The organism is Myroides sp. LJL119, from assembly GCF_054871605.1.
The window spans coordinates 57672-277749 of record NZ_JBTXLO010000004.1; the positions used below are offsets into that span (position 1 = coordinate 57672).

Annotated in this window: 186 protein-coding genes, 8 tRNA genes, 1 rRNA gene, 1 other RNA gene and 1 pseudogene (1 of these 197 running past the window's edge); 70 read left to right on the top strand and 127 right to left on the bottom strand. The window is 33.3% G+C overall.

The annotated features are described in order from the left end of the window. A protein-coding gene (gene groL, locus ACYSNV_RS06625; protein ID WP_461761782.1) for a chaperonin GroEL crosses the window boundary here: on the top strand, positions 1 to 1488 show its 3' portion. Its footprint begins 141 nt before the window's first position; the window shows 1488 of its 1629 coding nt (coding positions 142-1629); the start codon falls outside the window, past its left edge; it ends in the stop codon at positions 1486 to 1488. A 210-nt stretch (positions 1489 to 1698) separates the two neighbouring features. Here groL and rpe read toward each other — a convergent pair whose 3' ends face one another. Continuing rightward, positions 1699 to 2361, bottom strand: a complete 663-nt coding sequence (gene rpe, locus ACYSNV_RS06630; RefSeq protein ID WP_461761783.1) for a ribulose-phosphate 3-epimerase — start codon at positions 2359 to 2361, stop codon at positions 1699 to 1701. 95 nt (positions 2362 to 2456) lie between these two features. Continuing rightward, positions 2457 to 3155 (bottom strand): lipoyl(octanoyl) transferase LipB, encoded by a 699-nt coding sequence (lipB, locus tag ACYSNV_RS06635; RefSeq protein WP_461761784.1) that lies wholly within the window; start codon positions 3153 to 3155, stop codon positions 2457 to 2459. A 289-nt stretch (positions 3156 to 3444) separates the two neighbouring features. On the opposite strand from lipB, the gene lysS reads away from it, so the two are divergent. Further along, positions 3445 to 5142, top strand: coding sequence for a lysine--tRNA ligase (gene lysS / locus ACYSNV_RS06640; protein WP_461761785.1), 1698 nt, complete (start codon positions 3445 to 3447; stop codon positions 5140 to 5142). Positions 5143 to 5211: 69 nt separating this feature from the next. Here lysS and ACYSNV_RS06645 read toward each other — a convergent pair whose 3' ends face one another. The 20 genes from ACYSNV_RS06645 to mraZ form a co-directional block, all read right to left on the bottom strand. Next, positions 5212 to 6075 (bottom strand): sigma-70 family RNA polymerase sigma factor, encoded by an 864-nt coding sequence (locus tag ACYSNV_RS06645; protein WP_155092115.1) that lies wholly within the window; start codon positions 6073 to 6075, stop codon positions 5212 to 5214. Positions 6076 to 6242: 167 nt separating this feature from the next. Then, entirely contained in the window at positions 6243 to 7628 is a 1386-nt protein-coding gene (locus ACYSNV_RS06650; RefSeq protein ID WP_461761786.1) for a trimethylamine monooxygenase, read from the bottom strand. A 490-nt stretch (positions 7629 to 8118) separates the two neighbouring features. Then, positions 8119 to 10290 (bottom strand): polyribonucleotide nucleotidyltransferase, encoded by a 2172-nt coding sequence (locus ACYSNV_RS06655; RefSeq protein ID WP_461761787.1) that lies wholly within the window; start codon positions 10288 to 10290, stop codon positions 8119 to 8121. A gap of 187 nt (positions 10291 to 10477) precedes the next feature. Further along, positions 10478 to 10747 (bottom strand): 30S ribosomal protein S15, encoded by a 270-nt coding sequence (gene rpsO / locus ACYSNV_RS06660; RefSeq protein ID WP_461761788.1) that lies wholly within the window; start codon positions 10745 to 10747, stop codon positions 10478 to 10480. Between the two features lie 154 nt (positions 10748 to 10901). Then, positions 10902 to 11366, bottom strand: coding sequence for a GAF domain-containing protein (locus ACYSNV_RS06665; protein WP_461761789.1), 465 nt, complete (start codon positions 11364 to 11366; stop codon positions 10902 to 10904). A 560-nt stretch (positions 11367 to 11926) separates the two neighbouring features. Then, a tRNA-Arg gene (locus ACYSNV_RS06670) sits at positions 11927 to 12000 on the bottom strand. 8 nt (positions 12001 to 12008) lie between these two features. Beyond that, the gene (locus ACYSNV_RS06675; RefSeq protein ID WP_461761790.1) at positions 12009 to 12461 is read right to left on the bottom strand and encodes a GatB/YqeY domain-containing protein; all 453 of its coding nucleotides are present in this window, start codon (positions 12459 to 12461) and stop codon (positions 12009 to 12011) included. Between the two features lie 87 nt (positions 12462 to 12548). Next, entirely contained in the window at positions 12549 to 14660 is a 2112-nt protein-coding gene (gene ftsZ / locus ACYSNV_RS06680; RefSeq protein WP_461761791.1) for a cell division protein FtsZ, read from the bottom strand. A 13-nt stretch (positions 14661 to 14673) separates the two neighbouring features. Beyond that, positions 14674 to 16164 carry a cell division protein FtsA gene (gene ftsA / locus ACYSNV_RS06685; protein ID WP_461761792.1) on the bottom strand — a complete coding sequence of 497 codons (1491 nt, stop codon included), beginning with the start codon at positions 16162 to 16164 and terminating at the stop codon, positions 14674 to 14676. 10 nt (positions 16165 to 16174) lie between these two features. Next, positions 16175 to 16912: a cell division protein FtsQ/DivIB gene (locus tag ACYSNV_RS06690; RefSeq protein ID WP_461761793.1), complete on the bottom strand. Its 738-nt coding sequence runs from the start codon at positions 16910 to 16912 to the stop codon at positions 16175 to 16177. Between the two features lie 10 nt (positions 16913 to 16922). Then, complete coding sequence (gene murC, locus ACYSNV_RS06695) at positions 16923 to 18266, bottom strand: UDP-N-acetylmuramate--L-alanine ligase (RefSeq protein ID WP_461761794.1); 1344 nt, start codon at positions 18264 to 18266, stop codon at positions 16923 to 16925. Between the two features lie 2 nt (positions 18267 to 18268). Next, positions 18269 to 19360 carry an undecaprenyldiphospho-muramoylpentapeptide beta-N-acetylglucosaminyltransferase gene (gene murG, locus ACYSNV_RS06700; RefSeq protein ID WP_461761795.1) on the bottom strand — a complete coding sequence of 364 codons (1092 nt, stop codon included), beginning with the start codon at positions 19358 to 19360 and terminating at the stop codon, positions 18269 to 18271. After that, positions 19347 to 20663: an FtsW/RodA/SpoVE family cell cycle protein gene (locus ACYSNV_RS06705; protein ID WP_461761796.1), complete on the bottom strand. Its 1317-nt coding sequence runs from the start codon at positions 20661 to 20663 to the stop codon at positions 19347 to 19349. Before ACYSNV_RS06705 ends, murG begins: the two co-directional genes overlap by 14 nt. An 8-nt stretch (positions 20664 to 20671) precedes the next feature. Next, positions 20672 to 22006: a UDP-N-acetylmuramoyl-L-alanine--D-glutamate ligase gene (gene murD, locus ACYSNV_RS06710; protein WP_461761797.1), complete on the bottom strand. Its 1335-nt coding sequence runs from the start codon at positions 22004 to 22006 to the stop codon at positions 20672 to 20674. A gap of 1 nt (position 22007) precedes the next feature. Beyond that, positions 22008 to 23219 carry a phospho-N-acetylmuramoyl-pentapeptide-transferase gene (gene mraY, locus ACYSNV_RS06715; protein ID WP_461761798.1) on the bottom strand — a complete coding sequence of 404 codons (1212 nt, stop codon included), beginning with the start codon at positions 23217 to 23219 and terminating at the stop codon, positions 22008 to 22010. Positions 23220 to 23238: 19 nt separating this feature from the next. Then, positions 23239 to 24693 carry a UDP-N-acetylmuramoyl-L-alanyl-D-glutamate--2,6-diaminopimelate ligase gene (locus ACYSNV_RS06720; protein WP_461761799.1) on the bottom strand — a complete coding sequence of 485 codons (1455 nt, stop codon included), beginning with the start codon at positions 24691 to 24693 and terminating at the stop codon, positions 23239 to 23241. Continuing rightward, positions 24690 to 26699 (bottom strand): penicillin-binding protein, encoded by a 2010-nt coding sequence (locus tag ACYSNV_RS06725; RefSeq protein WP_461761800.1) that lies wholly within the window; start codon positions 26697 to 26699, stop codon positions 24690 to 24692. The genes ACYSNV_RS06720 and ACYSNV_RS06725 overlap by 4 nt, the downstream gene beginning before the upstream one ends. After that, complete coding sequence (locus tag ACYSNV_RS06730) at positions 26690 to 27052, bottom strand: FtsL-like putative cell division protein (RefSeq protein ID WP_461761801.1); 363 nt, start codon at positions 27050 to 27052, stop codon at positions 26690 to 26692. The genes ACYSNV_RS06725 and ACYSNV_RS06730 overlap by 10 nt, the downstream gene beginning before the upstream one ends. Next, on the bottom strand, positions 27049 to 27963 hold the full coding sequence (gene rsmH / locus ACYSNV_RS06735) for a 16S rRNA (cytosine(1402)-N(4))-methyltransferase RsmH (RefSeq protein WP_461761802.1): 915 nt from the start codon (positions 27961 to 27963) through the stop codon (positions 27049 to 27051). Before rsmH ends, ACYSNV_RS06730 begins: the two co-directional genes overlap by 4 nt. Beyond that, positions 27956 to 28414 carry a division/cell wall cluster transcriptional repressor MraZ gene (mraZ, locus tag ACYSNV_RS06740; RefSeq protein ID WP_461761959.1) on the bottom strand — a complete coding sequence of 153 codons (459 nt, stop codon included), beginning with the start codon at positions 28412 to 28414 and terminating at the stop codon, positions 27956 to 27958. The genes rsmH and mraZ overlap by 8 nt, the downstream gene beginning before the upstream one ends. A gap of 340 nt (positions 28415 to 28754) precedes the next feature. On the opposite strand from mraZ, the gene ACYSNV_RS06745 reads away from it, so the two are divergent. Both ACYSNV_RS06745 and yihA read left to right on the top strand, forming a co-directional pair. Next, positions 28755 to 29519 (top strand): alpha/beta fold hydrolase, encoded by a 765-nt coding sequence (locus ACYSNV_RS06745; protein ID WP_461761803.1) that lies wholly within the window; start codon positions 28755 to 28757, stop codon positions 29517 to 29519. 4 nt (positions 29520 to 29523) lie between these two features. Further along, positions 29524 to 30138 carry a ribosome biogenesis GTP-binding protein YihA/YsxC gene (gene yihA, locus ACYSNV_RS06750; protein WP_461761804.1) on the top strand — a complete coding sequence of 205 codons (615 nt, stop codon included), beginning with the start codon at positions 29524 to 29526 and terminating at the stop codon, positions 30136 to 30138. Between the two features lie 340 nt (positions 30139 to 30478). Here yihA and ACYSNV_RS06755 read toward each other — a convergent pair whose 3' ends face one another. From ACYSNV_RS06755 to tyrS, 4 genes are all read right to left on the bottom strand, one after another. Further along, a complete protein-coding gene (locus tag ACYSNV_RS06755; RefSeq protein ID WP_461761805.1) occupies positions 30479 to 31135 on the bottom strand; it encodes a response regulator transcription factor in 657 nt (218 codons plus the stop codon). A 121-nt stretch (positions 31136 to 31256) separates the two neighbouring features. Next, on the bottom strand, positions 31257 to 32798 hold the full coding sequence (locus tag ACYSNV_RS06760) for a RagB/SusD family nutrient uptake outer membrane protein (protein ID WP_461761806.1): 1542 nt from the start codon (positions 32796 to 32798) through the stop codon (positions 31257 to 31259). A gap of 10 nt (positions 32799 to 32808) precedes the next feature. Continuing rightward, positions 32809 to 35904 (bottom strand): SusC/RagA family TonB-linked outer membrane protein, encoded by a 3096-nt coding sequence (locus ACYSNV_RS06765; protein WP_461761807.1) that lies wholly within the window; start codon positions 35902 to 35904, stop codon positions 32809 to 32811. 419 nt (positions 35905 to 36323) lie between these two features. Beyond that, the gene (gene tyrS / locus ACYSNV_RS06770; RefSeq protein ID WP_461761808.1) at positions 36324 to 37616 is read right to left on the bottom strand and encodes a tyrosine--tRNA ligase; all 1293 of its coding nucleotides are present in this window, start codon (positions 37614 to 37616) and stop codon (positions 36324 to 36326) included. A 188-nt stretch (positions 37617 to 37804) separates the two neighbouring features. On the opposite strand from tyrS, the gene ACYSNV_RS06775 reads away from it, so the two are divergent. Then, complete coding sequence (locus tag ACYSNV_RS06775) at positions 37805 to 38824, top strand: NAD-dependent epimerase/dehydratase family protein (protein ID WP_461761809.1); 1020 nt, start codon at positions 37805 to 37807, stop codon at positions 38822 to 38824. A 52-nt stretch (positions 38825 to 38876) separates the two neighbouring features. Here the strand turns inward: ACYSNV_RS06775 and ACYSNV_RS06780 are convergent, their stop codons facing one another. Genes ACYSNV_RS06780 through ACYSNV_RS06790 form a run of 3 tightly spaced genes read right to left on the bottom strand, consistent with a single transcriptional unit; the run spans position 38877 to position 41416 of the window. Next, positions 38877 to 39341 (bottom strand): DUF4296 domain-containing protein, encoded by a 465-nt coding sequence (locus ACYSNV_RS06780; protein WP_461761810.1) that lies wholly within the window; start codon positions 39339 to 39341, stop codon positions 38877 to 38879. Between the two features lie 9 nt (positions 39342 to 39350). Continuing rightward, positions 39351 to 40691, bottom strand: coding sequence for a dihydroorotase (locus ACYSNV_RS06785; RefSeq protein WP_461761811.1), 1341 nt, complete (start codon positions 40689 to 40691; stop codon positions 39351 to 39353). Positions 40692 to 40693: 2 nt separating this feature from the next. Next, a complete protein-coding gene (locus ACYSNV_RS06790; RefSeq protein WP_461761812.1) occupies positions 40694 to 41416 on the bottom strand; it encodes a polyprenol monophosphomannose synthase in 723 nt (240 codons plus the stop codon). 104 nt (positions 41417 to 41520) lie between these two features. On the opposite strand from ACYSNV_RS06790, the gene ACYSNV_RS06795 reads away from it, so the two are divergent. Then, the gene (locus tag ACYSNV_RS06795; RefSeq protein ID WP_461761813.1) at positions 41521 to 42192 is read left to right on the top strand and encodes a DUF4271 domain-containing protein; all 672 of its coding nucleotides are present in this window, start codon (positions 41521 to 41523) and stop codon (positions 42190 to 42192) included. A gap of 15 nt (positions 42193 to 42207) precedes the next feature. After that, entirely contained in the window at positions 42208 to 42951 is a 744-nt protein-coding gene (locus ACYSNV_RS06800; RefSeq protein WP_461761814.1) for a uroporphyrinogen-III synthase, read from the top strand. A 582-nt stretch (positions 42952 to 43533) separates the two neighbouring features. Here ACYSNV_RS06800 and pckA read toward each other — a convergent pair. Together pckA and ACYSNV_RS06810 are read right to left on the bottom strand one after the other, a co-directional pair. Further along, the gene (gene pckA, locus ACYSNV_RS06805; RefSeq protein WP_461761815.1) at positions 43534 to 45147 is read right to left on the bottom strand and encodes a phosphoenolpyruvate carboxykinase (ATP); all 1614 of its coding nucleotides are present in this window, start codon (positions 45145 to 45147) and stop codon (positions 43534 to 43536) included. A 73-nt stretch (positions 45148 to 45220) separates the two neighbouring features. Then, the gene (locus ACYSNV_RS06810; protein WP_461761816.1) at positions 45221 to 45616 is read right to left on the bottom strand and encodes a DUF423 domain-containing protein; all 396 of its coding nucleotides are present in this window, start codon (positions 45614 to 45616) and stop codon (positions 45221 to 45223) included. A 116-nt stretch (positions 45617 to 45732) separates the two neighbouring features. On the opposite strand from ACYSNV_RS06810, the gene ACYSNV_RS06815 reads away from it, so the two are divergent. Beyond that, entirely contained in the window at positions 45733 to 47073 is a 1341-nt protein-coding gene (locus ACYSNV_RS06815) for a saccharopine dehydrogenase C-terminal domain-containing protein (protein WP_461761817.1), read from the top strand. Here ACYSNV_RS06815 and ACYSNV_RS06820 read toward each other — a convergent pair. The 3 genes from ACYSNV_RS06820 to ACYSNV_RS06830 form a co-directional block, all read right to left on the bottom strand. After that, a complete protein-coding gene (locus ACYSNV_RS06820) occupies positions 47070 to 48770 on the bottom strand; it encodes a dipeptide ABC transporter ATP-binding protein (RefSeq protein ID WP_461761818.1) in 1701 nt (566 codons plus the stop codon). The two genes, ACYSNV_RS06815 and ACYSNV_RS06820, sit on opposite strands and share 4 nt — an antisense overlap. 53 nt (positions 48771 to 48823) lie before the next feature. Further along, positions 48824 to 49273: an OsmC family protein gene (locus ACYSNV_RS06825; protein WP_461761819.1), complete on the bottom strand. Its 450-nt coding sequence runs from the start codon at positions 49271 to 49273 to the stop codon at positions 48824 to 48826. Between the two features lie 456 nt (positions 49274 to 49729). Then, positions 49730 to 50884, bottom strand: a complete 1155-nt coding sequence (locus tag ACYSNV_RS06830) for a serine hydrolase domain-containing protein (RefSeq protein WP_461761820.1) — start codon at positions 50882 to 50884, stop codon at positions 49730 to 49732. 119 nt (positions 50885 to 51003) lie between these two features. On the opposite strand from ACYSNV_RS06830, the gene ACYSNV_RS06835 reads away from it, so the two are divergent. Then, complete coding sequence (locus tag ACYSNV_RS06835; RefSeq protein ID WP_461761821.1) at positions 51004 to 51645, top strand: O-methyltransferase; 642 nt, start codon at positions 51004 to 51006, stop codon at positions 51643 to 51645. Positions 51646 to 52247: 602 nt separating this feature from the next. On the opposite strand, the gene ACYSNV_RS06840 is transcribed toward ACYSNV_RS06835, so the two are convergent. The 3 genes from ACYSNV_RS06840 to ACYSNV_RS06850 form a co-directional block, all read right to left on the bottom strand. Then, positions 52248 to 52814: a phosphatase PAP2 family protein gene (locus ACYSNV_RS06840; RefSeq protein ID WP_461761822.1), complete on the bottom strand. Its 567-nt coding sequence runs from the start codon at positions 52812 to 52814 to the stop codon at positions 52248 to 52250. Continuing rightward, complete coding sequence (locus ACYSNV_RS06845; protein ID WP_461761823.1) at positions 52814 to 53113, bottom strand: Sec-independent protein translocase subunit TatA/TatB; 300 nt, start codon at positions 53111 to 53113, stop codon at positions 52814 to 52816. Before ACYSNV_RS06845 ends, ACYSNV_RS06840 begins: the two co-directional genes overlap by 1 nt. 86 nt (positions 53114 to 53199) lie before the next feature. After that, positions 53200 to 53958: a hypothetical protein gene (locus ACYSNV_RS06850; RefSeq protein ID WP_461761824.1), complete on the bottom strand. Its 759-nt coding sequence runs from the start codon at positions 53956 to 53958 to the stop codon at positions 53200 to 53202. Positions 53959 to 54202: 244 nt separating this feature from the next. Between ACYSNV_RS06850 and pepE the strand changes: the two genes are divergently transcribed. Further along, positions 54203 to 54910 carry a dipeptidase PepE gene (gene pepE, locus ACYSNV_RS06855; protein ID WP_461761825.1) on the top strand — a complete coding sequence of 236 codons (708 nt, stop codon included), beginning with the start codon at positions 54203 to 54205 and terminating at the stop codon, positions 54908 to 54910. Between the two features lie 81 nt (positions 54911 to 54991). Here the strand turns inward: pepE and ACYSNV_RS06860 are convergent. From ACYSNV_RS06860 to ACYSNV_RS06875, 4 genes are all read right to left on the bottom strand, one after another. Beyond that, a tRNA-Gly gene (locus ACYSNV_RS06860) sits at positions 54992 to 55067 on the bottom strand. 39 nt (positions 55068 to 55106) lie between these two features. After that, positions 55107 to 55179, bottom strand: a tRNA-Gly gene (locus ACYSNV_RS06865). A gap of 39 nt (positions 55180 to 55218) precedes the next feature. Beyond that, positions 55219 to 55291, bottom strand: a tRNA-Gly gene (locus ACYSNV_RS06870). A gap of 39 nt (positions 55292 to 55330) precedes the next feature. Next, a tRNA-Gly gene (locus ACYSNV_RS06875) sits at positions 55331 to 55403 on the bottom strand. A 242-nt stretch (positions 55404 to 55645) separates the two neighbouring features. Between ACYSNV_RS06875 and ACYSNV_RS06880 the strand changes: the two genes are divergently transcribed. The 5 genes from ACYSNV_RS06880 (at position 55646) to ACYSNV_RS06900 (ending at position 62523) form a co-directional block, all read left to right on the top strand. After that, entirely contained in the window at positions 55646 to 56122 is a 477-nt protein-coding gene (locus ACYSNV_RS06880; RefSeq protein WP_461761826.1) for a GbsR/MarR family transcriptional regulator, read from the top strand. An 8-nt stretch (positions 56123 to 56130) separates the two neighbouring features. Continuing rightward, on the top strand, positions 56131 to 57282 hold the full coding sequence (locus tag ACYSNV_RS06885) for an efflux RND transporter periplasmic adaptor subunit (RefSeq protein ID WP_461761827.1): 1152 nt from the start codon (positions 56131 to 56133) through the stop codon (positions 57280 to 57282). Between the two features lie 2 nt (positions 57283 to 57284). After that, on the top strand, positions 57285 to 60425 hold the full coding sequence (locus tag ACYSNV_RS06890) for an efflux RND transporter permease subunit (protein ID WP_461761828.1): 3141 nt from the start codon (positions 57285 to 57287) through the stop codon (positions 60423 to 60425). A gap of 1 nt (position 60426) precedes the next feature. Further along, positions 60427 to 61836, top strand: a complete 1410-nt coding sequence (locus tag ACYSNV_RS06895) for an efflux transporter outer membrane subunit (RefSeq protein WP_461761829.1) — start codon at positions 60427 to 60429, stop codon at positions 61834 to 61836. Between the two features lie 72 nt (positions 61837 to 61908). Then, a complete protein-coding gene (locus tag ACYSNV_RS06900) occupies positions 61909 to 62523 on the top strand; it encodes a polysaccharide deacetylase family protein (protein WP_461761830.1) in 615 nt (204 codons plus the stop codon). On the opposite strand, the gene ACYSNV_RS06905 is transcribed toward ACYSNV_RS06900, so the two are convergent. Both ACYSNV_RS06905 and ACYSNV_RS06910 read right to left on the bottom strand, forming a co-directional pair. Further along, entirely contained in the window at positions 62518 to 62814 is a 297-nt protein-coding gene (locus ACYSNV_RS06905) for a thioredoxin family protein (protein WP_461761831.1), read from the bottom strand. The two genes, ACYSNV_RS06900 and ACYSNV_RS06905, sit on opposite strands and share 6 nt — an antisense overlap. Before the next feature lie 74 nt (positions 62815 to 62888). Then, positions 62889 to 64127 carry a metallophosphoesterase gene (locus ACYSNV_RS06910; protein WP_461761832.1) on the bottom strand — a complete coding sequence of 413 codons (1239 nt, stop codon included), beginning with the start codon at positions 64125 to 64127 and terminating at the stop codon, positions 62889 to 62891. Between the two features lie 178 nt (positions 64128 to 64305). Between ACYSNV_RS06910 and polA the strand changes: the two genes are divergently transcribed. The 7 genes from polA to ACYSNV_RS06945 all read left to right on the top strand — a co-directional run bounded on the left by polA (position 64306) and on the right by ACYSNV_RS06945 (position 73207). Continuing rightward, positions 64306 to 67116 (top strand): DNA polymerase I, encoded by a 2811-nt coding sequence (gene polA, locus ACYSNV_RS06915; RefSeq protein ID WP_461761833.1) that lies wholly within the window; start codon positions 64306 to 64308, stop codon positions 67114 to 67116. Positions 67117 to 68418: 1302 nt separating this feature from the next. Continuing rightward, positions 68419 to 68958 carry a 1-acyl-sn-glycerol-3-phosphate acyltransferase gene (locus ACYSNV_RS06920; protein WP_461761834.1) on the top strand — a complete coding sequence of 180 codons (540 nt, stop codon included), beginning with the start codon at positions 68419 to 68421 and terminating at the stop codon, positions 68956 to 68958. Between the two features lie 330 nt (positions 68959 to 69288). Continuing rightward, positions 69289 to 69744 (top strand): 50S ribosomal protein L13, encoded by a 456-nt coding sequence (gene rplM, locus ACYSNV_RS06925; RefSeq protein WP_461761835.1) that lies wholly within the window; start codon positions 69289 to 69291, stop codon positions 69742 to 69744. Further along, on the top strand, positions 69744 to 70130 hold the full coding sequence (gene rpsI, locus ACYSNV_RS06930; RefSeq protein WP_461761836.1) for a 30S ribosomal protein S9: 387 nt from the start codon (positions 69744 to 69746) through the stop codon (positions 70128 to 70130). The genes rplM and rpsI overlap by 1 nt, the downstream gene beginning before the upstream one ends. Before the next feature lie 147 nt (positions 70131 to 70277). After that, on the top strand, positions 70278 to 71021 hold the full coding sequence (rpsB, locus tag ACYSNV_RS06935) for a 30S ribosomal protein S2 (RefSeq protein ID WP_461761837.1): 744 nt from the start codon (positions 70278 to 70280) through the stop codon (positions 71019 to 71021). 100 nt (positions 71022 to 71121) lie between these two features. Further along, positions 71122 to 71949, top strand: a complete 828-nt coding sequence (gene tsf, locus ACYSNV_RS06940) for a translation elongation factor Ts (protein ID WP_461761838.1) — start codon at positions 71122 to 71124, stop codon at positions 71947 to 71949. Between the two features lie 97 nt (positions 71950 to 72046). Next, on the top strand, positions 72047 to 73207 hold the full coding sequence (locus ACYSNV_RS06945) for a dicarboxylate/amino acid:cation symporter (RefSeq protein ID WP_461761839.1): 1161 nt from the start codon (positions 72047 to 72049) through the stop codon (positions 73205 to 73207). 623 nt (positions 73208 to 73830) lie between these two features. On the opposite strand, the gene aat is transcribed toward ACYSNV_RS06945, so the two are convergent. The 3 genes and pseudogenes from aat to ACYSNV_RS06960 form a co-directional block, all read right to left on the bottom strand. Beyond that, positions 73831 to 74493, bottom strand: a complete 663-nt coding sequence (gene aat, locus ACYSNV_RS06950) for a leucyl/phenylalanyl-tRNA--protein transferase (protein WP_461761840.1) — start codon at positions 74491 to 74493, stop codon at positions 73831 to 73833. Between the two features lie 416 nt (positions 74494 to 74909). Then, positions 74910 to 75179 (bottom strand): annotated as a pseudogene (locus ACYSNV_RS06955) (DUF3127 domain-containing protein); the annotation flags it as partial. A 38-nt stretch (positions 75180 to 75217) separates the two neighbouring features. Continuing rightward, a complete protein-coding gene (locus ACYSNV_RS06960; RefSeq protein ID WP_461761841.1) occupies positions 75218 to 76090 on the bottom strand; it encodes a flavin reductase family protein in 873 nt (290 codons plus the stop codon). Between the two features lie 274 nt (positions 76091 to 76364). Here ACYSNV_RS06960 and ACYSNV_RS06965 point away from each other — a divergent pair, with 274 nt between their 5' ends. Next, complete coding sequence (locus tag ACYSNV_RS06965; RefSeq protein WP_461761842.1) at positions 76365 to 77519, top strand: sensor histidine kinase; 1155 nt, start codon at positions 76365 to 76367, stop codon at positions 77517 to 77519. Between the two features lie 27 nt (positions 77520 to 77546). Here ACYSNV_RS06965 and ACYSNV_RS06970 read toward each other — a convergent pair whose 3' ends face one another. Together ACYSNV_RS06970 and greA are read right to left on the bottom strand one after the other, a co-directional pair. Then, the gene (locus tag ACYSNV_RS06970) at positions 77547 to 77948 is read right to left on the bottom strand and encodes an HIT family protein (RefSeq protein WP_461761843.1); all 402 of its coding nucleotides are present in this window, start codon (positions 77946 to 77948) and stop codon (positions 77547 to 77549) included. A 15-nt stretch (positions 77949 to 77963) separates the two neighbouring features. Next, on the bottom strand, positions 77964 to 78440 hold the full coding sequence (greA, locus tag ACYSNV_RS06975; protein ID WP_461761844.1) for a transcription elongation factor GreA: 477 nt from the start codon (positions 78438 to 78440) through the stop codon (positions 77964 to 77966). 150 nt (positions 78441 to 78590) lie between these two features. Between greA and ACYSNV_RS06980 the strand changes: the two genes are divergently transcribed. Beyond that, a complete protein-coding gene (locus tag ACYSNV_RS06980) occupies positions 78591 to 79055 on the top strand; it encodes a hypothetical protein (RefSeq protein ID WP_461761845.1) in 465 nt (154 codons plus the stop codon). A 43-nt stretch (positions 79056 to 79098) separates the two neighbouring features. Here the strand turns inward: ACYSNV_RS06980 and ACYSNV_RS06985 are convergent, their stop codons facing one another. From ACYSNV_RS06985 to ACYSNV_RS07020, 8 genes are all read right to left on the bottom strand, one after another. Further along, positions 79099 to 81276, bottom strand: coding sequence for a TonB-dependent receptor (locus ACYSNV_RS06985; RefSeq protein WP_461761846.1), 2178 nt, complete (start codon positions 81274 to 81276; stop codon positions 79099 to 79101). A gap of 221 nt (positions 81277 to 81497) precedes the next feature. Next, entirely contained in the window at positions 81498 to 81896 is a 399-nt protein-coding gene (arfB, locus tag ACYSNV_RS06990) for an alternative ribosome rescue aminoacyl-tRNA hydrolase ArfB (protein ID WP_461761847.1), read from the bottom strand. A 5-nt stretch (positions 81897 to 81901) separates the two neighbouring features. Further along, positions 81902 to 82522 (bottom strand): nicotinamide riboside transporter PnuC, encoded by a 621-nt coding sequence (pnuC, locus tag ACYSNV_RS06995; RefSeq protein WP_461761848.1) that lies wholly within the window; start codon positions 82520 to 82522, stop codon positions 81902 to 81904. Between the two features lie 64 nt (positions 82523 to 82586). Then, the gene (locus tag ACYSNV_RS07000; RefSeq protein WP_461761849.1) at positions 82587 to 83297 is read right to left on the bottom strand and encodes a Bax inhibitor-1/YccA family protein; all 711 of its coding nucleotides are present in this window, start codon (positions 83295 to 83297) and stop codon (positions 82587 to 82589) included. Between the two features lie 48 nt (positions 83298 to 83345). Continuing rightward, positions 83346 to 83957: a 4'-phosphopantetheinyl transferase family protein gene (locus tag ACYSNV_RS07005; RefSeq protein WP_461761850.1), complete on the bottom strand. Its 612-nt coding sequence runs from the start codon at positions 83955 to 83957 to the stop codon at positions 83346 to 83348. 113 nt (positions 83958 to 84070) lie between these two features. Beyond that, positions 84071 to 84541 carry a large conductance mechanosensitive channel protein MscL gene (mscL, locus tag ACYSNV_RS07010; protein WP_461761851.1) on the bottom strand — a complete coding sequence of 157 codons (471 nt, stop codon included), beginning with the start codon at positions 84539 to 84541 and terminating at the stop codon, positions 84071 to 84073. 44 nt (positions 84542 to 84585) lie between these two features. Then, the gene (locus ACYSNV_RS07015; RefSeq protein WP_461761852.1) at positions 84586 to 87024 is read right to left on the bottom strand and encodes a bifunctional UDP-N-acetylmuramoyl-tripeptide:D-alanyl-D-alanine ligase/alanine racemase; all 2439 of its coding nucleotides are present in this window, start codon (positions 87022 to 87024) and stop codon (positions 84586 to 84588) included. Between the two features lie 81 nt (positions 87025 to 87105). After that, positions 87106 to 87468: a DsrE family protein gene (locus ACYSNV_RS07020; RefSeq protein WP_461761853.1), complete on the bottom strand. Its 363-nt coding sequence runs from the start codon at positions 87466 to 87468 to the stop codon at positions 87106 to 87108. Positions 87469 to 87631: 163 nt separating this feature from the next. Here ACYSNV_RS07020 and ACYSNV_RS07025 point away from each other — a divergent pair, with 163 nt between their 5' ends. The 6 genes from ACYSNV_RS07025 to trxA all read left to right on the top strand — a co-directional run bounded on the left by ACYSNV_RS07025 (position 87632) and on the right by trxA (position 92046). Further along, complete coding sequence (locus tag ACYSNV_RS07025; RefSeq protein WP_461761854.1) at positions 87632 to 88192, top strand: YeeE/YedE family protein; 561 nt, start codon at positions 87632 to 87634, stop codon at positions 88190 to 88192. 9 nt (positions 88193 to 88201) lie between these two features. Then, complete coding sequence (locus tag ACYSNV_RS07030) at positions 88202 to 88615, top strand: YeeE/YedE family protein (RefSeq protein WP_461761855.1); 414 nt, start codon at positions 88202 to 88204, stop codon at positions 88613 to 88615. Positions 88616 to 88795: 180 nt separating this feature from the next. Beyond that, positions 88796 to 89431, top strand: a complete 636-nt coding sequence (locus ACYSNV_RS07035) for a Crp/Fnr family transcriptional regulator (RefSeq protein WP_461761856.1) — start codon at positions 88796 to 88798, stop codon at positions 89429 to 89431. A gap of 1 nt (position 89432) precedes the next feature. Beyond that, entirely contained in the window at positions 89433 to 90224 is a 792-nt protein-coding gene (locus ACYSNV_RS07040) for a sulfite exporter TauE/SafE family protein (RefSeq protein WP_461761857.1), read from the top strand. A gap of 70 nt (positions 90225 to 90294) precedes the next feature. Further along, positions 90295 to 91722, top strand: coding sequence for an MBL fold metallo-hydrolase (locus tag ACYSNV_RS07045; protein ID WP_461761858.1), 1428 nt, complete (start codon positions 90295 to 90297; stop codon positions 91720 to 91722). Positions 91723 to 91728: 6 nt separating this feature from the next. Continuing rightward, positions 91729 to 92046, top strand: a complete 318-nt coding sequence (trxA, locus tag ACYSNV_RS07050) for a thioredoxin (protein ID WP_461761859.1) — start codon at positions 91729 to 91731, stop codon at positions 92044 to 92046. A gap of 54 nt (positions 92047 to 92100) precedes the next feature. Here the strand turns inward: trxA and lepA are convergent, their stop codons facing one another. Next, the gene (gene lepA / locus ACYSNV_RS07055; protein ID WP_461761860.1) at positions 92101 to 93897 is read right to left on the bottom strand and encodes a translation elongation factor 4; all 1797 of its coding nucleotides are present in this window, start codon (positions 93895 to 93897) and stop codon (positions 92101 to 92103) included. A gap of 296 nt (positions 93898 to 94193) precedes the next feature. Here lepA and ACYSNV_RS07060 point away from each other — a divergent pair, with 296 nt between their 5' ends. Further along, positions 94194 to 95084, top strand: coding sequence for an SdiA-regulated domain-containing protein (locus ACYSNV_RS07060; RefSeq protein ID WP_461761861.1), 891 nt, complete (start codon positions 94194 to 94196; stop codon positions 95082 to 95084). On the opposite strand, the gene ACYSNV_RS07065 is transcribed toward ACYSNV_RS07060, so the two are convergent. Beyond that, complete coding sequence (locus ACYSNV_RS07065; protein WP_461761862.1) at positions 95067 to 98795, bottom strand: metallophosphoesterase; 3729 nt, start codon at positions 98793 to 98795, stop codon at positions 95067 to 95069. The genes ACYSNV_RS07060 and ACYSNV_RS07065 overlap by 18 nt on opposite strands. Positions 98796 to 98821: 26 nt before the next feature. On the opposite strand from ACYSNV_RS07065, the gene ACYSNV_RS07070 reads away from it, so the two are divergent. Then, positions 98822 to 99976, top strand: a complete 1155-nt coding sequence (locus tag ACYSNV_RS07070) for a Pycsar system effector family protein (RefSeq protein WP_461761863.1) — start codon at positions 98822 to 98824, stop codon at positions 99974 to 99976. A 14-nt stretch (positions 99977 to 99990) separates the two neighbouring features. On the opposite strand, the gene ACYSNV_RS07075 is transcribed toward ACYSNV_RS07070, so the two are convergent. Further along, positions 99991 to 102363, bottom strand: a complete 2373-nt coding sequence (locus ACYSNV_RS07075) for a hypothetical protein (RefSeq protein WP_461761864.1) — start codon at positions 102361 to 102363, stop codon at positions 99991 to 99993. A gap of 133 nt (positions 102364 to 102496) precedes the next feature. Here ACYSNV_RS07075 and dusB point away from each other — a divergent pair, with 133 nt between their 5' ends. Continuing rightward, a complete protein-coding gene (gene dusB / locus ACYSNV_RS07080) occupies positions 102497 to 103489 on the top strand; it encodes a tRNA dihydrouridine synthase DusB (protein WP_461761960.1) in 993 nt (330 codons plus the stop codon). A gap of 116 nt (positions 103490 to 103605) precedes the next feature. On the opposite strand, the gene ACYSNV_RS07085 is transcribed toward dusB, so the two are convergent. From ACYSNV_RS07085 to ACYSNV_RS07095, 3 genes are all read right to left on the bottom strand, one after another. After that, positions 103606 to 104433, bottom strand: coding sequence for a mechanosensitive ion channel family protein (locus ACYSNV_RS07085; RefSeq protein ID WP_461761865.1), 828 nt, complete (start codon positions 104431 to 104433; stop codon positions 103606 to 103608). An 18-nt stretch (positions 104434 to 104451) separates the two neighbouring features. Beyond that, entirely contained in the window at positions 104452 to 105651 is a 1200-nt protein-coding gene (locus tag ACYSNV_RS07090; RefSeq protein WP_461761866.1) for a C1 family peptidase, read from the bottom strand. A 161-nt stretch (positions 105652 to 105812) separates the two neighbouring features. Beyond that, positions 105813 to 107717 (bottom strand): S9 family peptidase, encoded by a 1905-nt coding sequence (locus ACYSNV_RS07095; protein WP_461761867.1) that lies wholly within the window; start codon positions 107715 to 107717, stop codon positions 105813 to 105815. A 282-nt stretch (positions 107718 to 107999) separates the two neighbouring features. Here ACYSNV_RS07095 and ACYSNV_RS07100 point away from each other — a divergent pair, with 282 nt between their 5' ends. Then, a complete protein-coding gene (locus tag ACYSNV_RS07100; protein ID WP_461761868.1) occupies positions 108000 to 109250 on the top strand; it encodes a dicarboxylate/amino acid:cation symporter in 1251 nt (416 codons plus the stop codon). Between the two features lie 6 nt (positions 109251 to 109256). Then, a complete protein-coding gene (locus ACYSNV_RS07105; RefSeq protein WP_461761869.1) occupies positions 109257 to 109955 on the top strand; it encodes a DedA family protein in 699 nt (232 codons plus the stop codon). Between the two features lie 43 nt (positions 109956 to 109998). Here ACYSNV_RS07105 and ACYSNV_RS07110 read toward each other — a convergent pair whose 3' ends face one another. The 9 genes from ACYSNV_RS07110 to ACYSNV_RS07150 all read right to left on the bottom strand — a co-directional run bounded on the left by ACYSNV_RS07110 (position 109999) and on the right by ACYSNV_RS07150 (position 121337). Further along, positions 109999 to 110337, bottom strand: coding sequence for a 2Fe-2S iron-sulfur cluster-binding family protein (locus ACYSNV_RS07110; RefSeq protein WP_461761870.1), 339 nt, complete (start codon positions 110335 to 110337; stop codon positions 109999 to 110001). Between the two features lies 1 nt (position 110338). Further along, the gene (locus tag ACYSNV_RS07115; RefSeq protein ID WP_461761871.1) at positions 110339 to 111391 is read right to left on the bottom strand and encodes an NAD(P)/FAD-dependent oxidoreductase; all 1053 of its coding nucleotides are present in this window, start codon (positions 111389 to 111391) and stop codon (positions 110339 to 110341) included. Positions 111392 to 111507: 116 nt separating this feature from the next. Further along, entirely contained in the window at positions 111508 to 111747 is a 240-nt protein-coding gene (locus tag ACYSNV_RS07120; RefSeq protein WP_461761872.1) for a NifU family protein, read from the bottom strand. A gap of 18 nt (positions 111748 to 111765) precedes the next feature. Continuing rightward, positions 111766 to 112896: an Mrp/NBP35 family ATP-binding protein gene (locus ACYSNV_RS07125; protein WP_461761873.1), complete on the bottom strand. Its 1131-nt coding sequence runs from the start codon at positions 112894 to 112896 to the stop codon at positions 111766 to 111768. Positions 112897 to 113011: 115 nt separating this feature from the next. After that, positions 113012 to 114316 carry a TolC family protein gene (locus ACYSNV_RS07130; protein ID WP_461761874.1) on the bottom strand — a complete coding sequence of 435 codons (1305 nt, stop codon included), beginning with the start codon at positions 114314 to 114316 and terminating at the stop codon, positions 113012 to 113014. A 97-nt stretch (positions 114317 to 114413) separates the two neighbouring features. Then, positions 114414 to 116855 carry an ABC transporter permease gene (locus ACYSNV_RS07135; RefSeq protein ID WP_461761875.1) on the bottom strand — a complete coding sequence of 814 codons (2442 nt, stop codon included), beginning with the start codon at positions 116853 to 116855 and terminating at the stop codon, positions 114414 to 114416. 11 nt (positions 116856 to 116866) lie between these two features. After that, complete coding sequence (locus ACYSNV_RS07140; protein ID WP_461761876.1) at positions 116867 to 119302, bottom strand: ABC transporter permease; 2436 nt, start codon at positions 119300 to 119302, stop codon at positions 116867 to 116869. A gap of 83 nt (positions 119303 to 119385) precedes the next feature. Next, positions 119386 to 120087: an ABC transporter ATP-binding protein gene (locus ACYSNV_RS07145; protein ID WP_461761961.1), complete on the bottom strand. Its 702-nt coding sequence runs from the start codon at positions 120085 to 120087 to the stop codon at positions 119386 to 119388. A gap of 8 nt (positions 120088 to 120095) precedes the next feature. Next, positions 120096 to 121337 (bottom strand): efflux RND transporter periplasmic adaptor subunit, encoded by a 1242-nt coding sequence (locus tag ACYSNV_RS07150; RefSeq protein WP_461761877.1) that lies wholly within the window; start codon positions 121335 to 121337, stop codon positions 120096 to 120098. A gap of 152 nt (positions 121338 to 121489) precedes the next feature. Between ACYSNV_RS07150 and ACYSNV_RS07155 the strand changes: the two genes are divergently transcribed. Together ACYSNV_RS07155 and ACYSNV_RS07160 are read left to right on the top strand one after the other, a co-directional pair. After that, positions 121490 to 122839 carry a sigma-54-dependent transcriptional regulator gene (locus ACYSNV_RS07155; RefSeq protein ID WP_461761878.1) on the top strand — a complete coding sequence of 450 codons (1350 nt, stop codon included), beginning with the start codon at positions 121490 to 121492 and terminating at the stop codon, positions 122837 to 122839. 222 nt (positions 122840 to 123061) lie between these two features. Next, positions 123062 to 124174, top strand: coding sequence for a sensor histidine kinase (locus ACYSNV_RS07160; protein WP_461761879.1), 1113 nt, complete (start codon positions 123062 to 123064; stop codon positions 124172 to 124174). Positions 124175 to 124250: 76 nt separating this feature from the next. On the opposite strand, the gene ACYSNV_RS07165 is transcribed toward ACYSNV_RS07160, so the two are convergent. From ACYSNV_RS07165 to ACYSNV_RS07190, 6 genes are all read right to left on the bottom strand, one after another. Further along, the gene (locus ACYSNV_RS07165) at positions 124251 to 125063 is read right to left on the bottom strand and encodes a GIN domain-containing protein (RefSeq protein ID WP_461761880.1); all 813 of its coding nucleotides are present in this window, start codon (positions 125061 to 125063) and stop codon (positions 124251 to 124253) included. Between the two features lie 130 nt (positions 125064 to 125193). Beyond that, positions 125194 to 125535, bottom strand: coding sequence for an MGMT family protein (locus ACYSNV_RS07170; RefSeq protein ID WP_461761881.1), 342 nt, complete (start codon positions 125533 to 125535; stop codon positions 125194 to 125196). Beyond that, positions 125532 to 126158: an amino acid permease gene (locus ACYSNV_RS07175; RefSeq protein ID WP_461761882.1), complete on the bottom strand. Its 627-nt coding sequence runs from the start codon at positions 126156 to 126158 to the stop codon at positions 125532 to 125534. The genes ACYSNV_RS07170 and ACYSNV_RS07175 overlap by 4 nt, the downstream gene beginning before the upstream one ends. 2 nt (positions 126159 to 126160) lie before the next feature. Beyond that, positions 126161 to 126832 carry a tRNA (guanosine(46)-N7)-methyltransferase TrmB gene (trmB, locus tag ACYSNV_RS07180; RefSeq protein WP_461761883.1) on the bottom strand — a complete coding sequence of 224 codons (672 nt, stop codon included), beginning with the start codon at positions 126830 to 126832 and terminating at the stop codon, positions 126161 to 126163. Between the two features lie 86 nt (positions 126833 to 126918). Then, on the bottom strand, positions 126919 to 127983 hold the full coding sequence (locus tag ACYSNV_RS07185; protein WP_461761884.1) for a sensor histidine kinase: 1065 nt from the start codon (positions 127981 to 127983) through the stop codon (positions 126919 to 126921). Between the two features lie 2 nt (positions 127984 to 127985). After that, the gene (locus tag ACYSNV_RS07190) at positions 127986 to 128678 is read right to left on the bottom strand and encodes a response regulator transcription factor (RefSeq protein WP_461761962.1); all 693 of its coding nucleotides are present in this window, start codon (positions 128676 to 128678) and stop codon (positions 127986 to 127988) included. A 180-nt stretch (positions 128679 to 128858) separates the two neighbouring features. Here ACYSNV_RS07190 and ACYSNV_RS07195 point away from each other — a divergent pair, with 180 nt between their 5' ends. The 4 genes from ACYSNV_RS07195 to ACYSNV_RS07210 all read left to right on the top strand — a co-directional run bounded on the left by ACYSNV_RS07195 (position 128859) and on the right by ACYSNV_RS07210 (position 134461). Continuing rightward, the gene (locus ACYSNV_RS07195) at positions 128859 to 131606 is read left to right on the top strand and encodes a TonB-dependent receptor (protein ID WP_461761885.1); all 2748 of its coding nucleotides are present in this window, start codon (positions 128859 to 128861) and stop codon (positions 131604 to 131606) included. A gap of 184 nt (positions 131607 to 131790) precedes the next feature. Beyond that, positions 131791 to 132942, top strand: coding sequence for a hypothetical protein (locus ACYSNV_RS07200; protein WP_461761886.1), 1152 nt, complete (start codon positions 131791 to 131793; stop codon positions 132940 to 132942). A gap of 108 nt (positions 132943 to 133050) precedes the next feature. Continuing rightward, positions 133051 to 133401, top strand: coding sequence for a T9SS type A sorting domain-containing protein (locus ACYSNV_RS07205; protein ID WP_461761887.1), 351 nt, complete (start codon positions 133051 to 133053; stop codon positions 133399 to 133401). A 79-nt stretch (positions 133402 to 133480) separates the two neighbouring features. Next, entirely contained in the window at positions 133481 to 134461 is a 981-nt protein-coding gene (locus ACYSNV_RS07210) for a LuxE/PaaK family acyltransferase (protein ID WP_461761888.1), read from the top strand. A 26-nt stretch (positions 134462 to 134487) separates the two neighbouring features. On the opposite strand, the gene gldC is transcribed toward ACYSNV_RS07210, so the two are convergent. Further along, positions 134488 to 134829 carry a gliding motility protein GldC gene (gldC, locus tag ACYSNV_RS07215; RefSeq protein WP_461761889.1) on the bottom strand — a complete coding sequence of 114 codons (342 nt, stop codon included), beginning with the start codon at positions 134827 to 134829 and terminating at the stop codon, positions 134488 to 134490. After that, on the bottom strand, positions 134829 to 135812 hold the full coding sequence (gldB, locus tag ACYSNV_RS07220) for a gliding motility lipoprotein GldB (protein WP_461761890.1): 984 nt from the start codon (positions 135810 to 135812) through the stop codon (positions 134829 to 134831). Before gldB ends, gldC begins: the two co-directional genes overlap by 1 nt. A 68-nt stretch (positions 135813 to 135880) precedes the next feature. On the opposite strand from gldB, the gene nadE reads away from it, so the two are divergent. Continuing rightward, positions 135881 to 136684, top strand: a complete 804-nt coding sequence (nadE, locus tag ACYSNV_RS07225; RefSeq protein WP_461761891.1) for an NAD(+) synthase — start codon at positions 135881 to 135883, stop codon at positions 136682 to 136684. A 44-nt stretch (positions 136685 to 136728) separates the two neighbouring features. Here the strand turns inward: nadE and dnaG are convergent, their stop codons facing one another. The 12 genes from dnaG to hemA all read right to left on the bottom strand — a co-directional run bounded on the left by dnaG (position 136729) and on the right by hemA (position 149695). After that, the gene (gene dnaG / locus ACYSNV_RS07230; protein WP_461761892.1) at positions 136729 to 138717 is read right to left on the bottom strand and encodes a DNA primase; all 1989 of its coding nucleotides are present in this window, start codon (positions 138715 to 138717) and stop codon (positions 136729 to 136731) included. A gap of 38 nt (positions 138718 to 138755) precedes the next feature. Next, on the bottom strand, positions 138756 to 139736 hold the full coding sequence (locus ACYSNV_RS07235) for a polyprenyl synthetase family protein (protein WP_461761893.1): 981 nt from the start codon (positions 139734 to 139736) through the stop codon (positions 138756 to 138758). A gap of 110 nt (positions 139737 to 139846) precedes the next feature. Continuing rightward, positions 139847 to 140887: a dual-specificity RNA methyltransferase RlmN gene (gene rlmN, locus ACYSNV_RS07240; protein WP_461761894.1), complete on the bottom strand. Its 1041-nt coding sequence runs from the start codon at positions 140885 to 140887 to the stop codon at positions 139847 to 139849. Between the two features lie 159 nt (positions 140888 to 141046). Then, complete coding sequence (locus tag ACYSNV_RS07245; protein WP_461761895.1) at positions 141047 to 142651, bottom strand: fumarate hydratase; 1605 nt, start codon at positions 142649 to 142651, stop codon at positions 141047 to 141049. Positions 142652 to 142972: 321 nt separating this feature from the next. Next, a complete protein-coding gene (locus ACYSNV_RS07250; protein WP_461761896.1) occupies positions 142973 to 143368 on the bottom strand; it encodes a c-type cytochrome in 396 nt (131 codons plus the stop codon). A gap of 34 nt (positions 143369 to 143402) precedes the next feature. Then, positions 143403 to 144395 (bottom strand): porphobilinogen synthase, encoded by a 993-nt coding sequence (hemB, locus tag ACYSNV_RS07255; RefSeq protein ID WP_461761897.1) that lies wholly within the window; start codon positions 144393 to 144395, stop codon positions 143403 to 143405. A gap of 63 nt (positions 144396 to 144458) precedes the next feature. Next, on the bottom strand, positions 144459 to 145361 hold the full coding sequence (gene hemF, locus ACYSNV_RS07260; protein WP_461761963.1) for an oxygen-dependent coproporphyrinogen oxidase: 903 nt from the start codon (positions 145359 to 145361) through the stop codon (positions 144459 to 144461). A 35-nt stretch (positions 145362 to 145396) separates the two neighbouring features. Then, complete coding sequence (locus ACYSNV_RS07265) at positions 145397 to 145756, bottom strand: hypothetical protein (protein ID WP_461761898.1); 360 nt, start codon at positions 145754 to 145756, stop codon at positions 145397 to 145399. Between the two features lie 20 nt (positions 145757 to 145776). Further along, positions 145777 to 146805, bottom strand: a complete 1029-nt coding sequence (gene hemE / locus ACYSNV_RS07270; protein ID WP_461761899.1) for a uroporphyrinogen decarboxylase — start codon at positions 146803 to 146805, stop codon at positions 145777 to 145779. Between the two features lie 41 nt (positions 146806 to 146846). Then, positions 146847 to 147512, bottom strand: coding sequence for a uroporphyrinogen-III synthase (locus ACYSNV_RS07275; RefSeq protein WP_461761900.1), 666 nt, complete (start codon positions 147510 to 147512; stop codon positions 146847 to 146849). Between the two features lies 1 nt (position 147513). Continuing rightward, positions 147514 to 148443 (bottom strand): hydroxymethylbilane synthase, encoded by a 930-nt coding sequence (gene hemC / locus ACYSNV_RS07280; protein ID WP_461761901.1) that lies wholly within the window; start codon positions 148441 to 148443, stop codon positions 147514 to 147516. After that, on the bottom strand, positions 148436 to 149695 hold the full coding sequence (gene hemA / locus ACYSNV_RS07285; RefSeq protein WP_461761902.1) for a glutamyl-tRNA reductase: 1260 nt from the start codon (positions 149693 to 149695) through the stop codon (positions 148436 to 148438). The genes hemC and hemA overlap by 8 nt, the downstream gene beginning before the upstream one ends. A gap of 229 nt (positions 149696 to 149924) precedes the next feature. Between hemA and ACYSNV_RS07290 the strand changes: the two genes are divergently transcribed. The 4 genes from ACYSNV_RS07290 to ACYSNV_RS07305 all read left to right on the top strand — a co-directional run bounded on the left by ACYSNV_RS07290 (position 149925) and on the right by ACYSNV_RS07305 (position 153268). Continuing rightward, entirely contained in the window at positions 149925 to 150797 is an 873-nt protein-coding gene (locus tag ACYSNV_RS07290) for a helix-turn-helix transcriptional regulator (RefSeq protein WP_461761903.1), read from the top strand. A gap of 5 nt (positions 150798 to 150802) precedes the next feature. Then, on the top strand, positions 150803 to 151819 hold the full coding sequence (gene hemH / locus ACYSNV_RS07295; RefSeq protein WP_461761904.1) for a ferrochelatase: 1017 nt from the start codon (positions 150803 to 150805) through the stop codon (positions 151817 to 151819). A 2-nt stretch (positions 151820 to 151821) separates the two neighbouring features. Further along, the gene (locus ACYSNV_RS07300; protein WP_461761905.1) at positions 151822 to 152370 is read left to right on the top strand and encodes a CopD family protein; all 549 of its coding nucleotides are present in this window, start codon (positions 151822 to 151824) and stop codon (positions 152368 to 152370) included. A gap of 112 nt (positions 152371 to 152482) precedes the next feature. Beyond that, positions 152483 to 153268, top strand: coding sequence for an enoyl-CoA hydratase/isomerase family protein (locus tag ACYSNV_RS07305; protein ID WP_461761906.1), 786 nt, complete (start codon positions 152483 to 152485; stop codon positions 153266 to 153268). A gap of 624 nt (positions 153269 to 153892) precedes the next feature. Here ACYSNV_RS07305 and ffs read toward each other — a convergent pair. The 3 genes from ffs to ACYSNV_RS07320 form a co-directional block, all read right to left on the bottom strand. Further along, an RNA gene (ffs, locus tag ACYSNV_RS07310) (signal recognition particle sRNA small type) lies at positions 153893 to 153991 on the bottom strand. A 175-nt stretch (positions 153992 to 154166) separates the two neighbouring features. Further along, a tRNA-Gln gene (locus ACYSNV_RS07315) sits at positions 154167 to 154237 on the bottom strand. A gap of 214 nt (positions 154238 to 154451) precedes the next feature. Next, a tRNA-Gln gene (locus tag ACYSNV_RS07320) sits at positions 154452 to 154522 on the bottom strand. Positions 154523 to 154702: 180 nt separating this feature from the next. Between ACYSNV_RS07320 and ACYSNV_RS07325 the strand changes: the two genes are divergently transcribed. The 7 genes from ACYSNV_RS07325 to ACYSNV_RS07355 all read left to right on the top strand — a co-directional run bounded on the left by ACYSNV_RS07325 (position 154703) and on the right by ACYSNV_RS07355 (position 165968). Beyond that, a complete protein-coding gene (locus tag ACYSNV_RS07325) occupies positions 154703 to 157915 on the top strand; it encodes a glycosyltransferase family 117 protein (RefSeq protein WP_461761964.1) in 3213 nt (1070 codons plus the stop codon). A gap of 69 nt (positions 157916 to 157984) precedes the next feature. Continuing rightward, positions 157985 to 159064, top strand: a complete 1080-nt coding sequence (gene thiL / locus ACYSNV_RS07330; protein WP_461761907.1) for a thiamine-phosphate kinase — start codon at positions 157985 to 157987, stop codon at positions 159062 to 159064. Positions 159065 to 159375: 311 nt separating this feature from the next. Beyond that, positions 159376 to 159861 carry an acyl-CoA carboxylase biotin carboxyl carrier protein subunit gene (locus ACYSNV_RS07335; RefSeq protein WP_461761908.1) on the top strand — a complete coding sequence of 162 codons (486 nt, stop codon included), beginning with the start codon at positions 159376 to 159378 and terminating at the stop codon, positions 159859 to 159861. A 6-nt stretch (positions 159862 to 159867) separates the two neighbouring features. Beyond that, the gene (locus ACYSNV_RS07340; protein ID WP_461761909.1) at positions 159868 to 161307 is read left to right on the top strand and encodes an acetyl-CoA carboxylase biotin carboxylase subunit; all 1440 of its coding nucleotides are present in this window, start codon (positions 159868 to 159870) and stop codon (positions 161305 to 161307) included. A 6-nt stretch (positions 161308 to 161313) separates the two neighbouring features. Next, on the top strand, positions 161314 to 162855 hold the full coding sequence (locus tag ACYSNV_RS07345; protein ID WP_461761910.1) for an acyl-CoA carboxylase subunit beta: 1542 nt from the start codon (positions 161314 to 161316) through the stop codon (positions 162853 to 162855). Positions 162856 to 163113: 258 nt separating this feature from the next. Further along, positions 163114 to 164277 (top strand): pyridoxal phosphate-dependent aminotransferase, encoded by a 1164-nt coding sequence (locus tag ACYSNV_RS07350; RefSeq protein ID WP_461761911.1) that lies wholly within the window; start codon positions 163114 to 163116, stop codon positions 164275 to 164277. A 149-nt stretch (positions 164278 to 164426) separates the two neighbouring features. Next, the gene (locus tag ACYSNV_RS07355) at positions 164427 to 165968 is read left to right on the top strand and encodes a glycine--tRNA ligase (RefSeq protein ID WP_461761912.1); all 1542 of its coding nucleotides are present in this window, start codon (positions 164427 to 164429) and stop codon (positions 165966 to 165968) included. A 20-nt stretch (positions 165969 to 165988) separates the two neighbouring features. On the opposite strand, the gene ACYSNV_RS07360 is transcribed toward ACYSNV_RS07355, so the two are convergent. Genes ACYSNV_RS07360 through ACYSNV_RS07375 form a run of 4 tightly spaced genes read right to left on the bottom strand, consistent with a single transcriptional unit; the run spans position 165989 to position 168728 of the window. Beyond that, the gene (locus ACYSNV_RS07360; protein ID WP_461761913.1) at positions 165989 to 166636 is read right to left on the bottom strand and encodes an NAD(P)H-binding protein; all 648 of its coding nucleotides are present in this window, start codon (positions 166634 to 166636) and stop codon (positions 165989 to 165991) included. Positions 166637 to 166693: 57 nt separating this feature from the next. After that, complete coding sequence (gene aspA, locus ACYSNV_RS07365) at positions 166694 to 168094, bottom strand: aspartate ammonia-lyase (RefSeq protein WP_461761914.1); 1401 nt, start codon at positions 168092 to 168094, stop codon at positions 166694 to 166696. Positions 168095 to 168137: 43 nt separating this feature from the next. Beyond that, positions 168138 to 168521, bottom strand: a complete 384-nt coding sequence (locus ACYSNV_RS07370; protein WP_461761915.1) for a YchJ family protein — start codon at positions 168519 to 168521, stop codon at positions 168138 to 168140. Positions 168522 to 168524: 3 nt separating this feature from the next. Continuing rightward, positions 168525 to 168728 (bottom strand): hypothetical protein, encoded by a 204-nt coding sequence (locus ACYSNV_RS07375; protein ID WP_461761916.1) that lies wholly within the window; start codon positions 168726 to 168728, stop codon positions 168525 to 168527. Positions 168729 to 169032: 304 nt separating this feature from the next. On the opposite strand from ACYSNV_RS07375, the gene ACYSNV_RS07380 reads away from it, so the two are divergent. Beyond that, entirely contained in the window at positions 169033 to 170601 is a 1569-nt protein-coding gene (locus tag ACYSNV_RS07380; RefSeq protein ID WP_461761917.1) for an Ig-like domain-containing domain, read from the top strand. Between the two features lie 425 nt (positions 170602 to 171026). Here ACYSNV_RS07380 and ACYSNV_RS07385 read toward each other — a convergent pair whose 3' ends face one another. From ACYSNV_RS07385 to ACYSNV_RS07405, 5 genes are all read right to left on the bottom strand, one after another. Continuing rightward, positions 171027 to 171797, bottom strand: coding sequence for a nitrilase family protein (locus tag ACYSNV_RS07385; RefSeq protein WP_461761918.1), 771 nt, complete (start codon positions 171795 to 171797; stop codon positions 171027 to 171029). 131 nt (positions 171798 to 171928) lie between these two features. Next, on the bottom strand, positions 171929 to 172669 hold the full coding sequence (locus ACYSNV_RS07390; RefSeq protein WP_461761919.1) for a succinate dehydrogenase/fumarate reductase iron-sulfur subunit: 741 nt from the start codon (positions 172667 to 172669) through the stop codon (positions 171929 to 171931). A gap of 49 nt (positions 172670 to 172718) precedes the next feature. Further along, a complete protein-coding gene (locus ACYSNV_RS07395) occupies positions 172719 to 174719 on the bottom strand; it encodes a fumarate reductase/succinate dehydrogenase flavoprotein subunit (protein ID WP_461761920.1) in 2001 nt (666 codons plus the stop codon). 17 nt (positions 174720 to 174736) lie between these two features. After that, complete coding sequence (locus ACYSNV_RS07400; RefSeq protein ID WP_461761921.1) at positions 174737 to 175564, bottom strand: succinate dehydrogenase cytochrome b subunit; 828 nt, start codon at positions 175562 to 175564, stop codon at positions 174737 to 174739. 181 nt (positions 175565 to 175745) lie between these two features. Continuing rightward, entirely contained in the window at positions 175746 to 176483 is a 738-nt protein-coding gene (locus ACYSNV_RS07405) for a ChaN family lipoprotein (protein WP_461761922.1), read from the bottom strand. Between the two features lie 247 nt (positions 176484 to 176730). On the opposite strand from ACYSNV_RS07405, the gene ACYSNV_RS07410 reads away from it, so the two are divergent. Together ACYSNV_RS07410 and ACYSNV_RS07415 are read left to right on the top strand one after the other, a co-directional pair. Further along, positions 176731 to 177516, top strand: a complete 786-nt coding sequence (locus tag ACYSNV_RS07410) for an alpha/beta hydrolase (protein ID WP_461761923.1) — start codon at positions 176731 to 176733, stop codon at positions 177514 to 177516. A 56-nt stretch (positions 177517 to 177572) separates the two neighbouring features. Continuing rightward, positions 177573 to 177968, top strand: coding sequence for a PH domain-containing protein (locus ACYSNV_RS07415; protein WP_461761924.1), 396 nt, complete (start codon positions 177573 to 177575; stop codon positions 177966 to 177968). Between the two features lie 69 nt (positions 177969 to 178037). On the opposite strand, the gene ACYSNV_RS07420 is transcribed toward ACYSNV_RS07415, so the two are convergent. The 4 genes from ACYSNV_RS07420 to ACYSNV_RS07435 form a co-directional block, all read right to left on the bottom strand. Beyond that, positions 178038 to 180803, bottom strand: coding sequence for a PD-(D/E)XK nuclease family protein (locus ACYSNV_RS07420; protein WP_461761925.1), 2766 nt, complete (start codon positions 180801 to 180803; stop codon positions 178038 to 178040). Between the two features lie 70 nt (positions 180804 to 180873). Continuing rightward, positions 180874 to 182265: an OmpA family protein gene (locus ACYSNV_RS07425; protein ID WP_461761926.1), complete on the bottom strand. Its 1392-nt coding sequence runs from the start codon at positions 182263 to 182265 to the stop codon at positions 180874 to 180876. A gap of 93 nt (positions 182266 to 182358) precedes the next feature. After that, positions 182359 to 183552, bottom strand: a complete 1194-nt coding sequence (gene kbl / locus ACYSNV_RS07430; RefSeq protein ID WP_461761927.1) for a glycine C-acetyltransferase — start codon at positions 183550 to 183552, stop codon at positions 182359 to 182361. 38 nt (positions 183553 to 183590) lie between these two features. After that, positions 183591 to 186752 (bottom strand): UvrD-helicase domain-containing protein, encoded by a 3162-nt coding sequence (locus tag ACYSNV_RS07435; RefSeq protein ID WP_461761928.1) that lies wholly within the window; start codon positions 186750 to 186752, stop codon positions 183591 to 183593. A gap of 110 nt (positions 186753 to 186862) precedes the next feature. Between ACYSNV_RS07435 and ACYSNV_RS07440 the strand changes: the two genes are divergently transcribed. Further along, a complete protein-coding gene (locus ACYSNV_RS07440) occupies positions 186863 to 187468 on the top strand; it encodes a superoxide dismutase (RefSeq protein WP_461761929.1) in 606 nt (201 codons plus the stop codon). A gap of 117 nt (positions 187469 to 187585) precedes the next feature. On the opposite strand, the gene ACYSNV_RS07445 is transcribed toward ACYSNV_RS07440, so the two are convergent. The 4 genes from ACYSNV_RS07445 to purN form a co-directional block, all read right to left on the bottom strand. After that, on the bottom strand, positions 187586 to 189484 hold the full coding sequence (locus tag ACYSNV_RS07445; RefSeq protein ID WP_461761930.1) for an amidophosphoribosyltransferase: 1899 nt from the start codon (positions 189482 to 189484) through the stop codon (positions 187586 to 187588). 70 nt (positions 189485 to 189554) lie between these two features. After that, positions 189555 to 190484, bottom strand: a complete 930-nt coding sequence (locus tag ACYSNV_RS07450; protein WP_461761931.1) for a PfkB family carbohydrate kinase — start codon at positions 190482 to 190484, stop codon at positions 189555 to 189557. 215 nt (positions 190485 to 190699) lie between these two features. Next, positions 190700 to 191176, bottom strand: coding sequence for a ribonuclease HI (gene rnhA / locus ACYSNV_RS07455; RefSeq protein WP_461761932.1), 477 nt, complete (start codon positions 191174 to 191176; stop codon positions 190700 to 190702). Then, positions 191166 to 191732, bottom strand: coding sequence for a phosphoribosylglycinamide formyltransferase (purN, locus tag ACYSNV_RS07460; RefSeq protein WP_461761933.1), 567 nt, complete (start codon positions 191730 to 191732; stop codon positions 191166 to 191168). Before purN ends, rnhA begins: the two co-directional genes overlap by 11 nt. Positions 191733 to 191928: 196 nt before the next feature. Here purN and ACYSNV_RS07465 point away from each other — a divergent pair, with 196 nt between their 5' ends. The 5 genes from ACYSNV_RS07465 to pyk all read left to right on the top strand — a co-directional run bounded on the left by ACYSNV_RS07465 (position 191929) and on the right by pyk (position 196397). Then, positions 191929 to 192165, top strand: a complete 237-nt coding sequence (locus ACYSNV_RS07465) for an acyl carrier protein (RefSeq protein WP_002988156.1) — start codon at positions 191929 to 191931, stop codon at positions 192163 to 192165. 195 nt (positions 192166 to 192360) lie between these two features. After that, on the top strand, positions 192361 to 193614 hold the full coding sequence (gene fabF / locus ACYSNV_RS07470; protein ID WP_461761934.1) for a beta-ketoacyl-ACP synthase II: 1254 nt from the start codon (positions 192361 to 192363) through the stop codon (positions 193612 to 193614). Between the two features lie 12 nt (positions 193615 to 193626). Continuing rightward, positions 193627 to 194370 carry a ribonuclease III gene (rnc, locus tag ACYSNV_RS07475; protein WP_461761935.1) on the top strand — a complete coding sequence of 248 codons (744 nt, stop codon included), beginning with the start codon at positions 193627 to 193629 and terminating at the stop codon, positions 194368 to 194370. Positions 194371 to 194473: 103 nt separating this feature from the next. Next, positions 194474 to 194962, top strand: coding sequence for an IPExxxVDY family protein (locus ACYSNV_RS07480; protein WP_461761936.1), 489 nt, complete (start codon positions 194474 to 194476; stop codon positions 194960 to 194962). A 4-nt stretch (positions 194963 to 194966) separates the two neighbouring features. Continuing rightward, the gene (gene pyk / locus ACYSNV_RS07485) at positions 194967 to 196397 is read left to right on the top strand and encodes a pyruvate kinase (protein WP_461761937.1); all 1431 of its coding nucleotides are present in this window, start codon (positions 194967 to 194969) and stop codon (positions 196395 to 196397) included. Between the two features lie 311 nt (positions 196398 to 196708). On the opposite strand, the gene ACYSNV_RS07490 is transcribed toward pyk, so the two are convergent. The 7 genes from ACYSNV_RS07490 to dinB form a co-directional block, all read right to left on the bottom strand. Continuing rightward, positions 196709 to 197362: an HD domain-containing protein gene (locus ACYSNV_RS07490; RefSeq protein ID WP_461761938.1), complete on the bottom strand. Its 654-nt coding sequence runs from the start codon at positions 197360 to 197362 to the stop codon at positions 196709 to 196711. Positions 197363 to 197374: 12 nt separating this feature from the next. Continuing rightward, positions 197375 to 198373, bottom strand: coding sequence for an acyl-ACP desaturase (locus ACYSNV_RS07495; RefSeq protein ID WP_461761939.1), 999 nt, complete (start codon positions 198371 to 198373; stop codon positions 197375 to 197377). A gap of 66 nt (positions 198374 to 198439) precedes the next feature. Further along, positions 198440 to 199171 carry a lysophospholipid acyltransferase family protein gene (locus ACYSNV_RS07500; RefSeq protein ID WP_461761940.1) on the bottom strand — a complete coding sequence of 244 codons (732 nt, stop codon included), beginning with the start codon at positions 199169 to 199171 and terminating at the stop codon, positions 198440 to 198442. 68 nt (positions 199172 to 199239) lie between these two features. Next, complete coding sequence (locus ACYSNV_RS07505) at positions 199240 to 199650, bottom strand: BrxA/BrxB family bacilliredoxin (protein ID WP_461761941.1); 411 nt, start codon at positions 199648 to 199650, stop codon at positions 199240 to 199242. Between the two features lie 237 nt (positions 199651 to 199887). After that, complete coding sequence (locus ACYSNV_RS07510) at positions 199888 to 202302, bottom strand: TonB-dependent siderophore receptor (protein WP_461761942.1); 2415 nt, start codon at positions 202300 to 202302, stop codon at positions 199888 to 199890. Positions 202303 to 202570: 268 nt separating this feature from the next. Further along, positions 202571 to 203470, bottom strand: coding sequence for a S66 peptidase family protein (locus ACYSNV_RS07515; RefSeq protein WP_461761943.1), 900 nt, complete (start codon positions 203468 to 203470; stop codon positions 202571 to 202573). A 5-nt stretch (positions 203471 to 203475) separates the two neighbouring features. Then, complete coding sequence (gene dinB / locus ACYSNV_RS07520) at positions 203476 to 204552, bottom strand: DNA polymerase IV (protein ID WP_461761944.1); 1077 nt, start codon at positions 204550 to 204552, stop codon at positions 203476 to 203478. Between the two features lie 199 nt (positions 204553 to 204751). Between dinB and ACYSNV_RS07525 the strand changes: the two genes are divergently transcribed. Next, complete coding sequence (locus ACYSNV_RS07525; RefSeq protein WP_461761945.1) at positions 204752 to 206602, top strand: cation:proton antiporter domain-containing protein; 1851 nt, start codon at positions 204752 to 204754, stop codon at positions 206600 to 206602. Between the two features lie 237 nt (positions 206603 to 206839). Here the strand turns inward: ACYSNV_RS07525 and ACYSNV_RS07530 are convergent, their stop codons facing one another. Beyond that, entirely contained in the window at positions 206840 to 208942 is a 2103-nt protein-coding gene (locus ACYSNV_RS07530; protein ID WP_461761965.1) for a recombinase, read from the bottom strand. Between the two features lie 98 nt (positions 208943 to 209040). Here ACYSNV_RS07530 and ACYSNV_RS07535 point away from each other — a divergent pair, with 98 nt between their 5' ends. Continuing rightward, entirely contained in the window at positions 209041 to 209511 is a 471-nt protein-coding gene (locus ACYSNV_RS07535; protein WP_461761946.1) for a CYTH domain-containing protein, read from the top strand. On the opposite strand, the gene ACYSNV_RS07540 is transcribed toward ACYSNV_RS07535, so the two are convergent. The 3 genes from ACYSNV_RS07540 to ACYSNV_RS07550 form a co-directional block, all read right to left on the bottom strand. After that, a complete protein-coding gene (locus ACYSNV_RS07540) occupies positions 209498 to 209842 on the bottom strand; it encodes a septal ring lytic transglycosylase RlpA family protein (RefSeq protein ID WP_461761966.1) in 345 nt (114 codons plus the stop codon). The genes ACYSNV_RS07535 and ACYSNV_RS07540 overlap by 14 nt on opposite strands. A 34-nt stretch (positions 209843 to 209876) precedes the next feature. After that, positions 209877 to 210344 (bottom strand): septal ring lytic transglycosylase RlpA family protein, encoded by a 468-nt coding sequence (locus ACYSNV_RS07545; protein ID WP_461761947.1) that lies wholly within the window; start codon positions 210342 to 210344, stop codon positions 209877 to 209879. A gap of 93 nt (positions 210345 to 210437) precedes the next feature. Then, positions 210438 to 210890 carry a hypothetical protein gene (locus ACYSNV_RS07550; protein WP_461761948.1) on the bottom strand — a complete coding sequence of 151 codons (453 nt, stop codon included), beginning with the start codon at positions 210888 to 210890 and terminating at the stop codon, positions 210438 to 210440. Positions 210891 to 211312: 422 nt separating this feature from the next. On the opposite strand from ACYSNV_RS07550, the gene ACYSNV_RS07555 reads away from it, so the two are divergent. The 4 genes from ACYSNV_RS07555 to aspS all read left to right on the top strand — a co-directional run bounded on the left by ACYSNV_RS07555 (position 211313) and on the right by aspS (position 216144). Further along, entirely contained in the window at positions 211313 to 211975 is a 663-nt protein-coding gene (locus ACYSNV_RS07555; protein ID WP_461761949.1) for a metal-dependent transcriptional regulator, read from the top strand. A 75-nt stretch (positions 211976 to 212050) separates the two neighbouring features. Then, entirely contained in the window at positions 212051 to 213121 is a 1071-nt protein-coding gene (locus ACYSNV_RS07560) for an NADH:flavin oxidoreductase/NADH oxidase (RefSeq protein WP_461761950.1), read from the top strand. Between the two features lie 24 nt (positions 213122 to 213145). After that, positions 213146 to 214306 carry an MFS transporter gene (locus tag ACYSNV_RS07565; RefSeq protein WP_461761951.1) on the top strand — a complete coding sequence of 387 codons (1161 nt, stop codon included), beginning with the start codon at positions 213146 to 213148 and terminating at the stop codon, positions 214304 to 214306. 83 nt (positions 214307 to 214389) lie between these two features. Further along, positions 214390 to 216144: an aspartate--tRNA ligase gene (gene aspS / locus ACYSNV_RS07570; protein WP_461761952.1), complete on the top strand. Its 1755-nt coding sequence runs from the start codon at positions 214390 to 214392 to the stop codon at positions 216142 to 216144. 37 nt (positions 216145 to 216181) lie between these two features. Here aspS and pth read toward each other — a convergent pair whose 3' ends face one another. The 3 genes from pth to ACYSNV_RS07585 form a co-directional block, all read right to left on the bottom strand. After that, on the bottom strand, positions 216182 to 216748 hold the full coding sequence (gene pth, locus ACYSNV_RS07575; RefSeq protein ID WP_461761953.1) for an aminoacyl-tRNA hydrolase: 567 nt from the start codon (positions 216746 to 216748) through the stop codon (positions 216182 to 216184). Between the two features lie 130 nt (positions 216749 to 216878). Next, positions 216879 to 217487 (bottom strand): 50S ribosomal protein L25/general stress protein Ctc, encoded by a 609-nt coding sequence (locus ACYSNV_RS07580; RefSeq protein WP_461761954.1) that lies wholly within the window; start codon positions 217485 to 217487, stop codon positions 216879 to 216881. Positions 217488 to 217520: 33 nt separating this feature from the next. Then, on the bottom strand, positions 217521 to 218462 hold the full coding sequence (locus ACYSNV_RS07585) for a ribose-phosphate pyrophosphokinase (RefSeq protein WP_461761955.1): 942 nt from the start codon (positions 218460 to 218462) through the stop codon (positions 217521 to 217523). Between the two features lie 157 nt (positions 218463 to 218619). Between ACYSNV_RS07585 and ACYSNV_RS07590 the strand changes: the two genes are divergently transcribed. Further along, positions 218620 to 218699: transfer RNA gene (locus ACYSNV_RS07590), tRNA-Leu, on the top strand. Positions 218700 to 218743: 44 nt separating this feature from the next. Here the strand turns inward: ACYSNV_RS07590 and ACYSNV_RS07595 are convergent. Further along, positions 218744 to 219235 carry a DinB family protein gene (locus ACYSNV_RS07595; RefSeq protein WP_461761956.1) on the bottom strand — a complete coding sequence of 164 codons (492 nt, stop codon included), beginning with the start codon at positions 219233 to 219235 and terminating at the stop codon, positions 218744 to 218746. Between the two features lie 122 nt (positions 219236 to 219357). Between ACYSNV_RS07595 and ACYSNV_RS07600 the strand changes: the two genes are divergently transcribed. Beyond that, complete coding sequence (locus ACYSNV_RS07600; protein ID WP_461761957.1) at positions 219358 to 219855, top strand: regulatory protein RecX; 498 nt, start codon at positions 219358 to 219360, stop codon at positions 219853 to 219855. Between the two features lie 95 nt (positions 219856 to 219950). Here ACYSNV_RS07600 and rrf read toward each other — a convergent pair. Continuing rightward, positions 219951 to 220060, bottom strand: a 5S ribosomal RNA gene (rrf, locus tag ACYSNV_RS07605). Positions 220061 to 220078: the final 18 nt, after the last annotated feature.

Consider the following 220078-nt stretch of genomic DNA (forward strand, 5'->3'; position numbering starts at 1 on the left):
GTAACTAAAGATGGTGTTTCTGTAGCTAAAGAAGTAGAATTGGAAGATACTCTTGAGAACATGGGGGCACAAATGGTTAAAGAAGTTGCTTCTAAAACTAATGATCTTGCTGGAGATGGTACTACAACAGCAACTGTATTGGCTCAAGCAATTGTAAAAGAAGGACTTAAAAACGTTGCTGCAGGGGCCAATCCAATGGATTTAAAGCGTGGGATTGACAAGGCTGTTGAAGTAATCGTAGCTGAACTACAAAACCAAAGCCAAGAAGTAGGTGGCTCGATGGATAAAATCAAGCAAGTTGCATCTATTTCCGCAAATAATGATGATTTTATTGGAGAGTTAATTGCGCAAGCTTTTGAAAAAGTAGGAAAAGAAGGTGTTATTACAGTGGAAGAAGCCAAAGGTACAGAAACTTATGTGGATGTAGTTGAGGGTATGCAATTCGATAGAGGTTACTTATCACCTTACTTTGTAACAAACTCTGAAAAAATGGAAGTAGAACTAGATACGCCATATATCTTACTTTATGACAAAAAAGTTTCTTCTTTAAAAGAGCTGTTACCTATTTTAGAACCAATAGCTCAAAGTGGAAAACCACTTTTAATAATCGCTGAGGATGTAGATGGAGAAGCGTTATCAACTTTAGTTGTAAATAAATTAAGGGGAGCCCTTAAAATTGCTGCTGTTAAAGCTCCAGGATTTGGGGATAGAAGAAAAGCAATGCTAGAAGATATCGCTATTTTAACTGGAGGAACTGTAATTTCAGAAGAGCAAGGATATACCCTGGAAAATACAACTTTAGAAATGCTTGGTACTTGTAAAAGAGTAAGCATTGACAAAGACAATACAACTATCGTTAGTGGAGACGGGGATTCTGAAATGATCAAAAACAGAGTTAACCAAATTAAAGCCCAAATGGAAGTTACTACATCAGATTATGATAGAGAGAAACTTCAAGAGCGTTTAGCTAAGTTGGCCGGAGGAGTAGCTGTACTATTCGTAGGAGCAGCATCTGAAGTGGAAATGAAAGAAAAGAAAGATAGAGTTGATGATGCTCTACATGCTACTAGAGCTGCTGTAGAAGAGGGTATCGTAGCTGGAGGTGGAGTCGCTTTATTACGCTCTAAATCTGCTTTAGATACTATTCAGGCAGCAAATCCTGACGAAGAAACTGGTATTGCAATTGTTGCAAAAGCGATTGAATCTCCATTGAGAACAATAGTTGAGAATGCTGGATTAGAAGGATCAGTTGTTGTAGCTAAAGTGTTAGAATCAGAAGGGAACTATGGTTTCAACGCTAAAACGAATCAATATATTGATATGCTACAAGCCGGAGTAATCGATCCTAAAAAAGTTACAAGAGTTGCTTTAGAAAATGCAGCATCTGTTTCAGGAATGATTTTAATTACCGAATGTGCTTTAGTGGATATCAAAGAAGAAGGCCAAGGTGCTATGCCAATGGGTGGAGCTATGCCTGGTATGATGTAAGATTCATCTCAAGTTACTATAAATACAAAGAGGCGGTTGATTTTTCAGCCGCCTCTTTTGTATTTATAAAATTTCTATAATACTTATAATAGTAAACCCTCATTATTAACGAATCTTAAATGAACAAAAACTCTGTAATAAAATAGGTCTTAGTATAACTCTTCAAAACAATTATTTTGAAAATAGCATCTACTTACAATAATTTCATTTTTATTTACTCACTTGTTTTAATTCTGCTATAGTTGCAATAGGATCTTGTGACTTAAATACAAAACTACCAGCCACAAGCGCATCTGCTCCGGCCTGAACCAATTGTTTTACATTTTTACTAGTTACTCCCCCGTCTATTTCAATTAAAGCTTTAGAATTCTTTTTTTCAATTAATAACTTTAACTGACCAACTTTGTCATAAGTATTTTCAATAAAGCTTTGTCCTCCAAATCCAGGGTTTACACTCATAATTAAAACCAAATCTAAATCTGCAATTACGTCCTGTAAAACACTTACATTAGTATGAGGATTCAAGGCCACCCCAGCTTTCATTCCAAGATCCTTAATAGCCTGGATAGTACGATGTAAATGAGTACAAGCCTCATAGTGAACTGTCAAAATATCAGTACCTAAATCTTTAAAAGTTTTTAGGTAGCGATCCGGATCAACAATCATTAAGTGAACGTCAAGTGTTTTATTTGCATGCTTACCAATAGCTTCTAAAACTGGCATCCCAAAAGAAATATTAGGTACGAAAACACCGTCCATAATATCAATGTGAAACCAATCAGCTTGGCTCTTGTTAATCATTTCTATTTCCTTTTGTAAATTAGCGAAATCTGCCGCTAATATAGATGGTGCAATTATTGTATTATTTTCCATGTTATATTGTTGTGTTGTTTTTTTTGCTTTGTACAAAGCTACTATAATAATTTCTCAAGAAAAATTCCTAACAAAAAATTAAATTACTGCTTTATTTAAATATATTCACACTGAAAAAGCTCTTTAAAATGCTTAAGTATTTTATCTTCTACTTGTTTCACATCAACCTTATCTACCTGTAGTTCGACATTTAAAGAAGTAACACCCTTTCCTTTTATTCCACATGGAATAATATTGTCAAAATATCCCAAATCAGCATTAACGTTAAGCGCAAATCCGTGCATGACCACCCATCGAGAAGCACGAACTCCCATTGCGCAAATTTTTCTTGCAAATGGCGTACCCACATCCAACCAAACTCCAGTTTCTCCTTTACTACGTTCGCCTTGAATTCCATATTCAGCTAAAGTTAAAATTATAGCTTCCTCTAAATATCTAAGATATTTATGAATATCAGTGAAAAAATTCTCTAAATCTAAGATGGGGTAACCTACTAATTGCCCTGGTCCATGATAAGTCACATCCCCGCCACGATTAATCTTATAAAATGTAGCATTTTTTTGGGTTAGTTGGTTCTGATCCAACAATAAATTAGAAATATCCCCACTCTTACCCAAGGTATACACATGAGGATGTTCAACAAAAACCAAGTAATTATTAGTTGGAAGTTCAAGGTTATCTTTGCGATTAGCAAACTTTGTAGCAATAATCGAGTCAAATAATTGCTCTTGATAATCCCAAGTTTGTTTGTAATCTTTTTGATCTAGGTCAATTAATTTAATTTGTTTGTTCATAATAGTTGGGTACATAGGATTTATTAGTTCCTAGTTTAACTAGCTATAAAAAATAACTACTAGTTATATGATTTGAATAGAATAATTGTTTTTTCTGGATCTTTCCTAATGGCAAAGACAAGACAAATTTCGACATTTTTTTTCTCACCCAAGCACAAACTTATCAAAATAGACTAATATACCTAGTTAATATATAATTCTTTACTAAATTAAACGCATTAACGATCATTGTAATTGTTGCATTTTCAAAGATTAGCTATATTTGCGTTTTAATTAATATACAATTATTATGCAACTTTCAGAACAAGAAATCATCAGAAGAGAAAAGCTGAGTAAATTACAAGAGCTCGGTATTAATCCTTATCCTGCAAACCTATTCCCGGTTGATCATACATCGAAGCAGATTAAGAACGATTTTCAAGAAGGTAAACAGGTAATTGTAGCTGGGCGTTTAATGTCCTCAAGAATCCAAGGAAAAGCATCTTTTGCTACGATTCAAGATAGTCAAGGTAAAATCCAATTATATATCAATAGAGATGAACTTTGTCCTACAGAAGATAAAACTCTGTATAACGAAATCTATAAAAAATTAATTGACCTAGGAGACATTATTGGTATTGAAGGAGAACTTTTCACCACTCAAGTTGGAGAAAAAACAGTAAGGGTAAAAAACTTAACACTATTAAGCAAATCTTTACGTCCCTTACCTCTACCTAAAACTGACTCGCAAGGCAATACTTACGATGCCTTTACGGATCCAGAACTTAGATATAGAATGCGATACGTAGATTTAGTGGTAAATCCATCCATTAAAGAAGCTTTTATTAAAAGAACAAAGTTATTTAACGCTATGCGTGAATTCTTTAATAAAGCAGGATATATGGAAGTAGAGACACCTGTATTACAATCTATCCCTGGTGGAGCGGCGGCTCGTCCGTTTATTACCCACCATAATGCTTTAGATATTCCTCTTTATTTGAGAATTGCTAATGAACTATATTTAAAAAGGTTAATTGTTGGTGGTTTTGATGGAGTATATGAATTTGCTAAAAATTTCCGTAATGAAGGAATGGACAGAACCCATAATCCAGAATTTACGGTAATGGAAATTTATGTTGCCTATAAAGATTACAACTGGATGATGGAATTCACCGAAAACTTATTAGAGCATTGTGCTATTGCCGTTAATGGTTCTACTCAAGCAGTATTTGGAGAACATACAATAAATTTTAAAGCTCCTTTTAAACGCATCACAATGGCAGACTCTATTAAAGAGTTTACAGGTTTTGATATCACTGGTAAATCCGAGGATGAATTAAGACAGGCTGCTTTATCTATGGGTATTGCAGTGGATGCCTCTATGGGTAAAGGAAAGCTTATTGACGAGATTTTTGGTGAAAAATGTGAAGGTAATTATATACAACCTACCTTTATTACAGACTACCCTAAAGAGATGTCTCCTCTTACGAAAATGCATCGTGATAATCCTGATTTAACCGAGCGTTTCGAACTAATGGTTTGTGGTAAAGAAATTGCGAATGCCTATTCAGAATTAAATGATCCTATTGATCAAAGAGAAAGATTTGAAGCTCAAATGGCCTTGGCTGATCGTGGAGATGACGAAGCTATGTTTATTGACCAGGATTTCTTAAGAGCCTTAGAATATGGTATGCCTCCAACATCTGGCTTAGGAATAGGTATGGACCGTTTAATTATGTTTTTAACAAACAACCCTTCTATTCAAGAGGTACTATTCTTCCCTCAAATGAGACCAGAGAAAAAAGAAAATGATATAGAGCTCTCTGAAGATGAAAAGCTAATCGTAGATATTTTACAAAAAAATGACCAAAAATTACCTTTAAATCAACTAAAAGAACAAAGTGCTTTAAGTGGTAAGAAATGGGATAAAGCGATAAAAGGCTTATCTTCTCACAACCTTACTAAAGTTATAACAATAGATGAAGTTAAATATGTTGTAATAAACTAGATAGACTTTAAAAAAATAAAAGCCAGAGATTATAATCTCTGGCTTTTATTTTTTATAATAATCGTAATTTTATCCTAAGTAAGTTTTCAAAATCTTACTGCGAGATGTATGCTTTAATCTTCTAATAGCTTTTTCTTTAATTTGTCTGACGCGCTCACGTGTCAAGTCAAATGTTTCGCCTATTTCCTCCAAGGTCATTGGATGTTGATCTCCTAATCCAAAATATAAACGGACTACATCTGCCTCACGAGGTGTTAAAGTCTCTAAAGCACGCTCAATTTCTGTTCGCAGTGATTCATGAATTAATTCTCGATCAGGATTTGGTGATTCTCCACTTCGTAATACATCATAAAGATTTGAATCTTCACCTTCAACCAACGGAGCATCCATTGATAAATGACGGCCAGAGTTTTTCATGCTCTCTTTTACATCATTTACAGTCATGTCTAATTCAATAGCAATTTCCTCTGCAGAAGGAGGTCTCTCATTTGACTGCTCCAAAAGAGCGTACATTTTATTTATCTTATTGATAGAACCGATTTTATTTAACGGCAAACGTACTATTCTTGATTGTTCCGCTAGAGCTGATAAAATGGATTGACGAATCCACCAAACCGCATAAGAAATAAATTTAAACCCTCTAGTTTCATCAAAGCGCTGCGCTGCCTTTATCAAACCTAAATTACCTTCATTAATTAAATCTGGAAGAGTTAAACCTTGATTTTGATATTGTTTGGCAACAGATACAACAAATCGCAAATTAGCTTTAGTTAATTTCTCTAAGGCTCTTTGATCACCAGCTTTAATACGCTGTGCTAACTCCACCTCTTCATCGGCCGTAATCAAATCTACTTTACCAATCTCCTGTAAGTACTTGTCTAAAGACGCAGTCTCACGATTCGTTACCTGTTTGGTAATTTTAAGTTGTCTCATATTATTTCTATCCTTTATCAATTATATAACCCCATAATTATCCGTAGTTGGGATTACATATACTTATACGTAAATTCTATAGTAAAGGTTACAATTAAAAAAAAATAGGCCGTTATTTAACAATCTATTAAGATAAATAACGGCCTACTGTTCTATTATTGAGAAGATTAATAATTTTTCACTTTACTCAACTCAGCTTCATCAATCTCAACCTCTTCCAAGTAACGCTCAATACTATCATCTAATTCTTTCATCCACGGAGTATGATGAACCTCAGCTTTAACACCTGTCATCACAGAAGTATACACCTTATCTCTATAACTCAATATATTCTCTTCCTTATCTTGCATCCATTCCTTAAACATCTGAGCAACTTTATCCAAATCAAAACTTGGGTAATCCGTATATTCCATCAATTCCTTGATATAATTTGTTTGGAAATCAACATGATCACAACCATCTTGCGTTAAGCTTTCTGCCTCAACCCACTTTTCAATATCCTTATCTCTTTCACTTTTACTAGGTAAATTAATACGTCCTAACATATAATCTCTTGCAAACCAGGCTTGAATATCAAACATATTAAACGTATAATACTGATCTTGCATTCCAAGAAACATCAATCGGTCATTATCATTAAAAACAACACCTTTATATAAGTTATCTGGATACAAGCAATTTTTTGTTTTTAATCTTAAATTATCTGGTAAAAAGGGAAATTTATGCTGATATCCAGTACACAACACAACTGCATCAAATTCCTGGCTACTTCCGTCTTTAAAGTAAGCTGTATTCCCCTTAAAGTGAGTTACACTTGGTCTTTCCACAATTCCTTTAGGCCACTTTGCACCAATTGGATTGGTACGGTAAGCTATTGTAACAGATTTACTTCCATGCTTAAAACATTGTACACCTATATCTTCTGCTGAATAACTACTACCTATTAATAGGATGTCTTTATCGACAAATTGATCAGCTCCTCTAAAATCATGCGCATGCATAACAGTAAAAGGAAATTCATCAATACCTTTGAAATAAGGCATATTAGGAGTTGAAAAGTGACCAGTTCCCACAACTAAGTAATCAAACACCTCTTCAAAAGTTTCGTTTTTCACTAAATCGTCAAACACCACTCTAAACTGTTTTGTTTGTTCATTGTAATCAACCCACCTAGCAACTGTATTAAACTTAATATAATCTCGTGCATTACTTTGCTTAATTCTTCCTTGGATATAATCAAACAATACCTCTCTTGGTGGATAAGACGAAATAGGAGTTTTAAAGTGATCCATAAATGTATAATCGGCAAACTCTAAACATTCTTTAGGTCCGTTTGACCATAAGTATTTATACATACTTCCATGGATAGGCTCTCCGTATTTACCTACACCGGTTCTCCATGTATAGTTCCACATACCTCCCCAGTTATCTTGTTTTTCATAACATTTAATCTCAGGAATAGGGTTTCCCTTTTTCTGTTCCGATTCAAAAGCTCTTAACATAGCTAATCCGCTGGGACCAGCTCCAATAATTCCTACTTTAAAATTTGACATAATTGCATAAAAATTTTTTCCTTGTAAATAACTTACAAAGAGATTACTAAAAATGATTGTTACTGAATACTCAGCCGAGATAGAGCCTTATTAAATCAGCCCTAAAATGGACATCCTAAAATAGGATGTATGATAGAAGAAATCTGCGCGGTGATTTCTAAAAAATGAATTGGACTTAATATATCCAATGTGAGATTGACGATGATAATGGCAACTAAGCCTACGATTTTTTATCTACAAAAAATAAATCGTCACTTCAGAACATTGCTAAGATACTAAATATTATGGGATTAGCCAAATTTTAAATCTAAAACATCTATTCTGTTTTTGAAATTCTGATAAATATAGTATCCTAATATTTCCGAATTCTTAAGATTATAATTCAGAAATTATAAAAAACAATCCTATGAAGTACTAAATTAGAAATAACTCAAAAAATAAAAAAAAAAAGGCGTTTACAATGTAAACGCCTTTTTCTATCTAAAAAATATTATTTTTTATCTTTCGTATCACTTTGATTTGTATTACTCTCTGCCTTCTTTTCTATTTTAGCAGGACGAGGCATTAAAGCTTTACGAGAAACTTTTGCCTTTTTTGTTTTAGGATCGATACCTAAGTATTTCACCTCTAACTCTTGTCCTAGAGTAAGAACATCTGAAACATTTTCAATACGTTTCCAATCCAACTCTGATACATGTAATAAAGTTTCTTTACCAGGAACAAATTCTACCACTGCACCAAAGTCAAGCATTTTTACAACTTTCACTTTGTAAACCTCACCTTCAACTGGTGCAAATGTCGTATTCTGAATTGTTTCTATAGCCTTATCCATTCCTTCTTGACTTGTACCAAGTATTTCGATAATACCCAGATCTCCTTCTTCATTAATCACAATAGTAGTTTGGGTATCGGCCTGTAATGCTTGAATATTTTTCCCTCCTGGTCCAATCACAGCTCCAATAAACTCTTTAGGTATTTCTACTGTTATAATTTTAGGAGCTTTTGGTTTAACCTGCTCATTTGGTTCAGCTATAGTGTCCATTAGAGTTCCTAAAATATGCAGACGTCCATCATGAGCTTGCTTTAAAGCTTGTTCAAGAATATCGTAGGCTAATCCCTCAATTTTGATATCCATTTGGCAAGCCGTAATTCCGTCTTTCGTACCAGTTACCTTAAAGTCCATATCCCCTAAATGATCTTCATCTCCTAAGATGTCAGACAATACTGCCCAACGTCCAGTAGTACTATCAGAGATAAGTCCCATTGCAATTCCCGATACAGGTTTTTCCACTTGAATACCAGCATCCATTAATGCAAGAGTACCTGCACATACGGTAGCCATAGAAGATGAACCATTTGACTCTAAAACATCAGAAACTAAACGTATAGTATAAGGGCAATCAGATGGGATCATATTTTTAAGTGCTCGTTGAGCTAAATTTCCATGTCCTACCTCTCTACGAGAAACACCACGTAATGGCTTTGCCTCTCCAGTTGAGAAAGGAGGGAAATTATAATGTAAATAGAATCTCTCTTCTCCTTGTTCACTTGGTAAATCAATAATGTTAGCTTCTCTAGAAGTACCCAAAGTAACAGTTGCTAAAGCTTGTGTTTCACCTCGAGTAAAAATAGAAGAACCGTGCGCTGATGGAAGATAATCAACCTCACACCAAATAGGTCTAATCTCAGTTGTTTTTCGTCCATCCAAACGAATACCTTGATCAAGAATTAAATTTCGAACTGCTTCTTTTTGAACTTTGTTAAAGTATTTAGTAATCAATTCACCTTTTTCTTCTCTCTCTTCTTCCGAAAATAGAGCTAAAACCTCTTCTTTTACTTCCGCAAATTTCTCGCCACGTTCAGCCTTAGCACTCGCATGAGATGCAATGTCATATAATTTATCATAAGCCGCACTATGTACTGCTGATTCAATATTTGCATCTACTTCTTCCTTGTCATAACTACGGTACTCTAAATTTAAAGCCGCACGTAGTTTCTCTTGAGCCTCAACTTGCACCTTAATTGCCTCATGTGCAAACTTGATAGCTTCAATCATTTCGGATTCAGAAATTTCTTTCATTTCACCCTCAACCATCGCCACAGAATCTTTCGAAGCACCGATCATCATGTCGATATCCGAAACTTCTAATTGCGCTTTAGTAGGGTTAATAATAAGCTGTCCGTCTACACGTCCAACTCTAACCTCTGAAATGTAATTATAAAATGGAATATCTGAAACAGCTAAAGCCGCAGAAGCAGCTAAACCAGCTAATGCATCAGGCATAACATTTTCGTCATAAGACATAAGTTGAATCATTACTTGTGTCTCTGCGTGATAATCATCTGGAAAAAGAGGTCTTAAAACACGATCAACAAGACGCATAGTAAGAATCTCTTGATCACTTGGACGAGCTTCACGTTTAAAAAAGCCTCCTGGAAAACGACCAGCAGCAGAAAATTTTTCTCTGTAATCTACAGTTAAAGGAAGAAAATCAATCCCCGGATTTGCAGTACGAGCAGAAACAGCTGTAGCTAAAAGCATACAGTCACCCATTCTAACTACTACTGAACCATCGGCTTGTTTGGCTAATTTTCCAGTTTCGATCGAGATACTTCTTCCATCTCCTAGATCGATAATTTCTTTAGTTACCTTAGGAATCATAATTAATTAATACTTTAGGGTTTCTGTCTCCTTGTTTTAATCAAGGAGACTTAAAAAATTCTTGTTGTGTTGTGTGTGTGTGTTGTTGTGTGTGTGTAGTTGAATGAAACCCAATGAAAAACCAGTCTTTTTTCTGCTAAAGGCTAAAAAGAAAAAGAGGCGCACAAAGGCACCTCTTCTCTATTGATTATTTTCTAATATTCAATTCCTTAATAATCTCACGATATCTGTTAATTTCAGTTTTCTTTAAGTAGTCAAGAAGTCTTCTTCTTTTACCTACTAAAAGAACTAAAGAACGCTCTGTATTGTAATCTTTACGATTTCTTTTTAAGTGTTCAGTTAAGTGAGAGATTCTGAAAGTAAACAAAGCAATTTGTCCTTCAGCAGAACCTGTGTTAGCTACAGCTCCACCATGCTTAGCGAAGATTTCAGCCTTTTTTTCTTTTGTTAAATACATGCCAATATTGTTTTAATAATTATTATGCAAAAATCGTAGACCATCTACAATTCGCTGCAAAGGTAATTTTTATTTTTCTAATATAAGCATATTCAAAAGCTTTTTTTTTATTTTTTTAAGGCAAACAATATAATAACTACACTTTTTGAAAATATTATACGAAAAGACTAGCTATCTGCGAATTAAGCCTTTCTAGAAACTTCTGATCCTCGGGTGTAAAGGCGTTCAATGTATGTGAATCAATATCAATTTGACCAATATTTATGCCGTTAACAAATAAAGGGACAACTATTTCTGATTTAACAGTAATACTACAAGCAATATAATTATCCTGTGCAGAAACATCTTCTACTAAAAAAGTTTCGTTACTAAGGGCAACTTGTCCGCAAATCCCCTTCCCAAAAGGAATTTCCACATGATCTGTTTCAGCTCCTACATATGGGCCTAAATGTAATGTTTTTGTATGGTGATTAGCCATATAGAATCCTACCCAATTGTAATGCTCTAATTCTGTATGCAACACTTCACATATTCTATGTAAACGCTTCTCTACACTAGCATCGGAATCAGAAATAATCCCAGTGCAACGATCTAATAAATTTTTGTATAACTCTTTCATACAATCAAATAAATTTTTCAAGTGTACTAATGTACAAAAATAACAACCAGAAATAAAAAAAAAGCACTAATGCCAAAACATTAGTGCTTTTTCAAACAACAATATGAAATTTTGTAGCCAAACTCACAAACTACAAAACTATTTTGCAAACAACATATTATACTAAAAACATGTAGGCTAACATTATTAGCAATCTCCACCGCTAATTAATAACTACTTGCTAATATAACAATTTTTGCGATTTAATTTTTTATTCAGTCTAACTTTAAATTTCAGCTAAACTAACAGTTCTAATTAAGGAAGCTATCTCTCACAAATCACAGCCTTACTTTGAATGTCTGCAACAAATGTATACAACTACAAATTCAAAAAATATGATAATTATCAGTTTTTGAATTTTTATCAATTTATTTTTTGAAAACTATTTTATATAAATAGACTCTATAAATCTATCTTTTGAATACTTTAAATTCTTTGTATTTGCTTGGGATGCAGAAAACAAAAAGCGTCAAATACCTATTGGTTAAGATATTTGACGCTTATTCTTAAAATAACTTTTGCGTCCGCGGAGGGGCTCGAACCCCCAACCCTCAGAGCCGAAATCTGATATTCTATCCAGTTGAACTACACGGACAACATGTATTAGTTACTTAAAAGTTTTTTTACTATTGTTGAAATTGTCTTACCATCAGCTTTTCCAGACAACTCTTTAGAAGCTAAAGACATTACTTGCCCCATAGCAGCCATTGAATTAAATTCACCTTGAGTGATGATATCGCTAATTATCTTTTCAACTTGTTCTATACTTAATTGTTCAGGTAAAAAAGCTTCGATAATTTTAGCTTGAGCTAGTTCTGGTTCCTGTAAATCAGCTCTACCTTGTTGCTCGAAAATCGCCGCACTATCTTTTCTTTGTTTTACTAATCTTTGAAGTATTTTTATTTCCTCCTGCTCGGTAAGTTCACCTTGTGCTCCACTTTGAGTTTGCGCTAATAATAACTCTGACTTAACTGCTCTAAGCGACTCTAAAGCTAAGGTATCCTTAGACTTCATTGCACTTTTTATAGCATCCATAATCTTAGATTGTAAACTCATATTTTTTATTTTTTGAATTGCAAATATATAAAAAAGCCTGAAAAAGAAATACTTTTTTCAGGCTTATAGTATTATTTTAAGATTTAATTAATCTACATTATCATGCAAAAAAGAATTATTTGAACGTAATTTATTTTCATTATTACTATCCACACTAAGACTAATTCGACTTGCATCAGTTGATTCTTCTTTTGTCTGTAGGGTTACGCCTGTTCTTTTATAAGCAGGTTCTGATTCCATTTCATCTACTTGGCTATTACTAGCATTAGTATTGAACTTATAATTGAAATCTTTCATCTTTTTACGACGTTCTGCAGTACGGCTTCTTAAACTATACTCCTCTAAAGACATTTCAATAGGATTAACTTCATCTGATTCTATCGAATTCTTACTATTAGTTACTGATTCTTGTTTATCCAACTCAGAACAAGACAAAGGAGTATGTAATGGATCCGACTCTTGTATTGTTAATTTAAAACCAGCAGATGCATCCTCTGTATCCTTAGATACCGGTTTTGCTGAAGCTAACTCTAACTCTTTATCAGTATAATCTTCTAAAGTAAAATAAACTGCCTCTTCCTTTTTAACACTACTAGAAGCTGAATTTATTGACTCTATAATTACTGAATTATCGGATATTGGCTCTTGTGATAAAGGAGCCTGAATAATATCCGGATTATTAGTTACCGAGCTTTGAGTTTCAATGGTCTTTGATATAGGTTCCATAATCGGATCTACTAACTCAGGGGCCACCACCTGAATATCTCTCAATTCACCTGCTCTACTACTATTGCTAACCTGGCCTTTTCCTTCATTATCGCCATTTGTATCTACTTGACTTGTTGGGGTAATAATTTCAAAAAAAGGATCAAGCCCACTTATTGTATTACTTTTACTAACCTCAGTTCCCTTTACTTCTAAAAGATTTTTTTCTGCTTCAAATTCGGAATTTGAATCGTAAAGACTCTGCGAATCCTCTTGGAAGCTATCCTCTGAGTTCTCTATATTACCTTCAAGCTCGAAAAAGCGCATTTGCGATTTATCACTATCTACAATTTCACTATTACCATTATTTGGTAATGGCTGATCTGGAGAAGCCACACCTAATGCACGCGAAGTTGTATCTGGAGATAAATCACGTTGAACTTTTTGATCATTACCATCCAAAGTATGAATTATCTTACCTGGTTCGGCAGAAGTAGCTATTGTTTCTTGCTGCTCAATATTAAACCCAGTTGCAATAATTGTAACAGATATGGACTCCCCTAAACTCTCATCTTCTCCAACTCCCATAATTATATTAGCATTATGGCCAGCTTCGGATTGAATATGATCATTAATCTCACCTATTTCGTCTAACGTTATCTCATTGGTGCCTGAAACTATCAACAATAGAACATTCTTGGCTCCAGTAATTTTATTATCATTTAACAAAGGGGAGTCTAAAGCGCTTACTATAGCATCTTTTGCCCTTGTCTCACCCGTAGCAGTAGAACTACCCATAATTGCGGTCCCACTATCGGACAATACAGTCTTTGCATCCTTTAAATCAATATTTTGAGTATAGTGATGGGTAATTACCTCAGCAATACCTCTTGCAGCTGTAGAAAGTACCTCATCGGCTTTTGAGAAACCAGCTTTAAAACCTAAATTACCATAAACCTCACGTAATTTGTTATTGTTAATCACAACCAATGAATCTACTTGCTTGCGCAAACGTTCCACTCCTTTTAAAGCTTGTTCTTGTCTTACTTTCCCTTCAAATTGAAACGGTATAGTAACAATACCTACTGTTAGAATGTCGCGTTCTTTTGAAAGCTGTGCAATCACTGGTGCAGCACCAGTACCGGTACCCCCACCCATTCCAGCAGTAATAAAAACCATCTTCGTATTTCCATCAAGCATTTTCTCGATATCCTCAATACTTTCAAGGGCAGATTGCTGACCAACCTCTGGATTGGCTCCTGCACCTAATCCTTCGGTAAGATTCATTCCTAACTGAATTTTGTTAGGAACTGTACTGTTTTCTAACGCCTGCGAATCGGTATTACAAACAATAAAATCCACTCCCTTAATACCTTGTTTAAACATGTGGTTGATGGCGTTACTACCGCCTCCACCTACACCGATTACCTTAATCACATTGGATTGATTTTTAGGTAAATCAAACTTTATCCCTCCGAAATCTGTATTCTCCATATACGTATCGTTTTTATTCTTGCTTTTCAATAAATTCTTTAATTCTTCTAACAAATCCTCCCATAAAACTACGCTCAAAGCGGTCAACAGTAGTAGTTACCTCTTTCTCGGAATGCTCATCTAAATGAGTTTCAGTAGTATTTATTGGTTCATCTTTAGTCTGAGCATAATCCTCTTTTTCTTGAGTATTAATGTTACTTTGTTGTTCAACCAAAGAAGTATCATGTCCTTGTAGCTGCTCTTGCAATTTTTCTATTCGCAATGCTTCTTCTTGAGCTCTTTGCTGCTCTTTTTCTTGCTCTATTAGCAATTTCATTGCGTCCAGGGAAATTGCTCCTTGAATTCCTGTACGCTCACTTTCCATAACTAATCCAACAGCAGTTGCATATAACGGACTAGATATCTCAGGGTTTGAATCCCCTGCTAAATGCTCATTTGGATACCCAATACGAGTATCGATTCCTGTTATGTATTCAACTAATTGCTTAATATGCTTTAATTCAGAACCTCCCCCAGTTAAAACAATACCAGCTATTAACTTTTTTTGTGGATTTTCATATCCGTAGCTTTTAATCTCAGAAAAAACAAGTTGAATAATTTCATCTACTCGAGCATAAATTATTTTTGATAAATTCTTTAAAGATATTTCTTTAGGTTCTTTTCCTCTTAACCCAGGAATCATAACAATCTCATTATCTTTATTCTCCCCCGGCCAAGCTGATCCAAATTTAATTTTTAAAATTTCGGCTTGTCTTTCAATAATCGAGCAACCTTCTTTTATATCTTCTGTAATCACATTACCTCCAAAGGGAACAACTGCAGTGTGGCGGATAATTCCATCTTTAAAAATAGCCAAATCAGTCGTACCCCCTCCTATGTCAATTAACGCAACTCCAGCCTCCTTTTCTTCTTGACTAAGTACTGCTTCGGCTGAGGCCAAAGGCTCAAGGGTAATACCTGCCAACTCCAAACCGGCATCTCTAATACATCTACCAGCGTTTTTAATCAAAGCAGCTTGTCCAACAACTACGTGAAAAGTAGCCTCCAAACGACTTCCATACATTCCTATAGGTTCTTTTATTCCTGGTTCCCCGTCAATTTTAAATTCTTGTGGCAATACATGAATAATCTCCTCACCCGGAAGCATATTTAATTTTTGAACTTGATTGATTAACTGTTCAATATCCTTGTCACCAATAACCTCATCGGGATTTGGTCTACTTATATAATCGCTGTGTTGAATACTGCGAATATGCTGTCCTGCTATACCAACTACAACTCTTTTTATTTTACATTCTGCTTCACTCTCGGCTACTGCCACAGCATTTTGTATAGACTGAATTGTCTGAGTAATATTATTAACTACTCCACGCTTCACTCCTAAACTCTTGGCTTTTCCCAAGCCCAAAATCTCTAACTTGCCGTATTCATTCTTTTTTCCAACCATTGCAACAATCTTCGTTGTTCCAATATCTAAACCAACAGCTATATTTTCTTTTTCCATATTTTTTTTACTATTTGGTACACACCACTTGTTGGGTAAACTTAAGGTTAATCGTTTTGTAATTATTTAATGATATATTGTCTTGTAAGCTATATTGAACAAAAGCTTTATAGTTATTTAATTTCTTAGAAATCTCATCCAGTGGACCAAAGAGAATATCAAATTCATTAGCTCTACTATGTAAAACTATACTTTCATCCGGTTTAATATGAATACCAGTGATATCACTACTCAAAAAATCATCTTTATTAATAGCATCTAACATTTGTTTTAATGGCAAATATAAAGAAGGAGCAATCTGTCCACTTATCATAGGTACACGCTTAGAAAAATGACGACTTAAAGGCATTTTATGTCCATATTCATCCATGTAAAAACTATCATTCTGATCAATAAGTCGAGCTATTGCTTGTTTTTGTAAGACCTCGACGATTAGCTTTCCTTCTAGAGTTAAATAAACCTCTGCATTTCGTATCAATTGATTTTGCAGTACCATATCCTCCACTTTATTCAAATCTAGCATAGTTCTATAAACCACGGAAGTATTCAAGAAATTTTTTTCGACATCATTACGTATTTCTTGTGAAGTAACAAAATAACTATCTTTATTTTTGAATATTACCTCAACTTGATCAATTGCCTTTGCATCTGCTCTACTATTGGCAAAAGAATATAATACAAAAGCAATGCCGCATATCAACCATATACGCACATCTACCCATTTTATATTCCTTAGTACCTTTTTCACTGCTTAATAACTATTTTAATTCTTCTTTTATTAAATTAACCATTTCACCAATATCACCAGCTCCAATAGTTAAAATAACTTGTGCATCTGAGTGTTTCAAAAAGTCTATTAATTCATCTTTAGCTACCAAAACCTTATTATCAGATTTAATTAATTTTAGTAACTCACTAGAACTAACCCCGTTTATTGGTAATTCCCTTGCTGGATAAATATCTAATAATGCAACATTATCAAATAAACTCAAAGCCTCAGCGAACTCCTGCATAAAATCTCTTGTACGCGAATACAAATGAGGCTGAAAAACAGCTAATATTTTCTTACCTTCAAACATTTCATGCACAGCTTGACTTACCGCCGCAATCTCCGTTGGATGATGAGCATAATCATCAATATAGATCAAATCATCTCTACGAAGCACATAAGAAAACCTTCTCCTAACACCTTGAAAACTAGCTAATGACTTAACCAAAGCTTTGGAACTAACACCATATTTGTTCGCCATAGCAAAAGCTATTAACGCATTAGATAAATTATGTCTTCCTGGAAGACCAAACCTTACATTCTCTATCAACTCGTTAGGAGTAACAATACAGAACTCATACCAATTATCTTTAACACTGACATCTTTTATCTGATACGTGCACGAATCGTCAAATCCCACCTTGATTCCTTGTAAACTAACTGACTGAGAAACAAATAAATTTTCTTTATCCTCTACCAAATCAGCAAAATTCTCAAAGGCTTGATACATGGTTTGCGCATCGCCAAATATATCTAAATGATCCGCCTCGGTACTTGTTATACAGGCTGTATTAGGATGCAATCTTAAAAAAGATCTATCAAATTCATCTGCCTCAACAACTGTAATTGTTTTACCTCTACCTATTAAATTACTTTGGTAATTTTCAACTACTCCTCCAACAAAAGCAGTAACATCTAAACCTGCTTCATACAGTAAATGTCCTAAAATACTAGTTGTAGTTGTTTTTCCATGCGTACCAGCTACAGCAAAACAATAGGTATCCTTGGTGATGATTCCTAATACTTCTGAGCGTTTTTTTATTGTAAAATTATTCTGCAAAAAGTAAGCCCACTGTTCATGAGATTCCTTAATGGCAGGAGTAACAACCACTAAAGTAGAACTAGGGTCTAAAAAATCCTTTCCAATACTTTGTTGCTCACTTTGATAAACAATCGGAATTCCTTCCTTTTCTAACTCACGGGTTAATTGTGTTTGTGCACGATCATACCCCATGACTTGTTTACCTATATACTTAAAATAACGAGCTAAAGCACTCATACCAATGCCTCCAACACCAATAAAATATACGCTCTTTATTTTATCTATTAACATATCTAATTTATTAACTGAATTATCTTATCTACAATTTGTTTAGTTGCTTGTGGCAAAGCCATAGCTTTAAATTTACTACCAAGCTGATTAAGATAAATCTGATCTTTGCTTAATTTAGAAAAAATTTCCTTAAAGTTTTCTAATTCCCTTTCTTTTATCATAACAGCTGCACCTTGACTCACAATATTCTGTGCATTCTTAGTTTGATGATCCTCGGCAACATTAGGACTTGGTATAAATATCACAGGTTTTCCAACCAAAGCTAATTCCGATACAGTTGACGCTCCGGCTCTGGAGATCACTAAATCCGCACAAGCATAAGCATATTCCATTTGATCTATATACTCACGCACTTGAATCTGATTGGAATTATACTTCTTATAATCCTCATAATACAATTTACCACATTGCCATAAAATTTGCCAATTTTCAGCAATAAAAAAATCAAGTTGCTCCTTTATCAATTCATTTATCCGCCTAGCTCCTAAACTACCCCCTATTACAAGTAAAGTTTGCTTGTGGGGATCTAACTCTAACCGACGTTTGGCTTGTTGCTTATCTGTTATTTTACTAATCAGATCTTCCCTTACTGGGTTACCGGTTTTAATGAGTTTATTTCTATCAAAATATGAGTCTAGGCCATCATAAGCGACAAAAACTAAATCTACCTTTTTACCTAACAATTTATTAGTTAGCCCTGGAAATGAGTTTTGCTCTTGAATAACAGTCTTTATCCCCATCATGTTTGCCATCTTAACAACTGGTCCACTAGCAAACCCCCCTGTACCAATAACCACATCGGGCTTAAAGCTTTTAATTATTTTTCTGGAATTATATAAGCTACTAACAACTTTAAAAGGAAACATTAGATTATCGACTGTCAACTTTCTTTGTAGACCTGATATCCATAAGCCTTTTATAGGATAACCCGCTTGGGGCACTTTCTGCATTTCCATTTTACCTTTAGCTCCTACAAATAAAATATCGGCTTGCGGATAACGAGATTTTATCTCGTTAGCAATAGCCAAAGCTGGGTAAATATGCCCACCTGTTCCACCTCCACTAATAATTACCTTAATTTTACTTGTGTTCATCGAATTGTTGCATTTTTTTTAATTCCTGTTGTTCTATTTCTTGTTTTAACTTCTCTCGTAATAATTCCTGTTTTATCTGTTCAATACGAATATTCTCTAAACGCTGTAATTCTTCTTGCTCTTTTTGTGCGGCTAAAGCCTTGGCCAACTCTTGCTCTTGTATTTCCTTTTCCTTTTTAGTTACACTTAAAATCACCCCTAAACTAAAGCAAGTCATCCAAATCGAAGTACCGCCACTACTTATTAAAGGCAAGGTCTGCCCTGTTGTAGGTAGAAGCGACACGGCCACTCCCATATTAATCATAGCCTGAAAAGTGAAGAAAAAACCTAATCCGATAACTAATAACTTTCCAAATAAGGTTGGAGCCTTATGCGCTGCAACTAAAAAGCGCAAAAACAAGGACAAGTATACAAAAAGAACGAATAATCCCGCCAATAATCCATATTCTTCAACAATTATTGCATAGATAAAATCGGAAGAGGACTGTGGTAAAAAATTCTTTTGCACTCCCTTACCCGGCCCTACACCAAAGACTCCTCCCAAAGCAATAGCCATTTTTGCATTTTCTACTTGATATAAATCTTTCGTACCATCATCATTAGTAAAGCGCTCTATTCGACTAATCCAAGTATCAACCCTATTGCTAAAGCTCCCCGGAAACACTTTTGCTGCTCCTACAAATAATACTACAGCCAAAAAACCCATCCCAATAATTCTAGCCAAATACTTAAGGGGATATTTACCCACAAAGACTAAAATACAGACCATAGTAAAGATTAAAGCTGCTGTAGAAAAGTTTGCGGGGAAAATCAAGCCCACAACCACAAAAACTGGAATCCAAAGCTCTACAAAAGAAGGCCAGAATCCCCCAACATCGTCTTTAACTTTCACTAAATATTGCGCAACATACATCAACAAAATTACTGATGCGGTAGAAGAAGGCTGAAATTGAAATCCTAAAACACTAACCCATCTACTTGCATTTGCCCCTCCAATGGTAGTACCTTTAACTAATGCATAGCAAAGAAAAACTACAACAAATGGTAGACCTATTATGGCAATAGCACGAAAATACTTATAATCCAAACGATGAGCTAGCCATAAAAACACAACCAACCCGATAGATATATGTAAAAAATGTTTAAACAAATAGTAACTTGTTTTTTGTCCAGTTCCTATAGTATAAACAAGGTTTGTACTTGCACTATATACAGGTAAAAAAGAGAATACAGCCAATAAAATAACTAGGCCCCAAATTACTTTGTCTCCACTTAATTGAGCTAATAGATCTTTTACACCCATTGTTAATACTATTTTATACTTTCAACAATTTTTTTAAACTGATTTCCTCTATCTTCATAGCTGGTAAATAAATCAAAACTTGCGCATGCCGGTGACAATAACACAGTATCTCCAGGCTCTGCAAATTGCATTGCTTTATCTATCGCTTCTTGCATACTATCGGCTTCGGTAATTTCCTCTACCACCTGACTATAGGCACTTTTTAGTTTCTCATTATCCAAACCAAGGCAAATAATACTCTTTACTTTTTCAAAAACCAAAGGCATAAGTTCCGTGTAATCATTCCCTTTATCAACTCCTCCTACGATCCAAACTGTAGGAGTTTTCATACTCTCTAAAGCGAAAAACGTTGCGTTTACATTGGTAGCTTTAGAGTCATTTATAAACTGGATGTCATTTACTTTTCTCACCTTCTCTAATCGGTGCTCTACTCCTTGAAATTCTGAAAGACTTTCACGAATCTGCTCTTTACGTATTCTCTTTAATTGAGCTATGGTAGTTGCTGCCATGGCATTTTTAACATTATGCGCTCCCTCAACACCAAGCTCTTTTATAGGCATAACCAATGTATGCTGATCCATTGTAACAACAATCTTATCTTTATCAACATAAGCACCTTGATCTAACTTTTGGGTTAGAGAAAAGGGTAAAGACTTAGCCTTGATCTTATGTTTAAGTAACCATTTTTGGATTTCCTTATCATCGTAATCATAAATAAAATAATCCTGCTCGGTTTGATTCATTGTTATACGAAACTTTGAATCAATGTAATTTTCATATTTATTGTCATATCTATCTAAATGATCTTGACTTAGATTAGTTAATACAGCAATATTAGGTCTAAAATCTACGATACCATCTAATTGAAAACTACTAAGTTCCAAGACATAACATTTTTCTGGATCAATGGCAACTTGTTGAGCATAACTATCGCCTATATTACCAGCCACGCCAACATTAAGACCACCATCCCTTAGTAACTTGTAAGTTAACATAGTTGTTGTCGTTTTACCATTACTACCTGTAATAGCAATAGATAATTCTTTATTAAACCAACTAGCAAACTCTATTTCAGATATCACTGAAATACCCTTTTCTTTTAAAAGTCGTACAATTGCAACCTTATCAGAAATACCAGGACTTTTCACAACGATATCAGCTTGTAAAATGATACTTTGTGTATGTGTCTTTTCTTCCCATTTTATATGATGAGAATCTAATACTTCCTTATATTTCGATGTAATAGTTCCAAAATCGGATACAAACACTTCATATCCCCTTTCTTGACCTAAAACAGCCGTACCTACACCGGACTCTCCTGCACCTAAAACTACTAATCTCATCCTATCTTAATTTTAATGAAACTAAACAGAATACCCCTAATAAAATGGCTATAATCCAAAATCTGGTAACTATCTTACTCTCATGATATCCCTTCTTTTGAAAATGATGGTGCAAAGGCGACATTAAAAAAATACGCCTCCCTTGTCCATATTTTTTCTTTGTGTACTTAAAATAAGATACCTGAAGTACTACTGACAAATTCTCAATTAAAAACACACCACATAAAACAGGTATTAACAACTCCTTTCTAACAGCAATTGCCATAACAGCTATTATACCACCGATTGTCAAACTACCCGTATCCCCCATAAATACTTGAGCTGGATAGGTATTATACCATAAAAACCCAATCAAAGCACCCATAAAAGCAGATATAAAGACAGTCATCTCTCCTGAATTTGGTATATACATGATATTTAAATAATTCGAAAAAATAACATTCCCAGAGACAAAGGCAAATATTCCAAGTACAAAAGTAGATATAGCAGATGTACCAGCTGCTAAGCCATCTATCCCATCGGTTAGATTCGCTCCATTTGAAACTGCAGTAACAATAAATATTACTATTGGTATAAATACCAACCAGGTATATTTAGAAGCTCCTGTGCCTAACCAACTAATTAACATACTGTAATCAAATTCATTATCTTTAAAAAAAGGAATAGTAGTTGCCGTTGACTTAACATCATATTTACTAGCCACTGTTTCCACCAAAATATCTTTACTAGGCGCTTCTCTAACGGTTACCTCTGGTGAAAAATACAAAACAGAACCAACTATTAGTCCTAGTCCTACTTGTCCTATAACTTTAAATCTTCCTTTTAAGCCGTCTTTATCTCTTTTAAATACTTTAATATAATCGTCCAAAAAACCAATTACTCCCATCCACAAAGTGGTCAAAATTAAAAGCAATACATAGACATTATCTAGTTTTGCAAAAAGTAAAACGGGAATTAGAGTAGCTAAAATAATTATAACTCCCCCCATAGTTGGTGTCCCTGCCTTTTCTTTTTGTCCTTCTAAGCCCAACTCACGAACTGTTTCACCTACTTGCATTCTTTGCAAAAAACTAATAATTCTCTTTCCATATATAATAGAGAACAGCAAGGATACAATAACTGCCATTCCGGATCGAAATGTAATATACTGAAATACACCTGCTCCTGGTATCTTTACTACCTCCTCTAAATACTGAAATAAATAATACAACATAACTCTTACTTCCTACTTCTTATTTTTCTAAATACTTGGTTACAATCTCTAAATCATTAAAATGACTTCTAACTCCTTTTATCTCTTGATAAGTCTCATGCCCTTTTCCGGCTATTAATATAATATCTCCAGGTTTTGCTTGCATACATGCCAACTTAATCGCCTGATCACGATCTTGAACTACTATAGTTTTCATAGCATTTTGTGCCTCTACACCTTTTTCCATATCGCGTAATATACTCTCAGGCTGTTCAAATCGAGGATTATCTGATGTTAATATTACTTTATCACTTAAAGAACTAGCAATATGAGCCATAATCGGCCGTTTAGTTGCATCCCGGTTACCTCCACATCCCACAATAGTAAATAAATTCTCATTGCGTGTACGAATTGAATTAATTGTACTAATCACGTTCTCTAAAGCATCCGGTGTATGTGCATAATCCACAATTGCTGTTACCTTTGACTTGGAAATATAATATTGAAACCTACCATTGACACTAGTTAACGTACTTATCCCTACTAACACTTTTTCTTTACTTTGCCCAAGTGCTAAGGCAGCCCCATAAACAGCTAATAAATTATAAGCATTAAATCTTCCAATTAACCTTACCCATAATTCTTGCCCATCGATACGCATCAACATTCCCGAAAACTGGCTCTCAAGAATTACTCCTTTAAAATCACTTACATTCTTTAAAGCATATGTAAAAAGTTTTGATCTCGTATTTTGAACCATTACCAATCCATTCTTATCATCTGAGTTAGTTAAAGCAAATGCATTTTTAGCTAACTGATCAAAAAACATTTTTTTTGCATCTCTGTAGTTAGCAAAGCTTTGATGATAATCCAAGTGATCGTGAGTCAGATTGGTAAAAATCCCCCCACAAAATTCCAATCCATAAGTACGAGATTGTACAATCCCATGAGAGCTTACCTCCATAAAGCAATATTCACAGCCTTGATCCACCATTTCCTGTAAATAGTAGTTAATAGTTAGACTATCCGGAGTAGTGTGTAAAGTTGTAAACTCTTGATTATCTACCACGATTTTCACTGTAGATAAAAGTCCCACTTTATAGCCTAATTCTTTAAATAAAGTGAACAATAAACTAGCGACAGTTGTCTTTCCATTGGTACCTGTTACTCCTACTAATTTTAGCTTTGTACTAGGTTGATCGTATAAGTTATTTGCGATAATAGCCAATGCCTGACTTGCATTGGACACACAAATATAAGTTATACCAGGCCAGATTTGTTGTGGCATTTGCTCACACACAATTGCAACAGCACCTTTCTCGATTGCAGCTGTAATATATATGTGTCCATCTGTTTCACTTCCTTTAATGGCAACAAACAAACTTTGTTTGTCAACTTGGCGTGAGTCTAAAAGCACCGAGTCTATAGAAAGATCAACAGATCCAACTATAGACTGAATATCTACTTTATGTAATAAGTCTTTTAATATTTTCACGATATTTCTAATATAACTTTTTTATTCTTTTCTATCTTTTGTCCCTTAGGAATCGATTGTTTTTTTATTTTCCCTATACCTTTAACTTGAACCTGTAAACCTAAATTCTCTAATAAAGGTAAAGCATCCATCACATACATTCCACGTACATCAGGCATTGTATTGAAATCGTCCTGCGCAATAAGTTCGTTATACTGGTTATAACTCTCCGCAATAACTTGAGGTACCTGAGAAACTTGGTCTACATGTTGACTAATTGGTACATCTGTATATATCTTTTGTGCAATCTTCTTAAATACTGGTCCAGAAACATCAGCTCCATAATAACTTTTAGCACGATCTGGTCTATGAATTACCACTATACAAGAGTACTTTGGATCTTCCGCTGGAAAAAATCCAGCAAAAGAAGACGAATAATACATGTCCTTACCTTTTCCAGATCCATAATTCACTTGGGCTGTACCGGTTTTTCCAGCCATAGTGAAGTTCTTAGAACTTACTTTACGTCCTGTTCCTCTCTCCACAGAGTTCACCAAAATAGCTTGAACTTGTTTAATTACATCAAGCTTGGCTATTTGTGGATTCAAAACCTCTGTTTCAAATTTAACCACTGTCTGGTCGAACTCTTTTACCTGGGAGACAAACATTGGTTTAACCATAACACCGTTGTTTGCTATTGCATTATATAAGGTTAGCGTATGCATAGGTGTAACTGACAAACCATAACCAAATGCCATCCATGGCAAAGCCAAACCACTCCATCCTTTACTCCCAGGTTGTGGTATATAAGGTATTCCTTCTCCCTTTAAAGGCAACTGCAATGCCTTGTCCATCCACAAACTTCCAATATAATTAGTGAATTCCGACGGATTATCTTTAAATCCTTCATTTACTGCTTGGGTTATTACCGTGTTTGAGGATACCTCTATACCTCTTGCTAAAGAAATCTTACCATAACCGCCCCATTTTGAATCCCGTACCCTTGCATTATAAAATTTCACTACTCCTCCATTAGTATCGTAAATTTTTGCCGTATCAGATTTCTGCTTTTCTAAAAGCGCCAGTAAAGCAGCTACCTTAAATGTTGATCCAGGCTCATGCTTTTCTGATATAGCATAATTAATAGATTCAAAGTAATTGCCTGTTTGAGGGTTTTTTCCTAAATTAGAAATGGCCCTAATTGCCCCGGTTTTCACTTCCATAACAATCACACAGCCATGATCTGCATTAAAATCCTCTAAAGCTTTAAGCAAAGCGTGATGAGCAATATCTTGAATAAAAACATCTATAGTCGAGATAATATCTTTGCCATCAATAGGTTCAACCTCATTTTCATCATTCATTGGCTTCCACTGATCTTTACCAAGGCTTTGCATCTTTCTTTTACCATCCACACCGTTTAAATAGTTAGAAAAAGCACCCTCAATTCCAACTCTTCCATAGGTATTATCTTCATATTTTCGTTCATAACCAATGGTTCGTTGTGCAATTTTTCCAATCGGATGTTGCCTAACGGTTTGTTGTAGTGAAATCAACCCTCCTTTATAAGGGCCTCTTTTTAAAAGAGGAAAATTCTTTACCTTAACATATTGGGTATAACTTAGTCCTTTAGCTAATAATATATATCGACTATTATTTGCTCGTCCCTTTCGCATTAAAGATTGATAATGGGAAGAAGGTTTATTAAACATCTTAGACAATGAATCTGCTAATGGCACTAGATTAGTATCAAAATCTTTCTGACTAGGGGCAACAGCATCAAAACGAATTTCAAAGACCGGAACCGAAGTAGCTAAAAGACTACCATCAGCTGAATATATATTTCCCTTATTTGCGGGGATTACATCTTCTTTCACTCTCTTTTCACTACGAGCCTTAGCTCGCAATACCTCTCCCTCGGAACTTTGTATGTGAATTAATCTATACACAATACCTATAGCCATCATTAACACAATTGCGGAAATGATATAAATATTCACATAAATATTTTTATTCCCTATGGCCATATTTTATTCCAAAAATTATTTTCACTTTTGCTTTTACTACTAACATGGATCTTTGTTGGAGGCACCTCAGATGGAAAAATCCCTTGCTCTTCGAGAGTCCTTGTTATGGTGGATTCCATCTTCAACTCCATTAATTCTGATCTTGTATCGACAAATTCTGCCCGTAACATTTTTACCTCATGATTTAATGAAGCTATTTTAAATACTTTGGCTTCATAGGCCTGTGTATTCCAAATCATAATTAAACACAATACAATCACATAGATAATAACACCCCATGTTTTGGCAGCATCTTCATTTACCAATATCTTGGCTTTTATAATATCTACAGGACTTGTTGTATGTTTTTTCATAATTTCTCAGCTACTCGTAACTTGGCAGATCTTGCTCTATTATTAATTTCAATTTCTTGATCACTCGGAATAATTAACTTACCTAGCTGTTTCATCGGAACTGAAAACCTTCCAAACATATCTCTTTCAGGTTCGCCTTCAAAAAGACCATTTCTCATAAATCTTTTAACCATTCTATCCTCTAATGAATGATAAGAAATAACACTTAAACGCCCACCAACTTTCAAAACATCTAAACTCTGCTCTAAAAGTTCTTTTAAAACCTCCATTTCCTTGTTTACCTCAATTCGTATGGCTTGATAAATTTGAGCTAGGACTTTTGCACTTCTATGCGCTGGTAGAAACTTTTGTAAAACTAATTTTAAATCATCCGTATTCTTAATAGGTGCATCCTGTCTTGCAATTACAATACAACTAGCCATAGCATGGGCATTTTTTAACTCACCATACAGGCTTAATACTGTTCTTAAATCAGCTAACTCATAATCATTAACAACATCATAGGCAGATAACTCACCTCTTTGATTCATGCGCATATCTAGTTCTCCATCAAATCTTGTTGAAAAACCACGCTCTGCTACATCGAATTGATGAGATGACACGCCCAAATCAGCTAATATCCCATCCACTTGACTAACACCATAAAAACGTAGATAACGTTTCAAATGGCGAAAGTTTTGATTAATCAAAGTAAAACGAGGATCATCAATAGCATTATTCAAAGCATCTTCATCTTGATCAAAGGCAAATAATTTTCCATTTTCACCTAAACGACTAAGTATCTCACGTGAGTGTCCTCCTCCTCCAAAGGTGACATCAACGTAAACTCCGTCTGGTTTAATATTTAAACCTTCTACACTCTCCTCCAATAATACCGGTCTGTGATAACCGTAATCTTGTTCTTTATTCATCAAAACTAATATTACTCATTACTTCTTGGGCTAATTCCTGAAAATCAAAATCATCACTTGCGATATTCTTCTCATACAATTCCTTGTCCCAAATTTCTAAAATATCCACCTTAGAGGAAAAAACAACATCTTTTGACAACCTTGCAAATTCGATCAAATCTTTACTGATTAAAAACCTTCCTGCTTCGTCCACCTCAACATATTTAACACCTGCCATAAAACGTCGTAAAAATTGATCGTTTTTTTTATCAAATGGATTAAGCTTATTAAGCTTACTCATCATTGTTTCCCATTTCTGCATTGGCCAAAACTCAAGACATGATTCAAAAACGGAACGTTTAAGTACAAAACCCCTTTCCATAGAGCTAAACTGCTTCTTTAAAGAAACAGGTAATAAAATCCTGCCTTTAGCATCAATTTTGCACTCATATGTTCCAATTAACGAATTCAATGTATACTTAAAATTAATTGTTTTAGCAAATGTACCAAATTTTTCTCCACTTTCCCCCACATTTTACCACTTTGTTGATAAGTTTTACACAATCCCTTATTTATAAAGCAATCAACGACTAATTATTTGATTTATAACCTATAGAATACTTTATTAATCATTATAAAGCTCCTTATTTAGGGCTAAATTAGACCCAATAAAAAACATTTATAAACACGTAAAATCTTATTGAATAATTCAATAAAAAAACATAATTTATTTTTTTATGGTTTTATTACAAAGTTTGTCCTTAAGAAAACCCTATATTTGTGGGAATTTAAAAATCGCATTTAAAAACTACATGGAGCGAACTTTAAAAGTAGATGGAAAATTCCGTTATGTAGAAATTGGACAAGGTACTCCAATCATAATTTTACACGGATTGATGGGTGGTCTAAGCAATTTCGATGGTGTTGCAGAATACTTCCCTAAGCTTGGGTATAAAGTAGTTCTTCCTGAACTGCCTCTATATACTAACAGCATATTGAACACAAATGTGAAAGCATTTGCTAAATTCGTGAAAGACTTTATCGAACAATTAGGTTTTAAAGAAGTTATCTTATTAGGAAACTCTCTTGGGGGGCATATTGCCTTGTATTTCGCCAAGGCCTACCCGAAGTTATTAAAAGCAATGATTTTAACAGGTAGTTCAGGTCTATATGAAAGTGCAATGGGAGATAGTTACCCAAAAAGAGGAGATTATGCATATATTCAGAAAAAAGCCGAAGATGTATTTTATGACCCTAAGATTGCCACCAAAGAATTAGTTGACGAAGTATTTGACACTGTTAACGATAGAATGAAGCTAATCAAAACTTTAACTATCGCCAAGAGTGCCATTAGGCATAATATGTCAAAAGATTTACCTAATATAAAAATACCTACTTGCCTAATTTGGGGGAAAAATGATAAGGTAACGCCTCCGGAGGTTGCAGTTGAATTCAATGAGCTACTGCCTGATTCTGACCTATTTTGGATAGATAAATGTGGACATGCAGCAATGATGGAACGACCAGCTGAATTCAATGAGATTTTAGAACATTGGTTTAAAGAACGAAATATTTAAGATTATGAAAATAAATACTGCTGAATTTGTAATAAGTAATTCTCAGGTTAGTAAATGCCCTACTGAACCATTACCTGAGTATGCTTTTATTGGAAGATCCAATGTTGGTAAGTCTTCACTTATTAACATGCTTACTAATCAAAAGTATTTAGCCAAGACGTCTTCTAGACCGGGAAAAACACAACTAATCAATCATTTTAAGATAAATTCTAATTGGTTTTTAGTTGACCTTCCAGGATATGGATATGCAAAGGTTAGTAAATCAACCAAAGCAACATTCCAACAATTCATCATGAATTATTTTTATGATCGTCAGCAATTAGTTTGTGCATTTGTTTTAATTGACATAAGACACGAAGCACAAAAAATAGACTTGGAGTTTATGCAATTCTTAGGTGAGAATCAAATACCATTTTGCATCATCTTTACCAAAGCAGATAAAGTAGGAAAGCAAAAAGTGCATTCTTTAATAGCAGATTATAGAAAAAAAATGCTGGCAAATAATTGGGAAGAAATGCCTACTTATTTTGTTACTTCATCACAAGATAAAACCGGTAGGGAAACGGTTTTAGAGTACATAGATAACATCAATAAAGATATTTTTAAACAGCAAGGATAATCCAATCAAATAGACTTAAATAAATTATCCACGCCTCGGGGAAGTTATACTATCTTGAGGCACTTTCACTATTGATCTATCCTAGATTAACGCATATAGCTTTTCATCCACTAAGAAAACTTATCCATTTCTTTTATTACTAAGTCATGAACTTATTACGATAAGATCTTTCTATTAATTAAACAAATAATCAAGTTTAAAACTTTTTTTATGCTTTTTTTATTGCATGGAATTAGAACATGTCTTTTTTTATGTTACAAAAACATATCTTCTAAATTTAATCTTCTAACAACCTGCAAAGCTTACATGATAAAATTTGATAAAAATCCTGTTTTTTATCCTAAATATAATAATCGTTGACAGTTATTATCCCAGATTTAATCGCATACTTAGTGGCTTCATAGGCACTATTTACACCTAATTTTTTAAATATGTTTTTCCGATGTGTTACAACCGTATGTATACTAATATGTCTCTCTAATGCAATTTCTTTGTTCATCTTACCAAAACATATTTCTCTTAGTATTTCGCGCTCCACCATTGTTAAAACTTGTTCCACTTTATAAGTTACCTCATCTTGCTCTTTTAACGCATATTGTATTTGCTGACTTAAATACTTTTGGTTTTCAAAAAAATACTCAAAAGCTTGTTTTAGCACAAGAATTGGCTCATTTTTATTAACTATACTAAATGTAGTATAATTATACTTTGACAAATCCATCCTCCAATTAAGATTTAAATTGTCAAAAACCAACATCCACTTACTTTCTAAAAATTTTTTACTCAATGATAGCCAAATCTCTTTATTGTGCTCTACATGAAAACTCTCTGGGTTCAAAATAACAAACGCCTTTGGATACCTTTGCAAATACAATTCTAAGGCATTGGCTGAATCAATCATGCACCACTGAAGGTTTGGGATAGCCAAAGAATCAATAAGCTCTGTAAAAGCATATCGAGTTAACTCTTGCTGTTCAATTATAGCTACTACAGGCATCTTTTTTAATATTTTCTTACAAAGATATAACTATTTACTAGGAGAGAAAGTGGATCAAATAGAAAAAGATAACCAGATTTTTTTTAAAAAAATCTGGTTATCTTTTAGGTTCTTCTAAGCTTTATGACTTATCTAGCTTATCAAATAAATTTTTATTTTCCAATTCTTCCACTTCAGGAATACGATATAGGTAGTATTTACTATTTGGTGTAAAACTTGATTTATCCGGAAAGTTTAATATTCTATGACCTTGTGGTAAAAGGTTTACGGTAACATCTTTGAGTTGATTGTCTTGTGTCAACACTTGATAAGTATAAGGAATTAATTGATCTTGAGGATAATCTCTTCGTTCTACACTTTTTTGATTACGAATTATATCTACAAGTGCAAAACCCTCACCAAATAGTTCTTTTCTTCGCTCCAACCAGATTTCCTCCAATAGCTCTTGCCCTGTTAAAATACCAACCTCTTTTGCCCCGCGAGCTAATTTTAATGTATTAAGAGAATTTATCGCATCGGAATTTCCCATTTGGGCTTTTGCCTCTGCGTTTATTAAATAAATTTCAGAAGTACGCATTAGAACAATATCAGCAATCTGTGAGCCACGGAATTTAAATTTCGCATATCTAAAATATGCTACATCGCGATCCTTTGGAGTCTTTATGCTTGGATTTGGTGCCCAATACATCATAGTTTTTCGATAATCTCCATCATCAAAAGCTTCTTGAAAATAGGGATCCATATTAAAACTAAAATAGTAACTCTGTTCACTGGTAACATCTAGGTAATTAAATTGATAGGAAGCATTGTTCTGCTCAGGAGTTTGAGGGTGTCCCCAAATCCACTCTACATTATTTACATCATTAAATCCACTTTTATACTGTGCTTCGTTCATCAATACTCCATTAATAGATAGAAGCTGATCAGAATACTGCGCAGCCTTATCCCAATTTCGAGCATATAGATTACTTCTTGCCAATAAACCTAAAACAACTGTCTTATCAAATTTATATTTGGCATTACGAACATAGGTATCTGGAATTAGATCAAGTGCTTGTTCTAAATCACTAATAGCTTGCTTGTACACTTGCGAAACTGAAGATGCAGGTTTTCCTTGTGTGTTAGCATCTGTGGGCTCTGTATATATAGGAGCTATTAACATATCAGGATCCAAATCAACAGCGAAACCATAAGAAGAGGCTAAATGTAAATACATAAAACCCCTTAAAGCAAAAGCTTGTCCCAAAATTCGTTGCTTATCTTGGATACTTCCTTCACTTTGACCCACCTTTGCTATTACATTATTAGCGCTATTAATTGTTTTATAAGTTATATTCCAACTAAAACTGTTTGTTCCACTTCGCTGATATAAACTATTAAAAGCATACTGGGTAGCAAAACCATAATTAGTATTAACAACAACATCGGAGCCCATAGCATCATTGGTTCTTAAAAAAGCTCCATAACCAGGATTGGCATAAGTACTGAAGCTCTCCATTAAATATCCCCAAGAACCTATTAACACTTTATCGTTACCTGATGCTGTTTTAAAGACTTCAGTATCTACCACAGCATTACTTGGCTCAGTTTCCAAATCACAAGAAACAAAACTTAATGATATGACTAAAACCAAAAATATAGATTTATATAAATTTTTTTTCATGTTTGATAGTTTATAATTTAACATTAATACCCACAGAGAAAGTTCGCATTGCCGGATATCTATAATAGGTCACACCATCGAATGTTTGTTCCGGATCTAAACCTTGTTCTTTTGTCCAAGTAAATAAATTCTCTCCTTGAACAAATACAGAAGCAGAAGCTATCTTAGCTTTACTTAAAAACTCCCTTGGTAAATCGTAAGAGAAAGTAAGATTTTTCAATTTTAAGAACGAACGATCTACTAAGAAACGATCTGATTCTTGAGTCCAGCTGCTTTTTGGATTAGTACTTAAACGAGCTACATCACTTTGATTATTTTCCGGTGTCCAACGATCCATCATATCCACACTCCAGGTATTCCCTCCTGCGCTTGGGCGATACAAAAACAACTTGTCTCTATTGTAAATACTTCCACCAATAACATATACAAAATTGGCTGATAATTGCCATGATTTATACTGTATATTGGCGAAAAAACCACCAGAAACATCTGGAAGAGCGCTTCCCTTATACACTCTATCTTTTACTTTTAGTTCACTGTAATCATCCGTAATTGTTTTTGACCCATCCTCGTTTTGAATATACCACTGTGCATTACCATTTTCTTTATTAACTCCAGCCCATTCCATAAGATAAAAATCATAAATTGAACCACCTTTTGTCCATCTTTTATTACCTTGCCACATTTCTTGGGAAGGAAGAGAAGTGATTTTATTCTTATAACTTGTTAGATTCAATCCCAAATGAAGTTTCCAATCTTCGGTGTAAAGTGGGTATCCATCAATGGAGAACTCCCAACCATAGTTTTTTATACCTCCAATATTTACATCTGTTGTGGTATACCCAAGAGAAGGAGCTAAATTTTGAGCAAATAATAAGTCTTTACTTTGTCTTTCAAAATATTCCACTGATCCATTTAAACGATTTTCAAACATCCCGAAATCAAGTCCAATATTTAAGTTCATATTCGTTTCCCAAGATAATTCTGGAGTGGGTAAACGAGATGGTACTAATCCTGATTCACCTAGATTATTTTGAATTGCATATAGTCCTTGATAAGCATATAGTCCTATATTATCGTTTCCTTGACCACCATAACTTGCTTTAAAAAGTAAATTTGTCAACCACTTATCTCTAGCTTGTTGTAAAAAGTCTTCTTCGATAAGTCTCCAAGAAGCTCCGACACTCCAAAATGATCCCCAACGATTACCTTTATCAAATCGAGAAGAACCATCTGCTCTGAAAGAACCCGAAAGAAAATACTTACCATCATAGGAATACTGGGCATTAGCAAAGAAGCTCAACATACGATATTTATCCGCCTTCCCATAAAAGCTAATTAATCGGGCTGCCGCATCAGGTTCTTCAAAACCCAACATAATTAATTGTTCTCTAGCTCCTCCAAAATAATTAGAATCCCTTGAGTAAAATTCTTGTCCGACCATTGCTGAGAAATTATTCTTTTGATCTAGGTCTACATTATAATTTAAAATGTTGTTATAGGTCATACTAACAGTACGATTATTTTCTCTTAAAACACTCCCTTGATATTCAGAAGACGGTCCATAATCAGGATTAGAAACATTATGGGTATTGGTACTATTATAATCTATATTTAAGGAAGTTTTAAACTTTAAGTTATCTGCCAAAAGTATTTGTGCATAGGTCCTAAAAGTGGCAACATCACGAATAAATTGATTTTTATCATAAGGCATTGAGCCCACAAGATTATACTTTGCATAAGAAGAAGTACGGTAAGCACCATAATCAAAAAGCCTATTGCCTGTAGTAGCATCTAATAGATAATCCCCATTAGATAAATCACGCTGATAAATAGGATAAAAGCTTGGTAAACTGCGGGCAGCTAAAATAACATTACTTAAAGCGCTATCATCTTGCTTTGGATAATCCTGAACAGAGTGAGAAGCGGATACATTAACACCTACCTCTAACCAGTCTTTTGCATCAATTATAATGTTAGAACGTAAATTAAAACGTTTAAACCCCGACTCCAAAACATAGCCTTGATCGTTTAAAAAGCCTCCTGAAACATAATATCTTGATTTCTTACCACCCCCGCTAATTCTCAAATTTAAATCAGTAAAGCTCGCATTTTGTGTAAGTGCATCTTCCCAATTATCATTCCAAAGAGGAGTTAAACCTTCTTGAAGCTTACCATCCAATCCTACTGGAAAAGGATTAGATAATCCATAAGGGTTAATACCAATGGCACCTATCAAATTATTTGTAGCATAGATAGATGCATCACTAGCCGAGGCGCCTCTTGAATCCATATTCCCATTACGTAATGCCTCCCATTGCAACTCCATGTATTGATTGGTTGAAACTTGCTTGTAGTCCTTACGTGCTCTATCGGAAAAACCTTGTTTAAAGCTAATATCAATCACAGCCTCGCTATCTCTTAATCCTTGCTTGGTGGTAATCATTATAACACCATTTGCTGCACGAGAACCATAAAGAGTTGCTGCCGTTGCATCTTTTAATACAGAAATAGATTCTATATCTGAAGAAGAAATTGCTGATAATCCACCCTCATACGGAACACCATCCACAACATACAAAGGGTCACTTGCCGCATTAATAGATCCAATTCCACGAATACGAATGGTAGCTTCAGAACCAGGCTGCCCACTAGACGAGAAACTTTGTAAACCAGCTACAGATCCCTCTAAGGCTTTTGACACATTACTAACTTGCGACTTTTGAATATTGGCACCAGAGATGATTCCTACAGACCCCGTATAGGTTTTTCGATTAGCTGTTCCATAAGGAACCTGAATAACCACTTCATCTAAAGTTTGTAAATCTTCTAACATGTGAACAGTTAAAAACTCTTGTTCACCAACAACAATTTGTTTATCCTGATATCCTATATAGGTAAACAATAAAACACTTGAATCTGAAACAGAAATGGAAAAATTCCCATCAAAATCTGTCATAACTCCTTGATCGGTACCTTGTAAAAGTACACTAACTCCTGGTAGGGGCCCGGATTGATCCAGCACAACCCCTTTTACAGTTCGGTTTTGAGCTACAAGAGTAGAAACACTAAAAACTGTAAGTAGAAAAAGTAAAAATTTTTGCATAAATAAAACTTTGCCCTAGTGAAAACTAGAGCCTTACTGTTAGACAAATAAATTAGATTATAAAAAAAGAGAGAACTCTCTTATAAGGAAACTAACACCAGCAACATCCCATACAGCATCCCATTTTTGATGAATCTGTATAGTTATAAGATAAAGTAGATTGTAAAATATCTAAAAAGATAGTTGGTGTCATAATAATATTTTTCTAAATTTTCCCAAAGCATCAATCTGCTCCAAGACATTGCGATCAAAAACTAGTGAGTTTCAAAAAAACAAACTCTAATTCTTAACCTTGATTATATAAAACAAAGGTATCTACATAAAACAAAAAACTCAATACCATAAATATGGTATATTTATAAAAAAAGTCGCTTTATCAAATAAAGCGACTTTTTCATATATTCAAAATTGTTTTGAAATTATCTCACATCTAAAACAAAATAATTTTTCTTGCCTTTTTGCAACAAAATAAACTGATCATTAATTAAATCCCCTTGCGTTAATACAAAGTCTTCGCTAACCTTTTCTCTATTGACTGAAATTGAGTTAGCTTGAAGCGAACGTCTAGCCTCAGCATTTGAAGGTAAAAATCCAGATTTACCAGCTAGAGCGTCTATTATCCCCAATCCTTGTTCTAAATCATCTTTACTAATTTGCGCTTGTGGAACTCCATCAAAAACCTCTAAAAAAGTTTTTGCATCCAGTTGTTTTAAATCTTCAGCTGTTGAGTTTCCAAACAAGATATTAGAAGCTTGAATCGCATTTTGTAATTGCTCTTGACCATGTACCATAGTAGTTACTTCACTTGCTAAGCGTTTTTGAAGTACGCGTAGGTGAGGTGCCTGGTTGTGCTCCTGAATTAAAGTCTCTATTTCATCACGTGAAATGAAAGTGAAAATTTTAATAAAACGTTGCGCATCTTCATCTGATACATTTAACCAATATTGGTAGAACTTATAAGGAGAAGTATATTCAGCCGATAGCCAAATATTACCACCTTCACTCTTACCAAACTTCGTTCCATCTGCCTTAGTAATCAAAGGACAAGTCAACGCGTAAGCTTTCTGGCCTATTGTTCTGCGAATTAATTCGGTACCAGTGGTAATATTACCCCACTGATCCGACCCACCCATTTGCAGGGTAATCTGATTGTTTTGATATAAATGTAAAAAATCATATCCTTGTAATAACTGATAGCAAAACTCTGTAAAAGACATTCCATCTTGGAATTCCCCATTTAGACGCTTTTTCACAGAATCTTTGGCCATCATATAGTTAACTGTGATATGCTTTCCAACTGTACGAATAAACTCTAAAAAAGAGAACTCTTTCATCCAGTCATAATTGTTCACCAACACAGCTGCGTTTTGCGCTCCTGAGTTAAAATCTAAAAAACGACTTAATTGTCCTTTAATAGCATCTTGATTATGACGTAGTGTTGACTCGTCTAACAAATTTCTTTCATTAGACTTACCTGAAGGGTCCCCAACCATTCCAGTTGCCCCTCCAACTAAAGCATACGGTTTATGTCCTGCTAGTTGAAAATGCTTTAACAGCATAACACTTACTAAATGTCCAATATGCAATGAATCCGCAGTTGGGTCTATCCCCACATACGCCATACGCATCTGCTCCAACAAATGTTCTTCAGTGCCTGGCATAACATCGTGGAGCATTCCTCTCCAAGTCACTTCTTCAATAAAATTTTTCATTTAAATAAATTTTACGCAAAGATAGCCTAAAACCCATGCAATTGAAATATTTTTGTGTTGACTTTGGAAAAAACACTATATTTATTCAAAGTACGATTTACCATTGGTAGGTCGGTTTATTTGCTGAGAAATAAAAGCATTCTTTATTTCGAATTATTTATTTTAATTTCTACACTGTAAATTTTTTTATGATATTAGTTACTGGTGCAACCGGACTTGTAGGATCTCATTTGATATTAGCCCTGACCATGGAAAATCAAACTATCAGAGCTATATACCGTGAAAAACAAAACCTAGAGAAAACAAAAAAGCTGTTCATAGCTAAAAATCAAGCCATTCTTTTCAACAGAATTCAATGGGTTCAAGCGGATCTGTTAGATATTCCTAGCTTAGAGCAAGCATTCCAAGATATAACTCATGTGTACCATTGCGCAGCATATATTTCCTTTGATTCCAAAGAAAAAAGAAAAATAAGAAAGGTTAATATTCAAGGTACAGCAAATATTGTAAACTTAGCCATCGATTATAAAATTGAAAAATTATGTTATGTCAGTTCTATCGCTGCTTTAGGAGAAAACATTGATACAAACATAGCCATAGACGAACAAACCCAATGGAATCCTGAAATATATCATAGCCATTACTCCATGTCAAAATATGGAGGCGAGATGGAAGTTTGGAGGGCTACCCAAGAGGGCTTAAAAGTAATTATCATAAATCCGGGTATCATCTTTTCGGATGCTTATCTTAACAGTACAACTAATCAAATTTTTTCCCAATTGGAAAAAGGAATGACATACTATACCAACGGAATAGCAGCTATTGTTTTTATTGATGATGTAATTAAAAGTATGATATATCTAATGCAAAGCGACATTTCCAATAAAAGGTTTGTAATTGTTTCTAACAATGTATCTTACAAAGAATTAATGCAATATTTAGCCAGACAACTAGATTGTAAAACTGTTCCAATCAAAATAGCTGGTACTTTGTTATGCAAATTAGCTTACAATTTAGATGCTATTGTGAGTAAACTTTCTGGCAATCCCCGTAGCTTTACCAGAGATATGGCTATTGCCTCGAACTCAAAGAATTTTTATAGCTCACAGCAAATCAACAAATTGTTACCTACCACCTTACAAGACTACAAAAATTATTTACCCAAAGTAATCGATTTTTATAAAAAAAATAAAAACAAACCCTCTTAAATTAATAAAGCCGCATAATCATTCTTATGCGGCTTTTATAATATTAGCAGTATTAGTTGTTTTTAATATCTTCCTTTTGATAAAGTACTTGTTCTATATTATCGTGACTACTATTACTTTGTATAGAGTCCAACACTGGTGCAGCATCTAATTGACTCTGGATATTAATACTTTTTTCAAAAAGAGAATCCACAATTAATTTTTGTGCATCAATACGTTCAAGAACTTTAGTTTGAATTTCTCGATATACACCCTTATGAAGCTCAATATAATATCTATTGTTTTGTGAAAAAGTTGCGCTATCCACACCATGTTTAGCTAAAATTGACTGCATATCAACCTTTTCAATACTATCTCCACCATAACTATTGAGTCCTTTAATGGAGTAAAATAAGGATATATCATAAAGAATATCTTCCAATTTATCCTTCTCAATAAAATTCTTTGGTTTATCGAGCTTCTTTTCACAAGCCAAAAAAGCAAGTGAAGCCATAATACAGTATAATATCTTTTTCATATCATTCTACTATTTTCGGTCAAACAACAAACGCTGTCCATATCTTTTTTCCTCAAAATTACCTTTATTATAAACTAGGTTACCATTAACAAAAGTATGGGTTATTTCGCTATTAAATTCCTGTCCTTCAAATGGAGACCATCCACATTTATATAAAATATTATTTTTATCTACAACCCATTTAGCCTTTGGATTGACAATCACAATATCTGCATGATATCCAAGTCTGATAAACCCTCTTTTTTCAATTTGAAAAATAATGGCAGGATTATGAGCTGTTTTTTCAACAATCTGCTCAACGGTTAACTTGCCTTGTTGATGTGCTTGAAATAATGAAACCAAAGCGTGTTGTACCAAGGGACCTCCTGATGGAGCTTGTAAATAAGGCTGACTTTTTTCTTGTAATGTATGTGGAGCATGATCGGTAGCTATAACATCTATTCTCCCATCTAACAATGCTTTCCATAATGCATTTTTATCCTCTAGGGATTTAACCGCAGGATTCCATTTTATAAAATTTCCTTTTTCCTTATAATCTTGATCTGTAAACCATAAATGATGAACACATACCTCGGCAGTAATCTTCTTATCTTTCAAAGGAATTGTATTGTCAAACAATTCCGTTTCTTTGGCAGTGGAAACATGAAACACATGTAATCTTGCTCCTGTCTTTTTTGCTAATTCGATCGCTTTTGATGAAGATAAATAACAAGCCTGAGCACTACGAATTACAGGATGACATTCAACAGGAATATCTTGACCGTATTTTTGTATGTGTTTTTCTAAATTAGCTTTAATTGTAGACTCATCCTCAGCGTGAACGGCAATAAGCATATCGGTACTAGAAAATATCTTTTCTAATACTTGTTGATTATCAACCAACATATTCCCTGTTGATGATCCTAAAAACAATTTTATCCCTGCTACATTTCTTGGATTTGTTTTCAAGACCTCTTGTAAGTTATCATTTGTCCCGCCCATCATAAAAGAGTAGTTAGCATAGCTACTTTTACTTGCTATAGCATATTTATCCTCTAAAAGCTCCTGAGTAACAGCGTTTGGCACAGTATTAGGTTGCTCAATGAAAGACGTTATTCCACCAGCGATAGCCGCTCTTGATTCCGATGCAATATCTCCTTTGTGAGTCAAACCTGGTTCACGAAAATGCACCTGATCATCTATCATTCCCGGGATTATATAACAACCCTGCGCATCTATTAACTCGATACCTTTTTGCTGTGGTAAATCTTTTCCAATTTGTGAAATTTTACCATCTTGAATTAAAATATCTCCCTGGTAAATCTCACCCTCATTGACAATTTTTCCGTTTTTAATCAAATAATTGCTCATCCCTATAATCTGTTTAGTAGTTTTCGAATTCGTAAATTTATAACACCAAATATTGCTTCTTTAATTATACTTCCACTCATCTTCGAGGCTCCTCTGGTTCGGTCCGTAAAAATAATAGGTACCTCGGTAATAGGGTATTTTGCACTAAAAACTCGATACTTCATCTCAATTTGAAAAGCATACCCCACAAAACGAATCCGATCCAAATCTATCCCCTTTAAAACCTGATTTGAATAACATACAAATCCCGCAGTTGTATCATGTATCTTCATACCTGTAATCATTCGTACATAAACCGAAGCTCCATAAGAAAGCAATACCCTACTTAAAGGCCAATTTACAACATTTACCCCAGTAATGTATCTCGATCCTATGGCCATCCCATTATTGGCTTTAGCAGCCTGTAGTAATCTTGGAAGATCTTTAGGATTATGTGAAAAATCAGCATCCATTTCAAAGATAAATTCGTAGTTTTTACTTAGTGCCCATTTAAAACCATGCACATAAGCTGTGCCAAGTCCTTGTTTTTCACTTCGCTGTTCTAAAAAAAGACGATCTGGATACTTCACTTGTAAATCAATCACAGCCTGAGCAGTACCATCTGGGGAATTGTCATCAACAATTAAAATATCAAACCTTTGGTTTAAACTAAAAACATCCTGAATAATTAAAAAGATATTCTCTATTTCATTAAAAGTCGGAATAATGACTAATCCTTGGTTCATCTTAATTTTTTTGTTTACAAAAGTAACCTTTTTAGATAAAGTTATAACTTAAAATAGTACACAAACTCAATAGATAGTAAAAAATTAGTAATTTTGCCCACTATATGGAGAATTTAATTTTAATAGAGCGCGTTACCTATAATAAAGATTGGGCCACTTTGCTTTTCTTTATTGGATTCTCTATTGTAGCTGTTAACAAAAACCTATTTGGAGTTCGATTCGCTGAATTCACCAGATTATTACTCTCTGATAAATACCTGAAAATTTACAAAGACAATACCAATGTAAGAAATAGCTTTACTTTATCATTTCTAGCAATACAATTTTTAGCCATTACCTTTTTTATTCAAATATGTTTGAAAGGATATGGATTTATAGAGCGATTAGACTTAATGTCCTTTTTGCAAATCCTCAATTTTCTAGGAACCTTTGTTATAGCTAAATATTTACTGGACAAGATTATTGCCAATGCCTTCCAAATAGAAGAGTTTGCCGACGCGCTAAGTCTGCAAAAAGCTACCTATCGAAACTATTTTGGAGTAATCCTACTTTGCCTTGATGTAATCTTATTTTACAATAACATTAATAACTTAATTGTACTAAACTTACTAATTTTTACGTTAGTAGCCATAAATATATTACTGTATATCGTTTTTATAAAAAACCACCAAAAAGCAATATTAAACAAGTTGTTCTATTTTATTTTGTATCTTTGCACCCTTGAAATAGCTCCCTATTTTTTGCTGTATTTTTGGTTTAAAAATTTTCGAGCATAAATAAGAAACATAACTATGAAAGTGAAAACAATTTTGGTTTCTCAACCAGCACCTAAAGTGGAAAATTCCCCTTACTTTGAGTTAGAGCAAAAATACAAAGTAAAAATCGACTTTAGACCTTTTATACACGTTGAGGGTGTTGAGGCCAAAGAGGTAAGACATCAAAAAATCGATTTAAACAATTTTACTGCTATTATTTTAACCAGTAAAAACTCTGTTGATCATTTCTTTCGAGTTGCTGAGGAGATGCGATATAAAGTTCCGGAAACACTAAAGTATTTTTGTCAATCCGAAGCTGTTGCATATTACTTACAGAAGTATGTAGTTTATAGAAAGAGAAAAATTTATGTAGGGCAAAAGGATTTCGTTGAGCTAGCTCCTTTAATTAAAAAATATAAGGATGAAAAGTTTTTATTACCTGCATCGGATCAATTGAATCATGATGTACCAGCTACATTAAATGACCTAAAAGTAAATTGGACTCCTGGGATTTTCTATCGTACTGTAATGAGCGATTTGTCAGATTTAGCTGATGTAAAATATGACGTGTTAGCATTTTTTAGCCCAACAGGAATAAAATCTTTATTTAAAAATTTTCCTGATTTTAAGCAAGATTCAACACGAATCGCTGTATTTGGCACAACCACTCAAAAGGAGGCCTTAGATAATGATTTACGCATTGACATTATGGCGCCAGCACCTCAAGCACCATCTATGACGATGGCTTTAGAGAAGTATATTCAAAAAGTGAATAAATAAATAAATAAAAAAACCTCTTAATTTTAAGAGGTTTTTTTTTAATAAATAGTTCTTATAATATTATTTTTACTTAGAACCTGTATCAAGAAAAAATAATCACCAATTAAAGACAAATCTTAGACCATTTTCAAGAACTTCACAACTTCTATCACCTTGTCTATATTTTTCAGAATTACTACACCTTAGAGATAGTCAAATAAAAGCAAGTAGTTTCATTAGCAAATCCCTGCTTAACATCTAAATAAAGGGTATTTTGATTGACACAATAAAAATATATCACACACTAAAATCTAAAACATAAACTTACCCACATTGTTATTCCCCTAAAGGCAAAATAACATGAAATATCAGTAAACTATCTGATAAATTGAAGTATAAAAAACATATTTACTGAATTCACTATAAGTTAAAAATTATTCTAAATAGTAAGATTTGTAAAATATTCCTTACATAGAACGCAACTTCTAGTGAATATCTAAATAAAATGTAAAAAAAAACAGTAATAAACTAAAAGCTACTACTGTTTTTTATATCTAATTTTATTTTCCTCAAAAAAGGATTTTAAATTATCTAAAATGTAAATTACAATTTTGGTCCAGCCTCAACAAGTGCTTTACCCTCCTCATTATTAGAATACAACTTGAAGTTTTCAATAAATAAAGCAGCTAAGTCTTTCGCCTTCTCTTCCCATTGTCCTTGATCTTGATAAGTATTACGAGGATCTAAAATATCCTTATTAACTCCTTGTAAATCTACAGGTACTTCAAAATTATATATAGGTACAATTTTTGTTTCTGCTTCCTCAATAGAACCGTCTAAAATTCTATCAATAATTGCGCGAGTATCTTTGATAGAAATACGCTTTCCTGTACCGTTCCAACCAGTATTTACCATGTAAGCTGTGGCGTTATTCTCTTCCATTTTCTTAACTAACTCTTCCCCATATTTTGTAGGATGTAAGGATAAAAAAGCTTTACCAAAACAAGCAGAGAAAGTAGGCTCTGGCTTTGTAACCCCTCTTTCAGTACCAGCTAATTTAGCTGTAAATCCAGATAAGAAATAATATTTGGTTTGCTCTGGAGTCAATTTAGAAACTGGTGGCATCACACCAAAAGCATCGGCTGTAAGAAATATAACTTTTGAGGCAGGTCCAGCTTTTGAAACAGGCTTAACAATATTATCAATATGATCAATAGGATAAGACACACGAGTGTTTTGAGTTACTGACCCATCATTAAAATCAATCTTCCCTTGTTGATCAACTGTAACGTTTTCTAAAAGAGCATCTCGACGAATAGCCCCGTAAATATCAGGTTCGTTTTCTTTTGACAGATTTATTGTTTTAGCATAACAACCTCCCTCAAAATTAAAAACTCCCTCGTCATCCCATCCATGCTCATCATCTCCGATAAGCTCACGTTTAGGATCGGTTGATAAAGTAGTTTTTCCTGTTCCCGACAATCCAAAGAAAACAGCAACATCGCCATCTTTTCCTTTGTTAGCAGAACAATGCATTGCTGCAATCCCTTTTAAAGGCAAATAGTAGTTCATCATAGCGAACATACCCTTTTTCATTTCACCTCCGTACCAAGTTCCACCGATAACTTGCATTTTTTCTGTCAAGTTAAAAGCGATGTAAACCTCTGAATTTAGACCATAATCTTTGTAATTCTTGAACGTACTTTTTGATGCATTCATTACAACAAAATCAGGCTCGCCAAAGTTAGCTAACTCCTCTTTAGTTGGACGAATAAACATGTTAGTAACAAAGTGTGCTTGCCACGCTACTTCCATAATAAAACGAACTTTCAAACGAGTATTTTCATTAGCACCGCAAAAAGCATCTACTACAAAAAGTCTCTTGCCTGATAATTCATCCACCGTATTTTCTTTTAACGCATCCCATGCCTTATTATCAATTGGCTTGTTATCGTTAGGAGACTCTGCGGAATTCCACCAAATAGTATTTTCAGTAATCTGGTCTTTAACAATGTATTTATCCTTAGGAGAACGTCCTGTAAACTCCCCTGTCATAACATTTACGGCTCCTAGTTCTGTAACTACTCCTTTGTCATAACCAGAAAGAGAAGGGTTGGTTTCTTCTTTAAATAAAACATCGTAAGATGGATTATAGATAATCTCTACCACATCTTTAATTCCATATTTTTCGAGTGAAATTGATTCTGAAATATCCATTTTCATTATTTATGTTGTGTATTAATTCTTATGCAAACTTAGAAATAAATTTAAAATATAAATAGATAAATACCTATTTAATAACCTTATTAGATGTAAATGCTTGATAAGCAGCAACTAACCAAGCTATAATAAGAAAAACTCCTCCTATAGGTGTAATTGGACCAATAACAGATAACTTAATGTCAATCAAATCTTTAAATGTTAACAAATAAATTGAGCCACTAAAAAATATAATTCCAACCAAAGTTAGAACAGTTATGGTCTTTTTAACCTTATCACTATATAGGCTAGTTAGCCCTACAAATAAAAGAAATAGAGCGTGATACATCTGATAACGTACCGCTACCTCAAAACTTTCTACCTGAGTGGCTGCAACAATCTTCTTCAGGCCATGTGCCCCAAATGCTCCCAGTATCACAGCTATTGCTCCAATTAATGCAGCAATGCCAACTATTTTTCTTGCCATTAATTTTTCTTTCAAATATACTAATTATTATATGACTTTATAAGTTCTTTTTTTAGATAAAGTTTTATTAAATCCAATAAATCACTAAATTAGTAAAACTCTGTAAACTCACTTATATGCAAAACATTATATTATTAATAGGCGCTGGTAGATCTAGTACATACTTGGTGAAATACTTACTTGAACATGCAAATAAAAACAATTTTAAGCTTTGGGTTGCAGACTATCATATATCCGAATATTTGTCATCTTTAAAAGATGATAAAAATTTAATCCTCTACAACTTATCCGACTTCAAGCAAAACAAACTAGACATATTGATAAAAAAAAGTAATATTGTTATTTCTTTATTACCAGCTAACCTCCATTATCAAATTGCATTAAAATGTTTAGATTACAGTAAAAACTTTGTTACCGCATCTTACACAAGTACTAGGATGAAAGAGTTAGATTTAAAAGTTAAAGAGAAAAACTTAATTTTCTTAAATGAGGTTGGTTTGGATCCAGGTATTGACCACATGAGTACCATGAATCTATTAGAACAACACATACCTGAACAAGCCATAATTTACAGCTATAAATCACATTGTGGGGGTATTTTAAATTCAACCAAAAAAAATAATCTTTGGGACTATAAATTCACATGGAATCCGACAAATGTTATTTTGGCTGGTCAAGGAGAACCAGCATGCTATTTAGACAACGGGCAGATCAAATATCAACCTTATAACAACCTATTTAAAAATGCTTACACATTAGATAATATTCATGGAAGCTTTGAAGTTTACCCCAATAGAGATTCTTTGAAGTACCAGGAGGTGTATGGCCTAACACATGTAAAAACACTACAAAGAACGACCATTAGACGACCAGGGTTTTGCAAAGCTTGGAGTATTTTGATTGATCTAGGACTAACAGACAACTCTTATATGATATCCAACCTCTCAAATACTAGTTTTGCTACTTTTTTTAAAAGGTATATTAAGCAAACGAAATCTTGTAGCCTTAAACAACAAGTAGAAAAAACTATTGGTTATAATATAGATCAAATTACTTGGGATAGAATTCAAGAATTGGAATTATGGACAAATGAACAAATTATTTACCTAGAGCAAGGATCGCCTGCCCAGGTCTTAGAAGCTCTTTTACTGAAAAAATGGAAATTAATGCCCCAGGACAAAGATATGGTTATCATGCATCACCAAATTATTTATCAATTCCAAGGTCACCACTATATGATTCAAGCAACTATGAAGGCTATAGGTAAAGATAAAACACTTACTGCGATGGCTAAAACAGTAGGATTACCAGTTGGCATTGCTACTTTAAAAATTCTAAATGGTTCAATTTCTGATAAAGGAGTTTGTTTACCAACTACAAGAACTATTTATAAACCTATTTTAAAAGAACTTGAATCCTATGAAATTAAGTTTGAAATCACAACAAAGCCTATTTAACCTATCATCGAATTAATTAGAGTTTTTGTGTATTGTTTCTCAGGATTAACATAGAGTAGATCAGCTTCTTGAATTTCAACAATTTTTCCTTTTTCCATAACCATAATCCTATCTGACATATACTTTACCACTGCCAAATCATGAGAAATAAACAAATAGGTAAAACCATAGATTTGCTTTAGTTGATTTAATAAATTCAGGACTTGTGCTTGTACCGATATATCCAAAGCAGAAACAGACTCATCACAAATTATAATCTTTGGTTTTACAGCCAGACTCCTTGCTATGCCAATTCTTTGTCTTTGCCCCCCAGAGAATTCATGTGGATATTTATCTAGCGCACTATCATCAAGACCAACGTCTCTTAAGATTTGACTAACCAATTCCAATTGCTTGTCAAGGGATAAATCATTTTGATGTATTTTAATGGGTTCTAATATAGTTTGTTTTACAGTTAATAAAGGGTTTAAACTAGAATAAGGGTCCTGAAAAATAATTTGGATATCCTTTCTAACTCTCCTTACCTGCTTAGGTGTTAAACTAACAAGGTTTACATCCTTGTATAAGATTTCCCCGGAACTCACCGGAGATAGTTGTAAAATCAAACTACTTAGGGTACTTTTCCCACATCCACTCTCTCCTACTAAACCAAGGGTTTCCCCAGGGTACAGATCAAAAGAAACTTTGTCAACTGCTGTAAAACTAGTGCGTTTAAAAAGTGAACTTTTCTTTATATAATCCTTAGTTACATTAACAACTCTTAAAATAGGTTTTTGCTTATACAAATCCAAATGTGCTTGTTTTCGTTGATCTAATGAAACAACTTTCGTTTTTACGCGATTTAAATAAAAGTCTTCTACGGTAGGTAAAAATTCTAAACGAATATCAAGAGGTGGTTTAGCAGCCATTAAAGCTTTGGTATAATCATTTTTTGAATGATCAAACACTTCACGAGAATCAGCCAATTCTACAACCTTTCCTTTATACATTACCATAACCCGAGCAGCAATACTCTGAACTAAAGAAAGATCGTGGGAAATAAACAAAACACTCATCTTAGTTTTTTTCTGGATTTCCAAAAGCAAATCTATAATCTGTCTCTGAACAGTAACATCTAAGGCTGTAGTGGGCTCATCTGCGATAAGTAATTTTGGATTGCAACTTATAGCCATTGCGATAACCACCCGTTGTTTTTGACCACCTGAAAGTTCATGAGGATATTTTGTATATACCTGGCTTACATCTGGTAAATTAACTTTTTCAAATAATTCTAAAACCCTAGCCTTTATATCTTTTACCTTCATTTGCTTATTATGCAAGGCTATAATCTCGAAAACTTGATCACCACATCGCATCGTTGGATTTAAAGCAGTCATGGGCTCTTGAAAAACCATTGCAATTTGGCTACCTCTAATTTTTCTTAAATCAGAAGGGCTTAACTCTAAAAGGTTATTCCCCTCAAAAGAAATATCACCTTGTACAACTTGTAGACTTCTCCTATCTAAAAGTCCCATTAAAGATAAAGCCGTAATGCTTTTTCCTGATCCACTTTCTCCTACAACTGCCAAAATTTCATTCTCTAAAATATTAAAAGAAACATCCGAAACTAACGACTTCTCGCATGGCGAGTTTCGAAGGGCAATCTCTAAATTTTTAACAACCAATAACTCTTTCTTTTTTGACAATGTAGAATCCATTTTAAAAATATTCAAAACAAAAATAAACCTTTACCTACAAATTTATACAACTTCTAGGCTAAATTAACCTGTTCATACTCTTTTACTAATGTGATTATTGTAGGAGTAGTAGATTTAAATTCACTAAATACCGGACAAGCCACCTTAACTGCGTCTATCCATTCTTTTAAAATAACAATGGAGGCTGGTGAAGTTGGTTTTATAATAACGTCTACTTTTTTAAAGTTTTTTAAATGTACAGAATCTGCTTGCTTTTCATCTAAATGAGCTTTAACCTCAATCTGTATAGATTTCAAATCTAGGTTTAAGGTGTTACCTATTAAATATCCGATAGAATGTAGACTACCAGCTAAACTAGCTAATAACAACTCCTTAGACTCCTTATTTTTACCCCTAACTAATTCTAATCCATCGTCCACTGTAAAAGAAAAGTTCTCTGTTTTAACCGCAAACTGTCTTTTTCTAGCCGAAAAACCTAACACTTTAATTACTTTGTTTTCCATCTTTTTTTGATTTTTTAATTTTTTTTTAAAATAAAAAGGTCCTTTTGGTTAAATAGCTACCAAAAGGACCTTAGAAAATACTTACACTTTATTTTACTTGTAATTCTTTACTTAATCGGATATTGGCAACCACATAATACTTTGGGTGTGCTTAATAAGCATACCTAAAGTTAGTTTGGACATACAATAAATATTTCTTGAACTACAATTCATCTTTTTAATTCTTAAACAAAAAAAGCCTCTGTTTAAATCTAACAGAGGCTATCTTATATATTATGTATAATTTAATTTTTGAACTATTCTATATACAATACACCTCCGTATCCCTTCTTAAGGGACATAATTGAATATTTACAGGTATTTTTTATAGAATGTAACTGCATCTTTGTTATTTGATATACATCAAAACTAATGATTTTTTTAACTGAGAAATCCTTCATGAATATTATTTAACATTTATTTAACACATCTTGATATCATATCATTTACTTCATCGATATATACAAAAAGATCTTGACTATGAGGGTTATCTGATGTCTCGATACCTTTCTTATGTCCTAAGCGTACAATAATTAAATCATTTTCAGGGTCAACTATTACAAACTGACCTAAATGCCCTCGCATATAAAAGTAATTAATTCCTTTGTATTCAAGTAACCACCATCCGATTCCATACTCTGGACTTGAATCAAAATGCTTTGTTAAAGATGCTGCAACATAACTACTATCAAGTATAACTTGATTATTCCATTTTCCATACTGCTTGTAAAGTTTACCAAAACGGGCAAAATCTCTAGCGTTACTTGTAAAACAACAAAAACCCTTTTCCATGGAATTCGCCCCATGATGATCTACCTGCCAAAAAGCAGGATTCTCAGCACCCATTGGCTTCCAAAAATATTTACTTACGTATTCAGAAAGACTTTGATTAGTAGCTTTTTGCAAAACCATAACCAGTAATTGAGTATCTCCGCTTTTATACACAAACTCTTGTCCTGGTTGCGTAACTATAGGTTGACGCAACATAACCTTTGGTAAATCTTTATCAAAATATGCTCTAGTAGTTACTGAAAATGGACTATAATAAAGCTCGTCCCACTTTAAACCCGAAGACATCCAAGCTAAGTCACCAATCGTAACTTCGGAAGAAAATTCCCCTTGTAAATCGGGAAGAAAATCAATCACTTTTTGATCTAAACTTTCTATTTCTCCGTTATTCAAGGCCTTACCAAGGGCGGCTGTTACAATACTTTTAGCCATAGAAAAGGAATTTGAATAAGATCCTTTTTCATAATCATCATAATAAGCCTCGTGCCAGATACTATCTTGTTTTATCACCAAAAAAGCGACACTTTGCAATTCACCATGCGTCCTATTGAGCCTATCCGAAGGCTTTACTTTATTGTAGTACTTAGAATAGGGCCAAGGTTGGGTAAGGGTATCATTTTCAACTTCTTTAAAAGGCAAATACTTATAATCCTGCAAAAATGCGGTTGAATGTCCCTTGAGTAACGTTGTATTTATAGCGGTCCATAAATAGGATAAGTTTAAAAAATATCCCAACAAACCAATAACTATTATACCTACGATAATTTTAATAAAAAGCTTCATATCAGAAATATATTATATAAACATAATGTATAATTATAACAAATACTATATACTTGTTTTGTTTTGTGAGCTATATATTTAAAATTATCTTTGTCTTACTCAATACTAAAATAAATATCATGCATTTTATATCATCTGAATTAGAAAATTATGCCCAATTGCACTCTGAAAATGAGCCTGATTTATTAACGAAACTAGATATAGAAACACATCAGAAGATCTTACAACCAAGAATGTTAAGTGGACATTTTCAAGGTAGACTCTTAAGCTTAATTTCAAAACTTATCAATCCTGAAAACGTCTTGGAAATAGGTACATTTACAGGATATGCTACACTTTGTCTAGCAGAAGGCCTAAAGCCTTCCGGTAGTATAGATACCATTGACATCAAAGAAGAGCTAGTTGATTTTCAACGAAAATATTTCGATCTTTCCAAATACGGTAATCAAATAACACAACACCTTGGCAGTGCTATAGACATTATACCTACTTTAAATAAAAAGTATGACCTAGTATTTATAGATGCAGACAAACCTAATTATGAAAATTATTTTCATCTTATCATTGATAAAATGAATAAAGGAGGAGTAATTTTATCGGACAATGTACTGTGGTCTGGTAAGGTGCTTGAAGTTATTAAAGCAAATGACAAAAGCACTTTGGCTATAGATAATTATAATAAACTTTTGAAGGAAGATCCTAGAGTCGAAACTGTATTACTTCCTATTAGAGATGGGTTAACTATATCAAGAGTAAAATAAGCTTAATAAGATTTAACTACACTACTTTGGGCTGAGGAATATCTTCTTCAGCCTATTGGTAAAATCAATTTACCATATTTAATTAAACAAAGCGCACAGATCAAAAGATTTCTTTAATTGAGTTTAACAATTCAAATCACAAACCCGGTAAACTAAACTAGTTAAGAGTCATTCTATATGATTAGTTACCAAAACACTTTACTTCCCGACAAAGTATACTATACTGCTATAACTATTTAAAATTCTACTTATTCTATTTTTGCTTCTATAGATACATGAAGTATTCACAAATCCTTTTAGAGTATCCTCTACCATAAATTCGATTTTAATAGGATGCAACCATTAAACAGAACATTACATTAATTAATAAACAAAAGAGAAAGAATTGTTAGTTATATTTACCTATACAAAGACAAAATGTAATTTTTGAAAATAGGATAGTGCTACCCCGCTGTACTCCCTACAGATTCTCCAGCTACTAAGCCCATATAATTAATCATTTTAAACTCAAATTACCCAAAGAATATCTTAAAACCAAAGATATAAACTTACTGTATTTTTTAATGTTCTTAAATTTCAATTAAAACATCTTTTTTGCATGATTAGTCATGCATAAGATACTTTTTTTCAATATATAGGTATAATTGATACCAAATCAGACCAAAACATACCCCTACAAGTACTCCCACTAGAATATCCCCAGGAAAGTGCAAGGCTAAATAGATACGACTATATGCGAATATTAAAGGAAAAACAAACACCAAAAAGGCATATTTATAATATTTACGCAATATCAAAAACAAAAATGTCATCGTAGCAGTCGAATTCGAAGCATGCCCCGAGAAAAAACTCAATGAGTCACTACATCTAATTATTCGCAATAAGTGTTTTATATCATCTGTATTACAAGGTCTTGCACGTTGACTACTCCATTTTACCAAATTGGTAAACTGATCAGTTACTGTAATTAATAAAGCAAGGAGTAACAAAATAACACCCAAGGTCTTTAGACTTACTTTTTTAAATACTGCATACAGCAAAACAAGAAAAAAAGGTATCCAATTTAATTGCTTAGTTATAAATAACCAAAAACTGTCGAAAGATGTGCTACCTAAATTATTAAAAAAAATTAATAGTTCTTTGTCTAACTTTATAATTGTTTCTAACATTAAGGTAATCGTTTTATTGGTCCAGTTATATTCTCAAAGTCTTCTTTTTGCTTGTTAATTTCCTCTTTTATATCCTTCACTGGATTAATATCAACATCAAAAGCTTCTTTTATTTCATCTGTTATACCAGCCTGCTCGACATTTTTATTAATCTCGTGCTTAATATCATTGGTAGCATTTTTAACCTGAGCCATAAATTTTCCAAACGTACGCGCCATTTCTGGCACTTTATCAGATCCGAATAACATAAGAATTATTAATAAAATAAAAAATAACTCTCCTCCGCCTATACCAAACATACTTATTTAATTTATAACATTGTAGACCACAAATCTACAAAGTTTATTGTTTTTATTCACTATAAAATTTAATACTCTTTCAAATTTTATTCAACCTTAGGTATGTGTTGCTCACTTTCACTCTTTAAATCAATAAGCTCAATAAAATCTAGAGCCAATTCACCAAGCCTAGATTTAACTTTATCTTTTTCAAAAGTCTCACCACTTAGAAGAACCGACATCTGAGCATCACCAGATGCATAATAACCAAACCCTTGTGCATAATCAACAGGAATAGAAAACTCATTGTATAGGTACTCGGCATCAAAGAAATTTAAAATTTTCTCCTTCTTCATTTCCTGCTTTTCATAGGCTAATGCCTGCTTTAATAATTTGGTACGTCCGGAAATCATATTAACAATTGCATCAACCGAGATAATCCCACCACCTTTAGTTGCGGTATAAAGTCGCTTTTCGGCGTTAGATAATCGTTTGGTCCCTTTGGGAACTAATCCTAAGGATTCTGAAGTTATCTTAGTGATAACAATCTCATCGAGCTCCGTATAGAATTCATTCCTCTCTAATGGTATAAGAATAATATCTCTATTTAAGTCCTCACTACTTAATGCATGTTGATATCCAACAAAAGAAGCTCCTGAAAACATTAATGTATCCCCTTTTCTTGCAGAAATAGTAAAATAACCACCCCTTTGACTCATAGTAGAGCTCCCGGCACTAATATTGGCGATATACACCCCTTGTAAATCTTTTATACGAGAAACAATCTTGCCCTGAATGGAGTAACGAGTCTGCCCCATAACGCTAATTCCTATTAGCAAGGTGAAAATTATCCAGCTTAATTTCATAAATATACTCTAGGTCTTTGAGGTAAAAGTATCTCATAATAAGAGATATAAAAATTTTCTTTACTCAAACTTATGTTAAAACTCAATAACATAACTATCTATCTATATTTATATTGTATTATTTAACATATAATTCAGTAATACATCAAATTGCATCTCTGTAAAAATTAAAACGTTAAACTTCTATTTTCTTTGCTTAATATCAATAAGAAAATTAATTTAGAGCCTTGTTAAAATAAAAAACATGAAGAAAATACTTATAGCAAGTACCTCTACTTTATTTCAAGGAGAATATTTAGACTACCTTTTACCCACATTAGAGAAACACTTTGAAAAAGCAGAAGTTATTCTGTTCATACCCTATGCTCGACCAAGTGGAATCACACATGAGCAGTATACCCTTAAAGTAGCACAAGCTTTTAGTAAGATAAACAAAACTGTGGTTGGTTTACATCAGTTTGATGATCCCATAGAAGCAATTAACAACGCACAGGGTATCTTTACTGGAGGAGGAAATACATTTTTACTTGTAAAACAGCTATATCACAACAAGGTTATCTCGGCAATTATAGATACAGTAAACAATGGAACACCCTATCTAGGTTGTAGTGCAGGAAGCAACATTTGTGGCTTAACAATGGAAACGACAAATGACATGCCTATTGTGTACCCTCCTAGTTTTAAAACTTTTGGATTTGTCCCTTTCAATATAAATCCCCACTACCTAGATCCTTTACCAGACTCACAACACATGGGAGAAACAAGAGAGACAAGGATTAACGAATTCCACACACTTAACTCCCAACCTGTCGTTGGTCTAAGAGAGGGTAGCTGGCTAGAGGTAACTCAAGACAATATCTTATTAAAAGGAAATCTTCCTGCTAGAATTTTTACACAAAACAATAAACCATATGAACTTGACCCAGGCTCTAGTTTAAAAAATTTAAAATAAAAAAATCCTCTTTAAGAATCTTAAAGAGGATTTTTTTTATTTAATACACATCATAAAAAAAGCCTAAGATATCTTAGGCTTTGGAGCGGAAGACGAGGCTCGAACTCGCGACAACCAGCTTGGAAGGCTGGAGCTCTACCAACTGAGCTACTTCCGCAGATAATGATATTTGAAAACTACCATCAAGTTTTTTTAGAGCGGAAGACGAGGCTCGAACTCGCGACAACCAGCTTGGAAGGCTGGAGCTCTACCAACTGAGCTACTTCCGCAGATAATGATATTTTAAAACTACCATCAAGTTTTTTTAGAGCGGAAGACGAGGCTCGAACTCGCGACAACCAGCTTGGAAGGCTGGAGCTCTACCAACTGAGCTACTTCCGCAGATAATGATATTTTAAAACTACCATCAAGTTTTTTTAGAGCGGAAGACGAGGCTCGAACTCGCGACAACCAGCTTGGAAGGCTGGAGCTCTACCAACTGAGCTACTTCCGCTTTTGAGATTGCAAATATAACGCATTTTTTAATTTTTATCCAAAAAAAAAAAGTAATTTTTCTACCCTCACTCTGCCTCTTTTCTTTCTATCAGTAAATCAATACAATGCATGGAAACTAAAAAAACGAAAAAATATAAATTTTAACATATTCTATTCAAAGAAAGCTAAAAAATTAGGTTCATTTTGTTTTGAATATTGCGAACTAACTTTATCTTTGTTTATATAATCTTACAGTAGAAAATGCAAAAAATAGATCCAGAAATATTACAACTTTTTCAAGACTATTGCTCTCATTACGAGCTAGTTTACAGGTTTTCGCCTTTAACTGCACAAGTATATACTTATATTACTTTTGTTAACAATAAGGATGGGGTCACTTTCGACGAACTTGTTGAAAAGCTCAATACAAGTAAAAGTTCAGTTTCCACTAGTATCCATCTACTACTATCAAGTAACTTAATAGAACAATTCAACAAGATTGATGAACGCAAACGCTTTTTCAGGCTAAATCAAGACTATGTTACTAAACGACTAACAATGATTAGAGACATACTAATTAAAGAAAAAGAGTTAGGAACCAAATTGCGTAATCTACAAGATAGAGGATTAGTAAATACACAGTGCTGTAAAGCTACCAATGATTTATATCTAGAACATTTAGAAAAAAGTAAAATACAATTAACACAAACAATAGAAAAATTAAAAAGCACAAATTAAGTAATTATATGAAACGTTATTTTCACACTATCGTTCTTGCATCCTTAGCGATTAGCATAACATCATGCGATAAAAAAGCGCCTCAAGCTGCACGCGGTGCTGCACCTTATAAGGTTATTGAAGTGCCCTCACAAAATGTTACAGCTTACAGTTCATTCCCTACTACATTACAAGGAAAAGTGAACAGTAATGTAAGACCAAAGGTAACTGGATACATAGAGGAACTTTATGTGGATGAAGGCGCAATGGTAAAAAAAGGACAACCTTTATTTAGAATTGAGACTAATATTTTAACACAAAATGCAGATGCAGCAAAAGCGGCTATTTTAACAGCCGAAGCTCAAGTGAATGTTGCTCAAGTAAATGTTGACAAACTAATTCCATTAGTCCAAAAAGGAATAATCAGTAATGTAGAACTTGAAACCGCTCAAGCCACCTTGGCAAGTGCGAAAAGTCAACACGCAAGCGCGAAGGCTAATTATCAATCAATTATAGCGAATATTGATTTTGCAGTGGTTAGAAGTCCTATTGACGGACGTGTTGGTGCTATCAATTACCGTACTGGATCATTAGTAAGTCCATCGGACCCTATGCCTTTAACTGTTGTTTCTGATGAATCAGAGTTGTTTGCCTATTATGCAATGACAGAAAAAGAATATTTCCAATTCTTAGAAAAAACACCAGGAACTACGTTAAAAGAAAAATTAGCCAATCTACCTGAGGTGGATTTAATTTTAGCTAATGGCCAACGTTATTTACATAAGGGTAAAATTGAAACAATCACAGGTCAAGTAAATATACAAACTGGAACCGTACAAGTGCGAGCTTCTTTTCCAAACGCAGAAGGTCTGTTAAGTAATGGAAACAGTGGTAATTTATTATTACCTCACGAATATAAAGACGTATTAGTAGTTCCTCAATCCGCTACTTTTGAACAACAAGGACAAACCTTCGTATACAAAGTAGAAAATGATACAGCTAAAGCAACTTTAATCAATGTGGTAGATAACGTAAACAACCTTTCAATTGTTGATCAAGGAGTTACAAAAGGCCAAGTAATTATTGGTACTGGACTAGGTACTCTTAGAAGCGGGACTGCAATTACACCACAACCAGTTGATTTTAAATCTATAAACGAAGCTATTAAACAATCTTTCTAAGCATGTTAAAGACTTTTATTGAAAGACCTGTTCTATCAACAGTTATTTCTATTTTAATATTAATACTTGGAGTGCTAGGTTTAACCACACTTCCAGTAACGCAATATCCCGATATTGCCCCTCCTACTGTTCAGATAGCTGCCAGTTATCCGGGAGCAAATGCTGAAACAGTAATGGAGAGTGTTATTATCCCTATTGAAGAACAAGTAAATGGGGTAGAAAACATGGACTATATTACTTCCACAGCATCAAATGATGGTAGTGCTAGTATTCAAGTCGTATTTAAACAAGGAGTAGATCCAGATATTGCAGCGGTAAACGTACAAAATCGTGTATCAAGAGCAACCCCATTATTACCCTCAGAGGTTACCAGATCTGGAGTTACCACACAAAAGCAACAAACCAGTGCTTTAATGTTCGTAGCTTTCCATTCGACTAATCCTAACTACGATGCTCTTTACATCCAAAACTACATGAACATCAACGTAATTCCAGAACTTAAACGTGTAAGTGGAGTTGGGGATGCAACAGCTTTTGGAGCAAAGAACTATTCAATGCGTATATGGATTGATCCTGCCAAGATGAAAGCCTACGACCTTGTTCCTGCGCATATTGTCCAAGTTTTAAACGAACAATCTTTAGAGGCGGCTGCAGGTCAACTCGGAGAGAATAGTGGCCAAGCTTTTCAATATGTTATCAAATATAGCGGACGTTATAAAACAAGTGAACAATATGAGAATATTGTTATTAAATCTTTAGATAACGGGCAAGTTTTACGTCTAAAAGATGTAGCACAAATAGATTTAGGTGCACAATCCTATGCTGGTGCAACAGCTTTAAACGGTAACCCTGCTGTTGCGATGGCTATATATCAAACACCGGGCTCAAACGCGCAAGAAATCATTCAAAATTTATATGTTGAATTAGATAAAATTGCAACTAATCTTCCTGATGGTATTGAGTACAAAGTGTTAATGGATACAAACGAATTCTTAGATGCATCGATTGCTAAAGTGGTAAACACGTTAATCGAAGCTTTTATTCTTGTATTTATCGTAGTTTATATTTTCTTACAAGACTTTAGATCTACATTAATTCCACTTATAGCTGTACCTGTTTCCATTGTAGGAACTTTCTTCTTTCTAAACTTATTTGGTTTCTCTATTAACCTTTTAACTCTTTTTGCCTTAGTACTTGCAATTGGAATTGTGGTAGATGATGCCATTGTTGTAGTGGAAGCCGTACATGCTAAAATGGAAGATACTGGCCAAGATGCTAAGACTGCAAGTGAAACTACTATGAATGAAATATCTGGTGCTATTATCTCAATTACTCTAGTTTTAGCAGCAGTATTTATTCCAGTAACCTTTATATCGGGACCTACTGGAGTTTTCTATAAACAGTTTGGTATTACCTTAATTGTAGCAATTTTCATTTCTGCTGTAAACGCCTTAACATTAAGTCCAGCTCTTTGTGCATTATTTTTAAAACCACATGTAGATCATCCGGAGAAAAAGAAAAACTTCGTGAGACGTTTCTTTGATGCTTTCAACGTAGGTTTTAATAACCTTACTCATAGATATGGTAATAGCTTTAAATTCCTTCTTAAACATAAATGGGTAACTTTTGCAATAATCATAGCATGTTTAGGAGTAACTTATTACACTTCATCAATTACCCCTACAGGATTTGTTCCTAACGAAGACCGAGGTTTTATTATGGGTAATATGGAACTACCTGCTGGAGCAACGCAAGACCGTGTGGAGGCAATACAAAAAGATTTTTCACAAATTATCCAACAAATTCCAGGAGTTGATGCCGTAACTGTAATTTCCGGAATGTCTTTTATTAACGGACAAGGATCTAACTACGGAATGGTAATGGTTAAACTTAAAGATTTTAAGGAGAGAACTACACCAGAATTAGCTACAGATGCAATTATTGGAAAACTTTTCGGAATTGCAGCAATGCAATTTCAAGATGCTAACATGATTTTCTTTCAACCACCAAGTATTCCAGGTTTTGGTATGTCTTCAGGTTTTGAATTAAAGCTATTGGACCGTTCTGGTGGTTCTTTAACAAGTTTTGATGAAAAGTCAAGAGAATATTTAATGGAGCTAATGAAAAGACCGGAGATTATGTATGCTCAGTCTTCATTTAATACTAATTATACACAATATGAGTTAGATTTAAATATTCCTAGAGCTAAAGAATCAGGCGTATTGGTAAGTGATATTTTTTCTGCTTTACAAGGATATATTGGAGGAATTTACGCAGCAGACTTCACTCGTTTTGGTAAACAATACCGCGTGATGGTACAATCTTTACCAGAGTATAGAACAAACAAAAATAGCTTAAATGAAATTTATGTTAAAACTGCCTCTGGACAAATGACACCTGTTACGCAATTTGTTTCTCTAAAAGAAGTTTATGGACCTCAATCTGTAACACGTTACAACTTATTTACCTCTTCTAATATTGCAGGAGCGCCGAGTCCAGGATACTCTTCAGGTGATGCAATTCGCGCTATTCAAGAGGTTAGTGAGCAAACTCTTTCTTCTAATTATGGTATCGATTTTACTGGTCTTTCAAGAGAGGAGATTAATGCTGGTTCGCAAACAGTGATAATTTTTGCATTATGTGTAATCTTTATTTATTTCCTATTAGCAGCTCAATATGAAAGTTACCTTCTACCCCTAGCAGTAATCTTATCACTACCAGGTGGTATAATGGGAGCTTTTATATCTCAAAAGATAGCTGGTCTAGAAAATAACGTTTATTTTCAAATTGCTCTTGTAATGCTTGTAGGGCTTCTGGCTAAGAATGCTATTCTAATTGTGGAATTTGCAGTACAAAGAAGACAACACGGAGAAAGCATTGCAGATTCAGCAATAAATGGAGCTAAAGCACGTCTTAGACCAATCTTAATGACATCATTTGCCTTTATTTTAGGTTTAATGCCACTTGCTTTTGCTACTGGAGTTGGAGATATCGGAAACAGATCCATCGGTACAGGAGCCGCATTTGGTTTATTAATTGGTACAGTTATCGGTATATTTATTATTCCTGTGCTATATGCTATCTTCCAATATCTTCAAGAGAAAGTAAAACCAATCAAATTTGAAGAACATAAGAATGTATAAAATGAAAAAACAAACTTTATATAGGGTAATTCCAATTGCTATTTTAGGATTAACAATGCAGTCATGTTTTGTAGCCAAAAAATACGAGAAACCGCAGGTTATCGATGAGCAATTCTATCGTTCAGATAAAATACATCAAGATACTCTTTCTATGGCAACTGTGCCATGGAAAGAGCTCTTCTCCGATGCCCAACTTAATCAATATATTTCTCAAGCCTTAGAGAATAATATGGATATCAGAATTGCCTTAGAACGCATAAATGCTGCACAAGCATATATGAAACAAGGCAAATGGGGCTATGTGCCTACTTTAAATCTAGGGGCTAGCTACACGCATTCGGTTTTATCAAAAAACTCACTGCAAGGTCTACAATATGGTGACAATAGAGTAAAAACAGACTTATCAGAAGGAGTCGCACAGTTCTCTTGGGAATTAGATGTTTGGGGAAAAATCAGAAGCAATCAAAAAGCGACAGCAGCTGGTTATCTACAATCTATTGCAGCGCATCAAGCTGTGAAAACCCAATTAATTTCAACAATTGCTCAAACTTACTTTGAACTATTAGCTTTAGACCAACAAAAAATAGTTGCAAATAAGACAATTACCAACCGCCAAAATAGTTTGGAAACAATGATTGCTTTAAAGCAATCTGGAAGAGTTAATGAAGTAGCTGTAAAACAAACACAGGCTCAATTATTCAGTGCTCAGGCTTTACTTTTAGATATTGAAAACTCTATTAATCTAACAGAGAATTTCTTTAGTATTTTACTTGGTGAGGCTCCCCAGAAAATAGAGCGAACTACATTAGATCAGCAAAAAATACAAACCGACCTGGCTATTGGTGTACCATTACAACTTTTAACTAATCGCCCAGATGTCCGCACGGCAGAGTTAGAGTTTATGAGAGCTTTTGAATTAACAAATGTTAGTAGAAGCAACTTCTATCCTACATTTAAAATCACAGCAAACGGCGGTCTACAAAGTATGAAATTTGACGATTTATTTAGTGCAAATTCATTATTTGCCAATATTATAGGAGGATTAACCCAGCCTCTATTAAATGGTAGACAAGTTAGAACTCAACATCAAGTAGCTCAAGCACAACAAGAGCAAGCTTATTTAGATTATAAGAAAGCGGTGTTGAATGCCTCTAAAGAAGTTTCAGACGCTTTATATACTTATGAAACTGCTGATAGCAAACTTAGTCTGAAAAAACAAGAGTTTGAATCTTATGCAGATGCCACTGAATATTCAGAAGAATTACTTTTACAGGGTATGGCAACTTACTTAGATGTTTTAACGGCTCGAGAAAGCGCCCTTAATGCAGAACTCAGTTACATTAATACTGAATTAACTAAATTAAATTCACTAGTAGCTTTATACAAAGCCGTAGGTGGTGGAGTTAATTAAACAGTTTAAAACAAGGAGTGATTCTAAATGCAATCACTCCTTGTTTTTTTTTACCTTTAGTCTATGAGCTTAATGCAAAAAATATTACCGCTTGTATATCCAAGCTTAACTTGGAATATTAATTCGTCAAAAAAAACGATATATCTAACTTTTGATGATGGCCCTATTCCACAAGTAACACCTTGGGTACTAAAGATACTGAAAGACTTTCAAGTAAAAGCAACCTTTTTTTGCATTGGAGATAATGTAAAAAAACACCCAGATATTTTCAAACAAATTATAGCACAGGGACATACTGTTGGAAACCATACCTTTAATCATTTAAATGGATGGGAAACAGATTTAAAAACATACCTAAATAATTTGGAAAAATGTCAGGAGATTTTAGAAAAAGATTTAAGCTCTACCACCAAATTATTTCGTCCCCCTTATGGTAAAATCACCAGGGACCAAATTAAAATAATTCAAAAACAGGGTTATCAAATTATAATGTGGTCAAATTTAACACAAGACTATAATCTCAACCTAACACCAAAGGCTTGTCTGAAAAAAAGTATTAAGCAAATAAAACAGGGCAATATAATAGTCTTTCATGATAGCATAAAGGCTCAAAAAAATTTAACTTACACACTACCTCGATTGCTTGAATACCTCTTAGACCAAGGTTACAGCTTCTCCTGCCTATAGCAAAGGACTCAATACTTTTGCTAAATGATCTGCTTGTATGGAACTACTTTGTCTCCAAATCATTATCTTGTTTTTGTATAATAATAAAGTAGGAGAAACCTTTATTCTTAAGGCTTGAGCCAATTCCTGATTCAAAACTATATCTATTTTTAATACTTGAGCCTTGCCTTGTAATTGATTCGCTAGTAACTGTAATTCCAAAGCGCTATTATTGTCTTTGTTATAATTAGAATCATAAAAACAAACCAGAACAGGTAACTTTCCAGATATCAATTCATTAAACTTACCCATAAACTTATTTTTGTAAATTTTCGTAGACTTATTATCTATTTATTATACAAAAATACACATTTTTTTAAAATTCATTACATTTTCCTACGTAACTCAATAACTGTTATTTCAGGCCATATTCCAGTCCTTCCTTTATAAGCGTGGTATCCAAACCCTCTATTTACATACAAATACTTACCCCACTTTTGGTATAACCCTGCCCATTGTTTATATATATACTGCACTGGACTCCATTTTAGAACACCTGGTATGTCGATCCCAAACTGAGACCCATGAGTATGCCCTGCCAATGTTAATTGAAAATTTTTCGGATGATCTAAAATCTGAGCTTCCCAGTGAGATGGATCATGACTCATTAATATCTTAAAATCTTGCGGGCTTACACTTTCACTGGCCTTATCTAAATCTCCGTACTTCATAAACTTCATCCTGGCCCCCCAATTCTCACTCCCAACTAAAAAAATACTCTGTCCATCCTTTTTGATTTCTACCGCCTGATTTCTCAATAAAGTAAAACCAATTTTGGGATGAATAGCTATAATATCTTGAAAGTTTTTATCTTGCTGAGCTTGATCTGGCCAACTCGCATAAGTGCCATAATCGTGATTACCAAGGACTGAAAAATTCCCATATTTATGTCTACGCAACTTATTAAAAACATCATACCAAGGATCCATTTCGGTAGCTAAGCTATTTACCAAATCGCCAGTAAACAAAAGCATATCACTATTTTGCTGATTTACCAATTCAATTGCTTTGACCAACTTTTCCTTATTATCAAAACTACCACAATGAATATCAGATAATTGTGTAAAAGTAAAACCATCAAATGCTTCCGGTAAATCCTCAAACTCTAATATAGTCTTATAGACTGTGTATTTAAACCTGCCTATCACTATTCCATGTAACACAGATATAAAAGGTAAAGCTGCAACTCCCAATGCGATTTGAGAAATAAAACGACGTCTGGAAGGTAAAAACTCAGTGGGTAAACTAGGCTGGGTAATTCGATATTTCACCCAATTAAAGCCAGCTATTAAATAACGAACGATATCTTCGATAATAATAAACAAGGCCATAATTAGCTTGGGCAGATAAATCAATAAAACTAAACTAGAGGAAATTAAAGCCTGATTATTTGTAGGACTCATTCTATTAAAAGTGGAATATCCCCAGATAATATACCCCACTAAAACAACACTGGCTACCAAGTAAGTAGTAAGAACTTTCTTATTGCTTATTAATTGCTTTATACCCTGAAACGAAAAAAACTCTATTACTATTAAAAAAAAACCTAATCCTATAAAAATCATTACATTAATTTAAATTCTACACAAGCAAAAATACTTTATTAATCGCATTATATACAACCTTTAACAAACTTTATAGCACTTGGTATCAAAGACCTAAGGGATAATTTCTCTTGCCCTTTACGCATAACAAAAAATTGTATCTTTGAAGGATAATAAAAAAATAATAAAATCCATTTTCATGGCTAATAAAAATCGACTTTTCTTACTAGATGCTTATGCTCTTATTTTTCGCGGATATTATGCATTTATAAAAAACCCTCGTATTAACTCCAAAGGCTTAGATACATCTGCTATTTTGGGGTTTATGAACTCTTTACTAGATGTAATAAAAAGAGAAAAACCTAACCATCTAGCCGTAGCTTTTGATAATGGCGGTAGTAAAGATCGCTTGGCCCTTTTCTCGGAATATAAAGCCAATAGAGATGAAACACCTGAAGCAATTAAAATAGCTGTTCCTTACATCAAAGAAATTCTATCCGCTATGCACATTCCGATAGTTGAAGTTCCTGGATATGAAGCCGACGATTTAATTGGAACCATTGCCAAACAGGCAGAAAAAGAAGATTTCCAGGTCTTTATGGTAACACCAGATAAAGACTATGCACAGTTAGTTTCTGAGAATATTTTCATGTACAAACCTGCCCGTATGGGAAATGGAATTGAAATTTGGGGAGTGGAACAAGTTCAAGAGAAATTTGAAGTAGAAAGTCCGTTACAAGTTATTGACTACTTAGCCATGATGGGAGATGCAGTAGATAATATTCCTGGACTTCCAGGAGTGGGTGATAAAACGGCAAAAAAATTCATAAAGCAATTTGGATCCTTAGAAAACCTTTTAAACAATACGGATCAATTAAAAGGTAAAATGAAAGAAAATTTAGAAGCAAATAAAGAGAAAGGGTATCTTTCTAAACAATTGGCTACTATAATTTTAGATTGCCCAGTAACCTTTAATGCCGAACAGTATATTTTAGAACAGCCTGATATTACAAAATCCGAAGCTTTATTTATCGATTTAGAGTTTCGTCGCATGAAAGAGCAATTTGATAAGATATTTGTAGATAATAATAATTTAAATACTCCAGTTGTTGAGAATACCACACTAACAAACAGCCAAGAGCAATTTGATTTATTTAATAACACTAATGAACCTACCCTAGATCAAGGGTACTTTTCAAACCTTACTAACACCAAACACCTATATCAACTTTGCGACACTGCTTTATCTCGTAAATTACTAATTCAGAGCCTAATGTCTCAAAGTTCAGTTTGTTTTGACACAGAAACTAGCTCCTTAGACTCTTTAAATACAGATCTTGTTGGAATCGCTTTTAGCTTTGAAGCTCACCAGGGTTTTTATGTTCCTTTGCCAAACCAAAGAGAACAAGCCCAATTAATTGTAGAAGAGTTTAAACCTTTTTTCGAGTCAACTACTATTGAAAAAATAGGCCAAAATTTAAAATTTGACATTAAAGTTTTAAAACAATATAACATACAAGTTAATGCTCCGATGTTTGATACCATGATAGCTCACTATCTTATAAATCCTGATATGAGACATAACATGGACGTTTTAGCCGAAACTTATCTTAAATATACACCACAACCTATTGAAGATTTAATTGGGAAAAAAGGTAAAAACCAAAAATCCATGTCACAAATAAACCCTGAGTTGGTAAAAGAATACGCTGTGGAGGATGCAGATGTTACCTTCCAACTCAAACAAGTTTTTAATCCAGAGTTAATAGCCACTAATACAATGGACCTATTTCAAGACCTGGAAATGCCTCTTGTAGATGTATTAGCAGACATGGAAAGTCAAGGAATTGCTTTAGATATAGCCTTTTTACATGAATTACAACTTAAACTCGATTCCCAAATAAAGGATTTGGAATCTCAAATTTATCAACTTGCGGGACAGGAATTTAACTTAGCTTCACCAAAACAACTAGGTGATATTTTATTTGAGCATTTAAAAATTGGTGGTGCTAAACCGAAGAAAACAAAGACAGGTCAATACGCAACCGGTGAGGAAATTTTAAGTAATTTAGCTGTAGATAATCAAATAGTACAAGATATATTAAGTTGGAGAAGTTTAATAAAACTTCAAAACACCTATGTAGAAGCTCTACCTAAACAAGTAAATCCCAAAACAAATAGAGTTCATACCGAATACATGCAAGCTGTAGCTGCAACCGGCCGATTAAGCTCAAATAACCCCAATTTACAAAACATTCCCATTAGAACTGAAACGGGAAGACTAGTACGAAAAGCCTTCGTTGCAAAAGATAAGAACTATGTATTATTAGCAGCAGATTATTCACAAATAGAACTGCGTATCATTGCAGCTTTAAGCCAAGAACCAAATATGATAGAAGCCTTTAAAAACGGGCTAGATATTCATCGCGCAACCGCTGCTAAGGTTTTTAATGTAGCCCTTGAAGATGTTACCAAAGAACAACGAAGTCATGCCAAAACAGTGAATTTTGGAATTATTTATGGAGTATCGGCCTTTGGACTTAGTAATCAAACAAATTTAACAAGATCTCAAAGCAAAGAATTAATCGAAGCATACTACCAAAGTTATCCTAAACTAAAAGATTATATTTCTAAACAAATAGATTTTGCACGTGAAAATGGATATGTACAAACCATCTTGGGAAGAAGAAGGTATTTAAAGGATATTCATTCCCATAACGCGATGGTTAGATCAGCGGCCGAACGAAATGCTGTTAATGCTCCAATACAAGGAAGCGCGGCGGATATTATAAAAATAGCCATGATAAACATTCACCAAGAGCTATCCAAAGGAAACTGGAAATCAAAAATGCTACTACAAGTACACGATGAGCTAGTTTTTGATGCACACTTAGAAGAGTTAGATAGATTAAAACAAATGGTACAAGAAAAAATGCAGAATGCTTTCAGTCTTCAAGTGCCCCTTGTTGTAGATATGGGAACTGGGCAAAACTGGTTAGAAGCACATTAATTTTTTAAACCTGCTTACTAAGTAAGCCTAAAAGAGGGTGTTCCACAAGCCACCCTCTTTTAGAATTAAACATTATAACAAAAAGTTATCTCCATTGATTTGATAAACATTTTTCTTTTTTGATATCTCCAACCTTAAGAAAATAAAAACAAAATTACATTTCGATATTTGACCTACTTACAATACTAAGAGCTCAGGCGATGTATACAAACCTTATTTCATTGTTAGCTTAGTCATCATTTTAAGTGTTTTTCGGTTGATAATAATTGAATTTTCACTTAAACCCACTAAATAATCTACTTTGGTTTTCTATACTTTTATCTTTCTTTTACTGTTATAGCTTACCGTTTTTTTCTCAAGATTTAAACAACACTCTTCCATTGCCCAACCTTTTTAAAAACCATATCACTTAATCAAAGATTTACCTTTGATAAAAATTGTGAAACAATACCTTCTTTTACAGTGGTCAAAATCAAATTATAACTAAATAGATAAGTTCTGGATTATAGACTATATTAAATAAAGGGTTAAAACTAAAGTTTCTTTAACCTTACCTTTTAGCAAATCCCAGCTAAAAACATTTAACAATAAAAAATAAAACGACAAATCTCACTGGTAATGAACTACCACATATTTATTCCAATATACCATTTGATTTGGTTACACTCTACAGATAAGCCAAACAAGAACGATTTACAACTATCACACTATCAAATAACTGTCACCAAGCTTTATAAATTGAAACTACTTTTACTTGAAAACAAAAGGATAATTTCACTTATTAATTTGGACAAAACTAGTTAATCAATTTCAATAATACCTTTAATTCTTATGTTAAGGGATTTTTGCACCCTGATTTTTCATACAGTCTTTTACTATAACTAAGAAAAAGGCCTAGTTCACAAAACAAAAACTGTAGCTACTAAAACAAGATTTATTTTTGACCTCAATAAAACCAAGCCTAGAAAAAAGGCATTCCTTCACTTTTCCCAAAAAAGTATTTTATAGACCAATAAATAAAGTCTATAAACAATAAGTAATGGTAAGTATTAGAGAAATACTTACCATTATTATTCCCCATTGTATAACAATGACACAAATAGCAGATAATAATCTACTTAATACAACTAACTATTTAATTAACAAAATTTTAAAAAGCTATATTTCTTAGTACTTACGGCAATTAAAGTCACTTGATTTGCACCAAAAAAACATTCCACAAGATCCTACAACTTATTATTACTTAACTTTGCAGATTGTAAATTTTAATACTCACCAATGAAAAAAAATCTTGGCAAATTTATGTTAGCAATAACAGGATGGAAACTACAAATGAATGGTATATCAATAAAAGATCAAAAAAAGTCTATCTTGATATGTGTTCCACACACTTCAAATTGGGACTTCTACTATTCCTTAGCATGTTTTTGGATAATAGGAGTGCCTTTCAAAATATTTATTAAAGACTACTATACCAAATCTTGGTTTGGCTTTTTCTTTAAAGCCTTAGGTTGCATTGGAGTAGATCGATCCAAAAGCCAAAACTTGGTACAATACGCTGTTGATTTGATTAATCAACACCCAAGTATAGCCATAATTAACACGCCAGAGGGTACTCGTGCCTACTCTGAAAAGTGGAAGCAAGGTTTTTATCACATGGCCAAACAGGCCAATGTACCAATTGTTCTGTGCTATGCAGATTATAAAAAAAAGGAATGTGGTATCTTAGATACGATTTGGGTTGAAAATAAAACGGTAGAACAAGTATTGGATCAAATATCTCCATATTATAACGCAAATATGGCTAAATATCCACAAAACTATAATCCAAAATACTACTAAAATAACTCTGATACACAGCAGCGTTTTTTCACATTACCACTAAACTTAATCACTTAGCGATAGTTTAGTTTCACCTAAAATTTCAATTGCTTTATCAATAAATCCCATAAGTAATTATTGATAAAAGACTTATAGCTAAAAAACGTATTTTAAGTACTCAAAAAACAGTATATTCGCATTGCAAAAGAACACCTAAACAACTTACAGCTCAATTCATTGAGAGAAAAAATAAAGAAAAAAAATACTCATGTATTTGTATAGTAAATAAATAATTGTACTTTTGCACTCCCTTAATTGGGAATGGAATGTTTAATTAAATACTAAATTATTGTGGAAAGTTTAAGCTACAAGACAGTATCGGCTAACAAAGCAACTGCTCAAAAAGAGTGGTTAATTGTTGACGCTGAAGGTCAAAATTTGGGACGTCTTGCTTCTAAAGTTGCAGTACTTTTAAGAGGTAAGCACAAAACAAATTATACACCGCACGTAGACTGTGGAGACAACGTAATTGTTATCAACGCAGAGAAAATCAACCTAACAGGTAACAAATTAGAGGATAAAAAATATATCCGTCACACAGGTTACCCAGGAGGTCAAAGAGTATTAACTGCTAAAGTTATGCAAGCTAAAAATCCTGCAACTTTAATCGAAAAAGCAGTTAAAGGAATGTTGCCTAAAAACAAATTAGGAGCACAATTATTCCGCAACTTAAATGTAAATGTAGGGACTGAGCACAAACACGACGCTCAACAACCTAAAACCGTTAATTTAAACGAAATTAAGTAATGGGAGTTATTCACAAAATCGGTAGAAGAAAAACTGCTGTAGCTCGTGTTTATGTTTCAGAAGGAACAGGACAAATTACAGTAAACAAAAAAGAGTTCAAAACTTATTTCCCAACTGCTACTTTACAGTACAAAGTTTTACAACCATTAACATTAACTGATAATGTTGAAAACTTTGATATCAAAGTAAATGTATACGGAGGAGGAAGCACAGGACAAGCTGAGGCAGTGCGTATGGCTATTGCAAGAGCAATGTGTGAAGTTGAAGTTGAGAACAGAGCAGTATTAAAACCTGAAGGATTACTAACTCGTGACCCTCGTATGGTTGAGCGTAAGAAATTCGGTCAAAAAGGTGCTCGTAAGAGATTCCAATTCTCTAAACGTTAATATTTATTTATTATTAAAAAATCTAAGTTTTTGTTGCAAACTTACTGAGGTAAGAGATAGTTTAGCATCTAAATGGTTAAGACCGAATTGAATTATTCCTCGCTACTTAATCATTGCTAAAGTAACAGAACGTAAACTATTACACAAATGGCAAACAAAGTAGAAGTTAAAGAATTACTAGAAGCAGGTGTTCATTTCGGACACATGACTAGAAAATGGGACCCAAACATGGCTCCTTACATCTATATGGAGCGTAATGGTATTCACATTATCAATCTATATAAAACTGCAGCTAAAATCGAAGAAGCTAATGAAGCTTTGAAAAAAATTGCTGCATCAGGAAGAAAAGTACTTTTCGTTGCTACTAAAAAGCAAGCAAAAGATATCGTAGCTGAAAAAGCAGCTGCTGCTAACATGCCTTACATCACTGAAAGATGGCCAGGTGGTATGTTAACAAACTTCGTTACTATTCGTAAAGCTGTTAAGAAAATGGCATCTATCGATAGAATGAAAAAAGACGGAACATTTATGACTCTTTCTAAAAAAGAGCGTTTACAAGTTGAACGTCTTCGTGCAAAATTAGAGAAGAACTTAGGCTCTATTGCTGATATGACTCGTCTACCAGCTGCTCTATTTGTAGTAGATATTAAAGCTGAACACATTGCGATTAAAGAAGCTCAAAAATTAAACATTCCAATCTTTGCTATGGTTGATACTAACTCTGACCCTCGTCAAGTTGATTTCGTGATCCCAGCAAACGATGATGCTTCTAAATCAATCGATAAAATTTTAACTTTAGTTACTTCTGCTATTATCGAAGGTAATGCGGAAAGAAAATCTGAAAAAGAAGAAGCAACTGCTGCTACTAAAGAAGAGGCTACTAAAGCATAATTTTTTAACAATATCATAAAGTCGTTATGCTGATAGATGTTTACCTTTGTATTCAGCTGTCCATAACGACTTTTTTATTAACTATTAAATACAACATAAAATGGCAAATATTACTGCTGCAGAGGTTAACAAGCTTAGACAACTTACAGGTGCCGGAATGATGGACTGTAAAAAAGCTTTAGTTGAGGCTAACGGAGATTTCGATTTAGCTATTGAAAACTTACGTAAAAAAGGACAAAAAGTTGCTGCTAATAGAGCGGATAGAGAATCTACAGAAGGTGCTGCTATTGCTGCTGTAAATGCAGATAAAACTTTAGGTGCTGTTGTTACATTAAACTGTGAGACTGACTTTGTTGCTAAAAACGAAGACTTTATAAAATTAGCTACTGATTTTGCTGAGTTAGCTTTAAACTTTAATACTCTAGAGGAGTTATTAGCTGCTCCATTTGGAAATATTACTGTAGGTGAGAAATTAATCGAGCAAACAGGTGTAATTGGTGAAAAAATCGAAATCGGAACTTTTGAGAAATTAGAAGGTGCATTTATCGGTTCTTACATTCACGCTGGAAACAAAATCGCTACTATAGTTGCTTTATCAGACAACGTAGAAGGAGCTGAAGAAGCTGCGAGAAACGTTGCTATGCAAGCAGCTGCAATGAACCCACTTGCTTTAGACCAAGATGGTGTTGCTGCAGATGTTATTGAAAAAGAAATTGAAATCGCTAAAGATCAATTACGTCAAGAAGGAAAACCAGAGGCTATGTTAGACAACATCGCTAAAGGAAAATTAAACCGTTTCTTCAAAGATAACACTTTAGTTAATCAAGACTATATCAAAGAAAACAAATTGAGCGTTGCTCAATATGTTGATTCTGTTTCTAAAGGATTAACAATCGTTGGATTCAAAAGAGCTTCAGTTGTAGGATAATTTCTTATAATGTAGCCTAAATTATAGAAGCCTTGAACAATATTTGTTCAAGGCTTCATTTTTTTTAATACATTTGAAAGCTTAGACCTATATTCAAATGAAATTTTTAAAGAAAAACCTTTTATTACAAATTGTCATTGCCATTATTTTTGGTAGTCTACTAGGCAATTTTTTACCAGAACAACTATCTAGGATATTTATTACATTCAATGCGATTTTTGGTAATTTTCTAAGCTTTGCTATCCCATTGATTATTGTTGGGCTAATTGTACCAGCTATAGCCAACATAGGAAAGAACGCAGGAAAACTACTTGTAATCACTACCTTAATTGCATATGGTTCTACCCTATTCTCAGGATTTATGACCTATGGTGTTTCCATGGGTGTTTTTCCCTTTCTATTAGAAACCAATTCAATCTCTATTATAGAGGAAACAACAAAAAGCTTAGAGCCCTATTTTAACATCGAAATACCAGCCTTATTTGATGTCATGAGTGGGCTAATACTTTCTTTTTTACTGGGAATATCCCTTGCATATGGCAAATACACGTATTTGGAAGGCGTTTTTAACAACTTTCAAGACGTAATCATGAAAGTTATAGAAAAAGTTATTATTCCTTTTCTTCCCCTTTTCATATTTGGTATCTTTTTAAATATGACTTATAGCGGTCAAGTATTTGTGGTTCTTGGAACTTTCTTGAAAATTATCGGAGTTATATTCTTACTGCATATTTTACTATTAGTGATTCAGTATGTTGTAGCAGGAATAGTTGCTTCTAAAAACCCTTTGATATTAATGAAAAATATGCTTCCAGCGTATTTTACTGCTTTAGGCACTCAATCTTCAGCAGCAACTATCCCAGTTACCTTAGAGCAGACATTAAAAAACCAAGTAGATCCAAAAATTGCTGGTTTTGCAATTCCTCTATGCGCCACGATTCACCTTGGAGGAAGTACTCTGAAAATTGTTGCATGTGCAATTGCCCTAATGATGATCCAAGGTACAGCAATCGAGCCACTACAGATGATAGGGTTTATCTTTATGTTAGGTATCGCAATGGTAGCAGCACCAGGGGTACCAGGTGGAGCGATTATGGCAGCATTAGGTGTATTACACTCTATATTAGGCTTTAATACCGAACAACAAAGTTTAATGATAGCCCTTTATATTGCAATGGATAGTTTTGGCACAGCCTGTAATGTTATGGGAGATGGGGCAATAGCAGTTATAGTAAATAAAATAGCTATAAAAAAATAGTCAAACATTATCAAGGCTAAGACTCTTATTAACATAACACGGTTAAAAAAATTATTTTAACCGTGTTATGTTGTTTTATATCACCATCTACATTAAAATCCCCATAATTTACATTTCAACTTTCTTCTTATTTGACACTCACCTAGCTTCCTAACGCGTTCTATATATAAAACACACGATATTACCGATATCTAAAACTCAAGAAATCTACAAATATAAGTTACAATAAAACGCCCTCTTACTTACTAACAAAAAAGAATTAGCAAGATATTTTGAATTAAACACTTAAGTAATAACCATTCGATAATCTTATTGTTTTAATGTCAACAAAAAGCAACTTAAAAACCTAGCCTAAAGTCTTTTCTGACATACCTATGCCCTGTTTTGATATTGATACCTGTTATTAACCACAAAAATTTAAGTATTGAAAAACAAGGACTAGATCCAACTTATAAACAGTTGTTTTTATAATTATCAACAAAATGATAGAGTTATCAACAAACTGTTCTTAATTTAGACCTACTTATCAACATAAAATATCTAGTTATCCACATCCTTTTACAAAATAGAACTACTTATCAACAATTTGATTACTTATTGACAAGTAACTAACTTATCAACAATTAAAAGCTAATCCCTTTATAATCGCAATTTAAAATATTCATAAACTCTTCACGAGAAATCTCTCTAGCTCCCAAGCTTTCTAGATGCGGATTATAGACCTGACAATCTAACAACTTAAAATTTCTGGTTTTTAAATAATTTACTAAAAAAATAAATGCGACTTTACTAGCATTTGAAACTAAGGAAAACATACTCTCTCCACAAAACACACCTCGCATATCAAGCCCATAAAGTCCCCCCACTAATCGATTGTCTGCCCAAACCTCAACACTATGAGCTATACCTTGAACATGTAGCTCAATATAAGCCTGTAAAATATCATCGGTTATCCAGGTCCCATATTGTCCTTTTCTATCTACTGTTTGACAACATGAAATAACTTGACTAAAACACTTATTTACAGTTACCTTAAATTGATTTTTTGCTAAAATTCGAGACATACTCTTCGAGATCTTTATCTCATCTAAAAATAAAACCATACGTTTTGCTGGAGCCCACCAAGTAATAGGCTCCCCATCTTCAAACCACGGAAAAATTCCACTTTGATAAGCTAAAGTTAATCGCTCAATACTAAGATCCCCCCCTATTGCTAAGACACCAGACTCATGCGCTTTAGCAACCTCTGGAAACCAAACACTATCTTGATTTAAAAAATGTATCATAAAAAAAATCCCTAAGTAAAACTTAGGGACTAATTTATATAAAACTTTTTTTAAAAAGGTAAATCATCATGATCTTCCTCATTATAATTCGTAGCAGGAGGAAATTGTGTATTACTTTGATTAAAACCGCCTTGATTTTGATTAAAACCGCCTTGGTTTTGGTTTTGATTAAAACCGCCTTGGTTTTGATTTTGATTAAAGCCGCCTTGGTTTTGATTTTGATTAAAGCCTCCTTGGTTTTGATTTTGATTAAAGCCTCCTTGGTTTTGATTTTGATTAAAGCCGCCTTGGTTTTGATTTTGATTAAAACCGCCTTGGTTTTGATTTTGATTAAAACCGCCTTGGTTTTGATTTTGATTGAATCCACCTTGATTTTGATCATACCCTCCAGGGTTTGCATCGTAACCAGGAGTTTGCATCTTATCAATTCTCCAGCCGTGAATCGAATTAAAGTATCTTGTTTCACCTTGTGGATTAGTCCACTCTCTACCTCTTAAGTTAATACCTACTCTAACTTGTTCACCAATCTGGAAACTATTTAATAAATCTACTTTTTCTTGAGTAAACTCGATTGTTATGTGTTGAGGATATTGCTCTTCTGTTGTTACAACAAGCTCTCTTTTTCTAAAAGTGCTACTTATGTCTTGTGGTTGACCTATTACTTTGATTCTTCCGGTAACTTCCATGTTTTTATTAAATATTTTCCTGGTTAAACTTTTTTACACTATTTCGCCAAAATAGTTTTCCATGCCAAAGGTACATTATTTTCTTTTAAATATTTTTTGGCTAATAGAAATTTATCGTGTGATTTCCCGTTTTCTAATATACGGTGTAATTCTGAATTTTCCTTAACAAAATGCTGTATTTCATCATTAGTGGGTAAAGATTCGACATTACCAAGCATACCCAATTCATTCCCAGTAAAGAGTCCACTATCAATAATATCGTGTTCTATAGCGTCTACGCCTATTCCTAAAGTAGTCAATGGTTTTTCAACTTGAAAAAGTCCCTGCTTGGCTCTACTATACCAATTTCCACCCATGCGCGATACCAAATCTATTTTGTGAGGATCAATCTTACCTGAATCATCCAATATAGATGGGTCAATATGCATTTTAACCACTTCACAAATTATCAAATTTCCAGCCCCCCCTTGTGTCCCTAAAGGAATTATCTCTTGTACAGTACATTCAAGTTGAACCGGGCTTTCTTTTACACGAAACGGACGTACAACATCTGACTCCAACATGGTAAATCCACTTTTTATAAACTCATTAACACCATCTTTATATTCTGTGGAAGATAAAGAGGTTTGTTGTACCATATCATAATTAACAATATTTATAACTACTTGCTGGGTAGCCTGAATGTTAAGCAAAGTATGCTTAATGGTATTGTCTCTTACTCGGCGTGAGGCCGAAAATACAACTATAGGAGGATTAGCACTAAACAGATTAAAAAAACTAAATGGCGATAGGTTAGGTCTACCATCGGCATCAAGGCTACTAGCCAAAGCAATTGGTCTAGGACCTATAGCTCCCTGCAAATAATTTTGCAACTCTACAGTTGTTATTTGACTTGGATCGATTGTTTTCATATTAAAATAGCAAAGAGGATTAGTAAAAAGTAAATTTACAAAAGGTTTTATAACAATAAAACAAATTAACATCTTAACTTAAGTTTTATCTGTAAATTCTAACAGTATTTCATTAACTTGAATTCTGTAGTCAAATAAAACAAAGTACATCATACATAACATTTTATACTTAATTTCGTTTGCTAGATAGAAAGCAAAAAATTAAAATTTACTACAATCTATTCAATAATTCAATCACCTTTCCAAGCTTAAAAAGTGGTTTAAAAAGAAAACTGTGAATAATAAAAAAGAAATATTACGTTGGATCTCTATTGGACTAGCCTTTGTTGCTTTAGTCGCAATTTTATGGAATACTTATTCCTTTTTTCAAATGTACAAAGAAGAGGAGCGTTTTAAAATGAATATTTGGGCTGAGGCCTCAAGCACTTTAGATCATGCAAAATTTGACACTAATCTAGATCTAATTCTGCTAATTCTAACGGAAAACCGCACCATACCAATTATTCAAACCACACAAAATGATAGTATTATATCCACAACCAATATAGACGAAAAAATCATTAATGATTCGAAAGCATTAGACTCATTTTTCAAGAAATTAAAGTCACAAAATGCGCCTATCACAGTAAATGTTGAACAACAAACACAATACCTTTATTATGGTGACTCTTCTTTACTGATGCGTTTAAAATACTACCCTTTAGCACTTGTACTTATCTTCCTATTCTTTACTGTTTTAATTATTGTTTTTTATCGCAGTAATAAAAGTGCCTCCCAAAACCAGCTTTGGACAGGAATGGCTAAAGAAACTGCTCATCAAATAGGCACACCTTTAACATCTTTATTGGGATGGATTGAGATTATGAAATTAGAAAATGTTGATCATTATATTATCGAAGAAATAGACAAAGACGTAAAAAAGCTACAAATTATTGCTGACAGATTCTCTAAGATTGGATCAAAACCTCAATTATCTCCTTTAGATATCGTGGCCGAATCCAAAAAGATTTTTGAATACATACAGAAAAGGAATTCCAAGCAAATAGATTTTCAAATTCAAATTCCAACATATCCCATCTTTATTCCACTTAATAAAGAATTGCATAGTTGGACAATCGAAAACTTACTAAAAAATGCTATTGACGCCATAAAAGGTAAGGGTAAGGTTCTTTTAACTATACAAGAAACGGCAACCACTGTAAATATAAACATTACAGATAGTGGAAGCGGTATTGCAAAAAAATTATATAAAAAAATATTTGAACCAGGTTATACAACAAAAAAAAGAGGATGGGGGTTAGGTTTATCGTTGACAAAACGAATTGTGAAAGATTTTCAAAATGGAAAAGTAAAAGTCCTACATTCCGAAATTTCCAAGGGAACAACCTTTTGTATTACATATAAAAAAGAAAAGCCATCTACAAAATAGATGGCTTTTATTTCTATGAAACATGAATTACTCATTAGTTTTTAATTCACGCGAAATAGCTTCCGCGGTCTGTTCGAACTCCTGTGGTGATAATTTCACTTTACTAGTAAAACGAATATCATCCATAGTTTGCAAAGGAATCAAATGTACATGCACATGAGGAACCTCTAGTCCAACTACAGACATTCCAACTCGAATACACGGCACAGCTTTTCCTAAAGCTATTGCTACTTCTCTTGAAAACTCCATAAGTTCAGCATAATCCTTCTGCGACATGTCAAAAATCTTATCTACCTCTTTTTTAGGTATACATAAAGTATGTCCTTTAGCGTTAGGATTAATGTCTAAAAAAGCTAGAAACCTTTCGTTTTCCGCTACCTTATAAGCAGGTAACTCCCCACTTATAATTTTTGTGAAAATTGAGCTCATAACTAACTACTTTAATTAATTTCTGCTAATTTCTAAAATTTCAAATTTCATCGTACCATTGGGCACAGTAATCTCAGCTACATCACCAACGCTCTTACCCAATAGGCCTCTACCAATTGGAGAGGTTACTGAAATCTTACCCGCTTTTAGGTCTGCTTCGCTCTCTGCTACTAGCGTATAAGTTATTTGTGCGTTATTTGCTTGATTTTTGATTTTCACTTTTGATAAAACTAAAACTTTGCTTGTATCTAATTGTGATTCATCAATAAGTCTAGCATTAGCAACAACCTCTTCCATCTTCGCAATCTTAAGCTCTAATAAACCCTGTGCTTCTTTTGCCGCATCATACTCCGCATTCTCCGATAAATCTCCCTTATCCCTTGCCTCCGCAATTGCTTGTGAAGCCTTAGGACGCTCTACACTTTTTAACTGCTCTAGTTCGTCTTTCAACTTTTTTAAACCCTCAGCAGTATAATACGAAATCTTACTCATAATTAATGGTTTATATAAATAGAAAAAATCCCATCAAAACGGGATTTCTTACAATAATAATATTTTTATTTGATATTTAGTACACTTGTTGTGATTTATTACTCTTTGTCAAAGTTAATTAATTAAATTTGTTTTACAAATATTTGCATCATGAAAAAGTCACTTACATTATTAATAATTAGCCTTCTTACCTTATCTTGCTCTAAAAGTGACATGGGATATAGTAATCCCTATTTACCAGCGGTTCCCGTAAATTTAGTGATTTATCTAAATAATCCAGAAGCAAACCATTTACTTGTGCCAGGAAACATATATACAACTTATAATCATGGAATATCAGGTATTTCAATTTATAATTCAGGAGGAAATCAATTTTATGCCTTTGAATTAACCTGTCCTAACCATGCAATAGAAGGAATGTCTACTTTATATGTAAAAAAAGGAGATATTTATGCAACATGCAAAGATATATCAAAACATAACAATAAAGAATTTACATACAATCTAATTACAGGTTTTCCCCTAGATACTTCTAAGAATTATCATCGCTTAAAACCATACCCAGTTACTTTAAACAGTCCAACTAACCCAAGTATTCTGACTATTCAATATTAACAATTAAGATCAATTCTAAAAAGAATTGATCTTAATTTATTGATTAAAACTTGATACTAACTCCTGCTAGAATATTAAATTCTGCCTGAGGATAATATCCAGCCCCATCGATACTATTTACGCCATCAAAATCAGACCAGTAATACCCATTAGAGATATATTTGACATTAAAAATATTATTAGCTAAAACGGAAAAGTCTATACTCTTAACCCATGTTTTTATCGGTAAGCTATAGGTTAGATTTAAATCGTTTACAAAATAAGAATCTAACTTTGAATTGTCATTTTGTAAGTTAGACATATATTGAGAGGAAACAAACTTACTTAATAGTGAAATTTGCAGATTATCAACAGGTAAATAAGTGAAAATATTAGAGGCTACAAAATCTGGAGAAAAGGCAATTGTAGTTTGTCCGAAATCTTTTTTAACACCTGCCCACAAGGCTACATAATTTTTATTTTTGTTAGTACTTAGATTAATACTTGGATTCCAAATCAGTTTATCTATTAAATATAAAGAAGCATCCACCTCTAAGCCCAAACGATAACTACTACCGCTGTTTGCACGAAGAGAAGCTCCAACATCGTTAAGTTCACCGGTTAAAACCAATTGATCTTTATAGTCCATAAAGTAAGCATTCACATTGATTTGGGTACGTTGCTTTTTAAATCGCCACCCTAGCTCATAATCATTTAACTTCTCAGCCTTAGGTTTACCTTCGCCTTCGTAATCATTTCTACTTGGTTCCCTATTGGCTCTCGCATAAGAAAAGTAAAATTGATTTTGCTGGTCTAAATCAAAAACCACACCTGCTTTAGGGTTAAAAAAATTAAAGTTATCATCAACCTCTCCTATTTCAGGCGAACTTGCCTTATAGGTTACTCCTCTATATTGTAAATCACCATAAAAGCTCCATTGATTGGTTAATTGCCATGTAGCCTTTGCATAAAAGTTTAGATCTGTTTTAACGGAATGATTATCGTAGTATTGTTGGTTATATTGGTAAGCTACTGGCTGCTTAACCCATAAGATGTTTCCAAAATGATCGCCTTGATACTTATTAGCACCTCCTCCTAAAATAAGGCTTAATTTATGAGTTGTATAGTTAGTATTAAATACCAACCCATAAAAATCATTATCTAAACTCTTAGTACGGATTATATCGCTTCTTTTAATCTCTTGTCCTTGGACAATGACAGGGGCTAAGCCATAATTAGCTAACTTATCATTGACTTTATAATTCTCATAATATCCATCCCCTTTAGTGTAATGAAATGAAATATTTGAGGACCACTTATCTGACCACTTCTCAGTCCAATGTAACTGATAATGATCCTGATTGTAATTATCAGTTTCGTTATCATAGAATTGCATATTCCCATGATCATCATAATACATACCAGAGGTATTAAATCGACGTCCATACTCTTGCATTTGCTGTTTATCAATTCCATTCCAAGCTTGATATGTTTTTTGTTTACCGCCAAAGGTAATGGCCTTAATTAAAGTAGTATTTCCCACGTAAACACCTTGTAAAAAATAACTCTTTAACCTAGAACTCGCTCTATCAATATACCCGTCAGATTTTATATCTGAAAGTCGTCCGGACAACTCAAATTTGTTATCAATCAAACCTGTGGAAAACTTTACAGTTGTCTTTCTTGTATTATAACTACCAAAAGAGTTATCAACTTGCGCATGTGAGTCATAAGAATAATTATCCGTTTGTAGATTTAAACTAGCTCCGAATGCTGCTGCACCATTGGTAGAGGTTCCTACTCCTCTTTGTAATTGAAGATTTTGAACCGAAGAAGTAAAATCAGGCATATTCACCCAAAACGACCCCTGGGACTCACCATCGTTGTAAGGTATACCATTTAATGTAACATTTACTCTTGTAGCATCTGTTCCGCGAACTCTAAAACTAGAGTATCCAATTCCATTACCAGCATCTGTGGTTGTAACAACCGAGGTCATTAAAGACATCATTGTAGGAAGATCCTGGCCTAAATTTTTTGGTGCCAGTTGCTTTTTCGAAAGATTGCTAAATGCTACAGGAGTTTTGTCAGTTGCAGATATAGCTGCTAAGACAATTTCATCTAAAGTACTCTGAGTAATAGAATCTTGTACTTTTGTTAAATTTTCCTGGGCTAAAGATTTGTTAGAAATACCAAGTATAAATAGACTTGATAAAACAGGAAGAAATAGATTTTTTTTCATTCGTAAGACTTTACAAATAAAAGGGGCAATTATTGTTATTTTTTAAAAATTAATAATTACACGATTCCACAGTAACCTACCGAGTAAGTTACAGATTATCCCTTGGCAGCATTACCTGCCCAGGTTCTATGGGTATGATCTCAGCCTAAAGGCACCCCTTTGAGATTTATCTGGCAAATTTAAACACAATTAATCAATATCAAAATATAAGTTAGTTAAAACTACAAAATCCTTTTTCTGAATTGTTTTTTTTGGGAAATCTTTTGTTTTTCTTCCTGCCTTCTTTTAAGTACACTTTTAGGAACTCTAGTTGCTTTTCGTTGCTTATCTACTTTTAAGGCAATTTGAATTAATGAATAGACTCTTTGTATAGCCAACTCTTTGTTTTGAAACTGACTTCGTGTTTGATCACATTCTAAATGCAAAACTCCAAATTTATTAATTCTCGTTGAGAGTTTTTGCAACAAAATCTGTTTTTCATGTTCATTAAAAAAAGTAGAACCAACAAGATTCCAGTTAACAATGACCTTGGAAGATACTTTATTGACATGCTGTCCCCCTGGTCCTGTACTTCTCACTGCTTTACAGACGAACTCGTTTTTTAAAAAGTCTATATTCATAATAATTAGGATCTACTTGCTAATAAGGCTTTACGCCAGGCTAAATACCCTTGCGCGGAAATGATAGTGAACACTACAAATTGTAACGAAATGATTCCCAATCCTCTATAGGCATATAAGGGAATAGATATAATATCTCCAATAATCCAAAAAATCCAGCTTTCTACCTTTTTTAATGCCATGTAGTACATCGCGGTTAAGAAAATACCAGAAGTAAGCATATCTACATAATTTACAAACTCTAACTTTACTTGAAAAACAAGATATACAATATACACAAGTAGTATAGTAAGAATAAAGAAAAACAAACCATATTTCATATTCGAGGCATCCAATAAACTGACTTTTAAAACTTTATCTTTTTCATTAGATTTTACGCTCCACATAAACCAACCATAAATACTCATACAAGAGTAATACACATTTAACAGCATATCGCCTAAGTAACCAGCCAGATATAACAGATAAACTGAAATTACAGTAGCAATAATACCTGTAGGGAAAACCAAAATATTCTGTCTCCCGGCATACCAAACACTTAGAATTCCAAAAAGAAATACTACTAATTCTAGAAAGATTGAAATAAAGGCAGTATCATTATAATTGCCAAAAAAGAAATCATACATAAAAACAAATCTAAAAAAAAAGCCGTACATATAAAGTACGGCCTTGTTTGTTATGGGCTAAATATTAGTTGTTTCGACTCATTACAATACGTAAAATATACCAAAAAAGTAGCATTAAAGACGCAAAAAGGCTTAATGCCGCAGGTAAATATTGATCCTCAGCGAATTCATTTTTAATTTGCCAAGTATTATACAAAATGGAGCCAGATGCTAAACCTACCATTGCAAATGAGAACCATAATCCTATGTTAAAACCAAATAACATTCCGGCTATAATCACTCCTAAGGCTAGAAAAAAGCCTATAGTTAAAATAGAGCGTAAAAAAGAAAAATTTGCATTAGATCCAAATACAACCCCAGTTAAACCAGCAAACAATGCTAAGGTTAATACACCCGCTTGTGTAATTAAGGACATATCGCCAGTCATACTTTTTGCTAAGTATAAGATAGGTACAAAGATTAATGCCTCTGCTAAAATATAAAGGGCAAATCCCGCGTATTGTTGGGGTTTATTGGCTGTTTTATATACTAGACTTTGTGCAAACCATGTCACGGCCATAAAACCACCTATTAATAATAACCAAGACAGATTACCTCTACTCATAAATCCCAACATAGTCTCTACAACAATTGGGGTATTTAATAAAATAGCTTCAAAGACAATAAACACTAAAACTCCTGCAGATAAATTCCCGTATGTTTTTTTATAAAATTGCGCTTGAACAGCTTGTGATTTAGCTGATACAGGTTCTACGTAATTTAAATTATTTTCCATATTTATTTTTTATTGTATACAAAAATAAGAAATAATTCCTAGCTTTTACTAACTTTTTTCAAAAGCATAAGCAAGCATGAAATTTTCTAAATTTAAAACATGGTAAGTAAATAAACGCTCAAAACCATCCCTGAAAACTCTACTTTGTCCTTGTAAATTAACAGACATATGTTCCCTGAAACTTAAACTTCTACTTTGGCACATTTTATACATGGACTCTTTTACGCACCAAATTTCACTGTATAAATCTATTTGATCTTTCGATTTACTTACGCTATCCAACTCTAGTTGATTACAAAATTTAGGTGCAATTTTTATAATCTTTTCCCTTTTTTGCTCTATATCAATTCCAACATTTGAGTTACCAACTATAATAGAGGCGAATTCAAAAGAGTGACTAATGGAGATAAACTTACCATCTTTTAAGTTAGGTCTACCATTTTGATCATACCATAAGTCGTCATCACAATAACCTGCTATTTTTAAAAGCTGCCTAATTGCAATAAATCCCTTTTGATGTGTAATACTTTTCATATTCTCTACCCTTTGTATGCTTTGTTGCTTGAGTTTTATCCCAATTAGTAAATCCTCTAAAGTCTCTTGAATCTTCCAAAGATAAACTATAGCATCCTGGGTATGAATCTTATGCACTAATGCCATAATAAATTAATCTATCCTGATATTATAAAAGTAGTCTTTTTATTTTTTCAAACTATTTAAAAAAAAAGCTGCAATATTTGCAGCTTATTATTGTTTTAGAAAAACAGTATATATTATTGCTTATTTTTTAAAAGATCTCGAATTTGCTCTAATAGTTCTTCTTGTGTTGGACCTTTAGGCGCTTCAGGCTCTGGTACTGCAGCTTCTTGTTCTTTTTTCTTTAGTAAATTCTCTGCCTCACGAAGTTTATTAATTCCTTTAACCATTAAAAACACTACTAAGGCCAATAATAGGAAACTAATTACTTCTGTAATAAAATTTCCATAGGCAAAGATTACGGCTCCATCGACAGCTTTTGCATCTGCTAAAGTTGCCCCAGTAGCCACAGCATCTCTACCTTTTAACACTAAGTAAAGGTTAGAGAAGTCTGGTGTTCCTATTATTGCAGAAACAAGTGGCATAATAACATCGTTTACAGCACTGGTAACAATTTTCCCAAAGGCACCTCCGATGATTACTCCCACCGCAAGATCCATAACATTCCCCTTGACAGCAAATTCTCTAAATTCCTTAATAAATCCCATATCTTTATTTTTTATCAATTTTATTGAAACAAAAATATATAATTTTATTCTTCATAAAAAATTCTTTTCACTCTTTGAGCCACATTTGTAAGAATTTCATAAGGAATTGTGTTAATAGCTTTAGCTATGTAGGTCACTGGTAAATCTTTACCAAAAATAATTGCCGAATCTCCTTCTTGACAGTTAATATCGGTGACATCTACCATTAGCATATCCATGCAAATAGATCCTACAATTTTTGCCTTTTTGTCCTTTATTAGTACATACCCCTTTTCATTACCCCAAGCTCTGTTTATACCATCGGCATAACCGATCGGAATAGTAGCTATACTTTGAACTTTATCAGTACGATAAGTTCTACCATATCCAATGCTACTACCTTTGGCAACAGTTTTTATCTGCATTATATTTGTCTTTAGAGTACTTACATTTTGCAATTGCTTCATCTCCAAAGTATCATTTCCTATCCCATATAAACCAATGCCTATTCGTACCATGTCCATTTGATAATGCGAATAATTATATATCCCAGAAGTATTTAATATATGCAAAATAGGATTAATCTTTAATTCTTGTTTTAAGTAAGAGCAATTCGCTTGAAAATCCTTTATTTGATTTAAAGTAAATTCTTCATATTCGGGTAAATCACTACTTGAGAGATGAGAAAAAATAGATTTTACCTCTAAAGTATTGGTAGAGCTTAAAACCTGGACTAATTCTTCTAATTCATTATACATAAAGCCATGGCGGTGCATACCTGTTTCTAGCTTAATATGAATGGGATATTTGTAAGTGTTTTTACTTCTGGCAATTTGCAGAAATGCTTTAAGCTCTCGTAAACTATATATTTCAGGTTCCAAATCATAAGCAATCATTGCATTAAAAGCACTTATTTCAGGATTCATGACCATTATCTTTGTTTGAATTCCAGCTTTTCTAAGCTCGATCCCCTCATCTGCAAAAGCCACTCCAAGATAATCGACATTTTCATGAGACAACAACTTAGCAACCTCTAAGCTTCCATTGCCATATGCAAAGGCCTTAACCATTACCATTACTTTAGTAGATATCTTTAATTTACTACGATAAAAATTTAAATTGTGTCGTATCGCATTTAAATTAACTTCTAAAACTGTCTCATGGGTTTTCTTTTCTAATAACGCTACTATTTTATCAAATCTAAATGCACGAGAACCTTTAATTAATATGGTTTGATCATGAAAGTCTTCTATTGACACCGAGGATAAAAATGAATCCGTAGAACTAAAAAGCCAAGTATTAGGTACAGAAAACAAATATTTACTTATTTGGGGTCCTATTGCAATTAATCGATTAATCTTATTTTCCACAAGAAGTTTATCTACAGCCTTATAAATATCAATATTACTAGATCCATTTTGCACTACATCCGATAGTATAATTGTCTTTAGTTCCGTAGTTTTTTGTTTCTCCAGAAAGTCAAGGCTAATACCCAAAGAAGAAAAATCCGAATTATAAACATCTTCTACAATTGTACAATTATTAACGCCGTTAATTAATTGTAAGCGTAGCTCTACTTCATACAATAACGGTATCTTACGTTGTATATCTGAAAAATCAATTTCCAAATATAACATTGTGGCAATACAAGTAATTATATTTTCTATATCCCAAGGCGTAGTTAAGGGGATATTTACCTGAAAAACTTGTTTGTTATAAACAATTTGTAATTCGCTGTTTAATAACTCAACATATACCGTAGCCTCACGATTATCTAAAGACCAAGTAAATGCTTTCTCTTTAGGGATATGATTTATTATTTCGGGCTTGTAAGGCGTAATAATTACTTTTGCATCTTTAAATAACTCTAACTTCTCTTTAATCTTTTGGTCCCTGGAAACAAACCCTTGTTCATGTTCATTGGTAATTGTGGTTAAAACACCAATTGTTGGTAAGACAATTCTCTGTAGGTTTTGCATTTCATTTTCGGTAGAAATACCCACCTCAAATATACCTAAATTGTGCTTTTTCTCCATACCAAAAATAGACAACGGCACGCCGGTTTGCGAATTATAACTCTTAGGACTTTTTATAATACAATAATCCTTAGCTAGTAAAAAGTTTAACCATTCCTTTACAATAGTTTTCCCCTTACTACCTGTAATAGCAATAATAGGGTACCCAAATTGTTCACGGTGAAAAAGAGCTGCTCTTTGCAAGGCCTGCAAGGTATCTTTAACTCTTATGTAAACAACATCTTTTAAAACAGGCAGTATGGCAGCTTTAGAGACGACAAAATACTTCACCCCTTGTTTTGCTAAATCCTCAATGAATTCATGTCCATTGTGATTCTTTCCTTCCAAAGCAAAAAACATGGTCTTACTTCCATTGGATAAACTCCTGCTATCTACAGAAATAGCATCAAATTCCATCATATTACTATCGTCTTTAACCGATAGGTCTGCATCTATAAACTGGCAAAATTCGCTTGTTTTAAATCTCATGTGTTAGTTAGTTTGTTTTTCTTAGGCTTTTACTAGCAAAAATAATTAGATTTCTACTAGTAAATACCTATTAACGAACTTTTATAGATTACATTTTATATAAGACCAACCTTGTTCTTGCTTTTCAATAATCTCTACTAATCCAGAAGAAACAAAACTCACATCCTCTTCAATGTCCTCTTTATCAACTTTACGAGCCAATAAAGTATTATTACAAGCAAAAAACTTAATTCCTTTTCCCATAGCTATTCGTAAAGGCTCTGCTACCATTGTTTTACTTTTTTGTACCATTCCAATGCCAGGACCATGTACTACAACATGAATAGTAACATCTTTATCCCAGTGTTTCTTAACATTATTTACATAAGTTAGCAATGCATTTTGCTCAATAACGCTATCACTGTTAAATTGAAAAACCACCTTGTGCTTAGTATCTGTGTTCATCTTTTACGTTTTTTAGTTTTTAATATTTTTGGTTTGATAAAACTAACAAATTGCTTGCAATTCTCCGTAAGAATCTATAAATACTTTTACATGTGTATCTAATGTTACTGTAATATCTTTTTCTAATGCAGAAATTTGCTTAATAATTTTTTAAAATAAAACTATGGACTGGATATTACAACCTTGGCCTTGGTATATTGGGGGAGTCATAATTGCAACTACCTTAATTTTACTTACTTTGATGGGAAAATCTTTTGGTTTTTCTTCTAACCTACGAACCATGTGTACAATTATGGGGGCGGGTCAGACTTGTGATTTTTTTAAGTTTAACTGGAAAAGTCAATCTTGGAATTTACTATTTTTAGTTGGTACAATCTTGGGAGGATTTATTGCTTATCACTTTTTAAGTGTTGACCAAGGATCAATACCTCTTGCTAGTGATACAATTGAAAAACTACAAGCACTGGGTTTTGAAAATCCAGGTAGCTCTTATCTTCCTGCAGAACTATTCTCACAACAAGCATGGACTTCCATTAAAAGTATTACCATCTTATTTATCGCTGGTATACTAGTAGGTTTTGGCTCTCGCTATGCGGGAGGGTGTACCTCGGGACATGCCATAACAGGCTTAAGTAACCTTCAATTACCTTCTTTAATGGCAGTAATCGGCTTTTTTATTGGTGGGTTAATTATGATACATCTTCTATTTCCTTTAATTTTTTAATCTTTTCACATGAAAAAACTTGCTTATTTACTTTTAGGTATATTCTTTGGTATTGGTATGTTTAAATCCGGTGCAGCTTCCTGGTATAGAATTTATGAAATGTTTCAGTTCGACAGCTTTCATATGTATGGTATAATGGGGACGGCATTATTATTAGGTGTTATAGCCACTACCATTATTAAAAAGAAAAAAATAAAAGACTTTAGTGGTAACCCTATTATTTTTCAAGATAAAAACAAAAGTATTCCAAGGTACATAATTGGCGGTATACTCTTCGGGCTAGGTTGGGCACTTGCAGGCGCATGTCCTGGTCCATTATTTGCTATTTTAGGCGCAGGTTTTTTGCCTGTAATAATAAGTATTGTTGGAGCTTTATTAGGAACCTGGTTATATGGCTTTTTAAGAAAATATCTACCCCATTAAAAGTAATTTAAAACACGATTGATTTTTGGTATATCTTAATTACAAATTTTAAGATTACAGAAAACTATATTAATGTTGTTTATACTCTGGTTTAAAACCTTGGAGTTTGTAACCTTTGTAATTAACAGGTTGTGATTATCACTCAAATGGAGTAATTTAGGAGGCTAAATCAAAAAAGCAATGCAAAATACTATCCTTGAGGATTTCAAAAATATTTTTGAGTCTAATCTTTTAAAAGATTTGCTAGAAGTATCCACTTGGAAGGAATTTCAAGAAGGTGATATATTAATGGACATTGGTCAATATATTCAATATATTCCTATTCTGATCTCAGGCGTGGTTAAGATTATTCGTGAAGATCAAAAAGAAGGGGAAATAGTTCTTTATTATATTGAACAAGGGGACACTTGTGCAATGACCTTAACTTGTTGCTTGGGGCAAAAACAAAGTCAAATCCGTTCTATTGCTGAAAAACAAGGAGAAATGCTTCTTGTTCCTATTTCTAAAATGGATGAGTGGTTAGTCCAATATAAATCATGGAGAAACTTTGTATTAAATAGCTATAATAATCGCATGCATGAACTATTAGGTGCAATTGACAGTCTTGCCTTTATGAATATGGAAGAGCGGCTTATAAAACTATTGAATGAAAAAGCTAAAATTTATAATAGCAAACGAATCAACAATACGCATCAAGAACTTGCAGAAGAGCTTAACACTTCTCGTGTTGTTATTTCTAGAATTTTGAAAAATTTAGAAAATAAAAATTTGATACAACTAAATAGAAAATTTATCGAAATTATCCAAGATTATTAATATGGATTACATTACAACAATTGCATATACCTGTGCATTATTTATAGGTCTTTCCTTAGGATTAATCGGCAGTGGTGGTTCTATATTAACTTTGCCTGTATTAGTGTATTTATTAGGAATTGAGCCTGTTTTGGCTACCAGCTACTCTCTTTTTATTGTAGGATCAACCACTACAATTGGAGCCATTCGTAACTTGTCAAACAAAAGCGTAGATTTAAAAGCAGTATTGTGGTTTGGTATACCCTCAATTTTAAGTGTATATATTACCAGAGCACTCCTTTTGCCATTAATTCCAGTAAAAATTCAGCTTTTTGGCATTAGCATTGAGAAGAATTTACTGATTATGTTTGCCTTTGCCATAGTCATGCTTTTTGCTGCTCTAAAAATGATAAGGTCAAAAGCACCTACGCTAGATCCAGTAACTAATAAAAAACACAGTGGTTTACTTCTACAAGGAGTATTAATTGGAATGATTGCTGCAACGGTAGGGGCAGGCGGAGGATTTTTAATTATTCCCGTGTTAGTTTTCTCCTTACAACTACCCATGAAAAAAGCCATTGGCACCTCACTTTGTATTATTACTATTCAATCCATGGTTGGTTTTCTATCAGATTTACAACCAGATAAAATCCAGTGGAACCTTTTATTAAGCTTTACCTTTATATCTATTATAGGTATCTTGCTTGGAATGTATCTAACAAGATTTTTAAAAGACAGTCAATTAAAAACTGGATTTGGTTATTTTGTATTGCTAATGGCAATATTTATCTTTATCCATGAAATGTTTTTCTAGTGTGTAATTAATGTTACCACTAAATCAAAAACATCTTCTTATTTTTACTTAATATTAAAATAGAAACGATATGAAAATAGAACAAATTTACACGGGATGTCTTGCTCAAGGTGCCTACTACATCGAAAGCAATGGAGAAGTTGCTATTATAGACCCTTTAAGAGAGGTACAACAATATATTGATAAAGCCAACAAGGATAACGCAACTATAAAATATATTTTCGAGACACACTTCCACGCTGATTTTGTAAGTGGACACGTAACACTTTCTGAATTAACTGGAGCTCCAATTGTGTATGGCCCAAATGCAAACCCAAGTTTTCAGGCGCACATTGCTAAAGACAATGAGGTATTTACCCTTGGAGATATAACCATTACGGTTCTACATACGCCAGGTCATACAATGGAAAGCACAACTTATCTTTTAAAAGACAGCCACGGTAAAGACCATGCTATCTTTACTGGTGATACATTATTTTTAGGAGATGTTGGAAGGCCTGATTTAGCCCAAAAAGCTGCTGAATTAACCCAAGAACAATTAGCCGAAACACTTTTTGATAGCCTTCGAAATAAGATTATGCCCTTAAGTGATGATTTAATTGTATATCCAGCACATGGAGCGGGTTCCGCTTGTGGAAAAAACCTAAGTAAAGAAACAATAGGTACTTTAGGAGAACAAAAAAAAACAAACTATGCGCTTCGAGCCGATATGACTAAAAAAGAGTTTGTTAAAGAAGTAACAGACGGGTTATTGCCTCCACCTGCCTATTTCCCATTAAACGTTCAATTAAACAAACATGGTTATCAAAATGTACAAACCATTATAGATAACAACAAAGCCTTTAGTGCTAAGGAGTTTCAAGAGGTAGCTGAACAAACAGGAGCTTTGATACTGGATGTGCGAAGTGGAGATCAGTTTGCAAAAATGCATGTACCTGGATCAATATTTATTGGTTTAGATGGACAATTTGCACCATGGGTGGGAGCTTTAATTACTGATATAAAGCAACCAATTTTACTTATTTGTCCACAAGACAGAGAGCAAGAAGCCATAACAAGACTATCTCGCGTGGGATATGACAATACATTGGGTTATCTAAAAGGTGGAATTCAATCATGGGTTGAGGCTGGTTTTGAAACAGATACCGTAAATCAAATACAGGCCGAAGATTTAGAACAACAATTAAACCAGAATCCTATTGCTGTTTACGATGTGCGAAAAGTTGGGGAGTTTAATTCTTCTCATTTAGATTACTCGACTTTGGTTAACACACCGTTAGATTATATAAACGATCATATTGCAGACTTTCCAAATACGCAACCATTTTATATTCATTGTGCAGGAGGATATCGATCTTTAATAGCTGCTTCGATTTTAAAAGCGAGGGGGTTTCATAATATGATAGATGTAATTGGAGGTTTCGGAGCTATCAAAAAAACAAATCTTCCATTAAAAGATTCAACTTGTAGTTCTTCATGTAATACCAATTTAAAATAAGCAATTATGAATCAATTTGAATCTATCATCCAGCAAGACAAGCTAATTTTAGTTGATTTTTTTGCTACTTGGTGTGGTCCTTGCAAAATGCTGGAACCCGTATTACAAGATGTTAAGAAAGAATTGACAGATAAGATAACTATTTTGAAAATTGATATAGATAAAAATACTGCCTTAACCACCCATTATAGTACCAAATATCAAATGCGTGGCGTTCCAACATTAATGTTGTTTAGAAAAGGAAAAATGCTATGGAAACAATCTGGTTTTACAGATAAACAGACCATAATCAACTCCATCAATTATTATCAAAATAATAAATAAAAACCAAGGGCTTTCCAGTTACGGAAAGCCCTTGGTTTTTATATGAAACAGACTTTAGTCGTTTAATTTTAAAACTGCCATAAATGCTTCTTGCGGAATTTCAACGTTTCCAATTTGACGCATTCTCTTTTTACCAGCTTTTTGCTTTTCCAAAAGCTTACGCTTACGAGATATATCCCCTCCATAACATTTAGCTGTCACGTCTTTTCGTAAGGCCTTTACAGTTTCCCTTGCAATGACTTTAACTCCAATTGCGGCCTGAATAGGAATATCAAATTGTTGACGAGGAATCAATTCTTTTAACTTTTCACACATCTTTTTACCAATCGAATAGGCATTATCTGCGTGCATTAAAGCTGAAAGCGCATCCACCACGTTAGCGTTTAACATTACATCTACTTTAACTAAATTAGATGTACGCATACCTATTGGTGAATAATCAAAAGAAGCATATCCTTTAGAAACCGTTTTTAACCTATCGTAAAAATCAAAAACAATCTCAGCCAATGGCATATCAAAGGTTAATTCCACTCTATCCTCGGTTAAATAGTTTTGGTTAGTAATAACTCCTCTTTTATCAATACAAAGACTCATTACTTGTCCAACAAAATCAGCTTTTGTAATTATTGTAGCTTTAATAAAAGGTTCCTCTACTCTCTCTAATTTTGAAGGTTCTGGTAAATCCGAAGGGTTATTTACAATTATCGCCGTATTTGGCTCCTTTTTAGTATATGCTAAATAAGATACGTTAGGAACAGTTGTGATAACAGTCATATTAAACTCTCTCTCTAAGCGTTCTTGGATTATTTCCATGTGTAACATTCCTAAGAATCCACAACGGAATCCAAAACCTAGAGCAGCAGAACTCTCTGCTGAGAATACCAATGAAGCGTCGTTTAACTGCAATTTCTCCATGGAGTTTCTCAACTCCTCATAATCTTCTGTATCAACAGGATATATCCCCGCAAACACCATTGGTTTAACATTCTCAAAACCTTCAATCATATTGGCAGTAGGTTCCTTAGCATCTGTTAGAGTATCACCAACCTTTACCTCTTTGGCTTCTTTAATACCACTGATTAGATAACCAACATCTCCTGTTAAAATCTCTTTTTTGGGCACTTGATTTAGCTTTAAAGTACCTATTTCATCAGCAAAATATTCTTTACCCGTGGCCAAGAACTTAATCTTTTGTCCCTTTGTAATCTTCCCATTCATTACACGGAATATAACCTCTATTCCCCTAAATGGATTGTAAACCGAGTCAAAAATTAAAGCTTGTAAAGGTTCATCAGGATTTCCTTTAGGAGCAGGAACGCGTTCAATAATTGCTTTTAATATATCCTCAACGCCAAGACCAGTTTTTCCTGATGCAGGAATAATCTCCTCATAATCGCAGCCTAAAAGATCAACAATATCATCACTCACCTCTTCTGGATTAGCACTTGGTAGGTCAATCTTATTTAAAACTGGAATAATTACTAAATCATTTTCTAATGCTAAATATAAATTAGAAATCGTTTGAGCCTGAATACTTTGAGCTGCATCAACTATTAACAGTGCTCCCTCACATGCAGCAATAGACCTAGAAACTTCATAAGAAAAGTCTACGTGCCCGGGAGTATCGATTAAGTTCAATACATATTTTTCTCCTTCATACTCATATTCCATTTGAATAGCATGGGACTTAATAGTAATTCCTCTTTCTCGCTCTAAGTCCATACTATCTAAAAGCTGATTTTGTTGTTCTCTTGCCGTTACGGTTTGAGTAGCATCCAATAATCGATCCGCCAAGGTACTTTTACCATGGTCAATATGGGCAATAATACAAAAGTTTCTAATGTTCTTCATTCGTGGTTATATCAAAGTTTAAATTTATGATTATACCCTCATGGCAAGGCTTTTAAACAAGGCCAGAATAATCATATAATCAAGGTTGATAGATTTTCTTATTTCAAACAAAATAATAGTAGCCTATATTTTGCAAATATACTTCAAAGTTTCAACAAATGAGTATTATTTAAGCACTTAAAACGAAAAAATGAACATATTATCTTGAAGAAAATTCCAAAGCTATTTTGTAAATAGCAGGCTTATTTTCATCTATATAAGCACCTTTTTTTGTAACTTTAAACAAAAAAACACGCATGAATAAAGTACTAATACTGATATTATTAATTCCGTTTTTGATTTTTGGAAAGTGTCAACAGACTAAGGTATCACCTTTAAAACCTTATATGGCAATGCCAAAAAAACTTAAAGAAGTTTCAGGATTAGTTTTCGATTCTAACACAAAAACTTTTTGGGCATTACAAGATAAAGGCAACAAACCTGAGTTATACCAAATTGACACTCTAGGGAATATTATTCATATATTAAAAATAAAGAGTAAAAACACAGATTGGGAAGAACTCACCTGTGATAATAAAGGTAATTTATATATAGGAGATTTTGGAAATAATCAAAATGATAGAACGGATCTTCGAATTCTAAAAATTAGTTCAGATAGTCTATACTTAGACTCTACAGAACCTGAATATCTGGTGCATTTTAACTATCCGGAACAAACCAAATTTCCGGGAAAAAAGAAAGAACTACTCTATGATGCAGAAGCTTTCATTTTATTTGAAAATAATTTTTACATATTCACAAAGAATCGATCTACGAATAAAAACTTAGTTACATTAGTCTACAGAGTTCCAAATCAGCCTGGTGATTTCAAAGCTACTTTATTAACTCAGATTCCAATCTGCAAAACCTTTAGAGATTGTGCAATAACAGGGGCTACATTAGTACCTGGTACCAAAGATGTTTTACTTATTAGCAACTCTTCCATATTTAAACTAACAAATTTTTTAAACCTCGATTTTGAAAAACTAAAAGTATCTCACTATAACCTACAACATGTTTCACAAAAAGAATCTATCTGTTTTAAAGGACCAGACACTATTTTTATTGCCGATGAAAAGAAAAAATCAGCCCCTTCTTTTATTTATCAATTACAATACCAAAAGCTAAAATCAGAATCCGAACCCTAAACCAAATACAAATCTTGCACCATCTTTACTATTAAATAAAGAACATTGCAAAGTGGCCTGATCAATTGCATTAACCCAAATACCAGCACCATATGCATTATGCCATTTTCTAGAATCCTGTGAGTCTACCCAAACTCTCCCGTAATCAAACCCAGCATAAACGCCGAACTGCATCGGAATAAACCCTGCACTAAACGAAGTAACACTATATCGTAAATCACTAGTTTGAACAAAAGAACTCCTGCCTGTAAATCGTTCGGGACGAAATCCTCTTAAATTAGCATTTCCTCCTAAAGTAGCAGCATCATAAAATTCAAAATTATTATTAAAACGATTCTGGTATGCAATATTTGTAGCGAAAACCAAACGTTGCAATTTATCCAAATAATGAATAAAGTTAACCGAGGCGTCTAAAAACAAGAAATTAGTATTAGTTGATTTTAAATTTAATTTCCATCCTAAATCTGCTTTAAACCCAAAGCCTAAAGTAGGGCTAGCCTTGTAATTATATTGTTTATATTCATAACTAGACACTAAAGAAGCATAGGGTTGCATCGAAAAAACATCAGCATTCACCACATCAGGCCCGCTTGTTATATACCTGCCTGTTTTATACATTACTTTCTTTGTTTCATACCCAATATTTATTCCAAAATTACTTCCCAATTTATCCTGATAGTAATATCCAGGGGAAATACCATAACTTTCAATTCGTACACGCTTATAATCCTTCCCTTTTTCATTATCAAAATAATAAGTTTCGTTGCCCATACCATAATAGTTCACAGCAAAATTAGGACTAGTAGCTTTGGCATCTAAAGTAAAGGACCAGTTACTAGTTGCCCTAGGAAAAATTCCATTATACCTAACCTCTATTCCTTGGGTATTAAAAGAATAATTAGCCTTTAATATGTGTTTCGAGCTATATGGATCACGAATAAAGCGATCTTTAGTCAAGTTAATACCAAATCCTATTTTAGCACCGTCCTCTGGATTATACCCTACCTGAGGTAAAACTTGCAGAGCTGTGATAGGCACATTTTTGTAATTAAAGTTATTTAAATCATACGAATCACTAAAGTAGCTTTTAACTTTATTATGATTATCAATCAGTACATTATTGGTACGATTATAATCATACACACGTACTTTATTTGAAGTTACTATATCATAAGTGTCTTTATTTTTCCCCCCAATTAAGCGCAACATTATTTTTGAATCCTTTGAATTCCCATCTACAATAAACTCATCTTGATCATTTAAAGCGTAAATCCAAATCTCTTTTGTTATACTCGGGTCATAAATATTCTCGAACTCCAATACTTGACCAGATTTCTTATCCCTATATTGTTTTACATGCACGGAACCATTATCCAATCTAGTAAGGTGAAAAATATCTTTTTTATCAGTACCTGACAAAATTACATAAGAACGTAATCGATTATAATAACTAGGCAAATAATCCAAAATGCCGTCTCTACGAGCTTTAAAAACTTCTTTTATATTTTCTATTTCTTGATCCTGTACCTGGATTGGTAATTTGGAAAAAGCCTCATCTATTGTTTTATCATCTAACGATTTTGCGATATCTTCGGCCTGAATCAACCAATTTTTCAAAGTTAAATCCTTCAATAAGTACTGGTCTAAAGGAAATGCAGTTCGATTAATCCAACGCGGACTTGCAAATTCTTTTGTATAAGATTGCATATGTCTTAAAGCAGGTAGCTTCTTAATCAATGATAATAAAGCTCCGTCAATTTTAGCAAACGCTTGATCTCGATCTCTTGCAATAGGTTTATACAAAATGGAATCACCTTGCACAAACTCACTCCATCTCCACTGATCGGCATGCCTATCCCAATCTCCTATTAACATATCGAAAATTCGGGCACGCACAAAAGCTATTTGATCTACTTTATACTTTTCATCTTTTCGAAGATTTGAAATAACATCTTGTGTACTTATGATATTTTTTGCATTTCCAAAGCTATCTAAATCTTCATATCCCTTACTAGGTCTTTCCTCTATAATATATAACTGATCACCATACTGCTTATTAAACCTTCCTAATCTAGGCTGCTTAGGTATATAATACAATTCAGGATTAGTGTGATAAAGTCCAATTCTCTGGGATAATTCTCCTATAATAAGAGGAGTAAAAGGGTGTGCTGTAGTATAAAAATCATAAATAAATTTCTCTGCCCAAGTATCTGTGAACCTATCCATAACATAGGTGTCTTTAAACAAAGCAGTTTGAACAAAACGTGAAGCACTTTTTCTAACGCCTCGCATAACATACTCCTTACCTGAAGAGTCTTGAAGCCTTAAGGACATGGATTGATTACCTCCACCTGAAATACTGGGAGTTAAACCATTTTTTAATTGACTTAAATCTACACTAGGAACTAAAATATCCTTGGCATAAAGTTCTCGGTAGTGCTCGCCCCAGAGGTAACGATAGAAGCTTGACTTTTTGGTCCATTGCTTAGGATATACACTAGCCTTTACCAGTTGAAATTCTACCGGGTTTACCTCAAAATTATCTTGTAAACTCAAATCCAAAATCTCTTTCATGAACAAAGGTGTAACCTGATGATCTTTAATGGCGTAGTACCCAATGTAAGCTTTACGATTTTTTGTTATATCAATTCGAACAAAGCCCAGCTCAGAGGCTGAAAAATCATTAAGTCCTATAACGCGTGAAGGACTATCTGCGGCAAAACCACCTATGTTAACCTGTTTTATATTATCCTTATCAATATATTGCATGTTATGCTCGTGGCCTGACACCACAATGACATTATCATACATTTTCCCCATAGTCTGTATCATTTGAGATAACTCATTATATTTTTTACTTTGTAAATCTTGTGAGTCTATTCCAGACATGGCTCTAGTATAATTAAAAACAGATCCAATTACAGGCAAAGGAATTTTATTACTAAAAGGAAAAATATGATTCCTAAAAGAAAAGTAACCTCCATGATTACCATGATTAAAAATTGGGTGATGCATCGCTAGGATAACAACTTTATTTTGATTTTTATTAATTTCTCCACGCAATGCCTCAAAAAAATCCTCTCTGGTCTTAATATCGCAATCCTCATTTATATTGGGGTTAACGTCCCAATTCTCCAAATACCATTGACTATCTATGGCAAGTACGACAGTTTGATCATTTATCTTAAATCTTTCTAATGCACAATTATTTCTAGGTAAAACAGCCTTCTTATTACCAGTGTAATCCCTTAGAAATTTACTAAAAGTATTTGCTCCTTCATATCCTAGACGCCATTCATTTTCTCCTTTAAGAAACAGTGTATTGCCATGTGTTTGATTTGCTAAATCTAAGGACTGGGTAAGAAACTTATCTTGATCTAGAAGATCAGAGTCAATCTCATGCATCACCGGTATATTATTGCCTAAAAAAACCATAGTACTATTTTGATGGTCTTGCTTTAGCAGATAATCTTTTAAAATATCTAGACTTTCTCTTTGCTTTTGACTTGATGCTAAGCCTATATTGGATGAAAAAAAATAACTATGACTTAGAGTATCATTCTCCATGTCAATATGACTAATTTCTTTTCTTTGCTCAGAGCCATATTGTGTTTTATAAGTAGCACAAGAATTAAATGTAAAAAGCGTTATAAAACATAATAGTAAAAATGTTTTATAACCCTTGCTTGGAATTAAACAAAAATAATTCATATTTTTAAACATTAAAGGTGCATATTATGACTATTTTAAAAAAAGCTGAACAATACATTTTCCAGTTACACAAATATACATTATCTACTCAATATACTTACCATAATTTTAATCATACTTTAAGGGTAATCAATGGGTTGAATGAAATTATAGTCAATGAGGCAATACCGGAAAAACAAGCTACTTTATTGCGTTATGCCGCGTGGTTTCACGACGCCGGATACATAGATACATGTGAAGGTCATGAAGAAATTAGTGCAAAACTTGCTAGAGATTTTTATAGTGAACAAGGACTAAATCCCCAAGACATTCATATCATAGAACAGCTAATCTTAGCAACCAAATTGGATCACATACCGCAAAACCAGCTACAAGAAGTCATAAAAGATGCCGACTTTGTACATTTTACAGATTCAAACTATCAACAAACTTCCGCACTTTTAAAAAGAGAAATAGAAAATTCATGTCACAAAAAAATCCCTGAATTAACTTGGCAGAAACAAAACTTAGAAATGATGTTATACAAACATCGTTACTATACTGATTATGCAAAAAAAGTTTGGCAACCTTTAAAACAAAATAACCTTTTACAGGTAGTTAAGATAATAGAAAAGTTAGAAAAGCCTTCTAAAGACTTAAAAAATAATCATACCAGAACTGTTGATACTTTGTTTAGAACTACTTTGCGAAATCACACCTCTTTAAGCAGTATTGCTGATAGTAAGGCAAATATTTTACTTAGTGTTAATGCCATAATTATTTCTATTTGCTTGTCGACCCTTATACCTAAATTGGATAATCCCAATAACAAGCATTTGATAATTCCTACCTTTATACTATTAATATTTAGTGTGGTTTCCATGATCTTTGCCATTATGTCAACAAGACCAAAAGTTACCTCGGGTACATTCACAGAAAAAGATATTGCTGAAAAAAAACTCAACATACTTTTCTTTGGAACATTTCATCAAATGCCCATAGATAAATACATAAAGACCATTAAAGAACTAATAAAAGATCAAGATTATTTACATGAGGCACTTATTCGAGATTTATATAGTTTAGGTGTAGTTTTACATCGAAAATACACCTTACTTCGAATAACCTATACCGTTTTCACCATTGGTATAATTGCTTCGGTATTGGCATTTATAATTGCTTTTAAATCTGTTGGATTTTAACTTTATCATCTCTACTAAAAAGCACTATATCGACTCTTTAAATAATTACTCATTAAATTCACATAATCTAATTTTTCAAGGTCAAAATCTAAGTCAACTCCAATGCGGATAGCCTTCAAACCAGCAACACCTTGAAGATCTTCAACATCAAATTCTTCAAGCTCCATTTTTAAAAATCCGATACTCTGACCAAATTCTATATAAGACATATACTCTTGTAGGTCCTTTTGCGAGGCAAATACCAAACATATTTTCTTTTTTGCTACAATTCGGCGCTTAGTACCTTTAATAAAGGCTTTATCTAATCTCTTTTTTATCACTTCAAATCGCGTATTGTATGAACCATCCACGTCAAATCTTTTTTCATCCATTTTAAACTGAATTGATAAAGCAGTATCATAAACAAAAATTAAAGCTGTGACTTGCATAGTAATTAAATCTTTACTACTGTTTTTATAATGCACACACATTAATTCCACCAGAGTTTGTAATTGCCATAATCGCAAATATTGTAGGTAAGTAATATCAAAAGGAACTGACTCGGCTATGGATTCGCCTATATACAAATTATGATCAACCCCATCTGTTTTAAAGCGCTCATAATAATGTGGGTAAACTTGTTGTGCTACATTTTGTCTAAGATCTAATAAATCAGAAAAAACCTTATTAACCTTAGCTACTTGTAAATCATAAATTTTTCTATATCGATAATAACTTTGATGTTCGTGATCAATAAAGTACTTGTAATTATTTAGACTTGAACTCTGTTTTAAACTACTATCTTGAAATACTAAAGGGTGTACAAATTCCTTAATATAATTCTCAATATGATGTTCCATACCCGAGTAAAATGACTCCTTAGTGCTCTTTAAAAAAGAATTTAATTTTAAAGTATATTTCTCAATCACGATATTACTATGTGCAAAATTACCCTGAACTAACATGTCCAATAAACTTTGTAGTTGCAGGCTCAAGTCTTTTATAATCATCCGATTTCTAATTTCACTTGACCCTTGAATATCTATCTCTCCATAAAGAGGAAATACATTAGAGAAAACAATAGGATTAATAATATACTCACGATTAAAAACAGTTGCAGAGTAGGTATTATATCCCTCTTGTAAAAACCTCCAATAAACGCTAGGATGAATAGAGGTAAACTCCCTTTGAATAATGGCTTCTATATTATTAATTAATGTCGTTTTTGTACGTTCAAGGGTTTCGGTAAAAATAGGCATTACGTGATCCAATTTTTTTGCATTCACACTGTTTAAAGTCCGTGGTACTGAACTAACAACTTCTACCACCCCAACAGTTCTTTCATTAAAAATTACAGGAGCTAGAATAATACTTTTCACATTTTTTTTTACAAAATACTCCAACATAGCATTTTTTGGTTCTAAATCCAAAGAACTTTTAACGTCAGATATGGCCATTAGTTTTTGTTTTTTAACCAAGTTATAAATAGCCGAGGGTGATAAAACTACTTGATTCTGCGATTGATCAAACAAAGTACTATTTAATCCCATCATTTCTAGAGTTTCTGTATGGATGAAATAATCATCCTCTAAATGGGTATATCCAACAGTTAAATTAGCTACTCTAAATATTGAACTAAATACCTGCTTTAGTAAATCCCCTATTGGAAAGCGTCTGTATTCTACTCTTAAAAGAGCTTCTTTTAAAAGTGTTAACGCATTCTCTGTGGTAACATCTACCATACTTAAGATTCCAAACCCTCTAAGATTCCAACTCTTCTCGGGAAAATATTTCTTCCATAAATCCAGATTATCATAATTGTCTTGTAAAAGCTCAATATCTGCTTGGGTAAGCATAATAGCATTTTCATTTGGAATCACTTTAACAAAGTCAGCATTATAAAGAACCCTGTAATGAAACATTATCCCTTGCTTGTCAGGAATATCAACAAAAAGAGGTCTTGTTAAATCAAATTTAGTTTTAAAATACAAGTTCATAATAATGCAACAACAAATAATATAATATTGATGTTGATCAAAATTTCTCCATTTTATTACATGTCCTTTCTTTGCATTGTCAAGAATCTTTTTAAAACGATCGGTATGATTAAAAACAACCTCTTGTAAAGGCAAAGCAACTCCTTTAATTTCATTTTGACTTAATGCAAATGGAAATAGCACTTCAAAAAGTTCACCTACTAGCTGATAATTTTGTCTGATTTCTTGCTCTGAAATACTATTACTTAATAATCCAGGTACCTTTTCCAAACGATTTAATAGATCTCGATAATAGGCTTTTTTAAAATTTTGTTCCGGTGAATCACACACATATTTTTTTATTTCTGCTATCAAAGAATCGAAAGAAAGCTCAATACAAAAAGGGGAAAATTCAAAGGGAATAAAGCGCATGACATAAAGTTATAAGAATGATATAAAGATAGAAAAGAAATCCTAAAGTTTATCCACTACTAACCAAGTAGATATAAATATTCCGCGGGAAAATAAAAATATCGTACTTTTGCAACAAATTTCACAAACAGATATGATTAAAATCGGTAATATAGAACTTCCTGATCATCCGCTACTTCTAGCACCTATGGAAGATGTTAGTGACCCACCGTTTCGTCGCTTATGTAAAACTCATGGAGCAGATCTTATGTATTCGGAGTTTATCTCATCCGAAGGCTTGATTAGAGATGCCATGAAAAGTAAAATGAAATTGGATATTTTTGATTACGAAAGACCCGTTGGCATACAGATTTTTGGAGGAGATGAAGAGGCTATGGCTCTATCGGCTAAAATTGTGGAGACGGTTAACCCTGATTTAGTAGATATTAACTTTGGCTGTCCAGTAAAAAAAGTAGTTTCTAAAGGTGCTGGTGCAGGAGTCTTAAAAGACATAGACTTAATGGTTAGATTAACAAAAGCTGTTATTGACAGTACTAACTTACCTGTTACAGTTAAAACCAGACTTGGTTGGGACGATGATTCAATAAACATTGACCAGGTTGCAGAAAGACTACAAGATATTGGAGTTCAAGCATTAACAATTCATGCAAGAACCAGGTGTCAAATGTACAAAGGCTGTGCTGATTGGACACATATTGAAAGAATCAAAAAAAATCCACGTATAAAAATCCCAATCTTTGGAAATGGAGATATTGATTCTCCACAAAAGGCATTAGAATACAAAGAAAAGTTTGGTCTTGACGGAATGATGATTGGTCGTGCTGCAATCGGTTACCCATGGATTTTTAATGAAATAAAACATTATTTTGCAACTGGGGAATTACTAGCACCACCTTCAATATCAGATAGATTACAAGCAGCAAAAAATCACCTAATCTGGTCTATGGAATGGAAAGGTGAACGTTTAGGTATTGTAGAGATGCGTAGACATTATACTAATTATTTCAAAGGAGTACATGGTTTTAAGCCACATAGAATGAAACTTGTTACCACAGATGATCCTATAGAGTTACTTGCACTTTTTGATGAAATAGCCTACCAATACAAAGATTACGAAATGATTTAAAAAATAAGGCCCTAGGTAGAACTAGGGCCTTATTTATTATAAAAAAATTGCGTTATAATAATTATCACTAATAAAACACTTCTTTAGTTCAAATTATTTTAGAATCTTTTTATTAATTACTTGGTTTTATCCGATATAATATGAAGATCTCTTTGTGGAAAAGGGATTTCAATATTTGCATTATCTAAGGCTACTTTTACTGTTTGTTGAACTCGGTAGACTGTATCCCAATAATCCGATTTATCCATCCAAGTACGAACATTCAAGTCCACTGAATTATCACCTAAATTAGTAACAAAAACGCTAGCTCCTGGGTTCTTTAAAACACTATTATCCAAAGCTAAAGCATTTAAAATAACCTCTTGCGCTTCTTTAATATTTGCATCATAAGAAATTCCCACTACAAAATCATAACGTCTAGAAGTAATCTGTGAATAATTAGTGACAACTGCATTGGCTAGAGGTCCGTTTGGACTAATTATTTTTAGCCCTGTAGCGCTAGTTACTGTTGTATATAACAAATCTATTTGCTCTACCGTTCCTTCTGTTGAACTACTAGTTGAGATATAATCTCCTACTTTAAAAGGCTTAAATAATAAAATAAGAACTCCACCTGCAAAATTAGATAAACTTCCCTGTAGAGCTAAACCTATTGCTAAACCAGCCGAGGCAAACATAGCTGCAAATATAGTAGTTGGAATACCCATTGTACTAATAACAGTAATAATCAATAAGATATACAATGCAGCACGAATAATACTTATTAGAAAACCTCTTAAAGATTTCTCTATATTTCGCTTTTCAAATCGAGTAGCAACTACTTTTAAGACTACTCTAATTAGATATAGCCCCACCGCTAGTATTATTAAGGAAACTACTATGCGAGGTAAAGCCCCTAATATACCAAATAACAACACATTTAATCCTTCGGTTAATCTATCCATAACAATTATATTTAATTTTTAAATTTTCATTTTCTTAGCAATATTCTTAGGAATACCATCTTTATGTAATAAGATATCAGTCGTTTTATATTTAACAAACTCTTTACTCATATACATATATCCTTTATAATCATTGGTATCCCCCCAAGAATTCTTAATAATATAATACTCCTTACCATTTTGATCCTTAGCTATACCCACAATATGCATTCCATGATCATCGGTTGTTGTGTAATTATCAAAAGCTATTTGACGCTCTTCCTGTGTTACATTACGCTCTGGCTTAGGTCCATCAAATAAAGTTTTACGTTCTTGTTCACTCATTTTATCCCAATCTTTTTCAGGAACAAAACTTACCCCATTTTTCCAAGAAAAATACTTCTCGCTTACATCACCAGCCCAAGCAACAGTAAAGCCATTGTTCACCGCGTGGTCAATAATATCAGTAAGTTCATTCATAGGTACATTATATACTTGATCAAATGACCAGTTATCTGGAACTAATAACACAAATTTCTCATACCAAGGGTAATTCAAGTCTGAACCTATTTCTATATAATCATCTGGGTTTATTCCTATAACTTGATCTGCAAAACTACGTGGAGTATATTCTTTTCCCTCCCAGGTAAACTTCTGAGGCACCTCCCCCAAATAAGCATCAATTACACTGGTATAAGCTTTTTCCCAATTAGGAGTAAGTTTCCCATTTGGATTAGATACAACCGCTTTTAACACTCCTTGTTGAATAGCAGCCATCTCACCAAATTTATTAGTATCTGTACCATAGTTTAATCCCTGGTAAACACTTTGAGGGACAGCTCCATATTTTCGATACATATTAATTACATCATGAAAAGCACCACCGTCTCCTAATGTCACTGCTCCGTGCATTTTAACATACATCTTACCTTTTTCAATATAAGCGTTACGCGCGGTGAATATCTGTGAAATCTCTACTGGTCTTTTTCCCATACGAACCATTTCTGACTCTAAAAATGAGTTCGCAGAATAACTCCAACAAGTACCAGAAGATCCTTGGTTTTTAATAGAAGTGTTTTCAATATTTACCACAGGTGTAAACTCATACAAATCCTTACTATTATCACTTGCATTATATTTCAATGCATTTACTAAGTTATCTTGTGCAAACGAAGTTGCAATACTTGCGCTACTTAACAATACTGCTAGAGTACACGCTTTTAAATAATTTGTTTTCATAAAAGATTAAGGTTAGTCTGTAAAGATAAAAAAACCATTACAACCTACCTTAATTTTTTACTCAAAGATTTTCCCCATATGGATTTACCCCTTAAAAGTCTAAATAAAAAAAGCTATCTAGAATTAGATAGCTTTTTTGAATTTTATAAATAATATAAGTCTTAAAGAGTTTCTTTTAACCATTTAAAGAACTCTGCTTGCCAAACTTGAGCATTTTGCGGATTTACCACCCAGTGATTTTCATCTGGAAGGTAAACAAATCTACTTTTCACTCCAAGTAATTGAGCAGCTTGAAAAGCTTCTTGTCCTTGTCCAATTGGAACTCGGTAATCTTTACCTCCTTGAATAATTAGTATTGGTGTATTCCACTTTGCTACGTTATTTATTGGATTAAAGTTATTATAAGTGTTTTGAGCAACTTTATTATCTTTCTCCCAATAAGGTCCACCGATGTCAAAGTTTGTAAAGAAGATTTCCTCGGTAGTTCCATACATACTTTGAAGGTCGAAAACACCACAATGAGAAATAAATGACTTGAATCTATTTTCATGAATTCCTGCTAAATAAAAAACAGAATACCCTCCATAACTTGCTCCAACAGCTCCTAAACGATCCTTATCCACATAATCTTCTTTAGCTACATCATCTATAGCAGCTAGGTAATCTTCCATTGGTTTTCCTCCCCAGTCCTTACTAATGGCTTCATTCCACTCCACTCCATGGCCAGGCATCCCACGGCGGTTAGGAGCTACAATAATATATCCTTCTGCTGCCATTAATTGGAAATTCCAACGGAAAGAATAAAATTGCGTTAATGGAGACTGCGGTCCTCCTTGTGCATATAAAAGTGTTGGATACTTTTTATTCTTATCAAAATTTGGTGGATAAACTACCCAAACTACCATGTCTTTACCATCCTTAGTTTTCACAATACGCTTTTCGCTTTTGCTTAAAGCAATATTATCATAGATGTGGTCATTTACATGTGTTATTTGTGTCCAAGTCTTTTTCTTTAAATCATAAGAAAACACCTCTGAGGCATGATTAAAATCAGTACGTGTTACAATCACTTTTCCATCAGCAAAACCAACAATAGAATTCACATCAAAATCACCTTCGGTAATTTGTGTTACATGAGGAGCAATTCTCTTTTTACCTGGAAAATTTACCTCGAACAATTGCATTGTTCCCCCAACAGCAGCTGTGAAATAAATCTTTTGTCCATCTTTACTCCATACAAAGCCTCCAACACTACCATCCCAGTTAGCTGTCAAATTTAAATCTCGACCATCATAACGAACAATAATATCAGTTTTATCGGCTTCAAATCCAGCGGTTTTCATTTGTGCCCATGTTAAATATCCTTGAGGAGAAAAAACAGGACTATTATCATACCCCTTATTCTCTGGAGTTAAATTAATTGTTTGTTTGGTATTTAAATTATACTGATACAAATCACTATTTGTACTTATCGCATAATCAGTTCCAAATTCTTTTTTAGACACATAGATAATCGATTCACTATCTGGTGACCAAGTATAGTCTTCTGATCCTCCAAAAGGTTTTTGAGGAGAGTCATAAGGCTCATCTGCTAATATATCAATTGCTTTATCCTCTTGACCTACTGGCTGATAAAAAATATGGTTATGAGAACCATCATTCCAAGTATCCCAATGTCTGTAGTCTAATCCATCGTAAATATAAACATCACTTTTTTGCATATCCGGATAAAAATCCTTCCCAAGCACTTTATTTATTTTTACTTCTTTATGAGATAAAACATATTTTCCGTTTGGCGAAATACTTGAATCTACAACTAAGTTTTTGTAATCTGAAATCTCTACAGGAGTACCTCCTTCTATTGGTACTTGATAAGTTTTGGAATCAAAACTATCTTGCTGCATATTGGGATGAGTTACCTTGTAAATAAGGTTTTTTCCATCTTTGGTAATGCCAACAGGAGAAACGCGCCCTAATTCCCAAAGTAACTCTTTGGTCATGACCGCTTCTTGTGCCACTGCCCCCATTGTTGCTAAACTCAGGGCAAATAATAATATTTTCTTCATGGTTAGGTAGTTTTTTACTGTTTGTAAATTTAATATTTTCTTTTGACAAAAAAACTTTAACTAAAAATATCGCTAAATAATCTCAAAAGATACAAGAAAAAAATAAAAACCAGAAATTTACAATCCGATAGAATAACAACACTATTTTAACAAATATTTAGCTAACAGACTCGCTAACTGTACATCACAGCTTTTATAAAGAGCATTAAATCACGTTTTTTTTAGACCCAAGTAGCTACTTTTAAAAAAATTAAGTACTTTCACGCACAAATTTCTTCTTATATGAAAAACAACAAACTATTTATAGCTATTATTATTGCTCTTATAATAGGAGTAATCCTTGGAAGTATTGTTCATTATTGGTTTCCACAATATATAGAAGCAGTATCTTCAAATATTAAACTACTTGGTACTATTTTCATAAGACTTGTTCAAATGATTATTGCGCCACTAGTTTTTTGTACTCTAGTTGTTGGGATTGCTAAAATGGGTGATATGTCAATGGTCGGTCGAGTTGGTGCAAAAGCCATGGGCTGGTTTATAGCTGCTTCTTTAGTCTCTTTAACCATTGGACTTTTATTAGTTAATTGGATTAAACCTGGAGTCGGTGCAAACTTTGATTTAAATAACGTAGCAGCCGATGCAGATTTAATGTCCAAAACACAAGCGTTGAGCCTGCAAACTTTCGTAGAGCATTTAGTTCCAAAGAGTGTTTTTGAAGCTTTTTCAACCAATGAAATATTACAAATTGTCGTTTTTTCAGTCTTTTTTGGTGTAGCATTAGCTTCTTTGGGAAAAAAAGGAAAAGTTTTAATAAAAATGCTAGATAGAACTGCCGAGGTAGTACTAAAAATGGTTACATATATTATGTGGACTGCCCCGTTGGGAGTTTTAGGTGCAATTGCCAGTGCAGTAGCCATTTATGGATTAAGCATTTTTATGACCTACGCAAAATACTTAGCGGCTTTCGCATTAGGATTAGCTCTTTTATGGATTGTCTTAATAGGAGTTGGATATTTAATATTAGGAAAAAAAGTTTGGGCTTTACTTATAGCCATTAAAGAGTCTTTATTAATTGCTTTTTCTACAACAAGTAGTGAGGCTGTTTTTCCTAAATTAGTTGAAAACTTAAATGCATACGGATGTTCTCCAAAAATTGTTTCATTTACCTTACCTTTGGGCTACTCTTTTAATTTAGACGGAAGTATGATGTACTTAACATTTGCCAGTATATTTATTGCGCAAATTTACGATGTACCAATGACCTTAGGGGATCAAATTTTAATGTTACTTGTATTGATGGTAACCTCAAAAGGTGTAGCGGGAGTGCCTAGAGCCTCATTAATTGTTATCGTAGCTACATGTGCAATGTTTGGTATTCCTCCAGAAGGAATTGCATTTATTTTACCTATTGACCATTTTTGTGATATGGGTAGAAGTATGACCAACGTATTAGGAAACGCATTATCAACAGCAGCAATTGATAAGTTTGAATCAAATGAGAACAAACCACTTGCAAATACAGACATATAATAAAACATGGAAGAATTTCACATTGCTCAATTAATTAACCCAGAATTTTACATCAATTTACAAGTTGCCGGTCATTCCATCGGTATCTATGTAGTTTTGTTTATTGTTTTTGCCGAAACTGGACTTTTTGCAGGATTTTTCCTTCCAGGGGATAGTCTTTTATTCTTAGCCGGAATATATTCCACTTCGTTAATGCAGGAACTATTTAATATTGATAGTGATTTTGTAAACGTAGCCTTATTATCAACTTTAGTGGCTTTAGCTGGAATCCTAGGAAATACATTTGGATATTGGTTTGGTGCTAGAAGTGGTAATTATCTCTATAATGTTAAAGATAATTTCATTTATAAGAAAAAATATCTTTATGAATCTAAAGTTTTTTTTGAAAGGCACGGTGGTAGAGCTATTATATTTGCTCGATTTCTACCAGTGGTTAGAACCTTTGCCCCGATTATTGCAGGAATCGTGAGAATGGATATGAAGCGCTTTATGCTATATAATGTAATAAGTTCTTTTCTTTGGGCAACCTCTTTAATTTTTGCCGGACATTACCTTCAAGTATGGTTATTAGAAAGCTATGGAATTAATCTAAAAGATTACATCGAATGGATTGTACTTATTCTTGTACTTGCAACCACCTTACCAATTGTTATTAAATTAATGAAAAGTAAATCAAAAAAAAGTAACTCGGATACAGAAATATAAAAAAATAGCGACTATGTAATATAGTCGCTATTTTTTTTATTTTTTACAAAGGAGCTAACTCCACTATGATTCCTTCTAGCCCTGGATCTATATGAAGCTGACAGCCTAAACGGCTATTTTCCTTCACATTAAAAGCCTCCCAGAGCATTGCTTGTTCCTCATCACTAATCTCGGGTAATGAAACCTGATCGGGATTTAGAACATAACATTGACACGAAGCACACATAGCCATACCTCCACAAATACCAATTGTTCCTTCATCCGCAAGTTCATAGGCTCGTACAACCTCCATGATATTCATATTCATATCTGTGGGAGCATCAATTTGATGAGATACACCTTGACGATCAATAACTGTAATTTTAATATCTGCTGCCTCCATATCAATCAATTGCTTTAACAACGGCCTTTTCAGCTTCTTTACGCGAACCATCAAAACCATTGATACCTGAAACGGTAGTATATTTCAATACATATTTTTTTCCTGGATTAAGTGCGTTAAAAACACTCTGGCACATTAGAGTCGCCTCATGAAAACCACAAAGAATCAATTTTAATTTCCCTGGATAGGTATTAATATCTCCAATTGCATAAATACCAGGAATGTTGGTTTGATAATCCAATGCATTATTAACTTTAATAGCATTCTTCTCAATTTCTAATCCCCAATTAGCAATAGGCCCTAATTTAGGTGTCAGCCCAAACAACGGCACAAAATAATCACAAGGTATTGTTGTTCTTTGTTGGTCTTGTTCAATTACTACTGCTTCAAGGCTTTGATCTCCTATGAGTTCAACCACCTCGGCAGGTGTAATTAAATTAATCTTACCTTTATTTTTTAAATCCTGTACTTTCTCTACAGAATCTAAAGCGCCTCGGAATTCATTTCTACGATGTACTAAATGTACTTCTTTTGCTATTTCAGCTAAATAAATACTCCAGTCCAAAGCAGAATCACCACCACCTGCAATAACTACCTTCTTATCTTTAAACATTTCAGGATTTTTCACAAAGTACTCGACTCCATTTTCCTCAAATTTTGATAAGTTATCCAAAATTGGCTTACGCGGTTCGAAAGATCCTAAACCACCAGCAATAGCAACTGCTTTACCATGGTGCTTAGTTCCCTTATTTGTAGTTACTATAAAAGTACCGTCTTCTAACTTCTCAATATCCTGAGCAACTTCATTTAAAGTAAACCCTGGCTGGAACTGCTTTATCTGTTCCATTAAATTATCAATTAATTCCGCTGCTCCTACTGATGGATAACCGGGAATATCGAAAATAGGCTTTTTGGGATACAGTTCTGTTAATTGTCCACCTGGTTGCGGTAATCCATCTATTAGGTGACATTTTAGTTTTAAAAGACCCGCCTCAAAAACTGCAAAAAGTCCTGTAGGGCCTGCCCCTATTATAATTATATCGGTTTGAATCATAATGTTTAAATCTTATGTACTAAATTACAATTAGTACGGTTTATTAAAAATGATAAAAATCAATCTACCATAATTTAAATAAACTCCAAATTATAGCAAATTGATTTTAACTTATATTATCCGACATTAACTACCGTCTGAATCTCAGGAGCGTATTTTTTAATTGTAGTTTCAACTCCTGCACTTAAGGTCATCTGATTAACATTACATGCCGTGCAAGCCCCTTCCAGGCGCACCTTTACATGTTTATCATCTACAATCTCTATAAGTGTAATATCGCCTCCATCTGCTTGTAAAAAAGGACGTATTTCGTCCAACGCTTTAATCACGTTATCTTGGATAGTCTGTGATGCCATAATGTTATTTAAAAAAAATTATTTTTTACCTACCGCAGAACAACCTGCCATGGTAGTAATCTTAATTGCCTCTGTTGGTGGTAACGAGTCGTTTCTTTTAACTACTTGCTCTACAACATTTCTTGTAATCTCTAAAAAAGCATTTGCTACTGGTGTATCTTGTTGAAAAGAAGCCGGACGACCATAATCTCCCGCCTCTCTAATGCTTTGTACAATTGGAACCTCCCCTAAAAATGGTACGTTCAAATCCTCGGCTAAATTCTTTGCTCCGTTCTCTCCAAAAATATAATACTTATTATTTGGTAGTTCCTCTGGGGTAAAGTAAGCCATGTTTTCAACTATACCCAACACAGGTACATTGATACTTTCTGATAAAAACATAGAAACCCCTTTTTTCGCATCAGCTAATGCTACTGCTTGAGGAGTAGATACTACCACAGCACCTGTAATTGGTAAACTCTGCATGATGGATAAATGAATATCACCCGTACCTGGAGGTAAATCTAACAATAAGAAATCTAATTCACCCCAATCGGCATCAAAAATCATTTGATTTAACGCCTTTGCAGCCATTGGACCTCTCCAAATAATAGCTTGATCTGCTTTGGTGAAAAAACCAATTGACAAAATTTCTATTCCATAAGAAGAAATTGGTTTCATTTTTGATTTCCCATCTACCTCAACTGAAATTGGTCTAGCGTTTTCAACATCAAACATAATAGGCATAGAAGGCCCATAAATATCAGCGTCTAATACACCTACTTTAAAGCCCATATTGGCTAAACTAGCTGCAATATTAGCAGTAACAGTTGATTTCCCAACTCCACCTTTTCCAGATGAAATAGCAACTATATTTTTTATACCCGGTATAGCATTCCCCTTTATCTCTGGTTTTTCTGGGGCTTCTACTTTTATATTTACCTTAACTTTGGCTTTCTCATAAATTTTATCATGAATAACTTTGATAACATCTACCTCAGCCCTTTTCTTAATGTGTAAAGCAGGAGTAGTTAACACTAAGTCCACCACAACCTCATCTCCAAATGTCATTACATTACTAACAACACCACTTTCAACCATATTTTTTCCTTCTCCAGCCACAGAGATTGACTCTAAAGCTTTCAAAATCTCTTTTCTATCTAATTTCATTATATAAGATTAGTTTTCAACAAATTAATACTATAAACGTATAAGGCAAAGATAGTAGGAAATATTGAGATTTTCTAGTTAATATAATCCAAATAAACATAGTTAGTGTTCCAAACTAAGATAATTTACTGCTGTTAAGCAACTCTAATTTTTTATACAATAATACTATGAAAATTTTATTTTTAACCCGAGCAAATTGCGAATTTAATAATTGATTCTTTGCACCATTAAAAGAATATATGTCGGCAGCCCCATTTTCATATTTAATTTGTGTAGTTGAAAAGGATTTTTGTGCAAGTAAAATATTTTGACTTAATTGACTTTCCAATATTTTTAGTTGTTCGATTTGAGTCTCTAAACGTAATTTTTCTTGTTCATACTCTAATTTAATTTGTTGACTTTGCTTGTTGGTTAATTCAATTTCGACTTTCTTTTTACGTAACATCCGCTTAATATTTCCCTTTTGAAAAATAGGTATACTTAACCCTATTCCAACAAAATGACTTTTATTATCAGCAAATTGTTTAGAGAAAGTAGGTGATTCTTTACCCAAGTCACCATTTAAAACCTTAGAATAAAAACTACCAAACTGATAATTTGCCATAATTCGAGGTAGTAAATTACTTTTTATTATACGCTTTTCCTGTAATACAATCTCTTGGGCAATTTCTGATTTCTCTACAAAGGGATTAAATTCATAATTCCTGGATATTTCAAAGATCTCATCTTGATATTGTAGAACAAATTGATCTGGATTTACCTGCTTAACATTGAGTAGTTGTAATAAAGCTAGTTTTCGATTAAACAACTCGTTTTGTGTCTGATTTTGACTTATTCTCTCCGAGCTAAAAACAAATTCTATATCGTAGAAGTCGCTTTGAGGTTTAGCTCCAGCTTCAACTTCCTTTGTAACCCGCTGGTAGTTTTGCAAACTATTATCTAATTGTATTTGTTGAATACCAACTAATTCTTGAAGCTCTAGGATTTGAAAAAACAACTCTAAAATGCGCAATTTATAATTATACTTAAGTTCTAATTCGCTTAAGCTTGCGTAATCTATTGATAAAGATTTTCTTTTATGTTCGGCAAAAAATGACCAATCCAAGAGGGTAAGGTTTACATCCATATTAAAATTTGTAGAACCTATATTAGAACCTACCCTTGAATTAGTACTAGGGTCAATAGTAGAGCCAAAATTATAATTTTGTCCTATATTAGCCGTAACACCAGGCAGAAAATATGATGACAAACTCTGGGTATCTGCCTGGGAAACTGCTTTATTTAAACCTGCAATAATAATCTCATTACTGTTTTGTTCTCCAAGTAACACACAATGTGTTAAAGTCCATGATTCTTGTGAGAAAACATTGGCAAAAAACAATAGAAAGAACGTAGCTAAAATTTTATTTATCAATCTCATAGAGTTTAATTTTAAATAACAATAAATCCGATATTTCTGCACCAAAAGTTACTACCCTTAGTGCAAAAAGATTATTTTTTTATATTGTCTGATTAATTTAAGAGTCCTTAATATACTTTAGTATATCAACACGTGTGGCTTTATAAGCCCTAAAAAAAACAACTCCCATGGATATGGAAAATAAAAGAATAAAGGATATTAAAAACCCGCTAAAATCTATATTAATTCTTACCACATATTCCTGTAACCATTTATTTAAAACATAATAAGTTGGTATAATAGAAGCAGTAAAACCTAATATACAATATCCAATAAATCGCATAGCTAGCTTCCAAACTAAGTCCCAATTCTCAGCCCCTAATGTTTTTCTAATAGAGATCTCTCTTAACCTACTCTCCAAAGTAAACGATACAATAGCCGTTAGGCCTAAAAGCGCAACAAAACTAGAAATCACTACTAAGACTAAAAACAGTTTACTTTGATCTGTTGCCTTTTTATAGCTTTTAGCAAAATCCTGGTTAGCAAAGGAATAAGAAATTGGATACACTTGCTCTACTCTTTTTATCCAGAAATTTTCTAATTCCATAAGAGTTTGCTGTATATCTTGAGTATTAACCTTTATAGAGATATATTCTGTTAGATATTTAAACCACTCTACAGACTTGTAATGAAAGTAAGTTGCGGGAACAATTTCATTAGAGAACCCCTCGTGATTAAAGTTTTTTACTACACCTATTATTTTAAAATATCTGTTATTCCATTGTAATTCCTTACCAATTAAATTCTCCGATAAATTTAAAGCTTCAACAAAAGCCTCATTAACCAAAACCGACCCCATTATATCGGAGGATAATTCTCTTTGAAAAAATCTACCTTGAGCCAATTCAATACCAAAAACATCTAAAAAATCGTGACTAACTGCTACATTATGACTTTGAACATAATTTTCACCTACATAATTACTTGAGCTACTTTTGTTTTCCCCACCAAAAGAAACACTATGTAAAGCAGCGTTTTGTACACCCCTAATTTTCAAAATATCATCCTGTATACTCTCAAATTTATTGTATCGTTGTGAAACATCAGAAATAAAGTATTTTATATTTACAACCTGATCTGCAGAAAAACCTAAGTCCTGATGAATTAAATAATTCACTTGTCTTTGTATAAAAATACCAGTACTCAAGAAAAAAAATGCAATTATAAATTGTACAACCAATAATAAATTTCTAACACTAATACCTGATCCATACTTAGTAAAAGTTCCCTTTAAAACTCTATTTACATCAAAACTCGCTAGAAATAATCCTGGAAAAACTCCCAGTATAAAAAAAATTAAAATAAAAAGAGCAACAATCAAAGGATAGATTCCGTATAAACTCAACTCTAAGTTTTCATTAACATATAAATTAAAATACGGAAGAAAAACCTCCACAAATCCAAAAGCTATTATAAAACTAATTGTAGTTATAATTATAGCCTCAAATATGCTTTGTTTTACAATGTCAATTTTACTAGCTCCAAATGTTTTTCTAATTCCAATTTCCTTGCTCTTTTTAAAAGCCATCACAAAAGATAGGTTTAAACTATTTAAAACACATAAAGTAAGCAAAGTAAACCCAACTCCTATTAATATATTTAACAACTCTTTAGCCTGAGGTCCCTTACCTAAATTAACTGCTTTAGGATTTAAATGGACCGAATCTAATTCGTGAAAAACAAAAGTAGGACTTGTAATAAACTTTTCTATAAATTCTTGTTTGGATAAGTTTTGATTTTTTAATCGCATTTCAAGTATTGGGGCATATAGCCCTTGAGAAATAGGGTCTTTTGCACTTTGTATAGAAACACCTGGTTTTAAACGTATTAATAGTTGATAGTTATAATCCCCCCAATTATCTTGTCTTTTTTTCAAAAATTCCTTTTCTAAATTAGAACTATAAATAGCCTTAGGAGCTAAAGAGGAATTACCCACAAGGTCATACACCACGCGAACCGTTAAAGCCTGGCCGTCTTCCATGATTAAATTCTGTCCAATGGCTAATTTGTCATCTGAGAAAAGATCTTTAGCTAGGTTTTTTTCCAATGCAATTGAATTTGTATAATACTTCAAGTAATCATCAACAGATCCGGCTACAACATTAAATGGTAAAAAATCAAATACATTTTTTTGCGCCTCTAAGATTTCGGTTATAAAATCTGTTCTTCCTTGAACTTTAACACTAGTAATATCTTTCATTTCATAATAAAAAATATAGCTATCAATAAACCTATCCAATTTGTCTAATTCATTAGCAAAAGGGGCGGGAAACCAACCACTAACTCCAGATTCGGTTTCAAAAAAACCCGGTCCTTGATTAACTTCAAATATTCGGTCTTTGTAAGGATTCCATCTATTGTAGCTCATTTGTTGCTCTTGTAGTAAGAGTACCAGTATAACCACAGCTATACCTAAACTTAATCCAAGGTAATTTAGTATTGAAAACAACTTGCTTTGCATGAAGTGTTTTCTATATAGTTTTATCCAATTCTGTATCATTCCTTTCTTTATTATTCAAACTTTAAATATTCAAACACCTTGTTACCTGTGACCTTTAAAGCCAAGTAAGATGTTATTAACAAACTAATTACCAACAAACTAAACAAAGAGATGCAATAAGGTAGGTAGGAGATATTTATCCTAAAATGGTAATTTGATAAATAGGCTTCTAAAAATAAGTAAGAGGGTATAATAGATAAGGTAAAACCAAGTAAACAAAACAAAATATACCTTTTACAAAGCATCCAGACTAATCCTTTTTGACTCGCTCCTAGAACTTTACGAATAGCTATTTGTTTTAGTTTTGCATGCATATTACTATAAGCCACACTAAAGAGTCCAAAAAAGGCTATAAAAATCACAATTCCATTTAAAGTATGAAACACATTTCTCTCTTGTATACTGCCTTGAAAGCTTTTCTGAAATCGTTTATCTAAAAATTCATAAGAAAAGGTCCCTTCAAATAATCCCACTTCTTTGTAAACGTCCTGTATCTCCTTTAATGTTTGCTCTAGGTTATCTTCTCTCAGTTTAATAGAAATCTCACTCATATTATCACTTATCCACGGTACGGTATAAAGGCTGAAGAAAATCATAGGAACATAATCTCTTTTTAAACTATGTAAATTAAAATTGTTTACCACTCCAACAATAGTAAAACTTAAACCATTCCATTCAATCTGTTTACCAATAGGATCGAGCTCCTGCATAAGCTCTAGAGTCTTTAAGTTTACTAACACGTGATTTATGCTATCGCTAGCTAGATGGCTTTGCAAAGCTCTTCCTTTAGAGATTCCTATCTGATGTAATTCCAAAAAGTCATAGTCCATAGCCACGTTTCTACCTTGAATATTATTTCCTCTGTAATTAAATCCAGTGGAGGTGCTATATCCTTGACCTAAGGCAATAGTAGAGACACTTACCCCTGTAACGCCTTTGATTTTAGAAAACTCCTGTTTTAGTAAATTATAAGTTTTTACATAATCCAAATCTTCCGTATTAAATGGCAAGGGCACAGTTATGACCTTATCGCCACGAAAGCCTAAATCCATATTTCTGATAAACGTAACTTGTTTAGACACTACAAGTACAGTAACAATAAAAAAACTTGCCACAAGAAACTGAAAAACTAAAATCACATTATTTATTAAATCTCCTTTTTTAGAATTTTTAAAATTCCCTTTTAGTATTTCTAAAATTTTAGCCTTGCAAACAAGAATAGCAGGAGGTATTACAAGGACCAAGGATAATATTATAAATATTATGATCTGATAAAACAGTGCTTGCCAAAAATTAAATTCAAGAGTTGCCTGAAAAAAAACTCTAACATGTTTGATAGAAAGTTCTATAAAAACTAAAGCAAAAATAAAGCTCAAAATCAAACTTATAGCAATCTCAAAATAGATTTGAACAACCAATTGTATTTTACTACTCCCTACCACTTTTAAAACACCAGTTTGTTTAAACCTAGCAATTGTTTGCGGAATAAGAATATTTACAAAATTAAAACAGGCCAAAACAAGTATGGTAGTTGAGAGACCTAAAAACATGTATACTCGGTCTTTATTTGCTGCTCCTTGGGGTGTACCATTTAAATAAACTGGCTTTATCATCCGCTGATCCTCTAAGGTATGTAATGCAAAGCTATCACTGTTAATATCAAAATCTTCCATCGTTTGTTCAATAGTCTGCCCTTCTTCCTTTGCATAAGGAGCTACTTGATTATCTATAATTATTTGGCTGATGGCCTTTTGAACTGAAGCTACGCTATGCTGGTCTTTAAGCTTTAAATACAACACTGCAAAATAATTTCCCCAATAATTCAAGTTTTCCTTTTCTTGAAGATCTAGATCATTAGTCACCATATCAGGCATTACCGAGGCCTTGTTTATATAATTGCTAAACACGGCCGAAACAACATAAATCTTATCACCTATTTTTAATGACTTTCCTAAAGGGGGTTGTTTATCAAAAAGATAATTAGCATACCTTTGACTAATTGCAATACTATTGGTATTACTTAAAGCTTGGTCTTTACTACCTTGAAGAAATTCCACAGGAAAGAATTCAAAGAAATTACTTTGGGAGTGAATAAGTTTTTCAAAACCAACCTTTTTGCCCTCTACCTCTAAAGTCCCTTTAGAATAATTGCCATTCATATATAAATAATCCTCAACTTCGCTAGATAAGTCTTTAAGTTTCATACCAATACCATAAGGTGCCATCATCCAAGAACTCTCTCCACTTATTTTACGCTCTAATAAAAAAATCTCTTTAGAAAAGGGATTTGCTTTATCGTAAGAATTTTCCTCTTGATAATAACCTAAAGCCAATATAAAACTTGCCACTCCAATACTAAGAGCAAGGATACTTAACACAAAATACTGCCAATTTTTCTTTAATTGACCCACGTATAACTTCAACCAATAAATTACCATTCCCCTCATATGTTATAAACTTATTTTAATTTAATCTTCTCATTTGTCTAATTTCACATGTAAAAATTATTTACATATAAAAAATCCATTTTCTACTCTACAAAAACATCTATGATTCGTGTATTTAGCTGCTCAGACAATACTTGGCCATCTTTCATTTTAATGGTACGCTGAGAAAAAGAAGCATCATGCACAGAGTGGGTAACCATGATAATGGTAGCTCCTTCTTTGTGTAACTCTGTTAAAAGCTCCATTACTTCATTACCATTGGAACTATCTAAATTACCTGTAGGCTCATCGGCCAAAATAATGGCAGGGTTATTAACCAAAGCCCTACCCACTGCAACTCTTTGTTGTTGTCCACCAGATAATTGTTGTGGATAATGCTTCAAACGATGAGCAATATTTAATCTTTGAGCGATCTGCTCAACTCTTGCCTTTCTTTGTTTTACACCTACTTTATTATAGATTAAAGGAAGTTCTATATTTTCATAGACTGTTAATTCATCAATTAAATTGAAATTCTGGAAGATAAACCCTATTTGCTGCTTTCGATATAATCCTCTTTGGGACTCACTCAAGCCTACCATTTGTTTGTCTAATAATAAATAACTACCACTATTTGCTGAATCTAATAAACCCAATATGTTCAATAGAGTCGATTTCCCACATCCAGAGGGGCCCATTATAGAAACAAACTCCCCTTTTTTCACTTGTAACTCTATATTATTCAAAGCTGTAGTTTGAACCTCTTCAGTACGAAAAACACGGGTTAAACCCTTAACTGATATCATCATAATTATTACTTTATATTTAAAAATTCTACATTTAAAAAATCCTGATAGCTAGAAACTATCACTTGTTCTCCTTCTTGTAAACCCGATACGACCTCATAATAATTTGGGTTTTCCCTATTTATTTCTATATTTCTTTTTGTTGCCCTTCCGTCCTTTACAACAAAAACCCACTCTCCCTTACTTTGTTGATAGAAACTACCTTTAGGTAAGAGAAGTTTTTGCTCTTTTGCCGATAGAAAAAGTTTCACTCCCAAACTACTTCCTATTTGAAATGCTAAATCCTTATTATTTGATTCAAAGTCTAGCTGAACTTCAAACCTCCCTGATTTAACCTCAGGGATAATCTTAGCAACCCGCACTAAAAGCACCTGGTCTTTATAGGCAACTTGACCTGATTGATTTAAGGAAATCTTATCGATATAAAATTCATCAACTTGTGCTACTAACTTATATCCTTGCATTACGTCAATTTTACCTATACTTTGTCCGTTTTGATAGGTTTGCCCTAGTACAGCATCAAAAGAAGATAATCGTCCGGATATAGGAGCTTTGAGTAAAAAATTATCCTTATTTGATCGTAGCTTATGTAAACTTTTTTGCAAAACAACTAAAGAGTTATCGATTTGTTGAATTTGTTGATTATTGTACCGTTTTTGATTTTCAATGCTTTGCTCGATCAATATTTTACGTTCTTGTTGATATCTATAATTTTCTTGAGTTCTTTGATAATCACTAAGACTTAATACCTCTTGCTTAAAAAGCTTGTTATCTAATTCATAGGCAAGTTCTGAGGCTTTGTAATCATGTTCAACAGATATCATATCCTTCATAAGATTTACCTCTTGACTGCGAATATTGTTTTTACTAACAATTAAGTTATTTATCTGTTCTAGTAAAGCATTCTCTTGAGACATATAATTAAACTCACTACTTGGATTATAAATTTTAGCAAGTGGTTGACCTTTTGTAACGGTTTGTCCATTCTCTACATAAATTTCTTGAATTTCTCCTCCTTCACTAATATTTATAAACATGCTATGTAGGGGTTCCACAAGAGAAGTAAAAGTCAAAAATTCTTCGAAATTTCCCATAGAAACATCCCGAACACGAATTTCATCTTTAGAAACATTTAAAACTACATCTTTAAAAAAAGTGTAATAACCTGCACAGATAAAAACCCAAACAATTAAAACAGTTACAATAACTTTAACTTTTTTACTATTTTTACGTGGAAGTGCTTGATCCATAATATATTTATTTACCTATATAACTATCAATTACGTGCCATAAATTAATAAACTCTTAACCTATTAGGATCAAACCACTTACCTTTTAATGAAAATTTCAACTGTCCGATATCGAACAGAATTGTGTTCGATATTAAACAAATAAAGTATATATGAAAAAGACAAATACTAACGTTTTAATACTAGATGATAATCTCGAAATACTTTTAGCGGCAAAAATGTTACTAAAAAGACATTTTTCGAACATATATACTTTAGATAATCCCAAAAAATTGATTTGGTTTATCAATCAAAATGATATTCAAGTTGTTTTACTTGATATGAATTATCGTATTGGATTTGAAGATGGCAAGGAGGGAATTTTCTGGCTAAAAGAAATTAAAAAAGCTTGCCCCAATACACAACTAATACTTATGACCTCTTATGGTAATTTACAAACTGCAGTGCAAGGCATTAAACTTGGGGCTCTTGACTATATATTAAAACCATGGAATAATCAAGAATTGGTAGAATTGGTAAAATCTGCAAGTAAAAAAAGTGCAAAGCAAAACAAACAACAAGCAATAAGAAAACAAGATCATCCTACATTATTTAAAGGAATTGACCCCAATGTTACTCGCATTTATCAAATGGGGGAAAAAATTGCAAAAACAGACATCAACACCTTAGTTTTAGGAGAAAATGGAACAGGTAAATATGTATTAGCCAAATACATTCACGACTATTCCCACAGAAAAGATAAACCCTTTATTCATGTTGATCTGGGATCACTGAATGAAAATTTATTTGAAAGTGAATTATTTGGTTATTGTAAAGGAGCGTTTACCGATGCCAAACAAGATACCCCTGGTAGATTTGAACTCGCACATACAGGTAGTATCTTCTTAGATGAAATTGCAAATATTCCTTTGCACCTGCAAGCCAAATTACTGCAAGTAATTCAATCCAAGACCGTAACAAGATTAGGGGAATCCACTCCTAAAGCTGTTGACATACGGATTATTTGTGCTACTAATGAAAACCTAGAAGAGCTTGTAGAGAAAAAATTATTTAGAGAAGATTTATTCTACCGTATAAACACCATGATTTTAACTCTTCCCCCTTTAAGAAATAGACCTATGGATATAGGACCTTTACTGAATTACTTTATGGATTACTACTGTGATAAATATGCTAAAAATAGACCAACAGTAGAATCCAATACAATCGAATTATTAAAATCTTATCCTTGGAAGGGTAACATAAGAGAGCTCCAAAACAAAACCGAGCGAGCTATTATTTTAAACGATTCAGATACATTGGATTTATATGAATTTGGAATTAATCACTCCGATCTAAACCCTATCGATTCCGATAATAATAATTTACAGGACATTCAAAGAAATGCCATTGTACTTGCCCTTGAGCAACATAAGGGAAATATTAGCCAATGTGCCTTGGAATTAGGATTATCCAGAGCTGCTTTATATCGAAGAATACAAAAGTATGATATCAAATTTTAAACCATGAAATTCTACCTTCAATTTATAACCCGCATTAGCATTTTAATTCTACTGAGTCTAATAAGTTTTTATCTTTGGAACAAAGCCTTATACTATAGCTCTACCTTAACTATAGTAATAATAATTGGCTTATTTGTAGAGCTGTACTATTTTCAAAACAAGTACCTTAAAGTTATAAATAAGATAGTCTTAGCCATGTTATATAATGACTACACTATCTCGATGGCATCCAATAAAGTTTTTACCAATCACACCCTATTTAAAAACACACAAAAGCTCTATGAGTCTTTACAAAAACAAGCTAAGTTAGAACAATTAAAAGAAGAGGTTTATCAAAACATTTTAAACAATGTAGATACAGGTATTCTAATATTAGAAAAAAGAAATCAAGATTGGTCCATCTTTTTAGCTAATAATTATTTTTTAAATTTATTTGAAATCCCACCTATAAAATCTTGGTATAATTTACAGCGCTTTTTACCTGGATTTACCAAACATATAGAAGAATTAGACTTTAGAGAATCCAAGCAAACCATCGATATAAGTATACAAAAAGCCCATAAGCAAACCTTTATACTTCAAACAAAAACGACTAAAAGTCAAAATCAAGTTTATTATATTGTCCTTCTTGACTCTATTCAAAGTGTACTGGATAAAAAACAAAGACAAAATTGGGAAAACTTAATGAAAATAATTTCACATGAAATTATGAACTCTCTAACTCCCATACATTCTTTGGCACACAATAGTCAAGAAATTTTAAAACAAAAAAGAATAAATCAACAAGACCTTGCAGATATTAAAATAAGCATCCAAACCATAGTAAATAGAACTAATCACTTAAGTCGCTTTATAGACAATTATAGACAGTTAACAATGCTTCCTAGTCCAGTTCTAAAAAATACCGTAGTAAAAGATTTGCTACAAAACACTATTAATATAATTACGCCACTACTTAAAAAAGATAATATTCAAGTTGATTTACAAATTCGAACCAACATTAACATGAACTGGGATTTCATGCAAATGGAACAGGTCCTAATAAACCTTTTAACAAATGCTATCTTTAGTGTAAATACCTTGTCTGAGCAAAAGAAAATTCAGATAAAATCTTGGCAAAGTGATTCTCGTCTTTACATACAAATAAATGATAACGGTCCTGGTATAGATCCCCAGATACTTGATAAAATATTTATTCCCTTTTTCACCACTAGAACTAATGGGGCTGGTATTGGTTTGCCACTATCAAAAAATATAGTAGAAATGCATCAAGGCTACTTACAATATTTACGGGAACAGGATTTAACTAAATTCTGTTTAATTTTCCCTTTATAAGTATATAAAACAAAACAGAGAGCAAAAAAGCTCTCTGTTTTGTTTTATAATATCTTAGTCAATCCTACTAATTGATTTAGTTTTTCTGTATTTTACCTCCACTACTTGTTTTACTTTGGGTTATAGTCGGGTTTCCTGTATATAACACTTTACCACTAGAGCTAGCACTAGCTATAAGATCTTTATTCACCTGACAAGAGATCTTACCCGATGAAGACGCAGAAGCATTCAAAGTATCAACAATAAAATCACTTGCTTTTATTTCTCCACTACTACTAACCTTTACATCAACTTGTTGTGCATTACCACTTAAAAGAATATCTCCTGAACTACTTGCTGAGCTAGTTAAGGATTTGGTTCTTAAAACAGCTTGAATATCTGCAGAACTACTTGCTGATAATTGCGAGTGATCTGTAATGTCAAAAACCCCAACAATTTTTCCAGACGAGGTTGCTTTTAAATCTAAATTATCTGCGAAAATATGTTCTGCCTCCACTTTTGCCGAAGAGGTTGCTGATATGGTAAACTCTTTGGCTGTAATTGGTGAGTTTAAATGAACTTTCCCTGAAGATCCAGCAAAAACCTTTTCTAGCTTATCGTTAGAAATCTTTACATGAACTCCCTTAAAGTTTAAACTCCTTTGATTTCCAGGTGTTTCTATATAAATCTCTAATACTCCTTGTTGGTTAACTTGCGTTTTCACAAAAGATAAACGCATATTATCAAAGGCCTCTACTTCGACTAATTTATTATTATCGATGGTAAAATCCACCACAATTCCCTGAGAAACACGAATTGATGAAAACTCACCAACCTCTCGAGTTTCTTTCACTTGAGCAAAACTAGCTGTTGCTACAAATAGAATAACGAATAAGAATACTTTTTTCATATTTAATACTGGATATAATGTGTTTATATTATTTTAAAGAAGTTATTCATAAAACCCATTGGTAAATTTAACAAATATTTTTATCTTATAAACAAAAAAGTTTATTCTTGAACAAGAATAAACTTTTTAATTATTCAAATTGCAAAGCCTTTGGAATCCATAAAACTTTCTCAAAATTAATGATCTTATTGTCTTTTACCTGTATACCTTCACTTTCTAAGAGTTGTTGCATCAGGTTACTTCCTTGAAAGTGGAATTTCCCGGTTAAAAGTCCCGCTTTATTAACCACCCGGTGGGCCGGCAGATCTTGGCCTATAGAATTGCCATTTAAAGCATATCCTACCATTCTTGCAGATCTACTAGCACCTATAGCATTTGCAATGGCCCCGTAGGTTGTAACCCTACCATAAGGTATTTGCTTTACAATAAAATAAACTTTATCAAAAAAAGTTAGATTCTTAGCTTGATTCATCTAATAAGTTTATAAATTGTAATAATACAGATTATTCCTGTTATACAACCAATAATATAATTCAAGTTATTTAATATAAACCCATTTTGATTTTGCTTCTTTTCGAAAAACAAAATATAGCAATAAAACATTAAAGCGGAACCTATAGTAACTCCTAAAGAAAATAAAGTGGTATGTAAAGGATCAAAAATATCATAATTATAACTTGCTAAAGTGACACTCAGAAAAACATAGTAGGGAATTGAAAACACATTAATAAGCGCTAAAATAGAACCATAAATAAATGGTCTATTCTGCTTGGCAGTACTTAGCTTCCCTTGTTTATTATTTTTTTTAGCAAAAAATAAAAAATAAATTGTTAGCCCTGCAAAAATAACAAGACCTATTTCATGCAAAATTTCAGTGATAAAGGCACTTGATTCAATTAACCTTGCGAAAAAAATAGCTACATAAGTTTGGACAAAAATGATTAACAAAGACCCCAATACATACTGAAAGGCATGATTGGCTCCATTCTCTTTAGCAATTTTTACTGCAGTCATATTAAGCAAGCCTGGCAGTGAAACACCTAGTAAAGCAGCACCAAAACCTAAAACCAATAATGTAACAGCCTCTATTCCCATAACTATTTTATTCTAAATTGAATATATGTAATAGCTTTGTTTTGCTCTAAATATTGAGATTCATAAAAAGTCTGTATCTCGGTAACTACACTAGGAGCCCCCTCATTTTTATACACATGGTGATTGGCATAAATCACCTGATGACCTTCCCCGTGAAGTAATCCTAGGGTATATCCATGCATAAATTCGCTATCGGTTTTTAAGTTAACAACCCCATCTGCTGACAGAATTTTTTTATAACGTTGTAAAAACTCGGAGTTAGTTAAACGGTGTTTAGTCCTTTTATACTTAATTTGAGGATCAGGGAAAGTTATCCAAATCTCACTTATCTCGCCACTAGCAAAGGCATGCTCTAAAAGTTCAATTTGTGTACGAACAAATGCCACATTATGTAATCCAGTTTCTACAGCTGTTTTTGCTCCACGCCAAAAACGCGCTCCTTTAATATCAATACCTATAAAGTTCTTATTAGGAAAACGCTTAGCTAATTCCACCGTATACTCTCCTTTACCACATCCTAACTCTAAGACTATTGGATTTTCATTTTTAAAGAAATCCTTTGCCCAATTTCCCTTCTGTGGTAAACCTGCAATCATCTGCTCTCTCGTTGGCTGAAATACATTGGAAAAAGTTTCGTTTTCTCTGAATCTCTTTAGTTTATTTTTACTTCCCACCTTTAAATCTTTTATTAAATTTGAGCAAAATTAAATAAATATAATGAAAGTAGTGTTTTTATTTTTTTTTCTTAAAGTAATACATTCTATAAAGGTATTTGATTTGCTATTTTAGCCTTTTCAATTGTAAAAGAAAATTCCGAACCATATCCAAAGCTACTTTCCACGTAAATGTGTTCATCGTGAGCCTCCACAATATGCTTAACGATTGACAAACCTAAGCCCGATCCTCCCACAACTCTAGAACCACTTTTATCTATACGATAAAATCTTTCAAATAACCTAGGGATAAACTCCTTTTTAATTCCCTCGCCATTATCAGTTATACGAATAATTAATTTATTATTCACTAAGTCTTCAATACTAACCTCAGTAGTACCTTTTTCTTTTCCGTACTTAATAGAGTTTTCAATTAAGTTTATTATAACCTGTGCGATGCGATCTTTATCTCCGTAGACCATTATAGGATTTTCATACTTTAGGTCAAATAAAAGAGATATACCCCTTTTCTTAGCTTTATATTCTAAAAAGTTAAAAGCCTCTTTGATACTATCTACAATATCAAAGTCACAACGTGTTAAATGTAAATCACCTGTTTCTAGCTTGGAAATCATATCCAAGTCCTTTACAATATAAATTAGACGTTCCACACCTTGTGCGGCTCTGTCTAAGTATTTATCTCTAACCTTTAAATCCTCAACCGCACCATCTATTAAAGTCTCCAAATAACTTTGAATTGTGAACAATGGAGTTTTTAACTCATGTGATATATTCCCTAGAAACTCTCTGCGGTATTCTTCTCTGACTTGTAAGGATTCAATTTCTATTTTCTTGTTTTTTGCAAAATTTTGAATCTCTTGAGTTAAGGTTTGCATATCTGTAGTAACTGCTTTTGAACGTAAATCGGTATGTTCTAATAAGGAAACATTATCATAGATTTTTTTAATCCTCCTATAAATAAAATGCTCTACCCTATATTGAATTACGAAAAAACAAATAAAGAAAAACAAAGCTATTTGTATTGGATAAAACCACCAAGGAACTTCGAAAAAGAAGAATTCTAAAATAAGGAGCACCAAGCTGGCTATCAAAGAAATATAGCAAGCGCTTTTCAAGGCAAATTTATATGATCTTTTAAAACGAGTAGACATCTCTATGATTTAGATTCAAATTTATACCCAACTCCTTTAATTGTTTTAAAAAGATCCTCTCCTATTTTCTCACGTAACTTACGAATATGAACATCAATTGTCCTTCCTCCTACAACTACTTCATTTCCCCATACCAAATCTAAAATTTCCTCTCTGGTAAAAACCTTACCGGGTTTAGATGTCAAAAGAGCTAAAAGTTCAAATTCTTTTCTTGGTAAATTTAATTCCTCACCATAATGTGTCACTTTATAAGTATCTCTATTTACACATAGCTCACCTACAACAATGTTATTAGGGTCATTTTCTTCGTTACTTTTAGTTCTACGTAACAAAGCCTTTACTTTACTCATTAAAACCTTTGGTCTAATTGGTTTGGTAATATAATCATCCGCCCCTGCATCAAAGCCAGCTACTTGAGAATAGTCCTCTCCCCTAGCGGTTAAGAAAGTTATGATAGTATCTTCAAATCCTTCGGTGTTTCTAATAATTTCACAAGCCTCTACGCCATCCATTTCAGGCATCATTACGTCAAGAATAATTAGATGCGGTCTAAATTCTAAAGCAGCTGCTACTGCTTTTTTACCATTTACAGCGGTTTGTACTTTATATCCCTCTTGTTGCAAGTTATAGCCAATTACCTCTAAGATATCCTGTTCATCGTCTACTAAAAGTATTTTAATTTCCTGGTTTTTCATCATGTTGTTGTGTGTATTTCGGTTCAAATATAAAAGTTTATCATGTACTAAATCCTAAATTTACAATAATTTAATATCCTAACCATTTATTAACATTACAAAGCCTTAAACTTAAATTTCACATAACATATCCCTTGAAAAATCAAATGTTCTTTGCACAAGAATTACAACACTGAACTTATGAAATTAAACTTAACAATCGGTACCTTATTTGCCTCTATACTATGTATTGCACAAAATGGTACTGTAAAAGGGACCCTACTAGATTTGCAAACTAACGAACCTTTGGCCTTTGCCACAGTCATAGTAGACCAAACAAATCAAGGTGTGAATACCGACATGGATGGAAATTATCAATTAAGTCTAAAACCAGGTAGCTACACCTTAACTTTTCAATATGTGGGTTATGACAATTTACAAAAACAAATTACAGTCGAGTCTGAAACTACAAGTCTTGTTGATGCGCAACTCAATAATAATTCACAACAACTTGATGATGTAGTTTTAATTGCAACAAGATCAAGAGCAAGTGAATCTGCTTTACTTTTAGATCAACAACGATCAGCATCGATTTCACAACATATAGGAAATCAAGAACTTTCTCGAAAAGGGGTTGGTGATGCGGCCTCTGCCGTGTCAAAAACAACTGGAGTAGCCAAACAAGAAGGCAGCGGAACTATATTTGTAAGGGGGTTAGGAGACCGTTACAATAGTAGTTACTTAAATTCTATGCCACTATCTTCAGATGATCCAGAGAAGAAAAACATTAATCTATCAATTTTCTCTACTGATATTATAGAATACATTTCTATTGATAAAACCTATCATGTTAGCTCTTATGGGGACTTTGCTGGTGGAAACATAGATATTCATTCTCGAAAATACAACGGTCAACCCTTTATAAAGGTATCTCTAGGCTCCAATATCAATTCAAATGCAACTAGTAATAAACCCTTCCAAATATTATCGGGACGAGATTACTTCGGGTTCTCGAACAACAATATGCCAAAAGATGCATTAAATTCTTTTAAGTTCAATCACTCCACTTCTACTAAAACCATAGATCCTATAGGAACTTCATTGGGACTTGATGCAGGAAAAACATATTACATTGGGCAAAGTGAACTAAATTTGTTTGCTACAGCTTCTTTTTCAAACAACTATAAATACAAACAAGGGGTTAGTAAAACAGTACAAGCTCAAAATATCTTCACCAAAGATTTGTATTTAAAGTCTTACCAATATAATACCAACACAACTGCAATGCTAAACGCCGATTTGGATATTAATCCTCACAATAATATCAAATACAATTTCTTATTTATCAATGATTCACAACAAAAGAATGATTTATATAATGGTTATATTGTAGATACAACGCCTGATAAGGAAAACAGCGAAACCTTAATTAACAGACAACAATACACGCAAAATCGTTTATTTGTAAATCAACTTCTAGGTAGTCATGTTTTAAGTCAAAAATTAGATCTTAATTGGGGATTATCAGCCAATGACGTTGCTTCTCATACACCAGATCGTCAACAATATATGTTAAATCAAGTAATTGGAAAACCAGAATATGTTTTTGCTACCAATGCCAGATCCAACAATAATCGATATTTTGAAAATTTATCAGAAAGAGAGTACTCAGCTAGTATAAATGCAGATTATAAGTTCGGTTATGATTCGGATCAAAACAACAAAGGTAAACTGACCCTAGGTTATAATATAAAAAGCAAAGATCGTAAGTTTCGTGCAACACAATACGTTTTTGGAATCAACAATATGTACAATAAGAACATTGATCCAAATAATTTAAATGCCTTTTTTAACCAAAATAACTTCTCACAGGGCTATTTCGACATTTACACATTCAGGGGTGGGGCTACAACGCCAAACGCACTTCGACCACAAACCTATGAGGGAGATTTATCAATTCAAGCTGGATTTGCAAACTTAGAATACCGCTTTACTGATAAATTAACAGCCGTATTAGGCCTTAGAGTAGAGAACATTTCACAAAAAGTTACTTGGCAAACTCAATTAGACAACAACCAAACTAGTGATCAACTTAACAAGAATGCTTTTTTACCAGCACTTCATTTTAAATACTCATTAACAGAATTACAAAACATACGTCTAGCTTTATCAAAAACATATACTCTACCGCAATTTAAAGAAAGGGCCAGATTTATTTACGAAGATGTAACTGAGATAAAAGTTGGTAACCCGGATGTATATGCTTCAGATGATTATAATTTAGACTTAAAATGGGAGTTTTTCCCTAAAAACGACGAAGTTATTGCCATAACAGCATTTGGAAAATACATTAAAAACCCCATTAACGAAATTGTCATGGCCTCGTCCTCAAATGACATTACTTATGCCAACACGGGGGATTATGGTGTAGCCTATGGACTAGAGATTGAGTTAAAAAAAGATATTATTCATTTTGATGCTATAAACACAAACAAAATCACCGCCGGTTTAAACGCAGCGTTAATGAAAACGCATCAGAAACTAGATAATGAAAAAGTTAATCGCGAAAATCGTTACATCAATACGTTATTTACCCATAATAGTTCGCAATTCACAGGAGCCTCAGACCTACTTTTAAATGCGGATGTTAGCTATATTAAAAACTGGGAAAACACAAACTTTATGGCCACCATATCTTATGCACACTTCTCAGACAAACTTTATAGTATTGGTACAGAGCAAAGTGGGAATTTAGTGGATAAAGCTTTTGGAGTTTTAGATTTTACTGCAAAGTTAGAATTAAATAAAAAATTCACTATAGGGTTAAATGCCAAAAATTTGTTAGACCCAAAAATTCAAAGAAAACAAGAAAACTTAACAAAAGATATATTAGTACAATCATACCGATTAGGTCAAAACCTTAGCTTAAGCTTAAGTTATAATTTTTAAAGGTTAGCATTTTTCAAAAAACAAAGACTACTTAAAGTAGTCTTTGTTTTTTTTCTTAGTTAACATTAAGCTAACTTTTCATCTCAAAGAAAGCTATTTTATTAATAATTCATTGATAGTCTCTTAACTTAAATTTTGTTGTTTTAAACCATCTTTGCTTCATAGAAAAACCAATAACAATACCATGAAAAAATTTTTAAGATCAGCATTCACATTGACTTTATTAGGTCTATCCTTTGTTAGTTGTTCAGATAGTGACAACACATACATTGAAGAGGGAGAAAACAACCGTCCAGAACACAAACTTGGAGGTACTTATAAAAATGGTCAGGTCCTGCAGTTAGATGCTAACATAGAGTACGAACTAACGGAGAAGTTACAAATGGAAGATGGCTCTATTTTACGTATTCCAGCAGGAACAAAAATTAAAGGAACTGGTGGAACCTCCTCTTATATCGCAATAGCACAAGGTGCCAAAATATATGCGGAAGGAACCAAAGAAAACCCAATTGTTTTAACCTCTAGCATTGAAAAAAGAGGAAGTTGGGGTGGACTAGTTATCTGTGGTAAAGCTCCAATAAATAAAGGAAAAACAGCAACTGCTGAAGTTTCAGACTTAACATACGGAGGTGATCTTGTGGATGATAATTCAGGGATTTTAAGATACTTACGAGTGGAGTATGCTGGAGCAAACTACAACTCAGAGAAAGAATTCAATGGAATTAGCTTTTTTGGAGTTGGAAATGGAACAGTTGTAGAGTATGTACAAGCTCATGAAGGATCAGATGACGGTTTTGAGTGGTTTGGTGGAACGGTAAATACGAAGTATTTAGTTTCCACGCATAATGATGATGATCAATTTGACTGGACAGAAGGATGGAACGGTAATAATGAATTTTGGTACTCCAAACAAAGCGGGGTGGCTGATAAAGGTTTTGAAGCAGATAATAATAGTAAAGACCATAATGCTTCTCCTATATCTTCACCGAAGATTAAAAATCTAACACTAATTGGATCAGACCAACCACCTGTAGATGGTAAACCACGAACAGCATTTCATTTTAGAGTTGGAACCCAAGGTACTTTGGAGAATGTATACTTAAAAAACTTTGAGTTAGGAATACTTGTAGAAAATGATGCAACTATCGCTCATATAGGTGAAAACTTACAAGTTAAAAATGTTGAATTTACCGATGTTAAAAACAAATATAGCATAATCGACGACAATGCAAAACAAATCAATAACGACGCCATTATTATAGAAGGCGCCAATCAAGGTGCAGGTGCAGGAGAAGAAGTCCCTTCATGGGCTAAAGGGTGGACTAAAGGCCTGTAGTAAAACCTGATAAATATCTAGTAAATAAAGTTTTGTTTTAAAAAAGCAAAACTTTATTTTTTTTTATTAGATTTTTTTTTGTACTTTTATAGTATTAATTAAAGAGCAATGGCAAAAAACTACATTTTCACTCTCTTATTGCTGGTTATAGGCTTGTCTGGAACTAATGTTCTAGCTCAACAAGGACCTCAACCAAATGAAGCAAGATATGCTACCCAGAGTATCGAGGGGCTCTCTATTTATCCTAACCCAACAATGATTAACAGTACGATTTATATTGAATCGACTAAAAATGCACCTAAAGAAGTTGAACTTTATAGTGTTGTTGGAAAAAAAATGTTATCTGTTACTCTTCATAATAAAGAATTAGTTTTACCATATAATGTTAATGCTGGTATTTACATTATGAAAGTCAGAGAGGATAATGCAACTGCCACAAGAAAAATAATAGTAAAATAATTTCTGTTGAAAAATATACTTAATAGCATCAATGAATTGATGCTATTTTTATTTGTACTTTTGAAAAAAAATTAAAATCGTGTTTACACCACAGGAAATAACCCAGATTCAGACTAAAAAGGAATTTCATAAAGTAGCCATGAAAGTATATCGCTACCAATATGAAAATAATCTTGTTTACAAGCAATTCTGCGATTTATTACACAAGACCCCCTTACAGGTAAAAAATTTGTTAGATATTCCTTTCTTACCCATAGAATTCTTTAAAATCAAAGACGTTTTATCCTGTAAAGATCCCATAGAAATTACCTTTACAAGTAGTGGCACAACGGGCGTAGTCACTAGTAAACACCATGTGAGTGATTTGAATTTTTATATAGAAAGCTTTCGAAATGCCTTTTCGTATTTTTATGGTAATATTGAAAATTATGTTGTCCTAGCCCTTCTACCTTCTTATTTACAAAGAGAAGGTTCTTCACTTGTATATATGGTAGACGACTTAATAAAACATTCAAATAACCCGCACAGTGGTTTTTATCTGGATAATTATCGTGAACTAGCCAAAGTATTAAAAGATCTTGATAAGCAAGGTAAGAATATTCTGCTTATTGGTGTTAGTTATGCCTTACTTGACCTAATAGAATTGGAGCAGTTTGATTTGCATAATACCATTGTTATGGAGACCGGTGGAATGAAAGGCAAGCGTAAAGAGATGATACGAACGGAACTTCACCAGAAGCTTTGTCAAGGTTTTGGTGTAGATAAAATTCATAGTGAATATGGAATGACAGAGCTTTTATCTCAGGCCTATTCTTTAGGAGATGGCATATTTGATACGCCGCCTTGGATGGAGATAATAATAAGGGATACAGAAGATCCTTTTAAAACCATTGAAAACAATAAAACTGGTGGGGTAAATGTAATTGATTTAGCTAATTTTAACTCCTGCAGTTTTATAGCTACTCAAGATTTAGGCAAAAAATTTGATGATGGCACCTTTGAAATCCTTGGAAGATTTGACAACTCCGATATCAGAGGCTGCAATTTAATGATAGAATAAAAAAAGCGATCAATTGATCGCTTTTTTTATTTGTTATTCAAAACTTCTGTTTTCTCTCCAAAATAATCACAAAAATCGCGCATTGTATCAGCCATCTTTTTATCTTGCGTTGCCTTTTCAAAAGTATCTGTCATTGCCACTAATGTTTGATGAAAAAACTTCTTCATTTCATCCACAGGCATATCTTTAGTCCAAAGATCAATTCGAAGGGTCTCTTGTGCTTTATCATCCCAAATAGAAAGTAACATAGCTTTGGCACGTGCAGCTTCAACTCCGCCATCTTTTGCATTCCATAAAATTTTTTCTGGTACGCGATTCTCATCTAATTCTACTCTAATATTTATATCAGAAACGTAATTCTTACTCATTATTTCTTAGGTTTATATTTTGATTTTTGAAAAATATCCTCATTACTACTATTCAATAACTCTTGCAAAGTTACATTATTATTTTTCATATACGAATCCACAATTTGCCATCCTATCCATGCACCTACTTTACCTGGCGCTTGCTGGTCTATCTCCAAATAGAATTTGGAAAAAGGTGCTGGATCAACAAAACGCTTTGCTAATTTACTATCACTAGAAAATAAGTACTCATTTTCCAAAAAATAACGCCAGATTTGTTGTTGATTATCCTCACACCATTGAATTTGCTCAGGTGTATATCCAATTAATAAATTCTTATCTACCCAAGGTAATAACAATTCTTGCCCATAGAGTATTTTTCCTTGAAAAATCATACTTGATATAAAAGTACGATCATTTGGAGCCTTCATATTTTGCATAACAAAATTTCTAGCTAAATCAGGTAGAATACTTGTTTTGTTAAACTCTGGCCTTAAATAATGTGCAAAACCAGAGTAAAATTTATGATCCTGACCTAAATAAGTATCTAAAGAAATTAACACAAGAGTATCCGCATAAATTGCTTTTGCCTGCGTATCAACTTCGGATACCAAAGTAATAACCTTCTTGCTTGAACTTTGATCCGGAAAATAATATTTGACATGTTGGAAAAACTTAATCAAATCCAAATTAAGTACCTCCAAATCTTTGAATTCACGATTAACCTCTTTATTTAATTCACCAAAAAGGCTATCTTGCTTTTTCGCTATCCAAAAATTATCTTCTAGATTACTTGTGAAAAAATAAGGAAATTGACCTTTTATTATATCCAAACTATCCAATGGGCTTTGAAAGAAAATTTGATCAAAGCGCACAATCTCACTTTCGATAGGAATTTGTTCAATTTGCTTTTCTAATTCACTCTTATTAGAATTACAACTTGTCAACAAAAAAATCAAAACTAAAACATTAAATATAGATATTTTACTAAATTTACAAAACATACATATTTGTATTAAATCGAACATTACAAAGATATAAAGATACCTTTAATAGCCATAAATTAAATAAAATGATCAATAAAAACTTCCAAGGTAAAGCCATAAGCAAACATATTGTGAATTGGATTAGAGATTATGCTTACAAAGCGCATGTGAAAGGCTTAGTAGTTGGTATATCCGGAGGTATTGATTCGGCCGTAGTATCAAGTCTATGTGCTTTAACCGATTTACCAGTATTATGTGTTGAAATGCCAATACATCAACAACACTCCCAGCAAAATAGAGCCAAAGAACATATCGCAAAACTCAAAGAAAACTTCAAAAACGTAACTAGCATTCAGACAGATCTCACAAGTAGCTTTGATACCCTAACTCAAATACTCCCTAGTAGTGACAACACAGAGCTCTTAAATCTTACATTAGCAAATACCAGAGCACGCTTAAGAATGACTACTTTGTATTATCATGCAGGTATAACACAATCACTTGTTGTGGGTACAGGAAATAAAATTGAAGATTTTGGAGTTGGCTTTTTCACCAAATACGGAGATGGAGGTGTTGATATTAGTCCTATTGCAGACTTAATGAAGTCTCAAGTTAATGCTTTAGCTGAATACCTAAATGTAATTCCCAGTATTATACATGCCAAACCAACCGATGGCCTTTTTGGAGACGATCGTAGTGATGAAGATCAATTAGGTGCTAGTTATCCCGAGCTAGAAAAAGCAATGATTGCCTTTGAAAATGGAGCAATACCTGAAGATTTTCAAGGACGTGAAAAAATTGTCTTTGAAATATTTACAAAACTAAATAGGAATAACCAACATAAAATAAATCCTATTCCAATTTGTGAGATTCCCAAAGAATTTTTATAAAAACAAAAATATAAGTTAGTGGTTTATCTCTCTTTGTTATGTTTTTAATCCAACTGTTTAAAACGGGAGATCACCTGACCAAGTCTATTGGAAAATGTATTCATCAAAGTAGTATAATCCATTATAACTGCAAGCATTTCAGTTATTCTTTTTTGATCTGAATCCTTCAATTTCTCACGATATTTTGCAATAATATTATTCACCAAATACATTCGAAGGGTTAAAATGGTCTCCGAAACATACTGCTCTATACCTTGATTTTTCTGTTTTACAAAAATATTTTGACTTTCCCAATTATGTAAAATCTCCTTTTCATCTTCCATAATAATACTAGTCACTTCATTTGATAATTCCGGAGAAAGCTTTCTTAAATAATTTTCTAAACTCCAATCCCCAAGCATAAAGTTTTGTATGATATCTTGGTAAATGGTTTTAAATAAATCGTTACTAAAGGACACCTCGTCTTCTTGTAATGAGAGATAAACCCTTTCATATACCTTTTGTTCAACCTTTTGCTCGACTTGAATAATTTCATTATCTTGATTTGTCTGATATACTAATTCATTAAATTCCACGGTCGTATTTCCATAAAGAAGTAATATTTCAATAATCTTACGTTCCAATAAATAAATTGGATCTTGTTTTGGTTTTTTCTGACTTTGGGTACTATGAACAACTTGAAGATTTTTTTGATTATCTATAAACTTCTTATTAGCCTCTAATAATTCTTTTTTTGTTATTTGCGCCAAAGAACTAAAGATAACCTCTTCGGATATCTCCATAATACGGGCCGTTTCTTGCACATAAATTTCTCTTTGAATTAAATCGGGAATTTTAGAAATACTTGACACCATATCTCTAATTAACTCAGCCTTCTTAATAGGATCATTCTTGGTTTGACCCATCAATAAATTAGCCTTATACTGAATAAAATCAACAGAATTTTGCTCAAAATATTTATCTAATTGTTCCTGATTATGTTTTCTCGCAAAACTATCGGGGTCTTCTCCCTGGGGTAGTGGACAAACCCGAACATTCATTCCTTGCTCCAAAATTAAATCTACACCACGAATAGCTGCTCTAACTCCAGCTTGGTCCCCATCAAACAACATAGTTATATTCTTTGTTAAACGATTAACCAAGCGGATCTGATCCACTGTTAAGGCTGTACCTGAAGAAGCTACTACGTTTTGAATTCCACTCTGATGCATTTGAATCACATCGGTATAACCTTCCACAATAAAGCAATTATCTTTCTTAGCAATCTCGGACTTTGCTTGGGAAATCCCATAAAGCACCTTACTTTTATGATAGATATCACTCTCGGGAGAGTTTAAATATTTAGCCGCGTTTTTATCATTTACTAAAATACGACCTCCAAAACCTAAAACACGCCCACTCATACTGGTGATAGGGAACATTACTCGACCTTTAAATCGGTCGTATTGCCTGTTAGTTTCTTGCTTTACGATACTCAAGCCCGTTTTTTCCAAAAATTCTAACGAATAGCCCTTGGCTAAAGCTTCTTTAGTAAAAGCATCCCAAGTATCTAGACAATATCCTAGTCCGAAGGTTTCTATACTTTTTCGAGTAAAACCTCTTTCTTTAAAATAACTCAATCCAATGGCTTTACCTTGCTCGGTATTTAATAAGGTTCTTTGAAAATATTTATTGGCATATTCACTAACCACATACATACTTTCTAGCTCATTAGCGATTTGCTTTTGTTCATCGCTTTGCTTTGTTTCCTCAACTTCTATATTATACTTTTTTGCTAAAAATCGAATAGCTTCAGGATATGAAAAATGCTCATGTTCCATTAAAAAAGTAATTGCATTGCCACCTTTACCAGAGCTGAAATCTTTCCAAATCTGTTTAACAGGAGAAACCATAAAGGAAGGTGTTTTTTCATTAACAAAAGGACTAAGTCCTTTAAAATTACTTCCTGACTTTTTTAAGTTTACAAAATCGCCAATTACCTCTTCTACTCTAACAGCGTCAAATACAGCATCAATAGTTGCTTTAGAAATCATATTTTTTTAATATAAAGTTAATTGTAACTGTTACCGTGTTATTTTTTTCGTTCTATCACGTAATTGACCATCATTTTCAAAGCATCTTTATATTGTGAATCTTCAAACTCTTCCAATATTTCTAATGCCTGTTTTTGGTAATCTATCATCACATTAGTGGCATACTCTAGTCCTCCATTTTTCTTAACAAAATCGATAACTAACTTCACTCTTTTTTTATCGTGATTATAATTTTTGACAGAATTAATTAACCACTTTTTATCTTTAGAATCAGCCTGATTCAAAACATAAATCAATGGCAGGGTCATTTTTTGTTCTTTTATATCAATACCTGTAGGTTTGCCAATTGGACCATCGGTATAATCAAATAAATCATCTTTTATTTGAAAAGCCATACCTATAATTTGACCAAACAAACGCATCTTTTCTATAATCTGCTGGTCTTCTGGTCTAACTGAAGCAGCACCTATTGAACAACAGGCAGCGATTAAAGTAGCTGTTTTTTGTCGAATAATTTCATAATACACCTGTTCGGTTATATCAAGTCTTCTAGCTTTTTCAATTTGCAGAAGCTCACCCTCGCTCATTTCTCTCACAGCTACCGATATGATTTTCAAAAGATCAAAATCATTATTATCAATCGACAATAGGAGCCCTTTGGATAAAAGATAATCTCCTACTAAAACCGCAATCTTATTTTTCCACAAAGCATTTAAAGAGAAAAAGCCACGTCTTTTATTACTATCATCTACAACATCATCATGAACCAAAGTTGCCGTATGAATTAACTCAATTACAGAAGCTCCTCGATAAGTCCTTTCATTTACCTGCCCATGGTTAATCATTTTAGAAACCAAAAAAACAAACATAGGTCTCATTTGCTTACCTTTACGGTTAACAATATAATAAGTTATTCTATTTAAAAGAGCAACCTTACTAGACATTGATTTGTGAAACTTCTTTTCAAAAAGCTCCATTTCTTGTAAGATAGGGCGTTGTATTTCCTGTACTATATTCATTGTCTTAAATCCCCTTTTTTTTGTGCGACTTGCCATTAAAAATACTCATTTCCAATAGGATAAACAAAAGTATTTCTAAAGTAAGTTTCAATCAACAAATATCTATAAACTCAAGACTTATTTGCTAGCTGTCCACAGGCCGCATCAATATCTTTTCCACGGCTTCTACGAACTACAACAGTTATGTCATTAGCTTGTAGGGCATCGATATAATCCTGAGTAGCTTTTTCAGTAGCTTGCTGAAAATCACCATCATCAATTGGATTGTATTCTATTAAATTAACCTTACATGGGACATACTTACAGAATTTCACCAAAGCGTCTATAGATTTTTTGTCATCATTAATATCCTTCCAAATTACATATTCAAATGTTACACGACTTTTAGTCTTTGAATACCAGTATTGTAAGGAATCTCTTAATTCGGTTAGAGGAAAGTTCTTTGAAAAAGGCATTATCCTATTACGAATCTCTTCAATTGCAGAGTGTAAAGAGACAGCTAATTTAAATTTAACTTGATCATCCGCTAACTTTTTTATCATTTTTGGTAATCCCGATGTAGAAACTGTTATCCTTTTAGGACTCATTGCTAAGCCTTCCTCAGATGTAATTTTTTCAATAGCTTTTTGCACATTGTTATAATTCATCAAAGGTTCTCCCATACCCATAAAAACGATATTAGATAAAGGAATGTTATGATTTGCACGACTTTGTTTATCAATTGTTAAGACCTGATCGTAAATTTCATCAGGATTCAAATTACGCATTCGCTTTAATCGAGCAGTAGCACAAAACTCACAATCTAAACTACATCCTACTTGAGAAGAAACACAAGCTGTTGTTCTTGTTTTAGTTGGAATAAGTACAGACTCCACAATTAATCCATCATGAAGTTTAACAGCATTTTTAATAGTTCCATCTGTACTTACTTGCATATTATCCACTTGAATGTGATTAATAACAAAATTTGCGTGCAGCATATCACGAGTTGTCTTTGACAAATTAGTCATATCCTCAAAGCTATGAGCTCCTTTACTCCATAGCCACTCGTATACTTGATTACCTCTAAAGGCCTTATCTCCCTGAGACACAAAGAACTCACGTAGTTGTTCTTTAGTAAGGCTTCTAATATCTTTTTTATCCTTTTGCATGCTGCAAAGTTAATTCTTTTGTTTGAAAACCATAATCTTTTAATATCACCTTGGCTTTAAAAAAAACTAAAGTTTTATCTACAAAGAACTTTGTTATTTTAATGCATAAAAAAACCGATTCGTTAAAATCGGTTTTTTTTATAAATTCATTATGTAATATTATTCTAAATTTTCAAAAAAGTCATTTCCTTTGTCATCTGTAATAATAAATGCTGGGAAATTTTTCACCACAATCTTTCTAACAGCCTCCATACCTAATTCAGGGAAATCTACAACCTCTACACTTAAAATATTTTCTTTGGCTAATATCGCCGCAGGACCTCCTACAGAACCTAAATAAAACCCACCATGTTTCTTACATGCATTGGTTACATCTTTAGATCGATTCCCTTTAGCCAGCATAACCATACTACCTCCAACACTTTGGAAAGAATCTACATATGGATCCATTCTACCTGCTGTAGTAGGACCGAAGCTTCCCGAAGCCATACCCTCAGGTGTCTTTGCAGGTCCTGCATAATATACCGGGTGGTTTTTAAAATACTCTGGCATTTCTTGTCCATTATCAAGCATTTCCTGAATTTTAGCATGTGCTATATCACGAGCAACAATCACAGTACCATTTAACATCAATCGAGTTTTTATCGGATATTTAGAAAGTTCTGCTAAAATTTGATCCATTGGTTGATCTAAATCTATCTCAACTGGCTTGTCTAAATGAGGAGGAGTTGCTGGTAATAAACGAGCAGGGTTAGTTTCTAATTGTTCAACAAACAATCCCTCTTTTGTAATCTTAGCCTTAATATTTCTATCTGCAGAGCAGGAAACTCCTAAACCAACCGGACAAGAAGCAGCATGACGTGGAAGTCTGATAACACGTACATCATGCGTAAAATACTTTCCTCCAAATTGTGCTCCTATTTGAGATTCCTGGCAAATTAATTGCAATTTCTTCTCCCATTCAATATCACGAAAAGCCTGTCCACCCATATTACCACTGGTTGGCAAATTATCGTAATATCCTGCCGAAGCTTTTTTTACCGCTGCTAGATTAGCCTCGGCTGATGTTCCACCAATGACAAGTGCTAAGTGATACGGAGGACATGCTGAGGTCCCTAAATCTTTTATTTTTTCTTTAATAAATTCTGTTAGATTTTTCTCATTCAACAAAGACTTTGTCTTCTGATATAAGAAAGTTTTATTAGCTGATCCACCTCCTTTTGCTAAAAACAAAAATTCGTACTGAGATCCTTGCGTAGCGTAAATATCAATTTGCGCAGGTAAATTAGAGCCTGAATTTTTTTCTTCAAACATACTAATTGGAACAATCTGCGAATATCTCAAATTCTTTTTTTGATAGGTATTAAAAATACCCTTGGACAAACATAAAGCATCATTTGATCCAGTATAAACATCCTCTCCTTTTTTAGCCACAACAATTGCCGTACCAGTATCTTGACAAGAAGGAAGTTCCCCATCTATAGATACCACAGCATTTTGAAGTAAATTATATGCAACAAAACGATCATTTCCTGTAGCTTCTGGATCGTCTAAAATAGCCTTCAACTTTTCTAAATGAGAAGTTCTTAACATAAACGACACATCAGTCATAGCCACCTCTGCAATTAACTCTAAAGCCTTCGGGTCTACTACCAATATTTCACGGTCACCTAACTTTTCTATTTTTACAAAATCGGAAGAAATTTTTTTATACTGCGTATCGTCCTTTAATATTGGATACGGATCTTGATATATGAAATCCATAGTGTTCTGTTTCTTTTATATTAACTTCAGTAAAGTTAATAAATATACCCCACATCATACAAAAGAACGCTTCCAAATAAGCATATTAAACAAACCTTTAACCATTAATCATTATCTAGAACATTTTTTTAGCATATAATATTCTAAAGAATCAATCTTTAAAGTGAATAAATAACTATACATTAAAACGATATGTTTTCGATAAGAAAAGACATAAAACGTCATTAAAATCTTCTTAACAGGCTGATTATTAAAAAAAAACAAGTCTTCAAATAATTTTGAAGACCTGCTTTTTTAATAGTGCTTTTATTAACAAGGAAATTACATTGTTCTCATATAAGCTAAAAGCGCTTGTAATTCGTTGTCAGACATCTTTTTTGTTATTTCTAAATTAGGTTGCATTAAAACAAATTTAGATGGGTCTACAATTGCTTGACTTTCCCCTTTTAAAAAAACAATAATATCTGCATTGTGTTGATCATATACTTTTAGTATATCTTTTATACTAGGTCCAATTACTGCTTTATCTGCCAAATGACATGATGCACAATTACCTTTACCATTAAAAATATCTTTACCTAATTCCAACTTTTGTTTTTGAGTTTGAACTACACGCTCTGGAGCCTTTTCTTGAAGATTATCTTCCTTTTTATCACCACATCCAGTTAGTAAAACAAAGCTAAAAATAAAGAAAACTAATAAAATAGTCTTTTTCATAATCTGTTATTTTTAATATTAATATTTGGTTTGATTACTTGTTTAAGATAATGGCTGCCTCTTTGGCAAAATAGGTAGAGATAATATCTGCACCTGCTCTTTTTATACAAGTTAACTGTTCCATCATAATTTGATCATGATCAAGCCAGCCCTTTTGCGCTGCAGCCTTAACCATAGCATATTCACCTGAAACCTGATAAACTGATATGGGAACATTCACTGCATTTTTAACTTCTCTAACAATGTCCAGATAGGCCATTCCTGGCTTAACCATCAAAATATCGGCACCTTCTTCAACATCATATAATGCTTCTTTGATAGCTTCTAAACGATTAGCATAATCCATTTGATAAGTCTTTTTATCTTTTGGAATTTCCTTATCTTCTCTTGGCGCACTATCTAATGCATCACGAAAAGGACCATAAAAAGCTGACGCATATTTTGCGGCATAACTCATAATCCCAACATTGACAAATCCATTTTGATCAAGGGCTTGTCTAATACGAGCAACACGACCATCCATCATGTCACTAGGAGCAACAAAATCAGCTCCAGCCTGGGCATGAGACACACTCATTTTCATTAAAACATCCACCGTTGGATCATTAATAACTTGCCCATTTTCTATAATTCCATCATGTCCATAAATCGAATAAGGGTCCAGGGCTACATCAGGCATAACTACCATCTGTGGACAAGCGTCTTTAATGGCTCTTATGGCTTGTTGCATCAATCCATTTGGGTTATAAGCCTCCGCACAAACATTGTCTTTTAAATCATCCTGTACCTTAACATAAATATTAACTGCTTTTATTCCCAAATTAAACAAATCCTTTACTTCTTTAACCGTTAAGTCAATGGAACGTCTAAACATGCCGGGCATAGATGGAATTGGTTCACATACACCTTTACCGGGAACAATAAACATTGGAAACATAAAATCAGAAGTACTCAAAGTAGTTTCTCTAACTAGACTTCTAATAGATTGATTTGTTCGTAATCTTCTGCCTCTTTGAATTGGAAACATAATTCTATTTTTATCGTTAACCTATTTTGGTTATATTTTATAAATTTACTATATTTTGCTTTACTAAACCCAGTTTTTAGGATATTTTAAGACCTTTAGCAATTCAGCCTCAGCCGAATTATTTTCCACCTTATGATCATAAACCCACTTCACCACCGGAGGTAGACTCATTAAAATCGACTCCATACGCCCGTTGGTTTTCAGTCCAAATAAAGTACCTTTATCATGTACTAAATTAAACTCCACATAACGTCCTCTTCGTATTTGTTGCCAATTAACTTGTTCTTGTTCAAATTCCAAATCCTTGGTTCTTTCTACAATGGGAAGATATGCATGTAGAAAACTATCTCCTACTTGTTTAACAAACTCAAATCTATCTTGCAAACTAAATTCTTGGGTTTGTTCTAAGCGGTCAAAGAAAAGTCCACCAACTCCCCTTGCCTCACTGCGATGAGAGTTCCAAAAATATTGATCGCACTGTTGTTTAAAATCCTTATAAAAAGATAAATCATGTTTATCACAGGCTTGTTTACAAACCTGGTGGAAATGAACTACATCTTGCTCAAACAAATAATAAGGAGTTAAATCCTGTCCACCACCAAACCAGCTTTTAATCGTATTGCCTTGTTTGTCATACATCTCAAAATATCTCCAATTAGCATGAACAGTTGGCACCATTGGACTTACAGGATGAATTACTAAACTTAATCCACAGGCAAAAAAATCAACCTCTGCTACCTTAAAATATTGTTGTAAACTAGTAGGTAAATCACCATCAACAGCTGATATATTAACACCCGCTTTTTCAAATACTTTACCGTTCTGTAATACTCGAGTTCTTCCTCCTCCTCCTTGTTCTCTCTCCCACAAATCTTGTACAAATTTACCCTTTGTATCTATTTGCTCTAAAGCTTGACAAATCGTTTCTTGCAGGTTTTGAATATAGTTATAAAATTTTTCTTTCATCATTATTTATCTCTCTGTAATCTTTCTATTTATTTTTACAATTGAGCTAGTTTATTCATAATCTCAAAAGAAAAAGCCTTGCTATTGCTTTGAATATATTCATAGATATATTTTGCTTTGTTTTTAAAGCACAGCTTAGGACTTGAATATTTAACTAAAAAATCTGCAAAAACTTCCATATGATTCCAACCTAATTGAAACTTAACTAAGTGGTCTTTTAATTCTGTGGCATCCATTTTTTCTAAGATCTCGGTTTGCAAACCTATTTTAGTTAATTCTTGATTAATCAGATCTTTGTTTTCATTTAATCCTGGAATAAAGTCGATTGTGATTAAACTTGCTACAATGGCATCTAATCGTCTTTCCTGTTCGCTTTTAGTGGTTTTATTTAGCATAAATATTTTTCTTGTAAATATTATTTAAATTCATACTCCTTTACAGCATCAATAAATGCTTTAGCATGATCTACCGGGATATATGGTAAAATACCATGACCAAGGTTTACAATATACTTATCTTTACCAAATTCATCAATCATTTGATGCACCATCTTTTTTATTGTTGGTATGGGTGACATTAAACGACTTGGATCAAAATTACCCTGTAAAGTAATTTCTCCATTGGTAAACAACCTTGCGTTTTTTGCAGAACAAGTCCAATCTACTCCTAAAGCAGAAGCTTTAGATTTAGCCATTTCAGGTAAAGCGAACCAACACCCCTTTCCAAAAACTATAACTGGTGTAATCTCCGCTAAAGCCTCTACAATTTGATTGATATATTTCCATGAAAACTCTTGATAATCTGTAGGTGATAACATCCCGCCCCAAGAATCAAAAATTTGCACCGCATCTACACCAGCCTTTACCTTTTCTTTTAGATACAAAATCGTTGTTTGCGTTATTTTCTCCAATAAACGGTGCGCTGCTTCGGGATGTTCAAAACAAAAAGCTTTTGCTAAATCAAAATTCTTTGATCCTTGACCTTGAACTGCATAACAAAATATAGTCCATGGTGAACCAGCAAAACCAATTAATGGAACTCGCTGATCTAGCATTTGCTTAGTTACTTTTATAGCCTGCATAACGTAACCTAATGTTTCCTGAATATCAGGAACTATCACATTATCGACATCTCGTGGATCACGTATTGGATTTGGCAACCAAGGCCCTACACCAGCTCTCATCTCCACTTGTATATTCATTGCCTGAGGTACAACTAAAATATCACTAAATAAAATTGCAGCATCTGGCTGTACAATATCAATAGGCTGCACTGTAATCTCCGCAGCGATCTCAGGTATTCTACAACGTGTAAAAAAATCATATTTATCACGCAAAACGCGAAATTCGGGTAAATATCTACCTGCTTGACGCATCATCCAAACTGGTGGCCTTTCCACAGTTTCGCCTTTTAAAGCACGTAAAAATAAATCGTTTTTAATCATTTTAGTTTATTTTAAAGTAGTCCATTATTTCTTTTAGACCATTATTTATAAAAAGCTATACATGCTTTGATTGTCTGCTCAACGGTTGGTATAGATGCTAAAACTATATTATTGGTAATACCTTCTAAGGCTAGTTTAGTAGTATGGCCAATACAAAAACAAACTTGATCTGTTATGCTATTATTAACCAAAAAGCTTTTCACCCCCGAAGGTGAATAAAAACAAAGCCCTTGGATAGGTTCTTTTAAAGAGATTGGCTGTAAAACCGTCTTATATACTTGAATTTCCTGGTAAAATATTCCATGCTTTTTAAAAGCATCAACTAGGGTAGTTCGACGTAAATTCCCGTTAAAAAATGTAATTCGAACCTCTCTAAAACTTTGAATTATTTGCTTAGATAATTCTTCGGCATAGTGCGCCCAAGAATAAACTAAAGCACCTAATGCTTCAAGCATCTGTTTAGTTTTGATTCCAACACAGAAAACTTTTTTACCTTTAAAAAAATCCTCTCCTTCGGTATGTATTACACTTAAGATTGCATTTTGACTTGTAAAAAGTAAATAATCCTGTAGTTCCTCAATACAAAATCCAGCATATTCAAGGCTAATAAAGTCTTCTTGAATCCAATTTAAAGAGCTGTTTTTTATTATCTCTAAATTGTTTTTTTGCAATTTCCTAGTGGATAAAACAGTGATTTTTTTGCTCATATTATTTTTTCAATTGATCTCGCAATTCAGCCATTGTTTGATCTGCTCCTTGCTCAAAAAGTTCTTTTGCAGCAAAAAAACCTAACTTCTTCCATTGCTTTATATCAACTTTCTTAACAATTTCATGTTTAATTTGTCCGTCTAATGAAAATAAAACACCTTTAAAATCGATGGATTCGTCTTGCTCATTGTAAGATGCAAGGGCTCCTATAGGTGCTGTACACCCACCTTCAAGAGTACGCAAAAATTGACGTTCAATATGCGTTGTCATTTCAGCCTCGTAGTCGTTTAACAAAGAAACTGCTTGCATTGCAAAATCGTTATCTGCATTAACAACAACTAACATGGCTCCTTGTGCTGGGGCTGGCACCATCCAATCCAAATTAATATAATTCTTAGGTTTTCTTTTTATTCTATCCAATCCTGCACTTGCAAAAATAGCTCCTTGCCAATTACTTTGTTCTAATTTCTCTAGGCGAGTGATCACATTGCCTCGTAAGTCAACCATTTTATCATTTGGATATTTATGTAACCACTGTGCACGTCTTCGCAAGCTACCAGTTGCTATGGTCGAACTAAGATCATTAGATAAAAATGAGTCATCATTTTTGTAGATTAAAATATCTTGCGTATTGGCTCTTTTTAACACCGCTCCTTGAACAATACCTTGTGGTAGAGCTGTTGGCACGTCCTTCATTGAATGTACAGCAATATCGATTTGGTTATTAATCATAGCTATATCCAAAGTTTTTGTAAAAATCCCAGTTATTCCCATTTGATAAAGTGGCTTATCTAGATTTAAATCTCCTGTAGATTTCACCGGAACTAACATTGTTTTAAAGCCATTTTTTTGCAATAATTTTGCTACTGTATTGGCTTGCCATAAAGCTAATTCACTATCTCTTGTACCAATTCTTATTGTTTTATTCATTGTAATTTGTTTGAAATTGAAAAACTTTTTCGATCCACTCTATACTTTGATCAACTACTGTATCTTCTTGTCGAAGGTGATTAGCAAAATGAGTTGTAATCTTTTGAATAATCCTAGTAGAGATGACCTCGGCCTGATCGGGATTAAAGTTCTCCATTTTTTTTCGATGATAGTCTAATTCACCATCTTTTATTTGCTCGAGCCTACTTTTTAGAGCATTTATTGTTGGTGCAAATCTTCGCATCTGTGCCCAAGTCAAAAACTCATCCATCACTTGAGCTATAATTTCTTCAGCCAAAGGAATATATTGCTTCCTTTTTTCCAAGGTTTTATCTGTTACTTTTGACAGATAATCCAAATGTACTAATTCCACATTAGGGTTGTTCAGTACATTTTTATCGACATTGGCTGGTATAGATAAATCTAATATGAGGATCTTTCTCGTTTTAGATAACATTTGTAGTTCTATGGTAGGCTGTAAAGCTCCAGTTGCAACTACTAATACATCGGTTTGATGAAGATGCTCTTGTAGGTTTGCATAATCTTGCACGATTACATGAAATCTTCCCGCTACTTCTTGTGCTTTTTCTTTGGTCCTATTAATTAGTGTAATATGACTGTTCTTAGTGTGTTTCACAAGGTTTTCACATGTATTCCTACCAATTTTACCTGTACCAAATAACAAGATATTCTTATCCCCAATCTGTGAGATAGCATCCATAATATACTGTACAGCAGCAAAAGACACGGAGGTAGCACCACTAGATATTTTGGTTTCATTCTTAACACGTTTACTAGCTTGAATCACAGCGTTTACTAATCGCTCTAAGTAACTATTAGCCATTTCATATTTTTTGGAGAGTAGTAAACTATTTTTAATTTGACTAATGATTTCAAAATCTCCTAAAATTTGGCTATCTAACCCACATCCAACATTAAACAGATGTGCAACGGCTTGCTTATTTTTCAACACATAAGCACAAGATGTAAACTCATCTATGCTTCCGGCACTATGATCACAAATTAATTTAATTAACTCGAAAGGATGTTGAGCAAATCCATAGATCTCCGTTCTATTACACGTTGATATAACCAAAAGGTTATTTATATTAGAGTTTTTAGCCTGAAGCAATAGATCATTCTTGGATTGGTCATTTAAGCTAAATTTTCCACGAATACATGCATCTGCTTTCTTATAACTCAATCCTACAGCATAAAAAGTTGGCGACTTTAACCCTTCTATTTTTTCCATTGAACAACCTTATTTCTAAAAAGTATACAAATGTAGAATTAAAGCACCAACTAAAACAACGCTAGAAGGACTATTTATATCGTCAGAGGTTAAAAGTAAAATTTATGTTTTTATTTCATTATAATACAGTAAATTTGCCCAATTACCAAGGCTTTAGAAATAACTTATCTAGACTGTTTCTAAATAAACAAACAACGCTGATAATCTAATAGATTTTAAAAACAACGCTATGAGTCCAATAGAAGAAATTTTAATTGATACCCATTTTACCATTGTAAGATTAGAGAACAACGACACAAAAAACTTTACCTTTAAAAAAGAAATGGAAACCGATATGATCCAGTTCTATTTTTGTTTAAAAGGTCAAGGTGTTTTTATTTTCAACCAAGGCGCTTATTCTCTACCCTTAGAAGCAGAGAAATCTTTGTTGCTTTACAACCCTCAAAAACAATTGCCCCTACATCTTGATTTAACAAGTAATTCAAGCTTTATATGTGTTTTAATTTCTATTAAAAAATTTCATTCCCTATTTTCTAGTGAAGCAGAATTCATAGGGTTTTTAACACAAGAAAATAAAAACAAAAAATATTATCAAGAGGAATTAATTTCTCCACAGATGGCCATTGTCCTAAGTCAAATGTTTAATTTTAATATGCATTCGTCTATAAAGAATCTGTATTACACAGGGAAAACCTATGAATTATTGAGTTTACTGTTCAATAAAAATGAAGACCTTAATATTGAGAATTGCCCCTTTCTTTCCGATGAAGACGATGTATTGAAAATCAAACAAGTTAAAGATATCATCATTGCTAAAATGGCAGAACCGCCTACTTTACAGGAATTAGCTGATCAAGTAGGAATTAATATTAAAAAGCTCAAGCTCGGTTTTAAGCAAATCTACGGAGATTCAGTCTTTAGTTTTTTATTTGATTATAAAATGGAATATGCAAGAAAACTTCTGGACCAAGGAAATTACAATGTAAATGAAGTTGGTACCAAAATAGGTTATAGTACTTCAAGTCATTTTATTGCTGCCTTTAAAAAGAAATTTGGAACTACCCCTAAAAAATATTTAATGTCATTAACCGCAAACAACTAAATCGCATGAAAGGTATATTATTAGTCAATTTAGGTTCACCAGAATCCCCAACACCTAAAGATGTTAAACCCTATCTAGATGAATTTTTAATGGACAAACGAGTAATTGATTTACCTTACCTATTAAGAGCGTTAGTGGTAAAGGGAATCATTTTAAATACACGTCCGAAAAAATCAGCTCAAGCCTACCAAAAGATTTGGTGGCCTCAGGGCTCTCCTTTAATGGTAATTTCTAAAAATCTATCTAAAAAAGTTCAGGAAAAAGTTGACATTCCCGTAGTACTAGCTATGAGATACGGTCAACCTTCTATTGCCAATGGCATTAAAGAATTACATGAAAAAGGTGTCACTGAAATTCTAATGATTCCCCTATATCCACAATATGCAATGGCAACCACCCAAACCATAGAGGTATTGGCCAAACAAATAATAAGTAAGAAATATCCGAATATAACTTTAACCAGTTTACCGGCATTTTTCAATAAACAAGAGTACATACAAGCTTTAGCCAACTCTATAAAAAATCAGCTAGAAAATTTTGATTATGATCATATTTTATTTTCTTATCATGGCGTACCTGAAAGACATATAAGAAAATCAGACATAACCAAAGCACATTGTAAAATGGACATGAGTTGTTGTGTTACAAAATCAGCTGCACATGAGTTTTGCTACCGTCATCAATGTCTAGAAACAACCAGACAGGTTATTGAATACTTAGATATTCCTAATAATAAGACAACAAACTCCTTTCAAAGTAGACTTGGCCCCGATAAATGGCTACAGCCAGCTACAGATATTACGGTTGAAAAACTTGCGTTAAATGGTATCAAAAGGTTAGCTGTTGTAACTCCTGCTTTTGTCGCAGATTGTCTAGAAACTCTAGAAGAAATTGGCATGGAAGCCAAAGAAGATTTTTTAACTAAGGGAGGGCAAGAGTTTAAGACTATTGCTTGTTTAAATGAAGATCCCCTTTGGGTTGATGCATTAGTGACATGGATAAAACAATGGCAAAATAATTAAAAATGACGTATTTATACATTAAAGCACTCCATATTATTTTTATGGTATGTTGGTTTGCAGGATTGTTTTATATCGTAAGACTTTTTGTGTACAATAGCGAAGCCAATACTTTACAACAACCAGCTAAAAGTATTCTACAAGATCAGTACAAGATTATGACTACTAGGCTCTGGAATATAATTACATGGCCAGCATGCATAATAACAACATTATGTGGAGTTACCCTTATTTATTTGAATCCAAGTTTATTAACGCAACCTTGGATGCATATAAAGCTGTTTTTCGTATTCCTTCTATTTTTATATCATTTAAGATGTAACACCTATGTAAACTTAATTAAAAATGATAAATTAAATAAATCTTCAACCTTTTTTAGAATTTGGAATGAAGGAGCGACACTTATTTTATTTGCCATAGTTTTTATTGTTATTTTAAAAAGCACTTTTAATTGGATTTTTGGACTTTTAGGTCTTTTATCATTATCCTTTTTATTGATGACAGGAATCAAACTATATAAAGCACTACGTGATTCTAAAAACAAAAAAATATAATATTCTTTACTGTAAATAAATTTACTTATTTTTGATTCAGTAGCTCCCTTGTAAAATATAAGATTAGCTACCCATTTAATTTATATAATCACAACAGATAAAAATATTAGTTATGACATTTGAAAACGTTTTAATAGGTATTGACCAGCAAATAGCTACCATTACCATTAATAGACCTACCAAGCTAAATGCATTGAACAAGGCAACTATTGAAGAATTACATGAAGCTTTTAAAGCATTGGAAATAGACAAGGATGTTAAGGTTGTTATCATTACCGGAAGCGGAGAAAAATCATTTGTAGCTGGTGCTGATATTAAAGAATTCTCAAGTTTTAACGTGAGTGAAGGTTCTCAACTAGCAGCTAAAGGTCAAGAGCTTTTATTTGACTATGTACAAAATTTTCCTAAACCTGTAATTGCAGCCATTAATGGTTTTGCACTAGGAGGAGGATTAGAACTAGCAATGGCATGTCATTTTAGAATTGCTTCTTTAAATGCAAAAATGGGTTTACCTGAAGTTACCCTAGGCCTAATTCCAGGATATGGTGGAACTCAAAGATTAGCACAATTAGTAGGAAAAGGCATTGCAATGGAAATGATTATGACCGCTCAAATGATTGATGCAGATAAAGCGGCACTTATTGGATTAGTAAACCACGTAAGATCAAGCGAAGAGCTATTAGATTTTACAAGAAAAATAGCTCTTAAAATAGCCTCTAATTCTTCAACGGCCATAGCCAAAGCCATAAGAGCCGTAAATGCTAATTACAAAGATGGCGTTAATGGTTACCATGAAGAAATTAAAGGATTTGGTGAGTGCTTCGAAACAGAGGATTTTATAGAAGGAACAACAGCATTTTTAGACAAAAGAAAAGCCGATTTCAAAGGAACTGTTTAAAAAACAAGCATAAATAGACATGCCCCAAAAAAATTATTCCTTTTTGGGGCTTTTTTTAGAAATCCAAAAGTATAACGGTGTAAGTTGGTTAACTAAAAAAATCCAATATCAGAGCAAAAATTTGTACGTTATTATATAGGATGAAAAAACACAGCATTATCTACGATGAGCATCCCCAGAAAGTAAAAAAAATCTCACTCCTATTACTATTACGGTGAATTAAAAAACTCTTACAAAAAAGATTTAATTCCTTGGAAGATAATCCTGCTATATAAAAAAAAATAAGTTAAAGAAAGAAATTGCATTTCTTGAATCAAAGATTCAATGGGTAATCTTAAAAAGTTAAAGACTAAAAATTTATTAGAAATATTTTAAAGTCAGAGCTATTACACTTAAATAAATAGATTTCCGTCTGCGAATCAAAAATAGAATTAAAGAGTACATTTAAACTATATATACCTTTGAGGGAATTATATGATATCAGTGCCAGGTAACACCTAACATGCTATATTAAAAAGCAAACATAAATAAGCAGTAATTTTTGTAGTCGGTTCGAAAAATCAAACTTTTCCATTTTGTAGCTCACAAAAGCAAACAAAAAAAATCCCAAAACAAGGAGATTATAAATGGTAAGCTACCTACATCGCACCGCTACAACCATATACCTTTGCTGCGTTCCCACCCTGGAGGATTCTACAGGAGCTGGTCGTGTAGGACTTACCAGGGGCAAATATACAATCTTTTTATTAGTCTGCAAATTATCCTGCTTCGATTTACAATACTTCAACATCACTAATTACTATCCTACTACATATCAGAGCATTTAGCAAATTAAACTTTTTTTTCTTGTTAGCAAAAACATAAAAAAAACCCCCTGATTTCTCAGAGGGTCTTTTTGTTGGCCTACTAGGACTCGAACCTAGAACGACTGAACCAAAATCAGCTGTGTTACCATTACACCATAGGCCATTACCTTTTGCATTTAAAAGCGTTATTACTTCTGTATTGCGATTGCAAATCTAGCACATTTACGCAAATTACCAAAAATATTTTTGCACTTTTTATCCTTTTCAACCTAACTTATTCATAATCAAATACCCCTTTTAAAACTTTAACATTTTATTAGGTTTTAAGTAAAAGAGTTAAATAAAAAAGACCTCCTAATTACTTAGGAGGTCTTTAGTTGGCCTACTAGGACTCGAACCTAGAACGACTGAACCAAAATCAGCTGTGTTACCATTACACCATAGGCCAGTGCCATTTTTGCTTATAGAAGCATGTTTACTTCTGTATTGCGGTTGCAAAAGTACACCTATTTTTCAATCCTGCAAACTTTTATTGAAAAAAAATTATATTTTTTATTTTTTACGATAGACTCAAAAAAAATCTTTTCTTTGTATGTACATTACAAAATATTATCAAAGCAAAACAAATATGTTGACATTCAATTATAAAAAATGGAACATCATTGGAGGATGGTTCTGTTTTCTGATAGCTTTAATTACATACTGCCTTACGGTAGAACCAACAGTAAGTTTTTGGGATCCGGGCGAGTATATAGCTACCTCAGCAAAATTACAAGTTGGTCATCCACCTGGAGCTCCATTATATCAAATGCTAGGAGCGTTTTTCTCCATGTTTGCAAGCTCACCTGATAAAATTGCATTAATGGTAAATATGGTTGCCGTTATCTCAAGTGCGTTTACTATTCTTTTTATGTTCTGGATTTCGTCTAACATTTTGAAGAAAGTAATTGAAAAAACCTCCACATTAAACAACATCAACGCAATGGTTATCTTAGCAAGTGCTGCAATAGGATCTCTTGCTTTCACTTTCTCGGATAGCTTCTGGTTTAATGCTGTGGAGTCAGAGGTCTACGCATCTGCCATGTTCCTAATATCTTTATTATTATATTTAGGATTAAGATGGGTTGATGATTTAGATAAACCCAGAGGAGATAAATGGTTACTATTAATTGCATTAATTTCAGGATGTTCTTTTGGTATACATCTTATGGGACTTTTAACTATACCATCTATTGTTCTTTTATATTATTTCAAAAAATATAAGAAAATCACCCCTAAAAATTTCATACTTGCCAATTTAACGGCTATAATAGTCCTTTTCTTCTTATTTGCCTTTTTATTCCCATACATTTTGGCATTATTTGGAAAGACTGAAATATTTATGGTAAATAGCTTAGGACTACCTTTTAATAGTGGAACCATTTTTGCTTTTATTTTAATTGTAGCTTTTTTTGTAATTGGTTTAAAATTTACTAGCAAAAAAAACTACGTGTTTGCAAACACTTTGATATTAGCTCTTTTATTTGTTTGTATTGGACTAACTTCTTGGATTATGCTGCCTATTCGTGCAAATGCAAAAGTAGTAATTAATGAGAATACACCTTCCGATGCAGCAGAGCTACTGGCTTACTATCAACGTGAACAATATGGTAGTGAGAGTATTTATTATGATTCTTATTTTACTAAATTATATGTCGGCTTAGATAAAGACAACCCTTTTAAAGACGAAAAACCTAACTATGAAAGAGACTATAAAACTGGTAAATATATTATCGTTAATGAATGGAAGAATGCGGGATATAATTTTAACTCCAAACACAAAGGTTTTTTACCTCGCTTATGGAGTACAGATACGAATCACCGCTTAAACTACATGAGATATACTCGCCCTTTAGACTTTTCTGTTAAATCTGAATATGCGGGAACACCAGAACTAGAAGAATTTGTACGTGAAGTAAAGCAAGAATTAGCAGCCAACAATATTGGAGTAGAGGAATTAGACCAAATCTTCCAGAGTGAATACGCTCAATATCTAGATATTGCAGTTCCAAGCTTTATGGACAATATGAGCTTTATGGTAAATTATCAATTCGGTTACATGTTCTGGAGGTACTTAATGTGGAATTTTGCTGGAAGACAAGATGATATTCAAGGACAGGGCGATTTAACACATGGTAACTGGATTAGTGGTATAAAATTCCTGGACCAAATAAGATTAGGGTCACAAGATAACTTACCTGACACCGTACTAAACAATAAGGCAAGAAACACTTACTTTATGATCCCTTTTATATTAGGGGTTGTTGGATTCATTTTCCATTTTAGAAATGACAAAAGAACTTTTTGGGTTTTATTAGTACTATTCTTATTCACTAGTTTGGCTTTAAAAGTGTTCTTAAATGAAAGACCTTTTGAGCCAAGAGAACGCGATTATGCCGTAGTTCCTGCTTTTTTTGTTTTTGCAATTTGGCTAGGCTTTGGTGTTTATGCAATTTATCAAGGAGTAAGCAAATATTTAAATCCTAAACTTAGTGCTGCAATTGTTTTAACGGCCAGCCTTCTTGGGGCACCTGTACTAATGGCTCAACAAAATTGGGATGACCATGATCGTTCAAATAAATACACAGCTCTTGCAAATGCAAAAGCTTATTTAGACTCTTGCGAGCCTAACGCAATTTTATTTACCATTGGAGACAATGATACCTTCCCTCTTTGGTATTTACAAGATGTAGAAGGATATCGTACAGATGTTAGGGTTGTATGTACTTCTCTTTTGCCTTTAGATTGGTATATTGATCAAATGCGAGCTAAAGCGTATCAATCAGAAGCATTGCCAATTAAATTTACTCATGATCAATATGTAGGTAATAAAAGAGATTATGTCCTAATCCAACCAATCACAGATAAGGCAATCGATATTAATCTTTTCCTTGACTTTATTCGTTCCGAGGACGAGAGATTAAAGACAAAAACACAAGCTGGAATTACCACCTATATAGCACCGACAAATAAATTAACCATTCCAGTTAACAAGGATATTATCTCTAAAAACAATATAGTTTCTCCTTATTTAATGGATCAAGTGGTAGACACTGTACATGTAGAAATAAAAGATTCTGGACTTTATAAGCACCGTTTAATCATGTTAGATATTATTGCTAACAACAAATGGGAAAGACCTATTTATTTTTCTGGAGGTAGTTATGGAGATGAAGATTATCTTTGGATGAAAGATTATCTCCAGCTAAATGGCTTAACTTATCAGTTGGTACCTATCAAATCTGATAAAAAATCATCACACCCCTTGGATATGGGTAGTATAGATTCCGACCGTATGTATAACGTAATTAAAGATTGGTATTGGGGCAATATGGGAAGTGATAAAATTTATCATGATCCACAAACCAGAAAAAATAGTAATTACTATAGAATTAACCTAGCTAGATTACAAGAACAATTAATACAGGAAGGTAAATTAGATAAGGCAGAACATGTAATTGATATTGCAATGCAGAATATGCCTTTAAAATATTATAACGAGCACCGCTTTGTTCAGTCCTTCATAGAAGGATACTATAAAGTTGGAAAACCTGAAAAGGCTAGAGAACTTGTAGATCAAACCATTGAAATAATGAAAGGCAAGATAGACTACTATAAATCCTTGCCTGTTGAGGATCTGTACTACTATGCACAAGACTTAAAAGACGAAGTAGATCTTTATGGTTTATTAATGCAAATTGTAGTAGATAATGATAAAGAAAATAGTCAGGAACTAACCCAAGAATATATGAACACGGTAATGCAAGTCAAAAATCTTGGCCAATTCTTCCAAGAAAATTAAGCATTAAAGGTGGTAGAGTAAATCTATCACCTTTTCTTTTTACCTTTGTATTAAAAATAAGATAGCCCTATGATCGAAAATAAAAATCAGTCCAGAACAGCCCTAGAGCAATTAGGGGAATTTGGTTTAATAGAACACTTGACCAAAAATTTTACCATTGAACAAGACACGACAATTAAAGCTATAGGGGATGATGCCGCAGTACTAGACTTTTCAAAAGAAAAAGTACTTGTTTCCACTGACTTATTAATTGAAGGTGTACATTTTGATTTATCTTATGCTCCTTTAAAACATCTGGGATACAAGGCCATTGTGGTAAATCTATCTGATATCTGTGCAATGAATGCTACACCTACTCAAGTAACAGTCTCAATCGCAGTATCCAATCGCTTTCCTTTAGAGGCAATAGAAGAATTATATGCAGGTATTTCATTAGCTTGCAAACATTATAAAGTAGATCTAATCGGTGGAGATACAACTTCCTCCCAAACTGGCTTAATCATCAGTGTTACAGCAATAGGCCAAGCACAGGAACAAGACATTGTTTATCGTTCAACAGCAGGCGATACAGATTTACTAGTAGTTAGTGGGGATATAGGTTCTGCCTATATGGGATTACAAGTTTTAGAAAGAGAAAAGCAAGTTTTTTTAGTAAACCCTAATAATCAACCTGATTTAGATCAATATGATTATATTATTGAAAGACAATTAAAACCTGAGGCCAGAACGGACCTTAAACAGCTCCTAAAGGATTTAGATGTAAAGCCTACCTCTATGATTGATATCAGTGATGGTTTATCCTCAGAAATCATCCACCTTTGCAAAGCCTCTAACGTAGGATGTAATGTATATGAAGATAAATTGCCACTTGACCCACAATTCATTGCTACTTGTGAAGAGTTCAACATAGATTCCACTACAATAGCCATTAATGGTGGTGAGGACTACGAAATTTTGTTTACAATTAAGATGAAAGACTTTGAAAAAATAAAAGGAAATCCACATCTAAGTATAATAGGTCATATGACTCCAAGTGACGAAGGAATTCATCTAATTACAAGGGATAATACAAAAATACCTCTAAAGGCAAGAGGTTGGAACTCGCTAGAACACCAAAGGCAAGATTCACTTGACGATAAAATGGATTAATACATTAAAAAACCTCGATGAGCTAAAAACTCATTTGAGGTTTTTTTTTAAAACTCTATCTACTTGTAATACTCATGTTCATTCCTCTTATGACAATAGATTACCGTAAAGCCTAAATTTTGTTGTTTTTATTACTATTTTTAAGTATTATGTTTTTTCATGTTTAAAATTTTAATATAAATAAAACTTCTCACATACCCCTATTCTCCTTCACTTATCCTTGGGGATTAATATGCAAAAAAATAGCATCTTACTATTTATATCTCTCACAATTCTATATATTTACCGTTACCTAAAAACTATATATAATAATGATCAAAACTTATCAACTCAAAGTAAATGATGATGCAGTTTTTGAGAGTCAAGATTTATTAAGTGCTCCCATTGACATAGCTGCAACAAAATCAGATTACATTCATGTTTTAAAAGACAACAAATCACATAAAGCAAAAATAACAGCTAGTGATTTTTCCAACAAAAACTATCAAGTTACCGTAAATGGAAATACCTATCAGGTAAATATTCAAACACAATTAGACAAACTAATTAATGAACTAGGATTTTCATTAAATACCGCCAAGCAAATTAACTCCATAAAAGCACCAATGCCGGGGTTGATTTTAGAGGTAAATATTGAACCTGGTCAAACAGTTAAACAAGGAGATAACTTACTAATCCTTGAGGCAATGAAAATGGAAAATAATTTAACTTCTCCACGTGAAGGAGTAATAAAAGCAATCCATGTATCAAAAGGAGAAACTGTTGACAAGGGCTTAGTGTTAATTGAATTTGAATAATCCATCATGAAAAAAATTTTAGTGGCCAATCGTGGCGAAATAGCAGTACGAATTATGAGTACTGCAAAAAAAATGGGAATAAAAACTGTAGCAGTTTATTCTGAAGTAGATCGTTTAGCTCCACATGTAAAAATGGCCGATCAGGCAGTTTGCATAGGCCCTGCGCCCTCTAGTGAATCATATCTATTAGGCGATAAAATCATTCACCTAGCAAAACAACTACAAGTTGATGCTATCCATCCAGGCTATGGCTTTTTAAGTGAAAACGCAAATTTTGCAGAAGCCTGTGCAAAAAACGGAATAATTTTTATTGGTCCGGATTCCCATGCGATAAAAGTTATGGGTAGCAAATTAGCTGCCAAAGAGACGGTGAAAGCCTATAATATTCCAATGGTTCCGGGATTAGATCAAGCTATTACAGATATTGATCAAGCCAAAGAAGTTGCCCAACAAATAGGTTTTCCAATTTTAATTAAGGCCTCTGCTGGAGGTGGAGGAAAAGGAATGCGTATTGTTGAAAATATACAAGAGTTAGAAGCTCAAATGCAAAGAGCTATATCTGAGGCTACCAATGCCTTTGGTGATGGATCGGTATTTATTGAAAAATATATTGGATCTCCTCGCCATATTGAAATACAAATTCTCGCCGACATGCATGGAAACATTGTATATCTATTTGAAAGAGAGTGTAGTATTCAAAGAAGACATCAAAAAGTAGTTGAAGAAGCTCCTTCATCTGTGCTTACCCCGCAACTTAGAAAAGCCATGGGAGAAGCTGCCGTAAAAGTCGCTGCCTCATGTAATTATGTCGGAGCTGGAACAGTTGAGTTTTTACTTGATGAGAATTTAAATTTCTACTTCTTAGAAATGAACACACGCTTACAGGTAGAACACCCTATAACCGAACTTATCACTGGTCTAGATTTAGTTGAGTTACAAATTAACATAGCAAGAGAACAAGAACTACCTTTTACTCAAGATCAACTAAAAATAACGGGCCACGCAATGGAGCTTCGAATTTATGCAGAAGACCCCCTAAATGATTTTTTACCTAGCGTAGGATTTTTAGAACAATATGTTATTCCGCAAGGACAAGGAATTAGAGTTGATAATGGAATTGAGCAAGACATGGATGTTCCTATTTATTATGATCCAATGCTAGCCAAGTTAATCACTTATGGCAAAACAAGACAAGAGGCTATTGAATTAATGATAGAGGCTATAGCTCAGTATAAAGTAAAAGGAATTTCTACGACTTTACCTTTTGGGAAATTCGTAATGGAAAATCAAGCGTTCAGAGATGGTAACTTTGATACTAACTTCGTTAAAAAATACTATAGTGCAGACTTAATTAAAGAGCAATATAAAGACGAAGCCCAAATAGCAGCCTTCATTGCGTTACAACAATATTTAGAAGACCAAAAACAATTACGCTTACCAAATTAAACCACAATGAACCAAAAAATAGAAAAATTAGAGCAATTACAAGACCTAGCTAAACTAGGTGGCGGACAAAAAAGAATAGATACTCAACATAAAAAGGGGAAATTAACTGCCAGAGAAAGGATAGAGTACCTAATGGATGAAGGATCTTTTGAAGAAGTAGGTATGTTAGTTACCCATCGAACAACTGACTTTGGTATGGATAAAGAAATTTATCCTGGTGATGGTGTTATCACTGGTTATGGAACCATTAACGGTAGGTTAGTGTACATATTCGCACAAGACTTTACTGTATTTGGGGGTGCTTTATCCGAAACACACGCAGAAAAAATCTGTAAAGTAATGGATATGGCCGTTAAAATGGGGGCACCTATGATCGGTTTAAATGATTCGGGAGGAGCTCGTATTCAAGAAGGTGTTCGTTCTTTAGGAGGATACGCAGATATCTTTTATCGAAATGTACAATCCTCCGGAGTTATTCCTCAAATATCTGCCATAATGGGACCATGTGCTGGTGGTGCAGTGTATTCTCCAGCTATGACAGACTTTACAATGATGGTAGAGGGTTCAAGTTATATGTTTGTTACAGGTCCTAGTGTGGTTAAAACTGTAACCAATGAAGAGGTTACTTCGGAAGAACTAGGAGGTGCTAGTACTCACTCTACAAAATCTGGAGTAGCACATACAACCTCAGCAAATGATGTAGCTTGCTTGGAAGACATTAAAAGGTTGTTGAGTTACATGCCACAAAACAATCAAGAGAAAGCACAAGATTTACCCTATCAAATAAAACAAGAATATCGTACGGAACTTGACCATATCATACCTGATAATCCCAATAAGCCTTATGATATGAAAAAAGTGATTGAAAATATAATAGACACTGATTCCTTTTTTGAAATACATAAAGATTACGCAGAGAACATTGTTGTTGGTTTTGCCAGGCTTGGTGGAAAAAGCATTGGTATTGTAGCAAATAACCCAATGTTTTTAGCTGGATGTTTAGATGTAAAAAGTTCCATTAAAGCAGCAAGATTCACAAGATTTTGCGACTCATTTAACATACCATTATTAGTACTTGTTGATGTACCAGGATTTTTACCAGGAACCGATCAAGAATGGAATGGTATTATCGTACATGGAGCTAAATTACTTTATGCTTTAAGCGAAGCCTCGGTACCTAAAGTAACCGTTATTACTAGAAAAGCTTATGGTGGCGCTTATGATGTGATGAATTCAAAACACATCGGAGCGGATATGAACTTTGCCTGGCCAAATGCAGAAATTGCAGTTATGGGAGCAAAAGGTGCTAGTGAAATTATCTTTAAAAAAGAAATTGCAGAGGCACAAGACCCACAAGCCAAATTAGAAGAAAAACAAGCAGAATACGCTGAAAAGTTTGCCAATCCGTACCGTGCTGCCCAAAGAGGTTTTATTGACGAGGTTATACTTCCTAGCCAAACAAGAAGAAAACTAATAAAAGCTTTTGCAATGCTGGAAACAAAAGAAATTACTTTACCAAATAGAAAACACGGAAATATTCCTCTTTAAAATCTCAAAAGGGCTGTCTGCATAAGACAGCCCTTATTTTTTTACTCAAATTAACCAAACTTTGTTCCACTACAATGTTTTAAAATTATTGCCTAAACTGCCCTACTATTTAGATCCCCCTTGCTCCACTCTATGTATAAAGGGGTTTACTAAAATGAGCTTCTCAAAATCGCAAAAAAAGTCTACTTTAACCCTCGTTTTTTAAACATTCTATAATCTCAAACTGAATAAGCTCAGTAAAACTAAACACAAACAAATATGAACAGACGCGATCTCTTAAAGTTAACAGGGACTGTCCTTGCAGGAGGTATATTTCTGCCGAGTTATGCCAAGGGTACAACTCTAGAAACTTTAGCTAAACTAGAATTACCTTTAGAAACTAAAAAGCCTATTTACTTACACTACAACGAAAACGCGTTAGGACTTTCCCCAAAAGCTAAAAAAGCAATTTTAGAAATCGTCGATCAAGCTAATCGTTATCCAGATGCTTATATTCAGGAGTTAAAACAAACCATTTCTTTGCAAAATGACGTTTCTTTAGATCAAGTTTGTCTTGGTGTTGGTTCTTCTGATTTAATACGTGGTGTTATAAACCTACTTGGCTATCAAGCTAAAGAACAGCAAAAAAGCATTCAACTAATTACCCCTGATCCATCTTTTGCATTACCAAAAGATCATGCGAGTGCCATGGGAATAACTATTGCATCAGTGCCTTTAAACGATCAGTATGTTATGGATTTACACAAAATGAAGCAAATAGCCGACAATTTCCAAGGATACTCTATCGTATACCTTTGTAATCCGAACAACCCAACAGGTACCTTAACCCCATCGCAGCAAATTTCAACGTGGGTGGAGAGTGCCAACCAAGAAAAAACGTTTTTTATTTTTGATGAGGCCTACGCAGAATATATTGAAGATCCAAGCTTCCAAAGTGGACTTACTTTTGTAAAAAAACAGCAAAACAATGTAATTCTACTTAAAACTTTGTCTAAACTTTATGCTATGGCTGGAATGCGTGTTGGTTATGGTTTAGCTAGTGAGAGAACCATAAAAGAGTTAATACCATTTATAACTATTTTAAATATTAGTATAACAGCAGCGGTAGCGGCAACTGCGTCATTAAAAGATACCGTATTTGTTGCTAAAAGCCTGCAAATGAACCAAGATAGTAAGGCTATAACTATAAACGCACTAAAAAATCTAGACTTACAATATTTGCCCTCTCATACTAACTTTATTTTTCATCGTATTAATTCTGATCCTAATCTTTTTATTGATCGTATGGCGCAGTATGGTATAATTGTAGGTAGACCCTTTCCGCCTTATCTACAATGGACAAGAGTCACTTTAGGAACCCCAGAACAAATGGAAAAATACGCAAATACCTTAAAAGAATTTAGAAAAAAAGGATGGATCTAATACTAGAGCTCAAATAACTAGCGTATAAATATTCGATTTTTTAGTTTTATAACTAATTTATAAGATTATTTGAGTAAACTTCTTCCAAACTACATACAAAATCAGACCAAGAGATTTTTAATTATGAAGTCTTTTACTATTTTTGCACTATGGCAAAACAAGATGATATTTTTAAGAACGTAATTTCACATGCTAAAGAGTACGGATATATTTTCCCCTCAAGTGAAATTTACGATGGTTTAAGCGCAGTTTACGACTACGCTCAAAACGGTGTAGAGTTAAAAAGAAATATTCGCGAGTATTGGTGGAAATCCATGGTACAAATGCACGAAAATATTGTAGGAATTGATGCCTCAATTTTTATGCATCCAACCACTTGGAAAGCTTCAGGACACGTTGATGCATTTAACGACCCTTTAATCGACAATAAAGACAGTAAAAAAAGATATAGAGCGGATGTTTTAATCGAAGACTACTGTGAAAAACTATACCAAAAAGCACAAAAAGAAATCGAAAAAGCAAAAAAACGCTTTGCAGATAACTTTGATGAACAACAATTCATTGAAACCAATCCTAGAGTTGTAGGCTATTTATCACAGAAAAAGCAAATCTTAGAGAGAATGGCTCGTGGACTTGATTCGGGTGATCTACAAGATGTTAAAGCTTTGATAGAAGAGTTAGAAATTGCGGACCCAGAAACCGGTTCAAAGAACTGGACAGAAGTTCGCCAATTTAATTTGATGTTTGGAACCAAATTAGGTGCTTCTGCAGATAGCGCAATGGACTTATATTTACGCCCAGAAACAGCACAAGGTATTTTTGTTAACTTTCTAAATGTACAAAAAACAGGGCGTATGAAAATTCCTTTTGGAATTGCCCAAACAGGAAAAGCTTTTAGAAATGAAATTGTAGCTAGACAATTTATTTTCCGTATGCGCGAATTTGAGCAAATGGAAATGCAGTTTTTTGTTAAGCCTGGACAGGAGATGAAATATTACGATTACTGGAAACAAGCTAGATACAAATGGCACCTATCTTTAGGGATGGGGGCTGAAAATTATCGTTTTCATGATCATGAGAAGTTAGCACACTATGCTAATGCCGCTACAGATATTGAATTTAATTTCCCTTTTGGCTTTAAAGAGTTAGAAGGAATACATTCACGTACTGATTTTGATTTAAAAGCTCACGAAGAGTTTTCAGGAAAAAAACTACAATTCTTCGATAATGAAACAAACAGTTCATATGTACCATATGTAGTTGAAACTTCTGTTGGTCTTGATCGTATGTTCTTATCCATATTTTCTAAATCATTAGTAGAAGAAACTCTAGAAGATGGGTCCACTAGAACAGTGTTAAAATTACCAGCTGTTTTAGCACCAACAAAGGCAGCGGTTTTACCACTTGTAAAAAAGGATGGTTTACCTGAGCTTGCGCAAAAAATTATTGACGATCTTAAATGGGACTTTCAAGTTACTTATGATGAAAAAGATGCTGTTGGTAGAAGATATCGTCGCCAAGATGCATTAGGTACTCCATTTTGTATCACAGTAGATCACCAAACTATACAGGACAATACTGTAACTATTCGACATAGAGACTCGATGAAGCAAGATCGTGTTGCAATTTCAGAATTAAAAAACATTATTGACAACGAAGTGTCTATGAAAAACTGGTTGAAAAAAATGTAATCATAAAAAAGCTACTTAAATTAAGTAGCTTTTTTTATTTGGTCGTTTTCAATTATACTAATTCCAAGATTTAAACCTATTGCCTCGTTCACTAGTGCTTTAGCAACCAAATCAACTCCTACTGGTTTTGCTTTGAGAAATAATCCTAATTTGTTCACCATACCCATTATTGCAACTACAACTCGTTCTGAGATTCTATCCGATTTTGGTCGAATTAAAGAGCCTGGTCTAATAAGAACCGTTTTGTTAAAATCTAAATCTAATATTGCTTTTTCTACCGCTGCTTTTATCTGAAAATAGAAAAAAGGACTATTACTATTTATTCCTTTTGAACTTACTAATGCAAAACAATTAACTCCCTTTGCTTTACAAATAGTTGCAAAATTTACCACATAGGTATAATCTATCTCCTTAAATTTAGCTCTAGACCCAGCTTGCTTTATAGTTGTACCTAAAGCACAAAAAGCAATATCACAATTTGGTATCATACTTGGTCCCCATGAAAGAATTTCAGCAAAATCCACCACATGAACTCGAAGTTTATCATTTTGCAAATCCATTTTACTTCTCACAAAAACATCAATTTGTTTAATATTAGGATTTTTAATTAACTCCTTAGTAATTTCTTTTCCGACAGCACCAGAGGCGCCAATTACAATTGCATTCATATTATAGGATATTAAAAGAGGTAACCTATAAATAGGTTACCTCTGTAAAATTAACAATTATATCTTTGAAGGTGCCAACATATGAGCTGGATTTAGAATTTCATCTAAACGCTCCTTGGTCAATAGTTTATTTTCTAAAACTAAGTCATAAACACTCGCTCCTGTTTCCAATGCCTGTTTTGCTATCTTTGTGGAGGCTTTATATCCGATGTAAGGATTCAATGCTGTAACAATACCAATACTACCTAAAACTAGCTCCTTATTATGCTCAACATTAGCTTTGATACCTAAAACGCATTTAGTTAATAAGGTCTGCATTGCATTATCTAACCAATCAATGGACTCCATTAAAGAATGAGCTATCACTGGTTCCATAACGTTTAACTGTAATTGCGCCGCTTCACTAGCCATAGTTATTGTCATATCATTTCCAATTACTTTAAAGCAAACTTGATTTACTACCTCAGGAATCACTGGGTTTACTTTTCCTGGCATAATGGAAGAGCCTGGTTGCATAGCAGGCAATTGTATTTCGTTTAAACCACAACGTGGTCCAGAGGATAATAAACGCAAATCGTTACATATCTTTGATAGTTTTATAGCTACCTTTTTTAACGCACCTGAATAAGCAACAAATCCAGTTGTATCAGAAGTAGCTTCCACTAAATTAACAGCAGAACTTACAGGTTCATCTAATAAAATACCCAAATTCTTAGCGCATAAATCCGCATATCCAGGTACAGCATTTAGTCCTGTACCTATTGCTGTAGCACCCATATTAATCTCTAAAAAACTAGTACTTACAGCATTTAAATTGGCAATTTCCTTCTCCAGTGTGTAGGCAAACCCTCCAAACTCCTGGCCTAGGGTCATTGGTACTGCATCTTGTAATTGCGTTCTTCCCATCTTTATCACAGACTCGAATTCAACGGCTTTAATTTGCAAGCCTTCCGCTAATTTACCTAGAGTTGAAACCAGCTTTCTATTCATATTAAACAAAGCTACTTTCAAAGCCGTTGGGTAAGCATCGTTTGTACTTTGGGATAAATTAACATGATCGTTAGGTGAACAAAAATTATACTCACCTTTTTTATGTCCCATTAGCTCAATGGCGCGATTTGCAATTACTTCGTTAGCATTCATGTTCACTGAAGTACCGGCTCCTCCTTGAATCATATCAACAGGAAATTCTTGATGTAATCTACCATCTAATAACTCCTGGCAAGCCTCTGCTATACCTTGATATATCTGCTGATCTAATATATTTAATTCAAAGTTAGTTTTTGCCGCAGCCCATTTTGTAAGAGCCAATCCATTTATAAATTCGGGATAATCAGATAGCTTACTAGATGAAATTTTGAAATTATCAATAGCTCGTTGGGTTTGCACCCCATAATATGCATCTAATGGAACTTGAAGGTCTCCAAGTAAATCCGTTTCAACTCTAGTTGGTTTCATAAAATTGTTTATTATAGTTTATATTTGGTTTTTTATATATAGTTTACTCATCAAAGTCGCCTGAGACATAATACCACTTCCCTGCTAAATATTGGAAATAAGAATGCTCAAAATGAACTTGTTTTTTTTTCTCATTATCCAAATAATAAGCCCTAAAGGTGACATAATTCCCTTCACTTTTTATTACTTGTAATTTACTCCAAGTATTTTGCTTTGCCCATTTTAATATTGCTTTTTTGGAATGAAAATGGCGATTAGCTGGATAAGTAGTATCTAAAATATATTTTGCATTAGCCAATACATAAGCACTATATCTTGAACGCATAAGCTCCAAAGGTGTTTCAGGGAGTCTATTTTGATCTAAAAAATCCTTGCAGCATTCTGCAAATGTTTTTCCGCTTGAACAATAACACAAATCTTGCTGCATCTTTTACTTAATTCTTACTTCTATTTGATCTAAAATCTTTAAATATTTCCCCAGCAAAACAATTTGCTGATCCAAAGTGCTTTGGTCTAACTCATCATTGATTAATTCACGTAAAGATTCTATTTCACTATCCGCATACGCCAAATTACCTTTATCCACCTTAGCCACTAAAGCCATAATTCTTCTCTGTATTTGATCCCCTTCCATAAATAATGCTTTTATATAAGCAAAGATATTTTGTTCCTTAACCAAATCATAATAATACAATAAAAATTTAAAGGAATTTTCTTATTCAAGTATACCCTGCTAATTGTTAAATTAAAATACAACTATTATTTAACTCGAACTACTAAAAAGAAAAAGAAAATATAAAAACAGGCTTTATCTTGCTTTTTTTTGCTTCCCTTTCTTTTTTTGATACATAGATTTTCTAACTAAAAAATATAATTGTTTCTTTGTCTTTTAAAATTGAACTATGTCTAAATTTCGAATATATTTCATAAGCATTTTTATGCTATTTTGTTTTATTTTCTTTGCAAATTGTGCAAAGAGAGGAAGCATTAGTGGAGGTCCAAAAGACACCCTAGCACCTATATTATTATATAGTACACCCAAAAATTTCTCCACCAATTTTAACAGTGATGAAATTAAGATTGTCTTTGATGAGTATATCAAGATCAATAAGTTAAACCAGAACCTTATTGTTTCACCGCCTTTACAGAATCCACCTGAGATAACTCCCATGGGTATTGCAAAAAAGGTATTAACAATTCGTCTACGCGACACTCTTAAGCCAAATACTACTTATAGTTTTAATTTTGGTGATGCTATTGTGGACAATAATGAAGGGAATGTTTTACAGCAATTTAAATATATTTTCTCAACAGGTGAGTATATAGATTCATTAAAAATTCAAGGTAATATATCTACAGCACACCAACTTGAAGCTGATAACTTCGTTAATGTAATGCTTTATCCAGCGAATAGCTTTACAGACTCTACTGTTTATAAACAAAAACCTATTTATCTAACAAATACCTTAGATAGTCTTACATCATATAGCATAGAAAACCTAAAAGAAGGCTATTATAAACTAATTGCCTTAAAGGATAAAAACAATGATTATAAATTCGATCCTAATAACGATAAAATTGCCTTTTTAAAAGATTCTATTTACATCCCTACAGATAAGACATATGATTTAGTATTGTTTAAAACTACGCAAGACTTTAAAGCAGAAAGACCTAGTCAAATATCAAGTAACAAGTGGTATCTACCCTATGTTGGAGATGCAGACTCTTTACAAATAACATTAAAGAAAAACGATAGCTTAATTCGAGCGGCCTACAGTTATTTACCACAGAAAGATTCCTTACAATTATGGTTTGAAAATATTCCTGCAGATTCTTTAAACTTATTTATTAAAAGCAAAAACGATTCAAGTAACTTTACTCTAAAACCCAGAGTTAAGATTAAAGAGACAGATAGTCTTTCTATTCAAGGACCATCTGGGATACTTCATTATACCTCGCAGGTTAAAATTCAAACAACAACACCAGTTGATTATATCGATAAAACAAAATTCAACTTCATAGCCCAAGACTCGGTAGATGTTGACTTTGAAATTACCAATAATATTTTAGAACAGAATCTAGTTGTTGATTTTGCCAAACAAGAATCTTTTAAGTACAACTTGCAACTACTTCCCGGAGCAATTGTCGATTTCTTTGGTCAAGCCAATGATACAATCTCTTTTGACTTTAATACTCAGGAATATAAAAATTATGGAAACCTTACAATAAACCTAAATAATGTAGAGAGCTTTCCAATCATTATAGAGCTTCTAGATACTAAGTTAAATGTCATTACTAGCCAATATAGTACAGAACAAACCCAATTTAACTTTGATTTATTAACACCTCGAGATTACCTGGTTCGAATTACTTATGATACAAATAAAAATGGAAAATGGGACACTGGAGACTATCTACGTCAGATTCAACCAGAAAAAAGTGTTTTCTATCCCGAAGTCATAAATGTAAGGGCTAACTGGGATTTAGTTCAGACAATAGATTTGTAAAAATTAAATAGCTTATAAATGCTCCGAAAAGTTAGATTCTTTTTGGAGCATTTTTTTAAACCGTGGTTTGTAACAACAAGCTATAATCACTTGAGATTGATAAATTGCACAAATAAACACAGCTAGGAACTCTTCTAGCCCTGCATTAAAGTTTTATGAAAATAAATAGATTCTACGTATCACCTATTACATAGATTTTTTTCCAACGGCTAATATTCTTTACAAACTCTACATAATTATATAACCAAAAATAGGATACCTAGTAAGATCAATTTTGAAGACAAATCTGATAGTCAAGCTTTGTTGAGACTCACATTTATCTAGATATAAAATACAACGAGCCTGGTAACAATACCAAGCTCATTCTAAAAAAAACTCGCTTGTTTTTTTAATTTTTCATAGCGAGTTTTATTCAGTGGCATTTCTTATAATATTAGATTAAAATAGTCTGCATCGCGTAAAAAGCCAAAGCGTTTTCGAGCTTTATCTTGAAGATCCTTATCCAGGGTTAAATATTCCGTACATTGTCCACTTAAAGGCTCTATAATACTTTTTCCAAGATAATCGATAGCTTGACTATGACCTGAGTAAACATTATCATTTTGATCAGTTCCACAACGATTAACTCCAATGAGATAACTCATGTTTTCAATAGCCCTGGCCTTAAGTAAATTATCCCAAGCATAAATCCGTTGATCTGGCCAACTAGCCACATATACCAAAAGATCATAAGACTCCGATAAGTTCCTCGAATAGGCCGGAAAGCGTAAATCATAACATACCAACGGACAAATTTTCCATCCCTTGTACTCTACTATAATACGATCTTTTCCTTTTGTATAAACATTCTGCTCCCCAGCCAATGAAAAAAGATGTCGCTTATCATAATACTTAATTTTACCATCGGGATAAATAAATAACATCCTATTGTAATATTTTTCATCCTCTTTAATAATTAAACTACCGGTTAAGGCGAAGTTTTTTGTTTGACATATCTGTTGTAAAAGTTTTATGATATCTGAATCCATAGTGGTAAAAGCACGTTGAGGATTCATTGAAAAACCCGATGTAAACATCTCAGGTAACACAACTAGATCAGTTCCGTTATCAATTACTTCAAGCTTCTCTTTAAAATAGTTAATATTATAATTAATATCTTCCCATTTTAAAGGAGCTTGTAACATGGCTACTTTCATAATAAATCTATTGTCTAATGTTCACTAAAATATAGCTAATTTACAACAATTCAAATTAAAGGTAAATAAGGACATAAAAAAAACGGTAAGATCAAAGACCTTACCGTTTTTTTTTATAATATTAAAATCTACTACAAAGTAGCCTTTAAGTATTCTCTGTTCATACGAGCAATATTCTCTAAAGAAATTCCTTTAGGACATTCGATCTCACAAGCTCCAGTATTAGTACAGTTACCAAACCCAAGGCTATCCATCTCTGCAACCATGTTTAAAACACGGTCAGCAGCTTCAACTTGTCCTTGTGGTAATAAAGCAAACTGGGATACTTTAGCAGACACGTATAGCATCGCTGAGGAGTTTTTACAAGTTGCAACACAGGCACCGCATCCAATACAAGTAGCAGCATCAAAAGCACGATCTGCATCATGTTTAGGAATTGGAATAGCGTTAGCATCTTGGGTGTTTCCAGAAGTATTTACAGAAACGAATCCTCCAGCATGCTGAATTTTATCAAATGCAGTACGGTCCACAACTAAGTCTTTAATTACTGGAAAAGCTTTGGCTCTAAATGGCTCAATAAAAATTGTATCACCATCTTTAAACTTTCTCATATGTAATTGACAAGTAGTAATTCCGCGGTCCGGACCATGTGCCTCACCATTAATGAATAAAGAACACATTCCACAAATACCCTCACGACAATCGTGGTCGAATGCTACTGGCTCATCACCTTTCTCAACTAACTCATTGTTTAAAACATCAAGCATTTCTAAGAAAGACATATCAGGAGAAACATCGTTGATTTTGTAATCAACCATTTTCCCTTGTGCTTTAGCGTTACTTTGACGCCATATTTTTAGTGTAAGATTCATTTGTTCGAATTTTTACAAGTAAGTGAAGATTTTAGAATCTTCCCTCTTATTATTTATAACTACGAGTTACCAATTTAATGTTTTCATAAACTAAGTCTTCTTTGTGAAGCACTGCATCGCTAGGATTACCTTTGTATTCCCATGCTGCAACGTACGCGAAGTTTTCATCATCACGCTTAGCTTCTCCATCTTCCGTTTGGTGTTCCTCACGGAAGTGTCCTCCACATGACTCTTCACGGTGTAAAGCGTCTTTTGCGAATAACTCTCCTAACTCTAAATAATCTGCTACTTTTAATGCTTTTTCTAATTCTTGATTAAAACTATCAGCAGTACCACTAACCTTAACCTCTTTGTAGAATTGTTCTCTTAGAGCAGCAATCTCTTGCATAGCTTCTGTTAAGCCTTTAGCATTACGAGCCATTCCTACTTTATCCCACATAATTTTCCCTAATTTCTTATGGAAGTAGTCTACAGAATGAATTCCTTTATTATTCATCAAATGATCAATAATAGTTTTCACATTATTCTCTGCCTCTATAAACTCAGGTAAATCAGTAGAAATTTCCCCTGTACGAATATCATTAGCTAAGTAATCACCAATTGTATATGGTAATACGAAGTAACCATCAGCTAAACCTTGCATTAAAGCAGAAGCACCTAAACGGTTAGCACCGTGATCAGAGAAGTTAGCCTCACCCAATACGTAACAACCTTCAATGGTAGACATTAGGTTATAATCCACCCATAATCCACCCATTGTATAGTGTACTGCTGGATAAATCATCATTGGTGTTGTATAAGGATCCTCATCTACGATTTTCTCATACATTTGGAATAAGTTCCCGTATTTGTTCTCTACAACCTCTTTTCCTAATTTATAAACTACTTTAGCATCATTCTCATCTAAGTGTTGAAGGCGTGCTTGTTCTTTACCATAGCGATCAATTGCAGAGGCAAAATCTAAATAAACTGCTTCACCTGTAGCATTAACACCATACCCTGCATCACATCTTTCTTTTGCAGCACGAGAAGCTACATCACGTGGTACTAAGTTACCAAATGAAGGATATCTACGCTCTAAATAGTAATCTCTGTCTTCTTCAGCAATTTGAGTAGGTTTTAATCTACCTTCTCTAATTGCAACAGCATCTTCCATTTTCTTTGGAACCCAGATACGTCCATCATTACGTAAAGACTCAGACATCAATGTTAATTTTGACTGGTGGTCTCCTGTAACTGGGATACAAGTTGGGTGAATTTGAGTAAAACATGGGTTTGCGAAGTAAGCACCTCTTTTATGTGCTTTCCATGCAGCAGTCACGTTAGATCCCATCGCGTTTGTAGAAAGGAAAAATACGTTACCATATCCACCTGTACAAATTACAACCGCATGGGCTGAATGACGCTCTATTTCTCCATTGATTAAATTACGAGCTATAATTCCTCTAGCTTTCCCATCAACAATTACAATATCCAACATTTCATGGCGATTGTACATTTTGATTTTACCACGACCTATTTGACGGTTCATTGCCGAATAAGCTCCAAGTAATAATTGTTGTCCTGTTTGTCCTTTAGCATAGAAAGTACGCGAAACTTGTACTCCTCCAAAAGAACGGTTATCCAATAGACCACCATACTCACGTGCAAAAGGAACCCCTTGCGCAACACATTGGTCAATAATATTCTCAGAAACTTCCGCTAAACGGTATACATTGGCCTCACGAGCACGGTAATCCCCACCTTTAACAGTGTCATAGAATAAACGGTAAACCGAATCCCCGTCTCCTTGGTAATTCTTTGAAGCGTTAATTCCCCCTTGTGCAGCAATTGAGTGTGCACGACGAGGTGAATCTTGATAACAAAATGCTTTTACATTATAACCCAACTCAGCCAAAGTTGCTGCAGCTGATCCCCCAGCTAAACCAGTTCCTACAACAATAACATCAATATTACGTTTGTTCGCAGGGTTAACCAATTTAATATGGTTTTTATAATCAGACCATTTCTTATCGATTGGTCCTTGAGGTATCTTAGAATCTAATTTCATAATCTATTTCTTTAGGACTATTTTACAAAGTGAATATATAATGGAATGATAGCAAATAAAGCAGGTACTAAATAGCAGAATAAATACCCTCCTAATTTAATAACACCATTAATTTTCGGGTTATTAACACCTAAAGATTGGAATGCAGAAGCAAAACCATGTGATAAGTGAAACCCTAGTACAATCATTGCAACTACATATAAAATAGTGCTAATTAATCCGGTTTTTGGATCTTTAAAAAATTCAACAGTAATTTTATGCAAATCTTTATATCCTTGTGCCATTACTAAATCTGTTCCAGCCTGATAAAAGCTAGTACCTTTAACAACAACAGCACCATTCTCTACAGCAGCAACTTGAAGTGGTTGTCCACCAACAGTTTTGTAAACCATTACAGGCTCAGGTTGTCCATCAATGTTCACAGCAATAGTTTGCAAAGGCATTTCTTCAAAGTGCATTTTTGCCCAGAAATTAGCCATGTGAGTAACAATAAAAACTAATAACAATGTTCCCAATACAGCCATGTTACGCGATGCCCATGTACTATTTGCTGAGGCATTGTTTTTCACATATCCGATTGGACGTGCTTTTTTGTTTTGAACCGTTAAAACGATACCGTCAATAGCGTGGAATAAAATTGAGATATACGTAACGTAAGATAAAATTTTTATCGCTGGATTCGTTGTCATGAATAACGCATACTCATTAAATACAGATGCATCACCAAAAATCAATTGAAGGTTTCCCACCAAGTGACCAACCAAAAACAAGCATAAAAATAACCCTGTAAGAGCCATCCAATATTTCTTCGCAATGGATGACTTTAAAAGTGCAGATTTTGCCATAATGTAATTTTAATTGTTTTCTTAAAAAATCTCTCAAAAATACAGCTTATCTAGCATCTACACAACTTGCAAGACTCTATTTATACTGAGTTTAAACAATTAGAAAACACAACAAAAAAGCTAAATACCAAGGGTAAATGCATTTTTATTAAGAAAAAAAAGAAAATAGAGCTTATTTCTGTTAAAATGTTTTTATAATATCCGCATCAATATGAATTATAAAATTTGCTAAACCTAGATTTTCTTGCGAAAAATCTTCAATATTCACTTTATCAACCATAGAAATAGTTGCAATTCGTAAGTTTTTGTGGTAATAATTCATGTACCAAACAATACCTTCAAAATTATTACTGTGATAAGCACCATTAAAATGTAAGAATATAGCATCATTTTTGAAATTTTCACCAATAAAATACGCCATAGTAGCATCTTTTATAGCTTGGGCTTTGGCCAAATTCTCTCCTTGATGTCCGCTGGAAAATTCCGAAATCTTTTTGTACCCTGGTAATTCAGGATCAAAAGCAAAAGGAAGTGGAGCCATCCAGGATTTCTCCAATTCACTTAAACCTTGTAAAGAATCCTCCCCTACCTTGTAAACCAAACTGGCATACCTACGGGGTATATTAGTAGCAATAAAATCCAAGTTATTATCTTTAGCAAATTCCACTAATCCACGATAATCGGTCTTATAGTTAGGCCATAAGCGCACGGAATTGGAAAATAATTCTTCATCAATCTGTTTGTTAATGTATAACGATAAAGTATCTTGGTTATCCGCCTCAAACATTTCAGCTCCTAATACCAACTTATTTTTATTTGCTAAACTTTTTGCAACTTTCAATTCCAACCAGTGAATTAGGGAATTGTTATGGAACTCACCGAAAAGAACGACATCGTTTTTTTCCAATTCCTTAATCATTTTGCTATATGTAATCTTCTTTCCCTTGGAGTCATAAATTTGATAAGGTTTTAAATCTTTAGCGAACAAACACGTTGTACATAAAACTGTACAATAAAATAATATAATACGAAACATTTATAAATTAATTTTAGGCAATTATGCCCTAAAAATACGAAATATCAATCATCAAAAAGCAAATAACTTTTAAGACTTGCTTAGTTTTTAGAATAAGAGTAAGTAGATTTGTATTTAAATCAAAAATAAAATGAAGGAGCAACTATTCCACTATCCAAATAATAGCCTTTTTTATAAAGACCAAGGAAAAGGAGAATGTATTGTTTTTTTACATGGCTTTTTAGAAAATTCGAAAATTTGGGATTTTTACATGGACTCTCTTCTTGTAGACCACCGAACTATATCTATTGATTTACCAGGACATGGTAAATCGTCTTCCATGCCAGGACCCTACCATATCAACGACGTAGCAGATCAAATTTTTGAACTACTGCAACAATTAAAACTATCCAAAGTAAGTATTGTTGGCCATTCCATGGGGGGCTATATTGCATTAGCTTTTGGTAAACTTTATCCTGAATTTGTAAAAAAACTAATCTTGGTTAATTCTACGGCTAAAGCAGATAGTAATTCAAAGAAGATCCAACGAGATCGAACAATTCAATTAATAAAAAACAACAAGGATACTTTTATACAATTGGCTATAAACAATCAATTTACTCCAGTAAGTAAAAAGATATTTGTACATCAAATAGATCGGCTATTAGTTCAAGCAAAAAAAATAAAAGAACAAGACATAATTTGGGCCCTAATGGCCATTAAAAACAGAGAAAACCATGATATTCAACTATATAATGCTCCTTTTCCTATTATCTTTATCCTAGGAAAGTCAGATACAATAATTGATTATAATGAATCCTGCCAACATATTGAAGATACTAATACAATTCTTTTCACGCTTGAATCTGGACACATGCCTTATATTGAAGCCAAAGATGAGTTAATGCAGAGTTTACAAGCAGCTGTTAATTTATAAAAACAGACTTCAATTAGTAATAGTTAATTTTCAAATAAAATGCAAAAAGCTTCCTGATGACAACTAAATTTAATTCTGAAAAAAGTATTTACTACCTCGCTGTTATATTAATTATACCAATAGCTATTATTTTTTATGCTATAGTAAATGATATAAATATCATGTTTATTTCACTAATTATGCTTTTGATAACCGTAATTAACTTGTACCTATTTTTCTTTACTCATTTTATTGTTAATAAAAATAATTTGATTTTAAAAATAGGCTTATTTACTTATAAAAAAATCAATCTAAAAGATATAATAGCTATAAAAGACGAGAATTCTCTAAGAAAAGGTCTATCGGCTAGTATGAAAAACAGAATTGAAATTTTTTATGGTCAGTCAAGTATTATTATCTCTCCAAAAAATAAAACAGAATTTTTAAAAATAATTAATTCTCACTTAAAATAAAACAATCCTTAGTTTTCGCATTTTGTAAATAGTCCCAAATCTGAAATTAGTTTTGGGACTATTCTTATACTAAAGACTTTCAATAAAACTTTGATCAGGGTTTAAGATAGTCATTAATAATTGGACTAACTCTTCTTGAAATAATTCTAATTTTTGCTCATCGATTCTAGTATCTATTTCTTTTGGACTTTTTTGCAATCCAAAAAACAAAAAGCCCTCCTTCCTATTTTTAAAAGAATAGATACCCGCCTCTACGCTCTCTGGTTGCTTTAATTTGTTTTGATACATTAACCCATAACATAATAGCTGAATGATTTTATCATTTTTCAAATCAGCAGTTAACCCTTCCCATTGGGCTAATTTGACCTCCCCCGATGTAACTTTTCCCGTTTTATAATCAATTACTCGTATAACACCATTACGTCTTTCTATACGGTCTACAAATCCAAAAATATTTACCGGATATGGCAACCTTTTGTCCACTACAGTATGCTTCAGCTCCGTTTCTAATTCCAATAGAATTATCTCATCCCCTTTTTTCAATGAATCTAATTCCTGGTTTAAAAAATGGTATACATTTCTTTTTGCTACTTCAAAAGCTAAAAGATTTTTACCCATTTTTTCCTTATCACTATTATAAATACTCTCGAATTCATTTTCTAAAACCAAATTCGCTTTTCTTTGTATTTCCTGAATAATAGATACATTTAAAATATGTCCTTTATAAGGTTTATATAGCTTTTCCAGAGTATTATGTATAATAGTCCCTAGAGTATTTAAAGCGACACTTTCCTCCACCTCATCTAATTCTTTGATACGTAAAACCCTTTGCATATAAAACTGAATAGGATTCCTTAGATAATTAGATAAAGCCGATGGGGAAAACCCTTTTCCTGTGGAAATACTCTCTAATTCCTCTAATAAGAGTTGGCTCTTTGGAATATCTATTAGCCTATAAGCTTTATCAGGTAATTCAGCTGAATAAGTTAAATAATTAATTTGATGATTAGCTTGCTTTTCAACTTCTAACTGAGTCAAAAATCTACTTTTTTCCCCAGAGTCCATACCATCGTTTTGCGAATTATATAAAAGATATACATTCTTTGCTCGTTGTAAAAGGTGGTAAAAATGGTAGCTGTAAATAGCATCTTTTTCCTTAAAAGTAGGTAATCCTATTTCTCTTTTAACATCATAGGGAATAAAAGAATTTTGACTTTTTCCTGCAGGAAACTTTCCTTCATTCACTGATGTAATTATAACTGTTTCAAAATCTAAAACGCGACTTTCTAAAACACCCATTATTTGTAAACCCTCTAAGGGCTCTCCTTCAAAGCTTACCTCAGCCATATCCATGACTTGTTTATATAGCGCAAAAAGAGTCTCTATATTATTCACAACAGCGTAACTTTGACAATAAGAAATAAGTCGAGTTAACATCTGGTAAGCTGAATATAAAAAAGTTTTAATTAAACGCTGGTTATCATCTTGTTGATCTAAAGTATTTCTAATTGCTAAGACAATCTCCACTAAAGTCTCTAACACTTGTAAACTATCTTTATCTCGCCAACTAGAAAACACTAAATCTCTAATTTTAAAATCCTCCTGTTTTATCCATTGTTGAAAACGATCAATATTAAAAAAAGTTAGGTTTCTAGCATGTATTTCTTTAACTATAGGTTCTGCTTGTAGAAGAATTGTTAAAAGTGGATTGCTTAAAACGTCTAATATCTCCTTATAATAAACCACATAACTTGTCTCAGAACGTTTTAAAGCTGATACGTGTAATTTAAAAATCTTGTTTAAAAGTATCTGAACAGGGTTACTACTTCCACTGTAGCCCATTGTAATATTAAGACTCTTAACATCTTTTGGCAGACCATGTAAAACCGGTAACAACAGGTTTTCATCACCCAATACTACTGCAACCTTATCCAAAGAAGCTCCTTTTTCTATAAGCGTTTGTACAATCTGCCCAGCTATTTTAGCCTGTCCTACACTTTTAGGGGTTTGAATAACATCAATATTTTTTTCTTTTGAAAACTCATCTACAATCCAATTAAAAGGATGGCTTTGATAATATTTCCAATTTTTTTTTATCCTTCTTAAAAAAAGACCAGCATCATGACTAGTGTCTTGTAAAAAAACCTTATCCATATCCCAGAAAACCTTTCCTCTTTTTTGCAAAAGTACATGTTGAATAATAACCTCCTCGGCGGCATTTAAAGCATTAAACCCCGCAAAATAATAATAACTATCACTTTTGTTTAGATAGTCATCATGCTTAACTACAGCTTCTCTATATATCAAGCCTTGATACCCTATTTTTTTCTGGACTAATGTTTTATATAATTCATCATAGTAAACAGGCATCTTATCCCAAAACTCTAAATACTTCGCAATAAACTCTGTGCGTTGATCCGGATCAAGGGCCCAATGTTTTAAGTCTTCAATATTCTTTAAGTATGAGAATACATAATCTGGCTTTAATAAATAACGATCCACTTCATTGAAATCCTGTAAAAGTGTCTGAGCCCAGTTTCCAAAATGGTCAAAATCCTCCGCTTTACCCTTCTCAATCTGCTTGTAAACTAAATAAAATTCGAACATTAATTCGATATTATCAATAGCACGTATCCCTGAAATCTCCTGGATTAGTTCCTCAATACTAATAATTTCGGGAGCAAAAACACTCTTTGAGTAATATTTCTTTAAATTTTCCAAAAGAAATATTTTAGCTCTCTTGTTGGGTAGAACTACTACCAATTGATCCATAGTGGTTGGAAAATCAAGCTTAATTTGCTCACTTAAACGATCCAAAAAAGTAATTGTATTCATAGAAATAAAGATATAAAAAAACGCCTTGACAAATCAAGGCGTTTTTCAGTATTATTAAGTATTATAACAATTATTTTACTAATTGAATTTCTACACGTCTGTTTAATTCACGACCAGTAACTGTTTTATTTGAAGCAATTGGGTCTGCAGATCCGTAACCTTTAGAAGTTAAACGAGATGCGTCAATTCCCTTGTCAATTAAATAAACTTTTACTGCATTTGCACGATTGTCTGATAAAGGAATGTTGATTTTATCATTTCCAGTGCTATCAGTATATCCAGCTATATGAAATTTACTTGTTGGATATTCTTTCATAATACTTGCAATATTATCCAAGACTGCATAAGAAGAAGGTTGGAAAGTATATTTACCTGTGTTAAACAAAATTGTTTTTCCATAATCATTTAATTGTTTAACCTGCTCCTCTTTGATCTCAGGACAACCATTATTTGAAGCTGGTCCTGCAACATCTGGACAGTCATCTAAATGATCTGGCACACCATCACCATCTCTATCAGGCCAAGGACAACCGTTATTCTCTTTAGGACCTGGAACCTCTGGACATTCGTCTAAATTATCTGGAATTCCATCTCCATCTGTATCTGGACAACCATTAAACTCAGCCAATCCTGGTAAATCTGGACAAGCATCTAAATGATCAGGAATACCATCCCCATCTCTATCTGGACAACCATTAAACTCAGCTAATCCAAACTCATCTGGACACTCATCTAAATAATCAGGAATACCATCCCCATCTCTATCTGGACATCCGTTTAAAGATGCTAACCCAAATTCATCTGGACACTCATCGTATTTATCCAATACCCCGTCTCCGTCTCTATCCTTAGCACCGAATTGGAAACGAAGTCCAGCAAAATGCTGCATATGAGAAGCAACACCCACATCTGGTAATCTAGACTCTGAATAAGAGTGTTTATATGTAGATTGAACAGTAATTGCTATACTTTGGTTTAACCAGAAATTAAATCCAAGTCCACCATTTACTGTACCACCACTAGCTTTTCCCATAAAAGTATAACCTCCTCCTACAAGTAGAAATGGGTCAACAACTTTCGAATTTAAAAGCTCTTTAAAACTATACTTAATTTCAGCATCAACCGCATAGTATGCTAAATCACCAGGGTTATATTTAGTATAACCTTGATTCTCTGGCGCAATAAACTTGTCAATACGGTTTGCCGAACCCGTAATTCCCAAAGAAAAACCGTCCCCTAAGTAACGAGCTACATTTAAATAAGATACCGAAGGTAAAATATTATAATCAGAGGTATTGAAATACCCGCCCATTCGGTGGGAAAATCCTTTGGCTGAACTCACTTTCGTGTTTACAGCGTTTGCTCCTATGCTAATAGACCAAGGGTTATCAGCATCCTGAGCATGTGCAGACAATCCTACACATAAAATCGCCGCAGCAATAAATTTGTTGAGATGTTTCATAACTTTTTTATTTTATCGTAATTTTCATCAAAAATAACACATATCCTCTATATCTGCAAAAATATAGAGGTTTAATGCATATAATTGATTAATTTAAATAACTTTCAACTCTTTTCCCACTTCAATAAAAGCATTAATTGCCTTATCTAAATGCTCTTTTGTGTGGGCTGCTGATAACTGAACTCGAATTCTAGCTTTACCTTGTGGAACCACAGGAAAGAAAAATCCTATTACATAAACCCCTTTTTCCAATAAGCGATCAGCCATTTCTTGCGCTAATTTCGCATCATACAACATCACAGGAACAATTGCAGAATCTCCATTAATGATATCAAAGCCTGCATCGATCATACCTTTTTTAAAGTAATTTGTATTCCATTCTAATGTATCACGTAATTGGTTATCCTTCTCAAGTAACTCAAAAACTTTAATTGACGCCCCTACAATCATTGGCGCTAGGGAATTGGAAAACAAATACGGTCTTGATCGTTGTCTTAATAACTCAATAATCTCTTTCTTACCCGTTGTGTATCCACCCATAGCTCCACCTAAAGCCTTTCCTAAGGTTCCAGTAACGATATCCACACGGCCCATAACGTTTTTAGCCTCTAAAGTTCCTTTACCAGTAGCGCCTATGAAACCTGCTGCATGACATTCATCAACCATAACCAAGGCATCATACTTATCAGCTAAATCACATATTTTATCCAAAGGCGCAACTAAGCCATCCATGGAGAAAACGCCATCGGTAACAATAATTTTAAATCTATGCCCAGCTTCATTGGCTTTGATTAATTGTGCCTCTAAATCCTGCATATCATTATTTTCATAACGATAACGTGCAGCCTTACATAAACGCACTCCATCAATAATAGATGCATGATTCAAGCTATCTGAAATAATTGCATCTTCAGCCGTTAATAATGGTTCAAATACACCACCATTTGCATCAAATGCAGCAGCATATAAAATTGTATCTTCCGTTTGATAAAAATCTGCAATTTTCTGCTCTAAAGTTTTATGGATATCTTGGGTTCCGCAAATAAAACGAACCGAAGACATACCAAATCCGTGGGTATCTAATGTATCTTTAGCTGCTTGAATAACCTGTGGATGCGAGGACAACCCTAAATAATTATTAGCACAGAAGTTAAGTACTTTTTCTCCAGTAGAAACAGTAATCTCTGCTCCTTGAGGCGAAGTAATAATTCTCTCTCTTTTAAATAATCCATTTTCTTGAATAGTCTCTAACTCCTTTTGAAGGTGGTCTTTAATTTTACCGTACATAATATTAATATTTTAAATAATATTGTTTTATTGTTGTTCTACAAATGTATTATATTTAAATCATCTCCTGTATATAACAGGACCTTTTTAATTACTCGATATCCCATCTGCTCTAAAGAATAAGCATAAGATAATACTTGTTGCTCATACTTGGCCTGTTTCTTTCCTGTTTTATAATCCAAAATCAAACATTCTTTATTAGGCTTGATCACAACTCGATCGGGAACTGAATTTTTTGCCTGTCCGCTTATAATTACACGCTCATTGTAAACTTTGTTGTCTAAAGCAAAAAAATCTTTTAATTGCTCATGTTCTACAATTCGCTTTAAAATATCCAAAAAAACTTGTTTTTGAGTACTTTGTATGAGCCCTGTTTCAAGAGCAATTTGCACGGCTGATTCCACATCTGTGTAGTAATAAACAAAACTCATTAGCTTATGAATTAGGTTTCCGTATTCAATACTGCGTTGGTTTTGAGAATCCCACATCAAGGCTTCTTTTTGAGCAATTTTAATAGCCTTAAATTCCAATGCATCTCTTACAGGTTCAATAATCCGATTACCTAAATCGCTTTGAGTATCACTCTTAGCAGATACTTTTTTTGCTTGACCGAATTCATAATAAAGTTGAGCTGGATTATACATTCCTTTATAGACAAGAAATTCCAAAAAATCTTTAGATAAATTGTTAGAAAACTCCCCCCTTGAAGTTACATTCATAGAGCTTATTACATAGAGTTGCTCCTCCGCTCTAGTTAAAGCAACGTATAACACATTAGTTGTATCTAATCTATTTTCTTGCTGCCTAGTCAAATATAATTCTTGTGCTTTTACTCCATATTGCTCAACCTCTTTTTTCGAATCCACTAAAGCTTTTGGAAAATTTATATTCTGATCTGGACTATCAAAATCTACCCACAACTTATCGCGATCAGCCCTAGCGTAATCTTCTTCTGCGAATGGAAAAATAACAACTGGAAACTCCAACCCCTTGGACTTATGGATAGTCATAATTTGAACTGCATTTTTCCCCTCGGGAGTAGGAATACTAAACTTCTGGTAATTTACTGACCAATAATCTAAAAAATCACTTATTCCAAATTGGTTCTTCAAACTCTTCTCCAAAACTAGATCTAAGAAATACAAGACATAGGAGTTGGCCGTTTTCTCAGGCATAAAGGCATGAATAATTGATTCCACCGCATCGTATAAAGATCGGCTACGACAAAAATCAAAATTAATATTAACTCCATTTTCAACCAACCAGACTTCAAAATCATGCTCTAACTCATAACTTAATCCCTCACGAATAAAATCATGTCTTTTCTCGAATATTGATCTTGCACACGCGACAAAGTAAATGATGCCCGTTTTAGCCTCTAGATCCTTATCGTTTTTCAAATAGCGCAATAAGTTAATAATCAATCTTACTTCACTCGCATTATTAATTAAAAGAGAATCTGAAGACAAAATATCTATTTCATTCTCTGTCAAATAATTAGCCAAAATCACACCATGATCTCTTTTTCGAGTAAGAATTACAATATCTTTAAGTTCAAAACCTTGATCTAAAACTTTATTAATTGTTAACAATGTGGCCCTGGCGTATAAATCATTCTTTTCTATTGCTTCTAATTTATGCTCCTGGGTTAATTTAGGAATAAACTCTATGGCTACATAACCGCCTTGCTTACTGTTGGTTTTCTGGCCACTGTGATTTTCATATAAATCTTTATAATCTTCCTGCGTGAAATTTCGAGAAATATATTTGAAGAATTCATTATTAAAATCAATAACCTGGGCATAACTTCTATAATTTGTATCTAAATGAACGGTTTTTTTATCAGGATTAGAGAAAGGATTTTCCCCTTTACTCAAAGCAATAAATTGTTCTGCTTTACCACCACGCCAACGATAGATGGACTGTTTGGGATCTCCAACAATCATCAAGGTTCCTTTATCCCCAGATAAATCTTCTCCGGCCAATGCATTATCAATTAATGGAATTAAGTTTTGCCATTGCATAAGAGACGTATCTTGAAATTCATCTATAAAAAAGTGAGAATATCGTTCACCTAGTCGTTCGTAGATAAAAGGCGCTGGTTGCTGTTGAATTTGCTGGTGAATTATACTGTTAAACTGCGTGATTGAGAGTATATTTTTCTCTTGTTGAATTTTATCCATCTCCAATGCTAGAGTATTCAACAAGGAAAGCGGAGTTAAATTTTTTAGAAATGCAATATATAGGCTTCGCTTAGATAAGTTCTCATAAACCGGCTGTAGAATACTTAAGAAAACAGGTACAAAAGATTCTATTACTTCTTTATCCTTTGCTGTTTTATTTATTGCAACCTCTTCAAATATCAAATATTTTCTCTGTGTTGCCTTAGGATCATCTTTAATAATTGCCTGAATATGATTTGGAAAAGTACCTCGTGAAAAAGACTTTGGGTCTAAAGCATTATCCTGAATAATTTGTTGGATTCTTAAAGCTGCTGCTATATTTTCTTGAGTTAATTCTCTAACTTGCTTACGGAGATAGTCTCTAACCTTAACAAAGTCTTGCAAAGATTTTAAAGCAAACAAACCAATCTCTTCTCTGTTATTCTCATTCAGTAACAAACTTCCAACCTCTTTCAACTCCTTGGTAATATCCCAGCTTTTGTCATCATCCGCTTTATCAATTGAGAAATCAACAAGCAAATTAGTTAGTTCCTTATCCACACCAGCCTTACTAATAACTGCATCTACAGCCTCTTGCAATAATTCATCAGAATCCAATGACACCTCAAAAGACATAGGAAGCTCTAAATCAAAAGCAAAAGAACGTATTACCTTATGAGTAAATTTATCTATAGTAGAAATATCAAAAGAAGCATAATTGTGAATAATACTCTTTATGATTTTGGCACTTTTTGTTCGAATGAACTCAGGGGCCAAACCTGTTTCAAGTACTATTTGATCAAACATCCCTTGAAACCTTCCCGAGACGTGCTCCTTGGAAAAACTATCCAAACAAGCCACTACTCTAGTTTTCATCTCCGCGACTGCTTTATTGGTAAAGGTAATTGCTAAAATTTTACGATAAGCATCATCTTGCCTATCTAGTAATAATATTTTAAGATATTCCTTTACTAGTGTATGGGTTTTACCAGCCCCTGCTGAAGCGTTATATATTGAAAATGAAGCTTTTCCTACCATCAATTGATATTTAAGTATTAACTATATTTAAACAGTGTAATTTTTTATTTTAGCCATAAAATGACTAAATTTGAAATAAAATTAATACTAATCTTTAAATAATACGAATTATGGCTTTCGAATTACCTAAATTACCTTATGCTTACGATGCATTAGAACCAAATATCGATGCTCGTACAATGGAAATCCACCATACAAAACACCACCAAGCATATACAACTAACTTAAATAATGCAATTGCTGGTACAGAGTTAGACTCAAAAACAATTGAGGAGATTCTTACGAACTTAGATATGAATAATGCTGCTGTTCGTAATAACGGTGGTGGGTACTATAACCACAACTTATTTTGGACTATAATGAGTCCAAATGGAGGTGGTCTTCCACAGGGAGAATTAGCTGCAGCAATTGAAAAAGATTTTGGATCTTTTGAAAACTTCAAAGATGCTTTTTCTAAAGCAGGAGCTTCTCAATTTGGTTCTGGTTGGGCTTGGCTATGTGTTAAAGATGGAAAATTAGCTGTTTGTGGTACTGCCAATCAAGATAATCCACTTATGCCTGGTCTTGCTTGTCAAGGAACTCCAATCTTAGGAATGGATGTTTGGGAACATGCTTACTATTTAAACTATCAAAACCGTCGTCCTGACTATATTACTGCTTTTTTCAATGTAATTAACTGGGATGAAGTTGCTAAAAGATTTCAAGAAGCTAAATAAACATAGTCTAAAGGTTATAAAATATAAAAGCACTAAAATTTTTAGTGCTTTTTTACTTTTTAAAATACAAACTCACATAGATTGTAACTTTGCATAGTTTTATTTACTTGATAATCTTTAATAAGGTTTTTCATCTCTACCTTCATAAAAGTTTATAAAAGCACGATTTACAACTCTATTACCTCCTATTGTGGGATAGTTTCCTGTAAAATACCAGTCTCCCAAGTTCTTAGGACATGCTTTATGTAAATTCTCAACAGTTTGAAATACAATAGTTACATGACTATTAATTTCCTTATCAGTTACCATTTGAGCAATTTTATTAGAAATATCCTCATTGGTAAAAGGTTCATAGATACGTTTTACGTAGTTAACCACATCTTTATCTTGATAATGCTCTTGAGCTTTAGATAATTTATATACCTGGTCTATTACATCATACATACCTTTTTCTTTCAATAACTCTATGGCTGCTTGAAAAGCTATCAAACCTTCTAATCTAGCCATGTCTATACCGTAACAATCTGGGTATCGCACTTGCGGTGCAGCAGAAACCACTACAATTTTTTTAGGGTTTAAGCGGTCTAACATTCTAATTATACTCTTTTTTAGTGTTGTACCTCGCACAATACTATCGTCAATTATCACTAGATTATCTGTAGGCTTAATTACTCCATAGGTAACATCATAAACATGAGCAACCAGATCATCACGACTACTATCATCTGTAATGAAAGTACGTAATTTAGCATCTTTTACTGCAATTTTTTCCGTTCTTAATTTGACTGATAAAATCTCTTGAAGTTTATCCTCGGTTAAAGATTCTTTGTTTGCTAATATATCTGCTATTTTTCTTTGATTTAAAAAATCCTGAGCTCCTTCTACCATTCCATAAAATGAAGTCTCTGAAGTGTTAGGAATATAAGAAAAAACAGAATTGTCCGTATCGTTATCAATTGCTTTTAATACCTCTGGAAAAATCAATTTTCCTAGATCCTTTCTCTCTTGATAAATATCTGCATCATTTCCCCTTGAGAAGTAAACACGTTCAAAAGAACATGCTTTTAAAGGTAATGGCTCTAAGATTTGTTCAAAACTTACCGTTGCATCTTTACGTATAATAATTGCCTTACCTGGATCTAATTCTTTAATATCCTGTATAGGAGCATTAAAAGCTGTCTGAATAACAGGTCTTTCACTGGCGACTACTGTAACCTCATCATTATCTAAGTAATAAACAGGGCGAATTCCTGCTGGATCTCTTAACACAAAAGAATCACCATGACCTATCATTCCTGCCATAGCAAATCCACCATCCCAATTCTTTGAGGCTCTTCTTAAAATTCTAGCTATATCTAGACGTTCACCAATCTTAGGTGAAGCTGCTTTTTTTGAAAACCCTTCCTCTTTTATCTTATAGTATAAATCCGATACCTCATCATCTAAAAAATGTCCTATTTTCTCCATCACTGTAATGGTATCAGACATCTCTTTTGGATGTTGTCCAAGAGCAACTAAATCAGAAAACAACTCTCTTACATTTGTTAAATTAAAATTTCCTGCAAGAATTAAGTTTCTATGCATCCAGTTGTTTTGACGTAAGAATGGATGTACATTTTCAATATTATTTTTTCCAAATGTTCCGTATCTAACATGACCAAGGAACACCTCTCCAAGATAAGGAATATTTTGTTTTTGAAGCTCTACGCTTTCACCATATTCAGGATGCTCTAATAACTCTTGATTAATTCGAGAGTTGATTTGTTGAAAAATGTCCTGAATAGGCTGAGATTGATTAGAACGAACTCTGCTGATATAACGCTCGCCAGGTTCCATATCTAATTTAATACTTGCTAAACCAGCTCCGTCTTGCCCGCGATTATGTTGTTTTTCAAGCAACAAGTACATTTTTTGGATAGGGTAAAATGCACTACCGTATTTTTCCTTGTAAAAGGATAGTGGTTTTTTCAACCTTAATAAAGCTATCCCACATTCGTGTTTTAGTGCGTCACTCATGATAGTTGTGTGTGTGTGTTTAGAGTTTACTTTATGACTAAAAAAAGCCCCATAGAGAGGCTTAAATATATTATTTCGCTAATTCTATATCGAATTGCGTTAATGTTTTGAATTCTTGTAATCTATCTTGTACGTCCTTTAAATGTAAGTTAACCATGCGCTGGGTTCCAAATTTCTCTACGCAAAAAGATGCTAAGTTAGACCCATAGATTATAGCATTTTTCATGTTGTTAAACGATACATTGCTACTTTGGGTCAAATATCCAGTGAATCCGCCTGCGAAAGTATCTCCAGCTCCAGTAGGATCAAACACTTCTTTTAAAGGCAGAGCGGGAGCAAAAAACACATCCTTTCCAGAAAAAAGTAAAGCACCGTGCTCTCCTTTTTTTATTACAACGTAACTTGGCCCCATTTGCTGAATAATTTCAGCGGCTTTAACCAAAGAGTATTCTCCCGATAATTGTCTAGCTTCCTCATCGTTGATTGTTATAACATCAACTCTTTTTAAAACTTCCTTTAATTCACTTAAAGCGCAATTCATCCAAAAGTTCATTGTGTCTAGAACAACTAACTTAGGCTTTTCTGTAAGTTGATCTAACACACTTTTTTGTGTATTAGGATGTAAATTTCCAAGCATAACTACATCAGCTGCTTTGAATTCATTTGGAACAACTGGATTGAAATTCTCCAATACATTTAATTTAGTTTCCAATGTATCACGCGAGTTTAAATCATTGTGGTATCTTCCGCTCCAAAAAAACGTTTCTCCACCTGGTACCACTTCAATTCCCGTTGTATCAATATTTCTACTTTTTAGTAGTTCTAAGTACTCTTTAGGAAAATCGTCACCCACAATAGAAACGATACAAGACTGCACCTTAAAATAAGAAGCAGCCAAACCTATAAAAGTTGCTGCGCCTCCTAAAATTTTATCCGTCTTCCCAAATGGAGTTTCTATAGCATCAAATGCCACCGTACCCACAATCAGTAATTTGTTCATATTTTTTGCTAAGAAATAAAGATGCAAATATAGTGCAATAGTTTTTTGGCTACAAAATTTAATAGTTATAAATAATTACTAATATAAATAAATAGCATCACTTTACTACATATAAAAGAGCATTTACTTTCTGAAAACTACAGCATTTAGCCTGTTAAGTTTACTTTACTAGCTTGTCTTTTTCAATTAAAAAAACTACATCTAATTAAACTATATTAATTATTTTGTTCATAAAATTCATCAATTAAAAGGCTTTTGCTTAATGCTGCTTGCACAGCTAACTGGTCACAACGCTCATTCATTGGATGATCATTGTGTCCCTTAACCCATTGAAAACTTACTTTATGCTGTCTGTAAACTCTAAGAAACCTTTGCCATAAATCGGGATTTTTACGATCTTTAAAACCTTTAGTTTCCCAGGAAAAAACCCAACGTTTTTCCACAGCATCTACTACATATTTAGAATCTGAGACCACTAAAACAGAAGTTCCGATTTTCTTTAGCTTTTCTAATCCTACAATAACAGCTAAGAGTTCCATACGATTATTTGTAGTACATCTAAATCCTTGAGAAAGTTCCTTAAATACTGGATGCCCTACCCACTCTAAAATTAACCCATACCCTCCTGGACCAGGATTTCCACGAGAAGAACCATCCGTATACAGTATAACTTGATACTTATTATTGTCCATACAATAAGTTCTTTATTATCTGCGGAAAGTAAGTATACTCTAAAGTCTGAACGGCCTTAGCTATTTCTTGCCATGTTTGGCAATTCTCGATATTAACAGCCGTTTGAAAAATAACTGCTCCTTGGTCATAATTTTCATTTACGTAATGAATCGTAATCCCACTTTGTTTTTCCTTATTTTGCAAAACCGCCTGGTGGACATATTCTCCATACATTCCCTTACCACCATAATTAGGTAAAAGTGCCGGATGAATATTAATCACTTTATTAGGATAATCTTGAACTAGTTCCGGCGGAAATTTCCATAAAAATCCTGCCAAAACGATTAAATCCGGATTAAACTCTTTGAGTTTATCGGCAACCAAACCGTCATTTAACATTTTTCTATCAAAAATCATTACCGGCAAGTTTCTTTTTTCGGCTTTTTCTATTACCTTAGCATTGGGATTATTAACAAAAACTAGATATTGGTTATTTAAAGATTTGTCTTCAAAGTACCTCACTATATTATCTACATTAGTTCCTGATCCTGAGGCGAATAAAGCAATATTTTTCATATTTTAATGGTTTTATTTTTTTTTAAAACACTCATAGTGAGTACAAAAAAAAGAATAATATGTGACATTAAATAGAAAAATAGTGAGAAGTATTAATTATTTTCATAATTTCGCACCGACAATTAACATGAAAAATCAGGTTTTAAAATAAAGTTTTTTATTTTTGCCTACAAATTTAAATTTAAAATTAAAGATTATGTCAGACATTGCATCAAGAGTTAAAGCGATTATCGTTGACAAATTAGGTGTTGACGAGAACGAAGTTGTAGCAGAAGCAAGCTTCACTAATGATTTAGGAGCTGATTCACTAGATACTGTTGAGCTTATCATGGAGTTCGAAAAAGAATTTGATATTCAAATTCCAGACGACCAAGCTGAAAATATCGCTACAGTTGGACAAGCTATCTCTTATATCGAAGAAGCTAAGAAATAATAACTGATTCCCACGTGTTCAGAGAATTCTAAACACGTGGGCGTTATTATTTTGCTGTATTATAATTTTTAAGAAAAAAAGGACAGATTGGAAACAATCTACGAGATACATCAAATAAACTACCCAATGTTTCCTTTTTGATAAGTGAAGATTGGGTATTTTTTTTTATAATATAAACCAAAAAAATTAAGTTTTATGAAATTAAAGCGAGTTGTTGTAACAGGTTTAGGTGCACTTACTCCTATTGGAAATAATATCCAAGAATATTGGAATAACCTAATTAATGGAGTAAGCGGAGCAGCACCCATTACATATTTTGACGCTACCAATTTCAAAACACAATTTGCGTGCGAATTAAAAGACTTTAAAGTTGAAGACTTTATCGAGAGAAAAGAAGCACGCAAGATGGATCGCTATGCGCAATATGCCATGGTAAGTGCAGCAGAGGCTATTACAAATTCAGGTTTAGATCTGGATACAATAGATAAAGATAGAGCAGGTGTAATCTGGGGTTCAGGAATTGGAGGATTAGAAACTTTCCAAAATGAGGTGACTAATTTTGTAAATGGAAATGGAACTCCAAAATTTAATCCTTTTTTCATCCCTAAGATGATTGCAGATATTGCAGGTGGGCATATTTCAATGAAATATGGTCTTAGAGGGCCAAACTTCACAACAGTTTCAGCCTGTGCCTCTTCTACTAATGCAATTATTGATGCTTTTAATTACATCCGCTTAGGAATGGCAGATATAATTGTTACAGGTGGTTCAGAAGCTGCAGTTACAATTGCTGGAATTGGAGGTTTTAATGCCATGCATGCATTATCAACGAGAAATGACGATCCAAAAACAGCTTCACGTCCTATGGATAAAGATCGTGATGGTTTTGTGTTAGGAGAAGGAGCTGGAGCATTAGTATTGGAAGAATATGAACATGCAGTTGCACGTGGAGCCAAAATTTACTGTGAAATCGGTGGTGGAGGAATGTCAGCCGATGCTCACCACTTAACAGCACCTCATCCAGAAGGCTTAGGAGCAACCAATGTGATGCTAAACTGTCTAAGAGATGCTGGCTTAGCCCCAACAGATGTAGATGTATTGAATCTTCATGGAACATCTACTCCTTTAGGAGACATTGCTGAATCTAAGGCCATACTAAAAGTTTTTGGAGATCATGCATATAGCATGAATTTAAACTCTACAAAATCAATGACAGGACACCTATTAGGTGCAGCAGGAGTAATTGAAGCTATCTCTGTGATTTTATCTATTGAGCATGGTATGGTTCCTCCTACTATTAATCACTTTACGGATGATGAAAATATAGATCCTAAACTGAATTTCACTTTTAACAAAGCTCAAAAAAGAGACATTAAAGTTGGAATGAGTAATACGTTTGGTTTTGGAGGTCACAATGCATGTGTATTAGTTAAAAAACTGGAAAAATAATTCATCATCATGATGAGCAAGTTTCTAAATAAGATATTTAATAATTCCCGTTCTACTAATAAGGACGGGAATTTTTGTCGTAAAATAGCTAAGATTATAGGAGTAACCCCTGTGGATTCCTCTATTTACCGCCTAGCTTTTACTCATAGATCGATGAATCTAACCGATCAAAATGGAAATCCGATTAACTATGAGCGACTGGAGTTCCTAGGAGATGCGATGCTAGGTTCTATAATAGCTTCGTACTTGTATCTTCAAGTATCAAATGGAGACGAAGGTTACCTTACAAAGATGCGATCAAAAATTGTATCAAGAGAAAACTTAAACGACCTTGGTAAAAGCTTAGACTTGATAAGCAATGTAGAGAGCAAAATGGGCAATCAACAATTTGGAGAGAACATTCATGGTAATTTACTAGAGGCCTTAATAGGAGCCATTTATTTAGACCGTGGTTACCCTGCGTGTGAGAAGTTCATACATGATAAACTTTTATCCAAAGTAGCAGATATTGAAAAATTAGAAACAAAAATTACTAGTTATAAAAGTCTTTTAATAGAATGGTGTCAAAAGACTAAAAACACTTTTAAATTTGATACCTTTGAAGAAAATACTGCGGAGGAGTTAAAATACTTTGGAGTAAAACTATCTATTAATGATAAAGTTATTGCAAAGGCAAGAGCTACATCTAAAAAGAAAGCCGAAGAAAAGGCAGCTCAAAGGGCTTATTTCGCTTTACAAGAAAAAATAGAGAAATAATGAGGTTTTTTTTATTTTTTTAACATATAGATAATACCTTATTTCCCTTAAATCCTTCTTTTAATTTTAAAAATCGTATATTTGTATTTAACGCAGAACTCATATGGGGGTAGTAAAATATAAGTTAGACGAATTTGATACAGATGACTATAAATTAATCGCCATTCATTCCTCACGAAAAGAGGATTATAAAGTTGTCTATAGTATAAATACTATCTTAAATTTTTCCCTACAAAGACTCCCTAATGATATTGTGTTGACTACTGAGGAAGGCATCGCAAGATTTTCCTATTTTGAGTATGAAGACTTAGATCATCATATCCTTTGGAAGGTTGTTGCCAATAAGGCTTTTATACAACCTGATACCGATATAATATCACCTCTTTTCACAGGAAAAAATCACGCCATAACCAAACAAGGATATTTAGTTCCCGAATTAAAAAATGTGGACTACTTAATCAAGATTGAAGATGCCGATGACTATTTTGACATTTCTACTATTATAGAAAAGCTCAATACAATTAAAATCATCTCTACCGCCTATGAAATGAGGCAAGAGACAATTAAAAACAAAAAAAACCTAATTTTTTAAAAATATGGTAGCACAAAAGAAAACTAAAATCGTAGCAACTTTAGGACCTGCTTCTAGCACAAAAGAAGTGTTGCATGATATGATCAAAGCAGGTGTAAACGTTTTTAGAATTAACTTCTCTCATGCAGATTATCAAGATGTAAAAGAGAAAATTAATATAATCCGTGAGCTGAATCAAGAGTATGGCTATACTACTTCCATTTTAGGAGATTTACAAGGCCCTAAACTAAGAGTTGGTAACATGGCTGAAGATGTTATAGTTAGCCCTGGAGATGAAATCGAATTCTTAACAACACAAGAGTTTAAAGGGGATGCTAAAAAGGTATATATGAACTACCAAAAGTTCCCTCAAGATGTAAATCCTGGAGAGCGCATTCTTTTAGACGATGGAAAGCTAATTTTCGAAGTAATTGAAACAAATAAAAAAGATAAAGTAAAAGCCAGAGTCATTCAAGGTGGTCCTTTAAAATCAAAAAAAGGAGTTAACTTACCTATGACAAAGGTTTCTTTGCCAGCCCTTACGGAAAAGGATATTAAAGATGCGATCTTTGCCATTAAATCTCAAGTGGATTGGCTTGCTTTATCCTTTGTAAGAACTCCGGAGGACTTAAAAGATTTACAAGATTTAGTAAAGGAACACTCTGACCATAAAATACCTATCATTGCAAAAATCGAAAAACCAGAGGCTGTTACAAATATTGAAAAAATAGCAACTAGTTGTGATGGTTTAATGGTTGCTCGTGGTGACCTTGGAGTAGAGATTCCTGCTCAGGAAGTACCTCTTATTCAAAAACAACTAGTTATCACGGCTAAAAATGCAAGAATACCCGTTATCATTGCTACTCAGATGATGGAAACAATGATATCTAGTTTAACTCCAACTAGAGCCGAGGTAAATGACGTTGCAAACTCAGTAATGGATGGTGCAGACGCTGTTATGTTATCAGGTGAAACATCTGTTGGAAGTTACCCAGTACAGGTAATAGAGAAAATGACGCAAATCATTCAAAGTGTTGAGGATTCTCCTATTATTAAAGTTCCGCAAAGTCCACCTACCATTAAGACTAATAGATATATAACTAAAAACATTTGTTACCACGCGGCCTTAATGGCTAATGACATAGAGGCAAAAGCAATTTGTACCCTTACAAATAGTGGTTATACAGCTTTTCAAATATCTGCTTGGAGACCAAATAGTAATATTTTAGTATTCTCTTCAAATAAAAGAATCATTACGCAATTAAATCTACTTTGGGGAGTACAAGCATTCTATTATGATAAATTTGTTAGTACAGATGAAACTATTGAAGATATCAACCATATGGTTTTAGAGAAAGGTTTTGCAGATAAGGGAGATATGGTAATTAATCTTGCAGCAATGCCAATTATTGAAAAAGGTATGGTAAATACACTGCGAATTTCAGAAGTGAAATAAACCGTAAAATAACTATAAGAGAAAAGCCCTATAAATATGTAGACTAACCCCAAAATTGCCTGCTATTTTTGGGGCTTTTTTTTTCTAAAAAATAAAAAATCACCTCTTTTATTTATACAACTCTATGTTTAAGAAGATAAATTCTATAAGATTTAGCTTTCTATAATAAATAAACCTCAAACACGAGCACATAAAAAAACCCCAAAAAGTTAGACACTTATTTGGGGCATTCTAAAGGCTTTCGCCAAACTTTTCTTTATATCCGAGAGCACTAATATACATTTAGATTTTATCCGGCAAATTTTGATTGATTATTTTAAATCCCACTCAAAATAAAACTGGTTTAGAAACTCTTGCATATATAGATTTCTTTGATGAGCTAATTCTTTACCTGTCTTGGTATTCATCAAATCTTTCAATTTAAGCAGTTTTTCGTAAAAATGATTTATAGTAGTTCCTTTATGTTTTTTATATTGTTCTTTTGTCATATTAAACACAGGCTCTTGTTGTGGATCATGAATGGTATTGTTTACAAAGCCACCATAATTAAAAGCTCTGGCTATTCCAATTGCACCGATAGCATCTAAGCGATCAGCATCTTGCACAATATCTAACTCTTTAAATTTATGGGATTGCACAAAATTACCGCCTTTAAAAGATATATTTTCAATGCCTTTTACAACTTTATCAATCACCAGCTCATTTGTGCCCAAGTCTTTTAAAATCTCCTTAGCGATGTTAGGACCAATAGTTTCATCTCCTTGAAAGAATTTACTATCTGCAACATCGTGCAACAAGGCTATTAACTCAACAACAAACAAATCACATTCACCCTCGCGCTTCGCAATATAAATAGCATTATTATATACCCTTTGGATATGAAACCAATCATGACCACTTTCATTAAACTCTAGTCGCTGCTTTACTTGCGACATTACTTGTTTAACTATAAAAACTTTATCCATAAAAACCGATGTCTAAACAATTAAAGCGGGCCTTACCCATTTAAATGTCTGTGGTTCCTTCTCAATAACCATCCTATCTGCAACTCTTTGCATACGTGCAGGTAACTTCATTAAATAATCACGAGCTTTCTCAGCCTCATCCGTTAAATTAGTTAATTCACCTATACGCCATCTCTCAATTAACTTCTCCATGATATCAATATAGTCATGAGCCGTGTACACTCCAATACGTTGAGCTGAATCTGAGAATTTTTCAAAAGCATCTCCCATTTTACCTCCCGATTCTCTAATTAAATTAGCAGGCATAGTAATTTTTCGTCTCATCATGTCTGTAAATGCGAGCATCATTTCACTAGGGTCCACTTTAAAAATACGATCAACAAATTCAGAATACGCATGGTGATGACGCATTTCATCTCCTGCGATCAATCGACATATCTTTGAAAGTTTATGATCTCCATATTGCTTTGCTAATTTAGCAACGCGGTGATGAGAAATATAAGTTGCTAATTCCTGGAAACTAGTAAATATAAAGTTCTTATATGGATCGCGATCAGTTCCTGGATCAAAACCGTCATTTATCAAATGGTGTGTAGTAATTTCTACTTGTTTCATATCAACACGTCCTGATAGGTATAAATACTTATTTAACAGATCTCCGTGTCGATTTTCCTCTCCGGTCCAATGACGAATCCATTTGGCCCATCCATTTCCGCCTTCGCCTTCTTTTTGGTTAACTCCTTCCACATCCATAAGCCAAGACTCATAAGTAGGCAAAGCTTCTTCGGTAATTGTATCTCCAACTAAAGTTACCCAAAAATCATATGGTAACTCCTTTGCATATTCGCGTAATTCTTTAACTTCTTCTATAAAATTTTCATTCTCTGAGTCCGGCAACAAATCTGAAGGTTGCCAAATCTTCTCTACTGGAATAAGATAATTCTCAACAAAATTATCTATATTTTTCTCTAAGAACTGCATTACTTCGAGACGTACATTTTTTATCGACATAATCAATGATTTTCAACCTAAAAAACAAAATTTTGGGTTTAGTTTGTTTGTTTAGATAAATTTATATTAAACTAGTTTAGACTTGATTTGTTCTTGTACTTTATCAAAAACTTCCTCAAAACTATAATCTTTTACTTTAAAGGCCTGATGAACGTAGATAGAAATCGGAGCCCCCATACCTAAGGGAAAATTTCCGTAACGAAACATCTTCCACGAATTATTAATAGTTAACGGAACTATATAAGCTTCAGGTGCAAACTTACAAAGCATTTTTAGACCATTTTCTGAAAAGCGCTTTACTTTACCGTCTCTACTTCTTGTTCCCTCAGGAAATATAACTGCAGATCGATTATTCTTTGAAATATACTGTCCCATAGCTTTAATTTGAGTTAAAGCCTGTTTAGCATCCTTACGGTCAATTAACACCGAACCTCCGTTTCTCAAATTATAAGAAACACTTGGAATACCTGTTCCCAATTCTTTTTTACTAACAAACTTTGGGTGATTCTTGCGGAAAAACCAAATAATCATTGGTATATCAAACATACTTTGATGATTTGCTACAAAAATAATTGGCTTTTCTTTTGGCAAATCTTTTACTCCTGTTACCTTAAATGTCACTCCTAATACCAAGCAACATTTCATTAGGCACCAAACCATGCAATCTACAATTCGTTTATGTCCTGTATATCCAAAAATATTAAAAGATAACCATTGTAATACATGAAACACCAATAGTACTAATAATACTAATAAACTAAATATAATAGAAAACGGAAAAGATATAATTTTCTGCATTATTACTTATTAACTAATAAGCAAATATACACTTAAAAAAAAGACCACCTTATAGGTGGTCTTAATTTTTAACAATATTCTTGGAAGGCATCCTTAAGATTCTCAGTGATAATCTCAGCAGTGTGTCCCTCAATATGATGTCTTTCTAACATATGTACTAATTCTCCATCTTTAAACAAGGCCATACTTGGTGAAGAAGGAGGAAAAGGAAACATGTGTTGACGAGCTGCGTCAACAGCTTCTTTATCTACGCCAGCAAAAACAGTAACAATGTTTGTAGGTTTTTTATCTCCTTTTAAGCTATTAATAGCTCCAGGTCTTGCATTACGAGCTGCACATCCACAAACGGAGTTAACTACAACTAAAGTTGTTCCAGTTTTAGCTAAAGCTTCTTCTACTTGAGCAGCAGAAGTTAATGATTCGAATCCTGCATCAATTAATTCTTGACGCATTGGGTTTACTATTTCTTCTGGATACATAATATTTAATCTAAATTAAGTTACTTAGCAAAGTTACTATTTTTATCCGTGAAAAAAATAGTACAACTATAAAGAAATGTTATACTTTTTTCCCCCACCCATATAAAGGGGCTATAAAACAAGATATTACTGTAGTTATATGAATTCTAATTGTTTATTAAAAAAACAAACGCGATATAAGCTCTTATATCGCGTTTGTCTAACTAATTAAAAATTAACTAACCCACTTCATGAATTTTAAAAACGATAAGTTAATTGAGCAGCAAAATTTCTGGGTGCTGTCTCATTAATATATCCACCTCTATAATAAGATGTATAACCTGTTTTATTAAATATATTATTTGCAAATACTCGCAAAGTTGCATTTTTAAAGCTATAAGCTATCTGTGCATTAACAGTGGTGAAATCTGGCATATCAAATGGCTTTTCTCCTACCATACTTCCATGAGCATCTGGTTTTAAGTTAAACTCATTTACAGGTCGTTTTCCTACAAAGTAGGCACCTGCACCAAATGATAATCCTTTAAGAGCTCCATCATTCAATTTATAATTTACCCAACCGTTTGCAGAGTGCTTAGCCGCATTCATAGGGGCTGATCCATTTTGATAAATAGGACTTCCATCGTATTTAGCATCTAGAAAAGCATATCCCAACATTACTTCCAAGCTATTTGTGATCTTACCATTAATATCTACCTCAACACCTCTTCTTGCTAAATTTCCAGCTTTTTGATAAGTATCAGTTACAGCTGTCCCATTTTCAGTATAAACTTGAGCTAAAACATTTTTATTGGTAGCATCAAAATAAGTTACATTTACAAGTAACTGATCATTTAGCCAACTTGATTTAACTCCAAATTCTACTTGTTGTGTATCCTGTGGGCCAGCAAAACTACCATCCTCTAGTTTATAGTTTGATTGTCTTAAACTAGTAGTAGTTGTATATGAACCAAATAAATTAATATTTTGTGTTGGACTTAAAATCAAACCGAAAATCGGATTCCATCTATCAACAGAAGCATTTTTTGTTGTTACTCCATTTAAACGACTATATCTAACTCCTACTAAAGCCTTAACATATTGACCTAACTCCACGTAATCTTGAGCCATAAACCCATAAGTTGGTGTAGTTGTGGTTGTAGCACCAGTAAAATCAAAATGTAAGTTTGTTGGATCTTCGTTAGAAATTGGACCTAAAACATCAATCGTATCAATTTTTCCATTCTTTCCTAAAACCTGTCCATTATATACAGCATCAAATGCATCAGTAGTTAAAACAGTTTGTCTAAAATCAAACCCTACTTGAAAAGTATGTTTAGCAAATCCTGTTATAATGTCTTTTCCTACTAAATCTACTTGAAAAACAGAATTCTCATCCTTTGACTTATTTTTAGCTATACCACGATTAATCCATTTTAACTCCTCAACTGTAGTTCCGTTACGATTTGCTCTACTAACAGATACTGTACGTGAATCTATTTTACTAATGGAGTTAAATGAAGATACACGAACACTTAACTTACTGTTTAATTCTCTTTGCAAACGTGCTCCATAAGTCATTATTTTAGAATCGTAATAATCTCCTTTAAACCCTAAAAACTTATCATGTGGCATTTTATAAATCTTCTCCTGTGTATCTGGAGCTAAGTTCACAGTTCCTCTATCTGCTACAGCATGACTATCTAAGTAATCAAATTCAGCAGTAAGAGTTGTCTTATCATCAATCTTATAAGTAATAGAAGGATTAACATACACTTTATCACTACCAGTATGAATTCTAAATCCATCATTACGTTCATAGGCACCATTAAAGCGAATAGACACTTTTTCTTTTTTATCTAAAATTTGCTCTACATCTACTGTTGGACGAATTTGACCATAAGAACCCGCTCTAAAACCAATTTCTCTTTTATTTACAAAGTTTGGAGTTTTTGTAATAACATTAATCACTCCCCCTGCACTTCCTAATCCATTTCCAATTCCCTGACCGATAGATGCAGAGCCTTTCAATACCTGAATACTCTCAACACCTTGCATATCAGAAATAGCACTTGCAGTACGGAAGTCTGAATCTAAAGAAACCCCGTTTTTCAATACAGGAGTACCTCTAAATCCACGAATAGTCATACTTTCGTTTACTCCACCATAACTAGCAAACTGTGTAACACCAGCAACATTTCGTGTTGCATCTGTTATACTTAAAGCTCCCTGCTCTTTAATAACTTGATCAGATATAATGGTAATATTTTGAATCTGATCCTGGATTGGCAAAGGAAGTCTAGTTAAGTTTTGTACTTCTTTAATATTCTTATTTGTTTTTCCATAAATGGTAATATCTGATAAAGTATTATTGTCATTTACTAAAACAAAATTAAAAACTTCTTCCTTTTTAGTTACTTGAATAGTTCTAGATGCATTCTTGTAACCAATAAAGCTAACATTTAGCTTGTACTTACCCGGATCTACATTACTTAAAATATACTCTCCCGATTCTTTACTTAAACCTCCTATAGATGTACCCTCTAGCATTACAGAAGCATATGCAATTGGTTTATTATTTTCATCTACTAGTTTACCTTTAATGATAGAGTTTTGTCCTAAAGCAGCTATTACCCAACAAACGCTAAACATAAAAACATTAAATACTTTCATCTCTATTACGTATCTTATTTAGACTAATTTTAAATTCAGGACAAATGTATAATGATTCTAAATAACAACCAAGCTTTATTAAGACTTTTTATAAATAAGCTTTTAGAAATGATAAGCATATATGTTAAGTTATCTATATTATACTTAACATTAACTAATTAGATTATGTTAAAAATAAGTAAAATGAAATTTTATCTTAAATAAGATATATTATAGATAAAAAAAATATTTGTCTTTAAACTTTAAATAAAATGAAAAATCAACAAATTCAGGTCAAATACTCGAGCTCTACACCAGAGTTATGAACATTTAGGGTTACTTGTTCTCCTAATTTTAAAGTCAAATTTTTTGACAAATGTCCACTTGGAAAATCAAAAACTACTGGAAAATCATACTTTTTAACGATAGATAGAATGATTTCTTGTGCATTTTGCCCAAATGGTATTTCATTATCCTTCATTTGGGTCATACCCCCTATAACTAGTCCCTTTAAATTTTTTAACAAGCCATTTCTATCTAAATTATACATCATTCGATCCACGTGATATAAATACTCGTCTAAATCTTCTAAGAATAGTATTTTTCCTGATGTGGACAAAGATGATTTAGACCCTAATAAACTATAAATAATAGATAAATTCCCACCTACTAATTCACCTGTAGATTGTCCTAGAATATTATTGGGATGACAAGCAATACGATAACATAACTTTTGTCCAAATATAGTTTGCTTTAAACTAAGAACCGATTCGGGGTCTGTGCTGGGAACACTAAAGGCCATTATCCCATGAATGCTTTGCATCCCTAAAGTATTAATATGACTATGTAAAACAGTAACATCACTAAAGCCAATAATCCATTTTGGATTTTTCAAAAGTAAATCAAAATCAATCAAGTCAATGATTCGCACAGTTCCATACCCTCCTCTTGCACACCAAATAGCTTTTATTTCAGGATCTGCCAATTGCTTATTAAAATCCGAGGCGCGCTGTATATCAGTTCCTGCTAATTGAAAATTATCCAGATCTATTGTGGATCCCAGTACTGGTTCCAATCCCCAGGAAAGTAATAAATCCACGGCCATCTGGGCATTATCTTTAGAAAATTTTCTAGCCGTACAAACTATAGCGACTTTATCTGCTTTTTGTAAAGTTTTCGGTTTTATCATAAGGTTTAATATAAAAAATCAAATTGTAATTGCACAGCTACTTGCTTGTTCTTCTCTTGTGTATTTAAATTAGACATGGAAAGACCTATTAAGCGAACTGAATCTCTTAATATATCTTGAAATAATAACTCTTTGGCTATATCCATTATAAGCTGGTACTCGCTTATATAGTAAGGTAAGGTTTTACTCCTGGTTTGTTGAATAAAATCGGAATATTTTATCTTTAAAGTTATTGTTTTACCATACAAATTATGCTTATGTAATCTCCAAGATAACTCTTTGACAATGGACTCAAGTTTATCTACTATAAATATCTCAGAACTCAAATTTTGATGAAAAGTCCTTTCTGTCCCTACACTTTTTACCATACGGTTAGCTACCACAGGACTATTATGAATACCACGTACTATATAATAATAATCTTTTCCTGCTTTACCAAAATTCTCTTGTAGGAACTCTAACGACTTACTTTTTAAATCCAGACCAGTAAAAATTCCTAAATGATACATTTTTTGAGCAGTTTTCTTTCCTATCCCAAAAAACCTCTTAACCTCTAAATTCTCCAAAAAGCTCTCCACCTTATCAGGCTCTATTGTATACTGTCCATTAGGTTTATTAAAATCGCTAGCTATTTTAGCTAAAAACTTGTTAACCGATATACCCGCAGATGCAGTTAAATGTAACTCCTGTGCAATTTTTTGGCGTATTTCATTAGCTATTAATGTTGCACTGGGACAATTTACCTTATTGTGGGTTACATCTAAAAAAGCCTCATCCAAAGACAAAGGTTCCACTAAATCTGTATATTGATAAAAAATTTTTCGGATAGACATAGAAATTTCTTTATAACGATCAAAACGAGATTTTACAAAGATAAGATCTGGACATAACCTACGAGCCATTTGTCCACTCATCGCACTTCTAACTCCAAATACTCTTGCTTGGTAGCTAGCAGCAGCCACTACACCTCTTTCCTGTTCACCTCCAACAGCAATTGGCTTGCCCCTTAATTCGGGATAATCTAATTGTTCTACAGAAGCAAAAAAGGCATCCATGTCAATGTGAATAATCTTTCGGTGCATTACAAAAAAAAATTAAAGCAAAATTATTTATAAACAGGTATTAATTAAGTTAATATTTAGTGTAAAAACAGGTAAATACGCCTAACTTTTTTTTAAATTTGTGTCTATTATTTTAATATACAACTATTACTGATAGTTGAACAAATTTCGCATAAACTTATCTAATAGCAACCTAAATTAAACCCAAAATTAAATAAAAATGAACGAATTCTTACTACAAGCCTTTATATTTCTATTAGCTGCTGTAATTTGTGTCCTTATCTCTAAAAAACTTGGTATGGGCTCGGTACTAGGATATTTATTTGCAGGAGTTTTAATAGGTCCTTATGTGTTTAAATTTGTAGGGACAGATGGAGCAGATATAATGAATGCAACCGAATTCGGTGTAGTAATGATGTTATTTTTAGTGGGACTAGAGCTAGACCCAAAAGAATTCTGGAAAATAAAAAACGAAATTATAGGTTTAGGTACAGCTCAAGCAATAGGAACCACAGCCATAGTAACCGCCATAGGTTTTTGGGGATTAAATCTGGCTTTAGGCACAAGCTTAACCTTAGGATTTGTTATTACAATGAGTTCAACAGCCATTATACTTCAAACAATTTCCGAGCGAGGTTTAAATAAATCAAATGCAGGTAAATCCAGTTTTGCAGTGTTACTTTTCCAAGATATTATGGTAATACCTATTATGGCCATAATTCCCTTGCTTGCAGTATCTTCTAAAACCTCTATTGAAACTCATACTGGAGCTAGTTATTTAGATGGAGCACCTGTATTTATGAAGACTCTTGCTATTTTAGGTGCTATTACCGTTATTTATCTTGTAGGTAATTATATTGTAAACCCCTTGTTTAAATCCGTAGGGAGACTAAAAATAAGAGAAATCTATACCGCATCTGCATTATTACTGGTAATTGGGGTGTCCATCTTAATGCAACTTGTAGGGTTAAGCCCTGCCTTAGGTGCTTTTTTAAGTGGAGTAGTTCTAGCTAATAATCCTTACAAACACCAATTAGAAAGTGATATAGAACCTTTTAAAGCTCTTTTATTAGGAATTTTCTTTATCGCCGTTGGTTCTACAATTAACTTTGATATTATAATCAACCAACCTTTAATGATCTTCAGCCTTTTAATTGGCTCCATGTTAATTAAAGCCGTGGTATTGTTGATAATCGCGAAGGTTTGGAAGTTTCCAAAAGATCAATCTTTTTTATTTGCAATTTTACTTTCCCAAATTGGCGAATTCGCTTTTGTAATCTTAGCTCTTGGTAAAACTATTAATCTAATTAATCAACAATGGTATGATTACATGCTAGCAACAACTGCCCTATCAATGGTTGTAACACCAGTTTTACTTCTCTTAAATGAGAAATGGATAGCTCCCTACCTTGGCCTTGTTCCCAATCCTGCCCAAAGTGCTCCATATGACGATTTAACTCATATTAATGCAGATAAAAAGATAGTTATTGCAGGTTTTGGAGATTTCGGTATTACTATAGGCCGCTTATTACAAGCCAACAATATTCCAACTTTAGTTTTAGATAACGATTCACAAAGAGTTGAACATCTTCGTAAATTAGGTTTTAACGTTTATTATGGAGATGCTACATCAATTAATCTTTTAAAATCGGTAGGAGTCGAGAATGCCGATTATGTTATCGCTGCCATGGATCCACCAGAGGCAAATAATCATTTGGTAGAAATACTAACTAAAAACTTCCCTAATGTCGAGGTTATAATTCGTGCAAAAAACAGAAAGAATGCCTATGAATATCTACGCGAAGGCTTAAACGAAGTTTATAGGGAGTCCTTTTTTACAGCCGTACATGTGGGAACTGTAATGTTAGAAAAATTAGGCTTCAGTCATCAAGAAGCCCTAGAGCAGAGTGAGCTATTTATTCAAAGTGATAGGGAATCTCTTAGAAAACTTTCAAAAAACTCGCACAGCTTAGAAGATTATATCAATTTATCTCGATTAGAGTTTGAGCGACAAGAAGAACTTCTCAAAAGTAGTTTGAATAATAAACGAAATAAAACCGAGTCAAACTAATGCAAAATAAATCTAATATAACTTACCAGGTGGCTAAATAATAAAAAATTAATCAGGCAGGTTTTTATATTTATCGATAGATCTATTATTTTTAGCTGTAAAGTTAAATTTAGTAATACAACATTTCACAGTTATTTCTTGAATAAAGGCTATGGGTTAACTCATCAAATTTTTTTATAATAACAATGCCCCAAATAAGTACTTACTTATTTGGGGCATTGTTATTAAATTTATTACTTATTTTAATTGCTCTTTCTCACTAGTTTCCACAAAAGGTTTTTCTTTAGTTTTTTTTGCATTCGAACCGTTAGGTTCGTTTACTACACTAGTGGCCGTTGGTAAAAAGAACTCCATTGGAAAACTCTTAAAATATCTCCAAGTGGCCTTGGCAAGTTCTTTGGTTTCCGAAAAAGGAATGTCTCTAGATCTAAATGCTAATAATAATGATAAACTAAAACTTACCATAAAGTTCATAAAACCTATAAGCCAAAGTCCAATAAATGCCCAAACTAACATGGATACTGGCGCATCAAAACCAGACCCGTATAGTCCCAATGCTATATTTCCACTTACAAAGGTAATGTGTCTAATATCAATTCCAAGCCCTAAGAAAGCTCCTAGTACGCCACAACTTCCCATAAATACACCAAACCAAATATTGGACATAATACCAGGCCATTTTCGCTCTACCCAATTAGCGAACTTTTCTGTCCGCGCCTTACCTAAATTTCTCTTTAACCAAGGGTGTTCTTGTATTCTATAATACACCTTATTGTGCTTGTTTCTGTTAGAAATATTTCCCGAGATAATTCCTGATAAAAATAAGAAAACCCCGGCTATACCGGCATGAAATAATGCTCTTGATTCTATTGGGTCAGAATCTATTAACATTTTTTCCCAACCATCATAAACAATATTTATATTAAACGCTTGCTCTATTCCCCAAACAAGTATTAAAGCTATGGGAAAGGCTAATAATACATTACCTATAAATGCAATAAACTGCGAACGAAACAACCTTGCAAATAACTTAGCAAAACTCACGTGTTTCTCTCCACTCTCTAAATGCTGTTTTCTACCAGTTTCAATAGCCTTAATAATAGCGGCTGCGGTCATTGCAGGCTGCTTGGTTGCAAGAGTAAAGCCTAAAAGATAAATTAAACAAAATCCAAAAGCATAGTTTAAGCTGTAAAGCACGGCTTCGCCAAAAGCACTCACGTCGGCTTTATGAGCCAATACTTTAAATATACATAAAAAACCAACTACCACACCTGCGCCCATGGAACCTTTAAACATCTGCCAGTATTCACTAGCCGTATTGGTTATATAGTGCTCTCCGGTTTTTGCAGTATGTTGGGTAATTTCATAGGAGATTAACCCGGTACTCTCTTTAATGAGTCCAGTAACATTATATTTATAGCAATTATATTCTATTAGTTTTCGGGCTAATTCAATGGTATTCTTATCACGATTCTCTTTATTATCGACTTCAACAACTAAAAGTTTCAAAAGAACATCTACTCGTTGCAATTGTTGTCTAAGTCGTAATAAACTTTGATTAACCTTTATAGAAATACCATATTTAGAACTATTTTTAAATGCCTGACTTACAAATTCTAAACATTGTTTATGCAAAACAACAAGTTGCTTATAATTTATATCATCTTTTACCAAACAAGCGAATTTCTTAGCCCGAATACTATGTTCAACATCCATAAATTCGTTTTCAAGTGCCAGAAAAGGGCTTTCCAGATGAGAGTATTCAGGCACCATACGGATAATATAATTTTCCATTGCACGACCACTCATACGTTGGGTAATTAAACCTATACTTGTTAATAACTCACTTAAAGGACAGTCATCCTCTATGGAGCTAAAAACATCATGAAAATTTAGTAAATTAAATAGAGTTAATAATTGGTCCATTGGAATTAAATCTATCCACTGCGCATCGGTTTGTTTATAAAAAACCTGATTCAAGATATACTCCTGGGTATTAATCTCTGGCTGATATGGCAACACTTTAGCCCACAAACGCTTTTTTACTTCATAAAAAAAATCCGAATCTTGTAAAATACCAGCGTCAGAAACCATACGACTGAAGCTACGTCCTGTTAGAAGCTCTTTTAAATAGTTTTCTAATGCTACTCTTTGTACCTTGTGAGCTTGTAAATACACAAGTAAGGAATCAATAGAAACACGCTGTATTTTTTTTATATTTTTAGGCCTAAAAATATGAACCAAGTCTACTAGAAAAGACAAATCATCACTAGCATACACCTTACCATCAATTACATACTTATTAAATAATTCTTCTATTCCTTGAGGTGAACGTAACATATGTTTTAATTTCATAGGAAAAAATCTTGCCTTTTTAATTATTATTTTTAAAAAAATCCCTTATTTTGCCATAAAAATACACTTTTATTCCAAGTATAATGATAGAAATTGAAAGAAAATTTTTAGTAAAAGACATGAGTTTCACTACACAGGCTTATGAGAAAAATCATATTGTCCAAGGGTATTTAAACTCAGACCCGAAAAGAACTGTACGAATTAGGATTAAAAACAAGCAAGGCTTTATCACCGTAAAAGGCCAAAGCAATAGTAGTGGAATGAGTAGATATGAATGGGAAAAGGAAATTGATTTCCAACATGCTCAGCAATTGCTTTTATTATGTGAAGAATTTGTTATAGAGAAAACACGATACTTAATAAAACTGGATCACCATGTTTTTGAGGTTGACATCTTTGAAAACCATAACCAAGGCTTAGTTTTAGCAGAAATAGAATTAACAAGTGAACAGCAAGGTTTTTCAACACCTAGTTGGCTTGGTCAAGAAGTAACAGGGGATAATAGATATTATAACTCTTACCTATCTAAACACCCTTTTTCTACTTGGAAATAACTTTCAATTTTACCTTGATTAACCCCTGTCCTTTATGATCGCTTATTTTCATAAATGCCTTTTTTGAAAGATCGATCTCTCTTCCTTTGATAAATGGTCCGCGATCATTTATACGAACCTTAACCGACTTGTTATTCTGTATATTGGTTACCTTTACAATACTACCGAATGGTAAAGTCTTATGAGCGGCTGTCATTTTAGAATTCTTAAACTTCTGACCACTGGCAGTCTTACGTCCATTGAATTTTTTATGATAATAACTAGCCACAACAATTCCTGAATCAGAAGTTTTAGTTGATTCTAGTGATTTACATCCTTTAGTAAAAAACATCACTAGTATAACCAAAGGATAGAGTAAAACTTTTTTATGTTTCATTCTCAATTACTTTTTCAATCTTAACTCTAACAACACCTTTAGAAATGTGATTTGTCAACTCTAAAAAAGCAGCTTGGGACAAATCTAAACTTCTTCCCTTTGTAAAAGGCCCGCGGTCGTTAATGGTTACAATAACCGTTTTATCATTTTGTAGATTAGTTACACGTATTTTTGTTCCAAAAGGCAAACTTCTATGTGCAGCTGTATAAAGATCATTTTCAAAAACATCACCACTTGCTGTTTTTTTTCCTACGAACCTATGGTGATAATAAGAAGCTTGCACATCGTATTCTACTTCTAAAAAATCAAACAAATCTTGATTTAAACATGGGTCTTGATTAAAATCACTTTTGGCTATATCATTTAATTCTACTTGTTCTAAATTGGTCTGAGCCCAAGTTTTAGAGCATAGTAACACTACAAAAATCACGATAAAGTATTGTAAAATGTTTTTCATTCCAGTAATTTTAGTATAGCAGGGCAATAAATATACCAAAAATAAAAAAGAGCTCAGATTAGTGAGCTCTTTTTTAAATATTTTTATTTTAAACTATGAAAACCACTGGTTCCATGGAATTCTAGATAGTATTAAAATCAACCCTATTGTATAGAAAATCGTAAACTTTTTAAATTTTGCAGAAGAATCTACAGCTTTTTTATGTTTCGACCAACCAACTGTAATCAGTGCAATGGCAATGATATTAATCACTGGGTGTTCTACTAACAATTGACGTAAAGTTGAATCTTTCATAACGGCTCCCATTCCTCCCTCGGCAATAAGTGGAGAAACTGATTGGAAAAAGAAATAGTATAAGATAAGACCTAATAGTAATTGGATATGACAAAAAATCAAAGCAAATAATCCAAATTTTTTATCCTTATCTGTGAACTCTCTCTTTGCTGATAACCCAGCAAAAGCATTAATAATTGCAATTACAAGGAAAATAATCGCTAAATAAGCAACCCCTGAGTGTGCATGTTTGATAATAAGATTGATATTCATGTTGATGTTATTAGTTTAAAAGCAAATATACTTAAAACTATTAGAACTACTAATCTACACTTCTAGAAATACATACTAATTATAAACTTAATAAATTCTAGTATTTTTAATCTCAAAAAAACAGCAATTTATTTACATTCCAAAAAACAGAAAACCTAAAAAAGTTAAATTTCAAGCTTAAAATTAACTTATATCACAAAGATTACTTTTGAAGCTTTTTATGTAAACTGCATTAATCTACTTTACTCAACATAACAATTACTAATCTAGCTGTAAATCAACAATTAAAACAAAAATCACATCAAAAATAGGATTATATTCTCTGAGAAAATTACATGGTAGAGCACTGTATTAACGCCAACTTAATTTAAGAGCATTCTAATTTATTATCGTAACTTTGTTACGATAATAAAAAAATGTCTATGCTAACTTATTCGGAAGAAAACTACCTAAAAACAATTTTTCATCTCTCACAAGGGACGCAGCAGGGTATTTCTACCAATGCTATTGCTAGTAGAATTGAAACTAAAGCTTCATCGGTAACAGATATGATTAAGAAACTTAATGATAAAAAACTAGTTTCTTATCAAAAATATCAAGGAGTGACCTTAACTGAACAAGGTCTTTTAGCCGCAAAGATGATTGTTAGAAAACACCGTCTTTGGGAAGTTTTTCTAGTAGATAAACTTGGATTTGCCTGGGACGAAGTCCATGATGTAGCTGAGGAATTAGAACATATCAAAAGTGAAAAACTGATTGACAAATTAGATTCCTTCCTCGATTTCCCTACTCATGACCCTCATGGAGACCCCATACCTAATGCCCAGGGAAAAATAACTCCCACTGAAAAAAAACTTTTAAGTGATATTACATTAAATCAAAAAGTAGTTTGTGTAGGTGTTAAAGATTCTTCCTCGGATTTTTTACAATATTTAGATAAACAAAAAATAGCTTTAGGTACATCTTTAGAAATTTTAGATATCGAGCCTTTTGACAATTCTTACACTATCCGAATTAATAAAGGCACATTAACTATTTCAAAAAAAACAGCAAGTAATTTATATGTGAAATTTGACACCCCATAAAATACTTAGATAAGTTCTCTTTAATTAATAGACAACTTAAAGTAACTTAAATTCTACAAATTTTTAATTATCACTATGAAAAAACTTCTTTCTTCTTTAAAGCTAAAAAATTTAACCTTACCAAATAAAGTAATTTTATCCCCAATGTGTCAGTACTCGGCTACAGATGGATTTGCTAATGATTGGCACCTTATCCATTTAGGTCAATATGCAATTGGCAGGGCTGGTGCAATTATACAAGAAGCCACAGCCATTACCCCTGAGGGAAGAATTACTTATGCTGATCTAGGAATATGGAGTGATGATCATATTGCAAAATATAAAGAAATTACTTCTTTCATTAAGCAACAAGGCTCTATTCCTGGAATTCAATTGGCACATGCGGGACGCAAAGCGAGTTGTGATAAACCATGGTTTTCAAGAAATCAAATAAGTCCCCAACAATTAAATGGCTGGCAAACCGTAAGTAGTTCCGATATTCCTTTTTTACCTAATGATGTAGCTCCTTTAAAGCTTTCCACTGAGCAAATAAATGAGCTTATTAATGATTTTAAACAAGCCACTATTAGAGCGTTAAAAGCTGGTTATCAAATCATTGAAATACACGCGGCTCATGGGTATTTAATTCACCAATTCTTAAGTCCTTTAATCAATAACAGAACAGATATTTATGGTGGTAGTTTTGAGAATAGGATACGTTTTTTAACTCAAATTATTCAAGAAATAAAGCCACTGCTTTGCCAAGAAAGCTTATGGGTAAGAATTTCAGCTTTAGATTGGGCTAAAGACGGTTGGGATTTAGAACAAAGTATCAGGTTGAGTCAAGTTTTAGAACAATTAGGCGTAGAAGTAATAGATGTTAGTAGCGGAGGAGCTGTTTCTTGGCAAGAAATAAAAAGCTATCCTGGCTATCAAGTACCATTTGCAAAAGCAATAAAAGAAAATACAAAGTTAACCGTAGGAGCAGTCGGCTTAATTACACAGGCCAAACAAGCTCAGGAAATTTTAGATTCAGACCAAGCTGACTTTATACTTCTAGGACGTGAATTCTTGAGAAATCCCCACTTTGTTGCCCAGGCAGCAAAAGAGCTTAATCAACCTGTTACCTGGCCCAAACAATACGCTCGATCTATCGAGACAAAATAATAAAATTACGTTTTTTAAATTCATATGAATAAAAGTTTACTCGCCCTTTCTGTTGGGGGGCTAGCTATTGGGATGACAGAATTCTCAATGATGGGACTACTACCCGAGATAGCAAATAACTTACAAATTTCAATTCCTCAAGCTGGTAATTTTATATCTATTTATGCTTTAGGTGTAGTAATTGGCGCACCTTTAATTGTGATGTTTGCTCATAAATATGCTCCTAAAAAAGTACTAATGACCCTTATGTTACTCTTTAGTGTTTGTCATGCTTTATTTGTAATCTCACCTAGCTACCATTTTTTATTATTGACAAGATTTATGTCTGGATTGCCGCATGGTGCTTTTTTTGGGATAGGATCTGTAGTTGCAACTCAATTGGCTGCAAAGGGAAAGCAAGCGCAAGCTGTATCGATCATGTTTGCAGGATTAACAACTGCTAACCTAATCGGTGTTCCATTAACCACATATATCGGCCAAGTAACTTCCTGGAGAACCTCCTATGGGTTAATAGCTACTTTGGGAATTTTTACAACAATTGCTATTTACTTTTGGATTCCTCAAATTGCCAAAAGTAATGATACTAAAACATCTAGCCAATTTGCTTTTTTTAAAACAAAACTTGCATGGGTTTTAATAGCCCTAATTTCAATTGGTACAGGTGGCTTATTTGCCTGGATGACCTATATTGCACCAATGATGACTCAAATGGCTTTAATTCCACAGGCGAATATTCCTTTGATAATGACTTTAGTTGGCCTTGGGATGTTTTTAGGCAATTTTGTTGGGGGAAAAATAGCAGATGCTTTTGAGCCATCAAAAGCTGTAATTATTTCCTTCTCTGCAATGGCTATTTGCCTTATTATTGTTTACTTTACAATTCACATTCAGTGGCTTGCCTATACAATGGCCTTAGTTACAGGTCTAGTTTCATTTACAATTGGTTCTCCTTTACAGATGATGCTAATAAAAAATGCAAAAGGTTCAGAATTACTGGCTGCTTCAGCAGGACAAGCTTGCTTTAATATAGGAAATGCTTTAGGTGCATTTTTAGGGGGAATTCCAATTGCTTTAGGTTTTGCAACAAATACTCCTGAATTAGTAGGTGCTGCTATGGCTATATCAGGAGCATTTTTAGCCTTTACGTTTATGAATATGCAAAAAAAGATAGCTACTGTTCAATAAAAGGCTTACTATTACACATATAATATTGCACAATGGTGCGTACCATTGGTAATAAGTTTATAAATTTGTAAAAAATTACAACAATGTTTAGAACACATAATTGCGGAGCGCTAAGAGCTTCCGATATAAATACAGAAGTTACCTTATCGGGGTGGGTAAGTAAACACCGCGATAAAGGTTTTATGATTTGGGTTGATCTTCGCGATCGTTATGGAATTACACAGCTAATTTTTGACGCAGATAGAACAAACAAAGAAGTTTTCGAAGCCGCAAAACATCTTGGACGAGAATTTGTTATCCAAGTTACGGGTAAAGTCATTGAACGTACTTCTAAAAATCCAAATATACCTACTGGAGACATTGAAATTTTAGTTGATTCTTTAAAGGTATTAAATCAATCAAGTGTACCACCTTTTACAATCGAAGATGAAACCGATGGAGGAGAAGACATTAGAATGAAATACAGATACTTAGATATACGTAGAAATCCTGTTAAAAACAATCTTTTATTTAGGCATAAGGTTGCACAAGAAGTGCGTAATTATTTATCTTCTAAAGATTTCTGTGAAGTTGAAACACCTTATTTAATAAGCTCAACTCCAGAAGGTGCAAGAGACTTTATTGTTCCCTCTCGTATGAATCCTGGTGAATTCTATGCTTTACCTCAGTCACCTCAAACTTTCAAACAACTTCTTATGGTTGGAGGTTTAGATAAATACTTTCAAATTGTAAAATGTTTCCGCGATGAAGATCTTCGAGCGGATCGACAACCTGAGTTTACACAAATTGACTGTGAGATGTCATTTGTAACGCAAGAAGATGTTATTCAAACTTTTGAAGGTATGACTAAACATTTACTTAAATCGATTCATGGCTTAGAACTTGGAGATTTCCCTCGTATGACTTATGAACAAGCAATGCGTAAATATGGGAATGACAAGCCAGATATTCGTTTTGGAATGGAATTTGCCGAACTAAACCAAATTGCACAACATAAAGATTTTAGCGTTTTTAATAATGCAGAATTAGTAGTTGGTATTGCTGTACCAAATGCAGCTTCATTCACAAGAAAAGAAATTGATGCATTAATTAATTGGGTAAAAAGACCTCAAGTTGGAGCCCAAGGAATGGTGTACTGTAAATATGAATTAGATGGTAGTTTGAAATCTTCAGTTGATAAATTTTACGATCAACAAGATCTTCAACAATGGGCTAATCTAACTGGTGCTAAACCTGGAGATTTAATTCTTATACTCTCTGGTGATGCTCAAAAAACAAGAACACAGCTAAGTGCACTTCGTATGGAATTAGGAAATCGATTAGGACTTAGAAAACCAAATGAATTCGCACCATTATGGGTAGTTGATTTTCCATTATTTGAATGGGATCAAGAAGCGGGAAGATTCTTTGCAATGCACCATCCATTTACCTCTCCTAAATTAGAAGATATTGCTCTTTTAGATACAGATCCTGGAAAAGTACGAGCTAATGCCTATGACTTAGTTTTAAATGGTAATGAAATTGGAGGAGGATCAATACGTATCCATGATAGAGAAACGCAGGAATTAATGTTTAAACATTTAGGATTTACTCCTGAAGAAGCTCAAAACCAGTTTGGGTTTTTAATGGATGCTTTCAAATATGGTGCTCCACCTCATGGTGGATTAGCTTTTGGACTAGACCGCTTAGTTGCAATTCTTGGAGGACAGGAAACAATAAGAGATTTTATTGCCTTTCCTAAAAACAATTCTGGTAGAGATATCATGATTGATGCTCCTTCTGCTATCAGAGAAGAACAATTACAAGAACTTCATATTCGAATAGAGAATAAAGAGTAAATAAAACTAAAAAGGAGTCCTACAAAGGACTCCTTTTTTATTTTCCATTAAAGTTATTCATAGCATTTGTTAGACCCGCTAATGCGAATTCTTGAACTGCTAAACTAGCTGTTTTTAATCGTTCTCCAAGTGCTTCTGTTTCTTGTGCATCCCAAGTCCCAAGTACATAATCAATTTGTTGCCCTTTTTTAAACTGGTCACTTATTCCGAATCTAAATCTAGGATATACAGAAGTATTTAGAATCAATTGCGTGTTCTTTAATCCGTTATGTCCTCCATCAGATCCTTTAGCTTTAATTCTTATAGTACCGAATTCTAAGTTCAAATCATCTGTAATTACTAATAAATTTTCTAAGGGAATGTGTTCCTTTTCCAGCCAATATTGAATCGCCTTACCGCTCAAATTCATATAAGTATTAGGCTTTAAAAGCAATAAAGTTCTACCTTTTATTCTTACTTCAGCCATTGATCCTAGCTTAACTGTTTGCCAATCAGCACTAAATTCCTTTGCTATTTGATCGACTACCTTAAAGCCAATATTATGACGTGTATGAATATACTCTGGGCCAATGTTACCAAGACCAACTATTAAAAACTTTTTCATGAATTGATTTATTATTTCCACTTCTTATACAAAAGTAAGTTATCTAATTCTGTTCTACAACTAATGTCATATTACAAAAAAAGCACCTGTATTACTACAGGTGCTAATAACAATATCTTTAAATAAGAAATTATTTTTTCTTTGGAGATTCTTTCGCTGCTTTTGCTGCTTCTTGAGCTGCTTTCATAGCCGCACGAGAGATTCTTACTTGACATACTACAGTATTGTCTGGGTGTAATAATTTAAAGTTATCAGTTTGGATATCTGTAACATAAAGTTTATTACCCATTTCTAAATTAGAAATATTAGCAACAACATAATCAGGTAAGTTTGCTGGTAAAGCTCTAACTTTTAACTTACGAGAGTTTAAGTTTAAAACCCCTCCGGCCATAACTCCAGGAGATTTTCCTTCAATTCTTACAGGTACATCTAAAGTAATTTCTTTATCCTCATGTAACTGATAAAAATCTATGTGTAAGATTCTGTCTGTAACTGGGTGGAATTGAATGTCTTGTAAAATTGCATTGAATTTTTTCCCTCCTTCTAATTCAATTACAACAGTGTGAACGTTAGGAGTGTATACCAATCCTTTGAACGCTTTTTCTTCTGCTGTAAAATGTACAGCTGGTTCAGTTCCTCCGTAGATCACGCAAGGTACCATTCCAGCATTACGTAAGGTTTTAGTAGCTACTTTACCTACGCTTTCTCTTTCTGATCCTTTTACTGTAATTGATTTCATCTCAATAAAATATTTAATAAATTAATAAATTTCTTACATTACAAATGTCTTACTAATAGACTCATTAGAGTTAACATTATGCATTACCTCGGCGAAAAGAGGTGCACAACTTAGCACTTTTATTTTCTCACAAGGTTTTTTTAGTGGTATTGAATCCGTTACTATTAATTCCTTAATAGCAGAGTCTTCAATTTTTTCATAAGCACTACCAGATAAAATGGCATGCGTACAAATAGCTCGAACACTTAAAGCTCCCTTTTCAATCATCATATCAGCTGCCTTAGCCAATGTCCCACCTGTATCAATCATGTCATCCACTAAGATAACATTTCGACCCCTTACATCTCCAATCAATTCCATTGTATCGATTACGTTAGCTTGCTTACGTTGCTTGTAGCAAATAACAACATCCGAACCAAGAAATTTTGAATAAGCGTAAGCTCTCTTACTTCCCCCCATATCCGGAGACGCAATAGTTAAGTTATCAATATTTAAACTCTTTACGTACGGTAAGAAAATAGTCGATGCATAAAGATGATCAACTGGCTTTTCAAAAAATCCTTGGATTTGATCCGCATGTAAATCCATTGTCATTATTCTTGTAGCTCCAGCACTTTCTAATAGCTTTGCTACTAATTTCGCTCCAATTGGTACCCTTGGTTTGTCTTTTCTATCCTGTCTTGCCCATCCGAAGTAGGGTATAACAGCAGTAATATGTCTTGCTGATGCACGCTTAGCTGCATCACACATTAATAACAATTCCATCAGATTATCTGATGATGGGAACGTTGAACACACTAAGAAAACTCTACGTCCTCTAATAGATTCTTCGAATGAAGGTTGAAACTCACCGTCGCTATAATGCGATAAGGTTACTTTTCCTAATTCCATCCCGTATGCTTTGGCAATCTTCTCTGCTAGCTCGACGCTTTGAGAACATGCAAAAATCTTTGCTTCTGGTTCGAAATTTGACATTTGTATAATTAGTTGTTATGTTGCTAGTTAAGGCTTAGCATTTTTTCTAAGCGTTTGCAAATTTATAAAATATAATTGAGTAAACGATTTTTTTTACTTTTTTCTTTGTAACTAAATTTTTTTACCTACATTTGTACTCACAAAGAAACAGTCACTAGCCCGGATGGCGGAATTGGTAGACGCGCACGACTCAAACTCGTGTTCCTTGGAGTGTGGGTTCGATTCCCACTCCGGGCACAAAGAAACCCTCTTTAATTGCAAAATTAAAGAGGGTTATTTATTTATATTTGATCCGCTGAAGGTCCGTACATACCTGGAATAGGTATATCTAATAATCTTAAATATACGCTTAATTGTCCTCTATGATGATATATATGATTATTGACAATAAATCGATTTGCTAGATGTTTTGGAAGATTCATTATTGAATGTTCGCCAGCTTTCAATTCCCACGTATCATCCCATTGAATATTCTTTTTTGTGCTATAAAGCTCTTTTATCTCTTGCTGATAATTATCTAAAACTTTAAGCAAATCCTCAGTTGTATTAATATCTAAGGCTTTATAATCCTTATGAAGATCAAAATTTTCGTCTTCTGCGATATTTTTTGTCCATAGAGTAAGCTCTACAACATGTTTTGCTAACTCTCCCAAAGACATCGATTTGTGATGAGGCTTCCACCCCCATTTGTCAGTTGGAACGCACTCTAACAACTTTCTAGTACTTTGTATCTCATTATCAAACTCAAGTAAAAAGTTTTCATTTGTATTCATAGTAAACTAATATTAATTATTTACCTTAAATTTACTACATATTTTTTCAACTCTAAAATCTTACAGCCATTCTTAGTTAGAACTGGGCTTAAATTTTTCTATTATTAAATTACCTATCCAATATGGACTACTATCAAAATAAATCTATACAATACTTAACTATCAATCAAGCCATAAAAAAACTCGAATACTTTTGTGCTTATCAAGAAAGAAGTCATCAAGAAGTAATCAATAAACTGTTCTCACTGAAAGTACCATTTGACCAACATGACCAAATTATTGTCCATTTAATTGAGAATAATTTTCTTAATGAAGAAAGATTTGCTCTAAGTTTTGCTAGAGGTAAACACAGAATAAATGGATGGGGGAAAAATCGAATTGTTTCCGAGCTAAAATTCAGAAATATATCTAATTACTTAATTAAAAAAGCACTTAGAGAAATAGATGATCAAATGTATCTTAAAACTCTACACGATATTGCATATGCAAGATGGTCTAGCATTAATGAAACATCCGTAGAAAAGAAAAAACTAAAATTACAAGGTTTTTTACATAGGAAAGGTTATGAGTATGACCTTATAAACGAAATCCTCTTAGACCTAGTTAAAAATGATAAATAGCCATACACTTTATAAAACACACGTATGTTTTTTATCTTAATCTAAGATTTAAGCCAAAAAAAAATCCCCAACATTTCTGTTGAGGATTCTTAAAAAAAGGGCGGTGTCATACTCTCCCACTGGTTAGCAGTACCATCTGCGCAAGCGGGCTTAACTTCTCTGTTCGAAATGGGAAGAGGTGAGCCCCGCTGCAATAACCACCCTAAATCGGTTGTCATCACTT

Bases quoted from the DNA above. Each gene is read 5' to 3' on its own strand.
- ACYSNV_RS07095 (WP_461761867.1), bottom strand. From the start codon at position 107,717: ATGAAGAAAATATTATTATTTGCCCTGAGTTTAGCAACAATGGGGGCA.
- hemE (WP_461761899.1), bottom strand. From the start codon at position 146,805: ATGATTAAAAACGATTTATTTTTACGTGCTTTAAAAGGCGAAACTGTG.
- ACYSNV_RS07300 (WP_461761905.1), top strand. From the start codon at position 151,822: ATGACGTATTTATACATTAAAGCACTCCATATTATTTTTATGGTATGT.
- rnhA (WP_461761932.1), bottom strand. From the start codon at position 191,176: ATGGACAATAATAAGTATCAAGTTATACTGTATACGGATGGTTCTTCT.
- ACYSNV_RS07490 (WP_461761938.1), bottom strand. From the start codon at position 197,362: ATGGATAAAGTTTTTATAGTTAAACAAGTAATGTCGCAAGTAAAGCAG.
- ACYSNV_RS07040 (WP_461761857.1), top strand. From the start codon at position 89,433: ATGGATTACATTACAACAATTGCATATACCTGTGCATTATTTATAGGT.
- hemH (WP_461761904.1), top strand. From the start codon at position 150,803: ATGAAAGGTATATTATTAGTCAATTTAGGTTCACCAGAATCCCCAACA.
- ACYSNV_RS07600 (WP_461761957.1), top strand. From the start codon at position 219,358: ATGGACTACTATCAAAATAAATCTATACAATACTTAACTATCAATCAA.
- ACYSNV_RS07090 (WP_461761866.1), bottom strand. From the start codon at position 105,651: ATGAAAACAAATTATTTAAAAGCGTGTACTCTAGCAGTATTGTTAAGT.
- rlmN (WP_461761894.1), bottom strand. From the start codon at position 140,887: ATGCAAAAGGATAAAAAAGATATTAGAAGCCTTACTAAAGAACAACTA.
- ACYSNV_RS06945 (WP_461761839.1), top strand. From the start codon at position 72,047: ATGAAATTTTTAAAGAAAAACCTTTTATTACAAATTGTCATTGCCATT.
- ACYSNV_RS07495 (WP_461761939.1), bottom strand. From the start codon at position 198,373: ATGTCGATAAAAAATGTACGTCTCGAAGTAATGCAGTTCTTAGAGAAA.
- murG (WP_461761795.1), bottom strand. From the start codon at position 19,360: ATGAACACAAGTAAAATTAAGGTAATTATTAGTGGAGGTGGAACAGGT.
- ACYSNV_RS07020 (WP_461761853.1), bottom strand. From the start codon at position 87,468: ATGAACACAGATACTAAGCACAAGGTGGTTTTTCAATTTAACAGTGAT.
- arfB (WP_461761847.1), bottom strand. From the start codon at position 81,896: ATGAATATAGACTTTTTAAAAAACGAGTTCGTCTGTAAAGCAGTGAGA.
- ACYSNV_RS07125 (WP_461761873.1), bottom strand. From the start codon at position 112,896: ATGAAATTAGATAGAAAAGAGATTTTGAAAGCTTTAGAGTCAATCTCT.
- rpsO (WP_461761788.1), bottom strand. From the start codon at position 10,747: ATGTATTTAACAAAAGAAAAAAAGGCTGAAATCTTCGCTAAGCATGGT.
- murC (WP_461761794.1), bottom strand. From the start codon at position 18,266: ATGTTAATAGATAAAATAAAGAGCGTATATTTTATTGGTGTTGGAGGC.
- ACYSNV_RS07145 (WP_461761961.1), bottom strand. From the start codon at position 120,087: ATGATATCAGTTAAGGGTTTAACCCGTGTTTTTCGTACTGAAGAGGTT.
- tyrS (WP_461761808.1), bottom strand. From the start codon at position 37,616: ATGAAAAATTTTATTGAAGAAGTGACTTGGAGAGGAATGCTCCACGAT.
- gldC (WP_461761889.1), bottom strand. From the start codon at position 134,829: ATGAGTAAGAATTACGTTTCTGATATAAATATTAGAGTAGAATTAGAT.
- ACYSNV_RS07380 (WP_461761917.1), top strand. From the start codon at position 169,033: ATGCTATTTTGTTTTATTTTCTTTGCAAATTGTGCAAAGAGAGGAAGC.
- ACYSNV_RS07345 (WP_461761910.1), top strand. From the start codon at position 161,314: ATGAACCAAAAAATAGAAAAATTAGAGCAATTACAAGACCTAGCTAAA.
- ACYSNV_RS06905 (WP_461761831.1), bottom strand. From the start codon at position 62,814: ATGGGTAAGTTTAATGAATTGATATCTGGAAAGTTACCTGTTCTGGTT.
- ACYSNV_RS07000 (WP_461761849.1), bottom strand. From the start codon at position 83,297: ATGGAAAATAATTTAAATTACGTAGAACCTGTATCAGCTAAATCACAA.
- ACYSNV_RS06755 (WP_461761805.1), bottom strand. From the start codon at position 31,135: ATGCCTGTAGTAGCTATAATTGAACAGCAAGAGTTAACTCGATATGCT.
- tsf (WP_461761838.1), top strand. From the start codon at position 71,122: ATGGCAAATATTACTGCTGCAGAGGTTAACAAGCTTAGACAACTTACA.
- ACYSNV_RS07105 (WP_461761869.1), top strand. From the start codon at position 109,257: ATGGAAGAATTTCACATTGCTCAATTAATTAACCCAGAATTTTACATC.
- ACYSNV_RS07170 (WP_461761881.1), bottom strand. From the start codon at position 125,535: ATGAATCAAGCTAAGAATCTAACTTTTTTTGATAAAGTTTATTTTATT.
- ACYSNV_RS07560 (WP_461761950.1), top strand. From the start codon at position 212,051: ATGAAAAAACTTCTTTCTTCTTTAAAGCTAAAAAATTTAACCTTACCA.
- ACYSNV_RS07245 (WP_461761895.1), bottom strand. From the start codon at position 142,651: ATGGATTTCATATATCAAGATCCGTATCCAATATTAAAGGACGATACG.
- ACYSNV_RS06880 (WP_461761826.1), top strand. From the start codon at position 55,646: ATGCAAAAAATAGATCCAGAAATATTACAACTTTTTCAAGACTATTGC.
- ACYSNV_RS07410 (WP_461761923.1), top strand. From the start codon at position 176,731: ATGAAGGAGCAACTATTCCACTATCCAAATAATAGCCTTTTTTATAAA.
- ACYSNV_RS07405 (WP_461761922.1), bottom strand. From the start codon at position 176,483: ATGATTAAGGAATTGGAAAAAAACGATGTCGTTCTTTTCGGTGAGTTC.
- ACYSNV_RS06890 (WP_461761828.1), top strand. From the start codon at position 57,285: ATGTTAAAGACTTTTATTGAAAGACCTGTTCTATCAACAGTTATTTCT.
- hemB (WP_461761897.1), bottom strand. From the start codon at position 144,395: ATGTTTCCAATTCAAAGAGGCAGAAGATTACGAACAAATCAATCTATT.
- ACYSNV_RS07250 (WP_461761896.1), bottom strand. From the start codon at position 143,368: ATGAAAAAGACTATTTTATTAGTTTTCTTTATTTTTAGCTTTGTTTTA.
- ACYSNV_RS06650 (WP_461761786.1), bottom strand. From the start codon at position 7,628: ATGTCAAATTTTAAAGTAGGAATTATTGGAGCTGGTCCCAGCGGATTA.
- ACYSNV_RS07200 (WP_461761886.1), top strand. From the start codon at position 131,791: ATGAAAAAATTTTTAAGATCAGCATTCACATTGACTTTATTAGGTCTA.
- ACYSNV_RS07450 (WP_461761931.1), bottom strand. From the start codon at position 190,484: ATGAACAAATTACTGATTGTGGGTACGGTGGCATTTGATGCTATAGAA.
- dinB (WP_461761944.1), bottom strand. From the start codon at position 204,552: ATGCACCGAAAGATTATTCACATTGACATGGATGCCTTTTTTGCTTCT.
- ACYSNV_RS07195 (WP_461761885.1), top strand. From the start codon at position 128,859: ATGAAATTAAACTTAACAATCGGTACCTTATTTGCCTCTATACTATGT.
- polA (WP_461761833.1), top strand. From the start codon at position 64,306: ATGGCTAATAAAAATCGACTTTTCTTACTAGATGCTTATGCTCTTATT.
- ftsA (WP_461761792.1), bottom strand. From the start codon at position 16,164: ATGGAAAAAGAAAATATAGCTGTTGGTTTAGATATTGGAACAACGAAG.
- ACYSNV_RS06780 (WP_461761810.1), bottom strand. From the start codon at position 39,341: ATGAAAAAGATATTATACTGTATTATGGCTTCACTTGCTTTTTTGGCT.
- ACYSNV_RS07540 (WP_461761966.1), bottom strand. From the start codon at position 209,842: ATGTTTTTTACTAAAGGATGTAAATCACTAGAATCAACTAAAACTTCT.
- ACYSNV_RS07385 (WP_461761918.1), bottom strand. From the start codon at position 171,797: ATGAAAGTAGCCATGTTACAAGCTCCTTTAAAATGGGAAGATATTAAT.
- ACYSNV_RS07550 (WP_461761948.1), bottom strand. From the start codon at position 210,890: ATGAATATCAATCTTATTATCAAACATGCACACTCAGGGGTTGCTTAT.
- ACYSNV_RS06730 (WP_461761801.1), bottom strand. From the start codon at position 27,052: ATGAAAAAACATACAACAAGTCCTGTAGATATTATAAAAGCCAAGATA.
- ACYSNV_RS06900 (WP_461761830.1), top strand. From the start codon at position 61,909: ATGCAAAAAATATTACCGCTTGTATATCCAAGCTTAACTTGGAATATT.
- ACYSNV_RS07585 (WP_461761955.1), bottom strand. From the start codon at position 218,462: ATGTCAAATTTCGAACCAGAAGCAAAGATTTTTGCATGTTCTCAAAGC.
- ACYSNV_RS07325 (WP_461761964.1), top strand. From the start codon at position 154,703: ATGTTGACATTCAATTATAAAAAATGGAACATCATTGGAGGATGGTTC.
- ACYSNV_RS07025 (WP_461761854.1), top strand. From the start codon at position 87,632: ATGGACTGGATATTACAACCTTGGCCTTGGTATATTGGGGGAGTCATA.
- ACYSNV_RS07160 (WP_461761879.1), top strand. From the start codon at position 123,062: ATGGCATCCAATAAAGTTTTTACCAATCACACCCTATTTAAAAACACA.
- thiL (WP_461761907.1), top strand. From the start codon at position 157,985: ATGATCGAAAATAAAAATCAGTCCAGAACAGCCCTAGAGCAATTAGGG.
- ACYSNV_RS07340 (WP_461761909.1), top strand. From the start codon at position 159,868: ATGAAAAAAATTTTAGTGGCCAATCGTGGCGAAATAGCAGTACGAATT.
- nadE (WP_461761891.1), top strand. From the start codon at position 135,881: ATGATCAATAAAAACTTCCAAGGTAAAGCCATAAGCAAACATATTGTG.
- ACYSNV_RS07445 (WP_461761930.1), bottom strand. From the start codon at position 189,484: ATGAGTGACGCACTAAAACACGAATGTGGGATAGCTTTATTAAGGTTG.
- ACYSNV_RS06800 (WP_461761814.1), top strand. From the start codon at position 42,208: ATGAAAGTGAAAACAATTTTGGTTTCTCAACCAGCACCTAAAGTGGAA.
- ACYSNV_RS07510 (WP_461761942.1), bottom strand. From the start codon at position 202,302: ATGAAAGTATTTAATGTTTTTATGTTTAGCGTTTGTTGGGTAATAGCT.
- ACYSNV_RS07565 (WP_461761951.1), top strand. From the start codon at position 213,146: ATGAATAAAAGTTTACTCGCCCTTTCTGTTGGGGGGCTAGCTATTGGG.
- ACYSNV_RS06970 (WP_461761843.1), bottom strand. From the start codon at position 77,948: ATGAGCTCAATTTTCACAAAAATTATAAGTGGGGAGTTACCTGCTTAT.
- ACYSNV_RS07400 (WP_461761921.1), bottom strand. From the start codon at position 175,564: ATGGCAAAATCTGCACTTTTAAAGTCATCCATTGCGAAGAAATATTGG.
- ACYSNV_RS06835 (WP_461761821.1), top strand. From the start codon at position 51,004: ATGCATTTTATATCATCTGAATTAGAAAATTATGCCCAATTGCACTCT.
- ACYSNV_RS06840 (WP_461761822.1), bottom strand. From the start codon at position 52,814: ATGTTAGAAACAATTATAAAGTTAGACAAAGAACTATTAATTTTTTTT.
- pyk (WP_461761937.1), top strand. From the start codon at position 194,967: ATGGTAGCACAAAAGAAAACTAAAATCGTAGCAACTTTAGGACCTGCT.
- ACYSNV_RS07030 (WP_461761855.1), top strand. From the start codon at position 88,202: ATGAAAAAACTTGCTTATTTACTTTTAGGTATATTCTTTGGTATTGGT.
- ACYSNV_RS07355 (WP_461761912.1), top strand. From the start codon at position 164,427: ATGGCAAAACAAGATGATATTTTTAAGAACGTAATTTCACATGCTAAA.
- ACYSNV_RS07390 (WP_461761919.1), bottom strand. From the start codon at position 172,669: ATGAATCTTACACTAAAAATATGGCGTCAAAGTAACGCTAAAGCACAA.
- ACYSNV_RS07140 (WP_461761876.1), bottom strand. From the start codon at position 119,302: ATGAGGGGAATGGTAATTTATTGGTTGAAGTTATACGTGGGTCAATTA.
- ACYSNV_RS07235 (WP_461761893.1), bottom strand. From the start codon at position 139,736: ATGAATATAGTACAGGAAATACAACGCCCTATCTTACAAGAAATGGAG.
- hemC (WP_461761901.1), bottom strand. From the start codon at position 148,443: ATGAATAAAACAATAAGAATTGGTACAAGAGATAGTGAATTAGCTTTA.
- mscL (WP_461761851.1), bottom strand. From the start codon at position 84,541: ATGGGATTTATTAAGGAATTTAGAGAATTTGCTGTCAAGGGGAATGTT.
- ACYSNV_RS07130 (WP_461761874.1), bottom strand. From the start codon at position 114,316: ATGAGATTGATAAATAAAATTTTAGCTACGTTCTTTCTATTGTTTTTT.
- ACYSNV_RS06810 (WP_461761816.1), bottom strand. From the start codon at position 45,616: ATGGCAAGAAAAATAGTTGGCATTGCTGCATTAATTGGAGCAATAGCT.
- aat (WP_461761840.1), bottom strand. From the start codon at position 74,493: ATGATACATTTTTTAAATCAAGATAGTGTTTGGTTTCCAGAGGTTGCT.
- ACYSNV_RS07015 (WP_461761852.1), bottom strand. From the start codon at position 87,024: ATGAGATTTAAAACAAGCGAATTTTGCCAGTTTATAGATGCAGACCTA.
- ACYSNV_RS06895 (WP_461761829.1), top strand. From the start codon at position 60,427: ATGAAAAAACAAACTTTATATAGGGTAATTCCAATTGCTATTTTAGGA.
- ACYSNV_RS07370 (WP_461761915.1), bottom strand. From the start codon at position 168,521: ATGCAGCAAGATTTGTGTTATTGTTCAAGCGGAAAAACATTTGCAGAA.
- ACYSNV_RS06765 (WP_461761807.1), bottom strand. From the start codon at position 35,904: ATGCAAAAATTTTTACTTTTTCTACTTACAGTTTTTAGTGTTTCTACT.
- ACYSNV_RS07535 (WP_461761946.1), top strand. From the start codon at position 209,041: ATGATAGAAATTGAAAGAAAATTTTTAGTAAAAGACATGAGTTTCACT.
- pnuC (WP_461761848.1), bottom strand. From the start codon at position 82,522: ATGTATGATTTCTTTTTTGGCAATTATAATGATACTGCCTTTATTTCA.
- ACYSNV_RS06705 (WP_461761796.1), bottom strand. From the start codon at position 20,663: ATGGGTGTAAAAGATCTATTAGCTCAATTAAGTGGAGACAAAGTAATT.
- ACYSNV_RS07395 (WP_461761920.1), bottom strand. From the start codon at position 174,719: ATGAAATTAGATTCTAAGATACCTCAAGGACCAATCGATAAGAAATGG.
- rnc (WP_461761935.1), top strand. From the start codon at position 193,627: ATGAGCAAGTTTCTAAATAAGATATTTAATAATTCCCGTTCTACTAAT.
- fabF (WP_461761934.1), top strand. From the start codon at position 192,361: ATGAAATTAAAGCGAGTTGTTGTAACAGGTTTAGGTGCACTTACTCCT.
- ACYSNV_RS07060 (WP_461761861.1), top strand. From the start codon at position 94,194: ATGAATAAAGTACTAATACTGATATTATTAATTCCGTTTTTGATTTTT.
- ACYSNV_RS07435 (WP_461761928.1), bottom strand. From the start codon at position 186,752: ATGGTAGGAAAAGCTTCATTTTCAATATATAACGCTTCAGCAGGGGCT.
- ACYSNV_RS07155 (WP_461761878.1), top strand. From the start codon at position 121,490: ATGAAAAAGACAAATACTAACGTTTTAATACTAGATGATAATCTCGAA.
- dusB (WP_461761960.1), top strand. From the start codon at position 102,497: ATGATTAAAATCGGTAATATAGAACTTCCTGATCATCCGCTACTTCTA.
- ACYSNV_RS06845 (WP_461761823.1), bottom strand. From the start codon at position 53,113: ATGTTTGGTATAGGCGGAGGAGAGTTATTTTTTATTTTATTAATAATT.
- yihA (WP_461761804.1), top strand. From the start codon at position 29,524: ATGAAAATAAATACTGCTGAATTTGTAATAAGTAATTCTCAGGTTAGT.
- ACYSNV_RS06795 (WP_461761813.1), top strand. From the start codon at position 41,521: ATGGAGAATTTAATTTTAATAGAGCGCGTTACCTATAATAAAGATTGG.
- ACYSNV_RS07530 (WP_461761965.1), bottom strand. From the start codon at position 208,942: ATGTTACGTTCACCTCAAGGAATAGAAGAATTATTTAATAAGTATGTA.
- ACYSNV_RS07555 (WP_461761949.1), top strand. From the start codon at position 211,313: ATGCTAACTTATTCGGAAGAAAACTACCTAAAAACAATTTTTCATCTC.
- ACYSNV_RS07135 (WP_461761875.1), bottom strand. From the start codon at position 116,855: ATGATACAGAATTGGATAAAACTATATAGAAAACACTTCATGCAAAGC.
- ACYSNV_RS07420 (WP_461761925.1), bottom strand. From the start codon at position 180,803: ATGAATACAATTACTTTTTTGGATCGTTTAAGTGAGCAAATTAAGCTT.
- ACYSNV_RS06920 (WP_461761834.1), top strand. From the start codon at position 68,419: ATGTTAGCAATAACAGGATGGAAACTACAAATGAATGGTATATCAATA.
- ACYSNV_RS07465 (WP_002988156.1), top strand. From the start codon at position 191,929: ATGTCAGACATTGCATCAAGAGTTAAAGCGATTATCGTTGACAAATTA.
- ACYSNV_RS06775 (WP_461761809.1), top strand. From the start codon at position 37,805: ATGATATTAGTTACTGGTGCAACCGGACTTGTAGGATCTCATTTGATA.
- ACYSNV_RS07275 (WP_461761900.1), bottom strand. From the start codon at position 147,512: ATGAGCAAAAAAATCACTGTTTTATCCACTAGGAAATTGCAAAAAAAC.
- ACYSNV_RS06960 (WP_461761841.1), bottom strand. From the start codon at position 76,090: ATGAAAACAATCGATCCAAGTCAAATAACAACTGTAGAGTTGCAAAAT.
- ACYSNV_RS06745 (WP_461761803.1), top strand. From the start codon at position 28,755: ATGGAGCGAACTTTAAAAGTAGATGGAAAATTCCGTTATGTAGAAATT.
- ACYSNV_RS07085 (WP_461761865.1), bottom strand. From the start codon at position 104,433: ATGGATAGATTAACCGAAGGATTAAATGTGTTGTTATTTGGTATATTA.
- kbl (WP_461761927.1), bottom strand. From the start codon at position 183,552: ATGTACGGTAAAATTAAAGACCACCTTCAAAAGGAGTTAGAGACTATT.
- murD (WP_461761797.1), bottom strand. From the start codon at position 22,006: ATGAGATTAGTAGTTTTAGGTGCAGGAGAGTCCGGTGTAGGTACGGCT.
- ACYSNV_RS07480 (WP_461761936.1), top strand. From the start codon at position 194,474: ATGGGGGTAGTAAAATATAAGTTAGACGAATTTGATACAGATGACTAT.
- ACYSNV_RS07070 (WP_461761863.1), top strand. From the start codon at position 98,822: ATGACTATTTTAAAAAAAGCTGAACAATACATTTTCCAGTTACACAAA.
- ACYSNV_RS07335 (WP_461761908.1), top strand. From the start codon at position 159,376: ATGATCAAAACTTATCAACTCAAAGTAAATGATGATGCAGTTTTTGAG.
- rsmH (WP_461761802.1), bottom strand. From the start codon at position 27,963: ATGAATAAAGAACAAGATTACGGTTATCACAGACCGGTATTATTGGAG.
- ACYSNV_RS07175 (WP_461761882.1), bottom strand. From the start codon at position 126,158: ATGGGAATAGAGGCTGTTACATTATTGGTTTTAGGTTTTGGTGCTGCT.
- ACYSNV_RS07415 (WP_461761924.1), top strand. From the start codon at position 177,573: ATGACAACTAAATTTAATTCTGAAAAAAGTATTTACTACCTCGCTGTT.
- ACYSNV_RS06665 (WP_461761789.1), bottom strand. From the start codon at position 11,366: ATGAAAGAGTTATACAAAAATTTATTAGATCGTTGCACTGGGATTATT.
- ACYSNV_RS07150 (WP_461761877.1), bottom strand. From the start codon at position 121,337: ATGGATCAAGCACTTCCACGTAAAAATAGTAAAAAAGTTAAAGTTATT.
- ACYSNV_RS06790 (WP_461761812.1), bottom strand. From the start codon at position 41,416: ATGAACCAAGGATTAGTCATTATTCCGACTTTTAATGAAATAGAGAAT.
- pepE (WP_461761825.1), top strand. From the start codon at position 54,203: ATGAAGAAAATACTTATAGCAAGTACCTCTACTTTATTTCAAGGAGAA.
- ACYSNV_RS07075 (WP_461761864.1), bottom strand. From the start codon at position 102,363: ATGCGCTTTATTCCCTTTGAATTTTCCCCTTTTTGTATTGAGCTTTCT.
- ACYSNV_RS07360 (WP_461761913.1), bottom strand. From the start codon at position 166,636: ATGAATGCAATTGTAATTGGCGCCTCTGGTGCTGTCGGAAAAGAAATT.
- aspS (WP_461761952.1), top strand. From the start codon at position 214,390: ATGTTTAGAACACATAATTGCGGAGCGCTAAGAGCTTCCGATATAAAT.
- purN (WP_461761933.1), bottom strand. From the start codon at position 191,732: ATGAAAAATATTGCTTTATTCGCCTCAGGATCAGGAACTAATGTAGAT.
- hemA (WP_461761902.1), bottom strand. From the start codon at position 149,695: ATGGAAAAAATAGAAGGGTTAAAGTCGCCAACTTTTTATGCTGTAGGA.
- rpe (WP_461761783.1), bottom strand. From the start codon at position 2,361: ATGGAAAATAATACAATAATTGCACCATCTATATTAGCGGCAGATTTC.
- ACYSNV_RS06885 (WP_461761827.1), top strand. From the start codon at position 56,131: ATGAAACGTTATTTTCACACTATCGTTCTTGCATCCTTAGCGATTAGC.
- ACYSNV_RS07190 (WP_461761962.1), bottom strand. From the start codon at position 128,678: ATGAAAAACCAGGAAATTAAAATACTTTTAGTAGACGATGAACAGGAT.
- trxA (WP_461761859.1), top strand. From the start codon at position 91,729: ATGAATCAATTTGAATCTATCATCCAGCAAGACAAGCTAATTTTAGTT.
- ACYSNV_RS07375 (WP_461761916.1), bottom strand. From the start codon at position 168,728: ATGGAAGGGGATCAAATACAGAGAAGAATTATGGCTTTAGTGGCTAAG.
- ACYSNV_RS07580 (WP_461761954.1), bottom strand. From the start codon at position 217,487: ATGAAATCAATTACAGTAAAAGGATCAGAAAGAGAAAGCGTAGGTAAA.
- ACYSNV_RS07005 (WP_461761850.1), bottom strand. From the start codon at position 83,957: ATGGCATTAGTGCATAAGATTCATACCCAGGATGCTATAGTTTATCTT.
- ftsZ (WP_461761791.1), bottom strand. From the start codon at position 14,660: ATGGAGAATACAGATTTCGGAGGGATAAAGTTTGATTTACCTAAAAAT.
- gldB (WP_461761890.1), bottom strand. From the start codon at position 135,812: ATGTTTTGTAAATTTAGTAAAATATCTATATTTAATGTTTTAGTTTTG.
- ACYSNV_RS07425 (WP_461761926.1), bottom strand. From the start codon at position 182,265: ATGAAACATCTCAACAAATTTATTGCTGCGGCGATTTTATGTGTAGGA.
- pth (WP_461761953.1), bottom strand. From the start codon at position 216,748: ATGAAAAAGTTTTTAATAGTTGGTCTTGGTAACATTGGCCCAGAGTAT.
- ACYSNV_RS07290 (WP_461761903.1), top strand. From the start codon at position 149,925: ATGAGTCCAATAGAAGAAATTTTAATTGATACCCATTTTACCATTGTA.
- ACYSNV_RS06910 (WP_461761832.1), bottom strand. From the start codon at position 64,127: ATGATTTTTATAGGATTAGGTTTTTTTTTAATAGTAATAGAGTTTTTT.
- rpsI (WP_461761836.1), top strand. From the start codon at position 69,744: ATGGGAGTTATTCACAAAATCGGTAGAAGAAAAACTGCTGTAGCTCGT.
- ACYSNV_RS07350 (WP_461761911.1), top strand. From the start codon at position 163,114: ATGAACAGACGCGATCTCTTAAAGTTAACAGGGACTGTCCTTGCAGGA.
- ACYSNV_RS07065 (WP_461761862.1), bottom strand. From the start codon at position 98,795: ATGAATTATTTTTGTTTAATTCCAAGCAAGGGTTATAAAACATTTTTA.
- ACYSNV_RS07045 (WP_461761858.1), top strand. From the start codon at position 90,295: ATGAAAATAGAACAAATTTACACGGGATGTCTTGCTCAAGGTGCCTAC.
- ACYSNV_RS07100 (WP_461761868.1), top strand. From the start codon at position 108,000: ATGAAAAACAACAAACTATTTATAGCTATTATTATTGCTCTTATAATA.
- aspA (WP_461761914.1), bottom strand. From the start codon at position 168,094: ATGAAACCAACTAGAGTTGAAACGGATTTACTTGGAGACCTTCAAGTT.
- ACYSNV_RS07185 (WP_461761884.1), bottom strand. From the start codon at position 127,983: ATGTCTACTCGTTTTAAAAGATCATATAAATTTGCCTTGAAAAGCGCT.
- ACYSNV_RS07165 (WP_461761880.1), bottom strand. From the start codon at position 125,063: ATGAAAAAAGTATTCTTATTCGTTATTCTATTTGTAGCAACAGCTAGT.
- hemF (WP_461761963.1), bottom strand. From the start codon at position 145,361: ATGAAAGAAAAATTTTATAACTATATTCAAAACCTGCAAGAAACGATT.
- ACYSNV_RS07110 (WP_461761870.1), bottom strand. From the start codon at position 110,337: ATGGAGGCAGCAGATATTAAAATTACAGTTATTGATCGTCAAGGTGTA.
- lysS (WP_461761785.1), top strand. From the start codon at position 3,445: ATGCAACTTTCAGAACAAGAAATCATCAGAAGAGAAAAGCTGAGTAAA.
- ACYSNV_RS06830 (WP_461761820.1), bottom strand. From the start codon at position 50,884: ATGAAGCTTTTTATTAAAATTATCGTAGGTATAATAGTTATTGGTTTG.
- ACYSNV_RS07515 (WP_461761943.1), bottom strand. From the start codon at position 203,470: ATGATAAAACCGAAAACTTTACAAAAAGCAGATAAAGTCGCTATAGTT.
- ACYSNV_RS06820 (WP_461761818.1), bottom strand. From the start codon at position 48,770: ATGGATTCTACATTGTCAAAAAAGAAAGAGTTATTGGTTGTTAAAAAT.
- dnaG (WP_461761892.1), bottom strand. From the start codon at position 138,717: ATGATTTCTAAAGCAACTATTGATGCTGTATTTGACGCTGTTAGAGTA.
- ACYSNV_RS06675 (WP_461761790.1), bottom strand. From the start codon at position 12,461: ATGAGTTTACAATCTAAGATTATGGATGCTATAAAAAGTGCAATGAAG.
- ACYSNV_RS07525 (WP_461761945.1), top strand. From the start codon at position 204,752: ATGAACGAATTCTTACTACAAGCCTTTATATTTCTATTAGCTGCTGTA.
- rpsB (WP_461761837.1), top strand. From the start codon at position 70,278: ATGGCAAACAAAGTAGAAGTTAAAGAATTACTAGAAGCAGGTGTTCAT.
- ACYSNV_RS06655 (WP_461761787.1), bottom strand. From the start codon at position 10,290: ATGATTCCTAAGGTAACTAAAGAAATTATCGATCTAGGAGATGGAAGA.
- ACYSNV_RS06825 (WP_461761819.1), bottom strand. From the start codon at position 49,273: ATGGAAAACAAAGTAATTAAAGTGTTAGGTTTTTCGGCTAGAAAAAGA.
- ACYSNV_RS07505 (WP_461761941.1), bottom strand. From the start codon at position 199,650: ATGTATCCAGAAGAAATAGTAAACCCAATGCGTCAAGAATTAATTGAT.
- ACYSNV_RS06985 (WP_461761846.1), bottom strand. From the start codon at position 81,276: ATGAAAAAAAATCTATTTCTTCCTGTTTTATCAAGTCTATTTATACTT.
- pckA (WP_461761815.1), bottom strand. From the start codon at position 45,147: ATGGATATTTCAGAATCAATTTCACTCGAAAAATATGGAATTAAAGAT.
- ACYSNV_RS06785 (WP_461761811.1), bottom strand. From the start codon at position 40,691: ATGAGCAATTATTTGATTAAAAACGGAAAAATTGTCAATGAGGGTGAG.
- ACYSNV_RS07205 (WP_461761887.1), top strand. From the start codon at position 133,051: ATGGCAAAAAACTACATTTTCACTCTCTTATTGCTGGTTATAGGCTTG.
- ACYSNV_RS07035 (WP_461761856.1), top strand. From the start codon at position 88,796: ATGCAAAATACTATCCTTGAGGATTTCAAAAATATTTTTGAGTCTAAT.
- ACYSNV_RS07545 (WP_461761947.1), bottom strand. From the start codon at position 210,344: ATGAAAAACATTTTACAATACTTTATCGTGATTTTTGTAGTGTTACTA.
- ACYSNV_RS07120 (WP_461761872.1), bottom strand. From the start codon at position 111,747: ATGGCATCACAGACTATCCAAGATAACGTGATTAAAGCGTTGGACGAA.
- ACYSNV_RS06645 (WP_155092115.1), bottom strand. From the start codon at position 6,075: ATGAGACAACTTAAAATTACCAAACAGGTAACGAATCGTGAGACTGCG.
- lipB (WP_461761784.1), bottom strand. From the start codon at position 3,155: ATGAACAAACAAATTAAATTAATTGACCTAGATCAAAAAGATTACAAA.
- lepA (WP_461761860.1), bottom strand. From the start codon at position 93,897: ATGAAGAACATTAGAAACTTTTGTATTATTGCCCATATTGACCATGGT.
- ACYSNV_RS07265 (WP_461761898.1), bottom strand. From the start codon at position 145,756: ATGCTAAATAAAACCACTAAAAGCGAACAGGAAAGACGATTAGATGCC.
- ACYSNV_RS06815 (WP_461761817.1), top strand. From the start codon at position 45,733: ATGCAAAACATTATATTATTAATAGGCGCTGGTAGATCTAGTACATAC.
- ACYSNV_RS06850 (WP_461761824.1), bottom strand. From the start codon at position 53,958: ATGAAATTAAGCTGGATAATTTTCACCTTGCTAATAGGAATTAGCGTT.
- ACYSNV_RS07440 (WP_461761929.1), top strand. From the start codon at position 186,863: ATGGCTTTCGAATTACCTAAATTACCTTATGCTTACGATGCATTAGAA.
- ACYSNV_RS06760 (WP_461761806.1), bottom strand. From the start codon at position 32,798: ATGAAAAAAAATTTATATAAATCTATATTTTTGGTTTTAGTCATATCA.
- ACYSNV_RS07115 (WP_461761871.1), bottom strand. From the start codon at position 111,391: ATGATTCAAACCGATATAATTATAATAGGGGCAGGCCCTACAGGACTT.
- ACYSNV_RS06980 (WP_461761845.1), top strand. From the start codon at position 78,591: ATGAAAAAGTCACTTACATTATTAATAATTAGCCTTCTTACCTTATCT.
- ACYSNV_RS06725 (WP_461761800.1), bottom strand. From the start codon at position 26,699: ATGGCCATAGGGAATAAAAATATTTATGTGAATATTTATATCATTTCC.
- ACYSNV_RS07305 (WP_461761906.1), top strand. From the start codon at position 152,483: ATGACATTTGAAAACGTTTTAATAGGTATTGACCAGCAAATAGCTACC.
- greA (WP_461761844.1), bottom strand. From the start codon at position 78,440: ATGAGTAAGATTTCGTATTATACTGCTGAGGGTTTAAAAAAGTTGAAA.
- ACYSNV_RS07595 (WP_461761956.1), bottom strand. From the start codon at position 219,235: ATGAATACAAATGAAAACTTTTTACTTGAGTTTGATAATGAGATACAA.
- mraY (WP_461761798.1), bottom strand. From the start codon at position 23,219: ATGTTGTATTATTTATTTCAGTATTTAGAGGAGGTAGTAAAGATACCA.
- ACYSNV_RS07500 (WP_461761940.1), bottom strand. From the start codon at position 199,171: ATGCAGAAAATTATATCTTTTCCGTTTTCTATTATATTTAGTTTATTA.